Here is a 225,433-nt window from a genome sequence, read left to right as displayed (position 1 = left end):
GCGCCGGCTCGTCAGGCCTGCCGGCCCCTTGAGCTCGACCTCGGCGTCGTAGATGGCCTGGATCTCCGTCTCCAGCAGCAGCTCCAGGCGCCCGGTCTTGTACGTCGCCTCCAGGGCCTGCCGGTTCTTGGGCTTGACCCGGTTGAAGGCCGCGCCGCGGTAGGACAGCTGCACGGTGGTGCCCGGCTCCTGCGCCAGCTGCAAGGCTGCTTCCAGCGCGCTATCTCCGCCGCCGACCACCATCACGTGCTGGCCGCGGTACTGCTCAGCGTCCACCAGCCGGTAGACGACCTTGGGAAGCGCCTCGCCCGGCACGCCCAGCTTGCGGGGGCTGCCGCGCCGGCCGATGGCCAGCAGCACCGAGCGCGCGCGATGCGGGCCGGCACTCGTATGCACGACGAAGCTGTCGCTGACGCGCTCGATCTTTTCCATGCGCTCCCGGAAGTGCAGTTGCAGGCCGGTTCGATGCACCACGCCCTGCCAGAACTCCAGCAGCTTCTCCTTCGAGACCTCGGTCATCTGCACTTTGCCGACCAGGGGCAGGTGCACCGGCGCCGTCATCGCGATCTTGGCCCGCGGGTAGTGGTAGACCGCACCGCCCAGGGAGTCCTCCTGCTCGATCAGCCGATAGCGCAGCCGCTGCTCATGGGCCGCCAGACCGGCCGCGATGCCCGCCGGACCGGCGCCCACGATGAGCACGTCCAGCTCGTCCGGGCCGGACTTTCGCCTGCGAAGGAACTCGATGGCCTGCACCCCCTGGGTGGCCGCCTTGCGGATCAGGCCCATGCCCCCCAGCTCGCCCGCGATGAAGAGCCCGGGGACGTTGCTCTCGAACTGGGGCGACACCTTGGGGATGTCCACGCCCCGGCGCTCGGTGCCGAAGACCAGCGTGATCGCCGTGACCGGACAGGCATCGGCACAGGCGCCATGCCCGATGCAGGCAGCGGCGTTGATCAGGGTGGCCATGCCGTCCACGATGCCCAGCGCCCCTTCCGGGCAGGCGGTGACGCAGCCGCCCGACCCGATGCAACGGCTCGCACTGACCACCGGGTGCAGCGATGCCGGCTCGTTGAGCCCGGCGGCGGCGGCAGCCCGCTGAGCGTTGGCGTTCCCTCGTTCGCGTCGCCGTCGCATGTACAAGTGCACACCGACGGCCGCGAGGGCACCACCGAGATAGAGAGCCAGGTAAGAGCTGCTCATGCCACAGGGGCCGGATCGGCGCAAGCAAGGAGGCGGTGCATGCCCCCACCCTGAGGCCTCTGCCTGAAGCCCAGATGAAGTTGATGCCGACGCACGTCAGCAATTTCCATGTCAGACACCCGATGCAGAGTGGCCGATGATGAAAGCTGGTTCACCATGGGACGGGCATGCGGCTGCTGCTGATCGAGGACGATGAGACGCTGGGCGAAGGGCTGAGTGGCTTCCTGCGCCTGGAAGGGCACCTCGTCGACTGGTTCCGCACGCTGCTCGATGCGCAGACCGTTGCCAGCGAGCCCTATGACGCCCTCCTGGTGGACTGGCAGCTGCCGGATGGATCCGGCGTGGAGTGGGTGCGGCGCCTGCGGGATCGCGGCGAGAGCCTGCCCATCATCGTCCTGACCGCTCGCGACCGTCTGCAGGATCGCATCCAGGGTCTGGACAGCGGTGCCGATGACTACCTCGTCAAGCCCTTCCGCCCGGAGGAACTGGCCGCCCGCCTTCGCGCCCTCCAGCGGCGGACGCTGGGCCATGGGCAGGCTCGCATCCGGCTGAGAGGCGATCTGGAGTTTGACCTGCGCGGCCATGTCCTCCTGCGCGGCGGTGCGCAGGTGACGCTCACCGCCCGCGAGTGGCGGCTGCTGGAGGCCCTGGTGGCGCGCCAGGGCCGCGTGGTGTCGAAGAGCGACCTGGAAGCCTTGTGCAAGGGCTTCGACAACGATGTCGCGAGCAACGCGCTGGAGGTTCACGTCTTCAATCTGCGGCGCAAGATCGGGCGCCAGGCGATCGAGACCGTGCGGGGCCTCGGCTACCGGGTGCCGAAGTGAACACCTCTGCGCGCGCCCTTCCCTCACTGCAGCGCGAGCTGAGCCGGCGCCTGACGTTGCTGAGCGCCGGCTGGCTGATGGCACTCGTGATAGTGCTGGCCTGGGGCGTCAAGCATGAGGTCGACGACCTCCTGGACGATGCCCTACGCGAAGCCGCCGAGCTGATCTACGGCATGGTGGCGCTGAACGCCCCCCTGCCGGGCGATGCCGGCAGCGACATCCTTCCCGCGCCACCGCACGAGGAACACATCGTGTGGCAGATCGTTCATCAGGACGGCCGCCTGCTCAAGCGATCCCATCGCGCCCCGAGCATTCCCTTCTTCACCGAGGGCCGTGGGGGTCTCTCGGACGGGCCCACGCAGTGGCGCGTCTACGGCGTTCATCTGCCTGGCCAGCCCACCTGGCTCTACGTGGCCCAGCGAGGCGCCGAGCGCCTCCGGTCCGGCCATGAGGCGGCCGGGTTCGTCGTGCTGAGCGCCGTGGTGGTGAGTCTCTTCTGGGCCATCGTCCTGCGGCGGCGCGTCGCCGTCACGCTGCGCCCACTGGAAGAGATGGCGCGCCAGATCCCCCATTACGACCCGATGCGCCCCGCGACCAGCCTGCCGCCCGCGGATCGCGCCGAGATTGCCGCCATCCGTGGTGCGGTGACGGAGCTGGGCCAGCGACTGGCTCGCCGCATCGAGAACGAGCAAGCCTTCGCCGCCCATGCTGCCCACGCCCTGCGCACGCCGCTGGCCGGCATGGATGCCCAGCTCGCCCTGGCCGAGCGCGAGGCAGGGGCAGACGCCATGCCGCGATTGGCCCGCACGCGCGCTGCCGTCGAGCGGCTCAAGCGTGTCGTGCAGTCGCTGCTCGCGTTCTTCAGGCCACAGGCCGAGATGGCGCTGCAGACCGTTGCCCTGGCCGATCTCGTGGCGCAGCTGCCGGTGGAGGGGCTGCAGATCGAACTGGAGGGCGAGGGCAGTCTCTACTGCGACCCCAACCTCATGTCAGCGGCCGTTGCCAATCTGATGGACAACGCCTTGCGCCATGGCGCCAGGCGCCTGCGATTGAGTGCCGAGAGCGACGGTGAGCGGCAGATCCTGCGGCTGTGCGACGACGGCCCCGGCGTGTCGCCAGAGCGCCGCGCCCAGCTGCTCGCCCAGCTCCGCAGCGGCAGCGGCAGCACGGCCGCGGACGCCCCGGCGCAGGCGCTGGGACTGGGGCTGTCTCTCGCAGCGCTCGTCGCGCAGGCCCACGGCGGCGATCTCGATCTTGCCGCCGGCGAACCTGGCTGGCCCGGACTTCAGGTCATTCTGCGACTCTGGCAACACGGCGAGGCCCCGAGCGGCCTGGTCATGGGTGCCCCCATGCAGGTGACCCGGCCCATGGAGCTCGGACCCTGAGTCGCGGTGAGTACGGCGCTGCCTTGACGCGATGCCTCTTGCCCGTTGGAAGGTGAGTTCTCTCGTGACCTTCAATTCGGACGTCCGCCGGGGTGGTTTGGCGGGAGGGGGCAGGTCAGCCGCTGTCCCGATTGATGAAGTTTTGGTAGGCCGTACAGGACTTGAACCTGTGACCAAAGGATTATGAGTCCTCTGCTCTAACCAACTGAGCTAACGGCCCCCGTGTTTCCGGCGCCGGAGAGGCACCCTAGACGACCCGGCGGGGAGCCGGGAGCGCGGATTGTACGGGCCTGCCGTGAGGCCCCCGCCCTACTTCTGGGAGAGCGCGTTGGACACCATCCGGGAGGTGATGTCGACGATCTGGATCATGCGGTCATAGGCCATGCGGGTCGGGCCGATGACGCCCAAGGTGCCGACGACCTGGCCGTCCACCTCGTACGGGGCGGACACGATGGACAGCTCCTCGAAGGGCACGACCTGGCTCTCGCCACCGATGAAGATGCGCACGCCCTCGGCGCGGCTGGAGCCGTCCAGGAGGCGCATGAGCTGGGTCTTCTGCTCGAAGAGGTCGAAGAGGCGGCGCAGGCTGTTCATGTCCTGGCTGAAGTCCTGCACGGTGAGGAGGTTGCGCTCGCCACTGATGATGACCTGCTCCTCCCGCTCGATGGCCTCGGTGCCGACCTGCACGGCGGCACTCATCAGCAAGGCAATTTCGCCGCGCAAGGCATCGACCTCATGCTTGATCTTCTCGCGCACCGCCTCCAGGCTCAGGCCGGCGTACTGGGCGTTGAGGCGGTTGCTGGCCTCGGCCAGCTCGCCCTGGGTGTGGTCCTGGGCGGTGAAGATGACGCGGTTCTGCACGTCGCCGTCCGGGGAGACCATGATGACCAGCACGCGGCGCTCGCCCAGGCGCAGGAACTCGATGTGGTGAAAGACGCTCGGCTTGCGCGGCGCCGTGACGACGCCGACGAAGCTGGACAGATTGGACAGCAGCTGGGCCGCGCTGGTGATCACGCGCTGCGGCTGGTCGGGCTGCAGGTGGGCGTCCAGGGCGATGGGCTCGGCGCCCAGCAGGCCAGGGTTGGCCGTCAGCATGGTGTCCACGAACAGCCGGTACCCGCGCGCCGTGGGAATGCGTCCGGCACTGGTGTGCGGGCTGGCGATGAGGCCGAGCTCCTCCAGGTCCGCCATCACATTGCGGATGGTGGCCGGCGACAGCTCCAGGCCGGACGCTTTGGACAGCGTGCGGGAGCCCACGGGCTGGCCGTCCGCGATGTAGCGTTCGACCAGGGTTTTCAGCAGAGATTTGGATCGCTCGTCGAGCATGGTTTTCATTGTACGGACATGGGCGATGCCGTCATTCGGGCCAGGAACGCTGTGGTGTAATTCTGCGCATGGCCAAACGATTCCAACATGTGGCGATTGTGGGCAAGCACCAGGCGCGCGGCATCCGGCCGGTCCTGGAGGAGATTGCCCAATTTGTGGCCAGTCAAGGCCTGGAGGTTTCCCTGGAGCGCGACACGGCGCTCAACACGGGGATCACCGCCTATGACGCCCTGGACAACGCCGAGCTCGGCCAGCGCTGCGACCTCGCGATCGTGGTCGGGGGCGACGGCACCATGCTCGGGTTTGCCCGGGAGATGGCCCGCCACGGCACGCCGCTGGTGGGCATCAACCAGGGCCGGCTGGGCTTCATCACGGACATCTCGATCGAGCACTTCCGCGAGGCACTCTCCCCGATCCTGGCCGGCGACTACGACGCCGAGCAGCGCGCCATGCTCGAGGGCGAGGTCTGGCGGGACAACGCCATCATCTTCGAGGGCGTGGCGCTGAACGACGTGGTGGTGAGCCGCGGCGCCACGGCCTCGATGGTGGAGCTGCGCGTGGACGTGGGCGACGAGTTCGTGGCCAATATGCGGGCCGACGGCGTGATCGTGGCCTCGCCCACGGGATCGACGGCCTACTCGCTCTCGGCCGGCGGGCCCATCCTGCATCCGAGCATCGCGGGCTGGGTGCTGGTGCCGATCGCCTCGCACACCCTCTCCAACCGGCCGATCGTGCTGCCTGACCTCGGCGAGGTGAGCCTCGAGATCGTGGCCGGCCGCGACGCCAGCGTGAACTTCGACATGCAGAGCCTGGCCAGCCTGCTGCACGGGGATCGCATCACCGTGCGGCGCTCGGCGCACAAGGTGTCCTTCCTCCATCCCAAGGGCTGGAGCTACTACGCCACCCTGCGCCGCAAGCTGCGCTGGTACGAAGGCGTGAGTTGAGCGACGCCCTCCCCTGACCTCCAACGACCTCATTCGCCCGATGCTGCGCCGCCTGAGCCTCCGAGATTTCGTCATCGTGCCCGCGCTGGAGCTGGACTTCGGCGCCGGCTTTGCAGCGCTCACCGGGGAGACCGGTGCTGGCAAGTCCATCCTGATCGACGCCCTGCAGCTGGCGCTGGGCCAGCGCGCCGACGCCGGCGTGGTGCGCGAAGGCGCCGCGCGGGCGGAGATCAGCGCCGAGTTCGACCGCCCGGCGACGCTGCTGGCCTGGCTGGAGGAAGGCGGCTTCGACCCGGACGACGACACCCTGCTGCTGCGCCGCGTGATCGACGCCCAGGGCAAGAGCCGCGCCTGGATCAACGGCAGCAGCGCCACCGTGTCGCAGCTGCGCGAGCTGGCCGACCACCTGCTGGACATCCACGGCCAGCACGCCTGGCAGGGCCTGACGCGCGCGGCGTCGGTGCGCGAGCTGCTCGACGGCTACGCCCAGACGGACACGCGCGCCGTGGCCCAGGCCTTCAGCGCCTGGCGCCAGGCACACGAGGCGCTGGCGCAGGCCCGCAGGCAGCAGGCCACGCTGGCCAGCGAGCACGAGCGCCTGAGGTGGCAGCTCGGCGAGATCGAGCGCCTGGCCCCGGGCGAGGACGAGTGGGACGACCTCAACAACGAGCACCAGCGTCTGTCGCACGCGCAGTCCCTGATGGACGCCGCCCGCCAGGCGCTGGACGCGCTGAGCGAGGCGGAGCTCAATGCCGAATCGCTGACGCAGCAGGCGCTGGACGGTCTGCAGGACGTGCTGGCCTATGACGCGAGCCTGGCGCCCGCGGTGGAAGCGCTGCAGGGCGCGCAGGCCCAGCTGCAGGACGCCGCGCACACGCTGGGCACCTATCTGCACGGCGCCGAGCTGGAGCCCGAGCGGCTGCAGCAGCTCGACGAGCGGCTCTCAGCCTGGATGCAGCTCGCGCGGCGCTACCGCCGCCAGCCTGCCGAGCTGCCCGCGCTGCATCAGGAATGGAAAGCCGAGCTGGCCCGCCTCGACGCCGCCACCGACCTGGACGCCCTGGAGCGCCAGCTCGCCGCCGCGCGCAAGGACTACGACACCCAGGCCCGCCTCCTCGGCAAGGCCCGCCAGGTGGCCGCGCCCCGGCTGGCCGCGGCCGTCACGCAGGCGATGCAGCAGCTGGGCATGGCCGGCGGCGCCTTCGAGATCGCACTGCTGCCGCAGGCCGAGCCGCAGAGCTTCGGCCTCGAGTCCGCCGAGTTCCTCGTGGCCGGCCATGCCGGCAGCACGCCGCGCCCGCTGGCCAAGGTGGCCTCGGGCGGCGAGCTCTCGCGCATCGCCCTGGCCATTGCCGTCACCACCTGCCAGCACAGCGGCGGCGCGGGCACGCTGATCTTCGATGAGATCGACGCCGGCGTGGGCGGGGCCGTGGCCGAGACCGTGGGCCGGCTGATGAAGCAGCTGGGGCGCGACCGCCAAGTGCTCGCCGTCACCCACCTGCCGCAGGTGGCCGCCTGCGCGGACCAGCATTACGTCGTCTCCAAGGCCCTGAAGGACGGCAGCACCTGCTCCGACGTCCGCCCCGTGACGGGCGAGCAGCGCGTGGCCGAGATCGCCCGCATGCTCGGCGGCGAGCGCCTGTCCTCGACCAGCCTCGCCCACGCGCAGGAGATGCTCGACCTGTCCGCACAGGCCCCGTCCGCTGCGGGCGCCGCCCGCCCCCGAAAGGCCAAGCCATGAAGCAAGCCAAGCCTGAAGCCCGCGAGCAGAGCGATGTGGTGCTGGTCACCGGCGTGTCCGGCGGCGGCAAGTCCATCGCCATGCACGCGCTCGAGGACGCCGGCTTCTTCTGCGTGGACAACCTCCCCCCCGAGCTGCTGCTGGAATTCCTGCGGCTGGAGCGCCAGCGTGGCAAGCGCCGTGTGGCCATCGCGGTGGATGTGCGCAGCGCGGGCTCCCTGCCCCACCTGCTGCCGCTGATCAAGCAGCTGCGCAGCGAGGGCGTGGCGATGCGGTCCATCTTCCTGGACGCCAACACCGAGACCCTGATGCGGCGCTTCTCCGAGACGCGCCGCCCCCACCCGCTGCGCCAGCATCCGGCCGTGCCCGGCGCCGCCAGCGACAAGGGCGAGGACGAGCACCGCGCGCTGCTGGACGCCATCCACCTGGAGCGCGAGCTGCTGGCGGCGCTGCGCGTCGAGTCCACCGTGATCGACACCAGCCAGCTGCGCCCCGCCCAGCTGCGCGCCTGGGTGCGCGACCTCGTCGTGGTGTCCGGCGACTCGCTGACCCTGGTCTTCGAATCCTTCGCCTTCAAGCACGGCGTGCCGAGCGATGCCGACTTCGTCTTCGATGTCCGCGTGCTGCCCAACCCCTACTACGACCGCGAGCTGCGCCCGCAGACCGGCCGCGACGAGCCCGTCGCCAAGTTCCTCGAGGCCCAGCCCGAGGTGCGGTTGATGCTCAGCCAGATCAGCGCCTTCATCGCGCAGTGGCTCCCGAACTTCGCCTCGGACCAGCGCAGCTACCTCACCGTGGCCATCGGCTGCACGGGCGGCCAGCACCGCTCGGTCTATCTGGTCGAGACCCTGTGCAAGCAGTTCGCCTACCACGGCCAGGTGCTGAAGCGGCACCGCGAACTGGACGCCAAGTGAGCGGGGCAGCGTGATGGGCGGCTTGACCTGGCTCGTCACCAAGTACCTGATCACCGCGGGGCTGGTGGTCGGCATCTCCGAGATCGCCAAGCGCAGCGAACGGCTCGGCGGGCTCGTGGCGGCGCTGCCGCTGGTCACGCTGCTGACGCTGATCTGGCTCTACGTCGAGCGCCAGCCGGCCGAGCGCATCGCCAACCATGCCTGGTACACCTTCTGGTACGTGCTGCCCACGCTGCCCCTGTTCCTGGCCTTCCCGTGGATGCTCGCGCGCTGGGGCTTCTGGGGCGCGCTCGGGGGCGCGGCGGTGCTCACGGTGCTGTGCTTCGTGCTGACCGCATGGGCCGTGCGGCCTTTCGGCATCGTGCTGCTGGACTGAGGCGGCAGGCCGCGGGCGCGCCCTTCGCGCGTGATCCGCGCTCAGTTCACGCTCAGTTCACGCTCATTCCGCGCGCGGGGCCTGCTCGCCAGCCGCCGCGGGCGCGTCGGCCAGGGCGCTGCTCATCAGGACCATCGCGACGATCGAGACCCCCGGGACCAGCACCATCGCGATGACCCAGGGCCACACGGCACGGCCGGCCCGCTGCAGCGCCACGCCCACATAGGCCAGGTGCGCAATCGTGCCGACGCCCATGCCCAAGCCGCCGAAGGTGGCGCGCAGGACGCCGCCCGACTCATCGCCCGTCAGCACCAGCCACAGGCTCACCGCGACGACCAGCGCCGCCAGCAGGGCCGACTCGAGGGCGTTCCTGATCTGGGCGTTCTGGGCGACGGTGCTCGGGGTCGTGGCGCTCGGGGTCGTTGCGTTCATGGCAGTGCTCGGGCGATTCGAGGGGGGCGACGGGCGGGGCGCAAGCATACGCGCAATCCCTCACCCTGACCACGCGTCCGGCGCGCCAGGCGCCCCGGGAAACTCCCGATCACCCCAGCAGCTTCTTCAGCGGCGCGGGCAGCGCATAACGGGCCAGGTCGTCCCGGGCCACCCAGGCGCCGGGGCCTGGCTCGGCACGACGCTCCAGCACCAGGCGGCGCGGGTGCAGCACCCAGTCGAAATGCGTCAGCGCGTGATCGACGCGCGGCAGCGGCTCGGGCGCCGTGGCCGCCAGGGCCTGCGCCTGCGCGAGCAGCTGCGCCTCGTCATCGAAGAGCGGCAGGCTCCACAGGCCGGCCCACACGCCCGTCGCCGGCCGTTGCTCCAGCCAGATCCGGCCTTCGTGCTCCAGCCACAGCCACCACTGCTCGCGCCGGCTGCGCTTGAGCTTGCGGGTCTTGATGGGGAACTGCTCCGCCACGCCGCGCCGCTGCGCCTCGCACAGCCCCTGGACGGGGCACAGCAGGCATTGCGGCGAGCGGGTGGCGCACAGGCTGGCGCCCAGGTCCATGAGCCCCTGGGTGTACGAGGGCATGTCGGCGCCGGCCGCGGGCAGCAGCGTCTCGGCATGACGCCACAGCCGCTTCTCCTGGGCGCTGGAGGCGAGGTCTCCATCGAAGGCGAGGAGGCGACCGAGCACGCGCTTTACATTGCCGTCGAGGATCGCCACGCGCTCGTCGAAGCAGAAGGAGGCGATGGCCGCGGCGGTCGAACGCCCGATGCCCGACAGCTCGGCCAGCTGTGCGGCGGTGCGCGGAAACTCGCCGCCGTGCTGGTCCCGCACGGCCTGAGCGCAGCGGTGCAGGTTGCGGGCGCGGCTGTAGTAGCCGAGGCCCTGCCACATCGCCAGGACCTCGTCGAGATGCGCATCCGCCAGCGTCCGCACGGTGGGAAAGCGCGCCAGGAAGCGCTGGTAGTAGCCGAGCACGGTGGTCACCTGCGTCTGCTGCAGCATGATCTCCGAGAGCCACACGCGGTAGGGATCGCGGGTCTGCTGCCAGGGCAGCGCGTGGCGGCCATGCTGGCGCTGCCAGGCCACCAGGCGCAGCGCGAAGTCAGGCGCCAGAGCGGCCACGGTGGTGTCGAGGGCGTCGGTGGTGGCGGTCGGCGTCGGCGCGGAAAGGGTAGGCATCGGGACAGGATCAGGGGTCAGGAACGCGTCTGGCATCGCGGGCAGAAGAAGGTCGAGCGCTGCCCCTGGACGATGCGCCGCACCGGCGTGCCGCAGCGCCGGCAATCCTGGCCTTCGCGTCCGTAGACCTGCGCCTGCATCTGGAAGCTGCCGGCCACGCCGTGGGCGTCCTTGAAGTCGCGCAGCGTGGTGCCGCCAGCCTCCAGCGCCTGCGCCAGCACCTGGCGCACGCTCTGAGCCAGACGCTCGGCGCGGGGCCGGCTGAGGCGTCCGGCGGGGCTCGCCGGATGGATGCCTGCCAGGAACAGCGCCTCGCAGGCGTAGATATTGCCCGCGCCGACGACGATGTCCCCCGCCAGCAGCGCCTGCTTGATGGCGACGCGCCGGCCCTGCAGGCGCTCGTGCAGGTAGGCGCCGGTGAAGCGCTCGTCGAAGGGCTCGAGGCCGAGGCCCGCCAGCAGCTGGGACACCGGCGGCACCGCGAGGCCGCGTGACCACACCACCGCGCCGAAGCGCCGCGGGTCGTGCAGGCGCAGCAGGCCGCGGTCCGTCTCGAGCTCGAAGTGATCGTGCGGCCCGGCCGGCCCGAGGTCCTGCCCGAAGGCCAGCGACCCGGACATGCCCAGGTGCATCAGCAGCCCTTCCTCGCCGATCGGCAGCCAGAGGTACTTGCCCCGGCGCTGGGCCAGGCCGGCCCGCTGGCCGACGAGGCGCTGCGGCTCGCAGCCCAGCGGCCAGCGCAGGGGCTTGCCCAGGCGCAGGGCCTGCACCGTCGCGCCCTGGATGGCCTCGGCAAAACTGCGACGGGTGACTTCGACTTCGGGCAACTCGGGCATGGGCGGCATGATACGCAGACCGCCACGCCCTGGCCGGCCGCCGGACATCCCCTCGCCGCACCCCGTCTCAGGGTGCCCTAAGGGATGGGGGGCCGCGCGTGCCTAGAATGGTCCGGCAGCCACCCCGGGGTGGCCTGCGCCTTCTGGAGATTCCATGCCCCGTTCCCTGTTCCCGCTGCTTCGCCCGACCCGGCTGGCCCTGGCCTGCGCGCTGGCGCTGGGCGCCCTTGCCCCGCTGGCCCATGCCGATGAAGGCCCCGAGGCCACTGCCGAAGCCGCCACGCAAGACAAGGCGACGGCGCCCGACCCCGTCCGGAATTCCGGCATGGACGCCCCCATGTTCTATCAGCTGCTGGTCGGCGAGATGGAGCTGCGCGCCGGCGAGCCCGGCGTGGCCTACCAGGTGCTGCTCGATGCCGCCCGGCGCACGCAGGACGAGGCGCTCTACCGCCGCGTCGTGCAGATCGCGCTGCAGAACCGCGCGGGCGAGCAGGCCCTCATCGCCGCACGCGCCTGGCGCGACGGCCTGCCGGACTCGCTCGAGGCCCACCAGACGGCCCTGCAACTGCTGGCCGTCCTGAACAAGCCGGCGGAAACCGCCGCGCCCCTGCAGAGCCTGATCAAGCTTGGCACGACGGACCAGTCGCGCGCGCTGCTGCGCTCGCTGCCCGGCCTCTTCGCCCGCTCGCCGGAACCGCAGCGCGTGCTGGACGCCCTCCTGCCCGTGCTGCAGGCGACGGCCAAGATGCCGGGCCTCACCGCCCCGGCCCAGCTGTGCGAAGCCCGTCTGCAGCTGGCCGCCGGCCACGTGGCGCCGGCCTGGGCGCGGGTCGAGCAGGTGATCGCCCAGCCGGACGATCAAGCCGCGACGCGCGACGAGGCCCTGGGCCTGGCGCTGGACATGATGGACCGCCAGCCGGCGGCCGAGGCGCCCGTTCGCGAGGCGCTGGCCTCGCAGCCGGCCAATCACGGCCTGCGTCTGAGCTATGCCCGTGCGCTCGCCCGCTCGCAGCGTCTGGTCGAGGCGGCCGAGCAGTTCCGCCGCCTGACCGTGGAGCAGCCCGACCAGCCGACCCCCTGGTACGCCCTCGGCTCGCTCGAGCTGGAGCTGCGGCACGCCGACCGCGCCGAGGCCGCGCTGCAGACCTTTCTTCAGCGCCTGGAGGACAGCGCCGGCCGTGGTGATCTGACCGAGGCCGGGCGCGAGGCCCGTCAGCAGGCCTGGCTGCTGCTGGCCCGCGTGGCCGAGCAGCGCAAGGACTGGAAGGCGGCCCAGGCCTGGCTCGACAAGATCGAGGACGCCGCGCCGCGCACCGATCTCAGCTACCGCAAGGCCCTCCTCCTGGCACGACAGGGCCATCTGGACCAGGCCAGGCAGCTGATCCAGGCCCTGCCCGGCGACACCGACGAGGAGGTCCGCGTGCGCTTCATGGCGGAGTCGCAGCTGCTGCGCGACCTCCAGCAGTGGTCGGCCGCGTATGAGCTGCTCGGCCGCGCCACCGCCCGCCTGCCCGCCGATGCCGACCTGCTGTACGAGCAGGCCATGATGGCCGAGAAGCTGGACCTGCTCGATGCCATGGAGCAGCAGCTGCGCCGCACCATCGAGCTCAGCCCGCGCCACTACCATGCCTACAACGCGCTGGGCTACTCGCTGGCCGATCGCAAGCTGCGCCTCGAGGAGGCCCGCGAGCTGATCGTCAAGGCCCTCAGCCTCGCGCCCAAGGAGCCGGCCATCGTCGACAGCATGGGCTGGGTGGAGTACCGCCTGGGCCGCCTGGACGAAGCCGAGCGCTGGCTCGCGCAGGCCTATGCGGCGCGCCCCGATGCCGACGTCGCGGCACACCTGGGCGAGGTGCTCTGGCAGCGCGGCCAGCAGGACCGGGCCCGGGCGATCTGGGCCGAGGGCCTCAAGCGCGAGCCCGGCAACGAGGCCATCGAAGAGGCCCGCCAGCGCTTGAAGGCGACGCCTTGACGTCCGGCCTGAAGTGGCGCTTGTGGCGGCTGGGTGCCGTCCTGCCCCTCGCGGTGCTGGCCGCCGCCTGCGCGCAGCTGCCGCGCCCATCCGCCGAAGGCCTGGCGCCGGCATCGCTGCCGGGCGGGCCGGCCTCGGTGGCCAGCTTCAGCGGCAAGCTCAGCGTGCAGGTCCCGCCACTGCCCGGCCAGCGCGTGGCCCAGGGCGGCAGCGGCAGCTTCGAGCTGACGGGCACGGCCGCCGAGGGTCAGCTGGCGCTGTCGACGCCGACGGGATCGCTGCTGGCGCGCGTCGTCTGGACGCCCACCAGCGTCAGCCTCGAGCAGCCCCGCGAGCAGCGCAGCTTCGACAGCCTCGATGCGCTCACGCTGGACCTGCTCGGCGAGTCGGTGCCGGTCGCGGCGCTGTTCGACTGGCTCGCCGGCCGCCCCTGGAGCGGTGCGGGCGCGACGACCCTCGCCGCACCGCTGGCCGGCTTCGAGCAGCTGGGATGGCGCGTCGAGACCGACCGCCTCGCCGAGGGCGTGCTCGTCGCCAGCCAGCGGGCCGGCCGCCAGGCCACGCTGCGCGTGCGCCTGGTGCGTGAGGAGTGAAGTCGAACGCATTGCCGGCATACTGCGGCGCCTGCCCACACGCCTCCTGCGCACCTCCCGTCCATCTCCGACCATGCAAGCGCTCTACGACGTCCCCGCCCCCGCCAAGCTGAACCTCTTCCTCCATGTGGTGGGCAAGCGGCCGGACGGCTATCACCTGCTCGAGTCCGTCTTCGTGCTCGTCGACTGGGCGGACACGCTGCACTTCGAACGCCGCCACGACGGCCTGCTGCAGCGACATGACCGCGGCGATGCCCTTCCGCCGGACGACCTCTGCCTGCGGGCGGCCCGGCTGCTGCAGCGCGAGAGTGGCTGCGGCCTGGGCGCGGACCTCCACATCGAGAAGCGGCTCCCCAGCGGTGCCGGCATGGGCGGCGGCTCCTCGGACGCCGCGTCGACCCTGCTCGCGCTGAACCGCCTGTGGGGCCTGCACTGGCCGCTGTCCCGCCTGCTCCCGCTGGGCCTGAAGCTGGGCGCCGACGTGCCCTTCTTCCTCGGCGGGCGCAATGCCTTCGTGCAGGGCATCGGTGAAGACCTGACCCCCATCGCGCTGCCCGAGCGGACCTTCGCCATCGTCAAGCCCGACGTCAGCATCCCGACGAAGGAAATTTTTTCGAGCCCCCTCTTGCAGCGCTCAGAATCTCTGGCTATAGTTGCGGTCTTTCCTGAGCACGGCAGCAAAAAAGGCACCGAGCCAAGTGAAGGCAACAGCAAGAATGTTGCCGCCGCTTCGCAAAATGCAAAAAATTCTGCCTCGCGAGTGGAACTGAACGCTGAAAGTTGTGCTAGAATCGCAGGCTTTCTGGAAATCGAAAAAAATTCCTCGCGGAATGATTTGCAGAAACCCGCTGAGCAGTACAGCAGTCAAGTGACGCAGGCCCTCGCCCTGCTCGAATCGAGATTCGGCAACAGCCGGATGACCGGTTCAGGCAGCGCGGTGTTCGCAACTGTTCAGGGAAAGAATGGCATGTCGAGCCAGCCCATGGCGACATTACCGGAGCTGCCTCCGGGATGGGTTGGCAAGGTGTGCCGCAGTCTGGTCCAGCACCCGCTTCGCGGATGGGCTGAAGACTGAAGGTTACAAGGGTGCTGCAGCTCTGCAGTGTCCTGTGTAGGGGAGTCGCCAAGTTGGTCAAGGCATCGGATTTTGATTCCGACATGCGAGGGTTCGAGTCCTTCCTCCCCTGCCAAATTTCATTGCTTACCTCCCGGACCCGCTGGGTAGGCCGCGGGGCCATTGACTCAAAGGATGGCCTGTGCTGCTGAATACCGTCCTCTTCACCGGCAACGCAAACCCGGTGCTCTCCCAAGAAATCGCCACCCATCTGGGTCTGGAACTCGGCAAGGCTTCGGTCGGCCGGTTCTCTGATGGCGAAGTCGCGGTCGAGATCCAGCAAAACGTCCGCGCTCGCGACGTCTTCGTGGTGCAGCCCACCTGCGCCCCCACGAACGACAACCTGATGGAACTGCTGGTGATGGTCGACGCGCTCAAGCGCGCCAGCGCCCGCCGCATCACGGCCGTCATCCCCTACTTCGGCTATGCCCGCCAGGACCGCCGTCCGCGCTCCACCCGCGTGCCCATCTCGGCCAAGGTCGTGGCCAACCTGCTGGAGACCGTGGGCGTCGAGCGCGTGCTGACCATGGACCTGCACGCCGACCAGATCCAGGGCTTCTTCGACATCCCCGTCGACAACATCTACGCCAGCCCGGTGCTGCTGTCGGACCTCAAGGCCCGCAACTACAGCAACCTAGTGGTGGTGAGCCCCGACGTCGGCGGCGTGGTCCGCGCCCGCGCCCTGGCCAAGCAGCTGGGCTGCGACCTGGCCATCATCGACAAGCGCCGCCCCGCCGCCAACGTGTCCGAAGTGATGCACGTCATCGGTGACATCGACGGCCGCAACTGCGTGATCATGGACGACATGATCGACACCGCCGGCACCCTGGTGAAGGCGGCCGAAGTGCTGAAGGACCGCGGCGCCAAGCGCGTGTTTGCCTACTGCACCCACCCGATCCTGTCCGGCCCGGCCATCGACCGCATCACGACGTCGGCCCTGGACGAAGTCATCATCACCAACACGATCCCGCTGTCGGAAGCGGCCAAGGCCTGCGGCAAGATCCGCCAGCTGTCGGTCGCCTTCCTGTTCGCCGAGACCATCCGTCGCATCTCCGACGGTGAATCGGTGACCTCGCTGTTCTCCGAGCAGAACAACAATTTCTGAGTCTGAGCCCGGCGCTCCTCGCAAGGGAGCGCCTGCTTGTTTGTGACCGGCCCGTCGGGCCGGTTTTTGTCAGCGGCCTTCGGGCTGCATCCACGGGTGCCTGGTCGCGGGCATCCATCCATTCTTGGAGAAACCTATGAAATTCGTCGCTTTTGAGCGCAAGCTGCAGGGGACCGGAGCGAGCCGCCGCCTGCGTATCGCTGGCAAGGTGCCTGGCATCGTCTACGGCGCTGGCGAACCCGCCACCATCGAGGTCGATCACAACGCCCTGTATCACGCCCTGAAGAAGGAAGCCTTCCACAGCTCCATCCTCGAGATGGAACTGAACGGCACCGTGACCAAGGTCCTGCTGCGTGACTTCCAGATGCACCCCTACAAGCCGCAAGTCCAGCACATCGACTTCCAGCGCGTGGATGCCACCACCAAGATCTCCAAGAAGGTGCCCCTGCACTTCGTGGGCGAAGCCGAATCCCCGGCCGTCAAGACCGACAAGTGCACGGTCAACCACGTGATCACCCAGCTGGAGATCAACTGCCTGGCCGAACAGCTGCCCGAGTTCATCGAAGTGGACCTGAGCAAGCTGACCCTGGGCCACTCGGTGCACGTGAACGACCTGGTCGTGGCTTCCCACGTCAAGATCGTGACCCACGGCAAGCCGAACCCCGTGGTCGCCACCGCTGTGGCCCCGGTCGTGGAAGAGATCGTCGTGGCTGCCGCTCCGGCCGCCGACGACAAGAAGGGCAAGAAGGGCAAGAAGTAATTCTTCGCCGCCTTGCGCAAGAAGCCCCGCCCCGGCGGGGCTTTTTTTCGTCCCTTGCATCCTCATCCACAGACCTCGGGAGGTCGTCCCGGCCTCACCCTCCCGCCTGCGGACGACGGCCCCATCGCCTCCCCGGATAATGCACGCCATGATTCGACTCTTTGTTGGCCTGGGCAATCCCGGCCCTGAATACGAGGACACCCGCCACAACGCCGGCTTCTGGTGGATCGACCAGCTGGCACGGCGCCTGGGTGGGAGCCTGCAGCTCGACAAGAGCTACTACGGCATGGTGGCCCGCATCAACAACGCCCCGGGCGCCGACGGCCCCATCTGGCTGCTGCAGCCGCTCACCTTCATGAACCTCTCGGGCAAGTCGGTGGCCGCGCTGGCACGCTTCTTCAAGATCACCCCCGAAGAGATCCTGGCCATCCACGACGAGCTGGACCTCCCGCCCGGCGAGATGAAGATGAAGCAGGGGGGCGGCACCGGCGGCCACAACGGCCTGAAGGACATGCAGGCCCAGCTGGGCTCCGGCAACTTCTGGCGCCTGCGCCTGGGCATCGGTCACCCCGGCCACAAGGGCGAGGTGGCGGCCTACGTGCTGCGCAAGCCCCCACTCGACGAGCGCATCGCCGTCGAGCAGAGCATCAGCAAGAGCCTCGATGCCGTCGAGCTGATGCTCAAGGGTGACATGAGCAAGGCCGTGACGCAGATCCATGCCAAGCCCCAGCGGCCGAAGCCGCCGAAGCCTCCGGCAGTGGCCGCGGGTGACGCGGCCGCTCCGTCTGGCGCCCTGGCGGCCCCGGCGTCCGGATCGCCCACCGGATCGCCCACCGGCTCGAGCTCGCCGGCGCTCGACGCCAAAGCCCCCGCACCGGCCCTCAAGCCCGCCCCCGCCACGCCTCCGAGCTCCGCCCTGGCCGCCGCGCTGGCGTCGGTCCTGGGCAAGGGCAAGACCTGACCCCTGGGACCCTCCGGTCGATGTCATGAAGCGGATCCCCTGGCCAGCCCTGCGTGTGCCATGCGCTCTCCCGGACCGCACGAAGGGCCCTTCAGGGAGACCGCTTCGGGCCAGCCCACGGCACCAGGCCGGGTCAGGACAAACCCGGTGGCTCGCCGGGTGGGTGCGCATCAACGGGATGAGCAGCCGGTGGATGAGCCCCCGCGGGAAGAACACCTGTTGGGGGCACGCCCGCCGGGTGAGCGTTGGCTTGATGCTCGCTGCTCTGGCGCTTGCTGGCCAGGCGCCGGTCCTCGCGGCGGTGGCCCCAGCGGCCACGCCGCCCGCCGTGCCCGGCAGCTTCACGCTCTACCGCTGCGGCCCGGACGGTCGCGAGCTGCGCAACACGCCCTGCCCCCGGGAGACGGCGGCCAGCGAGCGCGTCCGCTTCGCGCCTGATGACGCCGACGCGGCCCGCGCCGCCCACGATCGCAACCGGCAGGAGCTTCGCCTGCTGGATCGACAGCGCCAGGAGCGCGAAACCCGCCAGCGCCAGGAACAGGAAGCGCTGCGGCAGGCGCCGCAGGCCGCCTCCCTCAGCCCCACACCGCCACCCACAGCCGCCCGGGCCCCGGCGGCTTCGTCGCCGCGAAAGCCTGGCAGACATGCCCGAGGCCAGGCGCCGGGCGATGGCGATGCCCGGACGACCCGGGCGAGCAGGCCGCGATCGCACTCGACACCCTCCTCCACCGGGCCCCAGCCAGAAGTCCCCCCGCGGCGTCCCGCCCCGCCCGCCGGATCCGACGGCCCGGGCGCGATGGCGCCGTCGGACCTCCCCCTCCCCCGCGTTGCCGAGAGCGCCCGAAGCGCCCCCGCCCTGAAGCGGGCTTGAGCAGGGGGCACCCGGACGCCAATTGCCTCGCCGTGGAGGCCGCATCGACCGGTGCAGCCACAGCCACAGCCACAGCCACAGCCACACCCGCACCCCGCCGACGCTGGCAAACGCGCGGCGCTCCCCGACGTTCAGCGGCGCAAGGCACACGAGGAGGCCGAACCTTGACGCCGCTCGGGCGTCCTCGCGGGCGACGCTTGAGGTCCATCAAGCGGTCGGCCCGAGGGGCATTGGTGGCTCCCGGGGCGCGGTGCACTAGAATGCGCGCTGTTGGTGCTCGCCCGGACCCTTCGGTCAGGGCAGTTAAACGGGAATCAGGAGGGAAGGCTTCCACGAAGTCGACCTAACCTGAGCTGTCCCCGCAACGGTAAGCGGACAAGGCCGAAAGGCCTTCAGTTGCTGCACAGGAATCCACTGGCGCGCCAAGGCGCTGGGAAGGATGCAGGAGCGCGTTCCGCCAGCCCGGATACCGGCCAACGGGTGAGGTGAACGCGCAAGCATCACCTCGTTTTCACAGGAGCCTGCGGGGAAGCTGGCACCTGGAACGCCTCGTTGTCCCTACTTCTCTCATGTCCGCTTCGATTTCGCGTGCTGCACGCCTGCCTTCGGCTGCGCGCCTGTCTGCCACGCTCGCGTCCCTCGCCCCGTCCGTCACCCCCCGCTTCGCCCTGAGCACGCTCGCGCTGAGCCTGATGGCCACCGCCGCCGTGGCCCAGGAGGCCCCCAACAAGCTGGGCCAGGTCCAGGTGACCGCCACCCGCTCCAAGCTCGACCTCAGCCAGGTGCTGGCCGACGTCACCGTGCTGACCCGCGCCGACATCGAGCGCCAGGGCTTCGGCAACCTGGTCGATCTGCTGGGCCGCCAGTCCTGTGTCGAGCTCGTGCGCAATGGCAACCCCGGCACCAACACCAGCCTCTTCCTGCGCGGCGCCAACACCCAGCACACCCTGCTGCTGGTGGACGGCGTGCGCATGGACACCCAGTCCGGCTCCGGCGGTGCCGCCTGGGAGGCCATTCCCCTGGCGCAGATCGAGCGCGTGGAGATCGTCCGCGGTGCGGCCAGCAGCGTCTACGGCTCCGATGCCGTGGCGGGCGTGATCCAGGTCTTCACCCGCAAGGGCAAGCGCACGCCGACCATCGAGATCGGCGCGGGCGTCGGCAGCCTGGGTCTGGTCCGCGGTGACTTCAGCATCAGCGGCGCGGCCGGTGACCTGGACTACGCCCTGAGCCTGGCCGAGGAAGTGGCCGACGGCTTCAACATCCGCAAGGTCCTGAACGACCCCGCCTACAACCCGGACATCGACGGCTGGCGCATGCACAGCGCCAACGCACGCCTGGGCTACCAGCTCGACAAGGGCCAGCGCCTGGAGCTGGTCAACACCTACAGCGCCCTGGACAGCGCCTACGATGCCGCGGCCAAGCCCAAGCCCGGCGTCGAAGACCGCAACCTGCACAACACCCGCGCCACCCGCGGGCTGTGGAGCGCACAGTGGACGCCGGACTGGCAGACGGAGGTCTCGATCGGGGACTCGCGCGAGCGCTACGAGACGCTCACCAACCAGGCCTCGACCTACCTGACCGAGACGCAGGTGCGCCAGTACACCCTGGGCAGCACGATGAAGCTGGCCGTGGGGCAGCTCAACGCCGTGCTGGAGCGCCGCGAGGACAAGCTGGTGAACTCCGGCCTGATGCCCTCGACCGGCGGCCAGGCCAAGCGCCACCAGAACGCCATCGCCGCCAGCTACCTCTACAGCGACGCTGCCGTCGACGCCCAGCTGCACCTGCGGCATGACCAGGACAGCGCCTTCGGCGGCATCAACACCGGCACCGTGGCCGCGGGCTGGCGCTTCCTGCCCGGCTGGCGCGCCTGGGCCAGCGCCGGCACCGCCTTCCGCGCACCGACGCTCTACCAGAGCTTCAGCGAGTACGGCCCCAAGCCCGGCGTGGCGGCGCTCAACCCCGAGCGCGGCCGCAATGCCGAGCTGGGCCTGAACTGGAGCCAGGGCGACAGCGAGCTGAGCCTCACCGTCTACAACAACCGCATCCGCGACCTGATCTCCTGGGACAGCGGCTTCGCCGCCAACTGCGTCTCCACCTACGGCGGCTGCTACGGCAACCTCGCCAAGGTGCGGCTGCAGGGCGTGAGCCTGCAGGGCGAGACGCAGCTCTTCCGCCTGCGCGTGCAGGGCGGCGTGGACTTCCAGAATCCGCGCGATCTGGCCACCGACAAGCTGCTCGGCCGCCGCGCCAAGAAGCACGGCAACCTGCGCATCGAGAAGACGCTGGACCAGTGGTCCGGCGGCATCCAGCTGCAGGCCCACGGCAGCCGCTTCGACGACAACGCCAACACCAAGCCCCTGGGCGGCTACAGCCTGGTGAACCTGGACGTGGGCTATCGCGTCAACCCGCAGCTGCGCCTGCAGGCCAACCTCGACAACGCCTTCAACAAGAACTACGAGACCGCCAAGGGCTACTCGCAGGCACCGCGCACGCTGTTCATCGGCCTGCGCTTCACGCCCACGCTGTAAGCCACGCACGGCTTCGCAAGCGCCCAGGAGACGCGGCATGAGCAGCCCTCACCACCTGATCGTCGGCGGCCAGCGCAGCGGCAAGTCGCGCCATGCCGAGCGCCTGGCGCTCGACTGGGCGCGCGAGCCGGGGCATGGCGTCTGTGTCATCGCCACGGCCGAGGCCCATGACGACGAGATGCGCGCGCGCATCGCCCGTCACCAGGCCGATCGCCCGGCGGGCTTCGTCACCGTGGAGGCGCCACTGCAGCTCGCCGAGGCGCTGCAGGCGGCCGCGGCCCCGGGGCGCCTGCTGATCGTGGACTGCCTCACCCTGTGGCTCACCAACTGGCTGATGCCCATGGACGGCCAGCCCCGGCGCGAGGCCTGGCACGCCGCCTTCGACGCGCTGATGGCCGTGCTGCCCACGCTGCCCTCGCCCGTGGTCTTCGTGTCCAACGAGGTGGGCTGGGGCGTCATGCCCCTGGGCCGCGAGGTGCGCGAATATGCCGACGAACTGGGCCGACTGAACCAGGCGGTGGCGAGCCGCTGCGCGCAACTGACCTTGATGGTGGCGGGGCAGGCCTGGACAAAGGATGTTTTGACCCCTCGCCCGGGGCTGCCGGGCTGAACGCCGGCAGGCCCGGGCGGTCCCCCGAGGGGACGGCATGGCCTGCGGCCGTGAGCCGCCGGCCATGCCAGACGGGCCGGCTTGGGGCGGCCCGGCGCCGGCCCCTGGGGGCTGGCGCCCCTTGCCCCCCCACTCGGGGCTGCGGCTGGTGGCTTTGAGCCGCCAGCCGCAGCAGGGGGTGGTGGGGGGGTGGGTGTCGTGGGTGGGGTGAGAGAAAAGGACATGGAGATGAGCACGTCGATGGGCAAGACCCGATTCCTCGCCAGGCTGCTGTCGCTGCTGGCGGTCTTCTGCTGGCAGGTGGCTGGCGCTGCACCGGTGCAGCTGAAGGACGACCGCGGCCAGAGCGTGACGCTGCCGGACGTGCCGCGGCGCATCGTGAGCCTGCTGCCCTCGCTGACGGAATCCATCTGCGCCCTCGGCGAGTGCGCGCGGCTGGTGGGCGTGGACCGCTACTCCAACTTCCCGGCCTCCATCCAGTCGCTGCCCAAGCTGGGCGGCATGGACGACACCAGCATCGAAAGCATCGTGGCCCTGCGGCCCGACGTGGTGATGGTGGCCATCTCCTCGCGCCTGACCGACCGCCTGGAAGCGCTGGGCCTCCGCGTGATCGCCCTCGAACCCAAGACGCATGCGGACGTGCAGCGCGTGCTGGGCAAGGTGGCGCAGGTGCTGGGCAAGCCGCAGGCCGGCACCCAGGTCTGGCAGCACATCGATGAGGCCATCCGCGAGGCCGCCGCGAGTCTGCCCCCGGCGGCGCGGCAGCTGAACGTCTACTACGAGGTGGACAGCGCGCCCTACGGCGCCGGCACCAGCTCCTTCATCGGCGAGACCCTCACACGGCTCGGCGCGAAGAACATCATCCCGGCGGAGCTGGGCCCCTTCCCCAAGGTGAACCCCGAGTACGTGGTGCGCGCCAATCCCCAGGTGATCATGGTCGGCCAGCGCAGCGCCCCGGGCCTGCCGCAACGGCCCGGCTGGAACGGCATCCAGGCCGTGCGCAACCAGCGCATCTGCGTCTGGACGCCAGACGAGTCCGACGTGCTGGTGCGCCCCGGCCCCCGCATGGCCGAGGCCGCCGCGCTGATGGCCCGCTGCCTGCGCCAGGCCGTCGCCGGCCCGGTGCCGCTGCCCACCACACCGTTCAACGCGCCGCCCGGCGGCATGCGCTGAAGCGCACTCGCTCACGGAATGAGCCCCTCATGAAACCCTGGACCCTGCTGCTCTTGCTGCTCCTGATCGCCACCGGCCTGTGCCTGGCCGGCGTGGCCGTGGGCAGCACCGGCTTCTCCTTCAACATCCTGGCCGCCCAGGACGCGATGCAGGAGCAGATCCTGTGGCAGATCCGCTTCCCCCGCTCGGTCGGCTCCCTGCTCGCAGGGGCGCTGCTGGGCCTGGGCGGTGCCATCGCGCAAGGCCTGTTCCGCAATCCGCTGGCCGATCCCTACCTGCTGGGCGCCTCTGCCGGCGCCTCGCTGGGCGTGGCCGTGCTGCTGGTGGCGATCGGCGTGAGCCCGGCGGCGGTGGCGCTGATGCTGCGCATCGGCCTGACGGGCACGGCCTTCATCGGCGCGCTGGCCGGCGTGAGCCTGACCCTGCTCCTGGCGCATGGCGTGGAGCAGTCCATCCGCCTGCTGCTGGCCGGCGTGATCGTGGGCGTGGTCCTCTTCGCCCTGACCTCGCTGCTGACGCTGATGACCCCGGACATCATGCGCCCCATGCAGGCCTTCATGCTGGGCACCAGCGGCTTCCTGAGCTGGGCCTCCGTCTGGGTGCTGGCCCCGGCGCTGCTGCTGTGCCTGCTGGGAGCCGTCGGCGCCAGCCGCGCCCTGGACGCCCTGACCCTCGGCGAGGCCACCGCGCGCTCGCTGGGCGTGCGCCTGTCCCTGGTCCGCCTCTTCCTGATCGCCGTGCTGGCGCTGGCCACGGGCGCGGCCGTCGCGCAGGCGGGGCTCATCGCCTTCGTGGGCCTCGTCGCGCCCCACCTGGTGCGCAGCCGCGTGCTGTGCACCCATGGCTGGCTGCTGATGCTGTCCGCCCTGACCGGCGGCTGCCTGCTGCTGTCGGCCGACATCGTCGCCCGCTGGGTCATCGCCCCTCAGGAGCTGCCCGTGGGCGTGGTCACTTCGCTGCTGGGCGGCGCCTACCTGCTGGTGCTGATGCACCGCGGGCCGCTGTCGGAGAAACGCGCATGAGCCGAGGACTGCATCTGCCCACCGCCTTCGAGGTCGATCTCCTGGGCCTGAGCCTGCAAGGCCAGCCCGTGCTCAAGGCGCTCTACACCGCCCTGCCCCGCGCGCGCTGGACGGCCATCGTCGGCCCGAACGGTGCGGGCAAGTCCACGCTGCTGCGGGCGATGGCGGCGCTGCTGCCCGCCCAGGGCCGCATCGACTTCATGGACAAGCCCCTGGGCGACTGGATGCCCAAGGCCCGCGCCCGTGCGCTGTCCTGGCTGGGCCAGAACGAGAGCGGCGGCGACGACCTCAGCGCCTACGAGGTCGTGATGCTCGGCCGGCTGCCGCACCAGGCCTGGCTCGCGCCGCCGACCGCGGAGGACCACGAGGCCGTCGCCCAGGCCATGCGCCGCACGCAATGCTGGGACTGGCGCGAGCGCCGCCTGCAGCGCCTCTCTGGCGGCGAGCGGCAGCGCGTGCTGCTGGCCCGCGCGCTGGCCGTGCGTGCCGAGGTGCTGCTGATGGACGAGCCCCTCGCCCACCTGGACCCGCCGCACCAGGCCGACTGGCTGGACTGCGTGCGCGAGCTCGTCGCCCAGGACCGCACCGTGATCAGCGTGCTGCATGAGCTCAATGTCGCGCTGCAGGCCGACGAGCTGGTGGTGATGGCCGACGGCCAGGTCCACCACCAGGGCGCGCCGGGCGACCCCGCCACGCATCGCGCCCTGCAGGCGGTCTTCGACGACCGGCTGCAGATCCTGCAGGTGCAGGGCCAGTGGATCGCCCTGCCCTTCGGCGCCCGGCCGTCGCCCCCGACCCACGCCGGCGACCTCGCCCCGGTGCTGCCGCTGCGCCGGCCCGCCTGAGGCCGCCGACTCCCGCCGCCCATCCACGACCGTCCACGCCCGTCCCGCGCCCCGCCCCCCATGCCCCGCTGCCCCGCCCTCATGATCAGCGCCCCGGCCTCCGGCCAGGGCAAGACCAGCCTCACCGCCGCCATCGCGGCCCAGGCGCGCCGCCAGGGCCAGCGGGTGCGCGTCTTCAAGACCGGCCCGGACTACCTCGATCCCATGGTCCTGGAACGCGCCAGCGGTGCGCCGGTCTACCAGCTCGACCTGTTCATGGGCGGCCTCGCGCACTGCCAGACGCTGCTCGCGCAGGCCGCCTCGGAAGCGGACCTGATCCTCGTCGAGGGCGTGATGGGCCTCTACGACGGCAAGCCCAGCAGCGCCGATCTGGCGGCCGCCTTCGGCCTGCCGGTGCTGGCAGTGCTGGATGCCTCCGCCATGGCACAGACCTTCGCGGCGCTGGCCACCGGACTGGCGCGCTACCGCAGCGACGTGCGCGTGGTGGGCGTGGTGGCCAATCGCGTGGGCAGCGATGCCCACGCCCGCATGGTGGCCGAGGGCCTGCCGCCGGACCTCCCGCTCGTCGCCGCCGTGCGCCGCCAGCCCGAGCTGAGCCTGCCGGAGCGCCACCTCGGCCTGGTCCAGGCCCTGGAGCTGCCGGGGCTCGAGGCCCAGCTGCAGGCCTGGGCGGACGCCTGGGAGGCCGGCTGCGCGCTGGGTCAGGGCCTGGCGGCCGCGCTGGCGCCGGTGGACTTCCACGCGCCCGCGAGGGTCGATGAAGGGCAGCCGCTGGCGGGCCGCCGCATTGCCGTCGCCCGCGACGCCTGCTTCAGCTTCATCTACCCCGCGAACCTCGACTGCCTGCGTTCGCTGGGCGCCGAGCTGCGCCTGTTCTCGCCTCTGGCCGGCGAGCCGCTGCCCGCATGCGATGCGCTCTGGCTGCCCGGCGGCTATCCGGAGCTGCATGCCGAGACCCTGGCCGCCCACCCCAGCTTCTTCGCCGACCTGCGCCGCCACCATGCGGCGGGCAAGCCGCTGCTGGCCGAGTGCGGCGGCCTGCTGGTGCTGATGGAGCAGCTGATCGACGCCGAGGGCAAGACCTGGCCCCTGGCCGGCCTGCTGCCGGGCACGGCCCGCATGCAGACGCGGCTCTCGGCCCTGGGCCTGCAGGCGATCGACTGGCCCGAGGGTGCGCTGCGCGGCCACACCTTCCATTACTCGACGCTGGAGACGCCGCTCCAGCCGATGGCGCGGGCCAGCAATCCCAACGGCGGCAAGGCCTGCGAGTCGCTCTACCAGGCGGGTTCGCTGCGGGCCAGCTACCTACACCACTACTTCCCCTCCAACGCGCCGGCCGTGGCGCGCTTCCTGCGCGGCTGACCCCGCGCCAGAGTCCCATGCTGATCGAATCCGGATTTGCCCAGATCACCCAGGCCCTGCTGTGGCCGGTGCTGATCCTCGTTGCCCTGGGCTTCGTCTATGCCCTGTGGTCGGCCGGCGCCACGCTGATGGACGCCCTGCTGCGCCGCCGGGGACGCCGCCTGCTGCGGGCCACGCCCGACTGCGGCCTGGAGCAGCTCGAGCTGCAGGTCGTGCGCCAGCTGGAGCCTGCGCGGCTGCTGGGCCGCGTGGGCCCGCTGCTGGGCCTGATCGCGACCATGGTGCCCCTGGGCCCCGCGCTGCAGCAGGTCGCCGCCGGCCAGGGCCACCAGGCCCTCGCCGTGTTCGGCTCGGCCTTCTCCGGCGTCGTGCTGGCCATGACCGCCGCCGCCCTTGCGCTGGTCGTCTATTCCGTGCGCCGCCGCTGGCTGCTGGCGGAGCTGCTGGACATCAAGAAGGAACGGGGTTGGGCATGAGCGGAGATCGCCTGCACATCCTCACCGAGGACGACGACGACCCCATGCTCTCGGCCGTCAACCTCGTGGACGTGTTCCTCGTCCTGGTCGTCGCCCTGCTGACGGCCGTGGCGCTGCAGCAGCAGTCGCAGGCCGACGAGACCGTGATCCGCCGCGCCGGCGAGCCGGACATGGAGATCGTGGTGCGCAAGAACGGCCAGGAGATCAAGTACCGCGGCAACGGCGGCAGCAGCGAAGGCCAGGGCGTAAAGGCCGGGGTGGCCTACAAGCTCAAGGATGGCAGCGTCATCTACGTCCCGGAGGAAGGTGCGCCCGATGCGCGTTGACCGCCTGCTGCGGCACGCACTGCTGCTGGGCCTGCTGAGCATCGCCCGCCTGGCCCAGGCCCAGCTGCTGTGGATCTCCACCGACGTCACGCCGGCCGCCCGCGAAGCGCTGGTCGCGCGTGAGGCCCAGGCGGCTGGCCTCACCCTGCAGCGCTGGCAGGTGCCGCTGCAGGCCGAGGCCCTGGCCGAGAAGGACCGCCAGGCCCGCCAGCGCCAGCTGCAGGCCCTGGTGCAGGCCGCGCGCTGGGTGTGGATCGACGCGCCCCATGCCGTGGCCGAGACGCGCCTGCGCGGCGTGCTGGCCGAGATGCCCGGCCTGGATTCGCGCCAGCCGCTGTGGATCCCGGGCGGCGAGCCCCCCGCCACCGAGCGCAGCCTGCGCGCGCTGCTGCAGGCCGGCGGCGGCGCCAACACGCAGGCCGCCCTCCAGGTCCTGAAGGCCCAGGCCGAGGGCCGCAAGCTCGACCTGCCCCTGGCCCAGCGCCTGCCCCTGCGCGGCTTCTACCACCCCGACGCCCCGGCCCTGCTGCCGGATGCCGACGCCGCCCGCCGCTGGGCCGACCTGCACGCACAAGGCGGCGCGCGCAAGCGGGTCGTGATCCTGCTGCACCGCTACCACTTCGTCCAGGGCCAGACGGCCTGGCTGGACGCCTGGCTGCGCCAGTTCGAGGCCCAGGGCCTGCAGGCGCTCGCGGCCTTCGCCAGCCCTCTGGACGAGACCCAGCTGCAGGCCCTGCTGGCGCCTGAAGGTCAGCCCCTGCACGATGTGCTGGTCACGCACACGCTGATGCCCAAGGCCGGCTCGCTGCAGACCCTGTTCGAGCGCTGGGGCAGGCCCGTGCTCGCCACGCTGCCCTTCCGCCAGGGCGACATCGCGCAATGGGAGAGCGGCAGCACGGGCCTCGCGCAAAGCGACATCCCCTTTTACCTGGCGCAACCGGAGAGCGCCGGACTGATCGACCCCGTGCTGGTCGTGGCCCATCCCGCGGGCGGCGCCGAGCCGCAGCTCATTTCCCGCCAGGGCGAGGCCGTGGCGGCCAAGGCGCGCCGCCTGATCGCCCTGCAGGACCAGCCCGCGGCGGACAAGCGCCTGAGCCTCTTCGTCTACAACTACCCCGCCGGGGCCAGCAACTTCGGCGCCAGCTTCCTCAACGTGCCGCGCAGCCTGGCGCAGCTGAGCCAGGGCCTGCAGGCCGCCGGCTATGCCGTCGAGCCGCGGGAAGAGGCCCAGTGGCTCCAGGGGCTGCAGGGCCTGCTGGCGGCCTACTACCCCGGCGCCGACCTCGACGCGCTGCTGCGCAGCGGCCAGGCCGCCGCCCTGCCGGTGGCGGACTACCAGCGCTGGTTCGACGCCCTGCCCGCCGCCGTGCGCCAGCCCGTGCTGCAACGCTGGGGCCCGCCCGCGCAGAGCCGCTTTGTGCGCCAGGCGCAGGGCCGCGCCGTCTTCGTGATCCCGCGCCTGCAACTGGGCCACCTCGCCGTGCTGCCCCAGCCCCCGCGCGAGGAGGACCAGCACCTGGGCCGCGACGCGATGCAGCACCGCAGCAAGACGCCGCTGTCCCACCACTACCTGGCCGTCTACCTCTGGGCGCGGCAGGCCGATGCGTTGATCCACTTCGGCACCCACGGCACGCAGGAATGGGCCAATGGCAAGCTGCGCGGCCTGGACGTGCACGACGACGCCCTGCTTCCCCTGGGCGACGTGCCGGTGATCTACCCCTACATCGTCGACAACCTCGGCGAGGCCCTCACCGCCAAGCGCCGCGGCCGCGCGCTGATGGTGAGCCACCGCACGCCCAGCTTCGCGCCGGCCGGCTTCAACGCCCGCATGGCCCGCATGCATGAGCTGATGCACGAATGGGAGACCGTGGACCCCGGCCCCACGCGCCAGGGCCTGGAGCGGCAGATGGTGGAGCAGTTCGTCGAGCACCAGCTGCACCGCGACCTCGGCTGGACGGCGGCGCAGATCAGCGCCAACTTCTCCGGCTTCCTGGAGCTGCTGCATCCCTACCTGGACCGCCTGGCGCAAAGCGCCCAGCCCCAGGGCCTGGCCGTCTTCGGCCGCGTGCCGGACGAGGCCCAGCGCCGCGGCACGCTGCTGCAGATGCTGCGCGTGCCGCTGATCGAGGCCCTGGGCGAGGACATCGACGAGGCCTTCCTGATCGACTACGACCGCGTGGCCACCGCACGACCCGCGCGCTGGTTGGACCTCGCGCTGCAGGATGCCCGGGCCGCCAGCGAGCTGGACCTGCGCCCCGCTCAGCCCGACGGCCCGGTGCCCAACCATGCCGCCCGCAAGCCCATCGACACTGCCGCGCTCTACCAGCTGGCCCTGCGCGCCCAGGAGATGGAGCGCCGGCTGACGCACGAGGGCGAGATGCCGGGCCTGCTGGCCGCGCTGGAAGGCCGCTTCGTGCCTGCCGCCTACGGCGGCGACCCGCTGCGCAATCCCGACAGCCTGCCCACCGGCCGCAACCTCAGCGGCCTGGATCCGGCCCGCCTGCCCACGCCCCAGGCCTACGAGGCCGCCCAGCGCCTCTTCAGGCAATGGTGGGCCGAGCAGGCCAAAGGTACGAAGCCGCCGCAGCGCCTGGCCCTCTCGCTGTGGGCCGGCGAGACCCTGCGTCATCAGGGCCTGATGGAAGCCCAGGCCCTGGCCGCGCTGGGCGTCGAGCCGGTGTGGGACGAGAACGGCCGCCCGACGAAGCTGCGCCTCGTTCCGCCGGACCAGCTGGGCCACGCTCGCATCGATGTGCTGCTGTCCATCACCGGCTCCTACCGCGACCAGTTCCCCGGCCTGATGAAGCTGCTGGACGAGGCCGTGGCCCTGGCCGCGTCGGCCGCGGAGCAGGAAGGCGACAACGCCATCACCCGCCACAGCCGCGAGGTCGAGCAGGAACTGCGCAAGCAAGGCATGAAGCCCGCGCAGGCCCGCCAGCTGGCGCAGGCGCGGATGTTCGGCAACAGCGTGGGCGCCTACGGCACCGGCGTGGCCGAGGCCCTGCAGTCCGATGGACAGAAGCGCGAGGACCCGCGCCTGGGCGGGCTGTTCCTGCAGAGCATGAGCCAGCCCTATGTGCAGGGCGAGCCGCTGGCGGTGGACGAGCGCACGGCCCGCAGCGCCTTCGCGTCCCAACTCAAGCGCACGGACGCGGCGCTGATGTCCCGCAGCTCCCACCTCTACGCCATGCTCAGCTCGGACGATCCCTTCCAGTACCTGGGCGGCCTCGCCGCAGCCGCCAAGGCGGCCGGCCGCAAGGAGGCGCTGCAGCTGCACGTCAGCCAGCTGCAGGACGCCACCGAGCCGCAGACCGAGAGCGCCAGCCGCGCCATCGCCCTCGAGATGCAGGGCCGCTACCTCCACCCCGGCTGGCTCAAGGCCCAGCGGGACGAAGGCTATGCCGGCGCGCTGCAGGTGCTCAAGACCGTGCAGTTCACCCTGGGCTGGCAGAACATGGCCCCCGAGACCGTGCGCCCCGACCACTGGCAAAGCCTCTTCGACGTGCTGGTGCGCGACAAGCACCAGCTGCAGATCCCGCAATGGCTGGCCCAGCACAAGGAGAGCTATGCGCAGACGCTGGCCGGCCTCGTGCGCGCCGCGGCGCAAGGCCACTGGCATCCCGACGCGGCCACGCGCCGCGAGCTGGCCCAGCGCTATGCCGAGCTGCGCAGCGCCCGCAGCCGGCCCGACGAGCTGGCCGGCGTCCGGCGCTGGGTGCAAGGTCAGCTGCCCCAGTCGCCAGCGCCAGCGCCGCGCCCGGCCGCGCCCAAGCCCCCTCAGGCCTCCGACGCCGTCCCGCCGCCCGTCGTGCGCGGCCTGCAGTTGACGCCCGTGCCCCCGGCGCCGCCGTTGCGCGTCACGGGCGCCTCGCCGCTGTCCACCGCGCTGGCCTGGGTGCTGATGGGCCTGCTGATGGCCTGCGGCGCGAGCTGGCGCTGGTTCCGGGCCGGCGCGCCTGCCTTCTTCACCGGCGCTGCGGCGTCCCATCCCCTCCGCCCTGCATGAATCTGAAACGATCCCCGTCCCGCCGTCCCGTCCGCCCGTCACCCTGGCTGCTGGCGATGTGCGCCCCTGTCACGCTGACCCTGCAGGCCCAAACGCTCGAGAAGGCCGAGAAGGTCGACAAGGTGGAAGTGCAGGGCCGGGCCGTGCTGGGCAGCGCGGAGAGCGCCTCACAGGGCGAGGTCGGTGCCGAGCGTCTGGCCACCAAGCCCCTGCTGCGCCCGGCCGAGCTGCTGGAGGCCATGCCGGGCATGATCGTCACCCAGCACAGCGGGGACGGCAAGGCCAACCAGTACTTCCTGCGCGGCTTCAACCTCGACCACGGCAGCGACTTCGCCACGCTGCTGATGGGCATGCCGGTGAACATGGCCAGCCACGCGCACGGCCAGGGCTACATGGACCTGAACTTCCTGATGCCCGAGCTGGTGGACAGCCTGCGCTATCGCAAGGGCGCCTTCGCCGCCGAGGATGGGGATTTCGCCACCACCGGCGCCTCGCGCATCGCCTACGTGCGCGAGCTCGCCCAGCCCTTTGCCGAGCTGGGCCTGGGGCCCCACAACTTCCGTCGCGCGCTGCTGGCCGGCAGTCACCCGCTGGGCGGCGGCCAGGCGCTCGCGGCCCTCGAAGCCAGCCGCAACGACGGCCCCTGGGACCAGCCCGAGGGCCTGCAGCGGCGCAATGCCGTGCTGCGCTGGTCAACGGGTGATGAGCGCGAGGGGCTCTCCGTGAGCCTGATGGGCTACACCGCGCGCTGGAAGGCCAGCGAGCACGTGCCGCTGCGCGCGATCGAGTCCGGCGAGATCGGCCGCTACGGCACGCTCTCGCCCGATGACGGCGGCCTCACCCACCGCCACAGCCTCAGCGTGGACTGGGCCGGCCGCCGCGGCCCCTGGCAGCAGCAGGCCACGGCCTATGTGATCGACTACGGCCTGCAGCTCTACTCGGCCCCTTCCGGCTTCATCAACGGCCCGGACGGCGACCAGCACGAGCAGCTGGACCGACGCCAGGTGCTGGGCTTCGCCTGGCAGGCGCAGCAGTCGCGCCTGGCCCTGTGGCAAGACCTGGCCCCCGCCCAGTTCAGCTGGGGCCTGCAGTGGCGGCACGACCGCATCGCCACCCTGGGCCTCTATGACACCGTGGACCGCGTGCGCCAGCGCACGGTGCGCGAGGACCGCGTCCGCCAGGATGCCCTGGGCGTGTTCACCGAGCTGCAGCAGGCGCTGACGCCCGACTGGCGCGCCGTGCTGGGCGCGCGCTGGGACCGCGTCCAGGCCCAGGTGGAGGCGCTGGGCGGCGAGTTCAATGCCGGCAATGGCGGCACGGCCCGCGACAGCCGCCTCAGCCCCCGCCTGGGTCTCGTGCACCGCTGGAGCCCCGAGACCGAGCTGTCTGCGCACTGGGGCCGCGGCTTCCGCTCCAACGACGCCCGCGGCGCCACCAGCCGCTTCAATCCGCAGGACGGCAGCGCGCAGGATCCGCTGCCGATGCTCGCCGGCACGCGCAGCCAGGAGCTGGGCCTGCGCCACCGCTTCGGCCCGGGCTGGCAGGCCAGCTGGAGCCTGTGGCAGGCCGACCTCGATTCGGAGCTGGTCTTCGTGGGCGACGAGGGCGTCACCGAGGCGCGCGGCGCCTCCCGCCGCCTGGGCCTGGAGTGGTCCAACGACATCCGCCTGGGCCGGGACTGGCTCATCGATGCCGACATCGCCTGGTCCCGCGCCCGCTTCGTCGAGGCCGAGAACGGCGGCCGCCAGGTGCCCAATGCCATCCCGCTGAGCGCCTCGCTCAGCGCCAGCCACGACCCGGGCGGCGCCTGGAGCGCCGGCCTGCGCCTGCGCTACATCGGCCGCTATGCGCTGGAGGAGAGCGGCCGCGAACGCTCCGGCGGCGCGTTCACCGTCAACGCCAAGCTGTCCTGGCGTCCCGCACCCGGCTGGGAGCTGGGGCTGGACCTGCTCAATGCCCTGAACACGAAGGCGCATGACATCGAGTACTGGGGCAATGCCTGCACGCGCCGCGAGGGCGCGGCCTGCGGCGGTGGCGAAGGCCTGGCCGGGCGGCTGGTCCATCCCATGGAACCGCGCAGCCTGCGCTTCAGCGTGCGAGTGAAGCTCTGAGACCGAGATGAACGCCAGCCCACATCACTTCACCCCCGAGCAGGGCGAGGCCGTGCGCCAGACCATCGCCCGGCGCCGCGACTGCCGCCATTTCGTGCCGGGTCCGCCCCTGCCCGACGAGCAGCTCGAGCGCCTGCTGCTGGCCGCGCACCAGGCGCCCTCCGTGGGCCTGATGCAGCCCTGGCGCTTCATGCGCCTGTCCACGCCCGCCTGGCGCGAGCGCCTCGCCCCGCTGGTGGAGGCCGAGCGCCAGGCCACCGCGGCGGCCCTCGGCGCACGGGCGGACGAGTTCCTGCGGCTCAAGGTCGAGGGGCTGCGGGACTGCGCCGAACTGCTGGCCCTCATCCTGCCGCCGGACGACGGCACCGTCTTCGGCCGCCGCACCCTGCCGCAGGAAATGGCCCTGTGCTCGGCCGGCGCCGCGGTGCAGAACCTGTGGCTGGCCGCCCGCGTGGAGAATCTCGGCCTGGGCTGGGTGTCCATGTTCGACCCCGAGGCGCTGGCGGCCACACTGGCGCTGCCGCCCGGCGCCCGCCCGCTGGGCCTGCTGTGCCTGGGGCCGGTGCCGGCCTTCCACGAACAACCCCTGCTGGAGCTGGCCGGCTGGCGCCAGCGCCGCCCGCTCCAGGACCTGTTGATGAAAGCCCCTGACCATGGAAATTGAAGCCCCGCCCGTCGACCGCGAACGCGTCATCCCCACCGCCGAGCGGCGCGGCCTGATCCTCGTCCACACGGGCGACGGCAAGGGCAAGAGCACGGCCGCCTTCGGTCTCGCGCTGCGCGCCCACGGCCGCGGCAAGGCCGTGAAGATCTACCAGTTCATGAAGGTGCCGTCGGCCCGCTTCGGCGAGCACCGCCTCTTCGAGCAGCTGGGCGTGCCCATCGAGGGCCTGGGTGACGGCTTCTCCTGGAAGAGCAAGGACCTGGAGCATTCCGCCGAGCTGGCCCGCGAAGGCTGGGCCCGGGCCGAGGCGACGATCCGTGCCGGCGAGCACTTCCTCGTGGTGCTGGACGAGATCATGTACCCCCTGCGCTACGGCTGGCTGCCGCTGGAGCCCGTGCTGCAGGTCCTGCGCGAGCGCCCGCCTCACGTGCACGTGGTGCTCACCGGCCGGCGCGCGCCGCAGGAACTGATCGACCTGGCGGACACGGTCACCGAGATGACGCTGGTCAAGCATCACTTCAAGGCCGGCGTACCGGCCCAGCGCGGCATCGAGGACTGAGCCCGGCGTGATGGAGACGACCTGGCTTTTCCCCGCCGCGATGGCCGTGGCGCTGCTGGCGGACCGCCTCTTCGGCGAGCCGCCCGCCTGGGCGCATCCGGTCGTGGCCATGGGCCGCTACCTCGGCGCCTTCAAGCGCGGCCTGCCCGCGCTGGCCCCCGGTCGGGCGCTGGCCGCCGGCGGCCTGCTGTGGCTGCTGGGTGCCGTCCTGTGCGTGCTGCCGGCCTGGGGCGCCGAGGCGCTGATCTGGGAAGGCATCCAGCCCTGGCGAAGCCCCCTCCGGTGGGGGATGGCCCTGCTTTTCATGGGTCTGATCTTGAAGCCGCTGCTGGCCTGGCGCATGCTGCGCGAGGAGGTGGTGGCCGTGGAACATGCACTGCAGACATCGCTGGAGGACGGCCGGGCCCGGCTGTCGCGCCTCGTGAGCCGGGACACGCGGGGCCTGAGCGACGCCCAGGTGCGCGAAGCCGCGATCGAGACGCTCGCGGAGAATCTCAACGATTCCGTCGTCGCACCGCTGTTCTGGTTCGCGGTGGCGGGCCTGCCCGGCGCGGCGCTGTACCGCTTCGCCAACACGGCGGACGCCATGTGGGGCTACCGCGGCCCCTGGGAATGGGCCGGCAAGTGCGCGGCCCGCCTGGACGACCTGCTGTCCTTCATCCCCGCCCGGATCACCGGCCTGCTGATGCTGCCGGCCGCGCGCTGGCCCGCCCTGTGGCGGGAGTCCCGCCGCACGCCCTCGCCCAACGGCGGCTGGCCCATGGGCGCCATGGCGCTGCACCTGGCCCTGCGCCTGGGCAAGCCGGGCGTCTATGTGCTGAACGAGGCCGGCCGCGAGCCGGCCGCCGCCGACATCTCGCGCGCCATCGCCCATGCCCGGCTCACGCTGGGCCTCGCGGCGCTACTGCTGATGGGGCTGGCGCTGGTCCTGCGCGGAGGCCAGCCATGGTGAAGGCCGGGCCAATGGCCCCCCCGATGGACCCCTCGATGGACCCCGCCCTGGCCTCCGGCATGGACACGCACATGCCGCCCCTGATCGAGCACGGCGGCCCCGACGACGGCCCCGAGGTGCAGCATGACTTCTCCAGCAATGCCAGCCCGCTGCCCACGCCGGCGTCCGTGCTGAGGGCGGTGGACGCGGCGGACCGCACCCGCTACCCGGACCCGGCCTATGCGCAGCTTCGCCGCACGCTGGCCACCCAGCTGGCGCATCCGCAGGAGCTTCTCCTGCCCAGCGCGGGCGGCGCCGAGGCCATCCGCCGGCTGACGCTGTGGGCCACCCTGCAGGGCCTGCGCCATGTCTGGGTGCCGCGGCCGGGCTTTGGCGAGTACGCCGCCGCGGCCGAGGCGCTGGGCCTGCGCGTTCATGCCTACGAGGACCTGCCCTCGCTCTCCCGCGGCCTGTGCGCCCAGGAGGACGGGCTGCCGATGATGAGCCCGGCGCTGGTATGGGTCTGCGACCCCTGCAATCCGACGGGCGCCAGCCCGCTGCCGGACGCCTGGCAGGCGCTGGGCGACGCGCTCCTCAACAGCGGCTCCGAGCTCGCCATCGACCTCGCCTACGAGGCCCTTCGCCTCGATGGCCGCTCGCAGCTGCCACCGGCCCTGGCCGAGCGCGCCTGGCGTCTGCGCTGCCCCAACAAGGCGCTGAGCCTGACGGGCGTGCGCGCCGGCCTGATCGAGGCGCCGCTGGCCGCCGTCGAGGCCGCCGCACAACTGCGCCGGCTCGCACCGAGCTGGGTGCTGTCGGCCGAAGGCGTGGCCCTGCTGTCACAGGCCTGGCAGCCCGAGACCCGCGAGGCCCTGCGGCAGCAGCGCGAGCAGCTGCGGGGCTGGCGGCTCTCGCAGCACAGCGCCCTGCACCGGCACGGCTGGGTGGCGCGGCCGAGCGTCTGCAATTTCTCGCTGTGGCGCCCGCCCTCCGGCACCCACGTTCCCTCGCTGCTGCTGGCCCTGCGCCAGCACGGCATCAAGCTGCGCAACGCGACCTCGCTCGGGGCTCCGGGCTGGGTCCGGCTCTCGGTCCAGCGGCCGCAGAGCCAGGACGCGCTGCTGCAAGCCCTCATGGACATCGAATGCCTCTGAACAAGACGACCGGGCGCGCGCGCGCCGTGATGGTGCTGGGCACGACCAGCGGTGCCGGCAAGAGCTTCCTCGCCACGGCCCTGTGCCGCTGGTATGCGCGCCAGGGCCTGAAGGTGGCGCCGTACAAGGCGCAGAACATGAGCAACAACGCCAGGGTCGTCCCTGTCCGACCCTCGCCTGCGGGTACGCCGCCGGCCCCGCAAGGGGGGGCGGCCGGGCTTGGCAACGGCCTGGCCAGCAGGATGGGCGAGATCGGCTCGGCCCAGTACTTCCAGGCGCTGGCCGCACGCTGCCCGCCCGATGTGCGCATGAACCCGGTGCTGCTCAAGCCGGAGGCGGACACGGCCTCGCAGGTGGTGGTGCTGGGCGAGGTGGACGAGGCGCTCAGCCGCGCGCCCTGGCGCGAGCGCAGCGAGCTGCTGTGGCCGCACGCACGCGCCGCGCTGCACGCGCTGATGGCCGAGAACGACGTCGTGGTGATCGAGGGCGCGGGCTCGCCGGCCGAGATCAACCTGCATGCCTCCGACTACGTCAACATGCGCACCGCCCGCGAGGTGCAGGCCGCCTGCCTGCTGGCGACGGACATCGACCGCGGCGGCGCCTTCGCGCATCTCTACGGCACGCACCAGCTGCTGCCGCCCGAGGAGCGCGCGCTGATCCGCGGCTATGTGCTGAACCGCTTCCGAGGGGACGCCCGCCTGCTGGCGCCGGGCCCGGAGATGCTGCAGCAGATGACGGGCGTGCCGACGCTGGCCGTGCTGCCCATGTGGCGCCAGCATGGCCTGCCCGAGGAGGACGGCGTGTTCGACGAGCAGAGCACGGGCCAGGGGCTGCGCATCGCCATCGTGGCGTATCCGCGGCTGTCCAACCTCGACGAGTTCCAACCGCTGCGCCAGGTGCCCGGCGTGCAGCTGGTCTGGGCACGCGATGCCCGCAGCCTCGCCGGCGCCGACTGGATCATCCTGCCGGGCTCCAAGGCCGTGGCCGCCGACCTCGCCTGGCTGCGCGAGCAGCGCCTCGATGCCGCCATCGCCACGCACGCCGCCGCGGGCAAGCCGCTGATGGGCATCTGCGGCGGCCTGCAGATGCTGGGCGAGACCCTGGTGGACCCGCACGGCATCGACGGCAATGCGCCCGGCCTGGGCCTGCTGCCGCTGGTGACGCGCTTCGAGCGCGAGAAGCTGCTGCGTCCCGCCCGCCTGCGCTTCGGGCCGACCCTCGCAGCGCCCTGGCAGGCCCTGCAAGACCTGACCCTCGAAGGGTACGAGATTCACCATGGCCGCACCGTCCAGCACCCGTCGCTGGCGGCCGCGACCGAGATCCTGCACGAGCAGGACGGCAGCGTGGTGGGCTGGCAGCAGTCGAACGTGCTGGGGCTCTACGCCCACGGTCTGTTCGAGCAGCCGGCCCTGCTGAAGGCCCTGTTCGGGGTCGAAGGAGGAGGGTTGGAGCCGGTGTTCGAAGGCCTTGCGGACTACGTGGACCGCCACTTCGCGCCGGGTGCCCTGATGCATTTGCTGGAACCCTCCGCATGACCCCGTCACCCCCCTTCCCCACCGCGCCGCAGCGCATCGCCTGCCTGTCCACCGAGGCCGTGGAAGTGCTCTATCGCCTCGGTGCCCAGGACCGTGTGGCCGGCATCTCCGGCTACAGCGTCCATCCGCCCGAGGCCCGCGCCGAGAAGCCCAAGATCAGCGGCTTCTCGAGCATGAAGCTGGAGCGCATCCTCGCCGTGCAGCCGGACCTCGTGATCGGCTTCTCCGACCTGCAGAAGCCGCTGCTCGCCGAGTGCGAGGCCGCGGGCCTGCCCACGCTGTGGTTCGACCAGCGCGACATCGCCGGCATCCACGCCATGGTGCGCCGCCTGGCCGCGCTCGTGCAGCGCGAGGCCGAGGGCGAACAGCTCTGCGCCCACCTCGTCGCCCAGGAGCAGCGCCTCGCCGATGAGGCCGCGGCCCTGCCCTGGCGGCCGCGCGTCTTCTTCGAGGAGTGGGACGAGCCGCTCATCTGCGGCATCGGCTGGGTGAGCGAGATCATCGAGCTGTGCGGCGGCCATGACGTCTTTGCCGACCGCGCCCGCGCCGGCTTCGCCAAGCAGCGCATCGTGAGCCACGACGAGGTGCTCGCGCGCGAGCCGCAGCTCATCCTCGGCTCCTGGTGCGGCAAGAAATTCGTGCCCGAGAAGGTCCTCGCCCGCCCGGGCTTCGAGGGCCTGGGCGCCCGGCTGGCGGAGATCAAGTCCGCCGACATCCTGGCCCCCGGCCTGGCCGCCCTGGAGCGCGGCGCGCCCCAGGTCCTGGCCGCCATCCGATCCACCGTCCTGTCACAGACGCCCAGCAACCGCCCGCCCCTCTCCTGATGATGAACGACCTGATCCCGACCCTTCCCAGCCTTCACGACGCCGCCCTCGCCGAACGCCTGCAGGCCCGCATCGACAGCAAGACCAAGCCCCTTGGCTCGCTCGGCCAGCTTGAGACGCTGATGCAGCGCCTGGGCCTGATCCTCGGCACCGAGACTCCGCAGCTGAAGCAGCCGCAGCTCATGGTGTTCGCGGGCGATCACGGCCTGGCGGCGCGTGGCGTGTCGGCCTACCCGTCCGACGTCACCTGGCAGATGGTGGAGAACTTCCTGGCCGGCGGTGCCGCGGTGAGCGTGCTGGCGCGGCAGCACGGCCTGGCGCTGAGCGTCGTGGACGCCGGCGTGCGGCACGACTTCGCCCCCCGCCCCGGCCTGATCCAGGCCAAGGTGGCCCCGGGCACGGCCGATGCCCTGGAGCACCCCGCGATGACGGCCGACCAGTGCGCCACCGCCGTCGGCGCCGGGCGTGGGCTGCTGTCGGCACAGCCCGGCAACGTCCTGATCCTTGGCGAGATGGGCATCGGCAACACCTCGGCCGCGGCGCTGCTGCTCGCACGCCTGGCGGACCTGCCCATCGCCGACTGCGTGGGCCGGGGGACAGGTCTTGACAATGCCCAGCTCGCCCGCAAGACGGAGATCCTCGGCCAGGTGCTGGCGCGCCATCCGGACGCCCGCACGCCGCTGGCGGCGCTGCAGGCCTTCGGCGGCTTCGAGATCGCGATGATGGTCGGCGCCGTGCTGCAGGCGGCCCTGGAGCGGCGCGTCATCGTGGTCGACGGCTTCATCACCAGCAGCGCCGTGCTCGTGGCCGCGCGCCTGCAGCCGGCCGTGCTGGAGCGCTGCGTCTTCGCCCACCGCTCGAACGAGCAGGCCCACCGCCTGATGCTGGCGCAGATGCAGGCGCAGCCGCTGCTGGACCTGGGCCTGCGGCTGGGCGAGGGCTCGGGCGCCGCGCTGGCCTGGCCGCTGCTGGAGTCGGCCTGCCGCATCCTGGCCGAGATGGCCAGCTTCGCCGCCGCCGGGGTCAGCGAACGACAGGACTGACACGCGGGCCGCGGCCCGTTTCGTGACCTCCTGCACACCCGGGCTCGGTCGCCTGCGGCAGCGCCCCCGAAGGCCGGGACAGCGGCCGCCGCCCGGCCGCCCTTTTGCCTCTTCCCTGCCACAGCGCCGCACCGGGGCCGCACCACAAGGGCAAGACTTGCCACCATAATGAGCCCAGCCTCTGCACATGGGAGCAAGCAATGTCCGACTTGGTGTTTGCTGACGAACTTCCTGAGGAACTTCCTCACGGACGCACGAAAGCAATCGACCCCTGGGTGGTGATGATCGTCGACGACGATCCCGCGGTTCATCAGGTGACGCAACTGGTCATGGCGGACTTCGAGTTCGCCGGCCGCCGCCTGCAATTCCTGGACGCCTACAGCGCCACCGAGGCCCGGGAGCTGCTGCAGGCCCGCCAGGACATCGCGCTCGTGCTGCTGGACGTCGTGATGGAGTCCGAGCACGCCGGCCTCGATCTCGCCCGCTACATCCGCGAGGAGCTCGAGAACCACCATGTGCGCATCGTCCTGCGCACCGGGCAGCCGGGGCAGGCGCCCGAAGAGCATGTCATCAAGACCTACGACATCAATGACTACAAGGAGAAGACCGAGCTCACCAAGCGCAAGCTGATCACGGTCTTCTACTCGGCGCTGCGGTCCTACCGGGACATCATGATCATCGATCAGTCGCGCCAGGCCCTGCGCCGATCGATCGACGCCATCACCCGCATCTACGACAGCCAGAACCTGCGCCGCTTCGCCTCGGCCGTGCTGGAGCAGGTGGCGCACCTGCTGGGCTACGAGGCCCAGGGCCTGTGCGCCAGCCGCATCTCCGCCTACGCCGCCTCCCACATCGAGGGCCGCCTGAAGGTGCTGGCCGCGACGTCCGAGTATTCCAAGCTGCTGGTCGACGAGGAGGTCGACAGCCTGCCGGACGAGGTCAAGGTCTCGCTGGACAAGGCCCTGCATGACCAGCAGAGCCATTTCGAGGACCTCTGCTTCGTCGGCTACTACCGCACCAGCAGTGGCAACGAGAGCCTGCTGTACATGGTCTTCTCCGAGCCCGTGGACGCCGAGGCGCGCGAGCTGCTGGAGATCTTCTGCGCGAACGTCGCCATCACCTACGAGAGCCTGCTGCTGCGCGAGGAGATCGCGGACACCCAGCGCTCCACCGTCTACATCATCGGCGAGGCCGTCGAGAAGCGCTCCAAGGAAACCGGTGCGCACGTGCGCCGCGTCGGCGAGCTGGCGGCCCTGCTGGCGGACCTCGTCGGCATGAAGGCGGGCGACGTCGAGTTCATGCGGCAGGCCGCGCCGCTGCATGACGTCGGCAAGATCGGCATCCCGGACCGCGTGCTGAACAAGCCCGGCAAGCTCGACGCCGAGGAGTGGGAGGTCATGCAGACCCATGCCCGCATCGGCTACGAGCTGCTCAGCAAGTCCGACAAGCGCATCCTGCAGCTGGGCGCCATCATCGCCCACGAGCACCACGAGCGCTGGGACGGCCAGGGCTACCCGCGCGGCCTGGCCGGCGAGCAGATCCACGTGGCCGGCCGCATCGTGGCGCTGGTGGACGTCTTCGACGCCCTCGTGAGCGACCGCTGCTACAAGAAGGCCTGGGGCTTCGACGAGGCGCTGGCCTACGTCCGGGAACAGGCCGGCACGCAGTTCGATCCCAAGCTGGTGGACCTGCTGCTGGCCAATCTGGACGCCGTCCAGGACATCTACCAGCGACTGCCGGACCGCGTCTGAGCCCCGACATGACCCCCCGCACGCCGGAGCCGAACATCGAGCAGGCGCTGCGCGCGCTGAACCTCGCCATGGGCCCGCAGCACGGGGCCGCGCTCTTCGAGGCGGTCACGCGCGGCCTTGCCACGGAGCTGGGCGTGCACGCCTGCTTCATCGGTGCGATCCGGGCGGCGCCGCAGGGCCTGCGGGCCGAGCTGCTGGCCTTCTGGCATGGCGACGACTGGACGGCCCCGTTCGATTACTCGCTCCAGGGCACGCCCTGCCGCAACGTGGCCGACGGCGCGGTCTGCTACCACGCCAGCGGCGTGCAGCAGGCCTATCCGACCGACACGCTGCTGGTCGAGATGGGCATTCACAGCTACCTGGGACTGCCGCTCGTCGATGCCGAGAACCGCGTCATCGGCCTGCTCGCGATCCTGGACCAGGCGGCCATTCCCTGGGAGCGCCGCCTGTTCGCGCTGGAGCTCATGCAGGCGCTGGCCGGCCGCTGCAGCGCCGAGCTGCTGAACCTGCTGGCCCGCGAGCACGAGCAGCAGCTGCTGGTCGAACACGGCGAGCGCCAGCTGCGCGCCACGGGCCGCCTGATCGAGCAGGAACGCATGGCCGCGCTGGGCAGCCTCGTGGCCGGCATGACGCACGACATCGCCTCGCCCATCGGCGTGGCGGTCACGGCCTGCTCCGGGCTCGACGAGTTCGCCGAGCGGCTGCTCAAGGGCCTCAAGGCCGGACGCCTGACCGCCGCCGAGGCCGCCGACCTGGCCCAGCGCATCGCCGACGCCAGCCAGCTGGCCGGCGCCCATCTGCGCCGCGCCTCGGACATGCTCTCGGGCTTCAAGACCTACGCGGCCGACCAGGCCCAGCAGAAGGTCTCCGCCTTCGACCTCTGCGACTACCTGCGCAACATCCTTCGCGTGCATGGTGCGCTGCTCAAGGGCGCCCGCGCGCGGCTGGAGCTCGACCTGCCGCCGGCCGCGCCGGTGGTGATGTGCGGCGGGCAACTGTCGCAGCTGCTGGCCAAGCTGCTGCGCAACAGCTGCGCCCATGCCTTCGAGGGCATCGGGGACCGCCGCATCCAGCTGCAGGTGCAGATCGACGGCGACTGGGCCCGCCTGCACTACCGGGACAACGGCCGCGGCCTGCCCGCAGCGCTGCGGGAGCAGCTGCTGCAGGGCGGGGATGCCGTGCAGACCCCCGGGCTGGGCCTGCATCTCGTGGCGCAGCTGTGCCAGATGATGCAGGGCCGGATGCGCCTGGACCCGGACCCGCGTCCGGGCACCGGCTTTATCATCGAGCTCCCCCTGAACCCGCCTGAGCAGGGCTGAGCGCCCCGGCCGCGGCCGGCGCACCGGCCCCATCCGCATGCGCCGCCTGCTGCACGAAACCCGCCTCTTCCTCATCGCCCTGCAGTTCTTCACCCGCGTGCCGATCCCGGCCTGGGTAGGCTTCGAGCCGGTGTGGCTGCAGCAGTGCGCACGCTACTTTCCAGCGGTAGGCGCGGTCGTGGGGCTCTTCAGCGCCGGCCTCTTCGGCCTCGCGCTGCTCCTGTTCCCGTCGACGGTCGCGGCGCTGCTCGCCATCGCCGCCAGCGTGTGGCTCACCGGGGGCTTCCACGAGGACGGCTGGGCCGACACCTGCGACGGCCTGGGCGGCGCAGTGAGCCGCGAGAAGGCCCTGCTCATCATGAAGGACTCCCGCCTGGGCAGCTACGGCGCGCTCGGGCTGATCCTGCTGCTGGGCCTCAAGGCGGCCACGCTGTCGGCGCTGGCCGAGCAGGCACCGCTGCTGGCCGTGCTGCTGCTGTTCTGGGTTCACATGGCCTCGCGCCTGGCGCCGCTGCTGCTGATGCGCACCCTGCCCTATGCGGGTGATGCCGAGCATGCCAAGGCCAAGCCGCTGGCCACGCAGATCGGCGGCGACTCGCTGGCCGCCGCCGCGCTGATGGCCACCGCGCTCACCCTGCCCCTGCTGTGCGGCCCCTGGCCGCTGCGCGCCGTGCTGCTGATGCTGGGAACCCAGCTCGGCGTGGCGGCACTGGTGCTGCTGTGGATGCACCGCTGGCTGCGTCGTCGCCTCGGGGGCTACACGGGCGACAACCTGGGCGCCAGCCAGCAGCTGAGCGAGCTCGCCCTCCTGCTCGCGGCGCTGGCCCTGCTGCCGCACTTCGGGCCGGCCGGCGCATGAGGGGCGCACTCACCGTCTGGCGGCACCCGCGTCCCGTGGGCGTGCAGGGTCGCTGCATCGGCGGGCGCAGCGACGTGCCGGTGCACTGGCGCCGCGCCAAGCGCCTGGCCCGACGCATCCAGGCCCATGCGCGCCGGCACCGGCTGCCACACGAGATCTGGACATCGCCGCTGCAGCGATGCGCCGACGTCGGCCGCTGGCTGCGGCGCTGGGGCTGGATCCATCACCAGCGGGACGACCTGCGGGAGATCGACTTCGGTGCCTGGGACGGCCTGCGATGGGCCGACATCCCCAAGGCCGAGATCGACGCGTGGGTCGCGGACTTCCCCGGCTTCTCGCCCTCAGGGGGCGAATCGCTCAACGCCCTGCTCGCCCGTATCGACGCCTGCGGCCTGCCAGAGGGCGCGCTCGTCGTCAGCCACGGCGGCTGGATGCTGGCGAGGCGCTGGCTGCAGCAGGCGCCGGGTCAGGTGCCCGAGGCCCGGACCTGGCCCAGCCCGCCACGCTATGGCGCGATGGACGGCGACCTTCGACGCTAGGATCTCGACCCCAGGGAAGACGGCGGCTCGCCCCGTGGCCCGCCGTGCGGGCCGGGCGCTGGAGGCGGTCCGTCGCCGCGCATGCCCGCACTTGCCCGCACATGCCCACACATCGGCACACCGCCGCAGCGCCCCCGACTGCGAATCGCACATCCCGTGCCGCCTCGCATTCACACCGCTTCTTTTGCATGTTATTTTTTTCGTCCACTCTGGGAGGAAACATGCACATCAAGCACTGGGCAGGCGCGCTGGCGCTCTGCATCGGCACACAGGTTCTGGCCTTGCCCAAGGACGGCACGGTCACCCCGCAGGAGCTGGTCTACAAAGGCGAAGACCGCAGCCTGGTCATCAACTTCCTCGGGCGCGACTCCACCCTCTACAAGGAAACCGAGGGCAGCGGCCGTCTCTACCTCGATCAGGGCTTCGCGGCCAGCCGGGCCTTCTACTTCAAGCTCGAGTCCGCCTTGCGCGAACGGGTCAACGCGGAAGCCGCCGCCCAGGGCATCGCCATCATCCAGCCCCTGAGCCTCTACGGCAACTTGACCTTGACGGCGAAGGGCACCGATCAAGGCAAGCTGGCCCTGGGCGCGAGCGGCATCCGGGTCAAGTTCGCGGGCCAGGCCTCCGGCAGCTATGGCCCCCTCAGCGTGACCTGCAATGCCTTCGTGCACCTGTTCGACATCAAGCTGGAAGCCCTCCATGACCCCTTCACGGGGGTCTCCGAGTCCGGCCAGGTGTCGGCACAGACGTCCCACACCACCGCCTGCACCACCAATCTCGATGGCATCCCGGTGCTTGGCGACTTCATCCATTCGCTGGCGAATCGGCTGGTCGCCAACAAGGCGGACCGCCTGCTGCCGGCGGTCATCTCCGCGCCGTTCAGCATCGACGAGGCCTCCCCGCTCTTCGCCTTCATCAACAGGATTCAGCCGGGCACGCTGATGCTTGGCACGACCGACGTCGGCATGTACGTGAAGAACAACTTCAGCAAGCTGTACATCGATCGGGGCATCACGATCTACATCGCCTCGCCGCGCACCTACTATGACCGGCTCCCGCTGCCCCAGACGCCTCGCGACGTCACCATCAGCGAGACCAAGTTCTCCGCGACCTTCAGCGACCCCAACGGCAGCATCAGCCTGAAGGTCAACGCGGACCAGTTCTACCGTTGGGAGAACTTCCTCGGGCCGTATTCCCCGCCGGCCTACGAGCGCTGAGGTCCGACGGCCCTCTCGTCACCCTGGACACCTTGGGAAGGGCGTCCAGGGCCCGAGGCGGGCGCATCCAGCGCCTGCCCGGGCCTTGCGCGGCGGCTCAGGCCGCCTGCGTCAGCCGCACGAACTTCTGCATCAGCGTCTCGCGGCTCTCGACGTGCTCGGGGTTGACCGGGATGCAGGCCACCGGGCACAGCTGCACGCACTGCGGTTCATCGAAATGCCCCACGCACTCGGTGCACTTGCCGGGGTCGATCTGGTAGAACTCCTCGCCCATCGAGATGGCCTCGTTGGGGCATTCGGGTTCGCAGACGTCGCAGTTGATGCATTCGTCCGTGATCATCAGTGCCATGACTCGCTCCTGCCTTCGTCCTGCGTTCAGCCCAGCCGGCCCACGCGGGCCGCGAGGCGCGCGCTGACGGAGGGCGAGACGAACTGCGACACGTCCCCGCCCAGCTTCGCGATCTCGCGCACAAAGGTGCCGGAGACGAACTGGTACTGGTCGGAGGGCGTCAGGAACACCGTCTCGACATCGGGCATCAGCTTGCGGTTCATGCCCGCCATCTGGAACTCGTAGTCGAAGTCGCTCACCGCGCGCAGGCCGCGCACCACCACCTTGCCGCCGTGCTGCTGCACGAAGTCGCGCAGCAGACCGCGGAAGGCGATCACCTCGACGTTCGGATAGCGGGCCGCCACCTCGCTGGCAATCTCCAGGCGCTCGTCCGGCGAGAACAGCGTGTTCTTGTGATGGCCGGCGGCCACCGCCAGGATCAGGCGTTCGAAGAGTTGGCTGGCGCGGCGCATCAGGTCCTCATGCCCGAGGGTCATGGGGTCGAAGGTGCCGGGATAGACGGCGGTCAGCACGGTGGCAGTGGTCAACACAGGCTCCTGGCCGTCGCGAGGTCAAGGGGGCTGGCTGCAAGGGATCAGGGGCGACGGCGTCCGGATTATCCCTCGCCCCCGAGCCCTCGGCGGCAGCGGGGATTCGCCCTGCCGGCAGGCGGCTTGCGGGCCTCGCACGGCTCTGCGGGCTCACCGGGATCGCACGGCCGGTTCAGCCCTCGCGGCGGAACAGCGCGTAGTGCACCGCGCCGGCCTTGCCGCTGCGATGCGCCTGCAGGCCCAGCTCGGCCGCGGGCGTGAGCGGCTCGGGCGACTCCACGTACAGATAGCCTCCCGGCACCACCAGCGGCGCGGCGGCGCGCAGGGCGGGTTCGAAGAGGCCCGCATCGAAGGGCGGGTCCAGCAGGACCAGCTCGAAGCGGGCGGGCGCGCTGCGGGCCATCCAGGCCAGGGCATCCGTCGATTCCACACGCAGGGTTTCGGCCTTGAGGCGGGCCTTGGAAGCGTTGAGGCTGCGCGCCAGTTCGGCGTCACGCTCCAGCAGCAGCACCTCGTCCGCCCCGCGGGAGGCAGCCTCGAAGCCCAGCGCGCCGCTGCCCGCGAAGGCATCCAGCACGCGCCAGCCGCTCAGGTCCTGACCCAGCCAGTTGAACAGCGTCTCACGCACGCGGTCCGGCGTCGGTCGCAGGCCCGGCTTGTGCGCCACCGGCAGCTTGGAGCGCTTCCATTGGCCGCCGATGATGCGGACCTCGGCCGGCGCCAGGCGCGGCGCACCCTGAGGCTTGGCACGCGCGGCCGGAACGGCCTCGGGTTTCGATCGTGACTTCACTGGCGCACCTCGATGCCGCGCGAAGCCATCAGCGCCTTCGCCTCGCCCACGGTGTGCTGGCCGTAGTGGAAGATGCTCGCCGCCAGCACCGCGTCGGCGCCGCCGATCTGGATGCCGTCGACCAGGTGTTCGAGCGTGCCCACGCCACCCGAGGCGATCACGGGCACGGGCACGGCATCGCTGACGGCGCGGGTGAGCGGCAGGTCGAAGCCGATCTTGGTGCCGTCGCGGTCCATGCTGGTCAGCAGGATCTCGCCGGCGCCGAACTCGGCCATCTGGCGGGCCCACTGCAGGGCATCAAGACCCGTGTTCTTGCGGCCGCCGTGGGTGTAGACGTCCCAGCCCTCGCCGCGCGCGGCCAGGTCCTCGCCCTGGCGGCGCTTGGCATCGATGGCCACGACGATGCATTGCGAGCCGTACTTGTCGGAAGCATCGCGGATCAGCTGCGGGTTCGCCACCGCCGCCGAGTTGAAGCTGACCTTGTCCGCCCCCGCGTTGAGCAGGCGCCGCACGTCGGCCACCGCACGCACACCGCCGCCCACCGTCAGCGGGATGAAGACCTGCGAGGCCACGGCTTCGATGATGTGCAGGATCAGGTCCCGGCCGTCGCTCGTGGCGGTGATGTCCAGGAAGGTGAGTTCGTCGGCGCCCTGCTCGTTGTAGCGGGCGGCAATCTCCACCGGGTCCCCCGCATCGCGCAGGGACTCGAAGTTGACGCCCTTCACCACGCGACCACCGGTCACGTCCAGGCAGGGAATGATGCGTTTGGCCAGCATGGCGCGGGTCCTTCAAGAACAAGGGCCGCTGCGCGAGCGGCCCCTTGATGGCAGGTGGGGAGCGATCAGGCCTGGGCTTCGGAGAGCTCGTCCGCCCGCTTCTGCGCGGCCGCGAGGTCAAGATCGCCCGTGTAGATGGCGCGGCCGCAGATCACGCCCTCGACCCCCTCGCCCTCGACGGCGCACAGCGCCTCGATGTCGCGGAGATTGGAGAGGCCGCCCGAGGCGATCACCGGGATGGACAGGGCCTGCGCGAGCTTGACCGTGGCCTCGATGTTCACGCCGCTGAGCATGCCGTCGCGGCCGATGTCCGTGTAAATCACGCCCTCGATGCCGTAGTCCTCGAACTTGCGGGCGAGGTCGATCACCTCGTGGCCGGTGAGCTTGCTCCAGCCATCGGTGGCGACCTTGCCGTCCTTGGCGTCCAGGCCCACGATGATGTGGCCGCCGAAGGCCGAGCACGCGTCCTTCAGGAAGCCCGGGTTCTTCACCGCGGCCGTGCCGATGATCACGTAGGACAGGCCATCGTCCAGGTAGCGCTCGATGGTGTCGAGGTCCCGGATGCCGCCGCCCAGCTGGATGGGGATGTCGTCCCCCACCTCGCGGATGATGGCTTTGATGGCCGCCTCGTTCACCGGTTTGCCCGCGAAGGCGCCGTTGAGGTCCACCAGGTGCAGGCGCCGGGCGCCGGCATCGACCCAGCGTCGTGCCATGGCCGCGGGATCCTCACCGAAGGTGGTGGAGGCGTTCATGTCGCCTTGTTGCAGGCGGACGCATTTGCCGTCTTTCAGGTCAATGGCAGGAATCAGCAGCATGGCCGAAGTGCAGGTGGTGGGAGAAAGTTGAAGGGGAATGCGGGGCGGAGAAAAGCGGCGCTCGTGCAGGGGCGGGAGACGGGGGGCGTCCTCATGGCGTCCAGTGCAGGAAATTGCGGTAGAGGGCCAGGCCCAGCGCGGCGCTTTTCTCGGGGTGGAATTGGGTGGCGAAAATATTATCCCGGGCCACGGCGCAGGTAAAGCGCTCGCCGTATTCCGTCTCGGCGGCACTGTGGGCGGGCGCCGTCGGCGTGGTGTAGTAGCTGTGCACGAAGTAGAACCAGGCGCCGTCGGGCACGCCGGCGAACACCGGGTGCGGGCGCGTCGGAAACACGCGGTTCCAGCCCATCTGCGGCACCTTGTAGCGGCTGCCGTCAGGCTGCAGGCGGCCTTCGAGCTGGAAGCGCTTCACCTGGCCGGGGATCAGCCCGAGGCCCGGGGTGTCCTGCTCCTCGCTGTGGTCCAGCAGCATCTGCATGCCCACGCACACGCCCATCAGGGGCTTGCGGGCCGCCGCGTCGAGCACGGCCTCCTGCAGACCCGAATCGCGCAGCTCGCGCATGCAGTCGCGCATGGCGCCCTGGCCCGGCAGCACGACGCGCTCGGCGGCGTACACCTCCTCAGGGCTGGAGGTGATCCGCACCTCCACGCCCTGGCCTTCGGCAGCATGGATCACCGCCTGGGACACGGAACGGAGGTTGCCCATGCCATAGTCCACCACGGCCACGGTCCGGCTGGCCATCACAGGGTCCCCTTCGTCGAGGGGATCACGCCCGCCGAGCGCGGATCCAGCGTCATCGCCATGCGCAGCGCGCGGCCGAAGGCCTTGAACATCGTCTCGCACTGGTGGTGGGCGTTGTGGCCCTTGAGGTTGTCCACGTGCAGGCTCACCAGGGCGTGGTTGACGAAGCCCTGGAAGAACTCATAGGTCAGCTGGGTGTCGAAGGCGCCGATGCTGCCAGCGGTGAACTTGACGTCCATCTCCAGGCCCGGGCGGCCGGAAAAATCGATCACCACGCGCGACAGCGCCTCGTCCAGCGGGACGTAGCTGTGGCCGTAGCGGGTGAGGCCCTTCTTGTCGCCGATGGCCTGCGCGACGGCCATGCCCAGGGTGATGCCGACGTCCTCGACCGTGTGGTGGCCATCGATGTGCAGGTCGCCGCGGGCCTCGATCTCGAGGTCGATGAGGCCGTGGCGGGCGATCTGGTCCAGCATGTGGTCGAAGAAGCCGATGCCGGTGGCGAGCTTGGCCTCCCCCGTGCCATCGAGGTTGACGCGGACGCGGATCTGCGTCTCCTTGGTGTCGCGGCGGACTTCAGCAATGCGGGCGGCGGTGCTCATGGTCTGGACTTCGGCAGGTTCAGGGCAGGTTCAAGTCGATGAGAGTGGCTTGCAGGGCGCTCAGCAGGGCCTGGTTCTCCACCGGCGTTCCGATGGTGATGCGCAGGCACTGCTGCAGCAGCGGGTGCAGGCCGGAGACGTTCTTGATCAGCACGCCACGGGCCTTGAGCCCGGCGAACACCGAGGCGGCATCGGGCACGCGCACCAGGAGCATATTGCCCTGACTCGGGAAGACATGCACGCCCGGCAGCGTCTGCAGCGTGCTGCACAGGCGCTCGCGCTCGGCACGCAGCGCGGCGGCCTGCTCGGCGTAGACGGCTTCGTGTTCCAGCGCAAAGAGCGCGGCCTCGGCATTGAGCACGCTGACATTGAAGGGCGGCCGCAGCTTCTCGATCTGGTCCACCAGCTCGCGCCGTCCCAGCAGGTAGCCGATGCGGACCCCGGCCAGGCCGAACTTGCTCATGGTGCGCATCACGAGCACCCGGGGATGCCGCTGCATCAGGCCCATGGCATCGCGCTCGGCGAAGGGCTGGTAGGCCTCGTCCAGCACGACCAGGCCCGGCGCGGCCTCGACCAGGCGCTCGATCACGGCCTCGTCCCAGAGGTTGCCCGTGGGATTGTTGGGATGGGAGAGGTACAGCAGCGCCGGCTTGTCGCGGGCGATGGCGTCGAGCATCGCCGCCTCGTCCAGCTCGAAGTCCGGGCGCAGCGGCACGCCCACGAAGCGCAGGTGCTGGTACTGGGCGGAGATGCCGTACATCACGAAGCTCGGCAGCGGCGACATGACCACGGCACCCGGCCGCGCCACGGCGAGGCTCAGCAGCGAGATCAGCTCGTCGGACCCATTGCCCAGCGTGATGCCGAAGCCCTCGGCGGGCAGCTTGGCATGGCGGGCCAGCGCGGCGGCCAGCTGCTGCGTGCCCTCGGCGGGATAGCGGTTCAGCGCCACCCGGCCCAGGCGTTCGCCCAGCTGCCGCTGCAAGGCCTCGGGCAGGCGGTAGGGGTTCTCCATCACGTCCAGCTTCACGAAGCCGGCGCCGGACTGCACCGGGTAGGCCTGGGTCTGGCGGACGTCCTCACGGATGCAGGACAGGGCTTGGTTCAGTGCGTCCATGGCAGCTTGCGGGGTCAGGTCTTGCTGGCGCCGGACAGGGCGTCCGGAGCGGCTTGCAGGGGATTGAGGATCTGCACGCTGTCCAGCAGCAGGCCGTGCGGCAGCTCCAGGCTCAGCAGCAGCTCGCAGCCCTGCGCCTTGGCGGCGGCGACCACGAGCGCGTCCATATAGGCCAGCCCGAAGCGGCTCTCGATGGACCAGGCGCTCTCGACGGTGGCGTGGTCGATCGCCCAGGGCTGCCAGCGCTGGTAGCGGCGCACCTCGGCGCGGGCGTCGCCGTTGGGCATGGGCGGCTGCAGTCGGGTGGTGACGAGGCGGTAGAAGTCGTTCAGCACCTGGGTGGAGACACGGCCGGCGCGACGCTGCCAGAGCTCCCGCAGCCAGGCCAGGGCCTGCGCCTGCTCGGCGGGCCGGGCGCCGTCCTCGCTGAGGATCAGCACCGAGGTGTCGACGAAGACCAGCGGCGCGGCGCTCACAGGCTGCCTCGCGGGGGATAGGCCTGGCCATCGCTCGCCCAGCTGCGCTCGCGGTGCAGCCAGTCCTGCATGGCGCGCTCGTAGGCGTCGTCATGCCGCATCTTCTCCGCCAGCAGCTCACCGACCAGGCGGGAGACGCTGGTGTTGCGGCGCGCCGCCTCCAGCCGGGCCCATTCGGCCACGCGGTCTTCCATGGTCACGGTGACGTTCTTCATGAACCGAAGCCTAACACGAAGTTCGTGTTGCACGAACTTCGTGTCCCGATTCGGTGACATGTGAAATGTGACATACCGGGGCTCGGCACCGGTGCGCGCAGCGCACAGGCGGCGACTAGACTGGTCCGCGCCCGCCTCCCTCCTCCCAAGTGGCCTGCGTTTGTCCGTATCGCGCCTTTCTGGAGCCGCCCATGGCTGACTTTCGACTGTCGTCCCTTTCGCTCGGCACCCGTTTCGCCCTGTTGATCGCGGCCAATGTGTTGACCACGGTGCTGCTGCTGACGCTGGCCGTCACCAGCTTCCAGGCACTGCGGGGCGATGCAGAGCGCACCTTCGTGGCCAAGGACGTGGTGGCTGACATCCTGCCGCCGCCCCTGTACCTGATCGAGCTGCGCCTGGTGCTGTCCGAGGCCGTGGAGGGCAGCCTGAGCCTGGGCGAGGCGCGCGCGGCGCTGACCCAGCTCGGGAAGGACTACACGACGCGGACCCAGTACTGGGAGTCGAACCCGCCGCATGGCCTCGAGAAATGGCTGCTCGGCGAGCAGCATCGACTGGGCCAGCAGCTGCTGGCCGACGCAGACGCCAAGGTGCTCGCGCCTCTGGAGCGCAGCGACACGGCCGCGGCCATGGCCGGACTCAAGGCCATCCATGCGCTCTACCTGCTGCACCGCCGGAGCGTCGACCAGACCGTCGAGCAGGGCAACCGCTTTGCCGAGACCTCCATGGCCGAGTTCGAAGCCGCCCGGCAGCGCGGCTTCAGTCTGCTGCTGGCCCTCGGCAGCGCGGCCTTGCTGCTGATCGGCATCAACCTGTGGACCTTGAAGCGCTCGCTGATGCGCTATGTGCAGGAGGCCCGGGACGTCGCGCAGAGCGTGGCCGAAGGCGACCTGCGCCTGCCGGAGCGCGCAGGCCGGCACCCGACCTCGGCCGGCAGCAACGAGCTGCGCCGCCTGCAGGGCGACATCCACGGCATGGTCGTGCAACTGCGAACGCTGATCGCCTCCGTGCAGCAGGGCGCGAGCCTGATCGACGACAACTCCCGCAGCATCTCGCAGGCCAATGCCGAGCTGTCCGCCCGGGCGCAGCTGGCCGTCTATGACCTGGAAGCCGCCGACGAGGCCTTGAAGGCCATGGGCGGCAAGACGAGCGAGGGCGCCGCGTCGGCACAGCAGGCTGACCAGCTGACGCGTCAGGCGGCCGCACTTGCCGAGCGCAGCTCCGTCGACATGCAGGGGGTCGTCAGCACCATGCAGGACATCGAGCAGGGCAGCCGACGCATTGCCGACATCACGGGTGTGATCGACGGCATCGCCTTCCAGACCAACATCCTGGCGCTCAATGCCGCCGTGGAAGCCGCCCGGGCGGGCGAGGCCGGGCGAGGCTTTGCCGTCGTGGCCGCCGAGGTGCGCCATCTGGCCCAGCGCAGCGCCGGCGCGGCGCAGGAGATCAAGCAGCTGATCCAGGGCAGCAGCGAGCAGGTCGAGCGCGGCGTGGCGGCCGTTCAGGCCACGCGTGACACCATCGCCGGCATGGTCAGCCAGGTCCAGCAGGTCACGGGCCTGATCCAGCGCAGCAGCCTCAGCCAGCAGGAGCAGCTGGAGGCCATCACGGCGCTGCAGGCCCTGCTGGACGGCATCGCCGGCCGCATCCGTGACAACAGCAGCGTGGTGGACCAGACCGCGGCCGACTCCGAGGAGTTGCAGGCCCAGGCCATCTCGCTGCACGAGGCGGCCCAGGCCTTCCGGCTCTAGGCAACGCAGACCTGCAGGCGCGCGGCGGTGCCGTGCCGCGGCCCGCGCGCCCCGGCTTCGGCGATCAGGCGGTCTTGAATCCGGCCACCGCGGCGCTCAGGTTGGATGCCTGATCGCGCAGGGACTCCGCCGCCGCGCTGGACTGCTCGACGAGGGCGGCGTTCTGCTGGGTCACCTCGTCCAGGCGGTTCACGGCCTGCCCCACCTCGGACAGGCTGACGCTCTGCTCGTGCGTGGCGCGGCTGACGTCCTCGATGATGTGGCTCACGCGCTGCACGGCCTGCACCAGCTCGTGCATGGTCTGCCCCGCCTCCGCCACGAGGCGCGTGCCGGCGTCGACCTTGTCCACCGAGGTGCCGATCAGCGCCTTGATCTCGCGCGCGGCCTCGGCGCTGCGCTGCGCCAGCGAACGCACCTCACTCGCCACCACCGCGAAGCCCCGGCCCTGCTCGCCCGCGCGCGCCGCCTCCACGGCCGCATTGAGCGCCAGGATGTTGGTCTGGAAGGCGATGCCGTCGATCACGCCGATGATGTCGCTGATCTTGCGCGAACTGGTGTTGATCTCCTCCATCGTGCCCACCACGCGCCCCACCACCACCCCGCCCTGCTCCGCCACCTGGCTGGCATCGCGGGCCAGGCTGCTGGCCTGGCGCGTGGCGTCGGCGTTCTGGCGCACGGTCTCGCTGAGCGTCTGCATGGTCGCCGACGTCTCCTCCAGGCTGGAGGCCATCTGCTCGGTGCGGGCCGAGAGGTCGCTGGAGCCCGCCGCCACCTCGTTGCTGGACATGGCGATGCTCTCGGCACTGGTGCGCACCGACCCGATGGAGCGGTTCAGCGCACTGCGCATCTCCTCGAGCGCGGACGCGAGGCGGCCGAACTCGTCGCGCCGAGAGGTGTCCACCTCGACGCCCAGGTCGCCGCCGGCCACGCGCTCGGCGACACCCACCATGCGCTGCAGCGGATCCACGGTGTTGCGGGTCAGGAAGCCCGCCACCAGGCCGCCGGCCACCAGCTGCAGGACCAGCAGGACGATCAGCGTGATGCGGACGGAGCCATAGGTCTTGGTGGCGTCCGCATAACTTGCGGCGGCGCCATCTTCGTTGATCTTCACCACCTGCGCGAGCGCGTCCGAGGCCTCGGCCATCGCTCGGAGCGAGTCCCCCACGACGATGGACTGGTATTCGGCGCGGTTGCCCGCCTTGCGCTGCTCGATCAGCCGGTCCTGGATCGCGAGGTACCCGTCGATCTTGCTCTTCGCGCGCTGCCAGGCGGCCTCCTCCTCCGTGGAGGAAATCAGGGGCACGTAGATCGCCACGAGCCGGGGCAGCTCCTTGTCACGCAGCGACTTCAGTGAGTCCATCGCACTCTGGACCGCCGCGACCTCTTCCACGATGCACATGCGAAGCTCGACACGACGCATTTCCTGGAGGTGATCGTCCACCTGGGAAATCGCCTTGATGCTCGGCATCCAGTTGGCGGCCAGATCCGTGACATTGGACTGGATCAGCCCCAGTCTGGAAATGGACAGCAGACCCAGCAGTCCCGACATCAGCAGCACGGCCGCAAAACCCAGGCCGATGCGCATTCCCACCTTCATGTCCGACAGCCTCATCACGAGTCTCCACGGGTTGGTGACGGGCCATCCTAGGACAAATGAAAGGCGACCGGGAGTGCCTCGTCACATGAAAAAGCCCGGCAGAACCGGGCTTCTCATTGGGAAAGCGACAAAGTGCCGGCGCCGCGCGGCCCCTCACTTCAGCCGGTATTCCGCCGCCAGCGCATGCCCCTGCAGCCCCTCGCCGTAGGCCAGCGTCGCGGCGATGGGGCCCAGCACCTGGGCACCGGCCTCGCTGACCTCGATCAGGCTGCTGCGCTTCTGGAAGTCGTACACGCCCAGCGGCGACGAGAAGCGCGCGGTGCCCGAGGTGGGCAGCACATGATTCGGGCCGGCGCAGTAGTCGCCCAGCGATTCGCTCGTGTAGGCCCCGAGGAAGATCGCGCCCGCATGGCGCAGCAGCGGCTCCCAGCGGTGCGGCTCGCGGCTCGAGACCTCCAGGTGCTCCGGCGCGATGCGGTTGCTGATCTCGCAGGCCTCCTCCATCGAGCGGGTCTGGATCAGCGCGCCGCGGCCCTCCAGCGAGGCACGGATCACGGCCTGGCGCGGCATGGTGGGCAGCAGGCGCTCGATGGCCTCGCGCACCTGCGCGATGTAGCCCGCGTCCGGACACAGCAGGAGGCTCTGGGCCAGCTCGTCGTGCTCGGCCTGGCTGAAGAGGTCCATGGCCACCCAGTCCGGCGGCGTGCTGCCGTCGGCCAGGACGAGGATCTCGCTGGGGCCGGCGATCATGTCGATGCCGACCTGGCCGAAGACATGCTTCTTGGCGCTCGCCACGTAGGCATTGCCGGGGCCGGTGATCTTGTCGACGCGGGGCACGGTGGCGGTGCCGTAGGCCAGCGCCGCCACGGCCTGCGCGCCGCCGATGGTGAAGGCGCGGTGCACGCCGGCCACGTAGGCGGCCGCCAGCACCAGGGCGTTCTTCTCGCCACCCGGGGTGGGCACGACCATGATGATCTCGGGCACGCCGGCCACCTGGGCCGGGATGGCGTTCATCAGGACGCTGCTCGGGTAGGCCGCCTTGCCGCCGGGCACGTAGATGCCCACGCGGTCCAGCGGGGTCACCTTTTGCCCCAGCAGCGTGCCGTCGTCGTCGCGGTAGCTCCAGCTCTCGCCGCAGGCGGCCTTCTGACGCTCGTGGTAGCTGCGAACGCGGCGGGCGGCGGCCTCCAGGGCCTCGCGCTGCACAGCGGGCAGACCGTCGAAGGCTGCCTTCAGCTCCTCGCGCTTGAGCTCCAGCGCGCCCAGCGTCGGGGCGTCGAGGCGATCGAAGCGGGCGGTGTACTCGAGCACGGCGGCATCGCCGCGGGCGCGGACATCGGCCAGGATCTCGGCCACGCGGGACTCGATGGCGGCGTCGGTGTCGGCAGACCAGTGCAGCACGCGCTGGAACTCGGCCTCGAAGTCGGCGCTCTGGGTGTTGAGTTGTCGCAGCTTCAGCATCTCGTTCCCCTCAGGCGGCAGGCGTTGCGGAGGCGAAGGCGTCGATCAGCTGGCGCAGCGGCTCGCGCTTGAGTTTCAGCGCGGCCTGGTTGACGACGAGGCGCGAGGAGATCTCCATGATGTGCTCCACCTCCACCAGACGGTTGGCCTTGAGCGTGCTGCCCGTCGAGACCAGGTCGACGATGGCATCGGCCAGGCCCGTCAGCGGAGCCAGCTCCATGGAACCGTAGAGCTTGATCAGGTCCACGTGCACGCCCTTGTCCGCGAAGTGCTGGCGGGCGATTTCGGTGTACTTGGTGGCCACGCGGATGCGCGAGCCCTGCTTCACCGCGGCGGCGTAGTCGAAATCGTCGCGCGTGGCGACGCTCATGCGGCAGCGCGCGATGCGCAGGTCCAGCGGCTGGTAGAGGCCCGCACCGCCATGCTCGATGAGCACGTCACGCCCGGCCACGCCGAGGTCGGCGCCGCCGTACTGCACATAGGTGGGGACGTCCGTCGCCCGCACCAGCACGACGCGCACGTCGGGCCGGTTGGTCGGCAGGATCAGCTTGCGGGAGGTTTCGGGGTCCTCGAGCACCTCGATGCCGGCGGCCTTGAGCAGCGGCAGGGTCTCTTCGAAGATGCGTCCCTTGGAGAGGGCCAGGGTGATCATGAGTGCGTCCTTGGAGGTCTGTGTTTCGAGACTCGGCGGACGGCAGCGGGATCACCAGGAGCGGCACCTCACCGCCACCCGCTCGGTTTCAAGCGGATGGGGCGTCAGTGATGGTGATGGCCGGCGGCCGCAGGGGTGGCGGCATGCTCGGCAGGCGTCAGCGTCTTCATGGACAGCGCATGGATCTGCTCGCGCATGCGCTCGCCCAGCGCCTGGTAGACGCGCTGGTGGCGGCGGACGCGGGACAGCCCCTCGAACTCCACCGAGACGATGGTGGCGAAGAAATGGCGGCCGTCACCCTCGACCTGCAGCAGCTGGCAGGGGAGTCCGTCGGCAATGAATTGCTGAACTTCAGCGGGAGTGGGATCGGCCATGATGGGCGGGATTCTACCGAGACGCAGACCGCCCCGGCCAGGCCGGGGCTTCTGCAGTGGCGCAGCGGGGCTTCGCGGGTGTCCGCGCGTGGGGCGTCAGCCGCGGATCTTGTAGCCCCGCTTGAGCAGCGTCAGCGCGATGCCGGACACCACGAGGAAGCTCGCCCCGACGATGGCGAGGCTCAGCCAGGGCGAGACGTCGCTCACGCCGAAGAAGCCGTGGCGGAAGCCGTCGATCATGTAGAAGAACGGATTCAGGTGGCTCACGCCCTGCCAGAAGGCGGGCAGCGAGTGCACCGAATAGAACACGCCCGACAGGAAGGTCATGGGCATGATGATGAAGTTCTGGAAGGCCGCCATCTGGTCGAACTTCTCGGCCCACAGCCCCGCGATCAGGCCCAGGGCACCCAGCATGCCCGCACCCAGCAGCGCGAACACCAGGGCCCACAGCGGCTGCGCGAGACCCGGCGGCGCGAACCACGCCGTCACCGCGAACACCCCCACGCCCACGGCCAGGCCGCGCACCACCGAGGCGCCCACATAGGCCAGGAACCAGGCCCAGTGGGACAGCGGCGTGAGCAGCACGAAGACGAGGTTGCCCGTGATCTTGCTCTGGATCAGCGAGGACGAGCTGTTGGCGAACGAGTTCTGCAGCACGCTCATCATCACCAGGCCGGGGATCAGGAAGGCGGTGTAGGCCACATGGCCATAGACCTTCACATGGTCCTCCAGCACATGGCCGAAGATGAGCAGGTACAGCACGGCGGTCAGCACCGGCGCCGCCACGGTCTGGAAGCTCACCTTCCAGAAGCGCAGCACTTCCTTGTAGAACAGCGTGCGCGCGCCTTCGAGTCGGATGCCGCTCATGCCTGGGCTCCCTGCATGATTTCCAGGAACACGTCCTCGAGGTCGGCGCGGCCGATCTCCAGGTCCTCCACCGGCACGCCGGCCGCACGCAGGCGGGCCAGCACGCTCTCGACCTCGGCCGCGTCATGCGCCTTGATCTGCACGATCCGGCCCGTCACGCGGGCGATCGGGGCCAGGTCTTGCGGCAGCGCCACGTCGGTCTTGAAGCGCAGCATGGTCGAGGCCTTGCCGGCCAGCAGGTTGCTGGTGCGGTCCAGGGCCACGATGCGGCCGGTCTTGAGCATGGCGATGCGGTGGCACAGGGCCTCCGCCTCTTCCAGGTAATGGGTGGTCAGCAGGACGGTGTGCCCTTCCTTGTTGAGCCGGGCGATGAAGGCCCACAGCGTCTGGCGCAGCTCCACGTCCACGCCGGCGGTGGGCTCGTCCAGCACGATCACGGGCGGGCGGTGCACCAGCGCCTGCGCGACCAGCACGCGGCGCTTCATGCCGCCCGAGAGCTGGCGCATGTTGGCGTGGGCCTTGTCGGCGAGGCCGAGGTTCTCGAGCAGCTCGTCGATCCAGGCGCCGTTGTCGCGCACACCGAAGTAGCCGCTCTGGATCTCGAGCGCCTCGCGCACCGAGAAGAACGGGTCGAAGACCAGTTCCTGCGGCACGATGCCCAGGCACTTGCGGGCGGCGGCGTAGTCGTCGACGACGTCATGGCCGAGCACGCGCACGCGCCCGCTGCTGGCCCGGGACAGGCCGGCGAGGATGGAGATGAGGCTGGTCTTGCCGGCGCCGTTGGGACCGAGCAGGCCGAAGAACTCGCCGGGCTGGATATCGAAGGAGACCTGGTCCAGGGCCTTCACCTGGCCGCCGCGGTAGGTCTTGGAGACCGCCTCGAAGCGCAGGGCCGGGTGCTCGCCGCCGCTCGGGGCGGCTGCTGCGGGGGTGGGGCTTTGCATGGCGCCGGATTGTAGGGAGCGTGCCAAATTCCTGCCGGCGCTGGAGCCAAACCCCTAGAGTCGGGACTCTTCTTGGTGCCAGAATGGGTCGAGACAGCCACCACAAGCAATCCATGGCCACCAAGAAGCCGCGGCGCACCGCAGAACGCATCCTCGAAGTCACGCTGGACCTGTTCAACCGCTTCGGTGAACCCAACGTCTCGACCACGCTCATCTCGGCCGAGCTCAACATCAGCCCCGGCAACCTGTACTACCACTACCCGGCCAAGGACGAGCTGATCAACGCGCTCTTCGCGGCCTACGAGCGCGAGCTCACCGAGCTGCTGGGCGCCTCCGAGAACGTGCGCAACGTGGAGGACGCCTGGCTGTTCTTCCACATGCTCTTCGAGCTGATCTGGAAGCACCGCTTCCTCTACCGCGATCTCAACGACCTGCTCTCGAAGAACCGCAAGCTGGAGACGCATTTCCAGTCCGTGCTGGCGCACAAGGGTCAGGCGATGCGCGCGGTGCTCGCCGGCCTGCAGCATGGCGGCGCCCTGCGCATGGAGCCCCGCGACGCCGGCCCCACGGCCGAGGCCATGGTCGTGCTGCAGAGCTACTGGCTGAGCTACGAATACGTGCGGGACCCGCGCCATGCGCTGGAGCCGGACCGCGCCGGCAGCGCCCTCATGCGCGGGGCCTTCCATGTGCTCAGCACGCTGCTGCCCTACCTCGAGCCCGACTCGCGCGAGCACCTCTTCAAGCTGGCCGGACGCTACAACGGCTAGCCCCGCCGCCCCGCGACGCAACACCTGCCCCCGAAACCCTACACCGACACGACACGGAGACATCGATGGCCAAGTGGACTGCCTTCCCCTACGACAACGCGGCCTTCCAGTACGACGCCGCCAGCCTCAAGAAGCACTGGGCCCGCCTGCACGCCGGTGATGCCGAGCCCTTCCCGAAGGACGCCGCCGTCCAGCAGGCCTGGATCCACTTCCATGCGGGCGACTTCCAGAAGGCCTACGAGGCGGGCCTGGCCGCGGGTGGCGCCGGCATCACGGTCGCCAACAAGGCGCAGGCCATCTACGCCAACTACCTCGAAAAGAAGGAGAAGGCCAAGCTGGAGATGTTCCTGGAGGTCGCCGAGCGGGCCGAGGGTCAGCAGGAGAGCGAGCCCAAGAACGCCAACGCCTGGTACTGGCAGGCCTATGCCCTCGGCCGCTACAGCCAGGGCATCAGCGTGGCCAAGGCCCTCGCGCAGGGCCTGGGAGGCAAGGTGAAGGCCGCCCTGGAGACCGCCATCGAGCTGGCCCCCAAGCATGCCGATGCCCACATCGCGCTGGGCGCCTTCCACGCGGAAGTGATCGACAAGGTCGGCAAGCTGCTGGGCAAGACCCAGGGTGCCGACACCGCCACCGGGCTCAAGATGTTCGAGCAGGCGCTGAAGCTCAACCCGACCAGCGCCATCGCCATGATCGAGCGCGCCAATGGCCTCGTCATGCTGGAGGGCGACAAGCGCCTGGCCGTGGCCGAGCAGCTCTATGCCGACGCCGCGGCCTGCCAGCCCATGGACGCCATGGAATGCCTGGACGTCGAACTGGCCAAGGAAGAGCTGGAGGAATGAGCCGCGGCGGCCGGGTATTCCCGCAGATCGGCCCGCGCCGGCCCCCGCAGCCGCGGGGGCGCCCCGGTCGATTCGTGGGAAAGCTCACGTTTTCCACCCCTGCTCCGTGGATATCCTCAATGGCCATCGGGCTTCCCGCCCGCTAAGCTGTGTGCACTCTTACCGGCGGCCGGGTCCACGACACCCGCTCGCCACCGTCTCACTGCATTCGCAAAGGTTGCATCATGAAGAAGTTCCACCTGATCGCCCTGGCCGCCCTGCTGGGCACCTCCCTGGCCCACGCCGCCAAGCCGGCTGAAAACCGCGAAGTGCAGGCCCTGCGCGCCGAGTGTGCCGCCCAGCACACGGTGAGCTTCGACGGCGCCCGCGAGGACAACGAGTACCGCTTCGTCTACGCCAAGGGCCAGCTGCGCGGCGAGCACACCGAAGGCAAGGCGCTGAAGTGCACCGAAGCCCAGTACGTCGCCTACCTGGACAACGCCGATCCCGCCCGCGTGATGTCGGCCTACCCGACCGCCGCCGGCCGTCCCGGCAAGAGCCAGAAGGCCAAGTAAGGCCTCAGGGCCTGCCCCGCGCGGACCGCGGGGCCTCAAGAAAGAAGCCAGGCCTGCCGCCTGGCTTTTTTCATGGGTTGCCGCCAGCGGCCTACTCGAGCGCCTCGAGCTCCTCGCCCCAGGGCAGCATCAGCGCCAGCATCAGGAGCTGGTTGAACTCGGGCGCGAACTGATCGATGACGGCCTGAGGCTCGGGGCAGAGCTTCTCGTCGGTGATCAGCCCGAACTGCACCTTGCCGGCGTAGGTCAGGATCGACACGCCCATGCCGATGTCTCCCGACTGCGGCACCCAGAACATCACGCGCTCCACCGTCGCCCCGCAGAACGACAGCGCCTTGGCCGGCCCCGGCACATTGGTCATCACCGCGGTGGCCTTCTTGGCGAAGATGTTGAGCATGGCGTGCTGTACGGGCTTGATCAGCAGGCCGGCCACCGACAGCAGGCCGAAGGCCATGATGGGCTGGAAGCTGCCCTTGAGCTCCTGCATGCGCGCCCGCACGGCGTAGAGCCGCTCGACGGGATTGCTGATGCCGATGGGCAGCACCAGCGGCACTAGGCCGAAGCGATTGCCCAGCTGGTAGGCCTTCTCCAGGGGCCGCAGGTTCACCGGCACCATGGCGCGGATCTCCTTGCCCTCCACATCCTCGCCGCGCTGGCGCAGGTAGCGCCCGATGGCGCCTGCCACGCAGGACAGCAGCACGTCGTTGACGGAGCAGTTGAAGCCCTTGCCCACGGCCTTCACGGCGTCCAGCGGCAGGCCTTCGTCCCAGGCCACGCGCTTGAGGGTGCCGGGCTTGCCCTTGAGGCTGGTGGGCGAGTCGTCCGACATCAGCGCGAAGGCCGCGACGTCACTCACCGCCTGGTAGCCCAGCTTGGCGGCGTGCAGGGAATGGTCGATGGGATGGTCCGCCGCCATCATCAGGTCCACGCCCTTGGACATGGCCGCGCCGGAGACGCCGATGGCCTTGATGGTGAGGTCGGTGATGGGCTTGAGCAGGGCGTCGGTCAGCCAGTCGTGGTCTTCCTCGACCGCGGGCTCGTTGCGGCGGCGCTTCGGCGGCGGCTGGCCGCCGTCGGTGATGGACAGCATCACCGCGATCAGCGCGATGCCGTCGGCGATGCAGTGGTGGATGCGGGCGATCAGCGCGCTTTCGCCGTCCATGTCCTCGACCAGCTCGAACTGCCACAGCGGGTGCGCGGGATCCAGCGGCTGCGCGCACAGCGCACCCACGCGGTCCTGCAAGGCCTGCTGGTGGCTCTGCCCCTTCGCAGGCTTGAGCGTGCCGGGCACGACGTGGCGGGCGATGTCGAAGTCTTCATCGTCGACCCACTGCGCGCCCAGCGCGTCTTCCACCACCTTCTGGCGGAAGCGGCGGTACTGCAGCAGGCGCTCCTCGACCCGCTGCCGGAGGTCCTGCAGCGAGAGCCGCGGTCGCAGCGTCCAGATCCCGACGATCATCATCAGGTTCTGCTCGGTGTCCATCCGCAACCAGGCGGTATCGACCCGGGACATGCGTTCTGCTGCGGCCAAAGCGTGCTCCTCGTTCTAGAGTGTCTGACCCAGACATTGCTGGGTAATATGCTCGGTGTCCACCCCGATTGTCACCAAACTTTGGTGCCGCGAAACCCAAGGAGACGAGATGAGCCTCAAAGAGCAATTCGACGCCGCAGTGGCCGATTCCAAGAACCTGCCCGAGCGCCCCGACAACATGACCCTGCTGAAGATCTACGCCCTGTTCAAGCAGGCCAGCAGCGGCGACGTCGAAGGCTCGCGCCCCGGCTTCACCGACATGGTCGGCCGTGCCAAGTACGACGCCTGGGCCGCACTGAAGGGCACCAGCAACGACGAGGCGATGCAGCAATACATCGATCTCATCGAAGGCTTGAAGTAACCCCCCCCTACTCGCTTCGCGAGCCCCCCCAGGGGGGCGATCGTGGCGGACCGGCGAAGCCGGATCCGCACGATCCGTGCGGGGCGCGGGCTGCGCCGCGCTGGGACGGCGGCGCGGGCAGTGTCGAGGAAGCCAGGCTGGATGCCTGGCTTTTTCGTTTCTGGCCTCGGCTCGGTCGCAGGGGGCCCGGCGAAGCCGGATCCGCATGATCCGTGCGGGGGCGCGGGCTGCGCCGCGCCGTGATGGCGGCGTGGGCGGCGTCGAGGAAGCCAGGCTGGATGCCTGGCTTTTTCGTTTCTGGCTTCGGCTCGGTCGCAGGGGGCCCGGCGAAGCCGGATCCGCACGATCCGCACGATCCGTGCGGGGGCGCGGGCTGCGCCGCGCCGTGATGGCGGCATGGGCGGCGTCGAGGAAGCCAGGGCGGAGGCCTGGCCTCTCGCTCTTCTGGTCTCGACGGGGCCCGGCGCTCAGCCCGGCTTCTTCTTCGAGGCCTTGCCGCCCGAGGACGGGGACAGCAGGGCGTCGAGCTCTTTCTGGATCTCGGACTCGATGGTGGCCTTGAAGGCACCGAGCAGGAAACCGAGCTTGGCCTCGATCTCGAAGTGGTCGCCGGTGACGATGAGCTGACCCTTGACGCCGGAACGCTCGAACTCGACGGTGTCGCTGGTGTCGCCCTCGATGACGGTGCACTCCATGTCGAACTTCTGCTCGACCTGCTCGGCCCAGGCCCAGGCCACTTCTCGAGCCTTGGCCAGGCCCAGTTGATGGTCGCGGTGGAGGTGGATGTCAGCCATGGTGAAGGTGCCGTTGCAAGGTCATTCGGAAGTGCCCAACTCTAGCCGACGCCGGGACTTGGGCAAGGCAGCCAGGCGCCTGACCTCCGCATGAAAGCGCGCCCAGTCGGAGCCCTGCGCCACGAACAGGCGCTCAAAGGCCGGCACGAGGCCGTGATAGGCGGCCAGCACGCCAAAGGACGCGTTGTTGGCACGGGCAAACCAGCCGTCGTAACCGGCCCAGCCCTGCCAGGGCCCATCGCGCCAGGCCCGGTAGTCGGACTGGATGGCCGCCAGGGCCTCGCGCTTGGCATCCTCGCGGGCCGTCGGGGTCAGGTCTTGCGCATACGCGGCGGCGAGGCGCTCGCGCCCGCGCAAGGCCAGGGCGAGGAACTCGTCGCGCCGACGGCGCTGGCGCTCGTAGGCCACCGCCGCCTCGGCGCCGCCATGCTCGGCCAGCCAGCGCCGGGCGCCCATGCGTTCCACGGCCGTGGCGTAGCTCTCGTTGAACTCGGTGTCGTCCGCGGCGTAGGCCTGCTGGTGGGCCAGTTCATGGAAGATCAGGCCGGCCAGTTCGCCCTCGCCGTCGCGGATGAAGGTGTTGAGCAGCGGATCGCCGCCCAGCCAGTTGCCGAAGCCGAGCGTGGAATAGGCCGGCACGGGATAGACCTGCACCTCCCAGCCTTCAGCCTGCAGCTGCGCCGCCAGCGAGCGGGCGGCCGCGTAGTCGAAGTAGCCGCGGTAGCCGGCACAGCCCATCAGCGGATAGCACCAGGTCTTGAGCCGCAGGCTGAAGGGCGGTGCCGCGACCACGTTCCAGACCGCCGCCGGGCGGCCGAGATCGGCGTAGCGGCGGTAGCTGGCGTTGTCCGGCAGGCCCAGCGCGCTGACCGCGTAGTCCCGCAGGCGCTGGCTCAGCTGCAGGCGCTCGCGCAGGACCGGGTCGAGGTCCGGCTGGCTCAGCCACTGATCCACCGGTCGCGCCGCCTGCGAGAGCTTCCAATGGCCACCGACCGCCTGCCCCAGGTAGCCAAGCTGGGCGCAGCCGCCCAGCAGGCCGGCCAGCAGCGCGGCGAGACCCGCGCGCACCAGGCGCCCAGGGCAACCGCTCGCGACGCCGATCACGCGCCCGCCACCTCGACGAGGCAGTCGTAAAAGGTCGCGCCGCCGCCGATGTCGGTGAGCCCCTGCTGCGTGACGGCATTGACGTTCTCGCCGCCGGGCGAGAGCTTGCGCCACCACACGCCCAGGCCGTTGACGACGCCGGGGCGGGCGCGCTCGCTGACATGCAGGCGACACTGCAGGCTGCCGCGTTCGTTGAAGATGCGCACCATGCGGCCGTGCTCGAGGCCGCGGGCCGCGGCATCCGAGGCGTGCATCTCGACCAGCGGCTCGCCCTCGATGTCCCGCAGGCTCTTGACGTTCACGAAGCTGCTGTTGAGGAAGTTGCGGGCCGGCGGGGAGATCATGGCCAGCGGGTAGCGGGCGGCCAGCGCCGGGCTGCTCAGGCGGCTCTCGCGGTTGGGCACGTGGTCCGGCAGGCCATAGAGGGGCGAGCGGCACTGCACCTTGCCGGAGGGCGTGGGCCAGCCGCCGTCGGCAAAGGGCGCCTCGGGCAGGTCCAGGCTCACGAAGCCCTGCGACTTCAGCAGCTCCGGGTCAATGGCCGCCGTGAAGGCCTGTGCAGCCAGCGCTTCGTCCGACTCCTGCAGGCACGGGTCGTCCAGGCCCATGTGCCGGGCGAGCTCGCGGAAGATCTGCGTGTTGGGCTTGGCCTGCCCCAGCGGCGCGATGGCGGGGTCGTTGCGCAGCACATCGGTGTGGCCGTAGCTGGTGTGCACGTCCAGATGCTCGAGCTGCGTCGTGGCGGGCAGCACGTAGTCGGCCAGGTCGGCCGTGTCCGTCATGAAGTGCTCGAGCACGACGGTGAACAGGTCCGGGCGCTGGAAGCCGCGCAGCACCTGCCCGGTGTCGGGGGCCACGGCCACCGGGTTGCTGTTGTAGACGATCAGGGCCTCGATGCGCGGGCCGAACTCGGGCGAAGCCTCGCGCAGCAGGGCCTCGCCGATGGCGCTCATGTTGACCGTGCGGGGCTGGCGACCCGCGAGGAGGTCCGGGCGCTCCAGGGCCTGGGGGTTCTTGACCCGCGCCGCCCATCCGGACGCCGACAGCAGCAACCCGCCCGCCCGGTGCCTCCAGGCGCCGACGAGGCAGGGCAGCAGCGCGATCAGGCGCACGGCATTGCCCCCGCCGTGCACGCGCTGCATGCCGTAGTTGAGGCGGATGGCGGCCGGCGCGGTGGTGCCGTACTCGCGCGCCAGCTCGCGCACTGCCTGCTCGGTGATGCCGCAGACCTCAGCCGCCCGCGCGGGCGGCCACTGCAGGGCCCGTTCGCGCATCTCGGGCCAGGCGTCCACGTGGCGGTCGAGGTAGTCCTGGTCGAGCCAGCCGTTGACGATCAGCTCATGCATCAGCCCGAGGGCCAGCGCGCCGTCGGTGCCAGGCAGCAGGGCGATGTGCTGGTGGCACTTGTCGGCCGTCTCGGTCTTGCGCGGGTCGATGCAGATCAGCTTCGCGCCGTTGCGCTTCGCCTGGTTGGCGTAGGTCCAGAAGTGCAGGTTGGACGCGATGGAATTGCTGCCCCAGATCAGGATCAGCCGGCTCTCGGCGAAGAAGCGCAGGTGCATGCCCACGCGGCTGCCGTAGGTGGCATTGAGGGCCTCGGCGCCCGCGGAGGCGCAGATGGTGCGGTCCAGGCGGGCGGCGCCCAGCGTGTTGAAGAAGCGCGCCGCGATGCTCTCGCCCTGGATCAGCCCCATGGTGCCGGCATAGCTGTAGGGTTGGATGGCCTGGGGGTCGCGCGCGGCGATGGCCTGGAGGCGGCGGGCGATGTCGCCCAGCGCCTCGTCCCAGCTCACGGGCTCGAAGCGCGGCGCCTCATGCTTGGCACTGGTGCGGCGCAGCGGCTGCAGCAGGCGCTCGGGATGGTAGGTGCGCTCGGCGTAGCGCGAGACCTTGGTGCACAGGGCACCGTGGGTGGACGGGTGCTCGGCGCGCCCCTGGACCTTGACCACGCGCTCGTTCTCGACGGTGATCTTGAGGGCGCAGGTGTCGGGACAGTCGTGGGGGCAGGCGCCGTGGACGATGCGGCTGGCGGTGAGGGCGGGCTCGGGAGCATTCATCCGAGCACTATTGCACAAGCCCCCCGGACGTGACGGCAGACAGGGGCGGAGAGCGGCAATTCGTTACAGGGTTAACCCTAGTTTTGCGGTACGCTCCGCGCCTTTGCTGTAACCGACCCCGTCATGAACCGTCGCCTTGCCCTTGCCCAACTCGCCAGCCTGACCGCCCTGCCCCTGTGGAGCCATGCCCAGGACCAGAAGAAGATCGTGCTGGGCCAGTCGGCACCGCTGAGCGGCCCCGCCGCCCAGCTGGGCCTGCAGCTGCAGGCGGGCGCCAAGCTGTATTTCGACGGCATCAATGCGGCCGGCGGCGTCGGTGGCCTGCCCATCGAGCTGCGCACCCTGGATGACGGCTACGAGCCCGAGCGCTGCAAGGCCAACACCGAGAAGCTGATCGCGGGCAACGCCTTCGCGCTGTTCGGCTATGTCGGCACGGCCACCTCACTGGCCGCCCTGCCCCTGGTGCAGCAGGCCAAGATTCCCTTCTTCGCGCCGCTCACGGGCGCGGAGGCCCTGCGCGATCCGGCCAGCCCCTTCGTCTTCCACCTGCGCGCCTCCTACAACGACGAGACCGCGCTGATCATCAAGCAGCTGACGCAGCTGGGCCTGAGCAAGATCGCCGTTTTCCACCAGAACGACGCCTACGGCAAGGCCGGTCTCGATGGCGCCGTGCGCGCCCTGATGCATCGCAAGCTGACCGTGCACGCCACGGCCACCGTCGAGCGCAACAGCGTCGAGGTGGCCGAGGCCGTGAAGAAGATCGTCGCGACTCAGCCCGAGGCCGTGGTGATGGTGAGCGCCTACAAGAGCTGCGCCGCCTTCATCCGCGAAGCCCGCAAGGCCGGCTATGCCGGGCAGTTCTTCAACGTCAGCTTCGTCGGCACGCAGGCGCTGCTGGACGAGCTGGGCAAGGAGGCCAACGGCATCGTCGTGAGCCAGGTCATGCCCTATCCCTTCGGCGTGGCGACGGGCGTGGTGTCCGAGTACCAGACGGCCGCACAGAAGGCCGGCAACCACGTGCTGAACTACACCGCCATGGAAGGCTTCCTGGCCGCCAAGGTGATGACCGAAGGCCTGCGCCGCATCAACGGCAAGGGCAGCCGCGAGGCGCTGATCAGCGCCCTGGAGGGCCTGCAGAACTACAACGCCGGCGGCTTCCCCGTGAAGTTCGGCCCCGGCCGCCACGTGGCCTCCAACTTCGTCGAGCTGTCCATGCTGACGGGCGACGGCAAGGTCAAGCGCTGAGCGGCCCGCGGGCGGGCGACAGGTAAACTGCCCCGGGACCGGCCGGCGCCGGCCCTGGAGCCTGTCCATGAAACTCATCCCCGACATCCTCGCGGATGCCGCCGCGCTGACCGCCCTGCGCCGCGACATCCACGCCCATCCCGAACTCTGCTTCCAGGAAGAGCGCACCTCGGAGCTCATCGCGCAGCAGCTGTCGGCCTGGGGCATTCCCGTGCACCGCGGCTTGGGCAAGACCGGCGTCGTGGGCATCCTGAAGAGCGGCAGCAGCACGCGCACCCTCGGTCTGCGGGCGGACATCGACGCCCTGCCGATGACCGAGCACAACACCTTCGCCCACGCGAGCCGGCATGCGGGCCGGATGCACGCCTGCGGCCATGACGGCCACACGGCCATGCTGCTCGCGGCGGCCCAGCACCTCGCGAAGCACCGGAACTTCGACGGCACCGTCTACCTGGTCTTCCAGCCCGCCGAGGAAGGCGGTGGCGGCGCGCGCGAAATGATCAAGGACGGTCTCTTCGAGCGCTTCCCCATGGAGGCCATGTTCGGCATCCACAACTGGCCGGGCATGAAGGCCGGCGAGTTCGCGCTCAAGTCGGGCCCGGTTTTCGCATCCAGCAACGAGTTCAAGATCACCATCCGCGGCAAGGGCTGCCACGCGGCCATGCCGCATCTGGGCATCGACCCGGTGCCCGTCGCCTGCCAGATGGTCAACGCCTTCCAGGCCATCATCAGCCGCAACAAGAAGCCGCTGGAGGCCGGGGTGATCTCGGTCACCATGCTGCGCGCCGGCGAGGCCACCAACGTCGTGCCGGACCACTGCGAGCTGCAGGGCACGGTGCGCACCTTCACGCTGGAGTTGCTGGACCTCATCGAGCAGCGCATGGAGAAGGTCGCCCGCGCCACCGCCGAGGCCTTCGACTGCGAGGTGACCTTCGAGTTCCGTCGCAACTACCCGCCCACGATCAACCACCCGGCGCAGACCGCCTTCGTGCGCGACGTGCTGGAGGACCTCGTGGGCGCCCCCAACGTGCAGGAGTTCGAGCCCACGATGGGCGCCGAGGACTTCAGCTACTACCTGCAGCAGGTGCCCGGCTGCTATTTCCTGATCGGCAACGGGGACGGCACCCACCGCGTGGGCGGCCACGGCCTCGGCCCCTGCACGCTGCACAACCCCAGCTACGACTTCAACGACGACCTGATCCCCCTGGGCGGCTCCATGTGGGTGCGCCTGGTGGAGGCCTGGTTCCGGTGAGGCCCTCACCCAGGCGGCGCGGGGCCGGTCCTGCGGCCCGCGCCTTGCACTCCGTTCGCCCCAGGCGGACACCCTGAAGCACCCCATGAACAAAGACCAAGTGATCGACGAGACCCGCCAGTGGGTCCAGAAGGCCGTCATCGGCCTCAACCTGTGCCCCTTCGCGAAGGCGGTGGAGGTCAAGCAGCAGCTGCGCTACGTGGTGAGCGAGGCCGAGACGCCGGAGGCCCTGCTCCAGGAGCTGGCGCATGAGCTGCTCCTGCTGCGCCGCACGGACCCGGAGGAGATCGAGACGACCGTGCTCATCCACCCGAAGGTGCTGACGGACTTCCTCGACTTCAACGACTTCCAGGGCGCCGCCGACGCGCTGGTGGAAGACCTGGAGCTGGACGGCCAGCTGCAGGTCGCGAGCTTCCATCCCGACTTCCAGTTCGAGGGCACGGCGCTCGACGACATCACCAACTTCACGAACCGCTCGCCCTACCCCACGCTGCACCTGCTGCGCGAGGAGAGCATCGAGCGCGCCGTCGAGTCCATGCCGGACACCGACGCCATCTATGAGGCCAACATCGCCACGCTGGAGAAGCTGGGCCTGGAAGGCTGGAAGGCGCTGGGGCTGAAGACCCACGGCTGAGCTCCGCGGCAGGTCCGGCTGCAGGATGTCCGGATCTGACCGAAAGCGGTCCGCATGCCGCGCGACGCCGCTCCGCCCGGGCGGCACCATGAGGCCATTCCCAACCCACCCAGGAATGCCCTCATGAACACCGCGCTGATCTTCATCGACGTCCAGGAATCCTTCCGCCACCGCCCTTACTGGCGTGAGACGGACCTCCCCGCCTTCCTGGCCCGGAGCAATGCCCTGCTGCAGGGTGCACAGGCCGCAGGCATCCCCATCGTGCGCATCCTGCACAACGACGGGCCCGAGACCGCCGACAACGCCTTCGCCCTGAAGTCGGGCCATGTCCGGCCGCTGGACGGCCTCGTGCCGCATGACGTGGCCGTCGAGTTCATCAAGCATCGCCACAGCGCGCTGGCCGGCACGGGACTCTCGATCTGGCTGCACCAGCATGGCATCCAGCGGCTGATCGTCGCGGGCATCCGCACGGAGCAGTGCTGCGAGACGACCACCCGCCATGCCAGCGATGAAGGCTGGCAGGTGGACTACGTCACCGAGGCCACGCTCACCTTCGAGATGCAGCACCGCAGCGGCGCGGCGCTGAGCGCCGACGACATCAAGCTGCGCACCGAGACCATGCTCCAGGACCGCTTCGCCGAGATCTGCACCGTGGCGCAGGCCCTGGAGCGTGCCCGGGCCATGTCCTGATCTGACAGGCATACTGGCCGGCATGCGCACGCCCGCCCCTCCTGCCGCCGCCCCGGTCGACGTCGTCTTCCTGGTCCAGCCCCGCGCCCTGCTGCTGGACCTGGCCGGCCCGGCCGAGGCGCTGCGGCTGGCCAACCAGGCCCTGCAGCGACGCGGCCAGGCACCGGCGTTCCACCTGCGCTTCGTGGCCGCCCGCTCCGCGGCGCCGAGCTCGGTGGGGCTGACGCTGGGCGAGCTGGCGCCTCTGCCAGACCGTCTGCCGCCCGGGAGCTGGCTCTTCCTGCTCGGCTGCCGGCATCTGCATCCCGGCGAGGCCAGCCCGGGCAGCGCCGAGCGAGCCGAGCAGATTCGCACCCTGCGCTGGCTGCATGACGTGGGCGCCCCCCTGCTGACGCCCGAGGGCGCCGGCCGCGTGGTCACGATCTGCTCGGGGGCGCTGCTCGCCGCCGAGGCCGGGCTGCTGGGCCGGCGCCGCTGCACCACCCATCACGAGCTGCTCGACGAGCTCCGCCGCCAGGCGCCGGCGGCCGAGGTCGTGGACAACCGCGTCTTCGTGCTGGACGGCCCGCTGGCCAGCAGCGCGGGCATCACGGCCGGCATCGATCTCACGCTGCACCTGATCCAGGCCCGTTGCGGGGACGCCATTGCCGCCGCGGTGGCCCAGACCATGGTGGTCTACCTGCGCCGCAACCCGCACGATCCCGAGCTGTCGCCGCTGCTGGCTCACCGGCACCACCTGCATCCGGCGCTGCACCGGGTGCAGGACGCCGTCTGCGCTCGCCCTGCCGAGGACTGGAGCCTGGACCGCATGGCGGCCGTGGCCCATGTGACGCCGCGCCACCTCGGGCGCCTGTTCGGCGAGCATGCGGGCACGACGCCGCTGCGCTACCTCCAGTCGATCCGGCTGGAGCTGGCCGAGCGGGCGCGGCAGCAAGGGGCCAGCCTGGCCGACGCCGCCGAGCGCGCCGGCTTCAGTTCGGAGCAGCAGTGGCGGCGCACGCGCCGCTCGCTGGCCCACTGAAGTCAACTAGCACACAGTGCCATGTCCACAGTCAAGCAGGCGCCATCGGCATCTGTTAAGTTCGCGGTCCACAACGAGACGAGGAGCCCCTCTTGAACAACTGGCCGCAGCGACTGGAAGCACTGGACCGCGAGCGACTGCAAGGCATGCGTCGCGGCGTGGAAAAGGAAAGCCTGCGCACTCTGCCAGAGGGCTCCCTGGCCATGACGCCTCACCCGCTGGGCCTGGGCTCCGCACTGACACATCCCCAAGTCACCACGGACTTCAGCGAAAGCCAGCTGGAGCTCATCACGGGCGTGCACGGCTCCGCCGAGGCCTGTGCCGCCGAGCTGACCGAGATCCACCAGGCCGTGGACGCGCTGCTGGGCCCGGAGATGATGTGGGCCTCGAGCATGCCCTGCTTCCTGCCCGCGGACGAGACCATCCCCATCGGCCACTACGGCCACTCCAACATCGGCCGCGCCAAGAGTGTCTACCGCATGGGCCTCGGCCACCGCTACGGCCGGCGCATGCAGACGATCTCGGGCATCCACTACAACTGGTCGCTGCCCGGCATCAGCAGCGCGCAGTACTTCGACCTGATCCGCAACTTCCGCCGCCACAGCTTCCTGCTGCTGCTGCTCTTCGGGGCCTCGCCGGCGCTGTGCTCGAGCTTCGTCGAGGGGCGCGACCACGGTCTGCAGCCGCTCCCGGCGCCCGGTGCGGGCGGCACGTCCTGCGGTACGCTGCACCTGCCCTACGCCACGTCGCTGCGCATGGGCCGGCTGGGCTACCAGAGCGATGCGCAGTCGTCGCTGGCCGTCAGCTACAACAGCCTCGAAGGCTATGCCGCCTCGCTGCAGGACGCGCTGCTGCGCCCCTACCCGGCCTACGAGGCCATCGGCATCCGCAACCCGGGTGGCGAGTACAACCAGCTCTCGACCAGCCTGCTGCAGATCGAGAACGAGTTCTACGGCACCATCCGCCCCAAGCGCGTGATCCGCAGCGGCGAGCGCCCGCTGCACGCGCTGCGCGAGCGCGGCGTGGAGTACGTCGAGGTGCGCTGCATGGACCTCGATCCCTTCGAGCCCGTCGGCATCAGTGCCGCGACGATGCGCTTCATCGACCTGTTCCTGCTGCACTGCCTGCTCTCCGACAGCCCGCCGGACACGCCCGAGGAGATCATCGCCCTGGCCCGCAACCAGCAGCTGACGGCCTCGCGCGGGCGCGAGCCCGGCCTGATGCTGGAGCGCGCCGGCCGGCCGGTGCTGCTGCGCGACTGGGCGGCGGAGCTGCTGGAGGCGCTGGGGCCGCTGAGCGTCCATCTCGACCAGCAGCTGGGCGGCGAGGCCTACCGCCAGGCCCTGGCGGTGGCCCGCGAGCGCTTCGATCATCCGGAGCAGCTGCCGTCCGCCCGCGTGCTGGCCGCGATGACGAACGAGTTCGAGCACTCGCACATCCGCTTCATCGCCCATTGCTCGGCCCAGGCCCGTGCGCACCTGCGGGCCCAGCCGCTCAGCGCCGAGCGCCAGGCGGCGTTCGCCGAGGCCGCCCGGCAATCGCTGGCGGAGCAGGCCGCCGTCGAGGCGGCGGACACGCTGAGCTTCGAGGATTTCCGGCAGCAATACCTGGCCCCGTCGAAGCTCCAGGCCTGACGGGCCGCCGCCTGCTCAGGGCTTGGGCGGCCACGGCCAGTCGGTGATCCGGCAGCTGGGCGACAGCGCCTCCGGCACGGCCTGCGCGCGAAGCACCGCGCCGGCCGGCGTCAGGTTCTGGATGAAAAAGCAGGTGTAGTGGTCGTAGAACTGCGCGGACACCTTGTCGAGCTGGCGCTGGGTCGCCTGCCGCGGTCCGTACTGGATGCCGACGGCCCGCCGCTGCTCCGCCGTGGGCTGCAGGGCCAGGAAGCGGGCCGCCAGCGCCGCGCCGAAGTTGGGATGGTGCTCGTCGAAGCAGCCGCTGTCGGCCAGCAAGGGGTAGTCGGCGGCGGCCGGCTCGTAGCAGACCCCCTCCTTCATCGGGTCCCGCCCCTCGGCGGCCACGCGGCTGCCCAGGGGCACAACGGCGAGGTTGCCATGGTCCGTGGGCGCGCGCTCGTAGCGCATCCAGAAGGGCGGATCCCCGAGGTCCAGCGCCGCGAGGGCGCTGCCAGGATCGATGAAGGCCGGATCGTTGCGATCCAGGTAGGCGCGGTAGTCGAAGCCGGGCTGTGTCAGAGGCGGCACGGGCACGGTCGCCGTCGGCAGGATGAAGCCGTCCCGCAGCGCCGCATGCTCGTAGGTCGTCTGGGCCTGGGCCACGAAGACCGCCCGGGGCTTCGAGGACTCCGCGCGCCAGTCCGCACGGCTGCGATCGCGCAGGTCCGGCAGGAAGGCATTGAGCAGCGCCAGCGAGCCGCGGGACTGGCCCAGCAGGAAGATGTTGTCCGGATCCACCCCGAGATCCGCGGCGCGCGAGCGCACCCACTGAACGGCCTCGGCAATGTCGGTATGCGGCACCTGCGGGTCGAACTTGCGGGGATCGACCGACTGGCTGGCCCGCGGATGGCGGAACTGCACCGACATGAAGGCGAAGCCGGCGTTGACGGCCGGCACGACCAGCTTCTCCATCAGCGGCGAGGTCTCGCCGGGCGGGGCATTGCCCTCGATCATGATCTGGGTGGGGCCGCTGGGATGCGCCCAGAGGATCAGCGGCAGGGCCTGGCGCTTGGGCAGGGCGCTGCTGCGGTACATCTCGAAGCGCTGGTCGTAGGCGGTGTCCTGGTCGGTGCCGTACTTCCGCTCGATCCAGGCGGCGCCGTCGGCGTAGCACAGGCCGCGCGACTGCCACATCCAGCGGCCGTAGGCACCCGGCGCGGGCTTCAAGTAGGACGGGAAGTCGTAGTGGCCATCCGCCTGCAGCGGCACCTGCGTGCAGGCCCCGCCGGCCAGTGCGCTGCCCGCCGCCAGACCCAGCAGGCCCGCAGCGAGGGCCCGGTGGGGCCAGTTCCTGCCATGCTTCATCGTCGTTCTCCTCGTGGAATGGGAGAGCGCATGCTCGGCGGCTGCAATTGCCGGCCCTTTGCGCCCGCATTGCGCGCGCAGAAACAGTCGCAAGCAGGCGTATCCGTCGCCCGCGGCGCCGGCACGCTCATCCACGCCCGCTGTGGACAAGTGTGTGGGTGGCCCGGTGAGGGCGGCCGCAAGTCCTTGATTCACAAGGCACCGGAAGACTTTGCCTCATTTTTGCGCAGCCCGCGGGCCGGCGCCGGGTCCGCCCGCCCGTCAATGAGCAGGGCTGGGGATGGCGCACGGGTCTCCTGGCTCGAACGACGCCGCCGTCCGGGCGCGCGGCTCGGCTGCACCGCGTGGGCGCCCAGGGCCTGGGGCTGCTGTCCGTGCCGTCCTGTGCCCAGCGGGTGGGCGCCTTGGCCCTGCGACTTCACGGGCGCCTCTTGAAACGCCGCGGGTCATCCCTATAATCCTTTCCTGCTAGCACTCTCGAATGTCGAGTGCTAACAATTCGGTCCCGGCAGCCGCCGCGGCCGGTTTGTCCCGATGTGATGGCCCGCCGCCAGTTGGCGTGGGGCCCGCAACGACCCAAGACTCTCAGCTAGGAGATGTGATGAAACTGCGTCCTCTGCACGATCGCGTGATCGTTAAGCGCCTGGAAAACGAAACCAAGACGGCCTCCGGCATCGTCCTGCCGGACAACGCCGCCGAGAAGCCCGACCAGGGTGAAGTGCTGGCCGTGGGTCCTGGCAAGCGCAATGACAAGGGCGACTTCGTGGCCCTGAACGTCGCTGTCGGTGACCGCGTGCTGTTCGGCAAGTACTCCGGCCAGTCCGTCAAGGTCGACGGCGAGGAGCTGCTGGTCATGCGCGAAGAAGACCTCTTCGCCGTCGTCGCCAAGTAATCGCTACTGCGCGACTGCCTGGCGTCGTTGGGCGGTGCTCGGGATCCTCACGTAGCGCTGCTACGTTCCGGTCCCTGCGCTCCTTCCGCCTAGCCAGACAGCCGCTCGCTACGCGCTTCCTTGGCGCCGACTGAGCGCCAGGAAGCCGCCAACGCAAACCCAAAGAATTTCGGAGAAATCAACATGGCAGCAAAAGACGTGGTCTTTGGTTCCGACGCCCGTGCCCGCATGGTCGAAGGCGTGAATGTCCTGGCGAACGCCGTCAAGGTCACCCTGGGCCCCAAGGGCCGCAACGTGGTGCTGGAGCGCTCCTTCGGCGCCCCGACCGTGACCAAGGACGGTGTGTCCGTGGCCAAGGAAATCGAGCTGAAGGACAAGCTCCAGAACATGGGCGCCCAGATGGTCAAGGAAGTCGCTTCCAAGACCTCGGACAACGCCGGTGACGGCACCACCACCGCCACCGTGCTGGCCCAGGCCATCGTGCGCGAAGGCATGAAGTACGTGGCCGCCGGCATGAACCCGATGGACCTGAAGCGCGGTATCGACCGCGCCGTGGCCGCCCTGGTCGTGCAACTGAAGGCCGCCTCCAAGGCCACCACCACCTCCAAGGAAATCGCCCAGGTCGGCACCATCTCGGCCAACAGCGACTCCGACGTGGGCGAGATCATCGCCTCCGCCATGGACAAGGTCGGCAAGGAAGGCGTGATCACCGTTGAAGACGGCAAGAGCCTGAACAACGAGCTGGACGTCGTCGAAGGCATGCAGTTCGACCGCGGCTACCTGTCGCCCTACTTCATCAACAACCCGGAAAAGCAAGCCGCGATCCTGGACAACCCGTTTGTCCTGCTGTTCGACAAGAAGATCAGCAACATCCGCGACCTGCTGCCCACGCTGGAAGCCGTGGCCAAGGCCGGCCGTCCGCTGCTGATCATCGCCGAGGACGTCGAGGGCGAAGCCCTGGCCACCCTGGTGGTGAACACCATCCGCGGCATCCTGAAGGTCGTGGCCGTCAAGGCTCCGGGCTTCGGCGACCGTCGCAAGGCCATGCTGGAAGACATCGCCATCCTGACCGGTGGCAAGGTCATCGCCGAAGAAGTGGGCCTGAGCCTCGAGAAGGTGACCCTGGCTGACCTGGGTCAGGCCAAGCGCGTCGAAGTGGGCAAGGAAAACACCACCCTCATCGACGGCAACGGCGCTGCCGCTGACATCGAAGCCCGCGTCAAGCAGATCCGCATCCAGATCGAGGAAGCCACCAGCGACTACGACCGCGAGAAGCTGCAAGAGCGCGTGGCCAAGCTGGCCGGCGGCGTGGCCGTCATCAAGGTCGGTGCCGCCACCGAAGTCGAGATGAAGGAAAAGAAGGCTCGCGTGGAAGACGCCCTGCACGCCACGCGCGCTGCCGTGGAAGAAGGCATCGTGGCCGGTGGTGGCGTGGCGCTGCTGCGCGCCCGCCAGACCGCTGGCGCCATCAAGGGCGACAACGCCGACCAGGACGCCGGCATCAAGCTGATCCTGAAGGCCATCGAAGCCCCGCTGCGCGAGATCGTGTCGAATGCCGGTGGCGAGCCCAGCGTCGTGATCAACAAGGTGCTGGAAGGCCAGGGCAACTTCGGCTTCAACGCTGCCAATGACACCTACGGCGACATGATCGAGATGGGCATCCTGGACCCGACCAAGGTCACCCGCACGGCCCTGCAGAACGCCGCCTCCGTGGCGTCGCTGATGCTGACCACCGAGTGCATGGTCGCTGAAGCCCCGAAGGACGAAGGCGCTGCTCCGGCCATGCCCGGCGGCATGGGCGGCATGGGCATGGACATGTAAGTCCGGCCCTCCGGCAGCAGCGCTGCCGGATGCCTCCTCGAAACCCGCGACGGCCACCCGGCCTCGCGGGTTTTTTCATGGGCGCGTGCTCCGGACCGCCCGCCGCCCCGATGAAAGGCCCCCCCACATGAAGGGGCGTGCGCCCCCAGGTGCGCACTCTGTCGCTCAATTGGCGAGGCACAGCGCCACCGTCCCCCGTTCCCGTGTCATGCCGCCTTCATAATGCGGAACATCATGTCCCACGCCCCGAGCCTTCAATCCCTGGTCGACGAGGTCATCGTCCGGATGCCCGCGTTCAGCCATGCGGTGGCCCACAAGATCCAGGACGACCTGAAGTCAGATCCCCTGCTGCACTCGCTGCAGTACGCCTGGGCCGTCAGCAAGGGCCGCTTCCCCACGGACTTCCAGGCCGCCATCCAGCCCCTGCTGGAGGCCGCCCGCCACGGCGAGGACCCGCTGCAGCGCCGCGGCTCGCCGCTGGGCCTGCAGTCGCTCAGCCTCGTGGACGAGAAGCAGGCGCTGCAGGACGTGTCGATCGCCCATGTGGTCTCGGCCGTCGAGGAGCAGAGCCGCCCGGAGCTGCATCAGCTGGTGAACTTCTTCGCGGCGCTGCGCGGCATCGCCCGGCCGATGAAGCAGGACAACCCGCTGCGGCCGGCCGTCTTCGCCAATGCCGTGGTGACGGCCATCCAGAACCTCCAGCTCGACGGCGAGGGCTGCTACGCCATGACCAAGGTGGCCACGCCCCATGTGGTGGCCGCGCTGGGCGAGATCTACCAGACCCTGTGCGAACAGATGCGCAGCGCCCAGCTGGCGCCGCTGGTCGAGGGCTACGGCATCGGCAGCACCCGGGACGTCGAGGCCCGCCTGCGCCAGGCCGCGGTGCCGGGTGCCACCCCGACGCTGGACACGCTCGCCCGCCGTGTGGACGCCATCAACTCGCGTCCGCAGACCCTGCGCCAGCCCGGCCACGACTCCACCTCGCAGGCGCTCGGCCCGAACACGCTGCTGCGTGGCGGCGGCGACCTGCTGAGCCGCCTCTATGACCAGATCCTGGCCGACCCCAAGCTGCTGCCGCCCGTCAAGGCGCTGATGTCGCGTCTGCAGGTGGCCGTGGCGCGCCTGTCCCGCACCGACCCGAGCCTGCTGCGCCGCCAGGACCACCCGGTGTGGAGCCTGCTCAATCGCGTCGCCGGTCACGGCGCCGGCTTCAAGCGCGCCGACGACGAGCGCCTGCGCCAGTTCCTCGACGTCATGAACGGCATCGTGCAGCAGCTGGTCGAGGCCCCGCTGCTGACGGGCCTGCAGTTCCAGCAGGCGCTCGGCGTCGTCGACCAGCACATCCGCGAGCAGGCCAGCCGCCATGGCGAGCGCAGTGCGTCGGCCCTCGCCGCGCTGGAGCGCGAAAGCCAGCGCACCGCCTGGCTGGAGCTGCTGCAGAGCCAGCTGAAGGAGCAGCTCTCCGACACGGCGCTGAGCCCCACGCTGCGCAAGTTCCTGCTCAAGCCCTGGGTCGAGGTGATCGTGCAGAACATGGTGCTGTACGGTCGCGAGGCCCCGCAGGCCGAAGCCAGCATCGAGCTGGTGGACGAGTTGCTCGACAGCCTGCAGCAGCGCCAGAGCGAGGCCGCTCGCGCCCAGCTGCGCACCCGACTTCCCGCGCTCATCCAGCGCGTCGAGTCCGGCATGGAGCTCATCGCCTTCCCGGCGGACAAGCGCCAGGTCGTGCTGCAGGACCTCATGACCCAGCACGGTCGCGTGCTCAGCGGCCTGCCCCCGCATCACCACCCGGCCCCCTCGGACCGTGCGGCTGCCGCGCGCCGCGACCTCAGCCCCGAGGAGCTGCTGCAGCAGCTGCTCAACGAGCGCGAATCGCAGATGCCCTCGCGCTGGGCCCATGACCAGGTCAACCGCGGCGAGCTGCCGACGGTGCCGGTGGGCCTGTATTCCGAGGCCGGTTCGCCCGATGCGCGCATCGCCCTGCAGGCCTGGATGGGCAATCTGCAGGTGGGCAACTGGTACCACATGTTCGTGCAGAGCCAGTGGATCACCGCGCAGGTGGCCTGGATCAGCGAGAGCCGGCAGTTCTTCCTCTTCGTCGGGCAGGACGCCGACGAGCGCCACTCGCTCACGCGCGGTGCGATCGAGCAGCTGCTGGCCAACGGTCTGATCACCGCACTCGAGGAAGACACCCTTGTGCAGCGGGCCGTCTCCTCGCTCATGCAGGACCTGGACGACGCGCCCTGAGCCCGTGACGCCCCGCATGCCGCCACGACACCCGGGTCTGCCAGCACTGATGCTGGCCCTGCTCATGGGCCCGCTCGCGCCGGCCCGGGCCGAATCCCTGCCCCCGCCCCGCCCGCCCGAGCTGCCCGGCCCCGCGGCCTTGCCCGACCACACGGTGCGGCCACGGCTCGGGCTCGTGCTGTCCGGCGGCGGCGCCCGCGGCCTGGCCCACGTGGGCGTGCTGAAGGTGCTCGAGCGCGAGCACATCCCCGTCGACGTCATCGCCGGCACCTCCATGGGCGCCATCATCGGTGGCCTCTATGCCAGCGGCATGAACGCCCGCGAGCTCGAGCGCGAGCTGCAGCAGATTGCCTGGGACCGCATGTTCGCCAGCCGCGTCGAACGCCAGCTGCTGTCGCAGCGCCGCAAGGAGGAGGACTTCGAGTTCTCCGCCGTGCTGGAGCTGGGGCTGCGGGGCGGCGAGGTCCGTGTGCCCCAGAGCACGCTCTCCAGCCGGGGCCTCGATGCCCTGCTGCGCCGCCTCACGCTGCCGGTGCGCAGCGTCGACCATTTCGACCAGCTGCCCACGCCCTTCCGTGCCGTCGCCACGGACATGGAAACCGGCGCCCAGGTGGTGGCCGAGTCCGGTGACCTCGCCCAGGCGCTGCGCTCCAGCATGAGCGTGCCGGGCGTCTTCGCGCCGGTCGAGAGCGACGAAGGGCGCATCCTGGGCGATGGCGGCCTCGTCAACAATCTGCCCGTGGACGTGGCGCGCCGCATGGGCGCCGAGCGCGTGATCGCCATCAACGTCGGCACGCCGCTGTCCGGGCGCGACTCGCTGAACTCGCTGGTGGGCGTGACGGCGCAGATGATCAACATCCTCACCGAGCAGAACGTCCAGCGCTCGATCGCCAGCCTCTGGCAGGAGGACCTGCTGATCACGCCCAGCCTCCAGGGCCTGGGCTCCGGCAACTTCGAGCGCGGCAAGGATTTCATCGCGCTGGGCGAGGCCGCCGCCGAGCAGGCGCTGCCGCAGCTGCGCGTCTTCGCTGTCACGCCGGAGGCCTATGCCGACTGGCTGCTGGCCCGCACCCGCACGCAGCCCGCGGCGCCGGCACTGGCGGGCATCAGCTTCGTGGGCAGCGAGGTGGCCAACCCCGAGCGCTTCAAGGACCAGCTGGAGACGCGTCCCGGGCAGGTCTTCGACGCCGAGCGCGCCGAGCGTGACGCGCGCTTCCTGGCGTCCTCGGGCGACTACGTCCGCGTGGACTACCACGTCGAGGAACACAGCGAGGGCAACCAGCTCGTCTTCTCGATGGAAGACAAGCCCTGGGGCCCGAACTACTTCCGCGCCGGCATCGACCTCAGCACGGACTTCAACGGCGAGAGCGCCTTCAACCTGCGCATCAGCCACAACCGGCACTGGCTGACGCCGCACGGCACCGAGTGGCGCAACCAGCTCACCATCGGCCAGACGCCGCGCCTGTACACCGAGCTCTACCACCCGCTCATCCAGAAGCTGGGCACGAGCAACGACTGGTTCGTCTCCAGCTGGGGCGAGATCGAACGGCACAACCTGACCCTCTACAACGCCGAGACGGGCCAGGGCCTCGCCCGGCTGGGCCGCAAGAGCCTGACCTACGGCCTGGACGTGGGCCAGCCCTGGGGCCGCCTGGGCGAGGTGCGGCTGGGCCTCGTGCGCGAGCACTGGCGCGTGCACCCCGACCTCATCACCGTCGACCCGGGCCAGCTCGGCAACGCCGACCAGCAGCGCCTGGACAAGACCTGGACGGAGACGGGCCTGCGCCTGAAGCTGGTGGTGGACCAGCTCGACTTCGCCAACTTCCCGCAGCGGGGCTACCGCACGACCTTCGAGCACATCGCCGGCACGCAGACGCAGCCGGGCGGCCGGCGCGACGCCTTCAGCCGCACGGAGCTGCAGGGCACGCTCGCGACCAGCGTCGGCCGCCACACGCTGAACCTGCATCTGCGCGGCTTCAACGCCCACCAGCCCGAGGACTCGGCCCAGGGGCCCTACAGCCTGGGCGGATTCCAGCAGCTCTCGGGCTACCAGCCGGGCCAGCTCACGGGCAACACCTTGCTGTTCGGGCGGGTCACGTACTACCAGCGCCTCGCCCAGACGCCGGTGCTCACGCGCGGCTTCTTCGTGGGGGGCTCGCTGGAGGCCGGCAATGCCTGGGACACCCGCCAGAACGTGAGCCTGCGCGGGCTCAAGCTGGCCGGCAGTCTCTTCATCGGCGCCGACACCGGCCTCGGCCCGCTCTACCTCGGCCTCGGCAAGGGCAAGACCACCGACACCGCGGTGTATCTCTTCATCGGGCGCCCCTGAGCTCCGCGCCCGGTGCAAGAATCCGGGCATGCGGTCCTGCTTCACCGACCTGCGCCCGGCACGACGGGCCACGCGCGTGGCCCCGTTGCTCCTCGCGATCGCGATCCTGCTGCTGCCTGGCGGGTCTGGCGCCGCGCAGGCACGGGTGCTCCCGCCCGCAGGCACCGTGGCATCGCCGCCGGCCGCGCCCTCACCGGACGGCCCTCCCCACCTGACCCTGGCCACCGGCACCGAGCCCGACAGCAGCGACGGCCGCTGGCTGCGTCGCGTGTACACCGAGGCCTTCCGCCGCCTCGGCTGGCGCCTGGAGGTGCAGGTCATGCCCGCCCGGCGCGCCGAGCTCGCCCTGCAACGCGGCGAGATCGACGGCGAGATGCTGCGCACGGCGCGCTACGGCGAGCTGCATCCGGAGTTGCAGCGCGTGGAGGTGACGCTGTTGCAGGTCTCGTTCGGCATCTATGGCAACCAGGGGCCGGGCCACCCGTCGAACCTGGCGGCCCTGCGCGACGGCGAGGGACAGGTGATCTACCGACGCGGCGTCACCGTCTGCGAGCAGCGGCTGCGGGAGGTCCTGCCGGCCGAGCGCCTGGTCGAGATCTCCGCCGCCGACAACGCCGTGCGCATGCTGGCGCGCGGCCGCGTGGGCTTCGTGTGCGACATGGACAGCGCGCTCAGCCTGAGCCTGGCGCACCTGGGCAGCGCCGAAGGCCAGGCGGGCCCGCTGCAGCGGCTCTTCGACCTGGGCCCGCCCATGGCGACCTACCCCTTCCTGCATGCGCGCCATGCCGCCTTGGCGCCGCGCCTGGCGACCATGCTGCAGACCCTGCGCACCGAGGGCTGGCTCACGCCGCCCCGCGATTCAGGCGCCGCGCCCCGACCCGCCTCGCGGTGACGGCGGGTCCCAAGGGCGCGCCGAAGTGGCGGCTCAGTCCCGCGTGTCGATGGGCAGACCGGCGCCGGTGGGGTCGTCCTCGTCCAGCGGCGGCAGGTCGGGCATGACCGGCACCACCGGCGCCTGGCGCACCCATTCATGCAGGATGTGGGCGACATCGGCCACGCCCTGCTTCTTCAGCGCCGAGAACAGCGTGATGGAGACATCGGATTCGTCCGTGACCATCCCGGCCAGCACCTCCTGCGTGGCCGCGAGCGCGGCCTGCGCCTCCTTGCGATTGAGCTTGTCGGCCTTGGTCAGCAGCACCAGCAGCTTGACCTCGCCGTTGGCCACGCGGGCGGCGACGAAGTCGAGCAGCTGGCGGTCGAGGTCGGTGAGGCCCAGGCGCGAGTCCACCATCAGCACCACGCCCGACAGCGAGCGCCGCACCTCGAGGTAGTCCGCCATCACCTTCTGCCAGCGCAGCTTGGCGTCGCGCGCCACGGCGGCGTAGCCATAGCCCGGGAGGTCGGCGAAGAGCGCGTTCGGTGCGTCCTTGGGCCCCAGGTGGAAGAGGTTGATGTGCTGCGTGCGGCCGGGCGTCTTGGACGCGAAGGCCAGACGCTTCTGCTGCGCCAGGGTGTTGATGGCCGTGCTCTTGCCCGCATTGGAGCGGCCGACGAAGGCGATCTCGGGGAGTTCGTTGGCCGGCAGATGATGGAGTTGACTCGCCGTGGTCAGGAACCGGGCAGTGTGGGTCCAAGCCAACACAGTCTTGTCCGAAGGGGCGGTCTCGGCCGCTTGCGGCGCTTGGCTGGGGTTATTGCTGCTCATGTTGATCCAGTAGGCTGAGATTGCCATTGTAAAATCCGTAGGTTGCGCTTACAGACCCCCTTACTCATGAAGAATGCTGCTTTCCTGTTGATGGGCCTCGTCTTCACCGCTGCCGCCAGTGCATCGGAAGCCCCGGCGCCGGCCAAGCCCGATCTGAACAAGGGCCAGGCGATCTCGGCCCAGGTCTGTTCAGCCTGCCACACGGCGGATGGTTCGCGCGGCAGCCCCGCCAACCCCATCCTGCAAGGCCAGCATGCGGACTACCTCGTCAAGCAGCTGACCGAGTTCAAGTCCGGCAAGCGCGACAACGCGGTGATGAAGGGCATGGCCTCCACCCTGTCCGACGAGGACATGAAGAACGTCGCCGCCTTCTACGCCTCGAAGCAGGCCAAGGAAGGTGCCTCCAAGGACAAGACCCTGGTCGCCCTGGGCGAGAAGATCTACCGCGGTGGCATCGCCGATCGCCAGATCCCCGCCTGCGCCGGCTGCCACAGCCCCAACGGTGCCGGCATTCCCGCCCAGTACCCCCGCCTGTCGGGTCAGCACAGCGACTATACCGAGCTGCAGCTGAACACCTTCCGTGCCGGCAAGCGTGGCAACAGTGTCCAGATGGCCGCCATCGCCGCCAAGATGAACGACCGCGAGATCAAGGCCGTCGCCGACTACATCGCCGGCCTGCGCTGATCCGCAGCCGGCCCGGGCCCTACCGCCCGAATTGATCCATGGCAAGAGGCCGGCGCTTTGGCGCCGGCCTTTTTTCTGCGTCCGCGTCTTTGCCAGCCGCTGCGACGACAATCCGGCCCATGAGCGACTCAACCAGCGACTCCTTCAGCCCCACCACGCCCGAGGTCCCGCCGCCGGCGCGCCCGCTGGGCCATGGCACCGGCCGCGAACTCATCGAGCTGCTGTCCTCGATGCGATTCGCCATCGCCCTGCTGACGGTGATCTGCATCGCCTCGGTGATCGGCACCGTGGTGCGCCAGCGCGAACCGCTGAACAACTACGTCAACCAGTTCGGCCCGTTCTGGGCCGACGTCTTCGGCAAGGTGGACCTCTACACGGTCTACAGCGCCTGGTGGTTCCTGCTGATCCTGGCCTTCCTGGTGCTCTCGACCACGCTGTGCATCGCCCGCAACACGCCCAAGATCCTGGCCGACCTCAAGAGCTACAAGGAGCACGTGCGCGAACAGTCGCTGCAGGCGCACAAGCACAAGGCGCTGGGGATACTGCCGCTGTCGCTGGAGGCCTCGCTGCAGCAGGTCTCGCAATGGCTGGATGCCGGCGGCTGGAAGGCCCGCGCGCAGGTGCGCACGGCCGGCATCATGATCGCGGCGCGCAAGGGCGCCGCCAACAAGATCGGCTACCTGGCCGCCCACTCGGCCATCGTGCTGATCTGCCTCGGCGGGCTCTTCGACGGCGACCTCCTCGTCAAGGCGCTGATGTGGGCGCAGGGCAAGTCGGTCTACCAGGGCGCGGGCTTCATCAGCGACGTCCCCGCGCAGCACCGCCTCTCCGACCGCAACCCGAGCTTCCGCGGCACGCTCACCGTGACCGAGGGTTCGCGCAACGGCACCGCCGTGCTGAACATGACGGACGGCGTGCTGCTGCAGCCGCTGCCCTTCGACGTCGAGCTCAAGAAGTTCAAGGTCGAGTACTACAACACCGGCATGCCCAAGCTCTTCGCGAGCGACGTGCTGATCCATGACCGCGACGGCAAGACGACCGCGGCCACCATCAAGGTCAACGAGCCGCTGATCCATGACGGCGTCGCGATCTACCAGAGCGACTTCAGCGATGGCGGCTCGCTGCTGAAGCTGCGCGCCATCCCGCTCAACGGCGCCGCCCCCTTCGCGCTGCAGGGCCGCGTGGGCACCAGCACCGAGCTGGCGCAGGGCGCGCAGAAGCTGGGCATCGAGTTCAGCACGCTGCGGGTCATCAACGTCGAGAACATGGGCAGCGCCGCCGGCGCCGAGAGTGGTGCCGACGTGCGCAAGGTCGACCTGGTCGATTCGCTGCAGGGTCACCTCGGCAGCGGCGCAAAGACCCGGACGGAGAAGTCGCTGCAGAACATCGGCCCGTCCTTCAGCTACAAGCTCGTGGACGCCAGCGGTCAGCGCCGCGAGTTCAACAACTACATGGTCCCGGTGCTGCTGGATGGCCAACGCGTGTTCCTGCTGGGCATGCGCGAATCGGTGAACGAGGGCTTCCGCTACCTGCGTGCCCCGGCCGACGAGAACGGCGCGCTGGACGGCTGGCTGCGCCTGCGCGAGGCCCTGCTGAAGCCCGAGCTGCGCGAACGTGCCGCCCGCCTCTACGCCGAGGCCGCCACGCCGGACGACAAGCCCCAGATGCTCCCGCAGCTGACGGCCACCGCGCGCCGCGCGCTGGGCCTCTTCTCCGGTGCCGAGCTCGTGCGCCCCGAGGACAAGCGTCCCGCCAACGGCTGGGGCGGGCTGATGGCGCTGTCTCAGTTCGTGGACCGCGAGGTGCCCGAGGCCGAGCGCGCCCGCGTGTCCGAGGTGCTGCTGCGCATCCTCAACGGCACGCTGTACGAGCTGCTCAAGATCAGCCGCGAGCAGGCCAAGCTGCCGCCGCCCGCCAACGACGCGACCACGCAGGCCTTCATGACGCAGGCCGTGCTGTCGCTCTCGGACGCCACCTTCTACCCGGCGCCGGTCCTGCTGCAGCTGGAGGATTTCGAGCTCGTGCAGGCCAGCGGCTTCCAGGTCGCGCGGGCGCCGGGCAAGACCCTGGTCTACTTGGGGGCGATCCTGCTGATCATTGGCGTCTTTGCCATGCTCTACGTGAAGGAGCGCCGCCTGTGGATCTGGCTCGAGGCCGCACCCGGCCAGGGTGAACAGACCCGCGTGCGCATGGCCCTGTCCTCGACCCGCGAGTCACCGGACACCGCCACCGAATTCGACCGTCTCAAGTCCGAGCTGCTGAAGGACACCGCATGAACACCGCCACCTCCACCCTCATCGTCGGCCGCCGCAGCTGGCTGGCGCTGCGCTCGCCGCTCGACTGGGCCTTTGCAGCCCTGATCGTGCTGGGCGGCGTCTTCGCCTTCAGCCGCTACGGCGCCTCCATGGACGGCTACGAGAAGGGCATCCTCGCCTTCGCCGTGCCCTCGCTCGTGCTGCTGGGCTGGTTCTGGCGGCCGCTGCGGCTGCTGAGCGTGCTGGTGGGCGCCTTCAGCCTGCTGGCCATCCAGCTCTACCTGCGCAAGACGGACGACTTCGGCGCCGACCTGAGCGCCGTCGACCACGTCTTCCTGCTCAAGTACATGCTGGCGAGCCAGAGCGCGATTCTCTGGATGAGCCTGCTGTTCTTCCTCAGCACGCTCTTCTACTGGCTGGGCTTCTTCCGGCGCGGCAGCGGCACGGCCGAGGTCATCGGCTCGAAGCTGGCCTGGGGCGGCGTCTTCATGGCCCTGCTGGGCACGATGGTGCGCTGGTTCGAGAGCCACCAGATCGGCCCGGACATCGGCCACATCCCCGTCAGCAACCTCTACGAGGTCTTCGTGCTGTTCTCGTGGATGACCGCCGTGTTCTACCTCTACTACGAGGACCGCTACCGCACCCGCGCCCTGGGCGCCTACGTGATGCTGGTGGTGAGCCTGGCCGTGAGCTTCCTGCTCTGGTACACGGTGGCCCGCGAGGCCCACGAGATCCAGCCGCTGGTGCCGGCCCTGCAGAGCTGGTGGATGAAGATCCACGTGCCCGCCAACTTCGTCGGCTACGGCACCTTCGCGCTGGCCGCGATGGTCGCGCTGGCCTACCTGCTCAAGACGGCCACGCCGCGCGCGCTGCAGATCGGCCTGATCGGTCTGCCGGCGGTGCTGGTGGCCGTGCTGCTGCTGGCGCGCTTCACGCTGGACCTGCAGCCCGAGACGCTCGCCGGCCTCGATGGCTGGACGCGCAAGATGGGGGGCGTGCTGGCCTTCCTGGTCGTGTGCGTGCTGCTGCGCGAGCCGCTCACGGCACGCCTGCCGCCCCTGCAGACGCTCGATGACCTGATGTACAAGGCCATCGCGCTGGGCTTCGCCTTCTTCACCATCGCCACGATCCTCGGCGCCTTCTGGGCCGCGGAGGCCTGGGGCGGCTACTGGAGCTGGGATCCGAAGGAGACCTGGGCCCTGATCGTGTGGCTCAACTACGCCGCCTGGCTGCACATGCGCCTCATGAAGGGCCTGCGCGGCGCGGTCTCGGCCTGGTGGGCGCTGGGGGGGCTGCTGGTCACGACCTTCGCCTTCCTCGGGGTCAACATGTTCCTGAGCGGCCTCCACTCCTACGGCACGCTGTGAGCTGCATGGCCGGGCCCCGATGGATCGCGTGGTGCCTGGCCTGCCTGCTCGCGCCCGCCGGCGCGCGGGCCGAGGTCGTGCGCATCGCCACCGGCGAGCTGCCGCCCTATGCCACCGCCGAGGCCAGCGATTCCGGCACCGCGCTGCAGATCGTCCGCCGAGCCTTTGCGCTGGCCGGGCACGAGGTGCGCTACCAGTTCATGCCCTGGCCGCGCGCCCAGAACGAGACCCGGGCCGGGCTCTGGGACGCCTCCGCCTACTGGGGCGCCAACGAGGAACGCCAGCGCGACTTCCTGCTCAGCAGCAACGTCATGAGCGAGCAGTGGGTCTTCGTCCATCGGCGTGACAAGCCCATCACCTGGCGGCAGCTGGCCGACCTCAAGCCCTATGTGCTGGGGGTGGTCAAGGGCTACACCTACACGCCGGAGCTCTGGAGCCTCGCGCGCGAGGGCGAGCTCAAGACCGACCCCACGCATGACGACCTCGCCGGGCTGCGCAAGCTGCAGCTGGGCCGCATCGACGCCATGCCCCTGGAGCGCGGCACTGCCTGCTACCTGCTCCTGAACCATTTCAGCGCCGAGGACGCCCGGCAGTTCGACTATCACCCCCGGCTGCTGACGGACAGCTTCACCACCCACGTGATCTTCCCGAAGGACAAGCCGCGCAGCGCGGGCCTCCTGGCCGACTTCAACCGCGGGCTGAAGCAGCTGCAGCTCAGCGGCGAATACCAGCGCCTGCTCAAGGGTGTGCCCTGCCCGGCGCACTGGCAGGAAGTCCCGGCCCGGCGCTGAGCAGCGCCGGCCCATGGGACGAATCCCCCGCCGGGCCACGGAATTGCAGGGCAGCGTAAGCTTTCGGGCGGCGAGCCGACGAAGGCTCATCACCCCCAGCAAGGACACGCTGCCATGCATTTCCATCCCGACCGCGGCCACGGCCGCTCCCTGGCCTCCGAGGTCACGCCCCAGGCCATCTACGAGGGCCGTCGCGACTGGCTGCGGCTGATGGCCTCCGGGGCCGCCGGCGCTGCCCTGGCGAGCTGGGCCTCGCGCGACGCGCTGGCGCAGGCCACGGACAAGGCCCGCCTCGCCGCCGTGAAGAGCAAGCTCGCCGGCGCGCAGGTGATGGACAAGCCCACGCGCTACGAGGACGCCACCCGCTACAACAACTTCTACGAGTTCGGCACCGACAAGGCCGAGCCCGCGCAGCTGGCACACACGCTCAAGACCCGCCCCTGGACCGTCAGCATCGAGGGCGAGGTGGCCAAGGCCGGGCTCTACGACCTCGAGGACCTGATGCGATTCATGCCCATGGAGGAGCGGCTCTACCGCCTGCGCTGCGTCGAGGGCTGGAGCATGGTGATTCCCTGGATCGGCTACTCGCTCGGCGACCTGATCCGCAAGCTGGAGCCCACCTCCAAGGCCAAGTACGTGGAGTTCGTGAGCCTGGCGGACAAGGCCCAGATGCCCGGCGTGCGCTCGGGCGTCCTGGACTGGCCTTACGTGGAGGGGCTGCGGCTCGACGAAGCCATGAACCCGCTGACGCTGCTGAGCTTCGGCATGTACGGCGAGGTCCTGCCCAAGCAGAACGGAGCACCCGTCCGCCTCGTCGTGCCCTGGAAGTACGGCTTCAAGTCCGCCAAGTCGCTGGTGCGCATCCGCTTCGTCGAGAAGCAGCCCGTGAGCTCCTGGACCAAGGCCGCGCAGCAGGAGTACGGCTTCTATTCCAACGTCAATCCTCAGGTGGACCACCCGCGCTGGAGCCAGGCCACCGAGCGTCGCATCGGCGAGGACGGGCTCTTCTCCCGCAAGCGCCCGACCCTGATGTTCAACGGCTACGGCGACCAGGTCGCGTCGCTCTACAGCGGCATGGACCTGCGCAAGAATTTCTGATGCCCGCCGTACACCGCCCGCTGCTGCTGCACCCGCTCGTCAAGCCGCTCGTCTTCCTGGCCTGCCTCGGTCCCCTGGCCTGGCTGCTGCTGGCAGCCATGCTGGACCGGCTGGGGGCCAATCCGGCGGAGGCCCTGATCCGCGGCCTGGGCGACTGGACCCTGCGCCTGCTGTGGCTCACGCTGGCCATCACACCCCTGCGTGAAGCGCTGCGCCAGCCCGCGCTCGCTCGCCTGCGGCGCATGCTGGGCCTGTTCACGGCCTTCTACGCCAGCCTGCACCTGCTGGCCTACGGATGGCTGGACATGGGCCTCGTGCCGCAGGACATCGCCCGTGACATCGCCAAGCGGCCCTTCATCCTTGTCGGCTTCCTGGCCTGGGCCGGCCTGCTGCCGCTGGCGGCCACGAGCTTCAACCGGGCGATCCGGGCCCTGGGCGCGGCGCGCTGGCAGCGCCTGCACCGGCTGGTCTATGGCATCGCCGGGCTCGCCCTGCTGCACTTCGTGTGGATGCGGGCCGGCAAGCACCATTTCGTCGAGCCGGCCGTCTACGGCGCCGTGCTGCTGCTGCTGCTGGGCTGGCGCGTGCGCCGCAGCCTCGTGCAGCGGCGCCACCGCGCGAGTGCCATGGCACCAGGGCGGGCCTGAGAAAGCAGAACGCCGCCTGGGCGCGAACCCGGCGGCGTTCTCTCGCGAAGGCCGGGACCCCTCGTGGGTCCCGGGCCCCGGCAGGCCGATCAGGCGATCAGCGCGACGGGCTCTTCGGGCCGATGTGGCGGTCCAGGAATTCCAGCATCTGGGTGTAGAGGTCCAGGTTGTTGGCGACCTTGCCGTAGCCGTGCGCCTCGCCCGGCTTGATCATGACGACCTCGGGCGGATTGCCGGCCTTCTTCAGGGCATCGACCATCTTGCGGGTCTGCTCCAGCGGCGTGCGGATGTCGTCCTCGCCGGCATAGATGAACAGCGGGCCCTTCAGCTTCTCGGCATGCAGGGCGGGCGACACCTCGTGGGCGCGTTCCCAGCCGGTGCCCTTCTGGCCCAGCAGGCGGCGCCAGTAGGCCACGCCCGCCTTGTTGCGCGCCGTGTCGCCGCGGGTGGAAGTCAGCTGCAGTTCGAAGTCGCTGACCATCAGGCCGGAGACACCGCACTTGAAGAGCTCCGGCGTCTTGATCATGGCCCACAGCGTGGCGTAGCCACCATAGCTGGCGCCCGAGATGCAGATGCGCGCCGGGTCGACGAAGCCCTGGGCGATGCCCCACTTCGCCGCGTCCTCGTGGTCCTCGGACATCTTGCGGCCCACCTCGCCGAAGCCCGCGTCATAGATCTTGCGGCCCAGGTCCGGCGTGATGCGGAAGTTGGGCAGGATCACCGCGTAGCCGCGCGACGCCAGGATCTGCGCCTCGCGCACGCCGAAGCCGCCCGGGCCCCAGACGTCCGCGCGCACGTGCGGGCCGCCGTGCACGTGCACGACGGTCGGGAGCTTGTCACCCGGCTTGTACGAGGCCGGCAGGAAGTAGTAGGACGGGATCTCCAGGCCGTCGCGCGTCTTCAGCAGGAAGGGGCGCATCGGCACGAGGTGGTGCTCCTCCATGTCGTCGCGCGAGCGCAGCGCCTCTTCCAGCGTCTTGCGTTCCTCGTCGTAGAGGAAGTAGGTCGGCACGCTGCGGTCGCTCCAGACCTGCACCAGCGTGCGCTTGCCCTCGCTGCGCTGGATGGCCACCGCCTTGCCCGGGAAGGCCGCTTCCAGGCCCTTCTGCAGACCGGCGTAGCCAGCGTCGAAGTAGGCGACCTGGTAGGTGTCGTCATTGAAGGCCAGCCCCACGGGCTTGCGGCTCACCGGATCGAAGCGCAGGCCGTCCTTGATGTCGTAGCGCGGGTGATGGGCCAGGGTCTCGGTGATGGTGCCGGTCTTGATGTCCACCACGTGCAGACCCGCCGTGTCCTTGCCGTTGCGGGCGGAGACGATCAGGTCCTTGTTGTTCTCGGCGAAGGCGAGGATGCTCCACACGTCCTTGTCGCCATGCTCGAAGGTGTGGATGGTGCGCCACTCGCCATCGGCCGTGTCGCGGATCATCAGGCGATGGTTGCGGTCCTCGGGCAACGCTTCCGAGTCGGAGACCACCATCGCGGCGCGCGGCACGCCGTCGTGGTCCAGGCCCCAGTCGGACACCCGGCCCGGCTGGTTGAAGGTCAGGAGCTTGCGCTCGCCGGTGTCGATGTTGATGCGGTAGATGTCCTCCACGCCGGCGCTGCGCAGGTCGGAGCTGACGAGGATCTCGTTCTCGGAGCCCGGCACGCGGCCGCGCATGCCCATGCGCTGGAACTTGCCCGTGCCCATCATCTCGCGCACGGTGGGATTGAGCTTGCGGTAGCCCGTGCCGTCGGCCTTGATGGCAAACAGGCCGCCGCCGTCACCGGACTCGGGACCGGAGGGCGAATCCAGGCGGCCGAGGGTGTAGACCAGGCGCTGCGAGCCGACCCAGTAGACGTTCAGCACGTCGAACTCGGTCTGGCCGGTGATCGCGCGGCCCTTCATCGTCTCGAGGTCCACCAGCAGCAGGTTGCGCTTGCCACTGGCCGTCGGGGCCAGCACCGCCAGGGTCTTGCCGTCCGGGGACAGCAGCGGGCGCGTGAACTTGGGCAGCGCCACGAAATTGGCCAGCGCCAGCGGCTCGCTGGCGGCGGCGGGCGCCGTGGCGGCCAGGCTGCCGTGGCTCAGCCCCAGGGCGAGCGCGACGGCGGTCAGTGCGTGCAGCAGGTGTTGCGATCTCTTCGTCATGAATCCCTCTCGACAGCAAAGTCTTGTCATGCGCCCCCCTCCGGGACGCCATCGCCCCGTGGTGGCGGCATTTGGACTCGGCATTATGTTGTGACCCTGGGCCGTCCAGGAGGCGCTCGAACACCCGGAAAACCCGACTCAGGCGATAATTCGGGGTTCCGTTCGCCCGCTCGGGGCGATAGGCGAGCCATCGGAAGGGCTGAACCATGACGTTCGTCATGGCGACCCCTTCGCGCGCCCTGCCCCGTGCCCCACCCGTCGTGCCGGACCGTTCGGCGGGACCCGCCTGCGCAACGCCGCCCTCCGCCCTGCCCATGTCCACCATCGCACGCAACGACGCACGCAACGACGCACGCACAGAAGCACGCACAGACGCCGACCTCCGCACCGACATCGCCATCCTAGGCGGTGGCCCCGCGGGCTGCTCGGCGGCCTCGTGGCTCGGGCAGCTCGGCCTCGGTGTTGCGCTGGTCGAGCGTCAGCCGCAGCTGTGTGCCTCGCTGCAGGCCCTGCAGTTCGACCAGGACTGGGTGCTGGGCAGCCCGGGCCGCAGCCTGGCGGCCCTCGGCGAGACCTACGCCCGCCAGGCCGAGCAGCAGCACGGCGTGCAGATCCTCACCGGCCGCAGCCTGCAGCATGCGGACTGGCAGGCCGGCCAGGGCTGGCGCCTGCAGCTCAGCGACGGGAGCTGCCTGAGCGCCCGCGCCCTGATCCTGGCGACCGGCCTGCGTCCGCTGCGGCCCGAACCCTTCTTCCCGCCCGGCCAGTCGCATGGGCGCGTGCTGGATGCCATCGACCTGACCGCGCGGCGTGCCACCCTGCCCCCGGGCCGCACGCTGCTGCTGGGCGGCGGTGACAACGCCGTCGAGAACGCGCTGTACCTGCAGGCGCGCGGCCATCAGGTGACGCTGTGGTCCCGGTCGGACTGGCGCGCGCAGCAGATGCTGGTGGATCGCATCCAGGCCCAGCCGGCCATTGCCCAGCGCCCCCGGTGCCCCATGCCCACGGCGCTGTGCCCCGATGGCGATGGCGTCACCGTGCGCTCGCAGGCCCATGGCGAGGAGCGCTTCGACCACGTGGCCGCGCTGCTGGGCTACGAGGCCGAGCCCTCGGCCTGGCTGCTCGTCGGGGACGCCCTGCAGCGGGCCGGCATCACGGCGCCCTCGCACCCCTTCCGGGACGAGCCGCGCTTCGCGCCGCTGGGCCTGTTCGTGGCCGGGGATGCCAGCGGGCGCCAGCACCCCTGCGTGCAGACGGCGCTGGGAGACGGCGTGGTGGCCGCCAAGGCCGCCGAGAGCTTCCTGCGCCCGATCAAGGAAGGCCAGCCCACGCTGGCCCTGCGCCGCAACAACCGCCAGATCATCCACCTGCAGGGGCTGCGCTTCGGCGCGAATCTCGGCGTGCTCGACTTCGAGCGCGAAGGCCCCCAGCCCATCCAGGTCGACGCCGAGGTGAACCTGGGCGCTCAGATGATCGTCTCGCGCGATGCCGACATCGGCCACGTGCTGGACTACCGCCGCGTGCGCCAGATCATCATCGACGAATGCACCGCCGAGCACACGGACCTGCTCGAGGCCCTGCTGGGCAAGCTGTGCACGCGGCTGATGAAGCTGGCCGGCGTGGTGGGCGTGCGCATCAAGGTGACCAAGCTGGAGATCTTCGAGGATTGCCAGGTGGCGATCAGCGCGGAATGCGGGCAGTGGTGATCCAGCACCCTGCATGAGACTTGACGAGGTAGACATGACGAACGAAACGATGGACATCGAGACCGCGCAGAGCATCGAGCCCATGGACGGCTTGGACGCCGCCACCGTGGCCGCCGAGAAGAAGCACGCCCACGAGATGAACAAGCTCTCCAAGCGCCTGCACCGCCTGGTCGGCCAGGCCATCGGCGACTTCAACATGATCGAGGACGGCGACAAGGTCATGGTCTGCCTCTCCGGCGGCAAGGACAGCTACGCCCTGCTCGACATCCTCATCAACCTGAAGCAGCGCGCGCCGATCAAGTTCGACATCGTCGCCGTCAACCTCGACCAGAAGCAGCCCGGCTTCCCCGCCGAGGTGCTGCCGACCTACCTCAGCAGCATCGGCGTGGACTTCCACATCGAGACGCAGGACACCTACAGCATCGTCAAGAAGCTGGTGCCCGAGGGCAAGACGACGTGCAGCCTGTGCTCGCGCCTGCGCCGCGGCATCCTCTACCGGGTGGCCAAGGAGCTGGGCGCCACCAAGATCGCCCTGGGGCACCACCGCGACGACATCGTCACCACGCTGATGCTCAACATGTTCTTCGGCAGCCGCATGAAGGGCATGCCGCCGAAGCTCGTGAGCGACGATGGCCAGAACGTGGTGATCCGCCCGCTGGCCTACGTGCGTGAGAGCGACCTCGTCACCTGGGCCGAGCACCGCCAGTTCCCCATCATCCCGTGCAATCTGTGCGGCAGCCAGGAGAACCTGCAGCGCGCCAACGTGAAGGCCATGCTGCAGGACTGGGACAAGAAGTTCCCCGGCCGCGTGGACAACATGTTCACCGCCATGGGCAACATCGTGACCTCGCACATGATGGACCGCGAGCTCTTCCCCTTCCAGACCATCAAGGCCACCGGCGTGCCCGATGCCAATGGCGACATCGCCTTCGACGAGGACGAAAGCTGCGCCGAGCCCAAGCCCGCCACCATCAGCATCGTGCGATGAAGCGCCGGCTAGGCGGGCTGCTGCTCCTGCTGGCCGGTGCGGCCCACGCGGCGGGGGCCGGCGCCCAGGCCAGGCCATTCGAGCAGCGCTTCGGGGACTGGACCGTGGCCTGCGACAACGTCCGCACCTGCTCCGCGCAGGGCTACCGGGCGATGGACGAGAGCGGCCCGCAGGCCGGCCTGTGGCTGTCGCGCCAGGCCGGTCCGCAGGGCACCTGGACGGCCCAGCTCCACCTGAGCGGCTCGGACAGCCCGGAACTGCCGGACGGCACGCTGGCCGAGGTCCGCGTCGGCACGCGCCGCTTCAGCCGGGTGCCGCTCGACACCGACATGCCCGCCGCCACGCTGCAGGCGCTCGTGAAGGCCATGCTGGAGGCGCCGCAGATGCAGGTCACGGCCGCCGGCAGCACGGCCACGGTGTCCTTGCAGGGCCTCAAGGCCGCGCTGCTGAAGATGGACGACGTCCAGGGCCGCGTCGGCACCGTCACGGCCTGGGTGGCCCGGGGCAAGGCCGCACCGTCCCAGGTGCCGGCAGCCCCCGCGATGCCGCTGATCGAGGCGGCCCCGCCGCCCGTGCAGCTCCCGGAGCAAGAGGCGCGGCCGCTGCTGGCCCGGCTGCGTGCGCTGCCCTCGGTGAGGTCGGAGTGCGCCCTGCTGGGGGAGGCCGTCGATGAGGCGGACCGGCTGCCGGACGCCACGCTGTTCAGGATCGCGTCGGGAAGCTATCTGCTGCTGATGGACTGCGGCCGTGCGGCCTACCAGATCAGCTCGCGACTGTGGCGGGTGACGCTGCGTCCCCAGCTCGCGGCCCGGCCGGAAGTGCTGCCGGACGTGGGCGAGCCCGCGCTGGACCTCATGAACGCCGACTTCAGCGAAGGGCGGCTGAACACCTGGCACAAGGGCCGGGGCGTCGGTGACTGCGGCAGCAGCCGCCAGTGGGTCTGGACGGCCACCGGCTTTGCCTTGCGCACGGCGGACGAGTCCCCCGACTGCAACGGCCTGTTCGGCGGCGGCCCGGGGCTCGGCCTGTGGCAGGCGGAGGTCCGGACGACGGCCGCCCCGGCGAAGCGCTGACCTCGGCCCGGCCGTGTCCCTCGAATGAAAAACGGGCCCCGCGGGGCCCGTTGTCATGTGCGAGACCCGCGCGACGGCGGGCGCCCGGCTCACTCGCTCAGCGGCGTGGTCCAGGCGATGTCGTAGTGGTTCAGCGCCAGGATCTTGGACTCGACGTCCAGGAAGCGGTTGGCTTCCTCCTGGCCGACGGCCTTGACCATCTTCGGGTGGTACTTGCGCAGCAGCTTCAGCTCAGCTTCGGCCAGGGCCAGGGAATCCTTGGAGGCCTGCTTGGCCTGGGCGCCCGTCAGCTTGTCACCCTGGTTCACGGATTCCACGACCATGCGGGTGCGCTGGCGGGCCAGCTCGCCGGCTTCCTTGGCGTAGGCGTCATAGACAGTGTTGAACTTGGCGGTTTGCGCAGCGTCCAGCTTCAGGTTGTGCAGCACGACGGCCTTGCGGTCCGTGCGCAGCTTGTCGCGAATCGCCTGGACACGGGCAGCGTCAGGGCCGGGCGTGGCAACTTCGGCAGCCAGCGAGGGCAGGCTCAGGCACAGGGCCAGGCCCAGCAGGGGCAGCGTGCGCAGCAGGGGCTTGCGGACCAACATCAGAAATCTCCTCAACTCAGAACGGAAAAAACCCGAGCGAGTGTTTCAGTGGAAACGCGGGGCGTCAACATGGTTTTCCTCAGCGCGCAGGCAGGCCGGTGCGAGCTGCGGGCCGCCTGGCGTCCTCTGGCGGCAGCTTTACCTCCTGGACGAGAAGGGGCGCTGCCCACTCCCTAGAATGAAGACATCCGGCTGTGGCCGCGAAGAGGAGTCCTCCATGAACCGACGCCTGTGGATGCTGGGCCTCAGCGCCCTGTCCCTGCTGGGCCTCGCGGCCTGCAGCAGCACTTATCTCGTCAGCGCCGAGGTGCGCAGCTTCGGCCAGTGGCCGGACGGCCGCCAGCCCGGCACCTTCGCCTTCGAGCGCCTGCCCTCTCAGCAGCAGGCCGAGGCCGCGCAGGCCAGCCTGGAAGCCGCCGCCCGGGCCGCCCTGGAGAAGGCCGGCTTCAAGCCGGCCGCCGACGCCAAGAGCGCGTCCGTGGTCGTGTCCATCGGCATGAGCGTCAATCCGAACGACCAGGCCCCCTGGGACGACCCGCTGTGGTGGCGCTGGCACGGCAGCTACTCGAGCTGGCGCTACGGCCCGCACTGGCGCGGCGGTCTCGGTCCGATGTGGACGGAACCCCGCTACGAGCGCGGCGTCGCGCTGCTGCTGCGCGACCGCACCAGCGGCGAGCCGCTCTACGAGGCCCGCGCGAGCAACGAAGGCATGACCATGGGCGACGCCCGCCTGCCCGGCGCCCTGTTCGAGGCCGCCATGAGCGACTTCCCGAAGGTCGAGCCCAAGCCGCACCGCGTCAGCGTGCAGGTCAGCCGCGACGGGTCCTGAGCCCGCGCCCACGCCCCGGGACCGGCCCCCTCGTTCCCGGGCCGGGCCCGGCCGGGCCTGTCACGGTCGACCGCCATAATCGCGTCTTCCCATCAAGACCACGCGATTCCTCGACATGGCACTGAACATCGTCATCATGGCTGCCGGCAAGGGCACCCGCATGAAGTCCGCCCTGCCCAAGGTGCTGCACAAGCTGGCCGGGCGCTCGCTGCTGCAACACGTGCTGGACTGCACCGCTCCGCTGGCTGCCAGCCAGCGCGTCGTCATCACGGGCCATGGCGCGGCGCAGGTCGAGTCGGCCGTGGCCGCGAGCGGCGCGCAGTTCGTGCGCCAGGAGCCGCAGCTCGGCACGGGCCATGCCATCCAGCAGACCGTGCCCGTCCTGCCGGCGGACGGCACCACGCTGATCCTCAACGGGGACGTCCCGCTGATCCGCACCGAGACCGCCCGCCGCCTGGCCGAGGCCTGCGACGGCCGTGCACTGGTGCTGCTCACCATCGACCTGGCCGACCCGACGGGCTACGGCCGCATCGTGCGTGCCGGCGGCCAGCCGGACGGCGCCGTGCAGGCCATCGTCGAGCACAAGGACGCCAGCGCCGAACAGCGCCTGATCCGCGAGGGCTACACCGGCATGATGGCCGCGCCCACGGCGCTGCTGAAGCGCTGGGTCATGGCGCTGTCCAACCACAATGCGCAGGGTGAGTACTACCTGACCGACATCGTCGCCATGGCCGTGGCCGAAGGCGTGCCGGTGCTGGGCGTGAAGGCGCCGAACGAGACCGAGGTGCTGGGCGTCAACAGCCCGCTGCAGCTGGCGGACCTCGAACGCCGTTTCCAGCGCCAGCAGGCCGAGGCGCTGATGGAAGCCGGCGTTCGCCTGGCCGACCCGGCCCGCTTCGACGTGCGGGGCACCCTGCAGTGCGGCCAGGACGTCGAGATCGACGTCAACTGCATCTTCGAGGGCCAGGTGACGCTGGGGGATGGCGTGCGCATCGGCGCCCACTGCGTGATCCGCAATGCCAGCATCGCAGCCGGCGCGCGCATCCATGAGTTCACCCACATCGACGGCGAGTCGGCCGGCGCCAGCGTCGGCGAAGGCGCCCTGATCGGCCCGTTCGCGCGACTGCGCCCGGGCGCTCAGCTGGGCGCCGAGGTGCACATTGGCAACTTCGTCGAGGTCAAGAACTCCACCCTGGCGCGCGGCGCCAAGGCCAATCATCTGGCCTACCTGGGTGACGCCACCGTGGGCGAACGCGTCAACTACGGCGCCGGCTCCATCACCGCGAACTACGACGGCGCCAACAAGCACCGCACCGAGATCGGCAATGACGTCCACGTGGGCTCCAACTGCGTGCTCGTGGCCCCGGTCAAGCTGGGGGCCGGCGCGACCATCGGCGGCGGCTCGACCATCACCAAGGACGTGGCTGAAGGCGAGCTGAGCGTGGCGCGCGGCAAACAGGTGGGCATCAGCGGCTGGCAGCGACCGGCGAAAAAACGCTGAAATAGCAGGAGCTTGCGTGACAAAGTTCATCCTCCTGCCTAGGATGGGCCCATCGACCCCTCTTCAGGGGGCGCCAAAGTCGCCGAGCCTGCCTAGCATTGCCAGCAGGTGGAAGAAAGCAGTACCCCATGGCACACACGCATCCTGAACCCATGAGCAGCGAATCGCCGGCCTTCGAGGCCGACAGCTCGCCCGAGGCCGAACGTGGTCAGTTGCTGGCCGGCCTCGACGCCGTGCTGGACGCCGACGCGCAGGCCGAGGAGCTGGCCCGCACCGAGGCGCTGGAGCGCATGGCGCTGTACCACGCCCGCTGCGACGACGCCGCGAAGGCCTGCTGGTACCTCTGCCGCAGCCTGGGGCTCGCACGCCAGGAACCCGGTGAACCCAATCTCGAGCTGCTGTTCGACTTGCTGGGCGCCCTGGCCGACCTGCCGGCCGAAGTGGCCACGGCGCCGCAGCCCGAAGCCATGGGCGAAGGCGACGGCCTGGGCGTGTTCGAGCTCTGCAACCAGCTGGCGGCTGCCCGCGAGCTGACCCAGGAAGCCTGGGACGACGCCGAGGCCCAGGCCTTCGTGAACGCCCCCTGCCCCTCGCTGCCGGCGCACGCCATGCATTGAGCGCGGTTGCGCATCCCAAGAGAAGGGCACCGTCACGCGGTGCCTTTTTTTTCATCAGCGCAAGGTTTCCCCTTGCCGATCAATCACTTGCCGGGACTACCGCCAGCTTTTGCACGGACTTGTCCACAGACGGCGGGGATAGTCCGCAGCGGGCCGATCAGGCCTGGTGACGCTGGCGCTCGTGACCCGCGATCAGGCGGCTCACGCGAGAGACGGACAGCCCCAGCTCCCGCGCCAGGCCGGTCATCGACAGGCCGCCCTCGGTGTGCGCCCGGTAGAGCGCCTCCTCGCGGCTGCCGGCCTCCTGCAGCCAGTCTCGCCACGGCCGGCCCTTGAGCGCGGTGCCTCCGCGGGCCGGCCGGCGGCCCGTGCCCGGCCCCAGCTGGCGCTTCAGGCGCTCGACGAAGGCCGCATCGCCGAGGTAGATCTGCTGACGCAGGTGCTGCCAGAGATCGAGCGAACCGGCGTCCTGCATGAGCTTCTCGTAGCGCTGGGCCGCCCGGCGCCGGTCGGCAGCGCCGTGCAGGGCATGGCCCGCCACATAGGTCTGCAGGCCCTGGACGTCCAGCCACTCGGGCGCCTCGGCCTGGCCGATGTGGGCGGCATAGCTGGACCACGGCCAGCCCGCCGGCGACGCCGCCAGGCCGCGCCGCACGCCGCCGTACTCGACATGCCGGCAGGCGTCCAGCAGCAACTGCTCGCGGTCGACGAGCACCGCCTTGAAGCGCCCCTGGAACAGATGCCCGACGGTCCCGTGGCGGCGATTGCAGCCCTGGGTGTAGACGCCATTGATGTGCCGCATCAGGCGCGAGAGATTGGCCTGGCGCGTGAAGAGCAGCAGCTCGTAGGAGTCGGGCTCGAGGCAGTAGGCCAGGACCTGGGCGTCGAAGCGCTCCATGGCCTGAGCGATCACCGCGAGCAATGCCCGGCGGTCCGCGTCGTCGTGGAACACCACCGCGCCCGCCTCGGCCTTGGAGCTGAGGTGGTAGACGGCGCCCGCAAATTCGATCCGCAGTGGTCTGGCCATGCTGCAAATTAGGCCAGCAGCCCCCAAAACGCAAGTGCCGGGCAAGGCCTGACCCCACACACTGGGGACGTCATCCGGACGTCCTCCTGGGGAGCGCGCCATATGCCATGGGGCCAGGTGTTGCGTTCCCGCCAAACGTGGCCCGGGAACGCCGTCGGCGTCAGTGCTTGAGGCCGTCCAGCACCTTGAGGACCGCGTCGTCCCCCATGTTGCGGGCATCGGCGAGCTCGCCGCCGCTGGTGGCGCTGAGCACCTGGCCATCGCGGCCCAGGACGGCCACGGCGGGGATGCCCTTCTTGAGCGGCACACCCAGCTGCGCGGCCAGATCGGTGTTCTTGTCGAAGCGGCCGACATTGACCTTCAGGACGACGAAGCGCTTGGCCACGGGACCGGCCAGCGTGCCGCCGGAGAACTTGCGATCCAGGGCCATGCAGTCCCCGCACCAGTTCGCGCCGAAGACCACCAGCACATTGCGCTGCTGGGCATTGGCCTGGGCCAGCGCCTGATTGAGCTCGGCGCGGGCATCGGCCTGCTCGTTGTAGACCTGCTTGGGCGCGTCGTCGGCATGGGCAGGGGCCAGGGCAGCCACCAGGCTCAGGGCCAGGGCGCTGCTGCGAAGGAGGGTGGCAAGGGTGTTCATGCGCGCAGTGTGCCGCAAGACACCCCCCATGCCGGAATGCACACGGCTGCCCAGGAGCTCATGGGGTCCGCCCCTGACGGGTTCCTGATGCCAAATCAGGTACAAAGCGGGGTTTCAACTTCGTGCCCATCATGGCCTCGACCCTTCTTGCCCTCCTCGACGACATCGCCACCCTGCTGGACGACGTCGCCGTCCTCTCCAAGGCTGCCGCCCAGAAAACCACGGGGGTGCTGGGGGATGACCTCGCGCTCAATGCCCAGCAGGTCAGCGGCATCCGGGCCGAGCGCGAGCTGCCGGTGGTGTGGGCCGTGGCCAAGGGCTCGATGCGCAACAAGGCCATCCTCGTGCCCGCGGCGCTGGCCATCAGCGCCTTCGCACCCTGGGTCGTGCTGCCCCTGCTGATGCTGGGCGGCGCGTATCTCTGCTTCGAGGGCGTCGAGAAGCTGGCGCACAAGTTCCTGCACAAGGCCGAGGACGATGCGGACCATGCCCAGCAGGTGCAGGCTCTCAGCGATCCGGCCGTGGACCTCGTTGCCTTCGAGCAGGACAAGATCAAGGGGGCGATTCGCACCGACTTCATCCTGTCGGCCGAGATCATCGTCATCACCCTGGGCCTGGTGGCCGGCTCGCCGCTGCTGACCCAGGTGATGGTGCTCAGCGGCATTGCGGTGCTGATGACCGTGGGCGTCTACGGCCTGGTGGGCGCCATCGTGAAGCTGGATGACCTGGGGCTCTACCTCAGCGGCAAGGCCGAGTCCTGGAAGCAGTCGCTGGGCGGCCTGCTGCTCGCCGCCGCCCCGCGCCTGATGAAGACGCTGGCCGTGGTCGGCACCGCCGCGATGTTCATGGTGGGTGGCGGCATCCTCGTGCACGGCCTGCCGCCGGTGCACCATGCCATCGAGCACGTTGCGCAGGCGCTGCCGGCCGTGCCCGCCCTGCCCTGGGTGGTCTCGACGCTGGGCGAGGTGCTCGTGGGCATCGCCTGCGGCGCCGTGGTGCTGGCGGTCGTGGAAGGCGTCGGCAAGCTGCGCCAGCGCTGATCAGATCGCGTCGCGCTGGTAGGGCGGGAGCCGCTCGCCGCAATCGCGGCAGTAGCGCGCCTCGGGCAGGTGCCCTTCGCTCAGGCAGTGGGGGCAGCTGCGCGTCGTGGGCGTGCTGCCGCGCCGCTGCGCCGTCATCTCGGCGGTCACGATGCCCGTGGGCACCGCCAGCACGCCCCAGCCCAGCAGCATCATGGCCGAGGCGATGAGACGGCCCAGGTCCGTCTTGGGCGTGATGTCGCCGAAGCCGACGGTCGTCATCGTCGTCACTGCCCAGTACATGGCCGTCGGGATGTTGACGAAGCCGTTCGCCGGCCCCTCGACCACATACATCACCGTGCCCATGATCAGCACGGCCATCAGCACGACCGAGAGGAACACGAGGATCTTGCGCGTGCTGGCCCGCAGCGCGCTGCCCAGGCTGCTGAACTCGTGCAGATAGGCCCCGAGCTTGAAGACCCGGAAGATCCGCAGCAGGCGCAGGATGCGCACGTCCACGAGGGCGTAGGCTTCCGGCATGAACAGCGCCAGGTAGGTGGGCAGCACGGCGAGCAGGTCCACGATGCCGTAGAAGCTGCGCACATAGCGCCAGGGCCGCGGCACGCAGGCCACGCGCAGCACGTACTCGACCGTGAAGAGCGCCGTGAAGAGGTACTCCGCGATGTCGAAGGCGCGCTCGAAGTGCAGGCGCCAGTCAGCCACACTCTCGGCGATCACCAGGGCCACGCTGAGCAGCACGGCGACCAGCAGCGCCACATCAAAGGCCTTGCCGGCGCGCGTGTCCGCCTCGAAGATGATGGTGTAGCAGCGGGCTCGCCAGCCGCTCAGGGGCGCCATGCCAAGGGCCGGGTCTGGATGCGTCATTTCGCTAGCCTAGCAGCCGACGCGCGGCCGCCAGCCCTTCGACGAGGGAGAATCACGGGATGAAGACACACACCATCGAAGTCCAGAAGCTCAAGGCCGCCGGCAACGCGCACGGCCTGATCATGCTCAAGGTGGACGCACTGGTCGCGCCCAAGGCCAATGTCGAAGGCCTCGAGCCCAGCTCCATCCTGAGCATGACCGAGGCCAATGCCCGCGTGCTGATGTCGCTGCTGAAGGCCCAGATCGCCGAGCTGGACACCAAGAAACCCAAGAGCCGCCACGGCCGCCACGGCTGAACCCAGACTGAAGACACCCCATGGAATATCCCAGCTACAACCCCGCCTCCGACTACCTGCCGCTCCGCGACGAGGAGCTGTCGGCGCTCGATGACATGCTCAGCAAGCTGCCCAGCGATGCCGCCATGAACATCGAGGCGCTGGACGGCTACCTGACCGCCCTGCTGCTGAGCACGCAGCCCCTGGCCTCGCTGCCCGGCGCGGCCTGGCTGCCCGAGGTCTGGGGCGGTGACGGCGCCGACGGCGTCGCGCCCTTCGTCAGCGGCAAGCAGAAGAAGCGCGTGATGATGCTCGTGCTGCGCCACGTGCACAGCATCGCCGTGCAGCTCAAGGAACGGCCCGACGCCTGGGAGCCGATCTTCAGCATCGCCGTGGACGACGACGGCACCGAGCTGACCGACGCCGAGGACTGGTGCATCGGCTTCATGCTGGGCGTCGACCTCGCAGCCGACGACTGGGCCACGCGCTTCGAGGACGAGACGCAGGGCGCCCTGCTCTCGCCCATCGCGCTGCTGGGCGGCGACGAAAGCCAGCAGGACCCGCAAGACCTGGCACAGCTGGCCAATCCCCAGCTCAAGGATGCCCTGAGCCGAGAGATTCCGGACGCCGTGCTGGCACTGGCCGGCCACGGCTGACGCGCCCTCGCGCCCACGAAAAAGGCGACCCGCGGGTCGCCTTTCTTGTGCGTGTCGCCGCTTACTGCGCGCGGCCCAGGTGCTGCAGCCAGAAGGCTTCGTACTTGCGGTGCCAGCCGGCGGTCTTCACCACGCCGCCCATGCCGTGCTCGCCGTCCGGATCGAGGAAGAGCTCGACCAGCGACTCCTTGCCGGATTCCAGCAGCGCGCGGTAGACGTTGACCGTGTCCTGGTAGAGCACGTTCGGGTCCATCATGCCGTGGACCAGCATCAGCGGCTTGCGCAGGCCCTTGGCCATGGGCAGCAGCGAGTACTTGCGCAGGGCCGGCTTGCTGCGGTCCACCTTGCCGATGGTGCGGCCGCTGTACCAGCTGTTGTAGTTCTCCCATTCCGTCGGGCCCGCACCGGCGATGCCGGCCGCGAAGACGTCAGGCTGCGTGTACATCGTGTACTGCGTCTGGAAGCCGCCGAAGCTCCAGCCGTTGAGGCCGATGCGCTGGCCGTCCACGCCGAAGTTCGCCTTCATGTGCGCGACGAGGTCCAGCAGGTCCTCGGTCTGCGGCAGGCCGACCTGCTCGAAGTTGGCATCGGCGAAGCGGCGGCCGTAGTTGGAATGGCCGCGGGTGTCGATGGAGACGGTCACGTAGCCGTGCTTGGCCGCCATGTACATGCCGAACAGGTAGCCGGTGGGCTGGAAGCTGTCGGTCTCGATGGTGTGGCGGTCGTTCAGCGGGCCGCCGTAGACGTAGACCACCGCCGGGCGCCGGTCGCTGGCTTGCCAGCCCTTGGGCTTGAAGACGTAGGCGTTGAGCGTGTCGCCGTGGCGGTTCTTGAAGCTGAAACGCTCGGGGCGCAGCGGATGGACGGCGTCGAAGGCCGGGTCATTGCTCTGCGTCAGCACCTTGGGCGCCTTGGCCTCGCCAGCGCCAGCGAGGAGCTTGAGCTCCGGACGCTGCGACCAGTGGCCGGCATTGGCCGCCACCCAGCGGCCGTCGTACGAGACGGCGGCATTGCGGTGGTAGTCAGGGGACTGGCCCAGGGCCTGCATGCGGCCGCTGGCCATGTCGACGCGCCACACGTTCATGGCGGCGTAGTCACCCTTGTTGCTGACCACGAACATCTGCTGGCTGTCCGGCGTGAAGCCGACGACGCGGTGCGCCTCGAAGTCGCCCTCCACCAGGCGCTTGAGGCGCTTGCTGGCGAGGTCGTAGGCATAGGGCTGGCGCCAGTCGTGGTCCGCCAGGATGAGCACCAGCGTCTTGCCGTCGGGCGTGAACTCGGGCTCCATGACGTTGACCAGCTCGTGGTGCACGTCGCCGCGACGCTCGAGGATCATCTCGGGTTTGGCGTTCTCGTCCGCCTTGCCCAGGTAGACGCGCAGCAGCTCCTTCTCGCGCTCGAAGGTCACGAAGGCGTAGTGGCTGCCGTCGCGGGCCCAGGCCACGGGGCTCATCTCGAACCAGACGTCGCCGCCCTTGTTCGTGAACACCGGCTGCGGCTGGGCCGTGGGCGCGGCGCCCTCGGCCGCGACCTTGCGGATGTACAGCGCCAGCGGCTGCTCTAGGCGCTTGTCGTCCGAGACCTCGCGCTCCACCTTCTTCGCGGCGGCGAAGCGGGTGTTGTAGTCCATGATCTCGACCATGCGGCCGGGCTTGGGCGCCGGGCCCTTGCCGTCGGCGGCGGTCAGCGGCGCCTGGGCCAGCAGGGACATCCAGCGGCCGTTCTCGCTCAGACGGGTGCTGCTGATGCGGTACTTGCGCTCGGCGTCGTCGTCATGGATCAGCTCGCGGTTGAGCACCTGCACGCCAGCGGCATTGAAGCGGCTGCGCAGCACGCGGGTGTCATCCTGGTAGATGAAGCCCTGGTCGTCCGGCGTGAAGGCCACGATGCGCAGGTTGCGCTGCGTGCTCAGCAGCGGCTGAACCTTGCCGTCGGCCGCCTGCCAGCGGTAGAGGCCGCCGCGGTACTGGAAGATCAGCTCGTCGCGCTGGTTGGCCCACACGACCTGGGTCACGCCGGGATAGAGGTCGCCCGGCTTGAGCTTGTGCTTGGCTTCCTTCTTCTTCAGCTCGTCGCGGAGCTCCCAGAGCTCCTTCTCCTTGTCCGCGGGCTTGTCGGCCTTGGCCGTCGCGCCGGCAGCGCTGGCGGCACTTGCGGCCGGTGCCGCGGCGTCCGCCACGGGCTTGCCGGCGCGCCGGGCGGCCAGCGCCTCGGCGGCCTTCTTCTCGGCCTCCGCCTCGGCCTTCTCGGCCGCCTTCTCGGCGTCGTCCTTCGCCTTCTTCTCGGCGAGCTCCTTCTTCAGCTGCTCGATCGCGCGGGCCTCGAACTGGCCCAGGTCCACGTTCTCGCCGCGCAGATAGGCCTGCTGCAGTTCCTCGCGCTGCTGGCGCTCGGCCCACTCGGTCTGGCGTTGCTGCGCCTTGCGGGCAAAGCGAGCCAGGTCCTCGGGCGCATCAAAGGCGGCCATGGCGGCCGGCGAGGTCAGGCGCAGGGTCTTGCCGGTCTGGGTGTCGTGGATGTAGAGATCCGTGCCCGGCTCGCCGAACGGATTCCAGAGATAGGCCAGGTAGCGGCCGCTGTGGCTGAACTGCGGATCGCGGGCCGCCTCGCCCCGGTAGGGCTGGGTGCGGAACAGGCTCTCGAGGCTCAGCGACGGCGCGGCGACGTTCGGGGTGGCAGGGGCGGCCTGCGTCTGCAGGCTCGTCGCGGCACTGAAGGCCAGCACGAGGGCGCAGGCGACAGAGGCGGGTTTCCAGGCTTTCAAGGGGATCTCCTCAACAGGCTCCGGCGGGTGCGCCAGGCGGGCAGGATTCTAGGAAGCACCCCCGGACTTGCGGCCGCCCAGCCCCCCGCGATGCGCTGGACGGCGGAATCCGGCCCCTCAAGCACGAGGGATGCGGGCGCCAAGCGCCCTGGAATGCGCGGAAATACGGGTTTTGTTCGAAGCCACGGCCCCGGGTGCTGCGCTACCATCGATTCACCGGTGCGCGGGGTCAGCCCTTGCGCCAGGCAACAAGGGGCCCCCCGTGGCTGTCATGCTCCAGAAAATCATCGCTGCGCTCGGTCTGCTGTGCGTCCTGTGGATGGCCGTGCACATGATGCTCGGCCCGCGCCAGCGCCTGGCCCTGGAGCGCGGGCCGCGCGCCACCTGGCGCTGGCTGCAGCGCCATCTGCTGTGGCGCTTCAACTCCCGCGAGCGCCGCCGCATGGCCCGCGAGGAGGCCCTGGGCGCCATCCAGCGCGCCAAGCGGGCCGCCAATGACGACGGCCTCTGGGAAGGCAATGTCTACCGGCCCAAGAAATTCGAAAAACCGAAGAAATGACCCCCCCTACCGGCTTCGCCGGCCCCCCCAGGGGGGCGGCGCCGGCTGACCGGCGGAGCCGGATCAGCGGCACCCGTTGGGGCGCGATGCGCTTCGCGCGATCGCGGTGGGATTTGCTTCCCCCCTCACGGCGTTGCGAGCCCCCCGGGGGGGCGGCGCCGGCTGACCGGCAGAGCCGGATCAGCGGCACCCGTTGGGGCGCGATGCGCTTCGCGCGATCGCGGTGGGATTTGCTTCCCCCTCACGGCGTTGCTAGCCCCCCAGGGGCGACGCCGGCTGACCGGCAGAGCCGGATCAGCGGCACCCGTTGGGGCGCGATGCGCTTCGCGCGATCGCGGTCCGGCGGGGCTGGCGACGTTTCTACGCGGAATCGATCCAGCCTTGCCACGGCGCGCGGCCCTCGAAGTTCAAGCTCACGACATGAGCGACTCGACGGCCTGCAGTCCTTCCAAGGCGCCGCAGTCCAGCCCCACGTCCAGCCGGCCGGGGACCTGCCATTCGCGGGGGTTGATGCGCAAGAGCCGTCCTTCCAGCCGATGCAGCACATGCTGGCTGAACATCCGCACGGAGGGCACCGCCGTGCCCGCGCCCACCTCGATGACCAAGGGCCGTCGTGCGGCGGCCAGGCGCGGCGCCACGCGATGCGCCTGCGCCCGCTCGCGGGAGTCCACCCAGGCGTCGTCGCCGAACATGAGCACATTGGGCCGGGCCAGGGCACCGCAATGCGGGCACAGGGGCCAGGTGTTGCGCAGCTCGCAGCGCTCCTCATCGACGTCCGGCTCGAAGGCATCGGCTGACCAGACCGCGTCCGTGCAGGCGTGGCTGCACTGCAGGTGGCGCAGCGAGCCGTGACATTCCCAGATCTCGACCTCGTCGACGCCCGCCCGCTGGAACTGAGCGTCCACATTGCTGGTGTAGACCACGCCGCCGAGATCCGCCCGCGCCATCCAGCGTCGCAGGATCGCGAAGCCCTCATGCGGCACCGTGCGGCGATACAGCGCCAGCCGATGGCCATAGAAGCCCCAGGCCTGGCGCGGGGCCTCGGTGAAGCGCGCAGGATTGGCCGCGGCATAGAAGTCGATGCCGCTGCGCGCGAGCGCCGGGTAGGCCTGCCAGAATCCCTCGCGGCCGCGGAAGTCGGGCAGACCGGAGTCCACCCCCATGCCGGCGCCGGCCGCGACCACGATCAGGTCCGCCTGCTCGACAAGCTCGGCGGCGTGCTGCAGCAAGGACGGATCCAGGGGTGCCTCAGCCACGCTGGAGCACCGGCGCCAGTGCGCGGCCGGTGTGGCTGCCGCTGGCCACCACGGCCTCCGGCGTGCCCGCCACCACGACGCGCCCGCCACCCGTGCCGCCTTCGGGGCCGAGGTCGAGGATCCAGTCGGCCTCGGCGATGACGTCGAGGTCGTGCTCGATCACCACCACCGAATGCCCGCCCTCCACCAGCCGGTGCAGCACACGGATCAGCTTCTCGACATCGGCCATGTGCAGGCCCACGGTGGGCTCGTCCAGCACGTAGAGCGTGTGCGGCGACTTCTGGCCGCGGCGCGTGACGTCGTCCCGCACCTTCACCAGCTCGCTGACCAGCTTGATGCGCTGCGCCTCACCGCCGGAGAGCGTCGGGCTCGGCTGTCCCAGCGTGAGATAGCCCAGGCCCACGTCCTGCAACAGCTTCAGCGGGTGGGCGATGGAGGGCATGGCGGCGAAGAAGTCCACGGCCTCGTCCACCTCCATGGCCAGCACATCGCCGATGCTCTTGCCGCGCCAGCTCACGCCCAGCGTCTCGGGGTTGAAGCGCTGGCCGTGGCACTGGTCGCACAGCACCTTCACATCGGGCAGGAAGCTCATCTCGATGGTCTTCATGCCCTGGCCTTCGCAGCCGGGGCAGCGCCCCTCGCCCGTGTTGAAGCTGAAGCGGCCGGCAGCGTAGCCGCGCGCCTTGGCCTCCAGCGTCTCGGCGAAGAGTTTGCGGATGGCGTCCCAGAAGCCGATGTAGGTGGCCGGGCAGGAACGCGGTGTCTTGCCGATGGGGGTCTGGTCGACCTCCAGCACGCGGTCCACCTGCTCATGACCCGTGACGGACTCGCAGCCGATCCAGCGCGAGGGCGCCTTGCGCAGCGGCACGGCCATCGCCATGTTGGCCAGCAGGACGTCGCGCGCCAGCGTGGACTTGCCCGAGCCCGAGACGCCCGTCACCGCGACCAGGCGCTGCAGCGGGACGTCCACCGTCACGCCCTGGAGGTTGTGCAGCGTCGCGCCGTGCACGCCAAGTTTCGGGCCCTCGCCGGTCCAGGGACGGCGCCCCTGCAGCGGATGCCGCAGCGGCTGCGCCAGGAAGCGGCCGGTGAGCGAATCGGCATGCGCCGCCAGCTCCGCCGCCGACCCCTGGGCGATGACGCGCCCCCCGCGCTTGCCCGCACCCGGGCCGATGTCGATGATGTGGTCGGCGCGGCGGATGGTGTCCTCGTCGTGCTCCACGACCACCAGCGTGTTGCCCTTGTCGCCCAGCGTGGCCAGGGCATCGAGCAGGATCTGGTTGTCCCGCGGGTGCAGGCCGATGGTGGGCTCGTCCAGCACGTAGCAGACGCCCTGTAGATGGCTGCCCAGCTGCGCCGCGAGGCGGATGCGCTGCGCCTCGCCGCCCGAGAGCGTCGGTGCCGCGCGGTCCAGAGTCAGGTAGCCGAGGCCGACCTGCTCGAGGAACTCCAGGCGGCCCCGGATCTCGCTCACGACGTCGCGGGCGATCTCGGCATCCCGCCCGCGCAGGGCAAGACCTGACACCCATTCACGCGCCTGGCTGACGCTCCAGCCCGCCACGGCGGCGATGCCCTCGCCCTCGAAGGTGACGGCCCGCGCGGTGGGGTTCAGGCGCGCCCCCTGGCATTCGGGGCAGGCCGCGTCGGCCAGGCCCTCCACCTCGACCTCGGCGTTGAAGCTCTGCTCGCGGCCGCGGTTGTCCTTGTCCTGCTGGGAGTCGTCGAGGAGCTTGCGCTGCTCCTTGCTGAGCGCCAGGCCCGTGCCCACGCAGCTGTGGCACCAGCCGTGCTTGGAGTTGTAGCTGAACAGGCGCGGGTCGAGCTCGGGGTAGCTCTCGCCACAGGTGGGGCAGGCGCGCTTGGTGGAGAACACGCGCACGGCGCCGAGGCCGGCCGTGGACGCGCCGCTCTTCAGCGCCGCCTGAAGGCCATCCAGGGGGCTCAGCACGTGCAGCACGCCCTTGCCGTGGTCCAGGGCCTTCAGCAGGTACTCGCGCAGCTCGCCTTCCTTCTCGGGCGACACGACGAGATCGCCCACCGGCAGCTCCAGCGTGTGCTCCTTGAAGCGGTCCAGCTTGGGCCAGGGCGCCACGGGCAGGAACTCGCCGTCCACGCGCAGATGGCTGTGGCCGCGGCCCTTGGCCCATTTGGCGAGGTCCGTGTAGAGGCCCTTGCGGTTCATCACCAGCGGCGCCAGCAGGCCGATGTGCTGGCCGCGGTAGTCCCGCATCAGCTGCGCGAGGATGGACTCCACGCTCTGCGGCTTCACGGGCGTGCCGTCGTGGCGGCAGTGCTGCACGCCGAGCTTCACGTAGAGCAGGCGCAGGAAGTGCCAGACCTCGGTGGTGGTGGCCACCGTGCTCTTGCGGCCGCCGCGCGAGAGGCGCTGCTCGATGGCCACCGTGGGCGGGATGCCCCACACCGCGTCGACCTCCGGCCGCCCCGCCGGCTGCACGATGGAGCGCGCGTAGGCGTTGAGCGACTCCAGGTAGCGGCGCTGCCCCTCGTTGAAGAGGATGTCGAAGGCGAGCGTGGACTTGCCGGAGCCCGACACGCCGGTGATGACGTTGAACTTGCCGCGCGGGATGGCCACGTCGACCGACTTCAGGTTGTGCTCGCGGGCATTGACGATGCGGATGGCCTCCTCGGCCTGCGCACGGCGGGCGCGCACCACGCTCTGCAGCGGACGGCCCTCCTCCACCTGCATGGCGGGGCGGTCCATGTGCAGGGCGTACTCGCGCAGGGCCTCGGCCGTGTGCGAGGTGGGGTGCTCGCGCACCTCCTCGGGCGTGCCCTGGCAGACGACCAGGCCGCCGTCCTCGCCGCCCTCGGGGCCGAGGTCGATCAGCCAGTCGGCCGCGCGGATCACGTCGAGGTTGTGCTCGATGAGGATCAGCGAATGCCCCGCGCCGAGCAGCTTGCGCATCGCGCGCATGAGCTTGGCGATGTCGTCGAAATGCAGGCCGGTGGTGGGCTCGTCGAAGAGGAAGAGCGTGCCCTTCTTCGCGACGGACTGGCGGCTCTTGCTCGCGCTGCTCGCGGCCTCGGCCAGGAAGCCGGCGAGCTTGAGACGCTGGGCCTCGCCGCCGGACAGCGTCGGCACGGGCTGGCCCAGGCGCACGTACTCCAGGCCCACGTCGAGGATGGGCTGCAGCTTGACCAGCACCTCGCGGTCGTAGCGGAAGAGGTGCACGGCCTCGCTCGCGGTGAGCTCCAGCACGTCGGAGACGGAGAACTCCCGCTCATCCCGGATCACCTTGACGTCGAGGATCTCCGCGCGGAAGCGGCGGCCGTCGCAATCGGGGCAGCGCAGGTAGACGTCGGAGAGGAACTGCATCTCGACGTGCTCGAAGCCCGAGCCGCCGCAGGTGGGGCAGCGGCCGTCGCCCGCGTTGAAGCTGAACATGCCCGCGGTGTAGCTGCGTTCCTGCGCGAGCGGCGTGGCGGCAAAGAGCTTGCGGATCTCGTCGAAGGCCCCGACATAGCTGGCCGGATTCGAGCGCGCCGTCTTGCCGATGGGCGACTGGTCCACGAAGACGGCATCGGCGAGCCAGTCCGCGCCCAGCAGGCGGTCGTGCGCGCCCGGGGCCTCGGTGGCCCGGCCGTAGTGGCGGGCGAGCGCGGGGTAGAGCACGTCCTGCATCAGCGTGCTCTTGCCCGAGCCCGAGACGCCGGTGACGACGACCATGCGCTGCAGCGGGAACTCCACGCTGACGTTCTTCAGGTTGTGCTCCCGGGCGCCTTCGAGGATGAGGCGCGGCGTCGAGGCGTCCACGAGGCGCTTCAGCCCCATGCCCACCTGCTTGCGCGCGCCGAGGTAGGCACCGGTGAGCGTGTCCGCCGCGCGGATCGCCTCCGGTGTGCCGTCGAAGACGATGCTGCCGCCCTTCTCGCCGGGGCCGGGGCCCATGTCGATGAGGCGGTCGGCGGCCAGCATCACCGCGGGGTCGTGCTCGACGACCACCAGCGTGTTGCCGGCGTCGCGCAGGCGGTGCATGGCCTGCACGATGCGGTTCATGTCCCGCGGGTGCAGGCCGATGCTGGGCTCGTCCAGCACGAAGAGGGTGTTCACCAGGGAGGTGCCGAGCGCCGTGGTGAGGTTGATGCGCTGCACCTCGCCGCCCGAGAGCGTGCGGCTCTGGCGGTCCAGGGTGAGGTAGCCCAGGCCCACGTCGCAGAGGTACTTGAGCCGGTTGCGGATCTCCTCCAGCAGCAGCTTCAGCGCCTCGTCCAGCATCGTGGAGGGCAGCTGCAGCTCATCCATGAAGCGGCGCAGGCGGTGCATGGGCAGCTGCATCAGGTCATGCAGATGCAGGCCCGGCAGGGCCTCCAGCTGGTCCCGGCGCCAGGCCGTGCCGCTGGGCAGGAAGCGCTGCTCGCGCGGCAGGGCGGCGTCGGCCAGCGCGGCCGAGCCCACGCGCCACAGCAGGGCCTCGGTCTTGAGGCGCGCGCCGCGGCAGTCCGGGCATTCGGTGTAGCTGCGGTACTTGGACAAGAGCACGCGGATGTGCATCTTGTAGGCCTTGCTCTCGAGGTACTCGAAGAAGCGGTGCACGCCGTACCACTGCTGGTTCCACTTGCCGTTCCAGTTCGGCGAGCCGTTGACGACCCAGTCCTTCTGCGAGGCCGTGAGCTGGCTCCAGGCGGTGTCCCGCGGGATGCCGGCATCGCCCGCGTGGCGCATGAGGTCGTCCTGGCATTCAGCCCAGGCCGGCGTCTGCAGAGGCTTGATGGCCCCGGCGCGCAGGGTCTTCTTCTCGTCGGGGATGACGAGGCCGAGGTCCACGCCGATCACCCGGCCGAAGCCGCGGCAGGTCTCGCACGCGCCCATGGCCGAGTTGAAGGAGAACAGGGCCGGCTGCGGGTCCTGGTAGCGCAGGTCGCTGTCGGGGCAGTGCAGGCCGGTGGAGTAGCGCCACAGCTCGGGCGCCTGCTCGTCGCTGCCGCCGGCGTAGACGCTCAGGCGACCGCTGCCGCGCTTCAGGGCCAGCTCGATGGCCTCCATCGCACGCTGGGTGTCCACGCCCTGCATGCGGAAGCGGTCCGCCGCCACATCGAGCACCTTGCGGTCGCCCGACTCGCGCTCCGCCTGGATCCGCGTGAAACCGCTGGCCGCCAGCCACTGCTGCACCTGCTCGGCGCTGGTGTTCGCCGGCAGCTCGACCGGGAAGGTCAGCACCAGTCGCGGATCATCTGCGAGCGTCCGGGCCTTGAGCTCGGCGAAGATCGTCTGCGCCGTGTCGTGGCGCACCGCCTGGGCCGTCTGGCGGTCGTAGAGCTGGGCGGCGCGGGCGAACAGGAGCTTCAGGTGGTCGTTCAGCTCCGTCATCGTGCCGACCGTGGAGCGCGAGGTGCGCACCGGGTTGGTCTGGTCGATGGCGATGGCGGGGGGCACGCCCTCCACCTTGTCCACCGCCGGCCGGTCCATGCGGTCCAGGAACTGCCGGGCGTAGGCTGAAAACGTTTCCACATAGCGGCGCTGGCCCTCGGCATAGAGGGTGTCGAAGACCAGGCTCGACTTGCCGGAGCCGCTGGGGCCCGTCACCACCGTCAGCTCATGGGTGGCGATGTCCAGGTCCAGGTTCTTGAGGTTGTGCTGGCGGGCACCGCGAATCTTGATATGACCGTCGGACATCTTGGGGGTCTCTGGCAGGAAGAGGCGGTCATTCTAGGGAGCGCGATGACACGAATCTGTCAGCAGCGGCGATGGCCCTGACGCCGCCTCCGGTACGTCGCCCGCCCCTGCCGCTTGCCTTGTATCAAGACCTGTCCCCCGGACGCCCCGTTTCTGCCGCGTAAACGGCGCCGAAGGGCATTGCGCCTTCGCCGTTCCGGGTGCAACATCACGCCCCGAACGAGCCGGAAATCAAGTACAAGGGATAACCCTAGGCCTGTTCGCCTGCTGGCCGGGGATGTCTGTCCCGTCCTCAGGGAGGTGCCGCCGCGCTGGACGGCACACGGATCGCCAGCCCCCCGCCGGCGCTTCGCAGTCACGGCGCGCGGCGAATGGAAATGGGCCAACGAGCAGGTGGGCAGTTCATGACGACAGCAGGCACGAACGGGAGTTCCTCGGGCATCAACCCCGGCAGCGCGGCGATCCGCACGCAGGTGCTGCTGGTCGAGGACAACCCCGTCAACCAGGTCGTCGCGCTGGAGTTCCTGTCTCTCATGGGCCTGCGCAGCCGCCTGGCCAACAACGGCCTCGAAGCCGTGGACGCCTGCATGCAGGCCGCGCCGGACCTCGTGCTGATGGACATCCAGATGCCTGGCATGGACGGCCTCGAGTGCGCCCGCCGCCTGCGCGATCTGCAGGCCCGCGCGCAGCTGCCGCACTTTCCCATCCTCGCCCTCACCGCCCACGCCCTCGAGAGCGACGTGAAGGCCAGCCTCGCCGCCGGCATGGACGAGCACCTCACCAAGCCTCTCGACTTCGCCGCCCTGCGCCGCCGGCTGGACCACTGGCTCGGCCGCGGCACCGCGCACTGAGGCCTGCCGGCGACGCAGAGCGCATCGCCCGGCGGTCGGGCCGGTCGGGGTGCCCGCCGGTCTCGCCATAATCCGCGGCCAAGGAGAGAGGCCGTGATCGAGATTCCCAAGCTGAGCAAGCCCGCGGGCGAGGACAAGGCGCCGCGCTGGTTCCACGTGGCCGTGGCCATGAGCATGGTGCTGAGCGCCGGCGCCGCCCTGGTGTCCGCCCTCAAGACCAGCGCCACCATGCAGGCGCTGGTCGACCAGAACGCCCGCCTGGTCCGGGCCGGTTCCACCCCCATCCTGCAGTTCTACACGGGCAATGTGAGCCCGGAGGGCAAGGCGCGCCTGCGCATCTGGGTCGAGAACGTCGGCACGGGCCCGGCGCGCATCGTCTCGCTGAAGCTCCGGCTCAAGGACCAGGTGCTGGACGACGTCCGGGAGCTGCCCGCGCTGGCGGCCCAGGCGCCCGGCGAGGCCGTGCTGGCCGGCCAGGGCTTCCCCTTCATCCGCAGCACGATCGAGGGCCATGTGCTGGCCGCGGGGCATCAGCGGTCCATGTTCGAGGCCACGCGCGAGCACATGCGCGAGGGCGAGAACCTGCAGCTCTACGGTCGTCTGGACGAGCGGCTGCACCAGGTCCAGGCCGAGGCCTGCTACTGCTCCGTGTTCGACGAATGCTGGGTGACGGACTTCGGCCCGCAGCTGCCCAAGGCCGTCGCCCGCTGCGACGTGCCGAAGCGCGACGCCGGCAAGACCTGACCCCGCCTCCGTCAGCCGCCCTCGATGAAGCGCCGCACCAGCTCGAGCTGCGCCGGCACGTTGAGCGCGGGCGCATGGCCGCAGCCGGGGATCGTCGCGACGGCGGCGCAGGGCCCGCGCACGCGCATGGCCTCGGCCGTCTCGACCAGCAGCAGGTCGGAGTCCTCGCCGCGCAGGCACAGCACGGGCAGGCTGAGGCTGTCCCATTCGGTCCAGCGCTCGTAGTCGTCGGGCCGGTTGACGAACTGCCGCACCATCGCCGGGTCGTAGTGCGGCGTCACGCGCCCATCGGGCAGGCGTCGCAGCGAGGTCTCGGTCAGCAGCCGCCACTGGGCATCGCTGAGCCAGCCATAGGGCCGGTAGACCTGCCGGAAGTACTGTTCGAGTTCGGTCACCGTGTCGAAGGCCTGCGGGTTGCCCGCGTAGGCGCGGATGCGTGCGATGGCCGGCGCCGCGAGCGAGGGGCCGTTGTCGTTCAACACCAGGCGCTCGATGCGACCGCGCAGCGTCGTCGCCGCCGCCACGGTCCCGATCGCCCCGCCCATCGACGTGCCGACCCAGTGGAAGCGCCCCAGCCCCAGCTGGTCCACCAGCGCCGTGGCGAGCTGCACATAGAAGTCCAGGCAGTACTCGCGGTCCGGCTCGGGGCTCCACTGCGAGAGGCCGCGGCCGATCGTGTCCGGGCAGATCACGCGGTAGCGCGGGCTGAGGAAGGCGGCCAGGGCGTCCATGTCCCGCCCGGTGCGGGCGAGGCCGTGCCAGGCGATCACGACCGGCCCGTCCGCCGGCCCCCAGTCGGTGTAGTGGATCTCGCGGCCCGCGCACGCCAGGTAGTGCGATGTGAAGCTCATGTCCGCTCCTTGTCGAGGGCCGCGATCGCCTGCCGGGCCGCCCGCAGCCGCAGGCCGCCGACGATGCCCGCCGGGAAGTGATAGACCGCCAGCACGAAGAGCAGGCCGAGCCACAGCAGCCAGCGGTCCGGCGAGATCAGCTGTGCCAGCACGGGCACGCCTTCCACCGCGGCGGCGCCCAGTCGCATCAGGTCCTGCAGATAGGCCTGGGCCGCCATGAACAGCACGCTGCCCACGATGGCGCCGTAGAGGCTGCCCATGCCACCGATGACGCAGATCAGCAGCACGTCCAGCATCAGCTCCAGCGACAGCGAGGTGTCCGGCCCGTTGTAGCGCAGCCAGACGGCCAACATCGCGCCGGCCAGGGTGGCGAAGAGCGCGGCCAGCACGGTGGCCAGGACGCGGTAGACCACCGTGCGGTAGCCGATGGCCTCGGCCCGGAAGTCGTTCTCGCGGATGGCCTGCAGCACGCGGCCGAAGGGCGAGTTCACGATGCGCAGCATCAGCAGGGTGAGTGCCACCGTGCAGGCGCACAGCAGGTAGTAGGCCGCGAAGCGCCCGTCGATGCTGGCGCCGAGGCAGGGCTCCTCGAGGAACTCCGTGCCGGGCTGCAGCAGCTCGGGCACCTGGAAGCTCAGGCCGTCCTCGCCGCCCGTGAACTCCGACAGCTGCGAGGCCAGACCCAGGAAGGCGGAGGCGACGGCCAGCGTGATCATGGCGAAGAAGATGGCCTTGACCCGCAGCGAGAAGAGGCCGATCAGCACGGACAGCAGCAGGCTCGCGAGCAGCGCCGCGCCGGTACCGACGGCCAGCGCCGGCCAGCCCGGGCCCATCTGGTTGCTGGCGATGGCCACACCGTAGGCACCGATGCCGAAGAACATCGTGTGCGCGAAGCTCACGATGCCGGTGTAGCCCAGCAGCAGGTCGTAGCTCGCCACGAGCACGATGAACACGAGGATCTTGGCCGCCACATTGAGCGCCTTGATCCCCGGGAAGAGGAAGGGCGTCAGCAGGAGACCGGCCACGCAGGCCGCGAGCAGCAGCGCCAGCAGGCGGCTGCGCGGCAGGTCATGGGACAACAGGGCGCGCAGCATCAGCGGGCCTCCACGGGATACAGGCCCTGCGGCCGCCACAGCAGCACCGCCACCATCAGGCCGATGGTGGAGAACAGCGCGGCCTTGGGAAAGAGGAAGCCGCAGTAGTTGGCCATCAGCCCCACGGCCAGCGCGCCCACGAAGCAGCCGAGTGTCGAGCCCAGGCCACCGATGATGATGACGATGAAGATCAGCGTGTTCACCTGCGCGCCGATCTGCGGCGTCACCCCCTGCTGGTACAGGCCCCACATCACGCCGCCCAGGCCCGCCAGCGCCGAGCCCGCCACGAAGACGGCCACGAACAGCCGGCGGATGCGGTAGCCCAGGCTCTCCACCATCTCGCGGTCCTGCACGCCGGCCCGGATCAGCAGGCCGAGCTTGGTGCGGTTGAGCAGCCACAGCAGCCCCGCGAACACGGCCAGGCCCACGACCACGGCCAGCAGGCGGAACTTCTCGACGGCGACGTCGCCCATCAGGAGCGAGCCGCGCAGGCCTTCGGGCACCGGCAGCGGCACCAGCTGCGCGCCCCACAGCAGCTTGATGCACTCCTCGCCGATGATCATGCCGCCCATCGTGATGAGGATCTGCTTGAGGTGCATGCCGTACACCGGCCGCACCAGCACACGCTCGAACAGCAGGCCCACCGCGCCGGCCACGGCCATGCCTGCCAGGCTGGCCAGGGCGACGGCGACGAGGTTGGCGGCCAGGCTGCTGCCCTCGCCCGTCCAGGCCGTCATGCCGCCCATCACCGTGGTGGCCATGAACGCCCCGAGCGCGATGAACACGCCGTGGCCGAAGTTCATCACGTCCATGAGGCCGAAGACCAGCGTGAGGCCCGAGGCGATGATGAAGATGATCAGCCCCATCGCCAGACCGGCGATGGTGAGCGTGGCCCAGGTGGAGGCGCTGCCGGTGAGGGCCAGCGCGAGCGCCATGAGCCCCAGCAGCAGCGCGATGGGCTGCCAGTCGAGCTTCAGGCGCAGGCCCGCCGCGCGCGCGGGCGCGGTCGAGGCCGGGGACGTCATGGGAATGCTCATGCGCTGCTCCTCATTGATGGGCCGCGAGCGAGAGCCCCAGCAGCCGCTGCTGCAGGGCCTCGTCGGCGGCCAGGTCGGCCATGCGACCCGCATGCACGACGCGGCCGTCGTCCATCACCGCCACACCGTCGCCGAGCTGGCGGGCCATGTGGAAGTTCTGCTCCACCAGCAGCACCGTCGTGCGGCTGCGCTTGAGCTCCTGCAGGGACTCGATCAGGTTCTGCACGATGGCCGGCGCCAGGCCCTTGGAGGGCTCGTCGATGAGCAGCAGGCGCCGCGGCTCGATCAGCGCCCGGGCGATCGCGAGCATCTGCTTCTGCCCGCCCGAGAGCTTGCCCGCCGGGTAGTGCCAGAACTTCCTCAGCGCCGGAAAGAGGCCGAAGAGCCAGGCCAGGCGGGCGTCGTCCAGCTGATCCAGCCGGCGGGCGTCGCGGGCCGCCAGCAGCAGGTTCTCGGCCACGCTCAGGGCGCCGAAGATGCCCATGTTCTCGGGCACGTAGGCGATGCTCTGCCGCGCGATCTCCGGCGTGGCCAGCTGCAGGCCCGGTCCGCCGATGGGCTGACCGGACAGCAAGACCTGACCCCCGCTCGGTTGCCACAGGCCCATGATGCTGCGCAGCGTCGTGGTCTTGCCGGCGCCGTTGCGGCCCAGCAGCAGCGTCAGCTCGCCCTCGGGCACCACGAGGTCCACGCCATGCAGGATGTGATACGCCCCGATGTGCGTCTGCACCCCGCGCAGTTCCAGCAGCGGCGTCATGCGACCACCTCCTCGGCGCCCGTCGCCGCCACGCCCAGGTAGGCCTCCTGCACGACCGGCAGCGCCATCACCTCGGCCGGCGCGCCGTCCGCCACCAGGGCGCCCTGGTGCAGCACGATGACGCGGTCCGCCAGTTCGCGCACCACGTCCATCTTGTGCTCGACCAGCAGGATGGTGTGCCGCCCTTCCCGCTTCAGATCGCGGATCAGGTCCAGCACCACCGGCACCTCGTCCACGCTCATGCCCGCGGTGGGCTCGTCGAACAGGTAGACCTTGGGCTGCAGCGCCATCAGCACGGCGACCTCGAGCTTGCGCTGGTCCCCATGCGGCAGGCTGGCCGCGAGGGCCTGGGCCTTGGACGAGAGCCGCACCCGCTCCAGCAGCGCCATCGATTCCTCGATCAGCGCCTTGTGGTTCACCCACACCGACAGCATCTTCAGGCCCAGCCCCTGCCGCGCCTGCACCGCCAGCCGCACGTTCTCCAGCACCGGCAGGTGCGGAAAGAGCTGCGTGAGCTGGAACGCCCGCCCCAGCCCCTTGCGCGTGCGCAGCGGCGCCGACAGCGCGCTCAGGTCCTCGCCATCCAGCAAGACCTGACCCTCACTCGCCGGCAGCTGCCCCGAGATCAGGTTGAAATAGGTCGTCTTGCCCGCCCCGTTGGGCCCCACGATGGCCGTCAGCGAGCCCGGCACGAACGCGCACGAGACCCGATCGACGGCCACATGCCCACCGAACCGTATCGTCAGATTCCGAGTTTCAAGCACAGCAGTTCCAGAAAGAAACGAAGTAGCACCATCCCAGCTTCCAGCGCCCGAGGCGTAGCGAGCGAACGCTGGACCAGGCGCGGGGGGACCCAAAGACCGGAGCGACCTGGCGGGTCGTGAGGATCTTTGGGAGGACCCGCAACGACGGCCAGCGTTCGCGCAGTAGCCGAGCCGCGAGCGGACGCTGGACCAGGCGCGGGGGGACCCAGAGACCGGAGCGACCTGGCGGGTCGTGAGGATCTTTGGGAGGCCCCGCAACGACGCCAGGCGGCCGCGCAGCAGCCGAGCGATCAGCGCTTATTGCGGATGGGGATGGCCATCTCCTCCGCCTTGATCTCCCGCACCAGCTCCGGCACCCCCCAGTCGAACGCCTTGTCCACCTTGATCTTGAAGTGGTACATCGACTGCATCGCCTGATGGTCCTCCGCACGGAAGCTCATGCGGCCCTTGGGCGTCTCGAAGCTCATGCCCTCCATGGCCTTGATCAGCTTGTTCGTGCCCGTGTCGCCGCCCGTCTTCCTGAGGGCCTCGACGAGCGCGATCGCCGCCGTCATGCCGCCCGCGGTGAAGAAGTCCGGCGGGGTCTTGAACTGCTTGTAGTGGTTGGCCACCAGCCATTCGTTGACGGGGTTCTTGGGCATGCCGAAGTAGTAGTAGCTCGCGCCCTCCATGCCCGGGAACTGCTTGTAGGCCACCATCGCCGGCAGGATGTTGCCGCCGGTGGCGATCTCGATGCCATAGCGCTTCAGGTCCAGGTCGGCGATCTTGAAGGGATTGCCGCCACCGGCCCAGATGATGAAGATCACCTTGCGGCCGGGCTGGTCCTTGAGCTTGTCGATCAGGCGCTGGGCACCGGCGGTGAAGTCCGTCGTGTTGGTCGGCAGGTACTCCTCATGGACCAGCTTCGCCTTCTTGATGGCATCGCGGAAGGCCTTCACGCCGTCGCGACCGAAGGCGTAGTCCTGGGCCAGCGTGGCGATCACGGTGCCGGGCTTGTCCAGCGCCACGGCATTGGCGATGGCGTCCTGCGAGCTGTTGCGGCCGGTGCGGAAGATGTACTTGTTCCACTTCTCGCCGGTGATGGCATCGGCCACCGCCGGCTCCACCAGCAGGATCTTCTTGTACTCCTCGGCCACGGGCAGCAGGGCCAGGGCCACGCCGCTCGACGAGGGGCCCACGGCGATGTCCGCCTTGTCATCGCCATAGGCCGCGGCCAGCAGGCTCTTGCCCACGTCGGGCTTGCCCTGGTCGTCCTTCTCGATGACCACCAGCTTCTTGCCGTTGACCGTCATGGTGCCACCGGTGGCGTAGTCCAGGCCCATCATCAGGCCGGTCTGCGTCTGCTTGCCGTAGGCCTCCAGCGGGCCGGTCTTGGAGTAGACGTGGGCGATGCGGATCTCGTTGCCGGCGGCCTGCGCGGCCAGGGGGAGGGCCAGCAGGGCGCTGGCGCCGAGCAGGGCGAGGCTCGCCACGCGACGGTGGATGAGGGGCATGACAGGTCTCCTGTTGTGATGCGCCCCGGGATCGGCGCCCGGGACTGGCCATCATGGTGCAAGCCCCGTGCCCACGGCAGCCCCGGAGGCCCCGCAGCCCGCACAAACTCGCGTAAACCCCGAGCGGCAGGCCCGCGACAGGCCCGCCACCCCCCTCTACCATCCGCGCCAGCAGCCCCCGGCGGGCAGGGGACCCGGCCTGCGCCGCGTGCGTCAAGACCTGACCCTGACCGATTCATGGACAGGCCTGTTCAAATTTCAAACACAGCGCTTCGCCTGTCTGCCCCGCAGACAGCGGAGTCCGAGTGGGGAGGATGCGCAATGACTACTGCCGCGACACGGCGCCAGGTGCTGCGTCAGGGGCTGGCGACCGGACTCGGGTGCAGCCTGGGCCTGGGGGGTGCCCACGCCCACCCGGCCGCAGCCCCGGCACCGGGCCGGGTGGGCGCGGGCGCCCTGGCCCGCGTGGACCGCTATGCCCGGCAGTGGCTGAAGGACCAGCAGATGCCGGGCCTGGCCCTGGCCCTGCTGCAGGACGGCGAGCCGCTCCTCGCCGCCGGCCTGGGTTGGGGCGACGTGGGGCGGCAGCACGCCGTCACCGTGGACACACGCTTCGCCCTGTGCTCGATCTCCAAGCCCCTGCTGTGCTGCGCCGCACAGCTGATGGTGGAGGACGGCCAGCTGCGCCTGGACCAGCGCCTGGCCGACCTCATCGACGGCCTGCCCGAGCCTTGGCAGGCCATCACGCTGCAGCAGCTGATGCAGCACACGGCCGGCCTGGCCCCCAACGTCGACATCACCGACCCGGAGGTGCGGGCGCTCTTCCCTCGCAACTATGGCGAGGCGCAGTGGCTGCCCCTCGTCGCGCGCCTGCCTTTGCAGAGCCCGCCCGGGCAGCGCTTCCTCTACAGCAACATCGGCTACAACCTGCTGGCCAGCGCGGTCAGCCGGCTGGCCGGGCGTCCTTACGAGCAGGTGCTGGCGCAGCGCCTGTTCGAGCCGCTGGGCATGACGAGCGCCCGGCTGATGGCGCCCACCCCCGGCTTCGCGGACATGGCCTCACCCCACCAGCGCCGCGCCGGCGTCATCGTCGACATCGGCGCGGAGCAGCCGCCGGGCGTGCGCAGCTGGATGGCGGCGGGCTGCGGCGGCTTTGAGATGAGTCTGCGGGACATGATCCAGTGGGAGCGCGCACTGCAGGGCTGGGGCCGCTTCAAGCCGTACCGGGCCGTGTTCGAGAAGCTCTGGGCCCAGGGCGTGCCCACCGGAGAGGGCCCTGCCTACGGCCGGGGCTGGAACTTCCAGCGCGACACGGCCGGCCGGCTGCAGGTCTGGCACGAGGGTCAGAGCGAGGGCTTCTCGGTGCGCCTCGAGCGCTTCCCCGAACTGGGCCGGGCCCTCATCCTGCTGGGCAACCTCGGCGACTTCAAGCCCGGCGACCTGGGCCGCGCGCTCCGGGACCTGGCGTGGCAGGCCCGCGCCTGAGCCGACCCCTGCCCTTTGGCGGCGCCGCCCGGCTTCACTAGCATCGTCCCATGAGCGTCCTCCACACCCCCCGCCTCCGCCTGGAACCCATGGTCCCGGCCCATCGCCTCGGACTGAACCACCTCAACAGCGACCCGGTGGTGATGCGCTATCTCGGCGGCCGCCCCGAGACACCGGAGGAGACGGACGCCGCCATCGCTCGGGTGCAGGCCCGCTGGGCCTCGCTCGGCTTCGGCTGGTGGAGCTTCATCGAGCAGGGCAGCGAGGAGATCGTCGGCGCGGGCTGCATCCAGCACCTGGCCCACATCGCCGGCGAGCCGCTGGAGATCGGCTGGCGGCTGCGGCAGGACCGCTGGGGCCGCGGCCTGGCCAGCGAGGCCGCACAGGCCATGGGCGACTTCGCCTTCCGGACGCAGCCCATCGAGCTGCTGGTGTCCGTCTGCCATCCGGAGAACGAGAACTCCTGGCGCGTGATGGCGCGCCTGGGCATGCGGGACGTGGGCTTGAGCCGCGCCTATGACATGGACGTGCGCCGCTACGAGATCAGCCGCGCCGAGTGGGAGGCGCGCGCTGCAGCGCGGCCGGCGCGCTGAGCGCCCCTCAGCCCTGGTCCAGCAGCGGCAGCTTGTCGTAGAGCGAGGCGCGGGACATGCGCAGCAGCTTGGCCGCGGCCAGCTTGTTGCCCCCCGTCGCCCGCAGCGCGGCGCGCAGGGCGGCCCGCTCCAGTTCGGCAATCTGCTCGGCCAGCGGACGCAGCAGGCGCGGATCGTCCGGCCGCGGCTCGGCCGTCGGCAGCACCGTCGGACGATCGCCTCCCGCCGGGCCCCCCAGCCGGGGCGCGGCGCTGGCCGCGTGCTTGAGGTAGGGCGCCAGCTGCGCGGCCTGCAGCAGCATCTCGTCGCCCATCAGGCAGGCCTGCTCCAGCACATTGCGCAGCTCGCGGATGTTGCCCGGCCAGTCCTGGCGCATCAGCAGTTCCAGCGCGTCCGGCGCCAGGCTGCGAGAGGCCATGCCGGCGCGGCGCACGATGTCCTCCAGCAGCGCCTCGGCCAGTGCCTCGACGTCGTCCAGCCGTTCACGCAGGGCCGGCACGCGCAGGGGAAGCACATTGAGGCGGTAGAACAGATCGGCGCGGAACTCGCCGCGGGCCACCATCGCCGGCAGGTCCCGGCTGGTGGCGGCGATCACGCGGACATCGACGCGGATCACGGTATTGCTGCCAAGCGGCTCCAGCTCCTGCTCCTGCAGCACCCGCAGCAGCTTGCTCTGCAGCGGCAGCGGCATGTCGCCGATCTCGTCCAGGAACAGCGTGCCGCCGTCGGCCAGCTTGAACTTGCCCTCGCGGCCCTTGCGGTCGGCGCCCGTGTAGGCGCCCGGGGCGACGCCGAAGAACTCGGCCTCCAGCAGCGTCTCGGGCACGGCGGCGATGTTGAGGCTCACCAGCGGCTTGAGCGCGCGCGGCGAGGCGGTGTGGATGGCGTGTGCGAGCAGCTCCTTGCCCGTGCCCGTCTCGCCCAGCAGCAGCACGGTGGCGTCGGACAGCGCCGCGCGGCGCGCCTGGCGCTTGATCTCCAGTGCCGGCGCGCTGCTGCCCACGAAGCTGGCGATGCTGTACTTGGGCCGGCGGTTCTTCACCTGCTCGGCGGCCAGCTGCCGGCGGGTGTCGTCCAGCTCCTGCTGCAGGCGGTTGAACTTGGCGATCAGCGGCTGCAGCGTCGTCTCGGGATGGTCCAGCAGGACCATGCCGACCGCACCGATCACCTCGCCGCGGTCGTCCCGCAGCGGCAGGCGGCTGACGAGAAAGGTGCCGGCCTTGTTGGTCAGCAGGTCCACGAGCATGGGCTGGCCCTGGTCCACCACCTGCGCCATCAGCGTGTTGGGCACCACCTCCTCCACGCGCCGCCCCACGAACTCCGTCTCGTGCCCGAAGCCCAGCGCCGGCAGGAAGCGCTTGTAGCCATCGGAGATCCAGACGATGCGATGCTGGCGGTCGACCACCATCATGCCCTCCACCGCCTGGGCGAAGACCTCGAACATGGACTGCGCCGCCAGGCGCAGCACGCCGTCGGCGTCTTGGGGCAGTTGGGGCGGGTTCATCGGGTGCGGTACTGCTGCAGCGGGAACAGCCGGGGACTGTAGCGCGGGGCGGAACAAAGGCCATGGGCGCGGGACTCGGAGAAACCATTACACGCCCGGGATTCGCGACCGCCCGATCGTCGCTACCATCGGGCCCGAAAAAAAACACATCCATGCCAACCATGAGGGAGGAACGCATGATCCAGCGTTCAGAAGGGTCGCGCCTGCGCGGACGGCCCCTGCCGGGCCCAGTCATCGCCCGCCGACGGCGCAGCCGCGCCGGCCACGCGCCGCCGGTGCTCCCGCGGCCGGGCTGATCGCCCCACACGCCCCCATCCTGACTCGCCCCCCAGCGTGACGCCCGGTCACCGGGGAACGAAGCCGGTCGACCGCCCTGCCGCCACGGCAACGGCCGCGCCGCCCTGTACCTGCGCCCTGTCCATGAAACAAGATCGCCTTGCCCGCACGACGCCCCGTCGCGTCCTGGGCCTCCTCGCCGCCACGTCCCTGACCCTGACCGCCTGCGGTGGCGGTGGCAGCGACGCCAGTCCGACACCCACGCCCGCCCCGGTGCCGGTTCCAGCGCCCACGCCCACGCCCACGCCCACGCCGGTGCCAGCCCCTGCCCCTGCCCCTGCTCCTGCACCCGCTCCCGCACCGGCACCGGCACCTGCACCTGCACCTGCACCCGCACCGGCACCGGCACCGGCCCCGGCCCCGGCGCCTACGCCTACGCCTACGCCTGCTCCCGTCCCTGCGCCTGCGCCTGCACCCACGCCGACACCGACACCCGTTCCCACGCCCACGCCCACGCCGACACCCGCGCCTTCGTCCGAGTCCGTGGACCGCAGCAGCACCCAATGGGTCATCGGCGCTGGCACGGCTTCGGACGGCACCGCCTACACCACCCTGACGGCCGTCGGCGAAGGGGGCCGCCAGCTCTCCATCACCTGCAACAGCCGGGGCGGGCGTTCCCTGTCGATGCGGACCAACGCCAGCCCCGCCCCGCTGGCCTACAGCTGGGTGAAGCTGCGCATCGGATCCCACGAGAGCCAGACCGATGCCTGGACCGAGACCTCATCCGCCGGCCAGCTGACCCTGACCGCCCCGACCTTTGACCTGGACCTCGTGCGCCAGCTCTACCGCAACTGGGACGTCATGGCGGAGGTCGTCTCCGGCAGTAGCCGCTACAACGACTCGTTCGCCGCCCGGGGCTTCCCCGCCGCCATCGACCGGACGCGGGCCGCCTGCAACTGGTCCGACGCGGAGTTCCCGCCGGAGAACGGCTGGGGGCGTCCCTATCCCGATGCACCGCCCGCCTACGCCAAGGAGGTGGTCTACGAGTCCTTCACCTCGGAACAGATCAGTGCCCGGGCCTGGGTCGCCACCAACGCCTACGGCCGGGCGCAGCTGATGGTGCGCATCAACGAGAACCCCTCGATCTGCCGCAGCAGCTCGGGCTTCGACAGCACGCGCTTCTATGTGGAGCAGGCGGGCGGCCGGCGCTCGGCCATCCCGGGCTTCCATCTGAGCTACTCCTGCGGCATGAAGCCGGTGACGCTCGCGCTGCAGGGCGAGTTCGACCCGTCCGCGCCGCTGCTGCTGAAGCTGGTGCCCTTCCATTGGCATTCCCTGAGCGATTTCACCTACTTCATGTCCTCGGTCGCGCTGCCCTGAGCGGCGACAGGCCCGGGCGGCGGCAGACATCGCACAATGTCAGCCCATGAACGCCGCCGCCCGCCTCCCCGACGCCAATCTCTTCACCGCCCTGCGCGCCGCCTTCCCGGCGGACCTCGACGCCTGCGCCATCGAGTGCGCCGACGGCGAGGCGCTGCGCTACAGCTGGCGGGACCTCGAACGCGGCACGGCCATGCTGGCCAATCTGCTGGACACGCTGGACCTGCCGCCGGCCAGCCGCATCGCGGTGCAGACCGAGAAGAGCGTCGAGGCCCTGATGCTCTACCTGGCGGTGCTGCGCGCCGGCCACGTCTACCTGCCGCTGAACACGGCCTACCAGGCGGCGGAGCTCGAGTACTTCGTCGGCAATGCCGAGCCGGCCGTGGTGGTGTGCGCCGGGCGGCACTTCGGCTGGGTGTCCAAGCTGGCCTTCCTCGCCGGCACGCGCTGGGTCTTCACTCTCAACGAGGACCGCAGCGGCACGCTGCTGGACCGCGCCTCCCAGATGAGCGATGTGCACACGCCGGTGCCCCGCCAGCCGGGCGACCTCGCCGCCATTCTCTACACGAGCGGCACCACCGGCCGCAGCAAGGGCGCCATGCTCAGCCACGGCAACCTGCTCTCCAACGCCCGCGTGCTGCAGGCGGCCTGGGGATGGCGTCCGGGCGACGTGCTGATCCACGCGCTGCCCATCTTCCACGTCCACGGCCTCTTCGTCGCCTCGCATGCGGCGCTGCTCAACGGCAGCCGGATGATCTGGTTCAGCCGCTTCGAGCCGCGTGCCGTCGTGGCGCGCCTGCCCGAGGCCACCGTCTTCATGGGCGTGCCGACGCTCTATGTCCGCCTGTTGGCCGAAGCCTCGCTCACGCGCTCGGCCTGTGCCGGCATGCGGCTCTTCATCAGCGGGTCCGCGCCGCTGCTGATCGAGACCTTCCGCGACTGGCAGACCCGCACCGGCCACACCATCCTGGAGCGCTACGGCATGAGCGAGACCCTCATGCTGACCTCCAATCCCTACGAGGGCGGCGAGCGGGTCGGCGGCACCGTCGGGCCGGCGCTGCCGGGCGTGGACCTGCGCATCGTCGACGACGCCGGCCGCCCCTGCGGCGTCGAGGAGATCGGCCACATCCAGGTGCGCGGGCCGAATGTCTTCGCGGGCTACTGGCGCATGCCCGAGAAGACGGCCGAGGAGTTCACCGCCGACGGCTGGTTCCGGACGGGCGATGTCGGCCAGCAGGACGCAGCCGGCTATGTGCGCATCGTCGGGCGCAGCAAGGACCTCATCATCACGGGCGGCTACAACGTCTATCCGGCCGAGGTGGAGGGCTTTCTGAACGAGCTGCCCGGCGTGCTGGAGTCCGCGGTGGTGGGCGTGCCGCACCCGGACTTCGGCGAAGGGGTGATCGCCGTCGTCGTGCCGCGCCCGGGGCCGGCGCCGGACCCGCAGGCACTCGTCGCGGCGCTGAAGGCCCGCATCGCCAACTTCAAGGTGCCCAAGGCCGTGTTCGTGCAGCCCGAGCTGCCGCGCAACGCCATGGGCAAGGTGCAGAAGAACCTGCTGCGCGCCCAGCACCAGGCGCTGTTCGGCAAGACCTGACCCTGCCCTGCCCTGCCCGGCTCGGCGCGGCTCAGCGCTTCTTGAACAGCCTGCCCAGCGATTCGCCGGCCTGCTTCACCGTCTCGCCGGTGGACTCCAGCGCCCGCTCGAAGAAGTAGCTGGCCTTGAGCCGCTGCTGCAGCGCGCGTGCCACCTGGGCGCCGAGCTCGCCGGCCGTGAGGCCGCCCTCGGCGCGGCCCAGGTCGCGCAGGTCCATCTCCGGCAGCTTCAGGCTGACCGTCCGCCCCTGCAGGAGCGCGGCGCTCGCCTGGGCCCGCGGGCGCAGCAGCTGCAGGCGATCGACGATGTAGCGGCGCGGCGCCTGGCCGTCATCGGCCGCCGGCGCACCACTCTGCAGCTGGCGCGCCAGGTGCGTCTGGATCGCCTCGATATTGGTCTGCGTCGCGCCCTTCTCGTAGATGACGTCGGGCGCCTCGATCTCGATGACGGGGATCACCACCACCGGCTGCGTCAGCGTGCGCACGTCCACCTGCACCCGCACGCGCTGCACCTGCAGCAGGTGGGGCGTCTGGAAGCCCGGCGGGTTCCCGATGGTGAGCTGGCGCAGCTCGCCCTCCCCGCTGCGGGGGTCGATGTGGACGCTGCCCAGGCGGATGGGCGCGCCGATGAGGGCGCTGCCCTGCTCCTCGATGGCGCGATGGACGAGCCGGTCCAGGTTGCCGTGCAACCACCACAGCCCGCCCAGCACCAGCAGCGCCACGAGCACCAGCAGGGCGATGCCGCCCAGCAACCACTTCTTCACTTGCGTTCTCCCCGGACCCGGATCAAGGGCGCATCCTAGCGCCGCCGCGCCGGATCGAAGGGCGGCGACTCACAGCGCCGCAGGCGCGTGCAGCTGCCGCCAGGGCGCCTCACGCTGCCAGGTCTCCAGCCAGTCGGCCAGCGCCTCGGCCGGCATGGGCCGCGCGATGCCGTAGCCCTGCATGCGGTGGCAGCCCAGCTGCAGCAGGACGCGGCCGTGCGCCAGCGTCTCCACGCCCTCGGCCACCACCTCCATGCGGAAGGCCAGCGCCATGCGGATGACGCCGTCCACGATGCCCATGTCGTCGGCGTTCCCGAGCATCCCGCGCACGAAGCTCTGGTCGATCTTGAGCGTCTGCACGGGCAGCTTGCGCAGGTAGGTCAGCGAGGAGTAGCCCGTGCCGAAGTCATCGAGCGCGAAGCGCACGCCCAGCTCGCCGCAGCGGCGCAGGATGGTCACGGCGGCGTCCATGTCCTCGATCTGGGCCGTCTCCAGCACTTCGAGCTCGAACAGCTCCGGCGCCTGGCCCGGATGGCGGCGCAGGGCGATCTCCAGCCAGTCATGGAAGCCCGGCTGCTGCAGCTGCGCCGCGCTGACGTTGACACTCACGCACAGGTCCAGCCCCTGCTCGCGCCAGCGCTGCGCCTGGTCCAGGGCCTCCTCGATGACCCAGCCCCCCACCGCCAGCTCCAGATGGCTGGACTGCAGATGGGGCAGGAACTCGCCGGGCGACACCAGGCCGTGATCGGGACGCTGCCACCGGATCAGGGCCTCGACCCCCAGCAGGCGCCCGTCGCTCAGGTCCACCTTGGGCTGGTAGTACAGCACGAACTCGCGTGCCGCGAGGGCCTGCTCCAGGCGCTGCAGATACTCGCGGTGCGTCTGGGCGCGCCTGTCGCTCACCGGGTCGAAGAGCTGGTAGCGGTTCTTGCCCGCCTCCTTGGCCAGGTACATGGCCTGGTCGGCATGGCGCATGAGGGTGTCGGCATCCGCGTTGTCGCCCGGGAAGAGGCTGACGCCGATGCTCACCGTGACCCGCAGCTCCCGCCCCTCGTACGGCATGCCGACCTGCACCACCTGCAGGATGCGGTCCAGCACGAGCGTGCAGTCGCGCTCACAGTCGATGTCCGTGAGCAGGACCACGAACTCGTCGCCCCCCAGGCGGGCCAGCGTGTCCTCCACGCGCAGCACCTCGGTGATGCGCCGCGTCACCTCGATCAGCAGCAGGTCGCCCACCGCGTGGCCGTGCGCGTCGTTGATGGCCTTGAAGCCGTCGAGGTCCAGGAAGCACACGGCCAGGCCGGATTCGGTGCGGGCCGCGCGGGCCAGCGACTGGTGCAGCCGGTCCACCAGCAGGCGCCGGTTCGGCACGCCCGTGAGCGGGTCGAAATGGGCGATGCGATGCAGCTCGGCCTCGTGGCTCTTGATCTGGCTGATGTCCGAGAACACGCCGATGTAGTGCTGCACCACGCCCTTGGCATCCCGCACGCAGGAGATGGTCAGCAGCTCCGCATAGACCTCGCCGTTGCGGCGGCGGTTCCAGAGCTCGCCCCGCCACACCTCATGCGCGGCCAGCGTGCGCCACATCTCACGGTAGAACTCGGCATCCTGGCGTCCCGAGGACAGCAGCTTCGGGCTCTGCCCGAGCACCTCCTCCGGCGCGTAGCCCGTGATGTGCGTGAAGGCGGCGTTGACCTTGGTGATGCGCATCTGCGGGTCCACCACCATGATGCCCTCGAGGCTGCTGTCGAAGACCATGGCGGCCTCCCGCATCGCCAGCTCCAGCTGCTTGCGCTCGCTGATGTCGGCGTGCGTGCCGGACATCATCAGCGGCCGCCCCTCGGCGTCCCAGCTCACCACGCGGCCGGAGGTGCGGATCCAGCGCCAGCCGCCGTCCTTGGTGCGGGCCCGCATCTCGATCTCGTGGGCCGGCGTCTCGCCCCGCAGGTGCTGCTGGACGGAGACCATCACGGCCGGGAAGTCCTCGGGATGCACCAGCTCCGGCCAGCGCTCGACGCTGACGTCCACCTCGCCCGGCTCGTAGCCCAGCATGGTCTCCCAGCGGGCGCTGACCTGGAAGGCATTGGTCTGCACGTTCCAGTCCCAGTAGCCGAGGTCGGAGCCCTCCAGCACGCGGCTCAGCTGGGCTTCGCGCTCCAACAGCGCCAGCTCGACGTACTTGCGCTCGCTGATGTCCTGCACGGTGCCGACGAGGCGCTGCACGACGCCGTTCGAGCCGCGGATGGCGCGCCCCCGGGCCGTGATCCAGGTCCGGCTGCCGTCGCCGCGGACGACCTCGGCATCGACCTTGTAGGGCTTGCCATCGACCAGCGACTGCTCCACTGCGGCGTTGATGGCGGCCCAGCCCTCCGGCGTGAAGTAGCGGGACACCTCGGGCACCGGCGCCGGGCCGAGCGCCGGGTCTCGGCCGTAGATGCTGAAGACCGCCTCCGACCACTGGTGCACATCCCGCGCGACGTCCCAGGACCAGTCCCCCACGCGCGCCAGCGACTGCGCCTCCCGCATGGCCGTGGCCGCTTCGGCCAGCGCCATCTCACGGCGGCTCTCGGCGGTGATGTCGCGGGAAATGCCGAAGAGCCCGCGCACCGCGCCGTCGGGGTCTCGCCAGGGGCCCTTGGTCACGTGGAAGACGAGGGACTGCCCCTGATGGTTGTGCAAGGCCTCCTCGTGATCGCGGGTGACGCCTCCCGCCATGACTGCCTCATCCTGGGCCCGCAGCGCCGCGGCGGATTCCGCCGGGAAGATGTCCGCATCGGTCCGCCCGAGGATGTCCTCGCGGGGGTGCCCCACGAAGCGCGCGGTGGCGCCGTTGACCATCAGGTAGCGCCCCTCGAGGTCCTTCACGAACACGGCATCGTTCGTGCCCTCCACCACGGCGGACAGCAGCTGGCGGTGGTTGGCAAGGCCCAGCAGACTGGCGCGCAGCCGCCCACCGAGGAGGCTCACGGCCAGGCCATTGAGCATCAGGAACATCAGCTGCAGACCGTCCAGCGCCTCGAGCTGCCCGAGGCCGCCGCGCACCGAGCTCAGGGTCAGCAGGGCGCCCGCCCCGGCCAGCAGGCTGGCGCTGAGCCCCGGTCCGAGGCCGCCCAGCATGGCGCTCACGAGCACCGGCAGCATGAAGATGCCGACGAGCAGGCGGCCTTCCAGCGCCGGGCCGAGGAGCAGGTACAGCCCGGTCGCCGAGAGACACAGCACCAGGGCCAGGCCATGCCACACGGAGGGCGCGCGGTGGCGGCTGCGCGCCTGCGAGGCCCAGAGCGCCTCGAGGGCCGGCGTGTCCGCCATGGGCACCGTGCGCAGGGCGAGGTACAGCAGCGCCGCCGTCACGAGGACGAAAAAGAAACCCTTGGCTGTGGCGGCCGCGAGACGCTGCGGCTCATCCACGAGCAGCACGAGGGCCCGGTCGGAGAAGAAGATCCACAACAAGGCGAACGCCAGGTAGGCCAGCGTCACCATCAGCGCATGACGTGCCCGCGCAGGAGCGGTCGCGCCGGCCTGCTCCGTCGATCGTGTCATTGACAACTAGCCCCCCCGGATCGGGTCATGACCTGCCGCGCATCCTCTCACAAGGCGGGGCCGTGCCGACGAAACCCTCCGGCGGGCGGGGGACCCGACAGGCGGGCGTCAGGCGAGGCAGGGTCGATGGCGGGTCAGGCCCCGCTCAGCCCCGCAGGCGGCACAGCTGCGCCGCGACCATCTCGGACATGGTGCTGGCGACGGCCTCCGCGTCCAGGCTCGGATCGTCGAACAGCAGCTCCTGTGCGGCGTAGAGCGCATCGATGGCCAGCCGGATGGTCAGCTTCGCCCGGGCGGGATCGGCGCTCGGATGAGCGCTCATGAAGGGCAGCAGCAGCATGTCCGTGACCTGGTCGTGCGACAGATTGCGCACCGACTGCAGCGAGGGCACCGCCCGCAGCGCCCGCGTCACCCACACGCCGGCCGGCATGTGCTCCGTCAGGGCCAGGGTCTTCAGGAAGAGGTCCGCCACGCTCGCCGCGAAGTCGGTCTCCGGCAGCTGGAAGGTGGCGGGCACGGCCCAGGGCGTGAGCAGCTCGTTCTGCACCTGCATCAGCCGCGTGCCGAGCTCGTGGAGGATGGCGTACTTGTTCGGGAAGTACTGGTACAGCGCCGGCGGCGAGATGCCAGCCCGCTGGCACACGAGGTTCGTCGACAGCCGCTCGATGCCCACCTCGCCCAGCAGCTCGGCGCAGGCCGCGAGGATGCGCTCGTAGGTCTCGACGGCCCGCGCCTGCGTGGGCGCCTTCTTCAGCTCGAGATCAGGCGGGGCGGGGCGGGTGGCGGGCATGGGCGGGAGTCTATGCGAGGGATGCATCAGATCGGATCAATCGAGGCGGCGGCCCCTGGGATTGTCCGGATCGCGATGGCGTCCAGCATAAATATAGTCATCACTACATTCAAGAGCCATCCCGGCCACCAGGAGACTGCCCATGTCCTCGAACCAGCAATGTCCGGCGCGACACCCGCGTCTTGTTCCCCACGCCCTGTGCCTGGCCATCGGCGCGCTGGCCGCGGGCGCCGCCCACGCGCAGGCGGCGGAGGCCGGCACGTCGGCGGAGAAGGCCAAGCTCGATGCCGTCGTTGTCTCCGGCCAGGGCCGGGTGCAGCAGCTGCAGAACGTGCCCATCCCCATCCAGGTGCTGGGGCCGGACCAGCTGAAGAAGAGCGGCGCGGCCAATCTGGGCGACATCGCGGCCACGGTGCCAGGTCTTGCCATGGACACGACGCAGGCGACGCAGCCCAGCATCAGCCTGCGCGGGGTCGGTACGCTGGACTTCGGCATCGGCACCGATTCGCCCGTGGGTCTGTATGTGGACGGCGTCTATGCCGGCAAGACGGGGGGCGCGCTGCTGAACTTCAACGACGTGAAGCGCATCGAGGTGCTCAAGGGGCCGCAGGGCACGCTGTTCGGCCGCAACAGCGCAGGCGGTGCCATCAGCATCGTGACGAACGAGCCCGAGTTCGAGCGCAAGGGCAGCGCGCTGGTCCGCCTGGGCGAGCGCGGGCAGCGTGACGTGCAGCTGCTGGTGAACGAGCCGATCCATGCCGACCTCGCGCTGCGCGCCACGCTGGTGAGCCAGCGCAGCGACGGCTTCACGCGGGACGCCGGCACGGGCGAGCGCTTCGGCGGCGACCACAGCTGGGGCCTGCGCGCCAGCCTGCTGTGGCAGGGCGAGGCCGCCCGCGCGGTGCTGAGCCTGGAGCAGGAGACGCTGCACCAGAACGCCCGCCCCGCCATCGGCGTGGTGCCGCTGCAGACCGGCACGCCGCCCTTCCCCGCCAACCCGGCCGCCTACGCCAATCCCCTGAGCACCGCCTGGCGCAACGACGTCGCCGACCAGGGCGAGTCCCGCGACTACCAGGGCGCGACGCTGCGCCTCAGCTGGCCGCTCGCGGGTTGGCTGCAGGGCGCGGAGCTGCAGTCGACCACCGCCTGGCGCCACTTCAACAGCCGCAACCGGCAGGACAACGACGGCACGGCCAACCCCGCCCTCTTCCTGGCCACCACCAACCGCGAGGGCAACACGAGCTGGCAGCAGGAGTTCCGCCTGAGCGGCAAGAACGCGCTCGTGGACTGGATGGGCGGCGTGAGCTTCTACCGCGAGCAGGCCCGCCAGGGCGCGGACGCCGACAGCACCACCACCGCGCTCGACACCCTCTCCGGCAACGTGCTGGGGATGCCGCTGTTCAGCACGGTCAACGGCCTGATCGATGCCGTCGGCATCCCCGGCATGGACCTGCGTGGCCAGTCCTGGCATGAGCAGATGGACAACCGCGGCACCTTCAGCGCCATGGCGGTCTACGGCGACCTGATCTGGACGCTCTCCCCCGCCACGCGCCTCACCACCGGCCTGCGGCTCACGCAGGACCGCAAGACCTTCAGCTGGTCCAACCCGCTGCGCAGCGCGCCGGGCCTCGACGCGCAGCTGAGCGCGCTGGACGGCGCCGGCTTCTTCCCGGGGCTGGTGGCCGCCGGGGCGCTGACGGCCGACGAGGCCGCGCAGCTGCAGGGCGCCATGGCGGGCAATGTGCTGATCGCCACGAGCGGCGCGACGGCGGCGCCCGTCGAGCGCCGCCAGCGCTGGCATGACGCCAGCCCGCGCCTGGTGCTGGATCACCGCGTGAGCCCCGACCTGATGGTCTACGGCTCGTGGAGCAAGGGCTACCAGGCGGGCGGCTTCAACAGCCTGCAGGTCAACTCGCTCTACGAACCCGAGCACGTGCGCAACCTCGAGGTGGGCGCCAAGGGACGGTGGGCCGATGTGGGCCTGAGCTATGCAGCCTCGCTCTTCCAGTACCGCTTCGACAACCTCCAGACGCTGCAGCTCGTGCCCAACGCCGGCGGCGGCATCCCGGCCTACCAGGTCACGATCAGCGACCAGCAGGCCAAGGGCGCGGACGTCGACCTGCGCTGGCAGCCGGATCGCCACTGGCAGGTGTTCGCCAATGTGCAGTGGCTGGACCAGACCTACCGCCGCGGCACGAGCAGCCAGGGCCATGCGCTCGACGGCCAGCCCGCCGGGGCACCCAAGGTGCAGGCCAGCGGGGGTGTCGAGTACGGCTGGAACACCGCGGGCGGCCTGGCCAGCCTGCGCCTGCAGTGGAGCCACCAGAGCGCCACGCGCTGCAGCGAGGAATCCTATGTGCAGGGCCTGTGCTTCCAGGGCCAGGGCTGGCGCGTGGGCGGCAGCCGGCAGCGCCTGGATGGCCGCGTGGCCTGGGAGGCGTCCGATGGCCGCTGGGGTCTCGCGCTGGTGGGACGCAATCTGCTGGACAAGCGCGAGGTGCAGCGCGTCTGGTACGAGGCCACCCCGCTCGGCGCCGCCTACGCCACGCTCGCCAAGCCCCGCAGCATCGCCTTCGAGGCGCGGGTGAGCTACTGATGGGCAAGACCTGGCCCTCGGTGCTGTCGGCGCTGGGCGTGGTGGCGGCCACGGTGCTGCTCGTGCTGCTCGGCCTGCGCGAGCGCGCGCCCGCGGCGCCCGGGCCGGCCGAGGTCGCGCGGGCCGAGCGCGCCCGCCCGGCCGACGCCCGCCTGGCCCAGCGCTACGAACAGGCCTGCGTGCTGTGCCACGCGCGGGCGGACAGCGGCGCCCCGCTGAGCCACCACGCGCCCAGCTGGGAAGCGCGCCTCGCACGGGGCCTGCCGGCCCTGGTACAAAGCGTCCAGAACGGCAAGGGCGGCATGCCCGCCGGCGGCCTGTGCGCCGACTGCAGCCCGCAGGACTACGACTCCCTGACCCGTTTCATGAGTGGCCCCACGCCATGACATCACGCCGCAATTGCCTCAAGACCGCCGCTGCCCTGGGCAGCAGCCTTGCCCTGCCCGCCCTGGCGCAGCCCGGCGCCGCCTCCGCCGCCCAGGCGGCTGCCAGCGGAGTCGCCGCCCCTCGGCCCCGCCCGCCGGCGGCCCCGGCCAGCCCGCAGGCGGCAGCGCCCGCGCCCGCCGTGCCGCCGCTGGCTGCCCAGCCGCCACGCGCCTGGCAGAACTGGTCCGGCCTGCAGCGCTGCGAGGCCGCCTGGCTGCTCCCGACCTCCGAGGAGCAGCTCGCCGCCAGCCTGCCCGCGCTGAAGGGCCCGCTGCGTTGCGTGGGGGCCGGCCACAGCTTCACGGCCCTGGTGCCGACGCCCGGCACGCTGATCTCCCTCGACCGCCTGAGCGGCATCGTCGAGGTGGACAAGGCCGCGATGACCGTGCGGGTGAAGGCCGGCACGCGCCTGGGCGCCCTGGCGCGCGAGCTCGACGCGCAAGGCCTGGCCCTGCACAACCAGCCGGACATCGACGTGCAGACCCTGGCGGGCGCGCTCTCCACCGGGACGCACGGCACGGGCCTCACCCTGCCCGCGCTGCATGCGGAGATCCAGGCCCTGCGCCTGCTCACGCCGCAGGGCGAGGTCAAGGTCATCAGCCGCCTGCAGAACGCCGAGCTGTTCGACGCGGCCCGCGTGTCGCTGGGCGCGCTGGGCATCATCACCGAGTACACCCTGCGCGTGCGCCCCCGCTACATGCTTCGCCGCAAGGTCTGGCTGGAGCGCACCGAGGCGCTGCTGGAGCGGGCGCCGGCCCTGGCTCGCGAGCATCGCCACTTCGAGCTCTACGTGCTGCCCTTCACCGGCTATGCCGCCGGCATCACGCACATCGAGGTCCCCGAGGGCCCGCCCGAACGCCCGCACAGCGCGGACGAGGACGTGCTGGCCGATCTGCAGAAGCTGCGGGACTGGCTCGGCCGCTGGCCGCAGATGCGGCGCTGGGCGGCCGCCAAGCTCATCGACCCGGCGCAGACGGAGCTGGCGCAGGACTGGTCGCACAAGCTGCTGTCCACCGCGCGGCCCACGCGCTTCAACGAGACGGAGTACCACCTGCCCCGCGAGCAGGGCCTGCCCTGCCTGCGCGCGGTCGTCGCCCAGCTGGAGAAGCGCAACGAGGTCTTCTTCCCGCTCGAGTTCCGCTGGGTGCGCGCGGACCACGCCTGGCTCAGCCCCTTCTTCGAGCGCGACAGCTGCTCCGTGGCCGTGCACGCCAAGGCCGGCGAGGCCCATGACTACCTGCTCGGCGAGATCGGGCCGATCTTCCAGCGCCATGGCGGCCGGCCGCACTGGGGCAAGCTGCACACCCTCACGGCCCGCGAGCTCACCGCCCTGTACCCGCGTTTCAAGGACTTCCAGCAGCTGCGCGAGCAGCTCGATCCGCAAGGGCGGCTGCTCAACGCCCACCTGCAGCAAGTTTTCACGGGAGGTGCTCGTGGATGAGCTGAAGCAAGCCCGGCGCTGGCGCCGCCGCCACTGGCTCGGCGCCGCGGGCCTGATGGCCGCCGGAGGCGCCTGGCTGGCCCGCCCCGCGGACCGCGGCGGCGCGCACGACGCCTACTTCCAGCGCCTCGCCCGTGCACTGCAGGACGCCGGCGTGGCGCAGGCCCGGCTGGTGATCGACCTGCCCCGCCTGCGCGCCAACCTGGCCCGCATCCAGGCCCACCAGGCGTCGACGGGCATGGCGCTGCGCGCGGTGCTCAAGTCCCTGCCCTGCCTGCCCCTGATGGACGAGGTCGCCACCGCCTGGGGCAGCCGCCGGGTGATGGCCTTCAACGCCGCGCAGACGGCCGCGCTGCTGCAGGCGCGGCCGGACGCGCAGGTCCTGCTGGGCAAGCCTTTCCCGGTGGCCGCTGCGGCGCAGCTGATCGAGCAGCTGCCACCGGAGCGCATCGCGGCCATCGAGTGGCTCATCGACACCGAGGCCCGGCTGGCCCAGTACCGCCAGCTCGCCCAGGCGCGGGGCCAGGTCTTGCGCGTCAATCTGGAGATCGACGTCGGCCTGCACCGCGGCGGCTTCGAGGACGAGGCGTCCCTGGCCCGCGCACTGGCCACGTTCAAGGGCTTGCCCGGGCTGCTGTGGCGCGGCTTCATGGGCTATGACGCCCACGTCGCCGCTCTGCCGGACGTGGCGGGCATGCGCAGCACGGCGTGGGCGACGGCCCAGGCCCGGTACGAGCGTGCCTGGGCCCTGGCGAACGAGGTGCTCGGCCCGCAGCGCCGGCAAGACCTGACCCTCAACACGGCCGGCTCCCCCACCTTCCGCCTGCACGACGGCCGGGGCGTCCCCAACGAGGTCTCCGTGGGCTCCGCCGCCCTGCTGCCCTCGGACTTCGACAAACCCCTGCTGGCCGATCTGCAGCCGGCCGCCTTCATCGCCACGCCGGTGCTCAAGACCTGGCCCCGCTTCCGCCTGCCCGAGGGCGCCACCTGGCTCAGCCGGGCCGCGCAGGCCTGGGACCGCAACCAGGCGCGGGGCTACGCCATCCACGGCGGGCACTGGCTGGCCGATCCGGCGTCGCCGCCCGGCCTGCAGCCCAGCGGGCTGTACGGCCCCAGCTCCAACCAGCAGGTGATGGTGGCCAGCGAGTCCGTCGAACTGCAGGCCGACGAGCTCGTGTTCTGGCGGCCGCGGCAGAGCGAGGCGCTGCTGCTGCAGTTTGGGGAGCTGCTGGTCTTCGACGGTGAACGCGTCAGCGGCGCGTGGCCTGTGCTGCCGTCCTCCGCCTGAATCCCCCGAAAGAGTGTGGCACCGGCCCCAATGACTTCAGGCAGGGGCGGCTGCCGCATGTCTAGAATGCGAGCGCTTCGCAACGGGCCTCGACGCCCGGCGCCCCAGAACGGGCCGCGAGGGCAGCGGGCCATGCTTCGCTGCGTCACAAGCATTCAATCCTTTGAGGGAATAGTCATGAAGAAACTGATGGCCCTGGCCATGGCCGCCGCATTCGCCGCTCCCGCCTTCGCTGGCGACTACTACGCTGGTGGCGACCTCGGTCGCAACAAGTTCAGCGACGGCGGCGCGTCCGTCACCAAGACCGGCTTTGCCGTGTTCGGTGGCTACAAGCTCAACGACACCGTGTCGCTGGAAGCCGGCTATCGCTCGCTGCTCAACGAGACCGTCAAGGAAGACGGCCTGACGGGCAAGGTCGACCTGTACGCCCTGCAGTTCTCGGGCGTGTTCAGCGCTCCGGTCACCAATGAGCTGAGCCTGTACGGCCGTCTGGGCCTCAACAGCGTGCGCGGTGAAGTCAGCATCTCGGACGGCCACAACAGCGACAGCGGCAGCGGCAACAAGACCAAGGCGCTGTGGGGCATCGGCGCCAGCTACGCCTTCTCGAAGGACGTGTCCCTGCGCGTGGAATTCCAGAAGCCCATGAAGGAAATCCAGGTCCTGTCCGTCGGCGTGAAGTTCGCCTTCTGATCGACCCGGCTCCTGCAGCAAGAAGGGCCGGTGGCACTGCCACCGGCCCTTTTTTCTTGCGGCCTCACTTCACGATCATGACGGCGACCGGCGAGAGCGTCAGCACCTTCTGCGCGACGCTGCCCAGGATGACGGCGTCCAGGCCGCGGCGGCCGTGCGATCCCATCACGATCAGCTCGGCACCGATGGCCTTGGCCTGCTCCACGACCGCGACGGCCGGCCCGTGCTCGCGCAGGATCAGCCCCTCGAAGGGCACGCCCGCGGCCTCGGCCAGCTGGCGGGCCTGCGCGATGCCCTCGTTGGCGGCCTGCTCGGCGGCCTCGAGGTAGTAGGCCAGGGCTTCGCCGCCGCCCTCGGGGAACGCCACGAAGGGCACCGGGTCGATCACGCTGACGACCTGCAGCGAGGCGCCATAGCGGCGGGCCATGTCGACGGCCACGCCGCAGGCCTTGAGCGCCAGGGGCGAGCCGTCGGTCGGGAAAAGGATGCGCTGGAACATGGAACACTCCTGTGGCAGGGCTGACAGGCTTCCAGCTTAGCCCGGTCGTCCGAGCGGCCCAAGTGCGCGGCCGGCGCAAACCGGCAGCGCTTGATGCAGCGCAAGCCGCCTTCGCCCGTGCCGCGGCCTGCCTTGTCGCCGCGCTCGGTCCGATCTCAGCCCGCGTGGGCCGCCGTGCGCACGCGCTGCACGCACAGCTGGAGCAGGCGCGCGTCGCTGCTGGCGCGATGCCGCTCGGGCCGCAGTTCGTCACGCAGCGCGCGCAGGCTGCGGTCCCAGCCGCCAAGCTGCCGCTCGTCCAGCAGCACACGCACATCCTCCAGCCGGAAGGCGGGGCTGCGCTCGGCCTCGTCGAACAGGCGGGCGATCCACGGGTAGTCATGGCCCCAGCCGTCGCAGTAGACCGTCTGGCCGGCCAGGCGCCGGTTCAGCTCGGCGGCCACCCAGTCCACCGGTCGGCCGTGGCGCTGCAGGAGCTCGCGGCTGATGCCGTGCAGGGATTCGGCGGCGGGATCCCAGTGCTCCCAGCCCGGCGCGGGCTGCACCAGCGTGCAGAAGAGGCCGCCATCCGCCGCGACGAAGCCGATCTCGATGGGATAGCTGCCCCGGCCGAAGCCGGAGGCCTCCACATCGAGCATGGTGGGCAGCTGCATGGGACGGACGTTGGGCGAGAACGAGACGGGGGAAATCGGGGGCAGTGTAGGCCGAACGGGCCGGTTCGCCCCCCTCCGCACGTCACCCGATCCGGGGGCCGCGCTCCTGGGGCAAGCCAGGGCTCGCAGCAAGGCGCGGCAGGTGTCCAATCGGCTTTCCCAGGCAACGGCCCGCACGGGCCCGCAAGACCATGCACGACTTCCCCCTGACCGCCCTGGTGCTCAGCGGCGGCGGCGCGCGCGCGGCCTACCAGGTCGGGGTGCTGCAGACCCTGGTGCGCCTGCGCCGGGAAGCCCAGGGCGAGGCCAGCGCGCGCAGCAATCCCTTCGGCGTGATCGTCGGCACCTCGGCCGGCGCCATCAACGGCACGGCCCTGGCCTGCGGGGCCGACCAGTTCGACGGCGCGGTGGAGCGGCTCGTGCATGTCTGGAAGCACTTCCGCGCCGAGCAGGTCTACCGCAGCGACTCCCTCGGCGTGGCCGGCAGCGGGGCCCGCTGGCTCACCATGATGTCCTTCGGCTGGGCCATGGCGCGGCTGCGGCCGCAGTCCCTGCTGAACAACAACCCGCTGCAGGGGCTGCTGCACGAGCTTGTGCCCATGGACCGCCTGCCCGCCGTGCTCGGCCGCCGGCACCTGCACGCGCTCGCGGTGACGGCCTCCAGCTACAGCAGCGGCGAGCATGTCACCTTCTACCAGAGCGCCCGCCCCATCGAGCCCTGGGTGCGCTCGCAGCGCCTGGCCGTGCCGACGCAGCTCAAGCACCAGCACCTGTTGGCCAGCGCGGCCATCCCCTTCATCTTTCCGGCCAAGCAGCTCGGCGGCGAGACGGACCGCGCCTGGTACGGCGACGGCTCCATGCGCCAGAGCGCCCCGCTGTCGCCCGCCATCCACCTGGGCGCCAAGCGGCTGCTCGTGATCGGCGCGGGCCGCATGAACGAGCCGCAGGGCCGCAGGGCGCCCGACCAGGGCTATCCCAGCCTCGCGCAGATCGCCGGCCATGCGCTCTCCAGCATCTTCCTGGACGCGCTGGCCGTGGACATCGAGCGCATGCAGCGCATCAACCGCACGCTGTCGCTGATGCCGCCGGAGAGCCGCAAGTACAGCCCGCTGCAGCCCATCGACGCGCTGGTGATCTCGCCCAGCCAGCGGCTGGACGACCTCGCCGCCAAGCATGTGGAGGACCTGCCCAAGCCCATCCGCCTGCTGCTGCGGGCCGTGGGCGTGCAGCAGGGGCAGGGCCAGGGCGCGGCGCTGGCGAGCTACCTGCTCTTCGAGGCCCCCTACACGCAGGCGCTGATGGCGCTGGGCGAGCAGGACACGCTCGCGCAGAAGGACCGCGTGCTGGCCTTCTTCGGCTGGGACCAGCCCGCCAGACCGGTGCGGACGCAGCCGGCGGCGCTGAGCGAGGCCCGCTGAGAGGCCTCCCGCCTGGCACGAGGACCCCGTGCCCTGTTCACCCGCCTGAAGGCTGAGCCAGACGATCGGTGGGGCGATCCGTGCCGCCTCCCAGCCTGGGAGCAGCCCGGCCGCTCATGGCCGCTCATGGCCGCAGCCGGCAGGCCAGGGCGATGATGTCTCTTTGGTAGGCGAGCCGATCCGCCACGAGGCGCAGGGAGACTGCACCGAGCGTCATGCCGGCCAGTCCTGCCATGCCGAGCAGCACGGGGTCGGAGACGGCGTCAAGCTTTGCCGTCTGCATCAGCTCTTTGCCGACGGACCAGCAAGTGCCCACCAGTGCAAAGAGGGCCACCTTCTCTGCGCCGCCAAAGAAGAAGGACAGTCGGCGCTCAATGCGTCGGATCTTCTGGGCCAGCCAGTCGTCGGCGATCAGAAGTGCCTCCGTCGAGACGTTCGCCACGGCCGCCACATTGGCCAGGTCGTGCTCGAACTGCACGACGCGCAGCCGGGGGGCATTGCGCCGATAGAGAACGACCGACGCCAGCGCGGAAGCCAGCTGCAGCAGCAGCGCCGCGACGGCGGCCAAGAGGCAAAGCGCGATCAGCAGAAGAACGAAGACCTTCCACGCGCCAGGAAGGGGCTTCTGCGAACCCAGGGAGAATCCCACAGCGCAGAGCAGCAGAAACATCAGCCCGGAGGCCATGAGAAGCCCATGGGCCCAGATGTCGCAGGTCCGCTCAAAGCGAGTCGACGTCGAATCGGCATGGGTGGACTTGACTCGTTCCAGCGCTTCGATGGCGCTTGAGGCGTGCCGGAGCACGGCCGGTTGAGTCGCGGCAGGGGGCTTGGTGACCAGGGTCGACATGGGCGCTACGAAGGATCGGTCCGCAACATCGGCGAGGACGACCCGTCCGCGCAACTGCGGCGTTGGAGTGTAGTCCGCCCGCCTGCATGCCCTGCGACATCTTGCGCGAGCATCGTGCGCGCACCGCGACCGACGGCCAGGGAGGCCGCTCACGCCACGGCCGGCGCCACGCCGAACTAGTCCGCCATCGACGCGAACAGCGCCTGCGCGCTGCGCCCGACCTGGCGCGTGTCCCACCAGGCATAGGCGCCGACGCCCGCCGCCCCGGCGAGCGGCACCCAGCGCGCCAGGGCGCTGCCGACGCTGCGCTCGCCCAGCTTGACGCCGATCGCCTGCAGCACGCGCTGCAAGACGGCCTGCCCCGCACGCTCGCCGGCGCGCACCGCGAGGTCCCGCACGGCCTGCGCCGCGGTGTGGCGGAAGAGGCAGTAGAGCATCTGGTCCCGCCCGAGTTCGGCGCTGTGGCCGTGCAGGGCCGCCACGTCCGCCACCAGCTGCGCCTGGATGCGCCACACGGCCATCAGCTCCGGCAGCACCGTGAGCCAGCCCAGCGGGCCCGGCGGCAGCGCCAGGCCCGCGGCGGTGGCGCCGGCCTTGCGCGCGGCGGCCTCGGTGAGTGCCCGCGCCCGCGCCTCGCGCTCCGCCAGCGGACGCTCGGGCTCGCCGGACGCCGGCTGGCGCGCCACGAGGTCCAGCAGCGCCTCGGTCCAGGGCCGGGTCGATTCAGGCAGGGCGGGGAGCGTGTTCATGGGCCGATTGTGGCCGCGGCGCCTGCGCCTGCCCCCAGGCATGGATTTAGGCGGGCGACTCTATCTAGGCGTGCACCCTCTTGGTGTGCCGCGGCACTTGCGACTAGGCTGCGCCCAGCTTTGAATCATCCGGCCCGCGCCGGTGCGCCAGAGAGGTGCGCCGCGGGCCGCTGACGCCGATTTCCCGACCTTCCGATTTCCTGATCTCCCGCATGCAACGTCGAACTCTCATGAAGCTGGGCCTGGGCAGCGGCCTCCTGCTGTCGCTGGCCGGCCTGGGGCTGCGAGGCACCGAGCCCGGCCTGCAGGCCGACGGCAGCGGCACGCCCCGCCAGAGCCCGCGGGCCCGCGCCGTGATGGGCGCCGTCGCTCTGGCCGTGCTCGAGGGCGCCTGGCCGGACGACGCCGCCGAGCGCGCCCGCGCCCTGCAGGCCCACCTCGACCAGATGGACGGCGCCATCGCCGGCTTCCCGCCCGCGCTGCAGGCCGAGCTGGGCCAGCTGCTGACCGTGCTGAGCAGCGCCGCCGGTCGCCTGGGGCTGGCCGGCCTGCGCACGGACTGGGCCGAGGCCGGCACCGCCGCCGTGCAGGCCGCGCTGCAGCACATGCGCCGCTCGCGCGTGAGCCTGCGCGCCCAGGCCTACCAGGCGCTGCGCGACCTCCACTGCGCCGTCTTCTTCAGCTCGCCCGGGCACTGGTCCCGGATGGGCTACCCGGGCCCGCAGTCCTTCCAATGAGCATTCAGCGAGGCTGAGCATGAGCATGTTCCAAGACCCGATCCGCGAGGGCCTGGCCCAGGGCTGGCGTGTGCTGGGGGGCGGCCTCGCGCCGCTGCCGGCCGAGCTGGACTGCGACGTCGCCATCGTCGGCAGCGGTGCCGGTGCGGGCGTCAGCGCCGAGCTGCTGGTGAAGGCCGGGCTGAAGGTGCTCATCATCGAGGCCGGCCCGCTGCGCTCCAGCAGCGACTTCAAGCAGCGCGAGGCCGAGGCCTACACCGGCCTCTACCAGGAAGGCGCCGCCCGCAAGACGGCCGACAAGGCCTTCAACATCCTGCAGGGCCGCTGCGTGGGCGGCTCCACCACCATCAACTGGACCAGCAGCTTCCGCACGCCGGCCGACACGCTGGCCTTCTGGGGCCGCGAGTTCGGTCTCTCGGACCTGAACGAGGCCGCGATGGCGCCCTGGTTCGCCCAGGCCGAGGCCCGGCTGAACGTGCACGACTGGGAAGGCACGCCCAACGCCAACAACAGCGCGCTGGAGCGCGGCCTGCAGGTGCTGAAGCTGGAGGCCAAGCGCATCCCGCGCAACGTCAAGGGCTGCTGGAACCTGGGTTCCTGTGGCCTGGGCTGCCCGACGAACGCGAAGCAGTCGATGCTGCTGACGACGATCCCCGCCGCCCTGGCCGGCGGCGCGACGATGCTGGTGCAGACGCGCGCCGAGCGCCTGGAATGGTCGGGCGACACGGTCCAGGCCCTGATCTGCCGCCCGGTGACGCTCAATGACGCGCCGGCCGGCCCCGAGCTGCGCGTCAAGGCCCGTCACTTCCTCGTGGCGGGCGGCGCGATCAACTCCCCCGCCCTGCTGCTGCGCTCGAACGCACCCGACCCGCACCAGCGCCTGGGCCGCCGCACCTTCCTGCATCCGGTCGTCATCTCGGCGGCGCTGTTCGACGAGCGCATCGACGGCTGGGCCGGCGCGCCGCAGAGCGTCTACACCGACCACTTCCTGCACACCGACCCCATCGACGGCCCGCTCGGCTTCAAGCTGGAGGTGCCGCCGCTGCACCCGGCGCTGATGGCCTCGACGCTCGTGGGCATGGGCGCCAGCTATGTGCAGACGCTCCAGCAGTTCCCCCACGCGCAGGCCGTGCTGGCCCTGCTGCGGGACGGCTTCCACCCCGAGTCCCCCGGCGGTCGCGTTCAGCTGCGCGGCGACGGCAGCCCGGTGCTGGACTACCCCATCAACGCGGTGCTGCTGGACGGCGCCCGCCGCGCCCTGCTGGCCATGGCCGAGCTGCAGTTCGCGGCCGGGGCGCGCACGGTGATGCCGCTGCACGAGGAGGGCCGCTTCGTGAAGAGCTGGGCCGAGGCCAAGGCGCAGATCGAAGCGCTGCCGCTCGGGCCGCAGCAGCTGCGCCTGGTCAGCGCGCACGTGATGGGCGGCTGCGGCATGGCGGCGGACGCCTCGCGCGGCGTGGTCCGCCCGGACGGCCGGCACTGGCAGCTGCGCAATCTGTCGGTGCACGACGGCTCGATCTTCCCGACCAGCATCGGCGCCAATCCGCAGCTCTCGATCTACGGGCAGGCGACGCGCCTGACCGTCGCCCTGGCCCGCGCGCTGGGCGGGCGGGATGTCGCGCTGAACGCCCCCGCCTGACGCCAAATCACAAGCCCGGCGTCGCCAAAGACCAAGCCAGCCGGCCGGCCGCTCCCTAAGCTTCGACCTCATCTGATCATGAGGGGAAGACGCGATGCGACGCTGGAACGGCTGGGGCGACGAATCCATCCACGCGACGATTGACGAGGGAGCCCGGAGCTTCTTGGAGGAGGCTCTGGGGCTGGGCGCGCCGCCGCAGGACGCGAGTCTGGCGGCGGCGCTGGCGCAGCTGCCGCCCACGCGGCTGACGGCGGCCCAGCTGCACGGCGCACCGCTGCCGCTGCAGACCGACGCGGCGGCGCGGCTGCAGGCGAGCGTTGGCCAGAGCCTCGGGGACTGGCTGCGCCTGCGCTTCGGCCGCATCGGCCCCGTGGGCGATGCCGTGGCCTTCCCGGAGACGGGCGACGAGGTCCGCCAGCTGCTCGACTGGGCCCGTGCGCAGGGCCTGGTGGTGATCCCCGTGGGCGGCGCCACGAGCGTGGTCGGCCACCTCACGCCCCCCGAGGGCGGGCGGCCGGTGCTGATGCTCTCGATGCAGCGCCTGCGCCGGCTGCTGACGCTGGATCCGCTGTCGCAGCTGGCCCGTTTCGAGGCCGGCGTGCTCGGCCCCGATCTCGAGGCGCAGCTGCGTGCCGAGGGCTGGATGCTGGGTCACTACCCGCAGAGCTTCGAGTACGCCTCGCTGGGCGGCTGGATCGCCACGCGCTCGTCCGGCCAGCAGTCGGCCCGCTACGGCCGCATCGAGAGCCTCTTTGCCGGCGGGCGCGTCGAGCTGCCCGAGGGCACGCTGGACCTCCCCACCCTGCCCGCCTCCGCGGCCGGCCCGGACCTGCGCGAATGGGTGCTGGGCTCCGAGGGCCGCGTGGGCGTGATCACCGAGGCCAGCGTGCGCATCAGCCGGGTGCCCGAGCGCGAGGACTTCGTCGCCTGGTTCCTGCCGAGCTGGGAGCGCGGCCAGGCCGCCGTCCGCGAGCTGGCGCAGGCCCGCCTCGGGCTCTCCATGATGCGGCTGGCCAATGCCACCGAGACGCTTACGACGCTCAAGCTGGCGGGCCACGCCGGCGCCATCGCCTGGCTGGAGCGCTACCTCGCGCTGCGCGGCTGCGGCGAGGGCAAGGTGATGCTGATGCTGGGCTTCACCGGCGGCGCGGCGCAGGTGCGGGCGATGCAGGCGCTGGCGAAGCCGCTGCTGCGGGCCCAGGGCGGGGTGTCCACGGGCACCGTGCTCGGCCGCAAGTGGGCTGCCAAGCGATTCCGCGGCGTCTACCTGCGCAATGCGCTGTGGGAGGCCGGCTTCGCGGTCGACACCATGGAGACGGCCTGCGACTGGCCCCGCGTCACGCCGATGATGCAGGCCATGGAACACGCCGGCCGCGCCGCGCTGGCCGGCCATGGCGAGCGCTGCCATGCCTACACGCACCTCTCGCATGTCTATCCGCAGGGCTCCAGCGTCTACAGCACCTTCGTGTTCCGCATCGGGCCGGACTTCGACGCCGCCTGGGCGCGCTGGCAGTCGCTCAAGGCGGCGGTCAGCGAGGCCATCGTGCGCGAGGGCGGCACCATCAGCCACCAGCACGGCGTGGGCAAGGACCACGCGCCCTACCTCGGCGCCGAGAAGGGCGTGACGGGGCTGCGCCTGATCGACGGCCTGATCCGCGAGGCGGACCCGGGTGGCCTGCTGGACTCCGGCAATCTGCGGCCCGCGCCGGCCGCCGTCCAGCCATGAAGCGCGCCGAGGCCTGGGCCGCGCTGCGCACGCACGAGCGCGAGCCGCTGGACCTGCTCGTCATCGGCGGCGGCATCGCCGGGGCCGGCGTGGCCCTCGAGGCCGCGCGCTGCGGCGCCCGCGTGGCGCTGGTCGAGGCGCGGGACTTCGCCAGCGGCACGTCGTCCAAGTCGTCCAAGCTCGTGCATGGCGGCCTGCGCTACCTGGCGCAGGGCCGGATCGGCCTGACCCGTGAATCCGTGCGGGAGCGCCGGGCGCTGCTGCGCGACATGCCGGGCCTCGTCACCCCCCTGCGCTTCCTGCTGCCGGTGCGGCAGTCCGACCGCAAGGGGCGGCGCATCCTCGGCGTCGGGCTGGCGATGTACGACTTCTTCGCCGGCCGCCGCACCCGCCAGTGGCATGCGCCCGACGCCGTGCTGGCGCAGGCCCCGCACCTGGCGGCAGAAGGCCTCGCGGGCGGCTGGTCCTACCTCGATGCGCAGACCGATGACGCGCGCCTCGTGCTGCGCGTGCTGGCCGAGGCGCGGCAGCTCGGCGCCCTCACGCTCAACCACGTGGCCGCCGAACGGCTGATCGAGACCGACGGCCGGGTGCGCGGGGCCCTGCTGCACGAAGACGCCAGCGGCGAGCGGCTCGCCGTGCAGGCCCGGGTCGTGGTGAACGCGACCGGCGTCTGGGCGGACCAGCTGCGCCAGGACCTCGGCGCGCGCCCCCTCCTGCGCCCCCTGCGCGGCAGCCACCTGCTCTTCGAGGCCTGGCGCCTGCCCGTCGCGCAGGCCCTGGCCTTCTTCCACCCCCAGGACGGCCGGCCGGTGTTCGCGCTGCCCTGGGAGGGCCGCACCCTGCTCGGCACGACCGACCTGGACCACCGCGATCCGCTGGACCGGGAGCCGGGCATCACGGCCGAGGAATTCGACTACCTGATGCAGGCGGCCCGGGCCGCCTTCCCCCGCCTGGCGCTCGAGGCCGAGGACGTCGTCTCGACCTACTCCGGCGTGCGTCCCGTGCTGGATTCGGGGGATCACCGCGATCCGTCGAAGGAGGCGCGCGAGCACCTCATCCTCGACGAGCGCGGGCTGCTGACGGTCAGCGGCGGCAAGCTCACGACCTTTCGCGCCTCCGCCATCCAGGCCCTGCGACGGGTGCAATCGCGCGTGCCGGCCCTGCGGCGCCTGCAGGCCGATGCCGCGCTGCTGCGCGCCCCCGGCATCGCCAGTGTCCACGCAACCCACGCGCTGCCCGCACCGCTGCGGCAGCGCCTGCTGGCCCGCTACGGCGACGCCTCCGCGACGCTGCTGGCCGAGGCCGCGCCCGGCGAGCTGCGCGAGATCCCGCATGCCGAGTGCTGCTGGGCCGAGCTGCGCCACGCCCTGCGCCACGAGGCCGTGCTGCACCTGGACGACCTGCTGCTGCGCCGCAGCCGCATCGGCCTGCTGCTGCGCGACGGCGGCGCGGCGCTGCTGCCCGTGCTGCGTCCCCTCGTGCAGGAGACGCTCGCCTGGAGCGACGAACGCTGGGACGACGAATGTCACCGCTACCGCGAACGCGTGCTGCGTTGCCACGGGATTCCCAGAGAATGGCGCCCATGAATGATGAGACCCCCTCCCCCGTCCGCCCGGATGAGCTGATCCTGAGTCTGGACTGCGGCACGCAGAGCGTGCGTGCCCTGCTCTTCGACCTGCAGGGCCGGCTGCTCGCCAAGTGCCAGCAGTCGCTGGACGACTACGTGAGCCACCAGGACGGCTGGCTGGAGCACGACGCCGAGGCCTTCTGGCAGGCCGCCGCCGGCGTGTGCCGGGGGCTGTGGCAGACGCACGCCCATCTGAGGTCCGCGGTGAAGGGCCTGGTGGTCACCACCCAGCGCGGCACGCTGGTGCCCGTCGATGCGCAGGGTCAGGCCTTGCGTCCCTTCATCATCTGGCTGGACCAGCGCCGCGCGAGCAAGGCCCGCCCCGTGGCGCCCTGGTGGCGCCTGGCCTTCAAGGCGGCGCGGGTGGACGGCACCATCGACTACTTCAGCCGCGAGGCCGAGATCAACTGGATCGCCGAGCACGAGCCCGAGGTCGCCCGGCGCACGCACAAGCTGCTGCTGCTCTCGGGCTGGTTCAACTACAAGCTCACCGGTCGCTTTGCCGATTCCGTGGCCTGCCAGGTGGGCTACCTGCCCTTCGACTTCAAGCGCCAGGACTGGGCCGCCAGCTGGGACTGGAAATGGCAGGCGCTGGCCACCACGCGCGAGCAGATGCCGGAGCTGCTGCCCGTGGGCAGCACCCTCGGCGGCCTGACGCGGGAGGCGGCGGCGGCCTGCGGGCTGCCCGAGGGCCTGCCGGTGATCGCCGGCGCCGCGGACAAGGCCTGCGAGATCGTCGGCGCCGGGGCCATCGCACCGGACGTGGGCGCGCTGAGCTATGGCACCACCGCCACCATCGACATCACCACGCCGCGCTATGTCGAGGCACTGCCCTTCATCCCGCCCTACCCCGCGCTGCTGCCGGGCCAGTACAACACCGAGGTGCAGATCTTCCGCGGCTACTGGATGGTCAGCTGGTTCAAGGAGCAGTTCGGCCACCCCGAATGCGCGGCGGCCGGCGAGCAGGGCGTGGTGCCCGAGGTGCTCTTCGACCAGCTGGTGCGCGCCGTGCCGCCGGGCAGCGAGGGCCTGATGCTGCAGCCTTACTGGACGCCCGGCATCCGCCATCCGGGGCCGGACGCGCGCGGCGCGGTGATCGGTTTCTCGGATGTGCACACGCGGGCGCACCTCTACCGCGCCATCCTCGAGGGCCTGGCCTATGCGCTGCGCGAGGGCGCCGAACGCATCCAGCGCCGCGGCGGCACCACGATCCGCAGCCTGCGCGTGTCGGGGGGCGGCTCGCAGTCCGACGCCGCGCTGCAGCTCACGGCCGACATCTTCAACCTGCCGACCTCGCGCCCGCACACCTACGAGACCTCGGGCCTCGGCGCGGCCATCGCCGGCGCAGTGGGCCTGGGCTTCCACCGAGACCATGTCAGCGCCGTGGCGGCCATGACACGGCTGGGACAGACCTTCGAGCCCGTGCCGGCGCACGCCGAGCGCTACGAGGCGCTCTACCAGCGCGTCTACAAGCGCATGTACGAGCCACTGCGGCCGCTGTACGCGGAGCTGCAGGACATCCTGCGCCCGCACTGAGCGCCGCCCGGCTCGCGCCGGGGGCACCGCGCTTGCGGCACACTTCGGGCCATGCCCGACCGACCGCCTGCCTCGGCGCCCGGGGCGACTCCCGCCCTGCCCGAGGCCCATCCACTGCAACGACTGCCCGCCGCCGCCCAGGCGCGGGTGGTGGGCGCCTATGCGCGCACGGCGGTGGAGACGGCGCAGTCGCTGGGTCTGGACCTCGGCGTGCTGGCGCAGGCCTGCGACTGGCCGGCCCTCGCCACGGCCCCGTTGCAGCTGCCGGAGGCGCTGCCGGTGGAGCGCTACATCCGCTTCCTGGACGCGGCCGCGGGCCTGCTGGGCCACCGCGGCTTCGGGCTGGAGGTCGGCCGGCGCATGCAGCTCTCGACCTTCGCCAGCTACGGCCTCGTGCTGTGCGCCTGCCCGGACGTGCGCGCCGCGCTCGTGCAGACGCAGCGCTTCGAGGGCCTCGCCCACGACCTGGGCCGCAGCGAGCTGGGCGTGGAGGGCGACACCGCCGTCTACCGCTGGCACAGCCCCTGGCTGGACCGCCCCGGCGCGGACCAGCTGGTGGAGAGCGTGATGATGGGCATCCACAGCTTCGGCCACTGGCTGGTGGGCCGCCAGCTGCCCCTGAGCCATCTGCGTTTCGCCCATGTGCCCGCGGACGCGTCCACGGGCGAGGTCTACAGCCGGCTGCTGGGCGTGCCCGTCGAGTTCGGGGCGCCCGTCACCGAGGCCCGCTTTCCCGCCGCGCTGCTGGATCTGCCGCTGGCCAATGCCGACGCGAGCATGTTCCCCGCGCTCACGCAGGCAGCCGAGGCGCGCCTCAGCGCCCGCCTGCGCGAGACCCAGGAGCCGCCGCTGGTGCAGGCGCTGCGCGAGGACATCGCCGCCCAGCTCATGCAGGGCCGGGCCACGCTGGCGCTGCTGGCCGAGAGCCGGCAGCTCTCCGCGCGCAGCCTGCAGCGGCGGCTGGCGGACACGGGCCACAGCTTCAGCCAGCTGCTGGACGAGGTGCGGCAGGAGCTCGCCCGGCGCTACCTGCGCCAGCCCGAGCTGTCCTTGACGGATGTGGCCTTCCTGCTCGGCTTCAGCGAGCAGAGCAGCTTCAACCACGCCTTCAAGCTGTGGTTCGGCGCCTCGCCCGCGGCCTGGCGGGCGCAGCAGCGCTAGCGCGGGCGCTCAGTCGCGCACGGCCTGCGGCCAGCCCGGGGCCGGATCGCCCGGCACATGGATGCGCGCCTTGATGTGCTTGAGCTGGGCCACCAGCGTGAAGCTCATCAGCACCAGCAGACTCCAGGCGCTCCACTTGCTGACGTGCACGGAAGCCCAGGCACCCAGCTGGTTCGGGTAGCGCCACAGGCCGAGGAAGGTGCCCAGGTTCTCGGCCAGCCAGATGAAGAAGCCGATCAGCACCAGCGCCAGCGGCAGTGGCATGCGCAGGTCCCGCTGCCAGGGGCGGAACACGACGGTCGAGCGCGCGTAGAGGCCCAGTGCGCCGGCCGCGAGGTACCAGCGCCAGTCGCCGATGTAGTGCTGCGTGAAGAAGTTCAGGTAGAGCGCCCCCGCCACCAGCCCGGCCATCCAGTAGGGCGGATGGTGCAGGATGCGCAGGTCGAAGAGCCGCCAGGCCTGGATGATGTAGCTGCCCACGGCGGCGTACATGAAGCCCGAGAACAGCGGCACGCCGAAGACCTTGGTGTAGGCGGGATCGGGGTAGCTCCACGAGCCGATGGCCGCGGACGTCTTGAACAGCTCCAGCGCGAGCCCGAGCAGGTGGAAGGCCGTGATGGCCTTGATCTCGTCCAGGCTCTCCAGGCCCGCACGCCACAGGATCCACTGCAGCGCCAGCGCGATCACCAGCAGCACGTCGTAGCGCGGGAGCCCGAGCACGCCGGCGCGCGGCACCAGGAAGACGGCCAGGAAGAAGAGCCCCGCGAACAGGCAGGCCTGCGCCTCCTTGCGGGTGAAGTGCCAGAACTCGGTCAGCAACGCGGGCATGGTGCGGCGACGCTCCGGGCTCACTCGGAATGCGAGCGGATCACCCGGATCTTCACGCCCGTGAGCGTGCGCACCAGGGTCAGCTCGTCGCGCGAGACGACGGTCATGGCCGGCAGCTTGGCGGCCTGCACCGTGACGGTCTCGGTGTAGTTGAGCGTCGCCTCGGTCCAGGGGAAGCCCTTGCGCTGCAGGGCGACCTCGCTGAACTCGGTGTGGATGTTGGCGTCGAGCAGCGCGAAGGCGGCCCCCGCCTTGCGCAGGTAGCCGCACACCTCGTCCTTGCCGCCCTCGACTTCCCAGCGGCCCTGGCGGTCCTCGGCGAGGATCTCGACCTGGACGTCGTCGGTGTAGAGCTCGCAGGCGCGGGTGTCGCCGGCATAGACCTGCGCGGCATGTGCCGACAGCATCGGCATCAGCCGGGACTCGGTGAACATCAGGCGGCCATGCCCGATCCAGGCGGCCACGAGCAGCAGGGGCCAAATCAGCAGTTTCAAGAGATCACCCTCCTTCGGGCGTTATGTCTAGGGATGCGAGACGTGCCGAACGCCGCGGCGCCTCGTCGGGGCCGCATGGTAGCGGCTGTGCAGGCCGGGCCGCTCAGCCCAGCGTGCGCGGGGTCTGCGGCGCGAGGCCCTGCGCGCAGCGCGGGCACAGGCAGGCCTGCCCCCGCTGCTCGGGCGGCACGCGCGCGAGGGCTTCGGGGCTGACGGGCGTGGTGCGGCACCAGCAGTCGCCCTCGAAGCTGCCGGTCAGCGCCGGCTGGCACTGGTTGCTGCCGCCGCACAGCGGGCAGCGGGTGTGGGGCAGCGGCTTCATCGCGCGGCCTCCGCAAGGGTGGGAGCCAGGTCCAGCGGAATCCAGCGCGTCGCGCGCCGCTGCAGCCGATCGGCCAGTGCCTCGCCCTCGAAGCTGACCTCGGCCCGCTGCAGCAGCGCGGCGTCCACGTCATCGAAGGCATTCACGCTGACGACGGCATACGCGCGGCCGTCGATCTCGCTGACCACCCAGGGCACGGCGCCGCAGCGCGCGCACACCTGGAAGTCCGCCGTGCGGGTCTCGAAGGCATAGGCGATGACCGCGGCCGGATCGCTGACCTCGAGCTCGAGCCGCGCCGCCGGATGCGCCGTCCAGACGCCCCCATGCTTGCGGCAGAAGCGGCAGCCGCAGGCGCGGGCGGGGATGGGCAGGGCGTCGTCCGGCCAGTGCAGGCGGAAGCGCAGGTTCTGGCAATGGCAGCTGCCGTGGATCAGCATGAGGGTCTCCTGTTCAGGCGCCCGGTGCGGCGCTGGCCGACCGGACGAAGAGCGTGGCGGGGTCGAGCGGCGCCCCCTCCCAGACCAGCTCGCCGCCCTTCGCCACGAAATCCGCGAGAAGGTCCGACGCCAGCTGCTGGGCCAGCTGCAAGGCCTGCCAGGCGTCGATGCCCACGAGGTGGGCCGGCGCTTCCAGGTAGGGGCCGACCGTCACGGCGCAGCGCCAGTCCGGCGACGCCGGCTGCGGTGAGCCGATGCCCACGTGCAGGTCGAAGCACGCTCCCTCGGCCGTGCGGGCCTGCAGCGTGCGCTGGATCAGCCAATCGGTGTCAGGGGTGCTCATGGGATGCAGGCGCAGGGACAGAGGATGGGGCGGACGCCGGCGGGGAGGTCGGCGCGACGGACGAGGCCGCGGGCGGGCGCAGAAGGGTCGAGCGCGGCTGGCCCGGGCACTGGTCGAAGCCGACCTCCGCGGCGTACTGGGCCTCCAGGCGGTCCGCCTCGGCGGCCTCTGCCGGGCTCAGCGGGCGGTAGGCGCGGCCGTAGCCCCAGCCATAGCCCCAGCGGAACCAGGTCGGCCACAGGGCACTGCCGCCCAGGCGCACGCCGCTGTGCATCAGCGCGGCGCGGGCGTCGTCGCCGGTCTGCGCCTGGACGCAGGCGCGAAGGGCATCGTCGGCCCGGCGGCGATCGTCCTCCGTGCCGCCGCGCCAATAGGCCCGGTCATGCGCGACGCAGCAGGCACACCAGTCCTGCCCGGTGCTCGCCGAGCGGTCGGGGTACAGCGAGCAGCCGTCGGTGCTGAAGGGCCGCAGCGTGGTGGTCGAGGCGCAGCCGGTGAGCCAGCTCCCCAGAACCAGGCCTGCCATGCAGCCTCCAGCACGGCATACCGCCCACAGCAAGTCTTTCCTGGTCCTCATGCCGAAAGCTCCTTCAGCCAGCCCGCTCGATGCAGGGCCCCATGCGCCAAGGCTCCGGCGAGCACCGCGGGTACGCCAAAGACGAGCGACGGCCAGGCCGCCAGCGCGGCACACAGGCACAGCAGGGTGCCCAGGCACAGCATGGCCGCGGACACCAGACGGCGCTCGCGCGGCGCCATCAGTGCGGGCACGAGCACCGCCAGGAGGGCGCCCAGAGCGACGGTCACGATCTGCAAGGACAGCAGAAGCCTGCTGAAGCCCGCCGCCATGCAGACGCCGGACACCAGGTGCTCAGGCGGGCACCACCAGCGCGTGGCGTAACGGTCCACGAGCAGTACGCCCCACACGGTCGCCGGCAGCAGCAGCAGCCCCGAGAACCAAGCCATCAGCCATCGGATGCCGTTCATGATCACACGTCGTTCCTCCTGCCGCAGCCGAGCTGGCGCCCGTTGCGACGTTCATTCACTCGCCTCGGCAAAGCAGTCCGCCAGCCACCGCGCCGCCGCCTCGCTCAGGCCCACGACCTTGTCCGTGGCCTGCCGGTAGAGCTTGAAGTTGAGCTCGGTCTCGGGACGGCCATCGTCCCAGCGATCAAAGGTCCGCAGCACGGCCCGGCCCAGCGGACGGGCCGCCGTCGCGGTGCGGCGCACGGTCAGCGTCACGCGGGGCGTCTGGCGCGGCACGCCGACGCGAGGGGCGCAGACGGCCGCCTGCACGACCACGCCGCGGGCGATCAGCCCCCGTCCGCCCGCGTTCTCGCTGTCGAAGAGAAACAGCTCGTCGCCCGCCGCGATCCGCTTGCCGCCGTACATGGTCTTCTGCTCGACGAGTTGCCAGCCGTCCGCCGGCTCATCCGGCAGGGGCGTCTTGATCGCAAAGGCCGCTGTCATGGTCAGAAGCTGGATCCGGGCTGCTGCAGGAAGTCCAGTTCCTCGGCCGTGGACGCGCGCCCGAGCATGGCGTTGCGATGCGGGTAACGGCCGAAGCGGTCGATGATGGCCCGGTGGCGCAGCTCGAAGTCGTGGCTGCTGCCGGGCGCCCACTGCGCGAAGAGGCGTTCGGCTTCGGCGTGCACGACGCGCGATTCGCTGTGCATGAAGGGCATCAGCAGGAAGGGCCGCTCCTCGGGCCGGAGCGCGTCCAGCGCGCCGGCGGCGACGGCCTCCTGCGACAGCGCCAGGGCCATGGGGTCCTGCGCGAAGGCCCGTGGCGTGCCGCGGAAGATGTTGCGCGAGAACTGGTCCAGCACGAGGACCTCGGCCAGACGACCCTGCGGTGTCCCGCGCCAGGCCGCGAGCTCGCCCTGCGCGGCCTGCTCGAGGACGGGCAGGAAGCGCTCGCGCAGCAGGGTGTCGAAGGCGGGATCGACGGCCCACCACTGGCGGGGCTCGATCTCGTGGAACCAGAACTGGAGGATGTGCTGAGGCATGCGCGCTCCCGGGTCGGGCGAGGTGGATCCGACGTTCAACGTGGCCGGTACTGCCACAGCTCGTCCAGGCCGCCGAGCACGAAGCTCAGCCCGACGATGAGGGCCAGCGCGGCCAGCACCGGCACGATCCAGCCGCGTCGCGGATACCCCCGGCCGTACAGCGCGGCCACACGCGTCGACTGCGCCTTGCCCGTCCCGTAGTACCAGGCCACCAACAGCGCCACGCCCACGGAGCGGCTCAGCGTGTCGAGCGCTCGGCTCTCGGGCCAGACGATCAGGAGCAGCATCGTCCCGAGCATCGCGGCCACGAGGCCGATCACCCACTGCTTCGCCTCGTGCGCCTTCTCGGCTTCGCCCAGGGCCTGCCAGTTCATCAGGTGCAGGACGGCGCTGAAGACCGGGCTCAGGAGCAGGCCCCAGGCGGCCGCGGCATTGGGGTTCCACAGCACCGGGCCGGCCGGTGGCGCAGCGTCAGCGCTCGGGGGGGCGTCGATCGGGGGGAGTTCGGGGGGCTGGGTCATGGCTGCGCGGATTCGGTCGTGGAGGTGGTGGTGGAGGTGGGGGTGGTGGGCAAGGTCGAGGCCCCCGGGCGCCGTTGCCGGACCCACTGCCAGGCCACGCCGGCCAGCAGGCCCAGCGGCAGCCCGAACGGCATCAGCAGGAGGCCATACAGCAGGGCGGCGGACAGCCCGCCCTCCAGCCCCGGCCGTGCGGACGCATGCCAGAGGTTCACGCCGAACAGGAGGCCGTAGACGAAGGGCATGCCCAGCGTCAGCGCCACCCCGGCCGCGAGACCGCGCAGGGCCGCGCGGCGATAGCGGGAATGCCACAGCCGCCAGCACAGCCCGCCGAAAGCGGCCAGCAGCAGCAAGAGCACGAAAGTCCCCATCGAAGTACGCCTCCCCGCGTCGTTGAAGCCCGCGCCGGCCCGATCCCATCCAGGCCCAGGCCGTGCGCGCAGTGCTGGCAGATTATGCGACGCGGCCGCCGCCGCGCCCCCCACGCGCCTGCTCACCATCGGATGCAAATCGCCCTCGCGCGCCCACCCCGGCGGCGCGATACTGCCGCCCCGGCGTGCACCGGTCCACCAATGGCCGCCCTGATCCGTTGTGGACGGGCGCAACGGGACGTGAAGGGGCGGTGCACCGCCCGGCCCGCGCCTCAGCCCTGGAGATCTCATGAACCACAGAAGACACCTGCTGCAATCCGGCATCGCCACCGCCCTGCTGGGCAGTTTCGCCGGCCTCGCCCTGGCCGACCGCGACGACCGCGATGACGGCGACTACAAGATCCTGCAGGCCCGCTACGGCACCGGGGATCGCAATGTGGACGTCACGCCGCGCCTGCGCGAACTCGCCCGCGAGGACCGCCGCGTGCGCATCACCAACGACCTCTTCGGCGTGGACCCGGCCCCGGGCCACCGCAAGACGCTGCGCATCATCGCCCAGGGCCGCGACGGCCAGGTGCGCACCTTCGACTACGAGGAGTTCAGCCACATCGACGGCAACCAGTTCATCGGCTGGGGCCGGGGCAACTGGGGCCACGACAACTGGAACGGCGGCTGGAACGGCGGCAACGACCGCCGCGACCCCGAGGTGCCACGCCGCAACGACGACGGCGACTACCAGATCCTCCAGGCCCGCTACGGCACCGAGGGGCGCAACGTCGACGTGACGGACCGCCTCAAGGACCTGGCCCGCCGCGACGCGCGCGTGCGCATCACCAACGACCTCTTCGGCATCGACCCCGACCCGGGCCGCCGCAAGACGCTGCGCGTCTACGCCCGCGGCCGCGGCGGCGACGTCCGCACCTTCGAGTACGAGGAGTTCAGCCACATCGACGGCAACCAGTTCACCGGCTGGGGCGGCGGCAACTGGGGCGACCGCAACTGGCGCGGTGGCTGGCACGGCCGCGAGGAGCGCGGGCAGCTGCGCATCCTGCGCGCCACCTATGGCGCCAGCGGTCGCGACTGGGACGTCAGCGACCGCCTGCGCCGCCTCGTGCGGGACGGCCAGAGCCTTGAGGTCTACGTCGACAACAACCTCGGCGGCGGCGACCCCTACCCCGGCCAGCGCAAGATCCTCATCGTGACCTACAGCGTCGGCAACGGGAGTCCGCAGGAAGTGCGCGTCAGCGAACGCGAGACCCTGCGCCTGCCCTGATCCCCCGGGCCGGCCGCGTCCCGGCCGGCCCCGCGCGCTTCGTCGGGAGACGTGGCTGCGCAAGCGCCCCCCCGGGTGCACGCCTCGAGCGCTCACCCGTCCCACCCGGAGCGCGGCCCTGCTGACGCGCGCTTTCCCCGCGGCACCTTTTCACGACCCTGCCCGGGCACGCGGGGCAGCGCTTGACAACTGACCGCCGGTCATTTCAAATTCGCCCACCAAATGACCGCCGGTCATTTATTTCTCAGGAGCATGGAATGACCTCGAACCGCGATTGGACCGGCCAGTGGGCCCTCGTGACGGGCGCCTCCAGCGGCTTCGGCGTGGACTTCGCCACGCTGCTGGCCGAGCAGGGCGTGAACCTGGTGCTGGCGGCCCGCCGCACCGAGCCCATGGAGGCCCTGGCGGCTGAGCTGCGGTCGAGGCACGGCGTGCAGGTGCGCGTGGAGGGCATCGACCTGGCCCGCGCCGGTGCCGGCGTGGCGCTCAAGGCGCGCCTGGATGCGCAGGGCCTGGCCATCGACATCCTCATCAACAACGCCGGCTACGGCCTTTACGGCCCCCTGCTCAGCCAGCCGCTGGACCGCACGCTGGACATGCTCCAGCTGAACACGGCCAGCCTCACCGAGCTGACGCATGTCTTCGGCACCGCGATGGCCGCCCGCGGCCGCGGCCACATCCTGCTGGTGGCGAGCATCGGCGGCTACCAGGCCACGCCCACCTACGCGGCCTATGCGGCGAGCAAGGCCTACGTGCTGCTCTTCGGCGAAGCGCTCAATGCCGAGCTGGCGCCGCAGGGCGTGAAGGTGAGCGTGCTGTCGCCCGGCATCACGGCCACCAACTTCCTGGCCGTCTCCGGCCAGCGCCCCACGCTGTACCAGCGCCTGCTGATGATGAAGTCGCGCCCGGTGGCGGCCCTCGGGCTGCGCGCGCTGAAGGCCGGCACGCCCAGCGTGGTGCCGGGCCTCGGGAACAAGCTGACGGTCTGGAGCGCCCGGCTCGCACCGCGGCGCCTGCAGACCTGGATGGCGGCCCGGCTGATGGCCAACTGAGGCCTCGCCGGGGGGCGTCGCGGGTGCGGCGTCCCCGGGGCGGGCTACCATCGGGCCTCCCTGCCCCCGGCAGGCGGCCTGCGCCGCACCGGGGCCCTCGTCAACGCGACTCGCCGCCGCCCCCGTCGCCCTCCCGGGGCCACACCGCCCTCCTTCACCCATGCGCACGCTTCTCATCCTTGGCAGCACCGGACTGGTCGGGCAGCAGGCCCTGGCCCTCGCGCTGGCGGACGCCCGCGTGACACGGGTCGTCGCGCCCACCCGCCGGCCCCTGCCCGCGCACGAGCGCCTGCTCAACCCGCTCGTGGACTTCGAGCAGCTGCCGGCCCAGGCCCCCTGGTGGCACGCCGATGCCGTGCTCTGCGCCCTGGGCACCACGCGGCGCCAGGCGGGATCGCCCGAGGCCTTCCGGCGGGTGGATCATGACTATGTAGTGGCGGCCTGCCGCCTGGCCCGCGAGGCCGGCACGCCGACCTGCGCCCTGGTGTCCTCGCTGGGCGCCGACGCCGCGAGCCGGGGCCTCTACCTCCGCGTGAAGGGCGAGACGGAGCGCGACGTCGCGGCGCTCGGCTTCGACGCCCTGACCTGCCTGCGCCCCTCGCTGCTGGACGGCGGCCCGCGGTTGGACCGTCGACCCGGCGAGGCCGTGGCGCTGGCGCTCAGCCGCGCGGTCCTGCCCCTGCTGCCGCGCCGCTGGCGCCCCGTGCGCACCGAGCACGTCGCCCGCGCCCTGCTGGAGGCCGCCCTCGCCGCAGGGCCCGGCCGTCACGTGCTGCTGTCGGAGGCCCTCCAGCCATGAGCCGCAGCAAGATGCCTCCCCGCGTCACGCTGCCGCCGGTGCGCCTGCTGAAAAGCCGCGCCGTCGACGGGCAGGACAAGGCCGCCCGCCGTGCCGACATCCTCGCCGCCGCCCGTGCCCTCTTCATCGAGGACGGCCGCCAGCTGCCCTCCGCCGCGCAGATCGCGCAGGCGGCCGGCCTGGCCAAGGGCACGGTCTACCTCTACTTCAAGACCAAGGAAGAGATCTTCGTGGCCCTGCTGGCGGAGGACTTCGCCGGCCTGCTGCAGGCCGTGCGCGACGCCTTCCGCGAGGGCGATCCCGCGGACGCCCTGCCCCGCTTCGTGGACCGCTTCGCGGCCTATCTGGACGCGCGCCCCGAGCTGCTGCGGCTCGATGCCATGGCCTACAGCGTGCTCGAGCAGAACCTGGGCGACGAGCACCTGCGCCGCTTCAAGCTGGACCTCGTGCAAGGTCTCGTGGAGGCGGGCGGCGTCATCGAGGCCGCGCTGGGCCTGGGTGCCGGCCGTGGTGTGGCGCTGCTGCTGCGCAGCTATGCCCTCACCCGCGGCCTGTGGCAGACACTGGACTACCCGCCCCCGCTGCGCGCCCTGCTGGCCGAGCCCGTCTTCGCCCCCATCCGCCCACCGTTCCAGGCCGAGCTCAAGGCCGCACTGACCGAATACCTGCGCGGCGCGCTCGCGCCCTGATCTGACCGGCGGAGCGAGGGGTGCTCACCAAGCCCGCACCGGCTTGCCCAGGAAGCGGGCCAGGCGGGCGCCGAGGATGGAGGCATCGACGTCGTCCTGCGACCAGCCCAGGTGCACGTCCGCCAGGAAGCCCCGCACCTGCAGCGTAACGGACCAATGCTCGGGTCGATCGTCACTGTCGCGATGGTGGCGCACGATCACGCAACGGATGTCGTCGAAGGCAGCCTTGCGCCGCGTGCCGACGCGCACGCAGCGCTGGCGGGCGTCGAAGCAGAAGACGGCGGCGTTGCCCTGGATGACGAGCTGCCGCTCGTCCGCCTGCAGGATGGACAGGGGCACGGCGCTCGGCTGCGGCCACAGGGACTGGCCCAGCAAAGCCAGTTGCTGCGCCAGCCACTCAACCATGGGGGGGCTGCCGGTCGATCCGCGTCGGTGCCGGCTGGCGATGCAAGGCGTGCGTCATGGCGCGGCATCTTATCGCCGCGCCTTTTCACGCCGACCCGCTCCCTGGGGAGATCCCTGCCCGATGACCTCCGTCGCCGACCGGCCTGACGCCTAAACTGCGCGCTCTTTGCCCTTCGCCCCTCGCCCTTCCGGGCCACGGGCCCGCCCCATGACCGCAACGTCCAAACCCGCCACCGCCCCCGCCGCCCCTTCCGGTCCGCCACTCGGCCCCGCCTGGCGTCGCCGCGGGTACCGGGTCCTGGTCGTGCTGCTGGCGCTCGGGCTCGTCGCGGCGCTGCTGGTCTGGGCGATCCCGGCACCGCCCTCGCGCCTCACCCTCGCCACCGGCTTTCCCGGCGGGGCCTACGAGCACTTCGGGCAGCGCTACGCGCAGGCACTGGCGGCCTCCAAGGTGACGGTCACGTTGCGGCCGACGCAGGGCTCGCTGGAGAACCTGGCCCTGCTCTCGCGGGCCGATGCGCCCGTCCAGGCGGCCTTCGTGCAGGGGGGCGTGGGTGACGCCGCGGCCTACCCGGGCCTGGTGTCGCTCGGGCGCATCAACCGCCAGGTGCTGTGGATCTTCCAGCGCCCCGGGCTGACCCTGCAGCGCCTGCAGGACCTCGCCGGCCTGCGTCTGGCCCTGGGCCCGGCCGGGAGCGGCACGCGACTCGTCGCCGAGCGCCTGCTGGCCCTCTACGACCTCGACGGCCAGCGCACGCGCCTGCTGCCCCTCGCGGGCGACGAGGCCGCCCGCGCCCTGCTCGACGGGCGCGTGGACGTCGTCTTCATGGCCTTCGCCGCCGACGCCCCGGTCGTCCAGCGCCTGCTTCACCAGCCCGGCGTCACATTGATGAGCGTGCCGCAGGCCGAGGCCATCAGCCGGCGGCTGCCCTTCCTGGAACGCGTGACCCTGCCCCAGGGCGTCGTCGACCTCGGCGCCTCCCTGCCACCGCGGGACATCGAGCTGCTGTCCACGAGCAATGCGGTGCTCGTGCGCGAAGACCTCCACGCCGATCTGGTCCAGGAGCTCGTGGAGGTCCTGCGCCGCGAGCACGGCCAGCCCAGCTGGCTCGACCGCCCGGGCGACTTCCCCAAGGCCAGCGATCCGGAGTACCCCGTCTCGGGCGCCGCGCAGCGCTACTACCGCCAGGGCCCGAGCCTGCTGCAGCGGCTGCTGCCCTACTGGCTGACCGCCCATGCCGAGCGCCTGCTGACGCTGCTGGCCGCCGCCGCGGCGCTGCTGCCGCTCGTGAGCCAGGGCCCCCGCCTGTACCGCTGGTACCTGCGTGAACGCATGCGCGGGCTGTACAAGCGCCTGCGCGGCCTGGAGTCGCAGCTCGATGGCCTGCCGGGGCCCGTCACCCAGCACAGCGTGCGGGACGAGCTGGAGGCCCTGCACCGCGCCGTGCGGCAGCTGCAGGTGCCCATTCGCCACTCCGACCTGTTCTTCGAGCTGCTGCATGGCATCCAGCTCGTGCGCCGCCGGCTCGATGAGCTGGCCGTGATGACAGCGCGAGCCGGTTCGGGCGCCGGTGTCACGCCCGCCGACGCACGAGCGGTGGCCTGACCGGGCCCGCACGGCAGCGCTGAGAATCCGCCCATGACGCTGCGCCCACTCCCCCGTCCGGCCTCCCGTCCGGCCTCCCCGCCTGCCTCCCGCGTCGCCGCGCTCGTCGCTGCTGCATTGATGCTGGGCGCCGCCGCCGCGGTGCAGGCCGGGGAACAGCTCCGCTGCCCCCTCCCCGACGGCAGCGCCTTCGAGTTCGACGGCCGGCACGGGGGCGTTCAGCTGCACAAGCTGTTCATGTTCCACAGCACCACGCCGCCGGACGCGATCCGCTGGGCCTACCAGGTCACGTACCGGCACCATGACGGCCGCACCACCGTGCTGCCTTTCCGCGACGACTGGCCCCGTTGCGAGCGCTATGGCCGCGCGGGCGCCACGCTCTACGGCAGCACCGGCTATGGCCGGGTCGAGGGCCAGCGGCGCTGGTCGCAGCACTGGCTCGTCACCAGCGAGGACGACGGGCGCACGTTCTCCGACAACCTCCATCCCTACCGCGAGAGGCCCCGGTCGGCGAAGGTGGTCGACCCGCTCGTCGTACCCAGCGATGCGCGCTTCGGCCTGCAGGGCGGGCACTACGTCATGGAGTTTGGGGAGCCCAATGGCTACGAGCAGTTCCTCGTCTTGCGCTCCAGCGACCAGGGCCGGCACTGGGAAGCGCCCGAGACGGCGCCGGAACCGCTCCTGTTCGACGCCGCGCGGGTGGCCCGCGCCCGGGACACCCATGCCGTCGGCCGGTGGATCGATCTGGTCTACCGGGCGGGCCGGGAGGCCTGTGCACGACAGCGGGGGCCGAACTGCGAGCGCCCCACCGCACGGGCGGCCGACGCGCGCTGGGAGGCCTGTCGCGTGGCGCACCGATCACAGGACTGCCTGCGCCTGCTGAAGGCGCCCGAGGTGATCCTGGCGCCAGCCCCCGCGATCGCGCCAGCCGCGTCGGCCAGCGCCGCGCCGTCCGCTCCGGCGGCAGGCCTCTGAGGCGGCCCGGGGCCCGGCCAGCCGCTCGACATCCCCCCGACCGCCTTCGCGGGCCTCGCCTCATCGATGCGTCAACGGTGCCTCAGCCCCACCGCGGCTGGAGCACCGCCGTGGTAACAGTCGGTGACTTCAGCGGAATACCTCGCAATCTCCCGCCCTCTGAGAACGGGCCTCATGGAAAACCCGCGTCACCGTGTCGCGGTCACGCTAGGATGCGCGGCACATGCCAACAGCGCGGCCCCACGAGCGGCCCTGCGCGCCAGGCCTGCCCTGCGCACCCAGACCCTGCAGCCGCCGCCTCCACCCGAGCCGCGGCGCCACGACGGAGACACACCATGAAGCTTTCCCGCCCTCGGGCACCTGCCCTTGCCTCGGCCAGCGCTCGCCTGGGCGCCCTCTGCGGCGCCCTGTGCCTCGCGCTGGCGGGGACGCTGGCGCTGCCGGCCCATGCGGACATCGTGGTCGGGCAGACCATCGGCGTCACGGGCCCCGCGGCGGCCACGGTGAAGGAGGCGCTCGTGGGCGCCCGGCTGTGGATCGACCACGTCAATGCCCAGGGCGGCATCAAGGGCGAGAAGATCCAGCTGATCACGCTCGATGACGAGTTCGACGTCCAGAAGGCGGCGGCCAATGCCAAGGTGCTGATCGAGCAGAAGAAGGCGGCGGTGCTCTTCATGAACCGCGGCACGCCGCACACCGAGGCCATCCTGCCCCTGCTGCAGCAGCACGGCATCGCGCTGGTGGCGCCGTCCACCGGCGCCATGCTGCTGCACACCCCCGTGCAGCGCTATGTGTTCAATGTGCGCGCCCCCTACCAGCGCGAGGCCGAGAAGGCCATCGAGCACCTGCACACGATGGGCACCACGCGCATTGCCGTCGTGCATGTGGACGACTCCTTCGGCCGCGATGCGCTCGAGGGCGCGAACAAGGGCTTCGCCAAGGCGAAGCTGCAGCCGGCCGCCGTGCTCAAGGCCGACCGCGAGAAGCCGGCCTACGCCACGCTGGTGCCTGCCCTCATGAAGGCCGAGGCCCAGGCGGTGATGTGGATCGGTTCGAGCGTCGTCGTCGCGGAGGGCGTCAAGGCCCTGCGCGCCGCGGGCTCCAGCGCGCAGGTGATCACGCTCTCCAACAACGCGTCCGCCGGCTTCATCAAGCAGCTCGGGGAGTCCAGCCGTGGCGTCATCGTGACGCAGGTGTTCCCGGGCGAGCGGGCGGTGAAGTACCCGCTGGTGCAGGAGGCGCTCAAGCTCGGCAAGGCCAAGGGCCTGGAGGAACTCTCTCCCGCAGTGCTGGAGGGCTTTGCGGCGGCCAAGGTGCTGACCGAGGCCCTGCGCCAGGCCGCCCCCAACTTCACGCGCGACAAGATCGCCGCGGCGCTGGAGGGCCTGCGCAAGGTGGACGTCGGCGGCCTGGAGCTCAGCTACAGCCCCACGGACCACAGCGGCCTCGACTTCGCGGACCTCTCGATCATCAGCGTCGACGGGCGCTTCGTGCGCTGAGTCTGGCTCGATGGGCCGGCTCGATGGGCCGGCCGGCGAGCGTCAGGGGCCCGAGGAGCTCGCCGCTGCCGCGCCGTGCCGGCGCTTCCCGACCGGCACGACATGCCCGAAGGCGCCGAGCGTCGTCAGCCCCTGGCGATGCTCGGTGACAGAGCACACGACGAGATTCTGATAGCGCACCGGCGGTGCGGCACGCTCGTGTGCCGCGAACCTCGCGCTGACCGGATGGCCAGCCTCGACGGCCGCCCGCAAGGCTTCCCGGTGGTGCCCCTCATCCGGGTTCAGCAACCAGGCCGCGAGCACCAGCACGGCAGGCACACCTCCGTTCCAGACCGCCCGCACGCGCTGGGGCCAGGTCTTGCGCGGCAGACGCGACCGCGCCGCAGCCCGGCCCAGTCGGCAGGGCGACGGGGAGGTCGGATCGCTGGGGTCCATGCCGGTCGCTCGGTCAGTCAGTCTTCGGATTGCTTCATGGCGGCGAGGCCGCTGGCCGCATCGGATGACGCAGCGGGCAGCGTCGGCGCACGCTGGGAACGATTGTGACGACTCGCCCCCGGCCTCCCGCGCTTTTTCAAGGGACAGAGCCGGCGGCTTGCGACCGCCGGCTGCCGCTCCAGGCCCTGAGGCTCAGGGCTTGGGCAGGATGACGGTGTCCAGCACGTGGACGACGCCATTGCTGGCCAGCACATCGGTGCCGGTGATCCTGGCCTTGCGGCCGCGGCCGTCCGTGATGGTCAGCGTGCTGTCGACGGTGAAGGTCTGGCCCTGCACCGTGACGATCGCACTGCCGACCGGCACGTCCGCCTTCAGCACCCGTCCCGGCAGCACGTGATAGGTCAGCACCTGGGTCAGCAGTGCCTTGTCAGCCAGCAGCTGCTCCTTGCTCACCCCCAGTTCCGCCAGCAGCTTGGCGAAGGCGGCATTGGTGGGCGCGAAGACGGTGAAGGGGCCGTTGCCGTTGAGGGTGTCGACCAGCCCGGCCGCGACCACCGCCTCGACCAGGATGCTGAAGTCCGGCAGCGACTGCGCCGTGGCCACGAGGGTCTTGTTGGCCGGCAGCAGCACCTTGTCGATCACATGCACGACGCCGTTGGAGGCCATGACGTCCGTGGCGAGGATCCGGGCCTGCCGATTGCGGCCGTCCGTCACCACGAGGCCGCCGGTGGTGCTGTCGATCTTGAAGATGCCGCCCTGCAGCGGCGTGATGGCCTTGCCCACCGGCACGCTGACCTTGGGCACCTGGGCGCCGAGCACGTGGTACTGCAGCACCGCGCGCAGCAGCGTCTTGTCTGCCAGCAGCTGCTGCTTGGTGACGCCCAGCTCGGTCAGCAGCGAGGCAAAGGCATCGTTGGTCGGGGCGAAGACGGTGAAGGGCCCGGCGCCGGACAGCGTGCCGGCCAGATCGGCCGCCACCACCGCCTCCGCCAGGAGGCTGAACTGCGGGTCGCCCTGGGCGATCTCCACCACCGTGGGGTCCTTGTCGTCGCTGCCGCTGCCGCAGGCGCTCAGCAGGCCTGCCATGCACACCGTGGCTAGCCAGTGCCACCAAGAGGTTCTACGCATCATGGTCTCCTTGATCCTGAATGTCCGACGTGGATGAAAGTGCCGGTCGCCCGAGGCGCCGGGTTCCGCCCCGTCCCATCCGGCGGCGAAGCCCGCCGAATGAGGCAAAACTGAACAGGCCGCAATGTGAACTCATCAGTTCACATTGTCAACACGTCAGTTCTTACATGAACCAAACGTTTCATTTGCATACGGAATGGTCTTGCCTCCCGCCGGGTGCATAGAATCCGGCGCATGCAACGTCCACGATTTCGAGATCAGGTGCTCCAGGCCCGTGAGGAGGCCATCATGGCGTCCGTCAATCGTCTGCTGTCCGACAAAGGCTTCGAGGCCATGACGGTGGACGAGGTGGTGGCGGAGGTCGGCATCGCGAAGGCGAGCCTCTACAAGCACTTCACCTCGAAGGAGGAGCTGGCCGCGGCGGCCATGGTGCGCGTGCTGGACCGGGCCATCGAGGAAGCGCGGCGTCTGCAGGCGGAGCCGCTGGAGCCGCGGGCGCAGCTGGAAGCCCTCGTGCGCTGGACCTATGCCGAGCAGCTCGGCGGCCGCATGCCCGCCCTGCCCTCGCAGAACTCGAGCCTGAGGGCCGCCCTGCTCGTGGACGCGGCCTACATGGACCGGCTGAACACGCTGTCCGACCTGCTGGGGACGTGGATCGAAGCCGCACAGCAGCGGGGGCAGCTCGATGCCGGCCTGCCGTCGGAGCTGGTGCTCTACACGCTCTTCGCCCGCGCCTGCGACCCGGTGCTCGGCGTCATGCGAGCCACGGGCGCGTACACCGACGCGCAGATCGTTGACTGGCTGGTGCGGACCTGCCTGCGCGGACTGGGGGCTTGAGGCGGGGGCGCCCTCCCGGCGCCCGGCCATCGCCTCTCACGCATGGGCGCACGGGCGCCCCGCGCGCCTGGTACGTCACTGCAGTCGCGACGCGCAGCTGAGGCCGGCGCGCAGGCCGAGCTGCTCCAGCCCGGCGCGGTCACCGCGCAGGGCCATGCTCTTGAGCTGCTCGACATTGCTCAGCGACTGGTCCGCCACGCAGTCACAGAAGCTGCGGAACTTCGCCGGCTGCGAGGAGGCCAGGCGACGCAAGGTGGCATCCCCCCGGGTGTTCACGCTGTTGGTGCAGCTGGAGATGAGCGCCTGGCGAAGCTCCGACACCGACACATTGCCGGACTTGAAGGACGATTCCGAGAACGTCGGCATGGCCGATGCGGTCCAGCGCAGGTCGAGCTGGGCGCTCTTGGTGGTGTCCGGGCAGGGCTGGGACTGGTAGCCCGTCTTGCCGCTGGCATCGGTGCACTTGTAGACCTGGGCGCTGGCGCCGGACGACAGCACCGCCCCCGCGAGCAGCAGGGCGGCCTGAACGGCCAGGCCGGCCACACGCCGGGTCAGGGAGGAAGAGAGGGTGGGCAGCATAGGAACAGCAAAGACGCCCGGCCATGGCGTGGCCAGCCGCGTTTCATGAGGGCGGATTGTCACGCGGATCCTCCACTGATTCCCTGAGGCAAGTACCTACCCATGGGGGAGATCGGTGGCCGTATTCCACGACCGGCGACCCTGAAGCCCCTGCCAGACCGGCAGCGCGCGGGCCTGACGGGTCAGCCCTGCCGCCGGACGCTTGACACGGCCATCACCAACGTCCGCACATGCCAGGCGTTGTGCCCATGGAACACCTCGCCGGTGAGCGCCACCTGCCGGCCGACACGGCGGTCGAGCTGTCGGCGGATCGCGGCATCCATCGAGTAGACCTGGATCTCCCGAACCCCGTCGGCGGCCCCATTGACCGGATTGGCGGGATCGGCGCGGACGCGGACGGGCTCGCGCACCTTCACGAACCAGAAGCGCACACGCTGCCCATTGGGATGGCTGAACCACCCGCCCGACAGCGTGCCGTTCAAGGTCGTCGTGGCGGGTTCGTAGGCGATGAGCTGCTCCGCCCGCACGGCGCCCGGCAGCAAGGCCGCGATCAGAAGCGCCCCGCCCACCAGCCGACGCCAGACCCGCAGGAGCCAGGCCCCCCAGGCGGCCGGGCCGCCGGCGTTCGAGGGCATCAACGCCCCACCCGCGGCTCACGCAGCGCCACGGCATACGGGCCGAACACCACCCACTGCGCCTTGATGGACTCGCGGCCTTTGAAGGCGACGTAGACGCCGCTGGCCGGTCTCATGAGGCTCGTCGCGCCGAGGTCCAGGGGCTGGCGGGTGCCGAACTTCGCGGGGTCGGCGTGCACGACCACGCGGCTCGCTCCCACGGGAACGCGGTACTGGCGGCTGACGAGGAAGTCATCGGCGAGGCCGCCGTTCGCGGCCATGTAGCCGGTATCGCCGGCGGCGGCGACGGGCTGCCCGTTGCGGTCCAGAAAGGTGGCGGCAAGCGGCGCCACGGCGGCGGTATCGGCATCGCCCAGCAGGCCGGGGCCGATCAGGGCGGTGAGCTCCAGCACGCGCCCGGGTGCCTCGGCCGGCAGCTGGTAGGCCTCCGCGGCGCTGCGGCCCGCCGGGAGCGCCACGACGGCGCTGCTGGATGACAACGCCCCCTTCTGCTGGGTCGGGCCGAGCACCCGCTCAGCCGCCAGGGCCGGCAGGGCGGTACAGCAGCGGGGATCGGCCTGCAGCTGGCGGGCCTGGTCCGCCGGATTTGCGGCGCAGGCCGCCAGCCATTGAATGGCGCCGCACAGCAGAGCGGCACGGAACAGTCTCTTTCGCATGAAGTCCTCGGTGCTGGGGATCGTCACCGCCACGAGCCCCTCCTCAGAAGCTCTCTGTGGCGATGCGGGGTGCCGCGCGCCGCTACACGGCATTGGCAGGTTAGGGTTTGAAGGCTGCCCGATGATAGCGGCGCCGCCCTTGCTCCCTCCACCTGAGCCCGCTCACCGCCGGCCGAGGCCGGCTCGTGCCGCAAGCACGAGAGCAACGGGGCACACAAGCCCAAAAGGTATCGAGATATTTCCTTCCCACACATCGGCGCGGGCCGCCGTCGCTCATCAAGGGGACGCAGCGGCGTCTGCCCCGCAGGGCTGACCCAGGAAGCCCGCGCACGCACGGGATCCCGCCCCCACGAGTGTGGGGGGGCGACCCATGGACGCCTGCCGGACCGCTCCCTACAGTCCCCCCAGGCATCATTTCGGCCTCTCCCTGGGATCACCATGAAACACATTCTTTCCGCCCTCGCACTGGGTCTGCTCGCCGCAGGCGCTCAAGCCACGCCCATCGTGAACAGCTTCGGCCTCAGCGCGCCCGAGACCACGGTCACCTTCAGCGAGGTGTCCTTCTCCGCCGGCACGCTGATCACGAACCAGTTCGCTGGCTTCGGCGTGACCACCAGCGGCCACCACTACAACAGCCAGGGCAACTCGCCCTTCCCCGGCATCAGCGGCGACTACATCGGCGTTTCGACGACCGTCCCCTTCGTGCTGAGCTTCAGCAAGGTGGTCACGGCGGCTGCCTTCGGCTATGCCAAGAACCCGACCACCGTGCTGGTGGAAGCGCTGCTGGGCAACACCGTCGTGGAATCGTTCTCGCAGGCCGTGACCTACAACAACGCCAACACCGCCTTCCTGGGCTTCAGCGGCATTGCCTTCGACGCCATCCGCGTCACCGCCAATGTGGGTGAAGGCCTGGTGGACAACGTGCAGATCGGTACCGCCGGCCAGGCCGTGCCGGAACCCGCGGCCCTGAGCCTGCTGGCCGTGGCCCTGGCCGCCGCCGGTCTGGCACGCCGCAGCCGCAAGAGCGCCTGAGCGTTCGCCGCTGGCACGGAAGAAGAGCCCGCTGTTGCGGGCTTTTTTCATTGGGGGCCGCGCCAGGCCGACGCGGCGACAGAGACGACCTGCCTCTTGACGCAGGACCAGGCCCCGGCGGCACGGCGACCGTGAGGCGCCCGGCCGCATCGGAGCCTTGCAGGCGGCGCGTGGGACCGCAGCCCCCAGGCCGCGAGGATCACGGCCTCTGCTCACACGGCCCGGCTGGATGGAGACGCCATCCTCCCGGGTGACGTCGATGAGGGGGGCCGCACGCTAGCGGCTCTCGGCGGGACCGTGCCACCATGGGCCGAGCTGCCCCTCCCGCATGCCGTCAGCCCCGCCAGCGCCGGGTCCCGGCAACCGTGCCGGGCTAGCGTTCCCGTCAGTTGAAGACGGCGGCGCCGACCAGGGCAAACTCGACGGCGACCCCGATCAGGAACCAGACGAAGAACGAGCGGTCCCTGAACTTGGCCACCACACCGAAGACCAGGCCGAACATGAAGGTGCGGAGCATCTTCAGGCTGGCGCGGCGCCGGAGCTGCTGGCGGTGGGCGTCCTCGCTGCTGACCCCAGGTGCCGGGAGGTCCCCGGGCGGCAGGCCGTTCGCACCGGGCACCGCGTCCAGACGGCCCGGATTCGGCGGCGCAACGACCTGGCCGGGCGTGACGCCCCGAGGCGCGCTGACGGCCTCCGGATAGGTGAGCACGGTCTTCGGACACTCGCCCACCTGGAAGTAGGCTTCGCCGCGCTCGTTCACGCAGCGGTAGACCTCCGGCCCCTTGCCGCCCGACTGCGCCAACGCGGGGGCCGTGGCGATCCACAGCAGCAGCATCAGGGTGGCCAGCGCGACCAAGAAGGGGTGAGTGGAGCGGTTCATCGGGGCGTGGAATTGACGGGGCATGGGGGCGGACGGGCGCGACCGCGCATGAAGGCGGCCGGACTATAGCGCCCGCTCGTCCCGGCCTGTCGCGGCGGTGGCCCTCAGCCTCGGGGGCAAGGCGGGTGGGCGCGTCGGGTGGGGGATGCGCTCGCAGGTCGCAATGGGAGAGCCGACGCCTTCAACGCCATCAAGAGGGTCTACAAGCCACAGCGTTCAAGCGTCGACAGTCCCAACAGCTCAAAGGCTTCCAGGGAAGCCGTGGCGATTCGTCCGGGCGTTGAGCTGGGTCGGTGACGGACGGATCGCGTCTGCGACGCCCTTGTAGGTGGCTGCAGACGTCAATGCCGTCACTCAGGTCCGGGCCCTGGATGACCAGCACCTTGCCGTCCCGATGAGGCGACAGAAGGCCGAGCAGGGCCCGCCTTGCCCCCTCCTAGCCGAGACATCAGGCGGCCCATCATCGCCCGTGGCCGCCGACTCCAAGCTGACGGAGGTGATGGCGCTGCAGAAGGCCAGATCCACCGCGCGCAAGCCGCACGTGCATCGTTGCTACCTGTAGGAGCTGGCAGGGCGCGCGTCGGAGATCGCCCCATAGACTGCGAGCCGTTGCGACGCTAGCCACCCGCGAGGCTCGCCGTCGGAACGCCATGGCCCCAAGGCTCAACCTCACGAAGCCGGGCCATCTGTCTAACAGGGAGAACACTCAATGAAATCCATCATGGCGCTGCTCAGCGCTGTCTGGCTGTGCGCGCATGGCGCTGCACTGGCCCAAAGTGCCCCCGCGTCGGCGGCATCGGCCCCGACGGCAGCTTCACCCGCCGGCAAACCGACCTTGACACCACCCAAGCCGGGCAGCGACCGACAAGCCAAGTCCGAGGAAAGCGGGCCCGACAACTGCCCGCGGGGGCCAGACGGCGAAGAGGAGTGCACGGTGGTGGTCAATGGCACCAGCAGGGGTGCTGGCGGCGGGATCGGCGGCGGCGGAAGTACCGGCGGCCCGCAGACCTGTGGGTCGAGCAAGGTGCTGCAGGCGGCGCCGTGTACGCCGGATACGCCAGGGGCAGGGGGGGGAGACTCCGACTGTCCCGACGCCCACCACGAAACTGCAGCGCTGCCAGAACTCAAAGGCCCAATGCATCGATGATGCCGCCGTCCTCCGTGATGCAGATTTCAAGGCGTGTGAAAAGCAACTTGGAACATTCAAGCAAATGGCATGCAATGAAGGGGTGATGTTTAGATATCAGAAGACGCGAGATGAAGCGTGTGTGGCCGCCTATGCCAGCTGCATGGTGAACCCATGATTTTCTGACGAAACGGACCGAGTGTATCTATTCACGTTCAGATCCTGATGCGCACTGGGCCGCCCCACTTCGATCTGCACCCATTGGACATCTCCTCCGGAAAACACATGAACCTTTGAGAGCATTTAGCATGTTGCGCTGGCTACTTTGCGTCATGATGGTGCTTGCCACTGTGATCGCCTCGATCAAATATTGGGGCGACGCGGGTCTGCGTCCCGAAAACTCAAGGGTGGAAGACAAGAATCGCCCTGGCGATGCCTCAGCAATAAGTGAGACGCCAATACTGGTCCCGGCGATACGCGCCTCCGGGCAGGCGCCTCGAATTGCAGATACTCTACGCCCGGAGTCTAAAAACGCAGGCGATCGCTCCGCATCGATTCGCTCAAAGCTACTCAATAGCGTTTCTGGATTGGCAGGTGAAATTCAGCTGGCAAAATCATCCCGAAACCCTGCAGACTCTTTTGCCTTGGCTGCAATCATCGCCCAATGTGACGGCATGGAGAGTTCGATGGCTGCGAACTATCGGCGCCTGCATGGCAGCATGGGGGCTACGCCGCTCGCCGATGCCTATAAGCAGAACCTGGAAGAGGATCAGAAATTGCTTCAGCAGTGTCAGTCACTTGGAGGGAACCTGCGGCAGACTCGGATAGATCTGCTGAAAATCGCCGTTGATGGTGGGGTCGCAAAAGCTGCAGCCCTCTATATCTCGATAGTCGATATGTCGAAGGCTCCTGAGCCTGAGGTGGCCACCGTCTTCAACCAAGCCCTTCTCGATGCAAGAAACGGTGACGTGACAGCGGCTTGGCTGGTCGCATCGGAGCCCTTGAATCCAATCAGTATCCAGGAGCGCTCCGCAATCTACGCCGCCTTGCAAATGCTGGCTAGCGATCCTGCGGCTGGTGATATCGTCAAGAGATATCTAGAGATAGGGGCAAAACTAGACCTGAAGGCCGTCGAAAATTTCGACGAAAGCGACAAGAAGAGCGTGGAGCTCAGAGACAGATATATTGCAGCCATCAAGTCCAGAATAATGCGGGCTGCTTGAATCCGGTCCTGGAGGATCGAAGAGCATGCAGGCGCGAAGATACTTGCAATCAATGAACAAGTTCCTCGCCGTCGTTCCTGCCTGCAGCGTCTTGGCGCTGGTTCTCAGCGGCCCATGACCGATGGGCCGGCCATGGGTTTCTCCGGTGTCACCAGAGGCGATACCGCAGCGGACTCATCAGCCAGCCCGAATCTGCGCGTCGGGTTGTCGAACTCGACCATGAACGCTAGCGTTCTCATCGCGAGTGCCCATTGACAAAAAAACAGCCCCGGATCACCGGGGCTGCTTCATAGCCAAAGCGTTTGAATTCTGAAAGATCCGTTCCTTCGTCTGACGCGCGCGGCATTGAACGCCACCCGCCACCTTCGACTCAGGGGTCCAGAACTTTCAGGTGGTGGGGCCGCGCACCTCTCACCCGCACTGCCCCACATACCCGCAAGCGGTGCAGAAGTCGCAGCCGTCCTTGTGGATCATGGTCGCGTTGCCGCATTCCGGGCAGGGCTTGCCGGCCATGGCCGGGATGCTGTTGGCGCCGCCGGCGAGCTTGGGCGCCGGGGCCTGCAGCAGGCCCATCTCGACGAGCGGCATGCCCTGCTCGTCGAGGATGCCCAGCATGGCATAGCGATGGATCACGAGGCGGGCCACATAGGCGACGGTCGACGGCCAGATCTGCTGGCGGCGCTCGCCGCTGAGCGTCGGCACCGGCGCCATGAAGTGGCCCAGGGGCTCACCCACGTTCAGCAGCTTGCGCAGCTTCATGCCGATCCAGGCCGGGTCCATCACACGCATGTCGAGGGACAGCAGGCGGGCCATGCCGTCGAGCGCCTTCGGATAGTTGCCCGAGAAGCCCATGGCACAGGGGCGGGTGATATGGCCGCCGTCCGGCGTGGGCAGCGTCACTTCCTTCAGCGTGAGGGTGAACTGCTCGCCAGTGGCGGGGTTCTCGACGTCCACGGCCCAGGCCAGGGTGCCCATGGTGCTGGTGCGGGGCTCCTCGCGGCTGAACATGGCGTCCAGCACGGGCGTCGGGCCACCTTCCTGCAGGGCGCCGAGCTGCTCGCAGCGCCAGCGGATGACGGCCGCCGTCGCGGCGACGACGCCGGGGAACAGGCGGCGCTCGCCGCCCGGAGGCACGGGCATCTCGAAGGCGCGCTCCTCGGCCACGGTGGCCAGGGCGTCGAGCTTCAGGCGCAGCCACGCGGCGTCATTCGTGCGCAGGTCCATGGACAGCGTCTTGGCCACGGCGGACAGGCCGCGCGGCTGCTCGGCGCCGTTCACCCACACCTCGAAGGGCAGGTTCTTGCCGAAGAGGCCGGCATCCGGCCCTTCCGCCGGCAGCTCGCCCACGAAAAGCGCGAAGTCGCCGTGCGGGTGGCGGATCATGTAGCTCCAGGCCGGGTTGCCATTGGGCAGCTCGGGGCGGCTCGGCCAGCGCAGCGAGGCCAACACGGCATTGGGCAGGCGCTCCAGGCGCAGGCGACGGTTGGTGCCGTCCTCCTCGGACACGGGCTTGAGGGGCTCCGGCGTGGCCGTGGGTTCGACGCTCAGCACTGAGCCGAGCACACTGTTGGGCCGGTAGGTGGCCAGGCCTTTGAGCCCGCTCTTCCAGGCCTGCGTGTAGAGGTCCTGGAATTCGGCGTAGGGGTAGTCGGCCGGCACGTTCACCGTCTTGGAGATGGCCGTGTCCACATAGGGCGCCACGGCCGCCACCATGGAGGCGTGATCCGACGCGGACAGCTCCAGCGCCGTCACGAAGGCATCCGACAGCGGGGCATCCTTGCCGAAGAGATGGCGGTACAGGCGCCAGGCGTGGTCCTCGACGGCGTATTCCTTGAAGCTGCCGTCGGGCATGCGCTTCTTGCGGGTGTAGCTCCAGCTGAAGGCCGGCTCGATGCCGTTGGAGGCGTTGTCGGCGAAGGCCAGGCTGATGGTGCCGGTGGGCGCGATGGACAGCAGGTGCGAGTTGCGCAGGCCCTGGGCGCGGATCTTGTCCTTCAGCCCTTGCGGCAGGCGCGAGGCGAAGTTGCCGCCGGAGAGGTACAGATCGGCATTGAACAGCGGGAAGGCGCCGCGCTCGACGGCGAGGTCGGCGCTGGCGTCATAGGCGGCATTGCGCATGACTTCGCTGATGCGGCGGGCCATCTCGCGTGCGGCCTCGGTGTCATAGCGCAGGTTGAGCATGACCAGGGTGTCCCCCAGGCCCGTGAAGCCCAGGCCCACGCGGCGCTTGTTGCTGGCCTCATGCGCCTGCGCGGGCAGCGGCCAGGGGGTCACGTCCAGGACGTTGTCCAGCATGCGCGTGGCCGTGCGGCAGACCTCGGCGAAACCTTCCTCGTCGAAGCGGGCACCGGGGCCGAAGGCGTCCTGCACGAAAAGCGTGAGGTTCACCGACCCCAGGCAGCAGCAGCCGTAGGGCGGCAGCGGCTGCTCGGCGCAGGGGTTGGTGGCGTCGATGCGCTCGCAGTAGTAGAGGTTGTTGTCGTTGTTGATGCGGTCCAGGAAGAGCACGCCCGGCTCGGCGTGGTCGTAGGTGGATCGCATGACCTGGTCCCACAGCTCGCGGGCGCGCAAGCGGCGGTAGACCCACAGGCCATCACCGCGCTGGTAGGCGCCGGCCTTCTTGAGCTTCTTGCCGGGCTCGGCCTTGTGCGTGAGCTCGACCTCGGCGTCGGACTCGACAGCCTCCATGAAGGCGTCGGTCACGCCGATGGAGATGTTGAAGTTGCGCAGGTCGCCCTGGTCCTTGGCGTGGATGAACTCCTCGATGTCCGGATGGTCGCAGCGCAGCACGCCCATCTGCGCGCCGCGGCGGGCGCCGGCGGACTCGACGGTCTCGCAGGAGCGGTCGAAGACGCGCATGTAGCTCACGGGGCCGGAGGCGCTGCTCTGCGTCGAGCCCACCCAGGCGCCCTTGGGACGGATGCGCGAGAAGTCATAGCCCACGCCGCCACCGCGGCGCATGGTCTCGGCGGCTTCGGTCAGGGCGGTGTAGATGCCGGGCACGCCGTCATCGGCCAGGGCGATGGAGTCCCCCACCGGCTGCACGAAGCAGTTGATCAGCGTGGCGCTGAGCTCGGTGCCGGCGGCGGAGTTGATGCGGCCGGCCGGCACGAAGCCGCGGCGCTGGGCCTCCAGGAACTTCGCTTCCCAGTGGGCGCGCGCCTCCGGCAGCTCGGCTTCGGCCAGGGCACGGGCCACGCGGGCGCGCAGCTCGTCCAGCGTCTGCTCCTCGCCCTTGGCGTATTTCTCCAGCAGCACCTCGGCGCTGATGTCCTGGGCCGGCAGCGACGCGGCGGCGGCCAGGGGCACGAGGGAGGTGGTGGGCAGGTCGAGGGAAGCCTGGTTGGGCGGGGGCATGGAATCTCTCCGGATTTCTGATCGTCGATCGTTGGAATGTGGCAGCGAATGCTCGTCGCAGGGGCTGCATCGGGTTTTGACCCTGGTCACTGAGCATGCATCCCGCCACCGGGCCGGGCAAGCCCCAAAAAGTGCTTGTGAGTGACCACTAGCGCGGTGTGCGTTGCCGGCCCGGCGCTCATCGAAAACCCCGAGGATGGAGGACTTGACGGCAGGGGTTCACCGGGGCGCCGGCAAAGCCCTGTGCAATATCCGGTGCAAGGCGAGCCGATATGCCAAACGCCGACCTGACGCATACCGCACGGGCGGCGCCAGATGCAGCGGCGGCTGCCCCGGCGACGCCGGCCGGGGGCGGTCTGGGGGTCAGAACGGGTTGTAGGACTTCTCGCGGCGGTAGTGGACATAGCCCACGCTGGCGCCCGTGCGCAGGCCCACCCCCAGGCGGATCGGCGCCAGGGTGATGCCATTGAGGCGCTGGTAGTTGATGCCGGCGCCGCCGATGTAGTAAAGGCTGCCGTCCACGCCCGGGAAGCGCTGGAAGATGGCGGCGGTGCTGGGCAGGTGGTAGCACAGCGTGAAGACCTTGGAGGCATTGGCCCCGAAGTCGAAGCCGATGGACGGGCCGGCCCAGTAGACCCGGGCGCTGCCACCGCCCTTCATCACGAGCTGGCCATCGCCGTAGCGCAGGCCCACGGTGACGGCCGCGCCGGCCTCCTCGCCCTTGACGTAGGCATTGGGCCGCCCCTGCTCCTTGAAGGCCTTCTCGATGACCTTGGCCAGGCCTTCCGTGGTGCTGCCGAAGAAGTCGGTGGCGGCCTTCAGGATGGAGTCCTCGTCATAGGTGTCCTCCTTCCTGTCGGCGGCCAGCGCAAGGCCGGGCACCAGCAGGCCGGCCCCCAGAGCGCTAAGCCCCTGGAGGGCGTCGCGGCGGGGCATTGCGGGCAGGTCCTGCGGCAGGCGGGGGAGTCGGTGATTCGTCATGAGGGCCTCCTCTGGGGGTCGGGGATGCGCAACAATAGCGCAGTCTGAAGCGCCGGGAAAACCATCAGCCGTGCTCCATACAAACCGTGACAAAGCACCAGCGTCGGCACTCCCGGCCCGGCAAGACGCGCACCTACACTTCCGTGCACAAAAGTACAGGAGAGAGGGCGCCAGATGTCTGGAGGACCACTGCTTGCCGAGCGAGCGACCACCATTCCCCCGGTCGCGCCCTCGGCCCCCCCACCGCGCGGACGCACCATGAACGCAGACATGCCCAAGCTGGCCCTGGCGCTGGAATATGCGGACATCGCTGCCGGCCTCTACATCGACGGCGGCAGCGACCACGCGGCGCGCCTGCTGGCCGGCGCGGCGGAAAAGCTGCTGGGGGACCTCGGCCGGCTGATCCTGTCCCTGCCGCCCAAGGACGAGGTGCAGCACCTGCTGACCGAGATTGCCCTGGGCCACGAGGCGCCGGAGGAACTGCCGTACAGCCATGGCGGCTCGCGCAGCCGCCAGCCATCGCTGGACCGCGTCAGCGAGCTCGGCGCCCTGCTGGACAACGAGGCCCGCCAGGAGACCAGCGCCCTGCTGCGTGCCTGCTGGTTCACGCTCGAGTCCCTGGGGCTGGAGGCCGTCGCCCCCAACCGCCTGCAGGAAGCCATTGAAATGAGCACGATCTACGCCCAGGACTATTGATCCGGCCGCAGGCGCGGTGGGCGTGCCCTGCTAGCATCGAACGATCACCGTCCCACGATCGGAGTCCACCATGGACAAGCCCCAGGAACGCCGCCAGTTCGCCCGCGTCAGTTTCGACGCGCCCGCGGAGCTGATCACCGTGGATACGCGGCTCCACGTGAGCGTGCTGGACCTGTCGCTGAAAGGAGCTCTGCTGAAGCTCCCCGCCGCCGCGAGCGTCACCATGGGCGAACCCTGCCTGCTGTGCATCCGCCTCGACGGCGCCGAGCAGCGCATCATGATGGGCGCCGAGGTCGCGCACCTGGATGGCGAGCGCGCCGGGCTGATCCTGCGCAGCATCGACATCGAGAGCGTCACGCACCTGCGCCGGCTCATCGAGGTCAACCTCGGCGAGGCCTACCTGCTCGAGCGCGAACTCAAGGCGCTGCTGGCGGCCTGAGCCCCACGTCGATCCCACGCCGCCCCATGCCGGTGCTTCAGGGCTCCTGCCTCTGCCAGGGGGTGCGCTACACCCTCGCCAGTCCGCCGCGCTTCATCAATCTGTGCCACTGCAGCCTGTGCCGGAAGCTCAGCGGCAGCGCCTTCGGCAGCTTCCTGCATGCCGACGGCCGTGGCCTGCGATGGCTGGCCGGCGAAGCGCTCGTGCGACGCTACGAGTCGTCGCCCGGCAACTGGCGGGCCTTCTGCACCGCCTGCGGCAGCCTCCTGCCCGTGCTGGAAGACGGGGGGCGCCATGCCATCATCCCGGCGGGCACCCTCGACGACGACCCGGGCCTGCAGCCCCTGGTGCACATCCATTGCGCATCCAAGGCCCCCTGGTACGACCTGCCCGCGGACGGCCTTCCACGCTTTGACGCCTTCCCGCCGCCCACCTTCTGGCCCGCCGGACCGGACGACGATCCCGCCGCCTGAGCTCACTCCAGGATGAAGCGCCGCAGCCGCTCGAAGGCGGCCCGCGGGTCATCGCGCCACACACCGTGGCCGCAGCCGGGGAAGCGGGCGAGCTGCATGCAGCGCGAGGGCAGCGCCGCGGCGATTTCCAGGGCGTCCTCGATCGGGCAGACGGGATCGTCCTCGCCCACCATCACCAGCACCGGACAGCGCGCACGGCTCAGGCCCGGCAGCAGCCGCATCTCCTGCTTCTCGCCGCGCACGAAGTGCAGGAGGATGTCCAGCTTTAGCAGCGTGCGCTGGGCCGCGGCGGGGTCGGTCTGCGGCGTGGCGGTGTAGAGGTCCCGGCACGCTTCCCAGTAGGCTGCGAAGCTCAGGGGCGTGGGCTCGGTCCAGAACGCGCGGACCTTCTCGCGCACGGCGTCCCGCACCGGTGCGGGCGCGCGGCGGGCAAATCCCTTGATCTTGCGTTCCAGCCCCGTGTGGTGCGAGGTGCTGGACAGGATCACCTTGCCCGGATGCTCCGGGTGGCGCTCGAGGTAGCGCTGCGCGACGAAGCCGCCAAAGCTCTGGCCCAGCACGATGGGCTTGACGATGCCCAGCGCGTCGCACAGCCGCACGACGTCATCGGCCCAGGTGTCCAGCGTCCATTCGCTCGCCGGACGGGGGTCGCTGCGGCCGTGGCCGCGGTGGTCGTAATAGACGATCTGCGCCACGTCCGCCAGCGCGCTGAACGCCGGCTTGAACGAGCTGTGGTCGAAGCCCGGCCCGCCATGCAGCAGGAGCAGCGTCGGCTTCTCCCGCATCCCGGCACCCTCGGGCACCAGGCCCTCACCCTCGATGTCCACGAACAGCCGGACACCGGGCTCAATCTCGATTCTCATGGTTCTCCTACTCCTGCGGGGGCGGGAGTCTATGCAAGTTCCGGGCGGTCAGACGGTGGTCATGCCGCAATTGCCGCGGCTCTTACATCTTCTTGCATTCCGCCCCGGGCCCTCTCATGGTTGATACCAAGCCGCGGCTGTCGCCTGGATGACGCTGCCGCGGCCCGCGCTGACCACAATGCGCGCAGGCCCCGCCCCGATGACAGCCCCCGAGGAAACCCCGATGAGCACGACGGATCCCCAAGCACCCCGCGTCCACTACCGCATCTGCCCCCTGTGCGAGGCCTGCTGCGGCCTGGAGGTGCAGACGTCCGGCGATCGCGTGGTGAGCATCCGAGGCGCCCAGGACGACCCCTTCAGCCACGGCTTTCTCTGCCCCAAGGGTGTGTCGCTGAAGGACCTGCATGAGGACCCCGACCGCCTGCGCCAGCCGCTGATCCGGCGCAACGGCCGTCACGAGCCCATCGGCTGGGACGAGGCCTTCGAAGAGATCGAGCGCCGGCTGCAGCCCCTCATCCAGGCCCACGGGCCGGATGCGGTCGCCCTGAGCTTCGGCAACCCGGCCGCGCACAAGGTGGGCCTGCTCGCCTACACACCTCGCCTGGCGCGCGCGCTGGGCACGCGCAACGTCTTCTCGGCCTCGACGCTGGACCAGATGCCCAAGCAGCTCTCCAGCGCCCTGATGTACGGGCACTGGCTGAGCATTCCGGTGCCGGACCTGCCTCGCACGGACCTGCTTGTGGTGCTGGGCGCGAACCCGATGGTCAGCAACGGCAGCCTGTGGACGGTGCCGGATTTCCGCGGCAAGGCCCGCGCCCTGCGCGAGCGCGGCGGCCGGCTGATCGTGATCGACCCGCGACGCACCGAGACCGCGGCCGTGGCCGACGAACACCATTTCATCCGCCCGGGCAGCGATGTGTGGCTGCTGCTGGGTCTCGTCCACACGCTCTTTGACGAAGACCTGGTGCGCACCGGCGCCCTGGGCCCATGGATCGAGGGGCTGGATGCCGTGCGGGCCGCCGTCACGGCCTACCCGCCTGAATCCACCGCCGCCCATTGCGGCATTCCCGCCGCCGAGCAGCGCCGCCTCGCGCGCCTGCTGGCCACCACCCCGCGCGCCTCGCTCTATGCCCGCATCGGCAGCTGCACGCAACGCCACGGCACGCTCAACAGCTGGCTGGTGGACGTGATCAACATCCTATGCGGCCAGCTGGACCGGCCCGGCGGCGCGATGTTCCCCAAGGCCGCGGCCTTTGCCGTCAACACGCAGGGGCGGCCAGGCAGCGGCCGGGGCGTGACCGTGGGACGGCGCAGGAGCCGGGTCAGCGGCGCGCCGGAGGTCTTCGGCGAGCTGCCGATGGTGTGCCTGGCCGAGGAGATCGAGACGCCCGGCGAAGGCCAGGTGCGCGCGCTGATCACTGTGGCCAGCAATCCCGTGCTCTCGGCGCCCAATGGCCCCCGCCTGGCGCGCGCGCTCGACGGTCTCGACTTCATGCTGAGCCTGGACATCTACCTGAATGAGACCTCGCGCCACGCCGACCTCATCCTGCCGGCGCCCTCCCCGCTCGAGGATCTGCACTACGACATCGCCTTCGGCCAGCTCTCCTGGCGCAACCACGCGCGCTACAGCGAGCCGGTGTTCCCGCCGCCCGCCGGCATGCCCGAGGAATGGGAGACGCTCACGCGGCTGGCCGCGCTCGTGAGCGGCGCGGACTGGCGTCAGGACGCCGCGGACCTCGACACCGCCGCGCTGCGCCAGGAGCTGCGCCACCAGCTCAAGGACGGCGACGGCGCACAGACCGAGGCGCTGCTCGGCGCCCTCGCCCCGCGCGTGGGCCCGGCCCGCCTGGTCGATCTCGCCCTGCGGGGCGGCCCCTATGGCGACCAGTTCGGCGCGCGGCCCGACGGGCTCACGCTGGATCGCGTGCAGGCCGCGCCGCATGGCCTGGACCTCGGCGAGCTGCAGCCCCGCATGCCCGAGCTGCTGCGCACGCCCTCCGGCCGCATCGAGCTGGCCCCCGCGCCCTTCCTCGACGCGTTGGCCGCGTTGCCCGCGCAGCAGCCACCGTCCGCGGCCGCGGGCGAGCTGCTGCTCATCGGGCGGCGTGACCTGCGATCAGGCAACAGCTGGATGCACAACCTGCCCGTGCTCGCCAAGGGGCCGGACCGCAGCGCGCTGATCGTGCATCCCGAGGACGCCCGCCAGCGCGGCCTGCGCGACGGCGAGCGCGCCCAGCTGCGCAATGCGGCTGGCGCCACGCTGGAGGTGCTGCTGCATTGCAGCGATGAGATGATGCCCGGCGTGGCCAGCCTGCCTCACGGCTGGGGCCATGAGCTGCCCGGCACGCAGCTGAGCGTCGCCCGGCTGCGGCCCGGCGCCAACCTCAACGCGCTGCTGGACGACGGCGTGCGGGATCCGCTCTCGGGCAACGCCGTGCTGTCCGGGCAGCCCGTGACGCTGGCGGCGCTGCCGGCCTGAGTCAGCGGCAGACATGAAAAGGACCGGCCACCGCGCGAGGCGGTGCCGGTCATGAAGCCGGCGATCGCAAGGATCACGCCGGGGAGGAGAAGATCGGTCCTCGCTCAGAACTTGTAGCTGGCCCCCAGGCTGACGGTCCGCGGCGCGCCGTAGAAGCCCGTCAGCACGCCCAGTGCGGCGATGTTGTAGCCGTCGGTGCGGTAGGCCTTGTTCGTGAGATTGCTGGCCTGCAGCGAGAAGCTCAGGCGCTCGTCGCGCTCCCAGATCAGGCCGGCGTTGACCAGCGCGTAAGCGTCCTGCGCAATGGCCTCGCTCAGGTCCGTCGTCGGATAGACCTTGGTGCGGTAGCTGACGCCCACCCGCGTGCGCAGCGTGCCACTGCCCATCGGCGTGCGGTGCTCGACGTTGAGCGCCGCCTGGAACTTCGGTGCGTTGGTGAACTTCTTCTGGTCCGCGACGTTCACGCCCTTGTCCAGGTACTCGTCATAGCGCGCATGGAGTGCCGAGGCATTGCCGCTGATCGTCCAGCGGCTGCTCGGGCGCCAGGCGATTTCCACCTCGGCGCCGTCCACCGTCGCGCGGCCGGCGTTGGTGAAGTCGCCGAAGAAGCCCGGCGTGCCATTGGCCTGGGTGTAGGACGTGAAGACCGAGAGCTGCACGTTCTTGTACTTGTTGTGGAAGACCGCCGTGTTGAGCTCGAGCCGGCCGTCGTCCAGCAGCATCTTGGCGCCGCCCTCGATGGAATCGAGCACCTCGTCCTCGAAGGGCTTGCTGGAGATGGGCACCGCCGCGGTGTTGGCGCGGATGTTGAAGCCGCCGGACTTGAAGCCGCGCGAGGCACTGGCGTAGAGCGAGGTCGTGCGCGAGAGCTTGTAGTCGAGCGAGACCTTGGGCGAGGTGTTGCTGACCTCGCGGGTCTTGTCGAAGTCGGCCAGCGTCGCGATGGGCTTGGTGAAGGTGGCGTCGCTGAAGGCCTGGTTCAGCACCACGGCGCGCTTGCTCTCCTTGGTGTAGCGCACACCGGCGCTCAGGCTGAAGCCCTGGGCCAGGCGCCAGCTCCAGTCGGCATAGGCCGCCTTGCCACGGGTGGTCACCGTGCCGTTGGTCGTGCCAAAGGACAGGTTGAAGAAGTTGTTCGAGACCTTGCCGCCGGCCTCGCCGTTGAAGGCATAGACGCCCATCACGCCGGAGGAGTCGCTGCCATCGAAGGCCAGTTGCGCCTCGGCGCTGTTCTGCGTGTCCTGGTAGATCGCCAGCACATCGGCGATCTTGGCGGGCAGGCCGTCGAAGTCGATGCCGGTGCTGGTGTCGTTGCTGCGATGGGCGGCGATGAACTTGGCCGTCCAGCGCGAGTCCACGGTCCAGTTCAGCGTCAGCGCACTGCCGCCGGTCTCGGTGCGGTTGCGGTTGGGCATGCCGCTGGCGATGTCGTAGCGGCTCTCGCCCACCGGCGTCTTGGCCGGGTCGAACTTGTTGACGTCCAGGCGCTGGAAGCCGCGCATATTGGACTCGTCGAAGGTCTTGTCGGTGCTGAACTGGACGCTGAAGGGCTGGCCGTTCGGATAGAAGCCGAGGGTCAGGCGGCCGGCGCGCGTCTTCTGGTTGCTGACGTCGCTGCCGTCGGTGGTGTTCTTGCCGTAGCCGTCGCGGTTGAGCGTGGCGAGGGCCAGCCGTGCGCGGAACTGCCCGTCGGCGCTGGCGCCTCCCACTGAGCCCTTGACGTCCGCCTGCCCGTAGCTGCCGATGGTCACGCTGGCGCCGCCCTCGGTCTTGGTGCCGAGGGGCCGGGACACATATTTCACCGCGCCGCCGATGGTGTTCTTGCCATACAGCGTGCCCTGCGGGCCGCGCAGCACCTCGATGCGCTGCGTGTCGAACACGTCGAGCAGCGCACCCTGCGGGCGGGCCACATAGACGTCGTCGAGGTAGATGCCCACGCCCGGGTCCACGCCCCACAGCGGATCGGCCTGGCCCACGCCGCGGATGAAGGTGGTGATGGTGGAGTTGCTGCCGCGCGCGGCGTAGATCGTCAGGTTGGGGACCTGGGACTGCAGGTCACCGAGGTTGCGGATGTTGAGGCTCTCCAGGGCGCCGGCACCGAAGGCCGTCACGGCGACGGGCACATCCTGCAGCGTCTCCTCGCGGCGGCGGGCAGTGACGGTCACGGCCTCCAGCTTCTGCTTGTCGGCGCCGGGCTGGGCGTCCTCGGCGGCGGCGGCCGGCGCCGGTGCAGGATCGGCCCAAACGGGCATCGAGGCGGCCGAGGCCGCGAAGGCCGCCAGCAGGGCCAGGGTCAGCGGCGTGCGGCGCTGGGCCGCGCCGGGCGTGGCAGCGGCAAGAGAGGTCAGGGTCATGCGTTGTCTCCGTGATTCTTTGAGGTGTCGACGCGGACGTCGCCCCAGCGGAGTGCAAGTGCCATGCCCAGACCGGTGCCTGCTGCCTTTTCTACGTGCAAACCATGAGGCGCGGGCGCCCACACCGCCCCGGCGTCGCCCAGGCGGCCCCACCGGGCGCCCCCCGGCGTTCTGGCAGCGCCGGGTGCTGTCTGTTTGTCGAGCAGCGCACAACGCCGCCCTGTACGACGTTCAGGCAATGACTGAATGTCGGACAGCGTCCGTCCCCCGCCCGAGGCGCGTCGAGGGCGCCTCAGCCGCTCATCCGGCCGACCGCTGCCAGCCCAGCAGCCGCAGGCTCCAGCCCGTCAGCGCGATGGCCCACAGCCCGGCGGCCAGGGGCAGCACCCAAGGCGGCGCGGACATGGCCACGGCCGCCCACAGGCGCAGGGCCACGGCCAGCTGCAGGATGAGCACCCACCCTCCCAGGCCGCGATCCATGGCCACGGCGCGCCCGGCGTGGGCGCTGCTCACGCGAGTCACCTGGGCCAGCATCAGGCTCGCCAGCCCACCCGCAAAGACCGCATGCAGCGGCGCCAGGCCGAGTCCCGTACCGCCCAGCCCCCGGGCCGCCGCGGACACCGCCGACAGCCCGATCCCCACCGCCAGCCACCCGCCTCCGCACAGCATCAGGGCCATCAGCGGCAGGCCTGCCATGCGGCGCCAGCGCCAGGCTTGCGCCAGCAGCAGCGCGGCGGCCAGGGCCTCGATGCCGGCGCGCCCGAACCGCACGAACGAGGGCAGCGCCAGAGGTGTCGGCCAGACCTCCAGCAGGGCCCAGGCTCCGCCCCAGGCACAGGCCGCCAGAGCCGCCCAGAAGAGCCGGCGCTCCGGCACGGGCCAGGGGGCAAAGTCCGCAAACATCGGCACCATGCGGTGCAGGGCCATCAGGAAGATGGGCAGCAGGCTCCACCACAAGCCCCCCTGAAGCCCGAGACGGGCAATGCCGAACTGCCCGGCGAGCAGCGCCAGCCCCGTCACGCCGAGGCACATCAAGCCGACCAGCCAGGCGCCGTGCACGCCGCGCAGATGCAGGCGGTCCGGCGCGCGAGAGCTACGCAACAGCTGCCCGGCCAGGCGCCACAGCGCGCCCCAGCCCACCGCCACCCCCACCACGCCGGCGCCCGCGAGCGTCGCATTCAGGTGCAGCCCCGGCCAGGCGCAGGCCCAGCCCAGGGCCATCACGGCTGCATACCGATGCAGGCGCGTCACCGGGACGAGATCCGGCGCCACCTGCAGCCAGCGCGGCCCGGCCGTGAAGAAGAAGCCGGCGATGAACGCCGGCATGGCCCCCAGCCCGAACAGCAGCCCGTGCGCCAGCCCGGCGGGCACGGCCCAAGGCACCGCCAGGCCCTGTGCGCGTGCCAGCAGGACCGCCGCCCACCACAGGCCCGTGAGCGCCGCCAGGGCGAGTCCCAGGGCGAACAGCCGCTGATGCGGTCGCGCCCCGGGAGGCAGCTTGCGCGTCGGCGGGGCGGCGAAGGGTGTGGTTCGGGGGGGCGGAGTGCGCATGTGGGGACGGGCCAGGCGGTGATCTTGCCGCGCCTCGGCCGTCGCCGTCTTGCGCGCCAACAAGGCTGACCAGTCCGGCGGGGCAGGACGTGCTACACTCTGACTCTATACATTCGCTCAAGACCGTTTCTTCAAGGTCTTTGCAAGCGTTCCGGTTTCAGCTCTCACCGATACCGGCCCGCCCTTCAGCCTCCAGCGCCATCTCTCGGGATCCCACGGATTCCGCCCACGGGCTCCGCCCGAAGCGCCTGCCCCCAAGCGACTCGCTGGGTGGCTCAATCACCGGCTTGATCTCTCTTGCGTGTCTGTACTACCCCTCCGTGTGTCGCGGCTCGCGCGCACGGATTCCTTCTTCATTTTTGAAAGAAAACACCATGAGCAGCATCCAGAACGGCATCGTCAAGTGGTTCGACGACGGCAAGGGCTTCGGTTTCATCACCCCGGCTGACGGCAGCAAGGACCTCTTCGCCCACCACAGCGAAATCCGCAACGGCGGCGGCTTCCGCACCCTGGCAGAAGGCCAGCAGGTTGAATTCGAAGTCAAGCAAGGCCCCAAGGGCCTGCAGGCTTCGAACATCAAGCCCCTGTAAAGCTTCCTCCAGGCCTGGGAAGGCCCGGGCCATCCGCGTGGATGGCCCACACCCCCTGCCGTGATCCCTGCGGATCACGGCCCTGGCGCCCGATCTCCCTGGGCGCCCATTCCTTGAGTTCACCACGTCACGTGACCTGAACTCCCACACCATCCGCGCCAAGACGGCTCTTCCGACCCCATGACGGGGCGGCTCCCTCAAGGCGCACACCTCGAGAAGACCATGCAAAAGAACAGCATCGAGGTGGGGCGTTTCCTTGTCTCACCTTTCATCAAGACTTCCGACGACGGCGGCTTCTACGCCAGCGTCTCCATCCGCTCGGGCCACGGCTCGGCCAACCACGATCGCGTGATGCGCTTCACCCCGCGCTTCACCGGCCGCCGCCAGGCGCTGAACTATGCCCGCGCACAGGGGCAGGCCTGGGTCACCGCGCAGCAGTAACACGACCACGCCCTGCGCGCTTCGCGCCCCTCAAGGGGGCACGGCAGACGGGCCGGCCTCGCCGGCCCCGCGGCCGTCGCGCCGGGGAGAAGCCCACGAGCTTGCAGCCGTGGGCTTCTTTGTTTTGGGCGCGGCTTCCGGTCTCGTTGACCATCCATGCCCCTTCCTGCTGACCACTGGGCTTGCTTGTATGGGCTCGCACTGGTCGGGAGACGACCGTCTCGCCTAGGCTGGTGGCGGCCACTCACCACCGACTGCTTTGCGGCGCTTCACCTGTGGGCAGCGAGTCCAATGGGCTTCGCACAGCGCCGCCGCCGACCTTGAACACAGGGGTGTAGATCATGGCGGTGGCCACATCGGCGTGGCCCAGCAGTTCCTGCACCGTTCGGATGTCACGGCCGCGCTGAAGCAGATGCGTGGCGAAGCAGTGCCGAAGCGTGTGTGGCGTTGCCGGCTTGGCGATACCAGCTGCCTGCACGGCTCGCTTGAAGGCGAGCTGGAAAGTCTGGTCGAAAAGGTGATGGCGGCGCACCACGCCGCTACCCGGGTCCGTCGAGTGCACGGCCTGCGGGAACAGCCAGAACCAGGCCCATGACGCCCCGGCGCGCGGGTGCTTGCGCTCCAACGGGTGAGGTAGCTCGACGCCCGCCTTACCGGCTGCCGCATCGGCCGTCCAGATCATTCGTCCAGCGGCGAGTGGATCGCGTAGCGGGCGACAAGCGATTGCGGCAACATCAGCACTCGGTCCTTGCTGCCCTTGCCTGCCCGCACGATGAGCGCCTGGTGTGCGAAGTCGCCATCCTTGACGCGCAGTTGCAGAGCTTCGTTGATCCGCATGCCAGTGCCGTAGAGCAGGCGGGCCAGAAGGCCGAGTTCGCCAGTTAGCAGCTTCAGTACCGCCGCAAGCTCCTGGCGGCTCAACACAAGGGGCAGTCGGCGGCGCCCCCGCGGGCGCTCGATACGGGCCACCCATGGCGAATCCACGTCCAGGACCTTTGTGTAGAGGAAGAGACGGGCCGATAGCGCCTGCTTGTGCGTGGCACTGGCCACCTGGCGCTCGTCAGCTAGCCAAGCCAAGAAGGCCTCTACCTCTGGACCGCCCATGTCGCGAGGATGGCGCAGCCCGTGGAATCGAATGAAAGAGCGGCACCAGTAGACATAGATGTCCTCGGTGCTGCGGCTGTAGTGCAGATAGCGGATCCGCTCGCGCAACGGGTCCAGCAGCCGAGGAGCCGTCAGCGGCGGCAGACGGTGTGCCGAGCTGGGCCGCAGAGTTCCGCGAGACGGCATTTCGCGCGTTGGACTCGGCATGCATGCCTCCCCGCTGAAGTGAAAGCCCACCGTTGCATGCCCCGGAAGCAACTGGCACAGTCAGCGGCCTGGGAGCAGCCGATTTGTGCAAGAGTTTAATGCTGTATGGAACAACAGTCCATCCACCGATTGTGGATGCCGATCAAGGACTTGCAAGCGCACAGGCGCGGTTGGTTAAGCGGCAAGCCGCTGAGTTCTGCGGCACACCGTGCTGGATAAACCAGTAGTTAGGCCTCGCAACCTATGTCTGATGAGCAGTGGCGCCAGTTCTTCTTCATATGCAATCGCGTCCTTGGGAAGGGCGATCCAGTTGCAGAGTTCAGCGAAAGTTGGTGCGCCTGGACAACCTTCGAAAGGTTGTCTCGCGACGCTGGGTACTGGACGAGCGGTCTTCCAAACGCGGGAGACGTCCTCAAAAACTGCATTGGAGATTCAGGCGTTTGGGGCCAGCCTTTCCCCTTCCAGGAGATCGCACACCTCATCATCCCAAAGCAGTTCTACTGGGAACGTATAGAGCCAGGGTCGTTTGCAAACGGGACAAGAACTCAGGATCTTGTACGCCTTGCGCAAGCCCTCGAAGGTGCTGGTCTTCCACATCGAGTCACGGTGTCGGTTCTTGAAGTCAAGTTGTACTAAGCCAGAGCCAAGGGCTTTGCGCCGAGCGAGGCCTAACCCCTCGCTCAACCGGACCCGCAACGGCATGCCGCCTTCGGGCCTCATTTCATTCTGGCCCTTCGGCGTCCTGCCGTAGCGGGCCGGTTAGCTACAACGTTAGCCAGCATGAGTTTTCACATCTACGTCGCGCGAGACGGATTCAAGTCGAACCCGATCAGCACGTCCGATTGGATGGATGCCGCACGCCAATGTCCAAAACTTGACTTATCTGATGAGTTCAACCGATCGGGCGTACGCATCTCAGTTGCAAAGCTCAAGTCCAATCGCCGACAGCACCTGTCACTCGATCCACATGGACTCATCCACGCGCAAGATCCAACCCAAGAGCTTGTCGAGGTTATGTTCGAATTGGCTGGGCTGCTCAATGCAGGTGTGTACAGTGAAAAGCTGACGCGCTTTCAGTCAGTGGACGACTGGCGAGATCGAACCAATTCGTATCGCATGCAAAGGGGGCGTCAGCTGGCCGAAGCGCGCAAGCGTCGACGCCGCCGAATGGCTATGTATATTGCAGTCATCGCATCGTCTGTAGTTCTTGGGGGGATCATTGGAGGCCGCAATGCCGGCTAACCCGTCACTCAACCGGACCCGCAACGGCATGCCGCCTTCGGGCCTCATTTCATTCTGGCCCTTCGGCGTCCTGCCGTCGCGGGCCGCTTTGCTTCAACGTTAGGCGAGGCCACTCTCACCTCTGAGGGCGATCCCGTGGCAGAACCCAAAACCAAACCTACAGGGGCCAGCGTCGAGGAGTACCTTGCTTCCCGCGCATCGGTGGATCAACTGGCGGACTGCAAATCGTTGATATCCATGTTCGAGCGAATCACGGGGCAAGAACCCAAAATGTGGGGCGCTAGCATTGTTGGTTTCGGAGTGTATCGGTACCCCCTCGCAGGTGGGAAATCCGGCGAGTCCTGTGCCTCTGGTTTCGCAATCCGCGGGAAAGACATCGTCCTCTACCTCCTGGCCGGTGGCTCAGAGCAGTCGGCACTCCTAGAGAGACTCGGCAAACATAAGATGGGCAAGGCATGCTTGTATTTCAGGCGCCTCGAAGACCTTGATCAAGGTGTGTTGGAGCGATTGGTCATGGGGTCCCTTTCTGAACTCAATAGGCGTTATGGTTGAGACCGCCATGCCTAACCAATCTATGCAGCCGACGGAATCGCTACGCGGTCCCGCGGCTGATATCGAACGTTAGCCGTCCCATGTCACCACTTGCAGTGCTTGGCATAGTCGCCGCTTCGACTGCCGCATTGGCTTTGGCGGTGGTTCTTGTGCGCTTCAATCGCAAACGGCTGTGCGTTGCGCGTTGTGCTGCAACGCTTACACCAGAGCAACTCGAGCGCATCTATTCGCTTGTCGAGCAAACCGGAACTACCGCCGCCAACGGCTATGTCTTGGCTCGTACAAACAAGGCGACCACCGAAACGAGATGCCTTGTACCAATTCCAAAGGAACTGCCTCAGTTTCCCTGGGCCGGGAGAGTCGTCGAGGCCACGGTATCCAACACAGTCGAACTCCAGTTCGTTGAGGCCACAGCCTTCGAGCCCTCCCTCTTGGGTCATGTGTATCGCCCGGTGCAAGTCCCTCGCCATGCAACGAAGAGCTCGACCAAGGAGAGAAACACGTTCTCACCAGAACGGTACGTTGCCGACAGTGCAGCGTTGTCGGTGGCTTTGAGCACCGTATGCCCGAAGTACCCGACCGAACTGCTGTCCTACCTCTTGTGCGTCGGCAGGGAGAGCTTCGAGTTCGAACCCATCGATCAAGCTCGCATCGGTACGAGTCCGGCATGGGTCCAGGATCCTGAGCACCAGATTTGCGATGAGTGCCAGAAAAGAATGCATCTCGTCCTGCAACTGCCTGGCACGCTCATTAGCCGGAAGGCCTTCCACAGGGGAACGTTTTACCTCTTCGGCTGCGTCACGCATCCAGACCGAACCAAGACTCTCGGGCAGTTCACGTGAAGACGGCCACCCCTTCCATCGAGATGGGATGTCCCAGGGCTAGCGCCCTCGGTCGCCCCTCATGTACAACGTTGGGCAGCACTAGATGCAGCTTGATCGACCTTCTTGGGCAGTTCGTGGAATCCGATGCCAGTGCTGCGCCGGGCAGGGTGCACTTTGCTTTTTGGCGTGTCCCAATTGCAAGGCTGTGGTGCTGGTATGCGATGAAGTATGAGTGAGAGCACGCTGCCCAACCCGTCATCGCAGCCGACCTGCTCCAGCTTCGCTGGATGGTCGGCTGAATTCCAACGTTAGACACCATGAATCCAATTCTTGACGCCGCCAGCGCGTGGTTCTTTGATTCGGCGAACCATGCCTTGAATGGTTCGCTTGAGGTCAACCTGGTCGAAGGCATCAAAGGCGCTGAGCGCCAGTACGTCGAAGTCGGTGAAGATCGCTTGGGGCCGTACTTCCCGGTCACGGTAGAACCGAGCAGCCGATGCGTGCTTGTGGTGTTCCCTGCATGCCGGGCATTCTTCATTTACGACGAATCACTAGATCAACCGGATCCTGAGCTAGAGAAGCAGGAGGGGCGGGTTCTCTTTGAGGCGGTGTCGTCGTCCTTCCGGGCCTTTGCCGAGGCGCGAACGACAGTCGCCGCGCTAGAAGATTCGCCAACTCTAGAGTTTGTGCTGTGCTGCGAGGACAGGATCATCCACGTGCTGGCCAGCTCCTCGCCAACCGTCCATCTATTGAACCGGGCACCAGATCTGCAAGTCGAGAGAACCCAAACATGGTCTGCCAGCTAGTCGTGGCGCCGCAGGGATCTCACCAGTCGCTCGAGCCGACTCGCGTCGGCAGGCCGCCGCTCGCGGCTCAGCTTCGACGTCAGGGCTACATGAAGCCACTGTGGTTTATCGCACTAATGGCAATTGCCTGCGCTAGCTTTGCGGCTCAGCGAGATGCATGGATGCGCGAAATTCCGAATGAACTCCGCCCGCGTGGGGACGCTCTGCGACTTTCCGCATCTCGGATTGCTGAGATTCCGGCATCGAAGCTGCAAAGCGCGCAGGAGCGCTTGGCTGCGGTCTCGATCAGCGAACTGAAGCAAGAGTACGAAGTCGTCGCTTTCGCGCCGGCCCAGTTTTCGTGCCCTCGTGGTGAGCGGACATTCTTGGTTCGCGCCCTATACGAATATGGAGAGCGCGGTCTTTGGGAGGTCATTCCTCATGGCAGCGATTTGCTGATCCGGAACTCCGCGCCTGGCCCCGCCGCACCAACTCATCGATCTGCCCTGGTCGTGTGTCTGCGTTCGAAGCCAGCCAATGTCTACGTTGAGGTGCATGGTGCAATGTAGGACTAAGCAGTCGCTCGAGCCAACTCGCGTCGGCAAGTCGCCGCTGGCGGCTCCTCTTCAACGTTAGGCATCGAAGATGGATCAGACGCTTCTTCAAAGAGTTCTCGATGGAGACCCAGAAGCCAAAGCCCAATTCGGAGGTTCGGAGCATTGCGCCGTGATCGATTGGCGCGACGGGGCACCAGAGATCGTCGATGCCGTTGCGTCGTTCCTGCCTGATGGCCACCTAGTGATCGGGCGTTTGACGGAACGCTCTTGCGAGTTGGTCGTGCAAGGCAAACCGCCAATCCTGGCTGAGCTGTCTTCCAAGGCAGCACAAGAGCAACTTCTCTTTTGCATCGGCAACGCCATTGCGCCTGAGTATGAACTTCGACAGTTCAGACCGATGGATGGTGACAGCTACTCGATATTCGTCGCGCCGCGCTCTGTGTGGGCCGGTATTGATAGCGAGCATCCTCGAGCGGCAGAGCGGCTATTTCTCAGTGCGCAGAGGCTTGCTGCGTACTGCAGCAAGGGCTTCTTGGCCCGGATGCTTAGTCGTCCTTGAGCGCGCGACCTCACCACTCGCTCAAACGGACCTGCAAGGGCAGCGCCCGCACACAGCCCCCCCCCCCGGCCGGCATGGCCGGACCGGCGACCGTCGCGCCGGGCGAAGCCCACGAGCCTGCAGCCGTGGGCTTTTTTCGCTTTCGCACCGGACCTCGCTCCCGCGAAGGGGCAGCGCCCTGGCCACCTCACTTGGCGCTTCGCAAGCCGCCTCCGCGGAGCACCGCCAACGGGCCGGCCGCCTGACGCTCAGGCCGCCTGCGCTTCCCGGGCCGGCTTGCCGCGGGCGAAGAAGTCCGGGGCCAGCAGGCCCGGAGCGCCCCGGCGCGGGGCATGGCCGATCAGCACATCCGCCAGGGCATCGGCGATGGGCAGGCCCGGGTGCTGCTCCAGCCACATGAACTCGCCGGCCGGATTGAGCTCCAGGAACACGTGACGGCCATCGGGCGTCAGGATGAGGTCGATCGCGCCGTAGTTGAGGCCGAAGGCATCCATCAGTGCCAGCAAACGGGACTGGATGTCGGCGGGCAGCGTGTGGTGTTGCCAGTCCTGGAGCATGCGCCGACCGTCGCGCCGCCAGTCGGTGCGGGCACGCTCGTGGGCCTGGGAGTCGATGGCCGCGGCAAAGATCTGCTCGCCCACGATGGTCACCCGCAACTCCAGGGCCTTGGGCACCAGGGCCTGGAAGGTCATGGGGCCGTGCCGCAGGGCGTCCAGGTGATCCAGGTCTTCCGGGCGGATGCGGTTGGTGAACATCACCTTCTCCTGCCCCTGCTCGTAGATGGCGAAGGAGCTGAGCATCTTGCCCACGATGCCCTGCGGGTGCGACGCGAAGAACTCGCGCACGGCGGCCGGATCATTGGTGGAGAGGCTGTCGGGAATCTCCAGACCCAGGTGGGCGGCGGTCTTGAGCTGCAGCTGCTTGTGGTCGGCCCGGCGCACCTTCTCGTAGCCATCGAGCTGGAAGCAGTCCAGGCTGTGCAGCAGCCCCAGCACCTGGGCGCGGCTCTCCTTCTGCGCCGCTTCGCGGTAGGCACCGGGCACGGTGTCCGGAATGCCGCCGCCGATGCGCAGCCGGCGGTAGTAGCAGGCCTGCAGCTCGGCCATGTCCAGCTGCCCCTGGGGCGCTGTCAGCAGCAAGGTCTGCTGCCGGCTGTCAGCGTGCAGGCTCAGCTGCACGGATGAGGGAAAGAGATCGGTGTCGAAGCACCAGGCCGTGGCGCCTCGGGCCTTCAGGGCCCGCGTGATCAGGGGCGTGCAGTGGTGGTCGCGGGAATGGGTGACGATCAGGACATTCATGGCATCAGGCATCAGGCAAGGACGCAGGGATCAGGCCCTGGGCGCGTCCGTGGAACTCGGAGGGGCGTCGGTCAGCAGGGCCTCGGCCAGCGCGTCGGCAATGGGCAGGCCCAGGTCGCGCTGCAGCATGCCCCATTCCCCGCAGGCATTGACCTCCAGGAAGACCCAGTCGTCATCCGGGGTGTGAATGAAGTCGGCAGCGCCGTACCGCAGCCCCAGCCGGCGCATCAGGGCCAGCAGCCGCGCGGCCACCGCATCAGGCAGTTGGGCAGGCGTCCAGGCCAGGCCGGTCTGGGGCCGCCAGTCGTCCACACGGCCGGTGCCGGCCTGCGGACGGATCGCGCCGCAGAACAGGCGGTCGTCGACGGCGATCACCCGCAGCTCCTCGGCCTTGGGGATGCGCTCCTGGAACAGCGGCGGGCACAGCGTCAAGCCGCGGTCGTCGCGGAGATCGGCCGCCTCGATGACCGTGGTGTAGAGATTGCCCGCCCCACCGCCCATGCCAGGCGCCAGCACGGTCTGCATCTTCATCACCACGCCCGATGTCTGGCGGGCGTGGAAGGCGCGCACTTCGTCGGGGTCGTTGCTGCACAGCGTCTGGGGCACACGCAGGCCGGCCTCGCGTGCCAGGCGCAGCTGGCGCAGCTTGGCACCGGCGCGCTCGACGTCCGCCAGGCCGTTGACCCAGCGAGCGCACTCCAGCCGGTCCCACAGCGCACGCAGGACGTGGCGGCACTCCTGGAGGCAGGACGCCTGGAAGCGCGCCTCCACAGCATCGCCCAGGGCCGGCGGCTGCAGCTGGCGCAGCCACACGGCCTGCACCGCCTCCAGGGCATACGTCTGACCCTGCAGGCGCAGGAATCCGGCTTCTTCGTCACGCGACTGACGCAGGCCCAGCTGCCAGTCCAGCGGAAAACGGTCGGTGTCCACGCGCAGGGGCTGAGCGCCCCGCTGCCGCAGGGCATCGGCGACCCAGTCCACGGTCGTGTGGTCGGCCGCGTGGGTCAGCAGGAGAACAAGAGGCGGCACATCGATTCCAGGCAGGCCAGCGAAACCGCCCCGCTCACCCGAGGGCCAGCGAGGCGGGCTTCGAACGCGGGCGCCGCTCCCGAAGGCGCGGCGCTTCCGGGGGTCAGACCTCGTTGCCGAGGTGGTCGTCGCCGTCAGAGGGGTACTTCAGGGTCACGACGACGTCGTCCTTGATCGGGCTGGTGGTGGTCGCAGCAGCCGACTGGGTCTCGGGCAGGTGATCATCCCCATCGGAGGGGTACTTCAGGGTGTGCTGCGGCTCGTCCAGGGTCTTGGACGTGGCAGAAGCGCCACCGCTGACGGCTTCCAGCTCCTGGGCTTCCAGGAAACGGGCAAAGAAAGGCAGTTTGTCGGACATGGTTCATTCCTCCATCGGTTGCTGATTCAGCAGCTGCCACAGGACCTCCCGATCCCGGCGTGACAGCCGCTGCGCATCATAGAAGGGCATGCCGCCCTTGATAACCGTTATTCCTCAGTGCCAACCCCGATATGCGGCGAGGATCGCCCAGTCACTGCAACAAAAAAAAGGGCAGGCCGCCAGGCCCGCCCTCTTCATCATCCTGACACACCCGGCTCGCGCCGAGAGGCAGGGTCCGCCGTCAGCGCTGTGCGCGCAGCTCCGCCGCGGCACCACCGCCCAGCGTCTTGTAGAGCTGGACGCCCGACTGCAGGGCCGCCAGGCGCACCTGCAGCGCGGCCTGCTGTGCCGCGAAGCTGGCGCGCTGCGCATCCAGCAGCTCAAGGCTGCTCGAGGCGCCGTTGGCGAAACGCAGCTCGACGAGGCGCAGACGCTCGGCCTCCGCCGCGGCCTGGGCCTCCTGGGCGCGCAGCTGCTCGGTCAGCGTGCCGCGGGCGCTCAGCGCATCGGCCACTTCGCGGAAGGCCTGCTGGATGGCCTTCTCGTATTGCGCCACGGCGATCTCGCGGGCGGCCTGCGTGGCCTTGAGGTTGGCGCTGTTGCGACCGGCATCAAAGATGGGCATCAGCGCCTGGCTGGCGAAGCTCCAGGCCGTGTTCTTGAACAGGCCCGACAGCTCGGAGCTGGCGCTGCCGATGTTGGTGCTCAGCGTGATGCTGGGGAAGAAGGCGGCGCGAGCGGCGCCAACATTGGCTTCCGCCGCCACCAGCTGGGCCTCGGCCTGGCGCACATCCGGACGATCCAGCAGCACGCTCGACTTCAGGCCGGCGGCCAGCGGCGCCAGGGCCTGGCTGGCCAGCGGCGAGCCGGCCGGCAGCTCCTGCGGCAGCGGCTGACCCAGCAGCAGCACCAGGGCGTTCTCGTCCTGGCTGCGCTGACGCTGGGCCTGCGCGACGGCCGCGCGGGCCGCCTCCAGCGCCGAGAGGGCGCCCTGCAGTTCCAGGCTCGAGGCCGCCCCCTGGTCGAAGCGCAGGCGCGTCAGGCGGTGGCTGTCCTCGCGGCTGGCGAGTGTCTTGCGGGCGTAGTCCAGCAGCGCGTCGTCCACCTGCAGCGCATAGTGGGCCGAGGCCACACCGGCGATCAGGCTCAGCTGGGCAGCGCGGGCGCCGTCCTCGCTCGCGAGGTAGCGCGCCTGGGCGGCGTCGCTCTGGTTGCGCAGCTTGCCCCACAGGTCCAGCTCGTAGGCCGTCACCTGCAGGCCCGCCTGGTAGTTGGCGGTGATGGTGTCGTCCTTCGCGTTGGGCACGCGGCTGCTGGTGAAGCCGGCGGCCACGGTGGGCCAGCGGTTGGCATCGCTCACGCGGGCCAGCGCCGCGGCCTGGTCCACGCTGCGCAGCGCCACGCGCAGGTCGCGGTTGTTGCGCAGCGCGATGTCCACCAGCGATTGCAGGCGGGCGTCGGCATAGAAGTCCCGCCAGGCGGGCAGGGTCAGGTCTTGCGCGCCCGCCGCGCCCAGCTGTTCCGCCACCGGCAGTGCCGGGCGTTCATGCTGGGGCGCGAGGTTCACGCAGGCCGTCAGCGCGGCCAGGGCCACGACGCTGAGGCCGAGGCGCACTCGAGAAAATTGAGTCTGATTCATATCGCTTGCTCCGTTGCTCGCGCAACTCCTCGCAGGGCATCTCGCCGACCGAGTGACCTCCGAGGATCCGGCTTTGCCGGTCCTGCGGAGGTGCCCCCTTGGGGGGGCCGGCGAAGCCGGTAGGGGTGGGACATCAATGCCCTTCGGCGGCATGGCCGATGCCATGGGCATGTTGCGCATCAAAGGCCTTCTGGCGCTCGCTCGGCTTGACCAGCTTGCGCACGACCAGGAAGAACACCGGCACGAAGAGCACCGCGAGCACCGTGGCCGAGATCATCCCGGACATCACACCCGTGCCGATGGCCCGCTGGCTGGCGGAACCGGCGCCGCTGGCGAACACCAGGGGCAGCACGCCCAGGATGAAGGCCATGGAGGTCATGATGATCGGGCGGAAGCGCAGGTGGCAGGCCTCGAGGATGGCCTCGACCAGCCCCCGGCCTTCTGCCTGCAGGTCCTTCGCGAACTCGATGATCAGGATGGCGTTCTTCGCCGAGAGGCCGATGATGGTGATCAGGCCCACCTTGAAGAAGACGTCGTTGGGCATGCCGCGCATCGTGGCCCCCAGCAGCGCACCCAGCAGGCCCAGGGGCACCACCAGCAGCACGGCGAAGGGGATCGACCAGCTCTCGTACAGCGCGGCCAGGCACAGGAAGACGGCCAGCAGCGAGAACACCAGCAGCACGGTCGCCTGCGAGCCGGAGAGCTTCTCCTCGCGGGACATGCCCGTCCACTCGTAGCCGATGCCCGGCGGCAGCTGCGCCACCATCTTCTCCAGCTCGGCCATGGCCGCGCCGGTCGAGGCGCCGGGGGCGGCGTCGCCGGCCAGGCGCATCGCGGGGTAGCCGTTGTAGCGCACGGCCTGCATCTGGCCCGTGATCCACCGGGTGGTCGCGAAGCTGGACAGCGGCACGCTCTGACCCTTGTTGTTGACGACGTTCAGGCGCAGGAGGTCATCGGGCTGCATGCGGGCGCCGGCCTCGGCCTGCACCACGACACGCTGCAGACGGCCGCTGCTGGGGAAGTCGTTCACATAGGCCGAGCCCAGCTGGGTGCCGATGACGGTGCCCAGGTTGTCGAAGCTCACGCCCAGGGCGTTGGCCTTGTCGCGGTCGATGTCGAGCTGCAGCTGCGGCGCATCTTCCAGACCGTCCGGGCGCATACCCGTGATGATCTTGCTCTTGCTGGCCATGCCCATCAGCTGGTTGCGGGCGTTCAGCAGGGCCTCGTGCCCCAGGCCGCCGCGGTCCTGCAGACGCAGGGCGAAGCCGGTGGCCGTGCCGAGCTCGGGGATCGGCGGGGGCGAGAGCGGGAAGATGAAGGCGTCACGCACGGCCATGAAGGCACCGAAGGCCCGGCCGGCGACGGCCTGCGCGCTGTGCTGCGGGCCCTTGCGCTCCTCCCACGGCTTCAGCGGCACGAACACCAGCGCGGCATTCTGGCCCTGGCCCGAGAAGGAGAAGCCGATCACGCCCACGGTGTTCTGCACCTCGGGCTGCTTGAGCATGAAGTCCTCGACCTGCTTGACGGCAGCCTCGGTGCGGTTGGCCGTGGCGCCCGGAGGCAGCTGCACGTTGACGATCAGGTAGCCCTGGTCTTCATTGGGCAGGAAGGAGGTCGGCATGCGCAGGTAGACCCAGCCCACGGCGGCGATGACGGCCACGTAGGCGATCAGCATGCGGCCGCTGCGCTTGAGCAGCTTGCTCACCCAGCTCTCGTAGCCCTTGGCCGTGGCCGAGAAGCCGCGGTTGAACCAGCCGAAGAAGCCGCTCTTGGCATGCGCCTCGCCCTGCTTGACCGGACGCAGCAGCGTCGCGCACAGCGCGGGCGTCAGGCTCAGCGCCATGAAGGCCGACAACAGCATGGACGCCACCATCGCCAGCGAGAACTGGCGGTAGATGTTGCCCACGGAGCCGGAGAAGAAGGCCATGGGCACGAAGACCGAGACCAGCACCACGGTGATGCCGATGATGGCGCCGGAAATCTGCCCCATCGCCTTCTTGGTGGCCTCCAGCGGCGAGCGCCCTTCCTCGTTCATGATGCGCTCGACGTTCTCGACCACCACGATGGCGTCATCGACCAGGATGCCGATGGCGAGCACCATGCCGAACAGCGTCAGCACGTTGATCGAGAAGCCCATCCACAACATGATCGCGAAGGTGCCCAGCAGGGCGATCGGCACGACGATGGTCGGGATGAGGGTGTAGCGCCAGTTCTGCAGGAACAGGAACATCACCAGGAACACCAGCACGATGGCCTCGATCAGCGTCTCGACGACCTGCTCGATGGAGATCTTCACGAACTTCGAGGAGTCGTAGGGGATCTCGTAGACCACGCCTTCGGGGAAGAAGCGCTGCAGCTCGACCATGCGGTCCTTGACGGCCTGCGCGGAGGCGAGTGCGTTGCCGCTGGGCGAGAGCTGGATGCCGATGCCGGTGCTCGGCTTGCCGTTCAGGCGCGAGTAGGAACCGTAGCCCTGCCCGCCCAGTTCCACGCGGGCGACGTCCTTCAGCCGCACGGTCGAGCCGTCGGCGCTGGCGCGCAGCACGATGGACTTGAACTGCTCGACCGACTCCAGCTGCCCCTTGACCACCACGGTGGCGGACATGGTCTGCGTGCTCAGGTTGGGCAGCTCGCCGATCGAGCCGGCCGGCACCAGGGCGTTCTGCGCGCGGATGGCGGCATTGACCTCGGCGGGGCTGACGTTGAAGGACTGCAGCTTGGCCGGATCCAGCCAGATGCGCATGGCCCGCTCGGTGCCGAACAGCTGGGCCTGGCCGATGCCGGGCAGGCGCTGCAGCTCGGGGATGATCGAGCGCGAGGCGTAGTCACCCAGTGCGATCGGGTCCATGCTGCCGTTCTTGCTGGACAGCGTGACGAAGAGCAGGAAGTTGTTGCGGGCCTTGTCCACGCGCACGCCCTGCTGCACCACCGAGGTGGGCAGGCGCGGGGTGGCGCGCGAGAGCCGGTTCTGCACCTCGACCTGCGCGAGGTCGATGTTGGTGCCGGGCTCGAAGGTCACCGTGATGGCGCCGGTGCCGTTGGCCTGCGAGACGGACTCGATGTAGGCCAGGTTGGGCGAGCCGTTGAGCTCCTGCTCCAGCACGGAGATGACGCTTTCGTCCAGGGTCTGGGCGGAGGCGCCGGGATAGGCGGCGCTGACCACCAGGGAGGGCGGCGCCACCGTGGGGTACTGCGCCACCGGCAGCTTGGTGATGGACACCGCACCGAACACCAGGATGAACAGTGCGATCACCCAGGCAAAGATCGGCCGGTCGATGAAGAAGCGTGACATGCCTTCTCCTTGGGATCAGTGGGCCGCCGCGGATGCCGACGAGGCCGGCGCTGCCGCTGCAGCAGGGGCCGAGGCGGCACCGCCCGGCGCCCAGGGCACCGGCGACACGGGCGCGCCCGGCACGAACATCTTCTGGAAGCCGTCGACGATGACCTGCTCGCCCGGCTTCAGGCCATCGAGCACCACCCAGCTGCTGCCCTGGGCGCCGCCGAGCTTGACGGGGCGGTTCTCGGGCTTGTTGCCCTCGCCCACGACCATGACGGTGTCCCCCTGCGTGCCGCGCTTGACACCCTGCTGGGGCACCAGCATGCCGGCCGGCATCTCACCCTGGGCGAGACGCACGCGCACGTACTGGCCGGGCAGGAGCTGGCCCTGCTCGTTGGGCAACTCGGCGCGCAGCAGCACCTGGCCGGAGGTCGGGTCGACGCTCAGGTCGGTGAACAGCAGCTTGCCGGGCTTGGCGGCCTCGGTGCCGTCATCCAGCACGGCACGGACCTGGGCGGCGGCGCCGTCCTTGCCGGCGGCGCGCAGCTGGCCCGAGGCGAGCGCGCGGCGCAGGCCCTGCACTTCATTGGCACTCTGGGTGAAGTTGACGTAGACCTTGTCGGTCTGCTGGATCAGGGCCAGCTGCGTGGCCTCGGCGGCGCTCACCAGCGCACCTTCCGTCACGAGGGCGCGGCCGATGCGACCCGAGATGGGGGCGCGCACGCTGGCGTAGTCCAGGTTCAGGCGGGCGGTCTGCACCGCGGCCTTGGCGGCGGCGACATCGGCCTCGGCGGCCTTGGCGGCAGCGACCGAGCTGAGGTATTCCTGCTGGCTGATGGCCTTGGCCTCGACCAGCGGCTTGTTGCGCTCGGCCTGGGCCGACGCCTGGCTGACGTTGGCCTGGGCCTTGGCGAGTTGCGCCGTCGCGCTGTCCAGGGCCGCCTGGTAGGGCGCGGGATCGATCTGGAACAGCGGCTGGCCTTCCTTCACCAGAGCGCCTTCAGTGAACAGGCGCTTGAGCACCACGCCGTTGACGCGAGCCCGGACCTGGGCGGTGCGCAGGGCCTCGACACGGCCGGGCAGCTCCACCTGCAGCGTCACCGCCTGGGGCTCGGCCTTGATGACGCCGACCTGGGGAGGCGGCATGCCGCCAGGCCCACCCTGGGCACCGGCCTGGCCGCCGCCACAGCCCACCAGGGCCGCGGCGAGCGCCACCGCGAGAGGCAGCAGATACAGGGCACGCGCCCCGGGGGAGATCGACAAATGGGAGGCCGTCACGGCGGCCGTCTTGTGATGGGACATCACGGGCAGTCCTTTCTGGGGCAATCACAGCCCCCAGTGTCGGAGGCAGCAAACACAAAACTGTCAGGAGTGCTGACGGCGCAGCAGGCGCCATCGCGGCAGGCGGCATGCCGCAGCATCTTGCTGCAGATCAAGCCTCATGGCCACGACGAAAAAGGCGGGGCTTTTTCGACAACAGTGCGGCACAGTATACATACATTCGTGTATGTATGTTTGCAAAGCCTGATCTACAATGCGCCCACCATGGTCCGCAAAACCAAGCAAGAAGCCCTCGAAACCCGCCATCGCCTGCTCGATGCGGCGGAGCAGCTCTTCCATGAGCGCGGCGTCTCCCGCACCTCGCTGCAGGACATCGCCACGGCCGCCGGCGTCACCCGCGGGGCGGTCTACTGGCACTTCGAGGACAAGGTCGAGCTCTTCACGGCCATGATGGACCGGGCCACCATGCCGCTCGAGGAGGGTCTGCTCCCCCGCGAGGGCGCGGACGTCCCGCCCACGCTGTCGGACCTGCGCTGGGGCCTGCTGAACGTCTTCCACACCTGCAGCCACAGCGAGCGCACCCGACGCGTCTTCGAGATCGCGATGAAAAAGGTCGAGTTCAGCGGCGAGATGCAGGCCCTGCACGCCCGCAAGCTCGCCAACCACCGCGCCTGGCGCAGCCAGAACGAGGCCTGCTTCCAGGCCGCCCAGAAGGCCGGCCAGCTGCCCGCCACGATGGACACCGCCGCCGCCGCCATTGCCCTCGTCGCCCTGGTGGACGGGCTGATCCACCAGTGGATCATGGACCCCAGCGCCTTCGACCTCATGGCCATGGGCGAGGCCGCCATCGAGGTGTTCATGAACAGCCTGATCCAGGACGGCGCCCCGCTGCTGCCGCCCGTCAGCCCCGAGGAACGCGCCCGGCTGGGCACCCAGGCCATCTGCCGCCCCACGGACAGCGGGCTGAACATCGCCACGCCCAAGGACTGAGACGCCCGGCCCGCCGTTCAAAAGGCGGGCGCCCGCGCCAGATTCACGCCCTCAATCTCCCGCATGGCATGGGGCCATGCACCGCACCCGGGATTGACCCACGACAATAGTGGGTTGCCCGCAATCGAAGCCCCGATGTCCTCCCACGCCACCGTCACCCCGCCGAAGCCCGCCAAGACCTTGAGCGGCTACAAGCCCTTCTGGGCCAAGCGCTTCGGCCCGGCCCCCTTCCTGCCCATGAGCCGGCAGGAGATGGAGCAGCTCGGCTGGGATTCCTGCGACATCATCATCGTCACCGGCGACGCCTACGTGGACCACCCCAGCTTCGGCATGGCGGTGATCGGGCGGACGCTCGAGGCGCAGGGCTTCCGGGTGGGCATCATCGCCCAGCCGGAATGGAACTCGGCCGAGCCCTTCAAGGCCCTGGGCAAGCCCAACCTGTTCTTCGGCGTGGCCGCCGGGAACATGGATTCCATGATCAACCACTACACCGCGGACCGGAAGATCCGCAGTGACGACGCCTACACCCCCGGCGGTGAGGCCGGCAAGCGACCCGACCGCGCCAGCCTGGTCTACACGCAGCGCTGCCGCGAGGCCTACAAGGACGTGCCCGTGGTGATCGGCGGCATCGAGGCCTCGCTGCGCCGCATCGCCCATTACGACTACTGGCAGGACAAGGTCCGCCGCTCGGTGCTGGTCGACTCCAAGGCCGACCTGCTGGTCTACGGCAACGCCGAGCGCGCCATCGTCGAGATCGCCCACCGCCTGGCGCGCCGCCAGCCCATCGAGTCGATCACCGACGTGCGCGGCACCGCCTTCATGCGCCACCCGGACGATCCGGCGCTCGCCGGCTGGTTCGAGCTGGACTCCACCCACGTGGACGCCCCGGGCCGCATCGACGAGATCCTCAACCCCTACGCCACGACCGAGGAAACGGCCGAGGCCAAGGGCGCCAGCTGCGCCAAGGCGGAAGGCGATGCCGGCGCGAAGCCGGACGCGGCCGTGCCCGCCGTGCAGCCGATCCAGATCGTGCGCCGCACCGTCTCGCGAGAGGACGGCCGCGCCGTCACCACCCCGCGCGATCGCACCGTGATCCGCCTGCCTGCCTTCGAGCAGGTCAAGAGCGACCCGGTGCTCTACGCCCACGCCAACCGCGTGCTGCACCTCGAGACCAACCCCGGCAACGCCCGCGCGCTCGTGCAGCGCCACGGTGAGCGCGATGTCTGGCTGAACCCGCCGCCCCTGCCCCTCTCGACGCCCGAGATGGACCTGGTCTTCGACCTGCCCTACGCCCGCAGCCCGCACCCGCGCTACGCCGACGAGAACGGCAGCCACGACCACGGCACCAAGATCCCGGCCTGGGAGATGATCCGCTTCAGCGTGAACATCATGCGCGGCTGCTTCGGCGGCTGCACGTTCTGCTCCATCACCGAGCACGAGGGCCGCATCATCCAGAGCCGCTCGGAGGACTCCGTGATCCGCGAGATCGAGGAGATGCGCGACAAGGTCAAGGGCTTCACCGGCATCGTCTCCGACCTCGGCGGCCCCACGGCCAATATGTACCGCATCGGCTGCAAGTCCCCCGAGATCGAGGCGGCCTGCCGCAAGCCCAGCTGCGTCTATCCGGGCATCTGCCAGAACCTGAACACGGACCACGGCCCCCTGATCAAGATGTACCGCCGCGCCCGCGCGCTGCCGGGCGTCAAGAAGATCCTCATCGGCTCGGGCCTGCGCTACGACCTCGCCATCCAGAGCCCGGAGTACATCCAGGAGCTGGTGACGCACCACGTTGGCGGCTACCTGAAGATTGCGCCGGAGCACACCGAGTCCGGCCCGCTGTCCAAGATGATGAAGCCGGGCATCGGCACCTACGACCGCTTCAAGCAGCTGTTCGAGGCCGCCAGCGAAGCCGCGGGCAAGAAGCAGTTCCTCATTCCCTACTTCATCGCCGCCCACCCGGGCACGGCGGACGAGGACATGATGAACCTGGCCGTCTGGCTCAAGCGCAACGGCTTCCGCGCCGACCAGGTCCAGACCTTCTACCCGAGCCCCATGGCCACGGCGACGGCGATGTACCACTCCAGCAAGAACCCGCTGAAGAAGGTCACGCGAGACAGCGAGGCCGTGGACATCGTGCGCGGCGAGCGCCGCCGCCGCCTGCACAAGGCCTTCCTGCGCTACCACGACCCCAACAACTGGCCCCTGCTGCGTGAGGCGCTCCAGGCGATGGGCCGCGCCGATCTGATCGGCAACGGCAAGCATCACCTGATCCCGACCTACCAGCCCGCGACGGACGGCAGCTACCAGAGCGCGCGCCGCAAGAACTCGACGCCCACGGGCGTCAAGACCTCGGTGGCCAAGCCGCTGGCCAAGGCCGCAGCCCACGGCAGTGCCAGCGGGCGTGCCGGTGCGGCAGGCTCGGCTCCGCGCAAGGGCCAGCTCCTGACCCAGCACACCGGCCTGCCGCCCCGCGTGACGGGCAGCGCCAAGCCGGGTGTCAGCCGCACCGCCGGGGTCAAGGCCGCCGCGCCCCAGGGGCCCGCTGGCGCCCGGCCGGCCGCACGGCCGCCGGCCAAGGCGGGCGGCCGCCCGCCGGCAACGGGAAGTGCGCGCCCGGGCAGCAAGAAGCCTCGCTGAGCTTGCCCGGACGTCGCGCCGCGGCCGCGCGCCGCCGGCTCAAGGCTGTACGGGGGACCCCTCGCTCGGCGCTGCTGCCGAGGGGTCGGGGGCCTGGTCCGCGGTCGATCCCGCGCGTGCCGCAGCCGACGATCCAGCCGATGATCCAGCCGACGGTGCCGCCTCGCGCGGCCAGCTCTGCCACAGGCCGTAGGCACTGCGGGCCAGCTTGAGCATCGGCAGCCAGCGGCGCCAGCGACGGCCGACCGAGCGTCCCGCCAGCCCGGCCAACACGCCGAGCCCCAGGGAGGTCCAGCGCCCCGCCGGTGCCTCGTTCCAGGCCCGCCAGCGCCGCCAGGCGCCGAGGCCGAGGTCGCCGACCGCCAGCACGGGCTGCAGGCGCGCGGCATCGGCGGCCAGTTCCGCCCGCAGTTCCGCCTGCCGCAGGCGCAGCTCGAGCTGGCGCTGCTTCAGGGCCAGCTGGCGCGACTCAAACATCCGGCCCTCCGCGCAGCAGCGCGCGGTCCCGCTGCAGCTCCGCCAGGCTCTGCTCGAAGAGACCGCTCGGGGCGGCCAGCTTCGCCAGGGCCCAGCGCCAGGCCAGGAAGGCGCCGGCCCCATAGGCCAGCGCCAGGGCCAGCGCCACCAGCCACTGCCAGGGCGCCGGCATCAGCCAGACCAGGGCCAGGCTCAGCAGGCCAAGGCCGACGGCTCCGAGCACCAGGCACAGCAGCAAGCCGGCCAGGCCGGAGAAGAGGCGAAGCTTCTCGGCCTCCCACTCGGTGCCGAGCAGCGCGAGGCGCAGCTGCAGGCTCTCCAGGACGCGGTCGAGGCTGCGGCGCAGCTGCGCCTCCAGGCCCGGCTGCGGGGGTGGGGTCGAGGGATCGGCGTCCACGGTCATGGTCGATTCGGGCCGGCGGCGGCCGCGGGTGGGCAGGTCCTGCATTGTGCGCCGCACACAGGAAGCGCCGGCGAGGCTGTGGCGTGCAGGACGCAGCCCGACGCCAGGGCGGCCCGGACAAACCCTGAAGCACCCCCGTCCCTGGGACGATCCCGGGGCTCAATCCGCTTTGCAGCCCCCGGGCTTTGCGACATAGTCCGGCCTATGCGGTCTGTCGACACCTTGCCGAATGCGGCACAACTCCACGCGCCACGGGCGCCGGAAGCGGGGCCTTCGCGTGTAAGCTCAGGCCAGCCGTCGTTGCATGCTGCCCAACCAGGCTGCTCCGCCCATGCCGGGACTCGGGGCGGGCAGCTCAGCGACATCGTCTCCGTCGTACAGGATCCGCTTCATGCCTGAGAACCACAGCCTGGCACCTGCATCCGGCGTCCCCGAGGACGACGATGACCTGCTTGAGTTTCTGGACGGCCCCGAACACCACGACGAGCACGAGGGTGCCAGTGACCTCCCGCCCTGGCGCATCCTGATCGTCGACGACGACGCCGACGTCCACAAGGCCACCGAGCTCGCCATGCAGGGCCTGCGCGTCGAGGGCGTGCCGCTGAGCTTCCTGCATGCCGACTCCGCCGCCGCCGCCCGCGACATGCTCTCGCGCGAGCCCGATCTCGCCGTCGTGCTGCTGGACGTGGTGATGGAGTCCGAGGATGCCGGCCTGCAGCTGGTGCGCTTCATCCGCGACGAGCTCAAGCTGCGCGCCGTGCGCATCGTGCTGCGCACGGGCCAGCCGGGCTACGCGCCCGAAATCGAGACCGTCCAGTCCTACGACATCAACGACTACAAGACCAAGTCCGAACTGACCCGCACGCGGCTGTACACCGTGCTGACGGCCGCCATCCGCTCCTACCGCCAGATCCGCGCACTCGAGTCCAACCGCAAGGGGCTGGAGCTGATCGTCGAGGCCAGCACCGAGCTGAGCCGCATGCACGGCATCAACCGCTTCGCCGAGGGCGTCGTCACGCAGCTGTGCGCCCTGCTGGGCATCCTGCCCGAGGGCCTGGTCTGCGCCCACATGAGTGGCGACGAGCGCCAGCCGCCGCGCGTCATCGGCGCCGCCGGCCAGTACAGCAGCCTGATCAACTCGCCGCTGAGCGCCGTGAAGGTCACCCGCATCCGCGAGATGCTGGAGCGCTGCCTGCAGGAGAAGCGCAGCCTCTACGAGGACGTCACCTGCCTCTACTTCGGGCTGAGCGACGGCCGGGCCATGGCGGCCATGGTCGACGTCGGCCGGCCGCTGGAGGAGCTGGACCAGCAGCTGCTGCGCGCCTTCTGCTCCAACATCGCCGTGGGTTTCGAGAACGTCGTGCTCTATGGCCAGCTGCTGGACCACGCCTACAACGACCAGCTGCTGCACCTGCCCAACCGCACCCGCTTCATCGAGGTGCTCGAGCAGAACCTCAAGGCGCCGGAGGGCGTGACGCTGGCGCTGATCGACCTCGACGACTTCGCCGAGATCAACGACGCCTTCGGCCATCGCTTCGGCGACCAGGTCCTGCAGGCCGTGGTGCAGCGCATGAGCGACCAGCTCGGCTTCAACACCTCCATGGCCCGCATCTCCTCCGATGCCTTCGGCCTGCTGGGTCCGGAGGCACTGGTCAACGGCGACCGCATCGGGGCCCTGTTCGTGGATCCCTTCATGGTCGCGGGCGAGCGCCTGCAGCTCTCGGCCACGACGGGCCTGGTCCGGCTGACCGACTCCGAATCCATCGGCTCCGAGCTGCTGCTCGATGCCCAGATCGCGCTCAAGCGCGCGAAGGTCCAGCATCGCGGGTCCTCGCAGTATTTCTCCTCGGCCATGGGCGTCGATGCGCGCGAGCGCTTCAAGCTGCTCAAGGGCCTGCGCGCCAGCTTCGAGGAGCGGCGCCTGTTCGTCGTCTACCAGCCGCAGGTGGACCTGGCCACGGGCCGTCCCATCGCGGCCGAGGCGCTGCTGCGCTGGCGCACGGCGGAGGGTCAGTTCGTGCCGCCGGACCAGTTCATCCCGCTGGCCGAGCAGTCGGGGCTGATCATCAGCATCGGCGACTTCGTGCTGCGCACGTCCTGCCACCAGGTCCGGCGCCTGATCGACCAGGGTCACCAGGACTTCCGCATCGCGGTGAACATCTCGCTGGCGCAGTTCCGCCACCCGAGCTTCATCGACACGCTGAAGGCCGCGCTGGCCGACGCCGGCATCCGGGGCAGCAGCCTGGAGCTGGAGATCACGGAATCGATGGCCATGGAGGACATCGCCACGGTGCTGCGCGTGCTGGCGGACATCCGCGAGACGGGCGCCTCGGTGGCCATCGACGACTTCGGCACCGGCTTCTCCTCGCTGAGCCAGCTGCGCCAATTGCAGGTGGAGCGCCTCAAGATCGACCGCGCCTTCGTGCGGGAAGCCCAGCACTCCAGCGCCGGCAGCACCATCGCGCAGATGGTGGTCAACCTGGGCTGCGGCCTCGGCATGCGCGTGATCGCCGAGGGCATCGAGACCGAGGAGCAGCGCCAGCAGCTGCTGGCCCTGGGCTGCCACGAGGGCCAGGGCTGGCTGTTCGCCAAGCCCATGCTCTCGGATGACCTCGAACGCTGGCTGAGCGAGCCTCGCTGAGCCCGTGCGGGCATCGGCGGCGCCCCCGGCACGCACCGGGGGCCGACGGGCCTGACGGCCCGGCTCAGCGTCTCGCGATCAGCAGTCCCAGCAGCAGGCCGATCCCCGCCGCCACGCCGATCGCCTGCCAGGGCTTCTCGTGCACATAGGCATCGGCGGCCTTGGCCTTCTCGACGGCGCTCGCCTGCAGCTCCTGCAGACCGCGCCGGGCACGCTCCAGCGTGGCCTGGGCCTTCGCCCGCAGCTCTGCCGAGCCCGCACCGCCCTGCTCCGCCGTGGCCCGCAGCAGGGACTCGGCCTCCGCCACGACGGCATGCAGATCTGCCATCAGGCGGTCCTTCTGACCTTGACTCATGTCGCTCATCGTCAGCTCCTCGTGAATCCCGTGGGACCGTGTTTGTACACCCGCCGGCGGTCGGGCGTCAGCCCCAGGCCGCTGCGCCGGCAGGGCTTCTTGTCCTGACGCAAGGCCGGTGCCGGCCGTCAGAGGTCCAGGCGGTAGCCGACGCCGTAGACCGCGCTCAGCGGCTCCTGCGGCGGCGTGAGCTGGGCGAGCTTGCGGCGGATGTTCTTGATGTGGCTGTCAACGACGCGATCGCTGACATCGCGGAAGTCCTCGTGAAGCTGCTCGAGCAGCTGCGCACGGCTGAAGACGCGCCCGGGCTGCCGCAGCAGCAGTCGCAGCAGGCGGAACTCCAGCGGCGTCAGCGGCAGCAACTGGCCCTGCCAGTAGAGGCGCTGACCGGCCTCGTCCACCGCGTAGCCGCCCTCCAGCGCCGGCGGCCCGCCGACGGCCAGACCCGGCAGACGCCCCTGCGCGCGGCGCAGCAGTGCCTTCACGCGGGCCACGGCCTCGCGCGGGCTGAACGGCTTGCACAGGTAGTCGTCCGCCCCGAGCTCCAGGCCGAGCAGGCGATCGAGCTCGTCCACCCGCGCGCTGATCATCAGCACCGGCAGGGCCGAGAACTGCCGCAGCTCGCGGCACAGGCTGAGCCCGTCCAGGCCCGGGAGCATGAGGTCCAGCACCAGCAGGTCGGGCGGCGACTGCCGCAGCCGCTCGAGTGCCTGCGCGCCGTCACCAAGGACCTCGGTGGTGTGGCCGGCGGCCTGCAGGTAATCGGCCAGGAGTGCGGCAATCTTGGCCTCGTCCTCGACGATGAGGATGCGGGCGGCGGCGGGACTCGGGATCGAGGTGTTCATGCGGGATCCTTCAGCTGGGGCGTCGCGGGCAGGCTCAGGCACTGCGCCAAGCCGCCCAGCGGCGAGGCCTCGGCTCGCAGGCTGCCGCCATGGCTCTGCGCCAGCGCACGGGCGATGCTCAGGCCCAGGCCGCTGCCGCCGCTGGCCCGGTTGCGCGAGGCCTCGGCGCGAAAGAGCGGATCGAAGAGCTGCCGCCGCTGCTCGGGCGGCAGGCCCGGCGCGCTGTCCTCGACGACGATCTGGACCGCGTCACCGCGGCGGCGCGCGCGCAGCAGCACGCGCCCCGGCGCGTCGGTGTAGCGCAGGCTGTTCTCCAGGAGATTGCCCAGCAGCTGGGCGATCCGGTCCCCGTCCCAGTGCGCCGTGCCCAGCGCGTCGTCCAGGTCCAGCAGCAGCTGCAGACCCTTGGCACGCAGGCGCTCGTCCACGCGCTGCGCGGCCTGGCGCAGCAGCGCGGTCACGTCCACCGGCTGGAACTGGCAGGGCAGGCGCCGCATGTCCGACACGGCGAGCAGGTGGAAGTCCTCGATGAGGCGGTGCAGGCGCTGCACCTCGTCCTGCAGCGAGGCCAGCGCGCTGGCACTCCAGGGGCGCACGCCGTCGGCCAGGGCCTCCAGCTCGCCTCGCAGGATGGCCAGCGGCGTGCGCAGCTCATGCGAGAGCTGGGCGATCCAGCGACGGCGCTCGGTGTCGGTCTGCTGCAGGGAGGCGGCCATGACATTGAGGTCGCGCATGAGGGCGCCGATCTCGTCCTCGCGGTCCTGCGGCACACGCACGGCCAGCTCGCCCTGGGCCATGCGCCGCGCCGCCCGCTGGGCCTGCTGCAGCGGCCGCAGCCAGCGCTGCGCCACCCCGTAGGCCAGGGCCAGGGCGACGAGCAGGCTCAGCCCGGCAACGGCCGCGATGCCCAGGGTCTGGCGCCGCAGGAACTGCACATCGAGCGCATCATTGACCTCGCTGCGGTCAGCCAGGAAGAGGTAGGCCTGGGTCTCGCCGTCGCGCTTCAGGGCCCGGCGCTGGCCGGGCTGCTGGAGGGCTTCGGGCCGCCCCGCCAGCCAGGCGCCCTGGGCATCGAGCAGCACCAGCCGCTGCCCCAGCCGGGCCGGATCCCGGGGTGGTCGCGGCGGGCGGGGCGGCGCCGGCAGGCCCTGCGGCGGGCGGGGGCGCAGCAACTGCCGGTCCGCGCCCGGCGGCTCGGCGGGTGGCGGCCCCGGGGTCTCGGGATCGCGCCGGGGCGGTTCGTCGACCGGGGGCTCGACGTCGAACTGCGGGTTCGTGCTCTCCAGCCACTGGTGCAGGGTCTGGCGCAGCTCGCGGTGCGAGCGGCCCGGCAGGCGGTGCAGGTCCGCCTCGGCAACGCGCATGAGGCGGTCCAGCACCAGGCCGTCCTGGACGCGCAGGTAGTCGCTGAAACCACGGCGCAGGTTCCAGACCTGCAGGCTGGCCATGGCGCCCACGGCCAGCAGCACGGTCAGCGCCATCAGCAGGGCGAGCTGGTGCACGAGTCGCAGTCGCAATCGCAGGGGCGCAAGCATGGCGCGATCTTAGGCGGGCCACCGCGCCGAAATGTGGAGGCGCCCTCCACAGTTTCTCCATGCTCGCTGCCCAATCGACGCGCAGGCTGGAGGCCTTGCAACACTCCAGGAGCGCTCATGCCCACCTTCGCCTCCCGGCCCTCGCGCCGCCTCGCCTCGCTGGCCCTGCCCCTGCTACTCGCCCTGTCGTCCCCGCTGCCGGCGCGAGCCCAGCCGGCCGCCCCGCCCCCGCAGCTGAATCCGCAGGGATCGCCGCCCCAGCCGCCGGCCCGGCGCTGCGGTCCGCCCCCGGAGGCACCGCAACCGCCACCGCCGCCGCGGCTGTCACCGGCGCAGCACCAGCAGCATCTGCAGGACGCGTTGTCCCTGAACGCGGAGCAGGCCCGCCAGCTCGGGGCGCTGCTGCACCAGGCCCACGAGCAGCATCAGCCACCGGATGAAGCCGCGCTGGCCAAGCTTCTGACGCCCGAGCAGCGCCAGCGCCTGCGTGCGATGCGCCCGCCGCGCCCGGAGCGCCCGCCCCAGCCCCCGGGCCACGAGCCGCAGAGCCTCCCCGACTGCGCTCGCCCTGGCGTTCCTTCGAACGCCGCCTCGCACCCCGCCCGCTGAATCCCGCGCCGCCCCGACAGGAGACCGCCATGCGCCCCTTCCCCATCCCCTCTGCCCGCCGTCGTCCCGCCCTGCTGACCTGGCTGACGCTGAGCACCGCCTTGCTGGCCGCCTGCGGGGGCGGCTCGGGCAGCGCCGGCACCCCGCCGGACGTGACCGCCAGCGCGACCAACGACAGCGCCGCCAGCACCGCCGCGCTGACGCAGGCCACCGCGGTGCGCCCGCCGCCGCCAACGCTCGCCAGCGTGGGCCAGCAGCTCTTCAACGAGCCCCGTCTGTCGGCCAGCGGCCAGCTCTCCTGCGCCGGCTGCCATGCCGCGGCCCAGGCCCATGCCGACAAGGCCGGCACCTTCCTGCCTGTCGGCGGTGTCCTCATGAACCAGCAGGGCCTGCGCAGCAGCCCCAGCCTGCGCTACCTCAACGGCACGCCGGCCTTCAGCATCGACGCGCAGGGCCGGGCGCACGGCGGCCTGTTCTGGGACGGGCGCGCCAATGACCGCATCGCACAGGCCCGCGGACCGCTCTTCGCCGCGAACGAGATGGCCAATGCCGATGTGCCGAGCTATGTGCGACGCCTGCGCACGGTGAGCGCCTTCCCGGCGCTGCTGCAAGCCAGCGGCCTCACCGCCGCCGCGACCGATGCCCAACTGCTGGACGCCAGTCTGCAGGCCCTCGCCCGCTACCAGCAGCAGGACCCGGACTTCGCGCCCTTCAGCAGCAAGTTCGACGCCGTCCAGGACGGCCGCGCCACCTTCACCGCCCAGGAGGCCCGCGGCTTCGCGGCCTTCACCGACCCGCGCCGGGGCAACTGCGCCGCCTGCCACAGCGCCACGCCGCCGGCCAACGCGCCGGCCGGCGCGCGCGCGCTCTTCACCAACCACGCCTATTTCGCGCTGGGGGTGCCGCGCAACCAGAGCGCGGCCACACAGAACCCCGCCTTCTTCGACCTGGGTCTGTGCGGCCCGCAGCGCACGGACCTCGCCTCGCAGCCGAGCCAATGCGGCCGCTTCCGGGTGCCCAGCCTGCGCAATGTGGCGCTGAGCGCGCCCTACTTCCACAACGCCCGCTTCCAGACCCTGGAGGAGGTGGTGGGCTTCTACGCGACACGCGACGTGGACCCGGCGCGCTGGTATCCCGTCGTCAACGGCCAGGTGCAGCGCTACAACGACCTGCCGGCGGCCTATCAGGGCAATGTGCACCGGGGTGCGCCCTTCGATCGCCGGCCCGGCCAGTTGCCGGCGCTCAGCCCGCAGGACGTGAACGACATCGTCAGCTTCCTGAAGACGCTCAGCGACGGCTACTCGCCCGCGACGCCCGCGACCCCGCTCTGACGGCCGCAGCTCCGCCCGGCAACGGCACGGGGCCCGTCACGCCGGAGGCGCCGCTCAGACGTCCGGCGTCGTCTTGCCGCCGTCCTTGGCGTCCTTGGCCGCCCGGGCGGCGGCGGCACGGCGGGCGCGCCAGGCCTTCACGGCCTGCTGGCACTCCTTGGCGCGCTCCAGCCATTCGCCGAAGACGCGCTCGGCCGTGCACAGCGCCCAGGTCCGCAGGCTCGACCGGTACAGCAGCAGGTGGCCCCGGTTCTCGATGCGGTTGGACGACTGGTGGCTGTGCGCAGGCGAGCTGTAGCCCAGGTCGATGGCCGTGAAGCGCCCTTCGCTGCTCAGGTCCTCGATGGCCATGTACAGGATGGACGTGCCCACCGAGAAGCGCAGCATGGCCGGATCGGTCAGCACGTTGTGCAGGTGCAGCGTCGAGCCGAACTGCGTGGCCACCAGCGCGGCGACCGGCACACCGTCGGACTGCAGCACATAGCAGCGCAGCAGGCCCAGGCGCGCCATCGCCAGGAACTTCTCGGGAGAGATCAGGACGGAGCGGACTTCGGCCGTGGCCATGCGCTCGATGGCCGCCATCAGCACGTCCATGCCCTCGGGCGAATCGATGCGCGTCAGTGCCAGCGGCGCATGCTCGCGCAGCAGCCGGACCTGACGCTTGAGGTTGTAGCGGTGCTTGCTGCCGAACTGCGCCAGGTAGGCGTTGAAGTCGCCCGGCAGCGGAATCTTGTGGCACTCGCGCCAGCCATGCAGCACGCAGGCCCCCAGACCTCGCGCCTGGCGGGTCACCGCCTGCAGGCCCGCCCAGGTGCTGGCCTCCTGCGACATCGCCGGCAGGGACAGCGCCCCCACGCGAGGGCGCTCTGCGAAGAGAAAGCGCACCATGCTCTCGAGCACGGCCGGGGACTCGTCCCCCAGCACCGCGCTGCCCATGACCGTGCCCACGTGCAGCGCGCCCAGCTTCAGGCGCCAGTGCCGCACCTGCAGCCCCATGGCGAGATCGCGGTAGCGGATCGGCGTCAGCGCCAGCAGACGGCCATCGGCGGCATCCCGGACGGTGAGGATCTCCACCTCCATGGGATCCTGGCTGGTCGCCCGGATGTACTGGATGAAGGCGGGGGACTGGTAGATGGGCTCGGGGCCGTGGCTGTGGGCCAGCAGCGCCTGCCACTCCTCGATGAAGGCCGGATCCAGCTCGCGGTCGGTCTCCCACTGCACGCGATGACGCTGCAGCCCCAGGACCTCGCCCGACGCCGGCTGGCGCCGCCCGGACGGCGCTGGCACGGCCTGCGCAGGCGCGTCCGCTCGGCACACCGAGGTGCCGGCTTTCGCCCATGACATGTCGACCTGTTTCAGCACCCTTGCCATACCCGTTGACTCTTCTGCACGCCCGCCGATCCCGTTCGATCGAGCGGCGACTCCCCTGATTGACCAGGCCGCCCCCGCCGCGTCCATGAGCCGGAAACTCGTGTTCTGCAGGGGCGACACCGTCAAGACATCTCCGAAACAATCAGAAACGTCTGAACAGCGGCGCGATGATAGGCGGCCTCGGGGGGGGTTCGGAGCAGTCTGACGCCCTTGCCCTCCATTCAGGGGGACGGGGATTCGTGCAGGCTTGCACACTTGATGCCGGAACGCGCCGAAGCAGCGTCCGGCGGCTCCGGCGCCTGTTCATCGGGGTCCTGCCGAGGGCGGCCGCCGGCGCCATGAGAAAAGCCGGGCGAACCCGGCTTTGCGCAAGGAAAGACAAGCTGCTCAGGGCAGCAGGGCATCCGCGGCCAGGTAGTCGTAGCCCAGGTCGCGGGCCACGGCCTCATACGTCACCCGGCCCTGCGCCACGTTCAGGCCGGCCTTGAGGTGGGCGTTGTCCTTGAGGGCCTGGCGCCAGCCCTTGTCCGCCAGCGCCACGGCATGGCCGATGGTGGCGTTGTTCAGGGCAAAGGTGGAGGTGCGGGCCACGGCCCCCGGCATGTTGGCGACGCAGTAGTGCACCACGCCGTCCACCAGGAAGGTGGGTTCGGCGTGCGTCGTGGCGTGCGAGGTCTCGAAGCAGCCGCCCTGGTCGATGGCGACGTCCACCACGACCGCGCCCTTCTTCATGCGCGAGACCATGTCGCGCGTCACCAGCTTCGGCGCCGCGGCACCGGGGATCAGCACGCCACCGATGACGAGATCGGCGGCCAGCACGGACTCCTCGACGCTCTGGGCATTGGAGTACAGCGTGGTGATGCGATTGCCGAAAACCAGGTCCAGCTGGCGCAGGCGGTCCACACTCTTGTCGAGCACCGTGACACGGGCGCCCAGGCCCACGGCCATCTGCAGCGCATGCGTGCCGACCACGCCGGCGCCGATGATGGTGACCTGCGCGGGCGCCACGCCGGGCACGCCGCCCAGCAGCACGCCCATGCCGCCCTTGCTCTTCTCGAGATGGGCCGCCCCCGCCTGGATGGACATGCGGCCGGCCACTTCGCTCATCGGGGCCAGCAGCGGCAGGCCGCCGCCCGGGCCGGTGATGGTCTCGTAGGCGATGCAGATGGCGCCGCTCTTGACCAGGGCCGCGGTCTGCTCGGGATCCGGCGCCAGGTGCAGGTAGGTGTAGAGGATCTGGCCTTCGCGCAGCATCGCGCATTCCTGCGGCTGCGGTTCCTTGACCTTGACGATCATGTCGCTCTGGGCGAAGACCGTCGCGGCGTCCGGCGCGATCTGGGCGCCGGCGGCGACGTACTGCTCATCGCTCAGCCCGATGGCGGCGCCGGCCTGCGTCTGCACCAGCACGCGGTGACCTCGGCTGGTCAGCTCGCGCACGCTGGCCGGCGTCAGGCCGACGCGGTACTCATGGTTCTTGATTTCCTTCGGGCATCCGATCTGCATGGCTTGTCTCCTTGTTTTGGCCCGTGAGCCGTGGTTCTGAAGCCATGGGTTGTACGACCGCCGCCCGGCCCCCCGCAAGCGCCATTCACGGATCTCGGCCCCTATTAGCCGCGCTTATGGCGCAGCGCAGCATGGCCCTGCGCACTCAGCCGCAGGCAAAGGACTCGATCTGCAGCACGCCGCTGTCCAGCTGGCGCGCCTGGACGGTGAGCCGCTGGCCGAGCAGGGCCTCCAGCACCTCATCGCGGAAGTCGTTCCCGCCCAGACGGCGCACAGGCAAGACCTGCCCCCCATCCAGGCGAAGCACCAGGCCCTGCCGTTCGCTCTTGCTGCCCGCGGCAAGGTGGCGGCGCTCGATCACGCCGGTCCAGGTCTTGACAGGATGGCCCATGCCGGCGCCCGCCGTTCAGGCCCCGCGGGCATGCAGGCGGCGCACGTGCAGCAGCTCGCCATCCTGCTCGGTGGCCACCAGCGTCACCAGCTGGCCGTTGAGCTTGCGGCCCTTCAGCACGTGAATGCTGCGCGGCGGGATCTTCGGCCCAAGCCGGCTGGCCTGCAGGACGTAGCTGCGTCGCTGCGCGGCCTTGAGGTCGAGGCCACTCTCCTTCGCCATCGAGCGCAGCACCTTCTCGACCGGCGCGGCGGCGGCTTGCTCGCTGGGCCGCAGCAGCGGCAGCGAACGGCCGAGGTTCAGGCCCTCGCGCTCCAGGCGTTCGCGTCGCAGGCCACGCACGCCGCGGTCCTGCACCTTGGAGAAGGCGGTCTTGAACGCCTTCGTCTTCGTGAGGGCATGGCCGATGAAGCCCACGGGCTGCACGGACGGATCGCCCAGCAGGTAGAACTGCGCCAGGGTCTTGAGGTCCACGGGATCCAGGTGCGTGCGCTCACCCGCGAACTTCTGCCGGGCCTCCAGCGCCGCACGGCCCAGCGAGGCGCCCGCGAGCACGCGCTGCAGGAAGTACTGGCAGACGAGGTCGGCCGAGCCATTGCCCTCGCTCGGGCCGTAGGCAATGGTGGTGCTGCCGAAGAAGCCCCACGCACCATCGGCCAGATAGCTCAGGGCGATGCCCAGGTGGCCTCCTGCGTCGTTGGGGTCGTAGAGCTGCGCGCCATAGCAGCACTCCGCGGCAATCACCGTGCCCGCACTGACACGGCCGCGCAAGTGGCTGGCCCGGTGCGCCACCGGATAGTCGTCGCCCTGCTGCCCGAGGTACTCGGGGCTGGTGTCGCCGCCATGGCAGTTGATGAAGTGCACGCGCGGCGCGAGCTCGGCCTTGCTCCAGCGCGGGCCTTCCGGCGGCGCCAGCTTCAGCTGATCGGCCTGACCGAAGAGATTGCTCAGGCTCAGGCGCGTGGAGGCCTGCCACTCGGCGGCGCTGAGACCGAAGCTTTGCTGGAACAGGGCGCGATCCAGCGGCTTGGCACGCGCGGCGGCATGGATGAGCTGCAGCAGCAGGTCCGGCGTCGTCGCGCCCGGCACGTCGGGCAGCCGCCCCACCACCCGGCTGGGGCCCTGGAAGCGCGCCGCGTCGGTGCTGTAGGGCGCCTCGCAGGCATAGGGCAGATCGCTGGGGACCGTCTTGTCGCAGTCCCCGTCGTCGCCGGTGAAGGCCGGATTGACGAGCGGCACGAAGGGCAGCACATCCTGCGCCCCCAGCAGCAGGAAGTAGTGGGGCGCCAGCGCCGTCGCGAGGCCGTCGATCGCGGCCTTCAGCGCTTTCGGGTCGGAGCGCGGCACCGCGGCCAGGCCGAGCCGCTTCATGGCCGCCGCGTCGTCCACGCTCAGCACCTGCGTGGCGATGCCGCGGCGGCGGTCCGCCGTCACGAGCGCCTTGAGCGCCGCGTCGATGCGGCCCAACCCGGCCTTGCCGTACTTGCCCGTCAGGGCGGCGCCATGGCGCAGGATCAGCTTGTCCATGCAGTGAACTCCCCGTGCTTCAAAGTGCGTTGAAATGCGTCAAACGGCGCATTGTTGCGGGCGTTCCCGCGCCAGGACAAGGGCCTCTCCCTAGTTCATTCATTCTCGGGACGACAGTGGACGGCATCGCGCCTAATCTGCGCACTCCCGCAAGAAGCCTCAAGGAACCCCGATGAAAGCGCCTCCCCAAGGCTGGCCCCGCATCGCCAGCAGCCTCTTCTACAACGATGCCAACACCGCCATCGCCTGGCTCGTCCGGGCCTTCGGCTTCACCGTGCAGCTCAAGGTGGACGGCCCCGATGGCACGGTGCTGCACAGCCAGCTCAGCTACGGCGAAGGGCTGATCATGGTCGGCGAGGGGCGTGCCGACCGCACGCAGCGCTTCGGCATTCCCTTGCGCAGCCCGCTCGCCTGCGATGGCACCAACACCCAGGCGCTGATGGTCTATGTGGACGACGCCGAGGCCCATTGCGCCCGGGCACGCGCCGAGGGCGCCCGCATCGTGATGGAGCCCGCCGTGCAGGACTACGGCCCCGGCTACTGGGCCGACCGCTGCTACGGGGCGCTCGATCTCGACGGCCATCTGTGGTGGTTCTGCGAGCGCGTGCGGGATCCCGCCTGAACGGCACGGCCCTTGTCATGACGGCATCAAAGTCCCGCCGCAAGATGCGGGGCTCGAACGATCCGCAGTTCACGGGATCGCCTGCGGCACCCCCTTGGAATGCGCCCATGAAACTGCAAAAGACGGACCTTGCCCGAGAGCTGCTGCGCAGCCCCCGCCGCGACCTGCCCGCCGGCGAGCGCATGCTGTTGATCACCGTGGATGGCCGCCGCGATCTGCCCCAGTTGCGCGAGCTGGCTCGCAACCTCGGGCTCGACCCGGCGGTGGTGGAGACGCTCTATGGCCGTGGCCTGATCGCGCCGGTGCCGGCTGACTCGACCGGCGCCGACGAAGTCACGGTGACCCAGGGGCGCACCGGCGCTGCGAGCGCTGCGAGTGCCTCGAATGCTGCGAGTGCTGCGAAAGCCTCGAGCGCCGCCGGCACCTCGAACGCCGCACTCACCACCGCGCCCGGCACAGGCGCAAGGGCGGCGTCTCACGCGGGACCGCTTGCCCCGAAGGCGCAGGCCTTGCCGGACCCGCGCAAGGGTCGTTCACCGGAGCCCCCGGCGTCCGCGACGTCCGCGGCCAGCCGGGCAGCGCGGGACCCTGCGCCATCCCCGGCGGCATCGATGTCGCCATCGGTGTCGGTGTCGGCATCAGCATCCCTATCTGCGGGGACGCCGGCCGCGCGGAGCGGCGAGCCGAGGCCAGCCGCGGGCGTGTCGCCACAGGGGCTTGCGCCTGGGGTAGGGAGTCCGGGGGCCGAGGCCAGCGCCCTGGCGGCGTCGGGACACGAGCAGGCACGGCTGGCACTCATCGCCGCGCAGGAGGCCGCGGGTGCTCAGGCGCGTCGCCTGCTGCGCGCGAAGGTCTATGCGCTGGATCTCGTCGCCCGCATGCTCGCGGGCCAGGATGGCGATCTGCGCGCCCTCGCCCGCCACATTGACAACGAGGAGGGCCTGCTGCTGTGGATCGAAGTCGCCGCACAGCACCTGCGCGAGCGCGCCGGGGACGAGCGCTCGGAGCGCTTCAGGCAGCGGGTCCTGGAGGAGCTGGGGCTGGCCTCGGCCATGGCCTGAGGCCAGCGCTCGTTCTGCCGCTCGACGACGCGCGCCACGTCTGCCGGCCTGCACTTGTCGGCCTGCACTTGTCGGTCTGCACAGGCCCCCGCACTCCAGTTGCCACTCCAGTTGCCACTCCAGCGGCCACGCCAGCGGTCACTCGAGCCCGCACTCGAGCCCGCCTCGGGCCGGCTCTCTGGGCCCCATCCGGCCCTCCATGCCCCCTCCTCGCACGCCACGCCCGAGACGCATGGTCCGCCCGGCTCGCACGGCTCGCGGCTTCAATCGCTTCGACAGGGTTGCTCACCTCGGGCCATGGGCGACGCTGGCGCCGTGCCATGGCCCCGGCACGCCGTCCGCGCAACGCGCGCAGCGGGCCTGCGGAGGAACCGGCGGCACAGCGCAGCTTGCGGGATGGGATGGCGGAACGGATGTGCCGGATGGGCTCGCTGAACCGCCTCGCTGAACTGGCTCACTGAGCCGGAGCACTGAGCCGCCTGGGGGAGCGTCAGCCCTGCCGCTTGGCCAGCAAGGCCCGGGCCACGCGGGACACCGGCGGACGGCCGAGCTGCTCCGAGATGAAGGCACCGGCATCGACCAGACGGTCCAGGTCGATGCCGGTCTCGATGCCCAGGCCATTCAGCAGGAAGACCACGTCCTCGGTGGCCACATTGCCCGTGGCGCCCTTGGCGTAGGGGCAGCCGCCCAGACCCGCGACGCTGGTGTCGAAGGTATGGATGCCCATCTCCAGGCAGGCGTAGATGTTGGACAGCGCCTGGCCGTAGGTGTCGTGGAAGTGGCCGCTGACCTCATGCAGCGGGTAGTGCTTCAGCGCGCGCTCCATGGCGGCCTGGATGCGGCGGGGCGTGCCCACGCCGATGGTGTCGGCGACGCCCAGGTGATCCACGCCGATGCCCTTCATCAGCAAGACCACGCGCTCGACCTGGTCAGGCGAGATGTCCCCTTCGTAGGGGCAACCGACAGCGCAGGACAGCGCGCCGCGCACCTTGAGGCCGGCAGCGTGCGCCGCCTCGACCACCGGCGCGAAGCGCTCGATGCTCTCGGCCACGCTGCAGTTGATGTTCTTCTGGCTGAAGGCTTCGGAGGCCGCGCCGAAGACGACGATTTCATCCGGCTTTGTCGGCAGGGCCGACTCCAGCCCTTTCATGTTGGGCGTCAGCACGCTGTAGCGAACACCGGGGCGGCGTTCGATGGCAGCCATCACCGCGGTGTTGTCGCCCATCTGCGGCACCCACTTGGGGCTGACGAAGCTGGTGACCTCGATGTTCTTCAGGCCGGCGTCCTGCAGCATCGCCACAAGACGGGCCTTGTGCTCGGTGGCGACGGGCTGCTTCTCGTTCTGCAGGCCGTCGCGTGGGCCCACATCGACCAGGGTGACGCGGTGAGGCAGGGTGCTCATGAAGGACTCCTTTGCAGACTTATTCGGCGGCCTTGAGCTTCAGCAGCTCGGCGCCATCCCCCACCTGATCGCCGACGGCGAACAGCAGCTCGGCCACGACGCCATCACGCGGTGCGGTGATGGTGTGCTCCATCTTCATGGCCTCCATCACGGCCAGCGGCTGGCCTTTGGTGACGGTATCGCCGGCCTGGGCCAGGAAGGCCACCAGCTTGCCCGGCATGGGCGCCGTCAGGCGGCCCCCCTCGCCCTGCCCTTCACCGGCGTGGGCGATGACGTCGACCTCGGTCATCAAGGCGGAGCCGGCATCGGCGAACACCGCCACCTGCTCGCCCTGCTTGTAGGTCCGGACCGTCACGCGCTGCTGGCCCAGGCCCTCGCCCAGCAGCAGCTCGTGCTGCTCGGTGCCGGTGGAACGCACGGCAAAGGCCATCGCCTCGCCCGCGACCGTCAGTGCCATGCCGCCCTGGTGGTGGCGGGACAGCAGCACCTCGTGATGCGCCTCGCCCTCGGCCAGATCGAAGCGGCGTGCCGAGGCGCCGAAAAGGCGCCAGCCGTCGCGGCGACTCCAGGGGTCGCTGCCCACCGTGGCGGCTTCCTCGGCCAGCGTGTGCGCGACGACCGCCGCAGCGGCCACGCGCAGGGGCAGGCCGGGCTGGCCGAACAGGGCGGCCTTCTCGCGTTCGATCAGCGCAGTGTCGAGGTCCGCCCCCGCGAAGGAGGCCGTGGCCGCACAGCGGCGCAGGAAGGCGACGTTGGTCTGCAGGCCGACGATGTGGGTGTCGCGCAGGCTGGCGTCCAGGCGGGCCAGGGCCTGTTCGCGCGTCTCGC

The 225,433-nt window shown here is 70.2% G+C and carries 201 protein-coding genes, 2 tRNA genes, 2 pseudogenes and 1 riboswitch (2 of these 206 only partly in view); of the genes and pseudogenes, 113 read left to right on the top strand and 92 right to left on the bottom strand.

Annotation, left to right across the window (positions count from 1 at the left end; genetic code table 11):
- Positions 1–1,200: the 5' portion of an NAD(P)-binding domain-containing protein gene (locus QRD43_RS07305; protein WP_285981828.1), read on the bottom strand. It extends 96 nt beyond the left edge of the window; 1,200 of the gene's 1,296 nt are visible here — the first part of the coding sequence; its start codon is at positions 1,198–1,200; its stop codon lies off the left edge, out of view.
- Positions 1,201–1,367: 167 nt separating this feature from the next.
- Between QRD43_RS07305 and QRD43_RS07300 the strand changes: the two genes are divergently transcribed.
- Positions 1,368–2,024, top strand: a complete 657-nt coding sequence (locus QRD43_RS07300) for a response regulator transcription factor (RefSeq protein ID WP_285981827.1) — start codon at positions 1,368–1,370, stop codon at positions 2,022–2,024.
- Positions 2,021–3,409, top strand: coding sequence for a sensor histidine kinase (locus tag QRD43_RS07295; protein WP_285981826.1), 1,389 nt, complete (start codon positions 2,021–2,023; stop codon positions 3,407–3,409). Before QRD43_RS07300 ends, QRD43_RS07295 begins: the two co-directional genes overlap by 4 nt.
- 143 nt (positions 3,410–3,552) lie before the next feature.
- Here QRD43_RS07295 and QRD43_RS07290 read toward each other — a convergent pair.
- Together QRD43_RS07290 and hrcA are read right to left on the bottom strand one after the other, a co-directional pair.
- Positions 3,553–3,629: transfer RNA gene (locus QRD43_RS07290), tRNA-Ile, on the bottom strand.
- An 89-nt stretch (positions 3,630–3,718) separates the two neighbouring features.
- Complete coding sequence (hrcA, locus tag QRD43_RS07285; RefSeq protein WP_285981825.1) at positions 3,719–4,735, bottom strand: heat-inducible transcriptional repressor HrcA; 1,017 nt, start codon at positions 4,733–4,735, stop codon at positions 3,719–3,721.
- 68 nt (positions 4,736–4,803) lie between these two features.
- Here hrcA and QRD43_RS07280 point away from each other — a divergent pair, with 68 nt between their 5' ends.
- The 4 genes from QRD43_RS07280 to QRD43_RS07265 are packed head-to-tail and all read left to right on the top strand — an operon-like array spanning position 4,804 to position 8,710.
- Positions 4,804–5,679, top strand: coding sequence for an NAD kinase (locus QRD43_RS07280; RefSeq protein ID WP_285981824.1), 876 nt, complete (start codon positions 4,804–4,806; stop codon positions 5,677–5,679).
- A gap of 40 nt (positions 5,680–5,719) precedes the next feature.
- Complete coding sequence (gene recN / locus QRD43_RS07275; RefSeq protein ID WP_285981823.1) at positions 5,720–7,420, top strand: DNA repair protein RecN; 1,701 nt, start codon at positions 5,720–5,722, stop codon at positions 7,418–7,420.
- Positions 7,417–8,334, top strand: a complete 918-nt coding sequence (gene rapZ / locus QRD43_RS07270; protein WP_285981822.1) for an RNase adapter RapZ — start codon at positions 7,417–7,419, stop codon at positions 8,332–8,334. The genes recN and rapZ overlap by 4 nt, the downstream gene beginning before the upstream one ends.
- Before the next feature lie 22 nt (positions 8,335–8,356).
- A complete protein-coding gene (locus QRD43_RS07265; protein WP_285981821.1) occupies positions 8,357–8,710 on the top strand; it encodes a DUF3147 family protein in 354 nt (117 codons plus the stop codon).
- 63 nt (positions 8,711–8,773) lie between these two features.
- On the opposite strand, the gene QRD43_RS07260 is transcribed toward QRD43_RS07265, so the two are convergent.
- The 3 genes from QRD43_RS07260 to mutM form a co-directional block, all read right to left on the bottom strand.
- Positions 8,774–9,142, bottom strand: coding sequence for a hypothetical protein (locus tag QRD43_RS07260; protein ID WP_285981820.1), 369 nt, complete (start codon positions 9,140–9,142; stop codon positions 8,774–8,776).
- Positions 9,143–9,251: 109 nt separating this feature from the next.
- Complete coding sequence (gene mutY, locus QRD43_RS07255) at positions 9,252–10,334, bottom strand: A/G-specific adenine glycosylase (RefSeq protein WP_285981819.1); 1,083 nt, start codon at positions 10,332–10,334, stop codon at positions 9,252–9,254.
- A gap of 17 nt (positions 10,335–10,351) precedes the next feature.
- The gene (gene mutM / locus QRD43_RS07250) at positions 10,352–11,170 is read right to left on the bottom strand and encodes a bifunctional DNA-formamidopyrimidine glycosylase/DNA-(apurinic or apyrimidinic site) lyase (RefSeq protein WP_285981818.1); all 819 of its coding nucleotides are present in this window, start codon (positions 11,168–11,170) and stop codon (positions 10,352–10,354) included.
- 154 nt (positions 11,171–11,324) lie between these two features.
- Here mutM and QRD43_RS07245 point away from each other — a divergent pair, with 154 nt between their 5' ends.
- The 29 genes and pseudogenes from QRD43_RS07245 (at position 11,325) to QRD43_RS07105 (ending at position 45,400) form a co-directional block, all read left to right on the top strand.
- A complete protein-coding gene (locus QRD43_RS07245; RefSeq protein WP_285981817.1) occupies positions 11,325–13,142 on the top strand; it encodes a tetratricopeptide repeat protein in 1,818 nt (605 codons plus the stop codon).
- Positions 13,139–13,735: a lipoprotein insertase outer membrane protein LolB gene (locus QRD43_RS07240; protein ID WP_285981816.1), complete on the top strand. Its 597-nt coding sequence runs from the start codon at positions 13,139–13,141 to the stop codon at positions 13,733–13,735. Before QRD43_RS07245 ends, QRD43_RS07240 begins: the two co-directional genes overlap by 4 nt.
- Before the next feature lie 73 nt (positions 13,736–13,808).
- Positions 13,809–14,810 (top strand): 4-(cytidine 5'-diphospho)-2-C-methyl-D-erythritol kinase, encoded by a 1,002-nt coding sequence (gene ispE, locus QRD43_RS07235; protein ID WP_285981815.1) that lies wholly within the window; start codon positions 13,809–13,811, stop codon positions 14,808–14,810.
- A gap of 38 nt (positions 14,811–14,848) precedes the next feature.
- A tRNA-Gln gene (locus QRD43_RS07230) sits at positions 14,849–14,925 on the top strand.
- Positions 14,926–14,991: 66 nt separating this feature from the next.
- Positions 14,992–15,954: a ribose-phosphate pyrophosphokinase gene (locus QRD43_RS07225; RefSeq protein WP_269630218.1), complete on the top strand. Its 963-nt coding sequence runs from the start codon at positions 14,992–14,994 to the stop codon at positions 15,952–15,954.
- A gap of 136 nt (positions 15,955–16,090) precedes the next feature.
- Positions 16,091–16,714: a 50S ribosomal protein L25/general stress protein Ctc gene (locus tag QRD43_RS07220; RefSeq protein ID WP_285981814.1), complete on the top strand. Its 624-nt coding sequence runs from the start codon at positions 16,091–16,093 to the stop codon at positions 16,712–16,714.
- A 148-nt stretch (positions 16,715–16,862) separates the two neighbouring features.
- Positions 16,863–17,498, top strand: a pseudogene (pth, locus tag QRD43_RS07215) (aminoacyl-tRNA hydrolase); the annotation flags it as partial.
- A gap of 1,302 nt (positions 17,499–18,800) precedes the next feature.
- A riboswitch (cobalamin riboswitch) is annotated at positions 18,801–19,038 on the top strand.
- A gap of 77 nt (positions 19,039–19,115) precedes the next feature.
- Positions 19,116–21,074 carry a TonB-dependent receptor domain-containing protein gene (locus QRD43_RS07210; RefSeq protein WP_285981813.1) on the top strand — a complete coding sequence of 653 codons (1,959 nt, stop codon included), beginning with the start codon at positions 19,116–19,118 and terminating at the stop codon, positions 21,072–21,074.
- Positions 21,075–21,111: 37 nt separating this feature from the next.
- Positions 21,112–21,684: a bifunctional adenosylcobinamide kinase/adenosylcobinamide-phosphate guanylyltransferase gene (gene cobU, locus QRD43_RS07205; protein ID WP_285981812.1), complete on the top strand. Its 573-nt coding sequence runs from the start codon at positions 21,112–21,114 to the stop codon at positions 21,682–21,684.
- 228 nt (positions 21,685–21,912) lie between these two features.
- Complete coding sequence (locus QRD43_RS07200; protein ID WP_285981811.1) at positions 21,913–22,857, top strand: ABC transporter substrate-binding protein; 945 nt, start codon at positions 21,913–21,915, stop codon at positions 22,855–22,857.
- Between the two features lie 29 nt (positions 22,858–22,886).
- The gene (locus tag QRD43_RS07195) at positions 22,887–23,879 is read left to right on the top strand and encodes a FecCD family ABC transporter permease (protein WP_285981810.1); all 993 of its coding nucleotides are present in this window, start codon (positions 22,887–22,889) and stop codon (positions 23,877–23,879) included.
- Entirely contained in the window at positions 23,876–24,724 is an 849-nt protein-coding gene (locus QRD43_RS07190) for an ABC transporter ATP-binding protein (RefSeq protein ID WP_285981809.1), read from the top strand. The genes QRD43_RS07195 and QRD43_RS07190 overlap by 4 nt, the downstream gene beginning before the upstream one ends.
- A gap of 60 nt (positions 24,725–24,784) precedes the next feature.
- Positions 24,785–26,086: a cobyrinic acid a,c-diamide synthase CobB gene (locus QRD43_RS07185; RefSeq protein ID WP_285981808.1), complete on the top strand. Its 1,302-nt coding sequence runs from the start codon at positions 24,785–24,787 to the stop codon at positions 26,084–26,086.
- 17 nt (positions 26,087–26,103) lie between these two features.
- The gene (locus QRD43_RS07180; RefSeq protein ID WP_285981807.1) at positions 26,104–26,562 is read left to right on the top strand and encodes a hypothetical protein; all 459 of its coding nucleotides are present in this window, start codon (positions 26,104–26,106) and stop codon (positions 26,560–26,562) included.
- Entirely contained in the window at positions 26,559–26,888 is a 330-nt protein-coding gene (locus tag QRD43_RS07175; protein WP_285981806.1) for a DUF2149 domain-containing protein, read from the top strand. The genes QRD43_RS07180 and QRD43_RS07175 overlap by 4 nt, the downstream gene beginning before the upstream one ends.
- Positions 26,878–30,894, top strand: coding sequence for a cobaltochelatase subunit CobN (gene cobN, locus QRD43_RS07170; protein WP_285981805.1), 4,017 nt, complete (start codon positions 26,878–26,880; stop codon positions 30,892–30,894). Before QRD43_RS07175 ends, cobN begins: the two co-directional genes overlap by 11 nt.
- Complete coding sequence (locus QRD43_RS07165) at positions 30,891–33,005, top strand: TonB-dependent receptor (RefSeq protein ID WP_285981804.1); 2,115 nt, start codon at positions 30,891–30,893, stop codon at positions 33,003–33,005. Before cobN ends, QRD43_RS07165 begins: the two co-directional genes overlap by 4 nt.
- A gap of 7 nt (positions 33,006–33,012) precedes the next feature.
- Positions 33,013–33,669: a 5,6-dimethylbenzimidazole synthase gene (gene bluB, locus QRD43_RS07160; protein ID WP_285981803.1), complete on the top strand. Its 657-nt coding sequence runs from the start codon at positions 33,013–33,015 to the stop codon at positions 33,667–33,669.
- The gene (gene cobO, locus QRD43_RS07155; RefSeq protein ID WP_285981802.1) at positions 33,659–34,228 is read left to right on the top strand and encodes a cob(I)yrinic acid a,c-diamide adenosyltransferase; all 570 of its coding nucleotides are present in this window, start codon (positions 33,659–33,661) and stop codon (positions 34,226–34,228) included. The genes bluB and cobO overlap by 11 nt, the downstream gene beginning before the upstream one ends.
- 10 nt (positions 34,229–34,238) lie before the next feature.
- On the top strand, positions 34,239–35,180 hold the full coding sequence (cbiB, locus tag QRD43_RS07150; protein ID WP_285982493.1) for an adenosylcobinamide-phosphate synthase CbiB: 942 nt from the start codon (positions 34,239–34,241) through the stop codon (positions 35,178–35,180).
- An 11-nt stretch (positions 35,181–35,191) separates the two neighbouring features.
- A complete protein-coding gene (locus tag QRD43_RS07145) occupies positions 35,192–36,313 on the top strand; it encodes an aminotransferase class I/II-fold pyridoxal phosphate-dependent enzyme (RefSeq protein ID WP_285981801.1) in 1,122 nt (373 codons plus the stop codon).
- A complete protein-coding gene (locus QRD43_RS07140) occupies positions 36,304–37,848 on the top strand; it encodes a cobyric acid synthase (RefSeq protein WP_285981800.1) in 1,545 nt (514 codons plus the stop codon). Before QRD43_RS07145 ends, QRD43_RS07140 begins: the two co-directional genes overlap by 10 nt.
- Positions 37,845–38,672, top strand: coding sequence for an ABC transporter substrate-binding protein (locus QRD43_RS07135; RefSeq protein WP_285981799.1), 828 nt, complete (start codon positions 37,845–37,847; stop codon positions 38,670–38,672). The genes QRD43_RS07140 and QRD43_RS07135 overlap by 4 nt, the downstream gene beginning before the upstream one ends.
- Positions 38,673–38,674: 2 nt before the next feature.
- A complete protein-coding gene (gene cobT / locus QRD43_RS07130; protein WP_285982492.1) occupies positions 38,675–39,715 on the top strand; it encodes a nicotinate-nucleotide--dimethylbenzimidazole phosphoribosyltransferase in 1,041 nt (346 codons plus the stop codon).
- Between the two features lie 200 nt (positions 39,716–39,915).
- On the top strand, positions 39,916–41,466 hold the full coding sequence (locus QRD43_RS07125) for a DUF3369 domain-containing protein (protein WP_285981798.1): 1,551 nt from the start codon (positions 39,916–39,918) through the stop codon (positions 41,464–41,466).
- An 8-nt stretch (positions 41,467–41,474) separates the two neighbouring features.
- Positions 41,475–42,785, top strand: a complete 1,311-nt coding sequence (locus tag QRD43_RS07120; protein WP_285981797.1) for a GAF domain-containing sensor histidine kinase — start codon at positions 41,475–41,477, stop codon at positions 42,783–42,785.
- Positions 42,786–42,822: 37 nt separating this feature from the next.
- Entirely contained in the window at positions 42,823–43,644 is an 822-nt protein-coding gene (gene cobS / locus QRD43_RS07115) for an adenosylcobinamide-GDP ribazoletransferase (protein WP_285981796.1), read from the top strand.
- Positions 43,641–44,183 carry a histidine phosphatase family protein gene (locus tag QRD43_RS07110; RefSeq protein WP_285981795.1) on the top strand — a complete coding sequence of 181 codons (543 nt, stop codon included), beginning with the start codon at positions 43,641–43,643 and terminating at the stop codon, positions 44,181–44,183. Before cobS ends, QRD43_RS07110 begins: the two co-directional genes overlap by 4 nt.
- Positions 44,184–44,404: 221 nt before the next feature.
- Positions 44,405–45,400 carry a hypothetical protein gene (locus tag QRD43_RS07105; RefSeq protein ID WP_285981794.1) on the top strand — a complete coding sequence of 332 codons (996 nt, stop codon included), beginning with the start codon at positions 44,405–44,407 and terminating at the stop codon, positions 45,398–45,400.
- 97 nt (positions 45,401–45,497) lie between these two features.
- Here the strand turns inward: QRD43_RS07105 and QRD43_RS07100 are convergent, their stop codons facing one another.
- The 10 genes from QRD43_RS07100 to QRD43_RS07055 form a co-directional block, all read right to left on the bottom strand.
- Positions 45,498–45,749, bottom strand: coding sequence for a YfhL family 4Fe-4S dicluster ferredoxin (locus tag QRD43_RS07100; RefSeq protein ID WP_269630243.1), 252 nt, complete (start codon positions 45,747–45,749; stop codon positions 45,498–45,500).
- Between the two features lie 26 nt (positions 45,750–45,775).
- Positions 45,776–46,276 carry a pantetheine-phosphate adenylyltransferase gene (gene coaD, locus QRD43_RS07095; protein WP_285981793.1) on the bottom strand — a complete coding sequence of 167 codons (501 nt, stop codon included), beginning with the start codon at positions 46,274–46,276 and terminating at the stop codon, positions 45,776–45,778.
- Between the two features lie 175 nt (positions 46,277–46,451).
- On the bottom strand, positions 46,452–47,069 hold the full coding sequence (gene rsmD, locus QRD43_RS07090) for a 16S rRNA (guanine(966)-N(2))-methyltransferase RsmD (protein ID WP_434063837.1): 618 nt from the start codon (positions 47,067–47,069) through the stop codon (positions 46,452–46,454).
- Positions 47,066–47,845: an imidazole glycerol phosphate synthase subunit HisF gene (hisF, locus tag QRD43_RS07085; RefSeq protein ID WP_285981792.1), complete on the bottom strand. Its 780-nt coding sequence runs from the start codon at positions 47,843–47,845 to the stop codon at positions 47,066–47,068. The genes rsmD and hisF overlap by 4 nt, the downstream gene beginning before the upstream one ends.
- Before the next feature lie 65 nt (positions 47,846–47,910).
- Positions 47,911–48,660, bottom strand: a complete 750-nt coding sequence (gene hisA, locus QRD43_RS07080) for a 1-(5-phosphoribosyl)-5-[(5-phosphoribosylamino)methylideneamino]imidazole-4-carboxamide isomerase (protein ID WP_285981791.1) — start codon at positions 48,658–48,660, stop codon at positions 47,911–47,913.
- 91 nt (positions 48,661–48,751) lie between these two features.
- Entirely contained in the window at positions 48,752–49,402 is a 651-nt protein-coding gene (gene hisH, locus QRD43_RS07075) for an imidazole glycerol phosphate synthase subunit HisH (RefSeq protein WP_285981790.1), read from the bottom strand.
- A complete protein-coding gene (gene hisB / locus QRD43_RS07070; protein ID WP_285981789.1) occupies positions 49,402–50,001 on the bottom strand; it encodes an imidazoleglycerol-phosphate dehydratase HisB in 600 nt (199 codons plus the stop codon). Before hisB ends, hisH begins: the two co-directional genes overlap by 1 nt.
- A gap of 19 nt (positions 50,002–50,020) precedes the next feature.
- Entirely contained in the window at positions 50,021–51,115 is a 1,095-nt protein-coding gene (hisC, locus tag QRD43_RS07065; RefSeq protein ID WP_285981788.1) for a histidinol-phosphate transaminase, read from the bottom strand.
- 14 nt (positions 51,116–51,129) lie between these two features.
- A complete protein-coding gene (locus tag QRD43_RS07060; RefSeq protein WP_285981787.1) occupies positions 51,130–51,591 on the bottom strand; it encodes a PIN domain-containing protein in 462 nt (153 codons plus the stop codon).
- Positions 51,588–51,806, bottom strand: coding sequence for a CopG family transcriptional regulator (locus QRD43_RS07055; RefSeq protein WP_285981786.1), 219 nt, complete (start codon positions 51,804–51,806; stop codon positions 51,588–51,590). Before QRD43_RS07055 ends, QRD43_RS07060 begins: the two co-directional genes overlap by 4 nt.
- Before the next feature lie 191 nt (positions 51,807–51,997).
- On the opposite strand from QRD43_RS07055, the gene QRD43_RS07050 reads away from it, so the two are divergent.
- Positions 51,998–53,557, top strand: a complete 1,560-nt coding sequence (locus QRD43_RS07050) for a methyl-accepting chemotaxis protein (protein WP_285981785.1) — start codon at positions 51,998–52,000, stop codon at positions 53,555–53,557.
- Between the two features lie 64 nt (positions 53,558–53,621).
- On the opposite strand, the gene QRD43_RS07045 is transcribed toward QRD43_RS07050, so the two are convergent.
- The 6 genes from QRD43_RS07045 to QRD43_RS07020 form a co-directional block, all read right to left on the bottom strand.
- Entirely contained in the window at positions 53,622–55,169 is a 1,548-nt protein-coding gene (locus QRD43_RS07045; RefSeq protein WP_285981784.1) for a methyl-accepting chemotaxis protein, read from the bottom strand.
- A gap of 138 nt (positions 55,170–55,307) precedes the next feature.
- Entirely contained in the window at positions 55,308–56,615 is a 1,308-nt protein-coding gene (gene hisD / locus QRD43_RS07040) for a histidinol dehydrogenase (protein ID WP_285981783.1), read from the bottom strand.
- 10 nt (positions 56,616–56,625) lie between these two features.
- Positions 56,626–57,267 carry an ATP phosphoribosyltransferase gene (gene hisG, locus QRD43_RS07035; protein ID WP_285981782.1) on the bottom strand — a complete coding sequence of 214 codons (642 nt, stop codon included), beginning with the start codon at positions 57,265–57,267 and terminating at the stop codon, positions 56,626–56,628.
- 104 nt (positions 57,268–57,371) lie between these two features.
- Positions 57,372–57,641, bottom strand: a complete 270-nt coding sequence (locus QRD43_RS07030; RefSeq protein WP_285981781.1) for a BolA family protein — start codon at positions 57,639–57,641, stop codon at positions 57,372–57,374.
- A gap of 96 nt (positions 57,642–57,737) precedes the next feature.
- Entirely contained in the window at positions 57,738–58,508 is a 771-nt protein-coding gene (locus QRD43_RS07025) for an ABC transporter permease (protein ID WP_285981780.1), read from the bottom strand.
- Positions 58,505–59,452, bottom strand: a complete 948-nt coding sequence (locus tag QRD43_RS07020; protein WP_285981779.1) for an ABC transporter ATP-binding protein — start codon at positions 59,450–59,452, stop codon at positions 58,505–58,507. The genes QRD43_RS07025 and QRD43_RS07020 overlap by 4 nt, the downstream gene beginning before the upstream one ends.
- 113 nt (positions 59,453–59,565) lie before the next feature.
- On the opposite strand from QRD43_RS07020, the gene QRD43_RS07015 reads away from it, so the two are divergent.
- The 3 genes from QRD43_RS07015 (at position 59,566) to QRD43_RS07005 (ending at position 61,612) form a co-directional block, all read left to right on the top strand.
- Entirely contained in the window at positions 59,566–60,219 is a 654-nt protein-coding gene (locus QRD43_RS07015) for a TetR/AcrR family transcriptional regulator (RefSeq protein ID WP_285981778.1), read from the top strand.
- A 65-nt stretch (positions 60,220–60,284) separates the two neighbouring features.
- Positions 60,285–61,058, top strand: a complete 774-nt coding sequence (locus QRD43_RS07010) for a tetratricopeptide repeat protein (RefSeq protein WP_285981777.1) — start codon at positions 60,285–60,287, stop codon at positions 61,056–61,058.
- A 224-nt stretch (positions 61,059–61,282) separates the two neighbouring features.
- A complete protein-coding gene (locus tag QRD43_RS07005) occupies positions 61,283–61,612 on the top strand; it encodes a hypothetical protein (protein WP_285981776.1) in 330 nt (109 codons plus the stop codon).
- A 91-nt stretch (positions 61,613–61,703) separates the two neighbouring features.
- Here the strand turns inward: QRD43_RS07005 and QRD43_RS07000 are convergent, their stop codons facing one another.
- Positions 61,704–63,125: a wax ester/triacylglycerol synthase family O-acyltransferase gene (locus QRD43_RS07000; protein WP_285981775.1), complete on the bottom strand. Its 1,422-nt coding sequence runs from the start codon at positions 63,123–63,125 to the stop codon at positions 61,704–61,706.
- A gap of 127 nt (positions 63,126–63,252) precedes the next feature.
- Between QRD43_RS07000 and QRD43_RS06995 the strand changes: the two genes are divergently transcribed.
- A complete protein-coding gene (locus tag QRD43_RS06995; protein WP_183103846.1) occupies positions 63,253–63,504 on the top strand; it encodes an acyl-CoA-binding protein in 252 nt (83 codons plus the stop codon).
- 467 nt (positions 63,505–63,971) lie between these two features.
- Here the strand turns inward: QRD43_RS06995 and QRD43_RS06990 are convergent, their stop codons facing one another.
- The 3 genes from QRD43_RS06990 to QRD43_RS06980 are packed head-to-tail and all read right to left on the bottom strand — an operon-like array spanning position 63,972 to position 67,459.
- Positions 63,972–64,298, bottom strand: a complete 327-nt coding sequence (locus QRD43_RS06990; protein ID WP_285981774.1) for a polyhydroxyalkanoic acid system family protein — start codon at positions 64,296–64,298, stop codon at positions 63,972–63,974.
- A gap of 21 nt (positions 64,299–64,319) precedes the next feature.
- Positions 64,320–65,366 (bottom strand): aminopeptidase, encoded by a 1,047-nt coding sequence (locus QRD43_RS06985; protein ID WP_285981773.1) that lies wholly within the window; start codon positions 65,364–65,366, stop codon positions 64,320–64,322.
- Between the two features lie 32 nt (positions 65,367–65,398).
- Entirely contained in the window at positions 65,399–67,459 is a 2,061-nt protein-coding gene (locus QRD43_RS06980) for a molybdopterin-containing oxidoreductase family protein (RefSeq protein WP_285981772.1), read from the bottom strand.
- A gap of 123 nt (positions 67,460–67,582) precedes the next feature.
- Here QRD43_RS06980 and QRD43_RS06975 point away from each other — a divergent pair, with 123 nt between their 5' ends.
- The 6 genes from QRD43_RS06975 to gshA all read left to right on the top strand — a co-directional run bounded on the left by QRD43_RS06975 (position 67,583) and on the right by gshA (position 73,935).
- Entirely contained in the window at positions 67,583–68,704 is a 1,122-nt protein-coding gene (locus tag QRD43_RS06975; protein ID WP_285981771.1) for an ABC transporter substrate-binding protein, read from the top strand.
- Between the two features lie 67 nt (positions 68,705–68,771).
- Positions 68,772–69,956, top strand: coding sequence for a M20 aminoacylase family protein (locus tag QRD43_RS06970; RefSeq protein ID WP_285981770.1), 1,185 nt, complete (start codon positions 68,772–68,774; stop codon positions 69,954–69,956).
- A gap of 85 nt (positions 69,957–70,041) precedes the next feature.
- A complete protein-coding gene (locus QRD43_RS06965; protein ID WP_285981769.1) occupies positions 70,042–70,590 on the top strand; it encodes a DUF1415 domain-containing protein in 549 nt (182 codons plus the stop codon).
- 123 nt (positions 70,591–70,713) lie between these two features.
- Entirely contained in the window at positions 70,714–71,280 is a 567-nt protein-coding gene (locus tag QRD43_RS06960) for a cysteine hydrolase family protein (RefSeq protein WP_285981768.1), read from the top strand.
- A gap of 22 nt (positions 71,281–71,302) precedes the next feature.
- Positions 71,303–72,301, top strand: a complete 999-nt coding sequence (locus QRD43_RS06955) for a GlxA family transcriptional regulator (protein ID WP_285981767.1) — start codon at positions 71,303–71,305, stop codon at positions 72,299–72,301.
- Positions 72,302–72,447: 146 nt separating this feature from the next.
- Positions 72,448–73,935 (top strand): glutamate--cysteine ligase, encoded by a 1,488-nt coding sequence (gene gshA / locus QRD43_RS06950; protein ID WP_434063858.1) that lies wholly within the window; start codon positions 72,448–72,450, stop codon positions 73,933–73,935.
- A 15-nt stretch (positions 73,936–73,950) separates the two neighbouring features.
- On the opposite strand, the gene QRD43_RS06945 is transcribed toward gshA, so the two are convergent.
- On the bottom strand, positions 73,951–75,282 hold the full coding sequence (locus QRD43_RS06945) for an alpha/beta hydrolase (protein ID WP_285981765.1): 1,332 nt from the start codon (positions 75,280–75,282) through the stop codon (positions 73,951–73,953).
- A gap of 601 nt (positions 75,283–75,883) precedes the next feature.
- Between QRD43_RS06945 and groES the strand changes: the two genes are divergently transcribed.
- The 5 genes from groES (at position 75,884) to QRD43_RS06920 (ending at position 83,463) form a co-directional block, all read left to right on the top strand.
- A complete protein-coding gene (gene groES, locus QRD43_RS06940; RefSeq protein WP_183103857.1) occupies positions 75,884–76,174 on the top strand; it encodes a co-chaperone GroES in 291 nt (96 codons plus the stop codon).
- Positions 76,175–76,357: 183 nt separating this feature from the next.
- Positions 76,358–77,995, top strand: coding sequence for a chaperonin GroEL (gene groL / locus QRD43_RS06935; RefSeq protein ID WP_285981764.1), 1,638 nt, complete (start codon positions 76,358–76,360; stop codon positions 77,993–77,995).
- 234 nt (positions 77,996–78,229) lie between these two features.
- Positions 78,230–80,242 carry a DUF1631 family protein gene (locus tag QRD43_RS06930; protein WP_285981763.1) on the top strand — a complete coding sequence of 671 codons (2,013 nt, stop codon included), beginning with the start codon at positions 78,230–78,232 and terminating at the stop codon, positions 80,240–80,242.
- Positions 80,243–80,258: 16 nt separating this feature from the next.
- Positions 80,259–82,571 (top strand): patatin-like phospholipase family protein, encoded by a 2,313-nt coding sequence (locus QRD43_RS06925; protein WP_285981762.1) that lies wholly within the window; start codon positions 80,259–80,261, stop codon positions 82,569–82,571.
- A 28-nt stretch (positions 82,572–82,599) separates the two neighbouring features.
- Positions 82,600–83,463, top strand: a complete 864-nt coding sequence (locus tag QRD43_RS06920; RefSeq protein ID WP_285981761.1) for a type 2 periplasmic-binding domain-containing protein — start codon at positions 82,600–82,602, stop codon at positions 83,461–83,463.
- Between the two features lie 33 nt (positions 83,464–83,496).
- Here the strand turns inward: QRD43_RS06920 and yihA are convergent, their stop codons facing one another.
- On the bottom strand, positions 83,497–84,210 hold the full coding sequence (gene yihA / locus QRD43_RS06915) for a ribosome biogenesis GTP-binding protein YihA/YsxC (protein ID WP_285981760.1): 714 nt from the start codon (positions 84,208–84,210) through the stop codon (positions 83,497–83,499).
- 132 nt (positions 84,211–84,342) lie between these two features.
- Here yihA and QRD43_RS06910 point away from each other — a divergent pair, with 132 nt between their 5' ends.
- The 6 genes from QRD43_RS06910 (at position 84,343) to msrQ (ending at position 91,118) form a co-directional block, all read left to right on the top strand.
- Entirely contained in the window at positions 84,343–84,960 is a 618-nt protein-coding gene (locus QRD43_RS06910; protein WP_434063836.1) for a c-type cytochrome, read from the top strand.
- Positions 84,961–85,190: 230 nt separating this feature from the next.
- On the top strand, positions 85,191–87,236 hold the full coding sequence (locus QRD43_RS06905) for a cytochrome c biogenesis protein ResB (protein ID WP_285982489.1): 2,046 nt from the start codon (positions 85,191–85,193) through the stop codon (positions 87,234–87,236).
- Positions 87,233–88,582: a c-type cytochrome biogenesis protein CcsB gene (gene ccsB / locus QRD43_RS06900; RefSeq protein WP_285981759.1), complete on the top strand. Its 1,350-nt coding sequence runs from the start codon at positions 87,233–87,235 to the stop codon at positions 88,580–88,582. Before QRD43_RS06905 ends, ccsB begins: the two co-directional genes overlap by 4 nt.
- 5 nt (positions 88,583–88,587) lie before the next feature.
- Positions 88,588–89,373, top strand: coding sequence for a substrate-binding periplasmic protein (locus QRD43_RS06895; RefSeq protein WP_285981758.1), 786 nt, complete (start codon positions 88,588–88,590; stop codon positions 89,371–89,373).
- A 114-nt stretch (positions 89,374–89,487) separates the two neighbouring features.
- A complete protein-coding gene (gene msrP / locus QRD43_RS06890; RefSeq protein ID WP_285981757.1) occupies positions 89,488–90,471 on the top strand; it encodes a protein-methionine-sulfoxide reductase catalytic subunit MsrP in 984 nt (327 codons plus the stop codon).
- Positions 90,471–91,118 carry a protein-methionine-sulfoxide reductase heme-binding subunit MsrQ gene (gene msrQ, locus QRD43_RS06885; RefSeq protein WP_285981756.1) on the top strand — a complete coding sequence of 216 codons (648 nt, stop codon included), beginning with the start codon at positions 90,471–90,473 and terminating at the stop codon, positions 91,116–91,118. The genes msrP and msrQ overlap by 1 nt, the downstream gene beginning before the upstream one ends.
- A gap of 97 nt (positions 91,119–91,215) precedes the next feature.
- Here the strand turns inward: msrQ and QRD43_RS06880 are convergent, their stop codons facing one another.
- On the bottom strand, positions 91,216–93,249 hold the full coding sequence (locus QRD43_RS06880) for an alpha/beta hydrolase family protein (RefSeq protein ID WP_285981755.1): 2,034 nt from the start codon (positions 93,247–93,249) through the stop codon (positions 91,216–91,218).
- Positions 93,250–93,455: 206 nt separating this feature from the next.
- Here QRD43_RS06880 and QRD43_RS06875 point away from each other — a divergent pair.
- The 4 genes and pseudogenes from QRD43_RS06875 to QRD43_RS06860 all read left to right on the top strand — a co-directional run.
- Positions 93,456–94,181: pseudogene (locus QRD43_RS06875) on the top strand (NAD(P)/FAD-dependent oxidoreductase); the annotation flags it as partial.
- A 405-nt stretch (positions 94,182–94,586) separates the two neighbouring features.
- Positions 94,587–94,955: a dihydroneopterin aldolase gene (locus QRD43_RS06870; protein WP_269630547.1), complete on the top strand. Its 369-nt coding sequence runs from the start codon at positions 94,587–94,589 to the stop codon at positions 94,953–94,955.
- 49 nt (positions 94,956–95,004) lie between these two features.
- Positions 95,005–95,943, top strand: a complete 939-nt coding sequence (gene ttcA / locus QRD43_RS06865; RefSeq protein WP_434063857.1) for a tRNA 2-thiocytidine(32) synthetase TtcA — start codon at positions 95,005–95,007, stop codon at positions 95,941–95,943.
- A complete protein-coding gene (locus QRD43_RS06860) occupies positions 95,940–97,016 on the top strand; it encodes a DUF1176 domain-containing protein (RefSeq protein WP_285981754.1) in 1,077 nt (358 codons plus the stop codon). The genes ttcA and QRD43_RS06860 overlap by 4 nt, the downstream gene beginning before the upstream one ends.
- Before the next feature lie 89 nt (positions 97,017–97,105).
- Here the strand turns inward: QRD43_RS06860 and QRD43_RS06855 are convergent, their stop codons facing one another.
- Entirely contained in the window at positions 97,106–97,603 is a 498-nt protein-coding gene (locus tag QRD43_RS06855) for a hypothetical protein (RefSeq protein ID WP_285981753.1), read from the bottom strand.
- A 217-nt stretch (positions 97,604–97,820) separates the two neighbouring features.
- Between QRD43_RS06855 and QRD43_RS06850 the strand changes: the two genes are divergently transcribed.
- The 3 genes from QRD43_RS06850 to QRD43_RS06840 all read left to right on the top strand — a co-directional run bounded on the left by QRD43_RS06850 (position 97,821) and on the right by QRD43_RS06840 (position 100,550).
- Positions 97,821–98,432, top strand: a complete 612-nt coding sequence (locus tag QRD43_RS06850; RefSeq protein ID WP_285981752.1) for a DUF4136 domain-containing protein — start codon at positions 97,821–97,823, stop codon at positions 98,430–98,432.
- Positions 98,433–98,547: 115 nt separating this feature from the next.
- Positions 98,548–99,933: a bifunctional UDP-N-acetylglucosamine diphosphorylase/glucosamine-1-phosphate N-acetyltransferase GlmU gene (gene glmU / locus QRD43_RS06845; protein WP_285981751.1), complete on the top strand. Its 1,386-nt coding sequence runs from the start codon at positions 98,548–98,550 to the stop codon at positions 99,931–99,933.
- 128 nt (positions 99,934–100,061) lie between these two features.
- Entirely contained in the window at positions 100,062–100,550 is a 489-nt protein-coding gene (locus tag QRD43_RS06840) for a hypothetical protein (RefSeq protein WP_285981750.1), read from the top strand.
- 157 nt (positions 100,551–100,707) lie between these two features.
- On the opposite strand, the gene QRD43_RS06835 is transcribed toward QRD43_RS06840, so the two are convergent.
- Together QRD43_RS06835 and QRD43_RS06830 are read right to left on the bottom strand one after the other, a co-directional pair.
- Entirely contained in the window at positions 100,708–101,577 is an 870-nt protein-coding gene (locus tag QRD43_RS06835; RefSeq protein ID WP_285981749.1) for a transposase, read from the bottom strand.
- Between the two features lie 160 nt (positions 101,578–101,737).
- Positions 101,738–102,217, bottom strand: coding sequence for a thioredoxin family protein (locus tag QRD43_RS06830; RefSeq protein WP_285981748.1), 480 nt, complete (start codon positions 102,215–102,217; stop codon positions 101,738–101,740).
- Between the two features lie 131 nt (positions 102,218–102,348).
- On the opposite strand from QRD43_RS06830, the gene QRD43_RS06825 reads away from it, so the two are divergent.
- A complete protein-coding gene (locus tag QRD43_RS06825) occupies positions 102,349–103,257 on the top strand; it encodes a DUF808 domain-containing protein (RefSeq protein WP_285981747.1) in 909 nt (302 codons plus the stop codon).
- Here QRD43_RS06825 and QRD43_RS06820 read toward each other — a convergent pair whose 3' ends face one another.
- Positions 103,258–104,121 carry an ion transporter gene (locus tag QRD43_RS06820; protein WP_285981746.1) on the bottom strand — a complete coding sequence of 288 codons (864 nt, stop codon included), beginning with the start codon at positions 104,119–104,121 and terminating at the stop codon, positions 103,258–103,260. It lies immediately after the preceding gene.
- Between the two features lie 59 nt (positions 104,122–104,180).
- On the opposite strand from QRD43_RS06820, the gene QRD43_RS06815 reads away from it, so the two are divergent.
- Entirely contained in the window at positions 104,181–104,417 is a 237-nt protein-coding gene (locus QRD43_RS06815; protein WP_285981745.1) for a hypothetical protein, read from the top strand.
- Positions 104,418–104,437: 20 nt separating this feature from the next.
- Positions 104,438–105,052, top strand: a complete 615-nt coding sequence (locus QRD43_RS06810; RefSeq protein ID WP_285981744.1) for a UPF0149 family protein — start codon at positions 104,438–104,440, stop codon at positions 105,050–105,052.
- Positions 105,053–105,113: 61 nt separating this feature from the next.
- Here QRD43_RS06810 and QRD43_RS06805 read toward each other — a convergent pair whose 3' ends face one another.
- On the bottom strand, positions 105,114–107,816 hold the full coding sequence (locus tag QRD43_RS06805) for a S9 family peptidase (protein ID WP_285981743.1): 2,703 nt from the start codon (positions 107,814–107,816) through the stop codon (positions 105,114–105,116).
- 271 nt (positions 107,817–108,087) lie between these two features.
- On the opposite strand from QRD43_RS06805, the gene QRD43_RS06800 reads away from it, so the two are divergent.
- On the top strand, positions 108,088–108,375 hold the full coding sequence (locus QRD43_RS06800; protein WP_285981742.1) for a hypothetical protein: 288 nt from the start codon (positions 108,088–108,090) through the stop codon (positions 108,373–108,375).
- A gap of 413 nt (positions 108,376–108,788) precedes the next feature.
- On the opposite strand, the gene QRD43_RS06795 is transcribed toward QRD43_RS06800, so the two are convergent.
- Both QRD43_RS06795 and uvrA read right to left on the bottom strand, forming a co-directional pair.
- Positions 108,789–109,604 carry an SIR2 family NAD-dependent protein deacylase gene (locus QRD43_RS06795; protein ID WP_285981741.1) on the bottom strand — a complete coding sequence of 272 codons (816 nt, stop codon included), beginning with the start codon at positions 109,602–109,604 and terminating at the stop codon, positions 108,789–108,791.
- A 19-nt stretch (positions 109,605–109,623) separates the two neighbouring features.
- Complete coding sequence (uvrA, locus tag QRD43_RS06790) at positions 109,624–115,266, bottom strand: excinuclease ABC subunit UvrA (protein ID WP_285981740.1); 5,643 nt, start codon at positions 115,264–115,266, stop codon at positions 109,624–109,626.
- Between the two features lie 404 nt (positions 115,267–115,670).
- On the opposite strand from uvrA, the gene QRD43_RS06785 reads away from it, so the two are divergent.
- The gene (locus QRD43_RS06785) at positions 115,671–116,117 is read left to right on the top strand and encodes a response regulator (protein ID WP_285981739.1); all 447 of its coding nucleotides are present in this window, start codon (positions 115,671–115,673) and stop codon (positions 116,115–116,117) included.
- A 93-nt stretch (positions 116,118–116,210) separates the two neighbouring features.
- The gene (locus tag QRD43_RS06780; RefSeq protein ID WP_285981738.1) at positions 116,211–116,861 is read left to right on the top strand and encodes a hypothetical protein; all 651 of its coding nucleotides are present in this window, start codon (positions 116,211–116,213) and stop codon (positions 116,859–116,861) included.
- 11 nt (positions 116,862–116,872) lie between these two features.
- Here the strand turns inward: QRD43_RS06780 and QRD43_RS06775 are convergent, their stop codons facing one another.
- The 6 genes from QRD43_RS06775 to QRD43_RS06750 all read right to left on the bottom strand — a co-directional run bounded on the left by QRD43_RS06775 (position 116,873) and on the right by QRD43_RS06750 (position 122,857).
- Complete coding sequence (locus QRD43_RS06775) at positions 116,873–117,712, bottom strand: alpha/beta fold hydrolase (RefSeq protein ID WP_285981737.1); 840 nt, start codon at positions 117,710–117,712, stop codon at positions 116,873–116,875.
- Positions 117,709–118,806 (bottom strand): branched-chain amino acid ABC transporter permease, encoded by a 1,098-nt coding sequence (locus QRD43_RS06770; RefSeq protein ID WP_285981736.1) that lies wholly within the window; start codon positions 118,804–118,806, stop codon positions 117,709–117,711. Before QRD43_RS06770 ends, QRD43_RS06775 begins: the two co-directional genes overlap by 4 nt.
- Positions 118,806–119,741, bottom strand: a complete 936-nt coding sequence (locus QRD43_RS06765; protein WP_434063856.1) for a branched-chain amino acid ABC transporter permease — start codon at positions 119,739–119,741, stop codon at positions 118,806–118,808. Before QRD43_RS06765 ends, QRD43_RS06770 begins: the two co-directional genes overlap by 1 nt.
- Positions 119,742–119,853: 112 nt before the next feature.
- A complete protein-coding gene (locus QRD43_RS06760; protein ID WP_285981734.1) occupies positions 119,854–120,600 on the bottom strand; it encodes an ABC transporter ATP-binding protein in 747 nt (248 codons plus the stop codon).
- Positions 120,597–121,364 (bottom strand): ABC transporter ATP-binding protein, encoded by a 768-nt coding sequence (locus tag QRD43_RS06755; protein ID WP_285981733.1) that lies wholly within the window; start codon positions 121,362–121,364, stop codon positions 120,597–120,599. The genes QRD43_RS06760 and QRD43_RS06755 overlap by 4 nt, the downstream gene beginning before the upstream one ends.
- A gap of 290 nt (positions 121,365–121,654) precedes the next feature.
- Positions 121,655–122,857 (bottom strand): substrate-binding domain-containing protein, encoded by a 1,203-nt coding sequence (locus tag QRD43_RS06750; protein WP_285981732.1) that lies wholly within the window; start codon positions 122,855–122,857, stop codon positions 121,655–121,657.
- Between the two features lie 321 nt (positions 122,858–123,178).
- On the opposite strand from QRD43_RS06750, the gene QRD43_RS06745 reads away from it, so the two are divergent.
- Positions 123,179–124,342 (top strand): serine hydrolase domain-containing protein, encoded by a 1,164-nt coding sequence (locus QRD43_RS06745; RefSeq protein ID WP_285981731.1) that lies wholly within the window; start codon positions 123,179–123,181, stop codon positions 124,340–124,342.
- Positions 124,343–124,392: 50 nt separating this feature from the next.
- On the top strand, positions 124,393–124,935 hold the full coding sequence (locus QRD43_RS06740; RefSeq protein WP_285981730.1) for a GNAT family N-acetyltransferase: 543 nt from the start codon (positions 124,393–124,395) through the stop codon (positions 124,933–124,935).
- Positions 124,936–124,942: 7 nt separating this feature from the next.
- On the opposite strand, the gene QRD43_RS06735 is transcribed toward QRD43_RS06740, so the two are convergent.
- Positions 124,943–126,439 (bottom strand): sigma-54 interaction domain-containing protein, encoded by a 1,497-nt coding sequence (locus QRD43_RS06735; RefSeq protein ID WP_285981729.1) that lies wholly within the window; start codon positions 126,437–126,439, stop codon positions 124,943–124,945.
- A gap of 819 nt (positions 126,440–127,258) precedes the next feature.
- Between QRD43_RS06735 and QRD43_RS06730 the strand changes: the two genes are divergently transcribed.
- A complete protein-coding gene (locus QRD43_RS06730) occupies positions 127,259–128,095 on the top strand; it encodes a hypothetical protein (RefSeq protein WP_285981728.1) in 837 nt (278 codons plus the stop codon).
- 46 nt (positions 128,096–128,141) lie between these two features.
- Positions 128,142–129,692: a malonate--CoA ligase gene (locus QRD43_RS06725; RefSeq protein ID WP_285981727.1), complete on the top strand. Its 1,551-nt coding sequence runs from the start codon at positions 128,142–128,144 to the stop codon at positions 129,690–129,692.
- Between the two features lie 31 nt (positions 129,693–129,723).
- On the opposite strand, the gene QRD43_RS06720 is transcribed toward QRD43_RS06725, so the two are convergent.
- The 3 genes from QRD43_RS06720 to QRD43_RS06710 form a co-directional block, all read right to left on the bottom strand.
- A complete protein-coding gene (locus tag QRD43_RS06720) occupies positions 129,724–130,455 on the bottom strand; it encodes a hypothetical protein (protein WP_285981726.1) in 732 nt (243 codons plus the stop codon).
- Between the two features lie 69 nt (positions 130,456–130,524).
- Complete coding sequence (locus tag QRD43_RS06715; RefSeq protein ID WP_285981725.1) at positions 130,525–133,995, bottom strand: EAL domain-containing protein; 3,471 nt, start codon at positions 133,993–133,995, stop codon at positions 130,525–130,527.
- Between the two features lie 145 nt (positions 133,996–134,140).
- Positions 134,141–134,785, bottom strand: a complete 645-nt coding sequence (locus QRD43_RS06710) for a TetR/AcrR family transcriptional regulator (RefSeq protein WP_285981724.1) — start codon at positions 134,783–134,785, stop codon at positions 134,141–134,143.
- Positions 134,786–134,927: 142 nt separating this feature from the next.
- Between QRD43_RS06710 and QRD43_RS06705 the strand changes: the two genes are divergently transcribed.
- The 5 genes from QRD43_RS06705 (at position 134,928) to QRD43_RS06685 (ending at position 141,226) form a co-directional block, all read left to right on the top strand.
- Positions 134,928–137,381: a TonB-dependent receptor gene (locus QRD43_RS06705; protein WP_285981723.1), complete on the top strand. Its 2,454-nt coding sequence runs from the start codon at positions 134,928–134,930 to the stop codon at positions 137,379–137,381.
- Positions 137,381–137,767 carry a c-type cytochrome gene (locus QRD43_RS06700; protein WP_285981722.1) on the top strand — a complete coding sequence of 129 codons (387 nt, stop codon included), beginning with the start codon at positions 137,381–137,383 and terminating at the stop codon, positions 137,765–137,767. Before QRD43_RS06705 ends, QRD43_RS06700 begins: the two co-directional genes overlap by 1 nt.
- Positions 137,764–139,248 carry a D-arabinono-1,4-lactone oxidase gene (locus QRD43_RS06695; protein WP_285981721.1) on the top strand — a complete coding sequence of 495 codons (1,485 nt, stop codon included), beginning with the start codon at positions 137,764–137,766 and terminating at the stop codon, positions 139,246–139,248. Before QRD43_RS06700 ends, QRD43_RS06695 begins: the two co-directional genes overlap by 4 nt.
- Positions 139,241–140,536, top strand: a complete 1,296-nt coding sequence (locus QRD43_RS06690; protein WP_285981720.1) for an alanine racemase — start codon at positions 139,241–139,243, stop codon at positions 140,534–140,536. Before QRD43_RS06695 ends, QRD43_RS06690 begins: the two co-directional genes overlap by 8 nt.
- 177 nt (positions 140,537–140,713) lie before the next feature.
- The gene (locus QRD43_RS06685; RefSeq protein WP_285981719.1) at positions 140,714–141,226 is read left to right on the top strand and encodes an outer membrane beta-barrel protein; all 513 of its coding nucleotides are present in this window, start codon (positions 140,714–140,716) and stop codon (positions 141,224–141,226) included.
- Between the two features lie 64 nt (positions 141,227–141,290).
- On the opposite strand, the gene QRD43_RS06680 is transcribed toward QRD43_RS06685, so the two are convergent.
- Together QRD43_RS06680 and QRD43_RS06675 are read right to left on the bottom strand one after the other, a co-directional pair.
- Entirely contained in the window at positions 141,291–141,725 is a 435-nt protein-coding gene (locus tag QRD43_RS06680) for a universal stress protein (RefSeq protein WP_285981718.1), read from the bottom strand.
- A 155-nt stretch (positions 141,726–141,880) separates the two neighbouring features.
- Positions 141,881–142,378, bottom strand: coding sequence for a 3'-5' exonuclease (locus QRD43_RS06675; RefSeq protein WP_285981717.1), 498 nt, complete (start codon positions 142,376–142,378; stop codon positions 141,881–141,883).
- Positions 142,379–142,569: 191 nt separating this feature from the next.
- Between QRD43_RS06675 and QRD43_RS06670 the strand changes: the two genes are divergently transcribed.
- Positions 142,570–143,796, top strand: a complete 1,227-nt coding sequence (locus QRD43_RS06670; protein ID WP_285981716.1) for a patatin-like phospholipase family protein — start codon at positions 142,570–142,572, stop codon at positions 143,794–143,796.
- 124 nt (positions 143,797–143,920) lie between these two features.
- Here the strand turns inward: QRD43_RS06670 and QRD43_RS06665 are convergent, their stop codons facing one another.
- On the bottom strand, positions 143,921–144,643 hold the full coding sequence (locus tag QRD43_RS06665) for a hypothetical protein (RefSeq protein ID WP_285981715.1): 723 nt from the start codon (positions 144,641–144,643) through the stop codon (positions 143,921–143,923).
- A 176-nt stretch (positions 144,644–144,819) separates the two neighbouring features.
- Entirely contained in the window at positions 144,820–145,392 is a 573-nt protein-coding gene (locus QRD43_RS06660) for a hypothetical protein (protein WP_285981714.1), read from the bottom strand.
- Positions 145,393–145,604: 212 nt separating this feature from the next.
- Here QRD43_RS06660 and QRD43_RS06655 point away from each other — a divergent pair, with 212 nt between their 5' ends.
- From QRD43_RS06655 to QRD43_RS06630, 6 genes are all read left to right on the top strand, one after another.
- Positions 145,605–146,129 (top strand): hypothetical protein, encoded by a 525-nt coding sequence (locus QRD43_RS06655; RefSeq protein WP_285981713.1) that lies wholly within the window; start codon positions 145,605–145,607, stop codon positions 146,127–146,129.
- A gap of 19 nt (positions 146,130–146,148) precedes the next feature.
- Positions 146,149–147,768 (top strand): GMC family oxidoreductase, encoded by a 1,620-nt coding sequence (locus tag QRD43_RS06650; RefSeq protein ID WP_285981712.1) that lies wholly within the window; start codon positions 146,149–146,151, stop codon positions 147,766–147,768.
- 94 nt (positions 147,769–147,862) lie between these two features.
- Complete coding sequence (locus tag QRD43_RS06645; RefSeq protein ID WP_285981711.1) at positions 147,863–149,494, top strand: FAD-binding oxidoreductase; 1,632 nt, start codon at positions 147,863–147,865, stop codon at positions 149,492–149,494.
- On the top strand, positions 149,491–151,083 hold the full coding sequence (locus QRD43_RS06640) for a glycerol-3-phosphate dehydrogenase/oxidase (protein WP_285981710.1): 1,593 nt from the start codon (positions 149,491–149,493) through the stop codon (positions 151,081–151,083). Before QRD43_RS06645 ends, QRD43_RS06640 begins: the two co-directional genes overlap by 4 nt.
- On the top strand, positions 151,080–152,660 hold the full coding sequence (locus QRD43_RS06635; protein WP_285981709.1) for an FGGY-family carbohydrate kinase: 1,581 nt from the start codon (positions 151,080–151,082) through the stop codon (positions 152,658–152,660). The genes QRD43_RS06640 and QRD43_RS06635 overlap by 4 nt, the downstream gene beginning before the upstream one ends.
- Before the next feature lie 51 nt (positions 152,661–152,711).
- On the top strand, positions 152,712–153,821 hold the full coding sequence (locus tag QRD43_RS06630; RefSeq protein WP_285981708.1) for an AraC family transcriptional regulator: 1,110 nt from the start codon (positions 152,712–152,714) through the stop codon (positions 153,819–153,821).
- A gap of 9 nt (positions 153,822–153,830) precedes the next feature.
- Here QRD43_RS06630 and QRD43_RS06625 read toward each other — a convergent pair whose 3' ends face one another.
- The 11 genes from QRD43_RS06625 to QRD43_RS06575 all read right to left on the bottom strand — a co-directional run bounded on the left by QRD43_RS06625 (position 153,831) and on the right by QRD43_RS06575 (position 159,140).
- Positions 153,831–154,649, bottom strand: coding sequence for a DUF817 domain-containing protein (locus tag QRD43_RS06625; protein WP_285981707.1), 819 nt, complete (start codon positions 154,647–154,649; stop codon positions 153,831–153,833).
- Between the two features lie 20 nt (positions 154,650–154,669).
- Positions 154,670–155,143, bottom strand: coding sequence for a hypothetical protein (locus QRD43_RS06620; RefSeq protein ID WP_285981706.1), 474 nt, complete (start codon positions 155,141–155,143; stop codon positions 154,670–154,672).
- A gap of 103 nt (positions 155,144–155,246) precedes the next feature.
- Positions 155,247–155,465 (bottom strand): cysteine-rich CWC family protein, encoded by a 219-nt coding sequence (locus tag QRD43_RS06615; RefSeq protein ID WP_285981705.1) that lies wholly within the window; start codon positions 155,463–155,465, stop codon positions 155,247–155,249.
- On the bottom strand, positions 155,462–155,902 hold the full coding sequence (locus QRD43_RS06610) for a GFA family protein (RefSeq protein ID WP_285981704.1): 441 nt from the start codon (positions 155,900–155,902) through the stop codon (positions 155,462–155,464). The genes QRD43_RS06615 and QRD43_RS06610 overlap by 4 nt, the downstream gene beginning before the upstream one ends.
- Positions 155,903–155,915: 13 nt before the next feature.
- On the bottom strand, positions 155,916–156,245 hold the full coding sequence (locus tag QRD43_RS06605) for a DUF6968 family protein (RefSeq protein ID WP_285981703.1): 330 nt from the start codon (positions 156,243–156,245) through the stop codon (positions 155,916–155,918).
- Positions 156,232–156,771 (bottom strand): hypothetical protein, encoded by a 540-nt coding sequence (locus QRD43_RS06600; RefSeq protein WP_285981702.1) that lies wholly within the window; start codon positions 156,769–156,771, stop codon positions 156,232–156,234. Before QRD43_RS06600 ends, QRD43_RS06605 begins: the two co-directional genes overlap by 14 nt.
- 47 nt (positions 156,772–156,818) lie before the next feature.
- Complete coding sequence (locus tag QRD43_RS06595) at positions 156,819–157,229, bottom strand: hypothetical protein (RefSeq protein WP_285981701.1); 411 nt, start codon at positions 157,227–157,229, stop codon at positions 156,819–156,821.
- Between the two features lie 51 nt (positions 157,230–157,280).
- Positions 157,281–157,712, bottom strand: coding sequence for a hypothetical protein (locus QRD43_RS06590; RefSeq protein WP_285981700.1), 432 nt, complete (start codon positions 157,710–157,712; stop codon positions 157,281–157,283).
- Between the two features lie 2 nt (positions 157,713–157,714).
- Positions 157,715–158,251, bottom strand: coding sequence for a DUF924 family protein (locus QRD43_RS06585; protein ID WP_285981699.1), 537 nt, complete (start codon positions 158,249–158,251; stop codon positions 157,715–157,717).
- A gap of 35 nt (positions 158,252–158,286) precedes the next feature.
- The gene (locus QRD43_RS06580) at positions 158,287–158,772 is read right to left on the bottom strand and encodes a hypothetical protein (protein WP_285981698.1); all 486 of its coding nucleotides are present in this window, start codon (positions 158,770–158,772) and stop codon (positions 158,287–158,289) included.
- Positions 158,769–159,140 (bottom strand): hypothetical protein, encoded by a 372-nt coding sequence (locus QRD43_RS06575; protein ID WP_285981697.1) that lies wholly within the window; start codon positions 159,138–159,140, stop codon positions 158,769–158,771. Before QRD43_RS06575 ends, QRD43_RS06580 begins: the two co-directional genes overlap by 4 nt.
- 289 nt (positions 159,141–159,429) lie before the next feature.
- On the opposite strand from QRD43_RS06575, the gene QRD43_RS06570 reads away from it, so the two are divergent.
- The 4 genes from QRD43_RS06570 (at position 159,430) to QRD43_RS06555 (ending at position 162,953) form a co-directional block, all read left to right on the top strand.
- Positions 159,430–160,413 carry a hypothetical protein gene (locus QRD43_RS06570; RefSeq protein WP_285981696.1) on the top strand — a complete coding sequence of 328 codons (984 nt, stop codon included), beginning with the start codon at positions 159,430–159,432 and terminating at the stop codon, positions 160,411–160,413.
- Positions 160,414–160,670: 257 nt separating this feature from the next.
- A complete protein-coding gene (locus QRD43_RS06565) occupies positions 160,671–161,465 on the top strand; it encodes an SDR family NAD(P)-dependent oxidoreductase (RefSeq protein ID WP_285981695.1) in 795 nt (264 codons plus the stop codon).
- A gap of 160 nt (positions 161,466–161,625) precedes the next feature.
- Entirely contained in the window at positions 161,626–162,264 is a 639-nt protein-coding gene (locus QRD43_RS06560) for a Rossmann-fold NAD(P)-binding domain-containing protein (RefSeq protein ID WP_285981694.1), read from the top strand.
- Entirely contained in the window at positions 162,261–162,953 is a 693-nt protein-coding gene (locus tag QRD43_RS06555) for a TetR/AcrR family transcriptional regulator (protein ID WP_285981693.1), read from the top strand. The genes QRD43_RS06560 and QRD43_RS06555 overlap by 4 nt, the downstream gene beginning before the upstream one ends.
- A gap of 24 nt (positions 162,954–162,977) precedes the next feature.
- On the opposite strand, the gene QRD43_RS06550 is transcribed toward QRD43_RS06555, so the two are convergent.
- Positions 162,978–163,358: a hypothetical protein gene (locus tag QRD43_RS06550; RefSeq protein ID WP_285981692.1), complete on the bottom strand. Its 381-nt coding sequence runs from the start codon at positions 163,356–163,358 to the stop codon at positions 162,978–162,980.
- A 208-nt stretch (positions 163,359–163,566) separates the two neighbouring features.
- Between QRD43_RS06550 and QRD43_RS06545 the strand changes: the two genes are divergently transcribed.
- The 3 genes from QRD43_RS06545 (at position 163,567) to QRD43_RS06535 (ending at position 167,438) form a co-directional block, all read left to right on the top strand.
- Complete coding sequence (locus QRD43_RS06545) at positions 163,567–164,964, top strand: TAXI family TRAP transporter solute-binding subunit (protein ID WP_285981691.1); 1,398 nt, start codon at positions 163,567–163,569, stop codon at positions 164,962–164,964.
- A gap of 33 nt (positions 164,965–164,997) precedes the next feature.
- Positions 164,998–165,939: a sialidase family protein gene (locus tag QRD43_RS06540; RefSeq protein ID WP_285981690.1), complete on the top strand. Its 942-nt coding sequence runs from the start codon at positions 164,998–165,000 to the stop codon at positions 165,937–165,939.
- Between the two features lie 335 nt (positions 165,940–166,274).
- Entirely contained in the window at positions 166,275–167,438 is a 1,164-nt protein-coding gene (locus QRD43_RS06535) for an ABC transporter substrate-binding protein (RefSeq protein ID WP_285981689.1), read from the top strand.
- Positions 167,439–167,480: 42 nt separating this feature from the next.
- Here the strand turns inward: QRD43_RS06535 and QRD43_RS06530 are convergent, their stop codons facing one another.
- On the bottom strand, positions 167,481–167,873 hold the full coding sequence (locus QRD43_RS06530) for a hypothetical protein (protein WP_285981688.1): 393 nt from the start codon (positions 167,871–167,873) through the stop codon (positions 167,481–167,483).
- Between the two features lie 192 nt (positions 167,874–168,065).
- Entirely contained in the window at positions 168,066–169,001 is a 936-nt protein-coding gene (locus QRD43_RS06525; RefSeq protein WP_434063835.1) for a fasciclin domain-containing protein, read from the bottom strand.
- A 234-nt stretch (positions 169,002–169,235) separates the two neighbouring features.
- Between QRD43_RS06525 and QRD43_RS06520 the strand changes: the two genes are divergently transcribed.
- A complete protein-coding gene (locus tag QRD43_RS06520; protein ID WP_285981686.1) occupies positions 169,236–169,838 on the top strand; it encodes a TetR/AcrR family transcriptional regulator in 603 nt (200 codons plus the stop codon).
- Between the two features lie 75 nt (positions 169,839–169,913).
- Here QRD43_RS06520 and QRD43_RS06515 read toward each other — a convergent pair whose 3' ends face one another.
- The 3 genes from QRD43_RS06515 to QRD43_RS06505 form a co-directional block, all read right to left on the bottom strand.
- The gene (locus QRD43_RS06515; protein WP_285981685.1) at positions 169,914–170,417 is read right to left on the bottom strand and encodes a DUF4124 domain-containing protein; all 504 of its coding nucleotides are present in this window, start codon (positions 170,415–170,417) and stop codon (positions 169,914–169,916) included.
- Positions 170,418–170,599: 182 nt separating this feature from the next.
- On the bottom strand, positions 170,600–171,052 hold the full coding sequence (locus QRD43_RS06510; protein WP_285981684.1) for a DUF4431 domain-containing protein: 453 nt from the start codon (positions 171,050–171,052) through the stop codon (positions 170,600–170,602).
- Positions 171,052–171,708 carry a hypothetical protein gene (locus QRD43_RS06505; protein ID WP_285981683.1) on the bottom strand — a complete coding sequence of 219 codons (657 nt, stop codon included), beginning with the start codon at positions 171,706–171,708 and terminating at the stop codon, positions 171,052–171,054. The genes QRD43_RS06510 and QRD43_RS06505 overlap by 1 nt, the downstream gene beginning before the upstream one ends.
- Positions 171,709–172,146: 438 nt before the next feature.
- On the opposite strand from QRD43_RS06505, the gene QRD43_RS06500 reads away from it, so the two are divergent.
- On the top strand, positions 172,147–172,740 hold the full coding sequence (locus QRD43_RS06500) for a PEP-CTERM sorting domain-containing protein (protein WP_285981682.1): 594 nt from the start codon (positions 172,147–172,149) through the stop codon (positions 172,738–172,740).
- A gap of 385 nt (positions 172,741–173,125) precedes the next feature.
- Here the strand turns inward: QRD43_RS06500 and QRD43_RS06495 are convergent, their stop codons facing one another.
- Positions 173,126–173,620, bottom strand: coding sequence for a hypothetical protein (locus tag QRD43_RS06495; protein ID WP_285981681.1), 495 nt, complete (start codon positions 173,618–173,620; stop codon positions 173,126–173,128).
- A 1,434-nt stretch (positions 173,621–175,054) separates the two neighbouring features.
- Between QRD43_RS06495 and QRD43_RS06490 the strand changes: the two genes are divergently transcribed.
- Positions 175,055–175,969 (top strand): hypothetical protein, encoded by a 915-nt coding sequence (locus tag QRD43_RS06490; RefSeq protein ID WP_285981680.1) that lies wholly within the window; start codon positions 175,055–175,057, stop codon positions 175,967–175,969.
- 411 nt (positions 175,970–176,380) lie between these two features.
- Here the strand turns inward: QRD43_RS06490 and QRD43_RS06485 are convergent, their stop codons facing one another.
- Positions 176,381–179,326, bottom strand: coding sequence for an adenosylcobalamin-dependent ribonucleoside-diphosphate reductase (locus QRD43_RS06485; RefSeq protein ID WP_285981679.1), 2,946 nt, complete (start codon positions 179,324–179,326; stop codon positions 176,381–176,383).
- A gap of 363 nt (positions 179,327–179,689) precedes the next feature.
- On the bottom strand, positions 179,690–180,307 hold the full coding sequence (locus tag QRD43_RS06480; protein ID WP_285981678.1) for a DUF1134 domain-containing protein: 618 nt from the start codon (positions 180,305–180,307) through the stop codon (positions 179,690–179,692).
- A 258-nt stretch (positions 180,308–180,565) separates the two neighbouring features.
- On the opposite strand from QRD43_RS06480, the gene QRD43_RS06475 reads away from it, so the two are divergent.
- From QRD43_RS06475 to QRD43_RS06465, 3 genes are all read left to right on the top strand, one after another.
- Positions 180,566–181,003, top strand: a complete 438-nt coding sequence (locus QRD43_RS06475) for a hypothetical protein (RefSeq protein ID WP_285981677.1) — start codon at positions 180,566–180,568, stop codon at positions 181,001–181,003.
- A 70-nt stretch (positions 181,004–181,073) separates the two neighbouring features.
- Complete coding sequence (locus tag QRD43_RS06470) at positions 181,074–181,442, top strand: PilZ domain-containing protein (RefSeq protein WP_285981676.1); 369 nt, start codon at positions 181,074–181,076, stop codon at positions 181,440–181,442.
- 26 nt (positions 181,443–181,468) lie between these two features.
- On the top strand, positions 181,469–181,915 hold the full coding sequence (locus tag QRD43_RS06465; protein WP_285981675.1) for a GFA family protein: 447 nt from the start codon (positions 181,469–181,471) through the stop codon (positions 181,913–181,915).
- 2 nt (positions 181,916–181,917) lie between these two features.
- Here QRD43_RS06465 and QRD43_RS06460 read toward each other — a convergent pair whose 3' ends face one another.
- Positions 181,918–182,778, bottom strand: coding sequence for an alpha/beta fold hydrolase (locus QRD43_RS06460; RefSeq protein WP_285981674.1), 861 nt, complete (start codon positions 182,776–182,778; stop codon positions 181,918–181,920).
- A gap of 223 nt (positions 182,779–183,001) precedes the next feature.
- On the opposite strand from QRD43_RS06460, the gene QRD43_RS06455 reads away from it, so the two are divergent.
- Positions 183,002–185,257, top strand: coding sequence for a molybdopterin-dependent oxidoreductase (locus QRD43_RS06455; protein ID WP_285981673.1), 2,256 nt, complete (start codon positions 183,002–183,004; stop codon positions 185,255–185,257).
- 104 nt (positions 185,258–185,361) lie between these two features.
- Here QRD43_RS06455 and QRD43_RS06450 read toward each other — a convergent pair whose 3' ends face one another.
- Both QRD43_RS06450 and QRD43_RS06445 read right to left on the bottom strand, forming a co-directional pair.
- A complete protein-coding gene (locus QRD43_RS06450) occupies positions 185,362–187,611 on the bottom strand; it encodes a TonB-dependent receptor (RefSeq protein WP_285981672.1) in 2,250 nt (749 codons plus the stop codon).
- Between the two features lie 300 nt (positions 187,612–187,911).
- Entirely contained in the window at positions 187,912–189,162 is a 1,251-nt protein-coding gene (locus QRD43_RS06445) for an NnrS family protein (protein ID WP_285981671.1), read from the bottom strand.
- A gap of 383 nt (positions 189,163–189,545) precedes the next feature.
- Here QRD43_RS06445 and QRD43_RS06440 point away from each other — a divergent pair, with 383 nt between their 5' ends.
- Positions 189,546–189,752 carry a cold-shock protein gene (locus QRD43_RS06440; RefSeq protein ID WP_285982487.1) on the top strand — a complete coding sequence of 69 codons (207 nt, stop codon included), beginning with the start codon at positions 189,546–189,548 and terminating at the stop codon, positions 189,750–189,752.
- Positions 189,753–189,974: 222 nt separating this feature from the next.
- Entirely contained in the window at positions 189,975–190,193 is a 219-nt protein-coding gene (locus QRD43_RS06435; RefSeq protein WP_285981670.1) for a hypothetical protein, read from the top strand.
- 244 nt (positions 190,194–190,437) lie between these two features.
- Here the strand turns inward: QRD43_RS06435 and QRD43_RS22730 are convergent, their stop codons facing one another.
- A complete protein-coding gene (locus QRD43_RS22730) occupies positions 190,438–190,875 on the bottom strand; it encodes a tyrosine-type recombinase/integrase (protein WP_434063834.1) in 438 nt (145 codons plus the stop codon).
- Positions 190,872–191,504 carry a phage integrase N-terminal SAM-like domain-containing protein gene (locus QRD43_RS22725; RefSeq protein ID WP_434063833.1) on the bottom strand — a complete coding sequence of 211 codons (633 nt, stop codon included), beginning with the start codon at positions 191,502–191,504 and terminating at the stop codon, positions 190,872–190,874. Before QRD43_RS22725 ends, QRD43_RS22730 begins: the two co-directional genes overlap by 4 nt.
- A 780-nt stretch (positions 191,505–192,284) precedes the next feature.
- On the opposite strand from QRD43_RS22725, the gene QRD43_RS06425 reads away from it, so the two are divergent.
- The 4 genes from QRD43_RS06425 (at position 192,285) to QRD43_RS06410 (ending at position 196,023) form a co-directional block, all read left to right on the top strand.
- The gene (locus QRD43_RS06425; RefSeq protein ID WP_285981669.1) at positions 192,285–192,746 is read left to right on the top strand and encodes a hypothetical protein; all 462 of its coding nucleotides are present in this window, start codon (positions 192,285–192,287) and stop codon (positions 192,744–192,746) included.
- A gap of 632 nt (positions 192,747–193,378) precedes the next feature.
- Positions 193,379–194,140 carry a hypothetical protein gene (locus QRD43_RS06420; RefSeq protein ID WP_285981668.1) on the top strand — a complete coding sequence of 254 codons (762 nt, stop codon included), beginning with the start codon at positions 193,379–193,381 and terminating at the stop codon, positions 194,138–194,140.
- A 299-nt stretch (positions 194,141–194,439) separates the two neighbouring features.
- On the top strand, positions 194,440–194,928 hold the full coding sequence (locus QRD43_RS06415) for a hypothetical protein (RefSeq protein ID WP_285981667.1): 489 nt from the start codon (positions 194,440–194,442) through the stop codon (positions 194,926–194,928).
- Between the two features lie 624 nt (positions 194,929–195,552).
- Positions 195,553–196,023 carry a hypothetical protein gene (locus tag QRD43_RS06410; RefSeq protein ID WP_285981666.1) on the top strand — a complete coding sequence of 157 codons (471 nt, stop codon included), beginning with the start codon at positions 195,553–195,555 and terminating at the stop codon, positions 196,021–196,023.
- A 248-nt stretch (positions 196,024–196,271) separates the two neighbouring features.
- On the opposite strand, the gene QRD43_RS06405 is transcribed toward QRD43_RS06410, so the two are convergent.
- The 6 genes from QRD43_RS06405 to QRD43_RS06380 form a co-directional block, all read right to left on the bottom strand.
- Positions 196,272–197,321, bottom strand: coding sequence for an MvdC/MvdD family ATP grasp protein (locus tag QRD43_RS06405; protein WP_285981665.1), 1,050 nt, complete (start codon positions 197,319–197,321; stop codon positions 196,272–196,274).
- A 30-nt stretch (positions 197,322–197,351) separates the two neighbouring features.
- Complete coding sequence (locus QRD43_RS06400) at positions 197,352–198,350, bottom strand: MvdC/MvdD family ATP grasp protein (protein ID WP_285981664.1); 999 nt, start codon at positions 198,348–198,350, stop codon at positions 197,352–197,354.
- Between the two features lie 103 nt (positions 198,351–198,453).
- Positions 198,454–198,708 carry a microviridin/marinostatin family tricyclic proteinase inhibitor gene (locus tag QRD43_RS06395; protein ID WP_285981663.1) on the bottom strand — a complete coding sequence of 85 codons (255 nt, stop codon included), beginning with the start codon at positions 198,706–198,708 and terminating at the stop codon, positions 198,454–198,456.
- Between the two features lie 241 nt (positions 198,709–198,949).
- A complete protein-coding gene (locus tag QRD43_RS06390) occupies positions 198,950–200,347 on the bottom strand; it encodes an efflux transporter outer membrane subunit (RefSeq protein ID WP_285981662.1) in 1,398 nt (465 codons plus the stop codon).
- A 133-nt stretch (positions 200,348–200,480) separates the two neighbouring features.
- Positions 200,481–203,639, bottom strand: coding sequence for an efflux RND transporter permease subunit (locus QRD43_RS06385; protein ID WP_285981661.1), 3,159 nt, complete (start codon positions 203,637–203,639; stop codon positions 200,481–200,483).
- 15 nt (positions 203,640–203,654) lie between these two features.
- Positions 203,655–204,926 carry an efflux RND transporter periplasmic adaptor subunit gene (locus tag QRD43_RS06380; RefSeq protein ID WP_285981660.1) on the bottom strand — a complete coding sequence of 424 codons (1,272 nt, stop codon included), beginning with the start codon at positions 204,924–204,926 and terminating at the stop codon, positions 203,655–203,657.
- 243 nt (positions 204,927–205,169) lie between these two features.
- Between QRD43_RS06380 and QRD43_RS06375 the strand changes: the two genes are divergently transcribed.
- Positions 205,170–205,895 carry a TetR family transcriptional regulator gene (locus QRD43_RS06375; RefSeq protein WP_285981659.1) on the top strand — a complete coding sequence of 242 codons (726 nt, stop codon included), beginning with the start codon at positions 205,170–205,172 and terminating at the stop codon, positions 205,893–205,895.
- Between the two features lie 135 nt (positions 205,896–206,030).
- Positions 206,031–208,532, top strand: a complete 2,502-nt coding sequence (locus QRD43_RS06370) for a YgiQ family radical SAM protein (protein WP_285981658.1) — start codon at positions 206,031–206,033, stop codon at positions 208,530–208,532.
- A gap of 39 nt (positions 208,533–208,571) precedes the next feature.
- On the opposite strand, the gene QRD43_RS06365 is transcribed toward QRD43_RS06370, so the two are convergent.
- Positions 208,572–209,009 carry a hypothetical protein gene (locus QRD43_RS06365; RefSeq protein WP_285981657.1) on the bottom strand — a complete coding sequence of 146 codons (438 nt, stop codon included), beginning with the start codon at positions 209,007–209,009 and terminating at the stop codon, positions 208,572–208,574.
- Entirely contained in the window at positions 209,002–209,412 is a 411-nt protein-coding gene (locus QRD43_RS06360) for a phage holin family protein (RefSeq protein WP_285981656.1), read from the bottom strand. Before QRD43_RS06360 ends, QRD43_RS06365 begins: the two co-directional genes overlap by 8 nt.
- Before the next feature lie 391 nt (positions 209,413–209,803).
- Between QRD43_RS06360 and QRD43_RS06355 the strand changes: the two genes are divergently transcribed.
- Positions 209,804–212,053, top strand: coding sequence for a putative bifunctional diguanylate cyclase/phosphodiesterase (locus QRD43_RS06355; protein WP_285981655.1), 2,250 nt, complete (start codon positions 209,804–209,806; stop codon positions 212,051–212,053).
- A 64-nt stretch (positions 212,054–212,117) separates the two neighbouring features.
- Here QRD43_RS06355 and QRD43_RS06350 read toward each other — a convergent pair whose 3' ends face one another.
- The 3 genes from QRD43_RS06350 to QRD43_RS06340 all read right to left on the bottom strand — a co-directional run bounded on the left by QRD43_RS06350 (position 212,118) and on the right by QRD43_RS06340 (position 214,788).
- Complete coding sequence (locus tag QRD43_RS06350) at positions 212,118–212,417, bottom strand: ElaB/YgaM/YqjD family protein (protein ID WP_285981654.1); 300 nt, start codon at positions 212,415–212,417, stop codon at positions 212,118–212,120.
- A gap of 119 nt (positions 212,418–212,536) precedes the next feature.
- A complete protein-coding gene (locus tag QRD43_RS06345; protein ID WP_285981653.1) occupies positions 212,537–213,253 on the bottom strand; it encodes a response regulator in 717 nt (238 codons plus the stop codon).
- Positions 213,250–214,788, bottom strand: a complete 1,539-nt coding sequence (locus tag QRD43_RS06340; protein ID WP_285981652.1) for an ATP-binding protein — start codon at positions 214,786–214,788, stop codon at positions 213,250–213,252. Before QRD43_RS06340 ends, QRD43_RS06345 begins: the two co-directional genes overlap by 4 nt.
- 117 nt (positions 214,789–214,905) lie before the next feature.
- Here QRD43_RS06340 and QRD43_RS06335 point away from each other — a divergent pair, with 117 nt between their 5' ends.
- Together QRD43_RS06335 and QRD43_RS06330 are read left to right on the top strand one after the other, a co-directional pair.
- Positions 214,906–215,397: a hypothetical protein gene (locus tag QRD43_RS06335; protein ID WP_285981651.1), complete on the top strand. Its 492-nt coding sequence runs from the start codon at positions 214,906–214,908 to the stop codon at positions 215,395–215,397.
- Positions 215,398–215,426: 29 nt separating this feature from the next.
- A complete protein-coding gene (locus QRD43_RS06330; protein ID WP_285981650.1) occupies positions 215,427–216,728 on the top strand; it encodes a cytochrome-c peroxidase in 1,302 nt (433 codons plus the stop codon).
- 54 nt (positions 216,729–216,782) lie between these two features.
- Here QRD43_RS06330 and QRD43_RS06325 read toward each other — a convergent pair whose 3' ends face one another.
- The 4 genes from QRD43_RS06325 to QRD43_RS06310 form a co-directional block, all read right to left on the bottom strand.
- Positions 216,783–218,072 carry a GNAT family N-acetyltransferase gene (locus QRD43_RS06325; protein WP_285981649.1) on the bottom strand — a complete coding sequence of 430 codons (1,290 nt, stop codon included), beginning with the start codon at positions 218,070–218,072 and terminating at the stop codon, positions 216,783–216,785.
- 414 nt (positions 218,073–218,486) lie between these two features.
- Positions 218,487–219,602, bottom strand: coding sequence for an alanine dehydrogenase (gene ald, locus QRD43_RS06320; RefSeq protein WP_285981648.1), 1,116 nt, complete (start codon positions 219,600–219,602; stop codon positions 218,487–218,489).
- Positions 219,603–219,747: 145 nt separating this feature from the next.
- On the bottom strand, positions 219,748–219,993 hold the full coding sequence (locus QRD43_RS06315; protein WP_285981647.1) for a hypothetical protein: 246 nt from the start codon (positions 219,991–219,993) through the stop codon (positions 219,748–219,750).
- Between the two features lie 15 nt (positions 219,994–220,008).
- Positions 220,009–221,520, bottom strand: coding sequence for a C25 family cysteine peptidase (locus QRD43_RS06310; protein ID WP_285981646.1), 1,512 nt, complete (start codon positions 221,518–221,520; stop codon positions 220,009–220,011).
- Positions 221,521–221,692: 172 nt separating this feature from the next.
- Here QRD43_RS06310 and QRD43_RS06305 point away from each other — a divergent pair, with 172 nt between their 5' ends.
- Positions 221,693–222,142 carry a VOC family protein gene (locus QRD43_RS06305; protein ID WP_285981645.1) on the top strand — a complete coding sequence of 150 codons (450 nt, stop codon included), beginning with the start codon at positions 221,693–221,695 and terminating at the stop codon, positions 222,140–222,142.
- Between the two features lie 107 nt (positions 222,143–222,249).
- The gene (locus QRD43_RS06300; protein WP_285981644.1) at positions 222,250–223,203 is read left to right on the top strand and encodes a hypothetical protein; all 954 of its coding nucleotides are present in this window, start codon (positions 222,250–222,252) and stop codon (positions 223,201–223,203) included.
- Between the two features lie 490 nt (positions 223,204–223,693).
- Here QRD43_RS06300 and QRD43_RS06295 read toward each other — a convergent pair whose 3' ends face one another.
- Both QRD43_RS06295 and QRD43_RS06290 read right to left on the bottom strand, forming a co-directional pair.
- Complete coding sequence (locus QRD43_RS06295) at positions 223,694–224,605, bottom strand: hydroxymethylglutaryl-CoA lyase (RefSeq protein WP_285981643.1); 912 nt, start codon at positions 224,603–224,605, stop codon at positions 223,694–223,696.
- A 19-nt stretch (positions 224,606–224,624) separates the two neighbouring features.
- Positions 224,625–225,433, bottom strand: partial view of an acetyl-CoA carboxylase biotin carboxylase subunit gene (locus QRD43_RS06290; protein WP_285981642.1) — the final stretch only. 1,192 nt of this gene lie beyond the right edge of the window; the window shows 809 of its 2,001 coding nt (coding positions 1,193–2,001); its start codon lies beyond the right edge, outside the window; it ends in the stop codon at positions 224,625–224,627.

The organism is Roseateles subflavus (genome assembly GCF_030285365.1).
Lineage (GTDB): Bacteria > Pseudomonadota > Gammaproteobacteria > Burkholderiales > Burkholderiaceae_C > Roseateles_B > Roseateles_B subflavus.
This window is presented reverse-complemented; position numbering and strand designations above follow the sequence as displayed.

Coding starts and splice junctions, on each gene's coding strand:
- QRD43_RS06965 (WP_285981769.1), top strand. CDS start 70,042: ATGAACAAAGACCAAGTGATCGACGAGACCCGCCAGTGGGTCCAGAAG.
- QRD43_RS06350 (WP_285981654.1), bottom strand. CDS start 212,417: ATGAGCGACATGAGTCAAGGTCAGAAGGACCGCCTGATGGCAGATCTG.
- QRD43_RS06910 (WP_434063836.1), top strand. CDS start 84,343: ATGAAGAATGCTGCTTTCCTGTTGATGGGCCTCGTCTTCACCGCTGCC.
- QRD43_RS06640 (WP_285981710.1), top strand. CDS start 149,491: ATGAAGCGCGCCGAGGCCTGGGCCGCGCTGCGCACGCACGAGCGCGAG.
- QRD43_RS06565 (WP_285981695.1), top strand. CDS start 160,671: ATGACCTCGAACCGCGATTGGACCGGCCAGTGGGCCCTCGTGACGGGC.
- QRD43_RS06980 (WP_285981772.1), bottom strand. CDS start 67,459: ATGAATGCTCCCGAGCCCGCCCTCACCGCCAGCCGCATCGTCCACGGC.
- QRD43_RS07100 (WP_269630243.1), bottom strand. CDS start 45,749: ATGGCACTGATGATCACGGACGAATGCATCAACTGCGACGTCTGCGAA.
- QRD43_RS06835 (WP_285981749.1), bottom strand. CDS start 101,577: ATGGCCAGACCACTGCGGATCGAATTTGCGGGCGCCGTCTACCACCTC.
- QRD43_RS06695 (WP_285981721.1), top strand. CDS start 137,764: ATGACATCACGCCGCAATTGCCTCAAGACCGCCGCTGCCCTGGGCAGC.
- QRD43_RS06975 (WP_285981771.1), top strand. CDS start 67,583: ATGAACCGTCGCCTTGCCCTTGCCCAACTCGCCAGCCTGACCGCCCTG.
- QRD43_RS07140 (WP_285981800.1), top strand. CDS start 36,304: ATGCCTCTGAACAAGACGACCGGGCGCGCGCGCGCCGTGATGGTGCTG.
- QRD43_RS06460 (WP_285981674.1), bottom strand. CDS start 182,778: ATGAGAATCGAGATTGAGCCCGGTGTCCGGCTGTTCGTGGACATCGAG.
- QRD43_RS07280 (WP_285981824.1), top strand. CDS start 4,804: ATGGCCAAACGATTCCAACATGTGGCGATTGTGGGCAAGCACCAGGCG.
- QRD43_RS06515 (WP_285981685.1), bottom strand. CDS start 170,417: ATGCTGCCCACCCTCTCTTCCTCCCTGACCCGGCGTGTGGCCGGCCTG.
- QRD43_RS06450 (WP_285981672.1), bottom strand. CDS start 187,611: ATGACCCTGACCTCTCTTGCCGCTGCCACGCCCGGCGCGGCCCAGCGC.
- ald (WP_285981648.1), bottom strand. CDS start 219,602: ATGCAGATCGGATGCCCGAAGGAAATCAAGAACCATGAGTACCGCGTC.
- groL (WP_285981764.1), top strand. CDS start 76,358: ATGGCAGCAAAAGACGTGGTCTTTGGTTCCGACGCCCGTGCCCGCATG.
- recN (WP_285981823.1), top strand. CDS start 5,720: ATGCTGCGCCGCCTGAGCCTCCGAGATTTCGTCATCGTGCCCGCGCTG.
- mutM (WP_285981818.1), bottom strand. CDS start 11,170: ATGCCCGAGTTGCCCGAAGTCGAAGTCACCCGTCGCAGTTTTGCCGAG.
- QRD43_RS06645 (WP_285981711.1), top strand. CDS start 147,863: ATGCGACGCTGGAACGGCTGGGGCGACGAATCCATCCACGCGACGATT.
- QRD43_RS06385 (WP_285981661.1), bottom strand. CDS start 203,639: ATGTCACGCTTCTTCATCGACCGGCCGATCTTTGCCTGGGTGATCGCA.
- QRD43_RS06955 (WP_285981767.1), top strand. CDS start 71,303: ATGCGCACGCCCGCCCCTCCTGCCGCCGCCCCGGTCGACGTCGTCTTC.
- QRD43_RS06685 (WP_285981719.1), top strand. CDS start 140,714: ATGAAGAAACTGATGGCCCTGGCCATGGCCGCCGCATTCGCCGCTCCC.
- QRD43_RS06555 (WP_285981693.1), top strand. CDS start 162,261: ATGAGCCGCAGCAAGATGCCTCCCCGCGTCACGCTGCCGCCGGTGCGC.
- QRD43_RS07260 (WP_285981820.1), bottom strand. CDS start 9,142: ATGAACGCAACGACCCCGAGCGCCACGACCCCGAGCACCGTCGCCCAG.
- QRD43_RS06705 (WP_285981723.1), top strand. CDS start 134,928: ATGTCCTCGAACCAGCAATGTCCGGCGCGACACCCGCGTCTTGTTCCC.
- QRD43_RS06750 (WP_285981732.1), bottom strand. CDS start 122,857: ATGCCCCTCATCCACCGTCGCGTGGCGAGCCTCGCCCTGCTCGGCGCC.
- QRD43_RS06365 (WP_285981657.1), bottom strand. CDS start 209,009: ATGTTTGAGTCGCGCCAGCTGGCCCTGAAGCAGCGCCAGCTCGAGCTG.
- hrcA (WP_285981825.1), bottom strand. CDS start 4,735: ATGCTCGACGAGCGATCCAAATCTCTGCTGAAAACCCTGGTCGAACGC.
- QRD43_RS06665 (WP_285981715.1), bottom strand. CDS start 144,643: ATGTCGACCCTGGTCACCAAGCCCCCTGCCGCGACTCAACCGGCCGTG.
- QRD43_RS07300 (WP_285981827.1), top strand. CDS start 1,368: ATGCGGCTGCTGCTGATCGAGGACGATGAGACGCTGGGCGAAGGGCTG.
- QRD43_RS06495 (WP_285981681.1), bottom strand. CDS start 173,620: ATGAACCGCTCCACTCACCCCTTCTTGGTCGCGCTGGCCACCCTGATG.
- QRD43_RS06305 (WP_285981645.1), top strand. CDS start 221,693: ATGAAAGCGCCTCCCCAAGGCTGGCCCCGCATCGCCAGCAGCCTCTTC.
- mutY (WP_285981819.1), bottom strand. CDS start 10,334: ATGCCTACCCTTTCCGCGCCGACGCCGACCGCCACCACCGACGCCCTC.
- QRD43_RS06390 (WP_285981662.1), bottom strand. CDS start 200,347: ATGAATCAGACTCAATTTTCTCGAGTGCGCCTCGGCCTCAGCGTCGTG.
- QRD43_RS06425 (WP_285981669.1), top strand. CDS start 192,285: ATGAGTTTTCACATCTACGTCGCGCGAGACGGATTCAAGTCGAACCCG.
- QRD43_RS06435 (WP_285981670.1), top strand. CDS start 189,975: ATGCAAAAGAACAGCATCGAGGTGGGGCGTTTCCTTGTCTCACCTTTC.
- QRD43_RS06335 (WP_285981651.1), top strand. CDS start 214,906: ATGCCCACCTTCGCCTCCCGGCCCTCGCGCCGCCTCGCCTCGCTGGCC.
- QRD43_RS06510 (WP_285981684.1), bottom strand. CDS start 171,052: ATGCCCTCGAACGCCGGCGGCCCGGCCGCCTGGGGGGCCTGGCTCCTG.
- QRD43_RS06355 (WP_285981655.1), top strand. CDS start 209,804: ATGCCTGAGAACCACAGCCTGGCACCTGCATCCGGCGTCCCCGAGGAC.
- QRD43_RS06675 (WP_285981717.1), bottom strand. CDS start 142,378: ATGCAGCTGCCCACCATGCTCGATGTGGAGGCCTCCGGCTTCGGCCGG.
- hisD (WP_285981783.1), bottom strand. CDS start 56,615: ATGCTGAAGCTGCGACAACTCAACACCCAGAGCGCCGACTTCGAGGCC.
- ispE (WP_285981815.1), top strand. CDS start 13,809: ATGCAAGCGCTCTACGACGTCCCCGCCCCCGCCAAGCTGAACCTCTTC.
- QRD43_RS07010 (WP_285981777.1), top strand. CDS start 60,285: ATGGCCAAGTGGACTGCCTTCCCCTACGACAACGCGGCCTTCCAGTAC.
- QRD43_RS06300 (WP_285981644.1), top strand. CDS start 222,250: ATGAAACTGCAAAAGACGGACCTTGCCCGAGAGCTGCTGCGCAGCCCC.
- QRD43_RS06655 (WP_285981713.1), top strand. CDS start 145,605: ATGCAACGTCGAACTCTCATGAAGCTGGGCCTGGGCAGCGGCCTCCTG.
- QRD43_RS06680 (WP_285981718.1), bottom strand. CDS start 141,725: ATGTTCCAGCGCATCCTTTTCCCGACCGACGGCTCGCCCCTGGCGCTC.
- QRD43_RS07050 (WP_285981785.1), top strand. CDS start 51,998: ATGGCTGACTTTCGACTGTCGTCCCTTTCGCTCGGCACCCGTTTCGCC.
- cobO (WP_285981802.1), top strand. CDS start 33,659: ATGGAAATTGAAGCCCCGCCCGTCGACCGCGAACGCGTCATCCCCACC.
- QRD43_RS06445 (WP_285981671.1), bottom strand. CDS start 189,162: ATGCGCACTCCGCCCCCCCGAACCACACCCTTCGCCGCCCCGCCGACG.
- hisF (WP_285981792.1), bottom strand. CDS start 47,845: ATGCTGGCCAAACGCATCATTCCCTGCCTGGACGTGACCGGTGGTCGC.
- msrP (WP_285981757.1), top strand. CDS start 89,488: ATGCATTTCCATCCCGACCGCGGCCACGGCCGCTCCCTGGCCTCCGAG.
- hisG (WP_285981782.1), bottom strand. CDS start 57,267: ATGATCACCCTGGCCCTCTCCAAGGGACGCATCTTCGAAGAGACCCTG.
- QRD43_RS06815 (WP_285981745.1), top strand. CDS start 104,181: ATGAAGACACACACCATCGAAGTCCAGAAGCTCAAGGCCGCCGGCAAC.
- QRD43_RS06770 (WP_285981736.1), bottom strand. CDS start 118,806: ATGCTGCGCGCCCTGTTGTCCCATGACCTGCCGCGCAGCCGCCTGCTG.
- cobN (WP_285981805.1), top strand. CDS start 26,878: ATGCGCGTTGACCGCCTGCTGCGGCACGCACTGCTGCTGGGCCTGCTG.
- QRD43_RS06580 (WP_285981698.1), bottom strand. CDS start 158,772: ATGACCCAGCCCCCCGAACTCCCCCCGATCGACGCCCCCCCGAGCGCT.
- QRD43_RS06465 (WP_285981675.1), top strand. CDS start 181,469: ATGCCGGTGCTTCAGGGCTCCTGCCTCTGCCAGGGGGTGCGCTACACC.
- hisB (WP_285981789.1), bottom strand. CDS start 50,001: ATGAGCACCGCCGCCCGCATTGCTGAAGTCCGCCGCGACACCAAGGAG.
- QRD43_RS06855 (WP_285981753.1), bottom strand. CDS start 97,603: ATGTTGGTCCGCAAGCCCCTGCTGCGCACGCTGCCCCTGCTGGGCCTG.
- QRD43_RS06960 (WP_285981768.1), top strand. CDS start 70,714: ATGAACACCGCGCTGATCTTCATCGACGTCCAGGAATCCTTCCGCCAC.
- QRD43_RS06970 (WP_285981770.1), top strand. CDS start 68,772: ATGAAACTCATCCCCGACATCCTCGCGGATGCCGCCGCGCTGACCGCC.
- QRD43_RS07020 (WP_285981779.1), bottom strand. CDS start 59,452: ATGCAAAGCCCCACCCCCGCAGCAGCCGCCCCGAGCGGCGGCGAGCAC.
- uvrA (WP_285981740.1), bottom strand. CDS start 115,266: ATGTCCGACGGTCATATCAAGATTCGCGGTGCCCGCCAGCACAACCTC.
- msrQ (WP_285981756.1), top strand. CDS start 90,471: ATGCCCGCCGTACACCGCCCGCTGCTGCTGCACCCGCTCGTCAAGCCG.
- QRD43_RS07000 (WP_285981775.1), bottom strand. CDS start 63,125: ATGTCCCGGGTCGATACCGCCTGGTTGCGGATGGACACCGAGCAGAAC.
- QRD43_RS06860 (WP_285981754.1), top strand. CDS start 95,940: ATGAAGCGCCGGCTAGGCGGGCTGCTGCTCCTGCTGGCCGGTGCGGCC.
- QRD43_RS06615 (WP_285981705.1), bottom strand. CDS start 155,465: ATGAAGCCGCTGCCCCACACCCGCTGCCCGCTGTGCGGCGGCAGCAAC.
- QRD43_RS06600 (WP_285981702.1), bottom strand. CDS start 156,771: ATGGCAGGCCTGGTTCTGGGGAGCTGGCTCACCGGCTGCGCCTCGACC.
- QRD43_RS07185 (WP_285981808.1), top strand. CDS start 24,785: ATGCCCCGCTGCCCCGCCCTCATGATCAGCGCCCCGGCCTCCGGCCAG.
- QRD43_RS06315 (WP_285981647.1), bottom strand. CDS start 219,993: ATGGGCCATCCTGTCAAGACCTGGACCGGCGTGATCGAGCGCCGCCAC.
- QRD43_RS06810 (WP_285981744.1), top strand. CDS start 104,438: ATGGAATATCCCAGCTACAACCCCGCCTCCGACTACCTGCCGCTCCGC.
- QRD43_RS07220 (WP_285981814.1), top strand. CDS start 16,091: ATGAAATTCGTCGCTTTTGAGCGCAAGCTGCAGGGGACCGGAGCGAGC.
- QRD43_RS06585 (WP_285981699.1), bottom strand. CDS start 158,251: ATGCCTCAGCACATCCTCCAGTTCTGGTTCCACGAGATCGAGCCCCGC.
- QRD43_RS06765 (WP_434063856.1), bottom strand. CDS start 119,741: ATGGCGCTCGCGCTGGCCCTCACCGGCAGCGCCTCCACCTGGGCCACG.
- QRD43_RS06360 (WP_285981656.1), bottom strand. CDS start 209,412: ATGACCGTGGACGCCGATCCCTCGACCCCACCCCCGCAGCCGGGCCTG.
- QRD43_RS06925 (WP_285981762.1), top strand. CDS start 80,259: ATGCCGCCACGACACCCGGGTCTGCCAGCACTGATGCTGGCCCTGCTC.
- QRD43_RS07125 (WP_285981798.1), top strand. CDS start 39,916: ATGTCCGACTTGGTGTTTGCTGACGAACTTCCTGAGGAACTTCCTCAC.
- QRD43_RS06740 (WP_285981730.1), top strand. CDS start 124,393: ATGAGCGTCCTCCACACCCCCCGCCTCCGCCTGGAACCCATGGTCCCG.
- QRD43_RS07180 (WP_285981807.1), top strand. CDS start 26,104: ATGCTGATCGAATCCGGATTTGCCCAGATCACCCAGGCCCTGCTGTGG.
- QRD43_RS06605 (WP_285981703.1), bottom strand. CDS start 156,245: ATGAGCACCCCTGACACCGATTGGCTGATCCAGCGCACGCTGCAGGCC.
- QRD43_RS06345 (WP_285981653.1), bottom strand. CDS start 213,253: ATGAACACCTCGATCCCGAGTCCCGCCGCCGCCCGCATCCTCATCGTC.
- QRD43_RS06295 (WP_285981643.1), bottom strand. CDS start 224,605: ATGAGCACCCTGCCTCACCGCGTCACCCTGGTCGATGTGGGCCCACGC.
- QRD43_RS06540 (WP_285981690.1), top strand. CDS start 164,998: ATGACGCTGCGCCCACTCCCCCGTCCGGCCTCCCGTCCGGCCTCCCCG.
- QRD43_RS06700 (WP_285981722.1), top strand. CDS start 137,381: ATGGGCAAGACCTGGCCCTCGGTGCTGTCGGCGCTGGGCGTGGTGGCG.
- QRD43_RS06650 (WP_285981712.1), top strand. CDS start 146,149: ATGAGCATGTTCCAAGACCCGATCCGCGAGGGCCTGGCCCAGGGCTGG.
- cbiB (WP_285982493.1), top strand. CDS start 34,239: ATGGAGACGACCTGGCTTTTCCCCGCCGCGATGGCCGTGGCGCTGCTG.
- QRD43_RS06850 (WP_285981752.1), top strand. CDS start 97,821: ATGAACCGACGCCTGTGGATGCTGGGCCTCAGCGCCCTGTCCCTGCTG.
- QRD43_RS06375 (WP_285981659.1), top strand. CDS start 205,170: ATGGTCCGCAAAACCAAGCAAGAAGCCCTCGAAACCCGCCATCGCCTG.
- QRD43_RS06610 (WP_285981704.1), bottom strand. CDS start 155,902: ATGCTGATCCACGGCAGCTGCCATTGCCAGAACCTGCGCTTCCGCCTG.
- QRD43_RS06760 (WP_285981734.1), bottom strand. CDS start 120,600: ATGACGCCGCTGCTGGAACTGCGCGGGGTGCAGACGCACATCGGGGCG.
- QRD43_RS06340 (WP_285981652.1), bottom strand. CDS start 214,788: ATGCTTGCGCCCCTGCGATTGCGACTGCGACTCGTGCACCAGCTCGCC.
- ttcA (WP_434063857.1), top strand. CDS start 95,005: ATGGACATCGAGACCGCGCAGAGCATCGAGCCCATGGACGGCTTGGAC.
- QRD43_RS06545 (WP_285981691.1), top strand. CDS start 163,567: ATGACCGCAACGTCCAAACCCGCCACCGCCCCCGCCGCCCCTTCCGGT.
- QRD43_RS06310 (WP_285981646.1), bottom strand. CDS start 221,520: ATGGACAAGCTGATCCTGCGCCATGGCGCCGCCCTGACGGGCAAGTAC.
- QRD43_RS06880 (WP_285981755.1), bottom strand. CDS start 93,249: ATGACGAAGAGATCGCAACACCTGCTGCACGCACTGACCGCCGTCGCG.
- QRD43_RS06715 (WP_285981725.1), bottom strand. CDS start 133,995: ATGACACGATCGACGGAGCAGGCCGGCGCGACCGCTCCTGCGCGGGCA.
- QRD43_RS06820 (WP_285981746.1), bottom strand. CDS start 104,121: ATGACGCATCCAGACCCGGCCCTTGGCATGGCGCCCCTGAGCGGCTGG.
- QRD43_RS22730 (WP_434063834.1), bottom strand. CDS start 190,875: ATGATCTGGACGGCCGATGCGGCAGCCGGTAAGGCGGGCGTCGAGCTA.
- QRD43_RS06575 (WP_285981697.1), bottom strand. CDS start 159,140: ATGGGGACTTTCGTGCTCTTGCTGCTGCTGGCCGCTTTCGGCGGGCTG.
- QRD43_RS06520 (WP_285981686.1), top strand. CDS start 169,236: ATGCAACGTCCACGATTTCGAGATCAGGTGCTCCAGGCCCGTGAGGAG.
- QRD43_RS07245 (WP_285981817.1), top strand. CDS start 11,325: ATGCCCCGTTCCCTGTTCCCGCTGCTTCGCCCGACCCGGCTGGCCCTG.
- QRD43_RS07110 (WP_285981795.1), top strand. CDS start 43,641: ATGAGGGGCGCACTCACCGTCTGGCGGCACCCGCGTCCCGTGGGCGTG.
- QRD43_RS07190 (WP_285981809.1), top strand. CDS start 23,876: ATGAGCCGAGGACTGCATCTGCCCACCGCCTTCGAGGTCGATCTCCTG.
- QRD43_RS07175 (WP_285981806.1), top strand. CDS start 26,559: ATGAGCGGAGATCGCCTGCACATCCTCACCGAGGACGACGACGACCCC.
- QRD43_RS06920 (WP_285981761.1), top strand. CDS start 82,600: ATGCGGTCCTGCTTCACCGACCTGCGCCCGGCACGACGGGCCACGCGC.
- QRD43_RS06745 (WP_285981731.1), top strand. CDS start 123,179: ATGACTACTGCCGCGACACGGCGCCAGGTGCTGCGTCAGGGGCTGGCG.
- QRD43_RS06775 (WP_285981737.1), bottom strand. CDS start 117,712: ATGAGCTTCACATCGCACTACCTGGCGTGCGCGGGCCGCGAGATCCAC.
- QRD43_RS07165 (WP_285981804.1), top strand. CDS start 30,891: ATGAATCTGAAACGATCCCCGTCCCGCCGTCCCGTCCGCCCGTCACCC.
- QRD43_RS06550 (WP_285981692.1), bottom strand. CDS start 163,358: ATGGTTGAGTGGCTGGCGCAGCAACTGGCTTTGCTGGGCCAGTCCCTG.
- QRD43_RS07195 (WP_285981810.1), top strand. CDS start 22,887: ATGAAACCCTGGACCCTGCTGCTCTTGCTGCTCCTGATCGCCACCGGC.
- QRD43_RS06625 (WP_285981707.1), bottom strand. CDS start 154,649: ATGCCCGCGTTGCTGACCGAGTTCTGGCACTTCACCCGCAAGGAGGCG.
- QRD43_RS06490 (WP_285981680.1), top strand. CDS start 175,055: ATGTTGCGCTGGCTACTTTGCGTCATGATGGTGCTTGCCACTGTGATC.
- cobS (WP_285981796.1), top strand. CDS start 42,823: ATGCGCCGCCTGCTGCACGAAACCCGCCTCTTCCTCATCGCCCTGCAG.
- QRD43_RS06595 (WP_285981701.1), bottom strand. CDS start 157,229: ATGAACGGCATCCGATGGCTGATGGCTTGGTTCTCGGGGCTGCTGCTG.
- QRD43_RS06800 (WP_285981742.1), top strand. CDS start 108,088: ATGCTCCAGAAAATCATCGCTGCGCTCGGTCTGCTGTGCGTCCTGTGG.
- hisH (WP_285981790.1), bottom strand. CDS start 49,402: ATGGCCAGCCGGACCGTGGCCGTGGTGGACTATGGCATGGGCAACCTC.
- QRD43_RS07005 (WP_285981776.1), top strand. CDS start 61,283: ATGAAGAAGTTCCACCTGATCGCCCTGGCCGCCCTGCTGGGCACCTCC.
- QRD43_RS07045 (WP_285981784.1), bottom strand. CDS start 55,169: ATGAGGCTGTCGGACATGAAGGTGGGAATGCGCATCGGCCTGGGTTTT.
- QRD43_RS07120 (WP_285981797.1), top strand. CDS start 41,475: ATGACCCCCCGCACGCCGGAGCCGAACATCGAGCAGGCGCTGCGCGCG.
- QRD43_RS07135 (WP_285981799.1), top strand. CDS start 37,845: ATGACCCCGTCACCCCCCTTCCCCACCGCGCCGCAGCGCATCGCCTGC.
- QRD43_RS06405 (WP_285981665.1), bottom strand. CDS start 197,321: ATGAATGTCCTGATCGTCACCCATTCCCGCGACCACCACTGCACGCCC.
- groES (WP_183103857.1), top strand. CDS start 75,884: ATGAAACTGCGTCCTCTGCACGATCGCGTGATCGTTAAGCGCCTGGAA.
- QRD43_RS06930 (WP_285981763.1), top strand. CDS start 78,230: ATGTCCCACGCCCCGAGCCTTCAATCCCTGGTCGACGAGGTCATCGTC.
- QRD43_RS06380 (WP_285981660.1), bottom strand. CDS start 204,926: ATGTCCCATCACAAGACGGCCGCCGTGACGGCCTCCCATTTGTCGATC.
- QRD43_RS06505 (WP_285981683.1), bottom strand. CDS start 171,708: ATGCGAAAGAGACTGTTCCGTGCCGCTCTGCTGTGCGGCGCCATTCAA.
- QRD43_RS06590 (WP_285981700.1), bottom strand. CDS start 157,712: ATGACAGCGGCCTTTGCGATCAAGACGCCCCTGCCGGATGAGCCGGCG.
- cobU (WP_285981812.1), top strand. CDS start 21,112: ATGAGCAGCCCTCACCACCTGATCGTCGGCGGCCAGCGCAGCGGCAAG.
- QRD43_RS06370 (WP_285981658.1), top strand. CDS start 206,031: ATGTCCTCCCACGCCACCGTCACCCCGCCGAAGCCCGCCAAGACCTTG.
- QRD43_RS06945 (WP_285981765.1), bottom strand. CDS start 75,282: ATGAAGCATGGCAGGAACTGGCCCCACCGGGCCCTCGCTGCGGGCCTG.
- QRD43_RS06500 (WP_285981682.1), top strand. CDS start 172,147: ATGAAACACATTCTTTCCGCCCTCGCACTGGGTCTGCTCGCCGCAGGC.
- QRD43_RS07210 (WP_285981813.1), top strand. CDS start 19,116: ATGTCCGCTTCGATTTCGCGTGCTGCACGCCTGCCTTCGGCTGCGCGC.
- hisC (WP_285981788.1), bottom strand. CDS start 51,115: ATGGACGCACTGAACCAAGCCCTGTCCTGCATCCGTGAGGACGTCCGC.
- QRD43_RS07015 (WP_285981778.1), top strand. CDS start 59,566: ATGGCCACCAAGAAGCCGCGGCGCACCGCAGAACGCATCCTCGAAGTC.
- QRD43_RS06455 (WP_285981673.1), top strand. CDS start 183,002: ATGAGCACGACGGATCCCCAAGCACCCCGCGTCCACTACCGCATCTGC.
- QRD43_RS06735 (WP_285981729.1), bottom strand. CDS start 126,439: ATGAACCCGCCCCAACTGCCCCAAGACGCCGACGGCGTGCTGCGCCTG.
- QRD43_RS06480 (WP_285981678.1), bottom strand. CDS start 180,307: ATGACGAATCACCGACTCCCCCGCCTGCCGCAGGACCTGCCCGCAATG.
- QRD43_RS07145 (WP_285981801.1), top strand. CDS start 35,192: ATGGCCCCCCCGATGGACCCCTCGATGGACCCCGCCCTGGCCTCCGGC.
- QRD43_RS06470 (WP_285981676.1), top strand. CDS start 181,074: ATGGACAAGCCCCAGGAACGCCGCCAGTTCGCCCGCGTCAGTTTCGAC.
- QRD43_RS06830 (WP_285981748.1), bottom strand. CDS start 102,217: ATGAACACCCTTGCCACCCTCCTTCGCAGCAGCGCCCTGGCCCTGAGC.
- QRD43_RS07200 (WP_285981811.1), top strand. CDS start 21,913: ATGAGCACGTCGATGGGCAAGACCCGATTCCTCGCCAGGCTGCTGTCG.
- bluB (WP_285981803.1), top strand. CDS start 33,013: ATGAACGCCAGCCCACATCACTTCACCCCCGAGCAGGGCGAGGCCGTG.
- QRD43_RS07055 (WP_285981786.1), bottom strand. CDS start 51,806: ATGAAGAACGTCACCGTGACCATGGAAGACCGCGTGGCCGAATGGGCC.
- QRD43_RS06990 (WP_285981774.1), bottom strand. CDS start 64,298: ATGGCTGACATCCACCTCCACCGCGACCATCAACTGGGCCTGGCCAAG.
- QRD43_RS06635 (WP_285981709.1), top strand. CDS start 151,080: ATGAATGATGAGACCCCCTCCCCCGTCCGCCCGGATGAGCTGATCCTG.
- QRD43_RS06485 (WP_285981679.1), bottom strand. CDS start 179,326: ATGCCCCCGCCCAACCAGGCTTCCCTCGACCTGCCCACCACCTCCCTC.
- QRD43_RS06995 (WP_183103846.1), top strand. CDS start 63,253: ATGAGCCTCAAAGAGCAATTCGACGCCGCAGTGGCCGATTCCAAGAAC.
- glmU (WP_285981751.1), top strand. CDS start 98,548: ATGGCACTGAACATCGTCATCATGGCTGCCGGCAAGGGCACCCGCATG.
- QRD43_RS06905 (WP_285982489.1), top strand. CDS start 85,191: ATGCGATTCGCCATCGCCCTGCTGACGGTGATCTGCATCGCCTCGGTG.
- rapZ (WP_285981822.1), top strand. CDS start 7,417: ATGAAGCAAGCCAAGCCTGAAGCCCGCGAGCAGAGCGATGTGGTGCTG.
- QRD43_RS06560 (WP_285981694.1), top strand. CDS start 161,626: ATGCGCACGCTTCTCATCCTTGGCAGCACCGGACTGGTCGGGCAGCAG.
- QRD43_RS06710 (WP_285981724.1), bottom strand. CDS start 134,785: ATGCCCGCCACCCGCCCCGCCCCGCCTGATCTCGAGCTGAAGAAGGCG.
- QRD43_RS06420 (WP_285981668.1), top strand. CDS start 193,379: ATGTCACCACTTGCAGTGCTTGGCATAGTCGCCGCTTCGACTGCCGCA.
- QRD43_RS06725 (WP_285981727.1), top strand. CDS start 128,142: ATGAACGCCGCCGCCCGCCTCCCCGACGCCAATCTCTTCACCGCCCTG.
- QRD43_RS06535 (WP_285981689.1), top strand. CDS start 166,275: ATGAAGCTTTCCCGCCCTCGGGCACCTGCCCTTGCCTCGGCCAGCGCT.
- QRD43_RS06630 (WP_285981708.1), top strand. CDS start 152,712: ATGCCCGACCGACCGCCTGCCTCGGCGCCCGGGGCGACTCCCGCCCTG.
- QRD43_RS06330 (WP_285981650.1), top strand. CDS start 215,427: ATGCGCCCCTTCCCCATCCCCTCTGCCCGCCGTCGTCCCGCCCTGCTG.
- QRD43_RS07030 (WP_285981781.1), bottom strand. CDS start 57,641: ATGGCCGATCCCACTCCCGCTGAAGTTCAGCAATTCATTGCCGACGGA.
- QRD43_RS07025 (WP_285981780.1), bottom strand. CDS start 58,508: ATGAGCGGCATCCGACTCGAAGGCGCGCGCACGCTGTTCTACAAGGAA.
- QRD43_RS06785 (WP_285981739.1), top strand. CDS start 115,671: ATGACGACAGCAGGCACGAACGGGAGTTCCTCGGGCATCAACCCCGGC.
- cobT (WP_285982492.1), top strand. CDS start 38,675: ATGAACGACCTGATCCCGACCCTTCCCAGCCTTCACGACGCCGCCCTC.
- QRD43_RS07105 (WP_285981794.1), top strand. CDS start 44,405: ATGCACATCAAGCACTGGGCAGGCGCGCTGGCGCTCTGCATCGGCACA.
- ccsB (WP_285981759.1), top strand. CDS start 87,233: ATGAACACCGCCACCTCCACCCTCATCGTCGGCCGCCGCAGCTGGCTG.
- hisA (WP_285981791.1), bottom strand. CDS start 48,660: ATGCTGCTGATTCCTGCCATTGACCTGAAAGACGGCAAATGCGTCCGC.
- QRD43_RS06525 (WP_434063835.1), bottom strand. CDS start 169,001: ATGCGTAGAACCTCTTGGTGGCACTGGCTAGCCACGGTGTGCATGGCA.
- QRD43_RS06475 (WP_285981677.1), top strand. CDS start 180,566: ATGAACGCAGACATGCCCAAGCTGGCCCTGGCGCTGGAATATGCGGAC.
- QRD43_RS06395 (WP_285981663.1), bottom strand. CDS start 198,708: ATGTCCGACAAACTGCCTTTCTTTGCCCGTTTCCTGGAAGCCCAGGAG.
- QRD43_RS06840 (WP_285981750.1), top strand. CDS start 100,062: ATGGCACACACGCATCCTGAACCCATGAGCAGCGAATCGCCGGCCTTC.
- QRD43_RS06530 (WP_285981688.1), bottom strand. CDS start 167,873: ATGGACCCCAGCGATCCGACCTCCCCGTCGCCCTGCCGACTGGGCCGG.
- QRD43_RS06895 (WP_285981758.1), top strand. CDS start 88,588: ATGGCCGGGCCCCGATGGATCGCGTGGTGCCTGGCCTGCCTGCTCGCG.
- QRD43_RS06570 (WP_285981696.1), top strand. CDS start 159,430: ATGAACCACAGAAGACACCTGCTGCAATCCGGCATCGCCACCGCCCTG.
- QRD43_RS06415 (WP_285981667.1), top strand. CDS start 194,440: ATGAATCCAATTCTTGACGCCGCCAGCGCGTGGTTCTTTGATTCGGCG.
- QRD43_RS06660 (WP_285981714.1), bottom strand. CDS start 145,392: ATGAACACGCTCCCCGCCCTGCCTGAATCGACCCGGCCCTGGACCGAG.
- QRD43_RS06325 (WP_285981649.1), bottom strand. CDS start 218,072: ATGTCATGGGCGAAAGCCGGCACCTCGGTGTGCCGAGCGGACGCGCCT.
- QRD43_RS06670 (WP_285981716.1), top strand. CDS start 142,570: ATGCACGACTTCCCCCTGACCGCCCTGGTGCTCAGCGGCGGCGGCGCG.
- QRD43_RS06825 (WP_285981747.1), top strand. CDS start 102,349: ATGGCCTCGACCCTTCTTGCCCTCCTCGACGACATCGCCACCCTGCTG.
- QRD43_RS22725 (WP_434063833.1), bottom strand. CDS start 191,504: ATGCCGAGTCCAACGCGCGAAATGCCGTCTCGCGGAACTCTGCGGCCC.
- QRD43_RS06410 (WP_285981666.1), top strand. CDS start 195,553: ATGGATCAGACGCTTCTTCAAAGAGTTCTCGATGGAGACCCAGAAGCC.
- gshA (WP_434063858.1), top strand. CDS start 72,448: ATGCGTCGCGGCGTGGAAAAGGAAAGCCTGCGCACTCTGCCAGAGGGC.